Below are 230686 nucleotides of genomic sequence, written 5' to 3' on the forward strand. Positions count from 1 at the left end.
GAAAATCTTTATATTAGAAAAGACTTTAATGATACTATAATTAATACGATTGCTAAAAGTAAATTACGTGCTACTAAAGAATATAAATACAGTGATTTTTCATTCATACTGTTAAAAGAATATTTAGAATTAAAAACACAAAAGAAATTAGATGTTCTTGCTAATGAAAATTTCTATAGCTTAATGGGAATGAATCATACAACATACAAACCTTTAGAAAAATTTTCTTTGGGACAGATTATTCCGACAGAAGAAGATAATTATTATAGATATCAAACTGTTCAAGGAAATGTTCACGACATGGCTGCTGCTATGCAAGGAGGAGTTTCGGGTCACGCTGGATTATTTTCAAATGCTTTAGATGTAGCTAAAATGATGCAAATGTACTTGCAAAATGGAGTTTATGGCAACAACAGATTCTTTTCAGAAAAAACAATGAACGCTTTTAATACTTGCTATTATTGTGATGAAGATAATAGAAGAGGCGTTGGATTTGACAAACCTCAATTAGGTAACGCTGGTCCAACTTGTGGATGTGTTTCTATGACAAGTTTTGGTCACACTGGATTTACAGGCACAATGGCTTGGGCTGATCCTGAAAAAGAAATTGTATATGTATTTTTATCAAACAGAACTTATCCTGATTCAAATGCAGCTAATCGTTTGTCTAGAGCTAATATTCGCGAAAATATTCAGAAGATTATTTATGAAAGTATTAGAGATTAGTGGATTTTCGAATTTTTAGAAAACAGATGAAGTTGACAGATTTTAAACCAATTTCTTTTATACTTTTAACCTTTTAATCTACAAGAATGACATCAAAAGCCACAACACCAGAACAATATATTCAAGAATTACCAGAAAATAGAGTAGAAGCTATCACTAAATTACGTAGAGTAATTAATGATAATTTACCAAAAGGGTTCAAAGAAGAAATGAGTTATGGAATGATTGGTTATGTTGTACCTCACGAAATTTATCCAGCAGGTTATCATTGTACTCCAAAATTACCTTTACCCTTTATGAGTTTTGCTTCTCAAAAAAATAGTGTAAATTTCTATCACATGGGAATTTATGCAAAACCAGAATTGTTAAATTGGTTTACAACAGAATATCCAAAACATTGCACTGCCAAATTAGATATGGGTAAAAGTTGTATTCGTTTCAAAAAATTAGATCAAATACCTTTTGAATTAATTGCTGAATTGGTTAAAAAAGTTTCAGTTGCGGATTGGATAAAATGTTACGAATCTAACTTTAAGCGATAATTTAACAAAGTTTTACTTTTTGTTCTTTTTAATAATAGTATTTTTATGAAAAATATATATTTAGATGAAAATCGCAATAGTTTGTTATCCAACTTTTGGTGGTAGTGGTGTTGTAGCTACTGAATTAGGTTTAGAATTAGCCAAAAAAGGACACGAAATCCATTTTATAACTTACAGTCAACCAGTACGTTTGGCACTTTTAAACAGCAACTTGCATTACCACGAAGTTCATGTTCCAGAATATCCATTGTTTCATTATCAGCCTTATGAATTAGCTTTATCAAGCAAATTAGTTGATATGGTAAAGTTATATGATATTGATGTTTTACACGTTCATTATGCTATTCCTCATGCCTATGCAGGATATATGGCTAAGAAAATGTTAGAAGACGAAGGAATACGAATACCAATGATTACAACACTTCACGGAACGGATATTACTTTGGTAGGAAATCATCCTTTTTATAAACCAGCAGTGAGTTTTAGCATCAATAAATCTGATATTGTTACAAGTGTTTCAAGCAGTTTAAGAGACGATACTTACAGACTTTTTGATATTAAAAAAGAAATTGTAGTCATTCCAAACTTTATTGAGCCTAACAAATCATCTTCTGATGAAGTTAAAAAATGCGATAGAGGTATGATGGCTTCTGAAAATGAAAAAATCATTACGCATATTTCAAATTTTAGAAAAGTAAAACGAATTGATGATGTTGTAAAGATTTTTTATAACATTCAAAAACAAATTCCATCAAAAATGATGATGGTAGGAGAAGGTCCAGAAAAGCAAATGGCAGAAGATTTATGTTATTCTTTAGGTATTCAAGACAAAGTTATCTTTTTTGGAAATAGTTCTGAAATCGATAAAATTTTATGTTATTCAGATTTGTTTTTATTGCCTTCAGAAACCGAAAGTTTTGGATTAGCAGCTTTAGAAGCAATGGCTTGTGGAGTTCCTGTAATATCTAGTAATTCTGGAGGTTTACCCGAAGTTAATATTGAAGGTTATTCGGGATATTTAAGTGATGTTGGAGATATTGAAGCCATGAGTAAAAATGCCGTTTCTATCTTAAAAGATGATAATAAACTTAAAACATTTAAGAAAAACGCAAAAGAAGTTGCTTCACGATTTGATATTTTAAACATAGTTCCTATGTACGAAAAAGTATATGAGGAAGCCATTGAAAAATATAAAGAAAAAGTATAGTCACAAAAAAAGCCACTCGTCGAGTGGCTTTTTTTTATGATATTCATTAAAATTAATTAAATCTGTATCTGATTCCTAAAGCAATGTCTGGTCCAAAGTTATCTGATCTATAATTATCAGAATTAAAGTAAAGTTCTGGTCTAATGTCTAATGACAACTGGATAGGTGCTTCTCTAAAGTTATATTCAATACCTAAATCTCCAGCTACGAATAAAATAGTTCCGTTATCTTTATATCTATCGTTACCAATTTTTCTATCATAACTCCAACTTCCAATTCCACCACCAACACCAGCATACCAATTAAAACCCCCTTCAATATTCCAAACCCATTGGTATATTCCAGTTAATTTAAAAGCATCATAATCATTACTGTTTCTAAAACCTAAATCTAACTCTAAACGATTGTTGTCTGATAAACCTCTTTGATAAGATATTTCACCTCCAAAACCATCACTATCACCTAATCTAAGACCTAATGCATTTTTGGCAATGTCTTGAGCTTGAGAACTAAAAGCTATTCCAAATAGCATAATTGCAGATAAAAGTACTTTTTTCATATTATTTATAAAGTTTAAAATTTATAGTACAAATGTAAATTAAAAATTCAGATTAAAATTATATAATTTCATGTCAACTTTTCATAATTAACATATTTTTTATTTTAACTAATTTACCTGATATACATCCAAAAACTCTTCTTGTGTTTGGCTTCCAGTTTGAGGAATTGGGAGTTGATATCCTGCAGGCAAAGTGCTTAATGTATAATTAATATTAGTAAGGTTATAAACCATTCCAATATTTTTACTATAATATTGATTGGATACTAAAACATCTTGAGCAGGCATAACTGGAATTTCAATAGGATTAGGGAAACCAGGAATTGTTTGTAGTGTTGTAACTTTTAAATTTAAAATAACTTTCGTCTTAGTAATGTTTGAATAAGTATTTCCATTTGATGAAAATGAGTTTTGAGTACCATCAGAAACAGATCTTAATGTATAATTAAAAGTTAATGGATAACCATTAAAATCTTGAGTAAATGAACCATTTGTTGTACTTAATTCTTCACCTGCTGATGCATTTTCTTTTAAAACAATAAAATCTGAAACCGAAAAAGCCAATGTAGTTGGCAATCCAGCTGCAAAGTTTAGTGAACCTGAAATTCTCATTTTGTTTCCATCAATACGTAATCCATTATCTTTCAGTGTTCCAGAATAGAAACCATTTGCAATAGTTAATGTTTTTATTTTTTTAAATGTAACAGTATTTATAAGCGTGTCATTTCCTACATAAACTGAATCTCTTGCAAAAGATTCTGGTGTATTTACAGTTTCATGATTAAAGACATCATAAGTCCAATAATTTCCAGAAACTATAGGTAATGATGTAGCTGGTTCACCGTTATCATCACCAGATGAATCATCTGAACTGCATGATAATGTAAAAATTGACAAACCTAAAAGAAGAAATAATTTTGATTTCATGGTATTTATTTTTTGCTAATATAATTAAAATTTAGTTCCAATTGATTGTATGACTAATTACTGACATAATTTTTTTACTTTTGTTTTTAAATAAAATGCTATGTCAGGAAATACTTTTGGAAAACTATATAAGCTAACAACTTTTGGAGAATCTCATGGTGAAGCTCTTGGTGGAATAATTGATGGATGTCCTGCAGGAATAGAACTTGACTTTGAGGCTATAAGAAAAGATATGCAACGAAGAAAGCCTGGACAATCAGCTATTGTTACACAAAGAAAAGAAGAAGATGAAGTACAGTTTTTATCTGGAATCTTCGAAGGAAAAACTACAGGAACACCAATTGGATTTATAATTCCTAATACCAATCAAAAATCAAATGATTATTCAGAGATAAAAGATACTTATCGTCCGAGTCATGCTGATTATGTATATGAAAAGAAATATGGAATTAGAGATTATCGCGGTGGCGGTAGAAGTTCTGCTAGAGAAACAGCCAGTAGAGTAGTAGCAGGTGCAATAGCCAAACAAATAATTTCGAATATAAAAATTACAGCTTTTGTGTCTTCAGTAGGAGAAATTTTTATTGACAAACCATATCAAGATCTAGATTTTTCTAAAATAGAAAATAATGCTGTTCGTTGTCCAGATGAAGCTACGGCTTTAAAAATGGAAAACTTTATCAAGGAAATAAAAAAACAAGGTGATACAGTTGGTGGAACAATTATGTGTGTAATTCAAAATGTACCAATTGGTCTAGGTGAACCTGTTTTTGATAAATTGCATGCTGATTTAGGTAAAGCAATGTTATCTATAAATGCAGTAAAAGGCTTTGAATTTGGAAGCGGTTTTTGTGGAGCAAAAATGAAAGGTAGCGAACACAACGATTTATATAACGTAGACGGAACTACAAAAACCAATCTCTCAGGAGGAATTCAAGGAGGAATAAGTAATGGAATGGATATTTATTTTAGAATAGCCTTTAAACCCGTTGCAACATTAATCCAAAAACAAGAAGTATTGACTAATTCACATGAAATAATAGAACTTCAAGGAAAAGGTAGACATGACCCGTGTGTAGTACCAAGAGCAGTTCCTATTGTAGAAGCTATGGCAGCTTTAGTAATTGCCGATAACTTTCTATTAAATAAAGTTTATACCTAAATAATTTTAAAAGAGAACAACTATAATTAGTCGTTCTCTTTTTTCTTTTTATCTGTATTCATCAATAAGAAAACAACACCTACTAATCCTAAAATAACTAAGGAAAAAATTACTATCATAATAAATGCTCCATTTCCCCAATTAACAAGTGGCAAAGCTAAATTTCTCATTTTTTAAGTTTTAATTGATTATTTAGGACAAAAATAATTAATTAACATTTGTTGAAATATGATAAATATCATAACTGTTAAAAAAATGTCAATTGATAATTCTTACTTTAATTTTTAATACATTTACATTATATTAATCAAAATTAAACTACATTATGATGAAAAAATTACTTTATTTATTATTAATTGTGCCGTTTATTTCAAACGCACAATTTTGGACGGAGAAAGCTACAACTTTTGCTACAGCTAGTAGAGGAATTAGTGGTATTTCTATTGTTGATGCCAATACAGTTTGGGTAAAAGCTTATGATGGTTCGGCAGCTGCCGTTACAACAGTTAAAGAATATGCAAAAAGTACAGATGGTGGAAACACTTGGACTTCTGGGACAATGGGACTTGGATTTGGTAGTGGAGGTTTAGGAATTGGCAACATTACTGCGGTTTCTGGAACAACGGCTTGGATTTCAGCATTTCCTGACACAGCTGGTACTGGAGGAATTTGGAAAACAACAGATGGAGGCACAACTTGGACAAAACAAGCAACAGCTTTGTTTAATACTGGTTCAGATTCATTTACTAATTTAGTTCATTTTTATGATGCTAATAATGGTGTTTGTCAAGGTGACCCTGCAAGTGGTTATTTTGAAATATATATTACTTCTAATGGTGGAACAAACTGGACAAGAGTACCTTCAGCTAGTATTCCTGCTCCCTCAACTGGAGAATATGGATATACAAATAACTATGAAGTAGCAGGAGGAACAATTTGGTTTGGAACTAATACGGGTAGATTATTTAAATCTACAAATATGGGTACTACATGGACTGTAACTCAATCACCTTCTACAGATTTTGGTAGTGCTACTGCTGGAGCATCTTATACTTTTTCAGATGCTAATAAAGGATTGTTACTAACAAATTCGGGTGTTTTGTATAATACAACTAATGGAGGAACAACTTGGACTCAACAAGCATTTTCTGGACCAATATATTTAGGTGATATAACTTATGTACCAGGAACTTCAAGAGTAGTATGTACTGGAGCAGCAACAGGTGCGTCTGGTTCTTCTTATAGTTTAGACGATGGTTTAACTTGGATAGGTGTTGATGCTCTTCAACACACAGATGTTGCCTTTTTAAATGCTACTACAGGTTTTACAGGTGGATTTAACACATCTGCAACGGTAGGTGGAATATCTAAATATACTGGAACAGTTTTACCAAGAGAATCATTTGAAGCAAATGGTTTTTCAGTATATCCAAATCCAATAAGCGATAATTTTTCTATCCAAAATGGTAATAACATTGCAATTTCTGGTTTAACACTTTCTGATATTAATGGAAGAACTGTTAAAACTATTAATGTAAATGCTATAGAAAATCAAATCAATATTGCTGATTTAAATTCAGGTGTATATTTCTTAAATATCACTTCTGATAAAGGAACAGCAACAAAGAAAATTATTAAAAATTAAATTTTAATACTAATTAATCGGTTTTTAATGAAAAAGCTCCTTATTTAGTTAAGGAGCTTTTTTTATAAAAATTTATTTAAGGTTTCTTTTGTTGGAATCATACATTGTTCTTTTTTACCATACCATTTGTATCTGTTTTTTGCAATGTAATCATATACAAAATCAGTTAAAAAGGTTGGGAAAAAGCGAAACAAACTAATTATGCTATAGAAACCACCTAAATAAATAGCAATTCTAAAGACAGCTTTTGATTTGTAATAATAAGCATAACCAGGTTCATAAAAAATAATTGAATCTGTTTTACTTCTGTCTATGTTAATATGGCTAATAATATTTTCTCCAAGTTCAGATTGTAAAGGAACAAATCTAAAATTGTCCTTTTTATCGTTTTTAATAATAACCTGAACAGATTTATCACACAAATTACAAACTCCATCAAAAAGAATTATTTTTTTGTCTTTTGGTAAATCTTCTATCTTTTTTATTTGATTCATTTTTTATCTTCTTATTTTCCGTTGGTTAAAACCAAACGGTAATGAAATACCATTTTATCTGAAAATCAGAAAATCTACAATGGTTGCACATATTCCAATTCACTCAAACTTACTTTTGAAGTAAATACACCATAATTGACAGTTGCTTTTGTTTTTTCAATTTTATCAAGCGTTCCAATAGCTTTTCCATCTTTCATTCTTACCCGATCGCCAACTTTTAATGCTACTTGTGGCTTAATCTCAACTTCTTTTTTCTTTGCTTTATCTTCTTTCTTCTTTTCTCTTATTTTTTCAACCTTAACTTCAACTTCTTTGATGATCTCCTTTTTTACAATTTCAACAGCTTTTTTCTCTTTAACTGAAGTTTTCTTTCGTTTTGAATTTTCTATTTCAACTAGTTTTAAAAAATCACCTATTAAAGTCTTTTTATCTTTATTGTTGAAATATTTTTCGGAAATATCATCAATTTTTTGCCCCATATAAATCAAGCGTTGATTGGCATCATACAATTCTTGATACCGTTCTAATTTATCTTGAATTTTCAAATTAATCCCTTCCATTTTTTTGCTTTCTTCTCGGGCTTTGGTTTCTTCTTCCTTTAAATTAATCGAAGTTTTTTCCAATTTAGAGCGTTCTTTTTGTAAAGTAGCAATTGTTTTATCAAAACGGACTTTTCCCTTTTCAATTTTCTTTTTGGCACGATTGATTAATCCGAATGGAATTCCATTTTTTTGTGCGACTTCAAACGTAAATGAACTTCCGGCTTGACCTAAATGCAATTTATACATAGGTTCTAAAGACTTTTCATCAAAAAGCATATTCGCATTCGTGGCAAAAGGTAATTCGTTGGCTAAAATCTTTAAATTAGAATAATGCGTTGTAATAATTCCGAATGCTTCTCGATGATAAAATTCTTCTAAAAACGTTTCAGCTAAAGCACCACCTAGTTCTGGATCAGAACCTGTTCCGAATTCATCAATCAAAAATAATGTCTTATCATTACATTTCTTTAAAAACTGATTCATATTTTTTAGACGATAACTATAAGTACTTAATTGGTTTTCAATGGATTGATTATCTCCAATATCTGTTAAAACTCTATCAAATAAAAAGGTTTTACTTCTTTCATGAACAGGAATTAACATACCACTTTGTAGCATTAATTGTAATAAACCAATGGTTTTAAGGGAAATTGTTTTTCCACCAGCATTTGGTCCAGAAATAACAATAATTCGATTAGTATTCTCAAGTTCAATGGTTTGTGGATATGTTACTTGATTTTTGGCCTTATTATTTAAATATAAAATAGGATGATAAGCTTCACGGAAAAACAAATGCTTTTCTTCGGTAATTTCAGGTAAAATAGCATTTAATGTAAAAGCATATTTGGCTTTAGCTGCAATTACATCCATATCGCTAAGAAAATCTTGATATTGCATCAATAAATCAGTAAACGGACGAATTTCGTAGCTTAATTTCTTTAAAATTCGCTGTATTTCTTCTCGTTCTTCATAAGCTAAATTACTTAGCTCAATTGAATACCTTAAGGTAGCTTCAGGTTCAATATACGCAATACTTCCAGTTTTAGAATTTCCTAAAATAGAACCTTTTACTTTCTTGCGATACATGGCCAAAACCGCTAAAACTCTACGGTTTTCAACAACAGTTTCGCGAATATCATCTAAATAACCTAATGAATTATATTGACTTAAAGCCATTCCAAAACTCTGATTGACTTTACCACGAACTAAAGCAATGTTTCTACGAATATTGACTAAATCTGGGGAAGCATTATCTTTAATTTCACCATATTTATCGACTACTTCATCGATTTTTTGAATGATGTATTTTGTATATTCTACTCGTGATGCTTTTTGATTTAATTTAGGATAATATTCTTCAAATTTTTGAAAGAACTTCAATAGTAAGTTAGTCGTTTCAGATAAATGAGCTAGTTTTCTAAAAGTTCCAACTTCTAAAAAACTATCTTCAATTTGAAGAAACTTAATATCTTTCGTTAAATTCTCAAATCCGTGGTTTGGAATTGTGTTGTTATTGCTAAAAGAAGCTACATATTCAGAAGTTTGATGCAATGCATCCATTAAAGTTTCTTTGTCTTTAAAAGGTACAATTTGTAAAGCTTTCTGTTTTCCAATTTCTGTATTACATTTCTCGGAAATGGTTTCCAAAATGGTTGTAAATTCTAAGTCTTGAAGGGTTTTATTTGTAATTGAAATCATGAGTTTATTTGCAAAGCATCAAAGTTACAAAGATTCAAATGTAATTTATTCTAAAATTCATATTTTTGGTAAAATTTAAGGTATGTTAAACAATATTTCCAATTCTTGGCAAGAAAAACTAAAAGAAGAGTTTCAAAAAGACTATTTCAAAGAATTAATGTTTCAAGTTGAAAATGAATATGAAGAGAATATTTGTTTTCCACCAAAAGAACTAATTTTTAATGCATTCAATTCTTGTTCTTTTGAAGATGTAAAAGTCGTTATCATTGGTCAAGATCCTTATCACGGACAAGGAGAAGCTAATGGATTATGTTTTTCTGTGAATAATGAGGTTAAAATTCCTCCTTCCTTGAGAAATATTCATAGAGAGATAGCTTCAGATTTAGACTCAATTTTTATGCCAACTAATGGAAATCTTGACCACTGGGCTGACCAAGGAGTTTTGATGTTAAACGCATCATTAACGGTTAGAAAAGATACTCCAAATAGCCATAAACACTTAAAATGGAATACTTTTACAGATGAAGTTATTCGCATGATTTCTGATGAAAAAGAACATGTTGTTTTTTTACTTTGGGGAGCTTTTGCTCAAAAAAAAGGAGCTAAAATTGATAAGTCAAAGCACTTAGTTTTAGAATGTGGTCATCCCTCATTTGCTCATTCACATAAAAAATGGTTTGGAAACAAACACTTTAGTCAAACAAATGAATATTTAAAAAAAATAGGAAAGAAGCCAATTGAATGGTTTTAATCAAAAGTTAATGCTCCTAATATTTCTTCACTCATAAAAGGACCACCTGGATATCTTGCAGTATAATCTAGGTTTAACCAATATTGTCCACGTTCATCATAATGATAATGAATTTGTTTTCCTTCACTTTCTTTTACAAAAAGGTTGTCTTTAATCAATAAAATAGCCAATTCTAAATCAGCTTTAGAACCAATTAACATTTCTGGATAGATATGCCCACCAGTGTGAATTAATCTTGGTGTTCCTCCTATAGCTCTAATACAAGCTGCCATTAGAATCGCATGATCATCACAATCTCCAGAAAAATGCTGTAAAGATTCACTTGCTCGGGCAATATATTCTCGTCCGATTGGGTCATTTACGTAATTCCAACGGTTTTTAATTTCTTTAAAAACGGCAAAACATTGAACCATTTTTCTATTTTTCTCATTGGTTTTAAAATCTGAAAAATGTTTGGTTGTAGCGTATAGTGCAAAATTTCTGACTTTTGGATTTGTAAATTCTACTGCAGCAATTACTTTGGATTTATTTGGAAAAGGCAATAATTTGGAAATAATTATGTCTTGAGGATTAGGGTTGTTTTGCATGGCAAAAAGCATGGCTTTATAATCTTCAAAAACACGATTAAAACCATAATCTCCAAAAATACCACCATAAATTAAGAACAATAAATAAAGTAAAATACTAATTAAAGTAACTCTCCTTAACATTCTTAGAAACAATTGAATAATGGCTAATAAAATAATAAAAATTAGCATTCTATCAAGCTGAAATGGCCATTCTAAATCAATTAAATTTTGATGCAAAATGATAAATAAAGGAATGGCAATTAGAATATTTAAAACAAGTATAATAATAGAATCCCACGGTTTTTTGACGTGTAAATAGGGTTCTAAATTATTATAATATTGTTTTACTTTTTCTAACATAAATTTCTAAAAGTGCAAAAAGCTACAAGGCTTTTACAATTTCAGCAAAAGTACCTTTTTTATCTATAATTTTGAGGTCAAACAGTTGATTTTGAATTTTGTTTAACATTTTTTCGTCTAAATTCTTTTGAGACCACTGAGTTAATGCTAACCATTCTTGAATATCTTCAATTTTTTGATCGTACTTGGACGCTAAAGTTCTGTCAATACTTGGAATTATTTTAAATTCTTCTGTAGTCATGTTAATAATTTCCAGAATTTGAGCAATTGTATTGGGATGTTTTTGTAAAACTTCATTTCTTACAGCAATCACAAAACAGGGCCAAGGAGTTGGACAATCTGCAATTCTTCTGAAAGTCCCGTTGTCAACTAATGGTTTTGTCATGAATCGTTCCCACATAAAGTAATCTGCTTTTCCAGTAGATAAAGCTTCAACTGCACCATCAATTGTATTCACGATTTCGAATTGTAGGGTAGAAGTGGCCCAGTTTTGATTGTTAGCATTCACAATACTCATTAAATGAGAACCTGAACCCAAACGTGATATAGCTGGTTTTTTGTCTTTTAAATCAGCTAATTCTTTGTAGTTTGACTTTGAATCAACATGAATTCCCCAAATCAACGGACTTTGTACGTAAACTTGAACAATTTTAGAATCATTTCCAGCATTGATGTCTTTTACAATACCTTCTGTCAGAATTACAGCAATATCGGTTTCCCCATCACGAAGCATTTGGCACATTTTGCCAGTTCCTTCGGGAACATCTGTCCATTCTAGGTTGATTCCTACTTCTTCAAATTCTCCATCTTCAATGCACATGTGCCAAGGAAAATTGAAATGTTCGGGTACACCTGCTATTTTTATTGTTTTATTCATGCTTTTTTATTGTTATTTTTTGTATTCGTGAATCTTCGATTTCATTTTATGCTGAATTTATTTCAGTATCTTTCGATACTAGTTTTATTAGATTTTAATTTTTAGTTTTTAAAGACCAATTTTCCCATAATTCATAAGAAAGACGTTGATTGCCATTTTCATCAATCAAGCCTGTATCTTGCCAAATAGCTAGTAAATCAAAATATAATCCTTGTTGTTGTAAATATAGGTTTCCTTCATCATAATCTTTAGAACAAAACCATATTAAAAACTCTGCATTGTAGTTTTGACATAAATCTAAGACTTTTTGTAAATAAGATTTCTGCCATTCTTGATTTCCCTGTTTATTTAAACCATAAGCAGGAATGACCAAATCCTCAGCAATATATGCTGTTTCTGCAAAGCAAAAAGGTTTGTTAGCCATGTTTATATACTTTTCAAAATAATTAGCCATAATTGTGTTAGGATTAGTTTCTCCACTTAAACTTCCGTTTATTGATGTAAAAGGATAAGCGCTTAGGCCAATCATATCGGTGTAAGGCAATAATTGAGTCGCATTTTGAAAACCTTGAACAGAATCATCTGTAATAAAACTAATAAATAATGGAATTGTAGGATGTGAATTTTTTAAAGAAGCATAAACTTGACTCAAGAAGTCTTTATACTTTAAAAACTCAGCAGCATCAAAGGATTCAACATTACTTTCTACACCAAAATTTATATAATCTGGCTGAAAACCTGCAATTAAGTAGTTTAAATAATTGATATAAGCCGTAATAACTGTTGGGTCATTAAACTCTTTATTCATCCATTGTTGTTGAAGGTTTGCAGAGACAGTTGATGTGTTATAATAAGCTGCTCTTTGATTTCTATCTAAATTTAAAGCCGAAACACTCAGTAATACCTTCTTATCGTTGTTGGTTTTTATATTTCTAAATAATACTTGCTGTTGCAATTCCGTTGGCATCGCTTGATTATTGAAAGCTTCTTCATAAGGAATTCCTTCATCAAAATGATGGGAAACGATATCGCAATAGTTATTTATAAAATCATAAGCAATATCTAAATCGGCAAAATTAAAGTTACCAGGCCAAGGGGTTACACCCATGTAGAAATTTCTAGTTTCTACTGGAACAATTACATCTTCATCTTTTTCATTACTACAATTTATAAAGAAAAAGATGCAACTGAAATACAATATTATTTTTTTCATAATTGTTTTTTATTAATTTTAATAAACCGCTGGCTGAAGCCGAACAGCAATTCAGCAGTAAACTGTCAACTTAACACTGATTACTGAACACTATTTATCAACTGCCACCATTTCCAAATCGCACCATGTTCATCTGGATAATCTTCCATAAAATTAAACCCTACTTTTTGTAAGACATGATTGGATGCTCCATTGTCAAAATGGGTGTAGGCATTCATTTCTTTAATGTTCATTTGGTTAAAACCATAGTCTAACCAAGCTTTTGACGCTTCCGTTGTGTATCCTTTGTTCCAATGTTTTTCGTTTAAACGATAGCCATAATCATAGAAATTAGTTTTTCCGTTTTCTACGTGATCATCTACGTATTTGATGCCTGTCCAACCAATTAACTCGTTTGTTTCTTTAATTATTGTAGCGAAACGTCCAATGTTATTTCTTTCATATTGCTTTCTAACCATTTCAATATACGTATGAATATCATCAATATTTGTATATGGTTTTTGCCATAAATAAGTATGAACATTTGGATTGGAATCCATAGCAAATAAAGCTTCTGCATCTTCGTGACGCATTTCTCTTAGTAGTAATCTTTCTGTTTCTAGTATTAAATCCATTAGATTATATTTTTTTTTGGAACACAAATTAAAAAAATTAGAGAAATCTTTAAAATTATTCTAATTCTTAAATCTGTGTTCCTTCTATTTTTATATTTGAAATTACTATTCTAAAACCATCTGGATCGAAAATCATTTTACCATTTTCATTCCAATAAGGATTTTTTGAAGTAATTATTTCAATAGAATTTTTTAATATATTTTCAATCAATTGATTATACTCAATAATAGTATTAGGATAAAAGACTAAAATATCATCTTCATTATAATTAAAATCTACAGTTTCATCTGATTTTGTAAATTCTAAATGCCAATCTAAATTGGGTTTGCCTAAAAATAATCCATCATAAGAATCATGATCTTCAAAACTACCTAAGACTTCAAAACCCAAAACAGTTGTGTAAAATGTTTTAATTTTATCTAAATCATTGGTATGTCTGGCAAATCTGAATTTCATTATTTAGGAATGCTATTTTTTTGTAACTTTTTAAGTATTTCCATTTGTTCGGCTTGACTTTTTATTAGCATCTGAATTTGTTCTTCCAATAATAAATCTATTTTTTGATGCAAACTTCTTAATTCCAATTCGGCTTTCAAGTTAATTAAATAGTCGTTTTCACTACGTTTTCTATCTTTTTCTTCTTGACGATTTTGACTCATCATGATGATTGGCGCTTGTAAAGCCGCAATACAAGATAAAATCAAATTCATTAAAATATAGGGATAGGGATCAAATTTAAAAGTATTTGTTAAGGCTAAGGAATTGAACAAAATCCAAATAAATAAAATAATGGCAAACAGAATGATAAACTTCCAACTTCCTCCAAAACTAGCTACTTTATCAGAAATCTTTTGACCTCTTGACATAACTTCTTCTGGTTGATTTAATAAGTTTTCAACCATTAGTTTTTCTTCATCAATAGTTTGTTGCACTATTTTTTGAAGTTTTAATTGATGTTGTTTGTCTGAGTTTAAAAGGTTTTTAGATGATTTGTCCATTGTGTTCCTAGTTTTATTCAGCTAATTTGTCTAATGCATAAGCGATTAATTCATCCACAGCTTTGTATGGGTCTTCGCTAAAGTTACCTGTTGCTCTGTTGGCTATAATAGCATTTAAGGATAAACATTCGTGACCTAATAATTTTCCTAAACCATAAATAGCACCTGTTTCCATTTCTAGATTGGTCATTTTAATTCCTTTGTAGTTGAAGCTATCCATTTTTTTGTTCAAGTCATTGTCTTGAATTTCTAGACGTAAGACTCTTCCTTGTGGGCCATAAAATCCTCCAGCTGTTCCAGTGAAACCTTTGAATATTTTATTGCTTTCTAATTTCTTTTCTAGTTTTTCACTTCCTTTAATTACATACGGACGCCCTTTTCTTAAATCCCAATTCGTATGTTCTATGAAAGCATCTTCTATTTCAGTAACAGAAATAGCGTCAATTAAATACGAGCGAAGCATGTTGTCTAATCCTAATCCATATTGACTCAATACAAAGCTATCACAAGGTATATCTGCTTGCAAAGAACCTGAAGTTCCAATACGAACAATGTTTAAGGATACTAAGTTTTCTTTGGGTTTACGCGTTTTTAAATCAATGTTCACTAAAGCATCTATTTCGTTCATGACAATATCTATGTTGTCTGGACCAATTCCGGTTGACATGACTGACATTCTTTTGCCTTTGTAGATTCCGGTTTGGGTTTTGAATTCACGTTTTTGAGTAGAAAACTCAATTGAATCAAAGTGTTTGGTTATTTTCTCTACACGATTTTGATCTCCTACAAAGATAATATTGTGTGCAATGTTTTCTGGATGTAAATTCAAATGGTAAACGCTACCGTCTGGATTTAAAATTAATTCTGATGATTTTATCATTGTTTATGAGTTTATGTGGTTAAAAGGTTAAAATGGTTTGTGTTTACTTTATTGTTACTGAACACTTTCTCAACCTCCAACACGTTTGGTTTTAAATCCTTTTTCTTGAAGGTATTTCATTATTTTATCACGGTAGTCTCCTTGTATGATGATTTCTCCTTCTTTGAAGCTTCCACCAACAGCGAATTTGTTTTTTATTTCTTTGGCGAGTAGTTTAAAGTCTTCGTCTTCTCCTTCATAGCCTGAAATTATGGTGGTGGCTTTTCCTTTTCGTTTTTCGTATTTGCAAATCATTGGTTCTTTTTGAACGAATAATTCGTGTTCTTTTTCCTCAACGGTTTCTGGTTCGTTAGAAAATTCGTGGTCTGGGAATAGTTTTTTTAGTTGGTCTTCTAGGTTCATTTTTATTTTTTTTAGAACACAGATTGAAGAAATCTGAGAAATTAATAAAATCTATGTATGATAATTTTTGGAACACAGATTAAAGTAATTTGAGAAATCTATATAATTTTTATTTGTGTTTTTTTAAATCGTTTGTGAATATTTTTCTTATGAATTGTGGGTCTTTTCCAAAATTTAGGATTAAACCAACCTCACACTTTGTTGCTTTTAGGTAATTTAGTAATTGATTTTCATGAGTTTCAATTAGATATTCAACACATTTTAATTCAACTATAACTGATTCATTAATAATTATATCTGGTACATATTCTCCAACAATTTCATTCTTATAATAAACACTTAACTTTTTTTCAGATTCTATAATATACCCTCTTTTGTTTAACTCAATTAGCATAGATTTATGATAGACTTTTTCAAGAAAACCATAACCTAGTTCATTGTAAACATCATAATAAATACCAATGATGCTTTTTGTTAATTCTTGATGAGGGAATATTTTCATTTCTAATTTAATTAAAAAGGAACACAGATTTAAGAAATTCAAGAAATCTAAATAATTTAATTTATAGTGTCTTTTAGCATCGCAAAGAGATTTTTAAAATTTCTCTAATTTCTTCAATCTGTGTTCCAAAATCTTTATTAATGATAATTAAAACAAAAAAACCAAACCCCAAAACAATTGGAATTTGGAATTTTCTATAGTAATCTACTAATTTATTTCTTAATCAATCCTAATTCTACTAATCTTTCGTGTAGGAATTCACCAGCGGTGATGTCTTCGTACTTTTTTGGATTATTAGCATTTATACAATCTGCTAACACATCTAGTTTCATATCGCTTACTGGATGCATGAAGAATGGAATAGAATATCTTGAGTTACCCCAATTTTCTCTTGCTGGATTTACTACTTGATGGATCGTTGATTTTAATTTGTTGTTGGTATGTCTTGATAACATATCACCTACATTAATCATTAATTCATCTGGTTCGGCCATGGCATCAATCCAATCCCCGTTGTGGTTTTGAACTTGTAAGCCTTTTCCTTGAGCACCCATTAATAGAGTAATCAAGTTGATGTCACCATGTGCGGCTGCTCTTACTGCTCCGTCTTTTGGTTCATCTGTTATTGGTGGGTAATGAATTGGTCTTAATATAGAATTTCCATCTTTGATGTATTTATCAAAATAGAACTCGTCTAAACCAATGTATATAGCTAAGGCTCTTAGTACATAAATACCCGTTTTCTCTAACATTTGGTAAGCTTCTTTACCCGTAGTATTAAAATTAGGTAATTCAGTTACTTCTACATTGTCTGGATATTCACTAGCGTATTTGGAATCTTTTTCCACATACTGCCCAAAGTGCCAAAACTCTTTTAAATCACCAGCAGAACGTCCTTTAGCATGTTCTTTACCGAAAGAAACGTAACCACGTTGTCCTCCAATACCAGGAATTTCATATTTAGCTTTTGTTTCAAGAGGTAATTGGAAAAAGTTACGAACTTCACCATATAAACCTTGAACTAATTCGTCATCTAAAAAATGACCTTTTAATGCTACAAATCCAATTTCTTCGTAGGCTTTTCCGATTTCATTTACAAATTTTTGTTTACGTGCCGGGTCATCCGACAGGAAATCACGTAAGTCAACACTAGGAATTTTTTGCATTGTATTTCTTTATTGTTACTAACTTACAATAGACTTAAGTATCTATCTAAAACAAAAGTAAGAATAATTTTGAACTATTAACAATTGTTAGAATCTTTTCAAATAAAAATATAACAATTTGAATCAAATCTGTTATTTTTATTACTTTTGATGTTTTAAAAACAAATACATTTTACAATGAATTTCGATAGAAAAGAGTTATCCAATGCAACATTAGTTAGTTTATACAAAAAGCTACTAAAACCAAGACTTATAGAAGAGAAGATGTTGATTCTATTGCGTCAGGGAAAGGTGTCTAAATGGTTTTCTGGAATAGGACAAGAAGCTATTTCTGTGGGAATTACGGCAGCTTTAGACTCAGATGAATATATATTGCCAATGCACCGAAACTTAGGTGTTTTTACAGGAAGAGATATTCCATTACATAGATTATTCTCACAATGGCAAGGGAAGAAATCAGGGTTTACGAAAGGAAGAGACCGAAGTTTTCACTTTGGAACACAAGAATTCAAGATTATTGGGATGATATCGCACCTTGGTCCGCAAATGGGTGTTGCTGATGGAATTGCATTAGCCAATAAACTAAAGAAAAACGGAAAAGTAACCGCAGTATTTACTGGAGAAGGAGCTACTTCTGAAGGAGACTTTCATGAAGCCTTAAACATTGCTGCTGTATGGGAATTACCTGTACTTTTTGTCATAGAAAACAATGGATACGGTCTTTCGACACCAACAAATGAGCAATATCGTTGTGAGAACTTAGCTGATAAGGGTGTTGGTTATGGCATGGAAAGTCACATTATTGATGGAAATAATATATTGGAAGTTTATACTAAGATTGCTGAATTAAAAGCATCTATGGTGGATAATCCAAGACCTGTGTTGTTGGAGTTTAAGACTTTTAGAATGCGTGGTCATGAAGAGGCTAGTGGTACAAAATACGTTCCACAAGAGTTGATGGATATGTGGGCCGTTAAGGATCCTATTGCTAATTTTAAAGAATACTTGCTTGGTATTTCGGCTATCAATGAAGAAGATGATGCTAATTTTAAAGCGGATATTAAAGCTGAAATTGATGAACATTGGGCAAAAACTCAAGCTGAACCTGACTTTACAGCCGTGTTAAGTGAAGAGTTAAATGATGTATACAAACCGTATGACTTTGAGGAGTTTACGCCAAGTGAAGCAAAAGAGAATATTCGTTTTATTGATGCTATATCTTCTAGTTTGAAGCAATCTATGAAACGTCATCCTAACTTGGTGATAATGGGACAAGACATTGCTGAGTATGGTGGTGCTTTTAAGATAACAGACGGTTTTGTGGAAGCTTTTGGAAAAGAAAGAGTCCGAAATACTCCTATATGTGAAAGTGCTGTAGTTTCGGCTGCTAATGGACTTTCTATTAATGGGCACAAAGCGATTATGGAAATGCAGTTTGCTGATTTTGTATCTTCAGGCTTTAATCCTATTGTGAATTTATTGGCTAAACAACATTACCGTTGGAATGAAAAAGCCGATGTAGTAGTGCGTATGCCTTGTGGTGGTGGTACTCAAGCAGGACCTTTTCATTCGCAGACTAATGAAGCATGGTTTACCAAAACACCAGGTTTAAAGGTGGTTTATCCAGCTTTTCCTTATGATGCGAAAGGGTTATTGAACACAGCGATTAATGATCCTAATCCTGTATTGTATTTTGAACACAAACAATTATACAGAAGCATTACGCAAGATGTGCCTAAAGATTATTATACGATTCCTTTTGGAAAAGCAGCTATGCTTAAAGAAGGAACTGATGTAACCGTTATTTCTTTTGGTGCTGGAGTGCATTGGGCTTTAGCTACTTTAGACAAACACCCTGAAATTAAGGCTGATGTAATTGATTTAAGAAGTTTACAACCTTTAGATACCGAAACTATATTTAAGTCAGTTAGAAAGACAGGCAAGTGTATTATTCTGCAAGAAGATACTATGTTTGGTGGAATTGCTAGTGATATTTCTGCTTTACTTATGGAAAACTGTTTTGAATCTTTAGATGCTCCTGTGCAACGTGTAGCGAGTTTAGATAGTCCTATTCCGTTTGTAAAGGCTATTGAAGATCAGTATTTGCCTAAGGTTAGGTTTGAAAAGCAGCTGTTGGCTTTGATTTCTTATTAGTTATTAGTCTTCAGTGGATTATTATAACAAAACAAGAAGTAGAACTTTTCTATTTCTTGTTTTTTTTTGTAACACTTTTTAAAATTATTTCAAAAGAGTCACACTTTCTGTGACAAACTATTTTTTTTTAATAAAAGTGTCACAACATCTATAACTCTATTAAAAAACAATCCAAAAACAGGTATTTATACCCGTTTTTAGGATTGTTTTTTTTATTTACTTTACAGTCAAGTTTAAGTTTAGGTACTACAACCTAGGTTTTAAGTGGGCGTTACTACTATGTAAAGTAAAAGGGAAGCCCAAGGGATGGTATATGTTTATACTATTTTGGTTTGGTTTTGCGTTTGGTATGTTTAGGCTGGTTTTCATTTTTTAATGACTGGTTTTACTATTGTAATACAGAATAAAAGGCTAAAAAATTGTTAGATAATTAATGTTAATTTGAACTGTAAAATGGCAAGAATAATCTCTTATGAAGGCAAACGACTACCTAAAATAGAGGGCTTTGTGACTTACCCTTTAGATAATGCTTTAATTATTAGGGCAAAAAGTGGTTTTACGGCTGATGGTTTGCAAAACAACCCTAAGTATGACCTTTGCAAAAGGAATGCCTCTGAATTTGGAGCGGTTTCTCGTGTGTGCAAGCTAATACGCATGAGATTGCATGAGGTTTTGCCCAAACAAAACATGTTAGATATGGTAAATGCTTTTACTAAAAAAATGCACTCGTTGTTGGTTAATGATAAGCTGCATGAAAAAGGAAAACGAACGGTTGCCACAGCTTTAGCTACTAAAGAAGGCAAAAAGGCATTATTGGGTTATGATTTTAACCCAGACAGTTCTTTTACGTTTAATTATGCTATTGATGAGGAGCAATTGATTGTACAAGTAAAAAAAACTACTGCTTGTAACTTGCAATGGATTGGTTTGCGTATGCTGGTACTGGATATTAATTTAGACACTGGTGCTGGAGATTTACATACTAATGATTGGAATTTTGAGAAGCATAATACTTTAGCTTTGTGTTATGACATACCTGAAGTAAAGGAAACCACAGGAACTTTGTTCTATTTGTTAGAAGTGCAGGCTTTTACATTAGAAGAAGCGTCTTATGTACCTGCTAAGGATTCTAAAGGATTGTTGCTTTTTGATATAGTGGCTGCATAAGTACATTATGTAACCATCAATAAGATATAATATCTTAAGATTACAAAAACAATCATAAAAAAAGGGTGTTTTAATTGTTTTTTGTGGTTTTTTTTTGGTTAAGTTTGGTTTGTTGAAAATTATTTTTGCCGATTACGGGAAACCGTAAGGATGGTGTGGGAATGTTTTTTATGTTTAAACGGAATTAAATTTATAAATTTACTACCTAGAAATTTTGTAAATACTATTGTTAATACATATCTGAAAGTTTAACCGCAAAGAGGCAAAGTTTTTCGCAAAGTTCGCAAAGAAACTAGTTTGTGTGGTTGGAACGCGGATGACACGGATTGACTTCGTCAGACGCTGATTTGAAAGGATTTTTTTATGTTTACGGTTGGTTGAAAAGGTTGCTTCACTTTGTTCGCAAGGACTTGTTTTTATTGGAACACTGATCTGTAGAAATTAGAGAAATCTTTATAAATTTTTTATATTTACACAAAGGTTCACGAAGGCTCACAGCGTTTTTTACCACAATTTTGAGATTCTAACTAGAGGAAGGAATTCATACCATACTGATAAATCTTTATAATTTTAAAATTAATCTGTGAAAATTAATTAAATATGTGTCATTTGCGTTCCTATATTTATTTTGAATTTTATTGAATTTTTAGCTATTAAAAAGCCATAATCTATTTTACTTCTTCTTTGCAAATACCGTTTTTATTTGTATTTTTGGTTTATCCGAAAGCACTTATTTTCAAGTCATTATAATTGGAGGGATTTATTTAAAACTACTAATTGCCATAATATATATTTCAAGTATGCAACAACGACTATCACAAGTAAAAGAAGATGTTATTAATAAAATAACTGTGTTGTCTGCTGTTTTTTTTGTAATTCCTTATATGCTTTCCTTATCTAGATGGTTCGATATGGGATGGAAAAATATTTATATTTTTCATACGATAGTTTATATAGCAGTACTAGGATTAGCAGTTTATCGAAAGCAATTTAATTATTCTCAAAAAACTATTGCCGTTACCATATTGTATCTTTTAATCTCTTTTGTTGGGCTCTACAAATTTGGATTAAATGGAGGTCATTATTTGGCTATTGTAGCCATGGCTATTATTTCTACGCTTACCAAACGTAGTTTTGCTATTTATGCTAGTTTAGTAATACTTTCCGTTTTTAGTCTTATAGCAATAGGTTATTCTACTTATAGTATTGATCCTGCAGTTGATTTAAATATATTAGTACGTTCACCTTTTCACTGGCTTTTAACTATTGTTACTATTTTTTCAGTTATACTTATTTTCATATATGGTTTTGGTGATTTTTATAAAAAGCTTCTGGCTACAGTAGTTGAAAATGAAAAAGTAACTAATGAACTATTGCTTCAGAACGAATTGTTAGAAAAAAGCGATAAAAAATATCAAATGCTTTTTGACAATGCTAATGATGCGATATTTATATTAAATGGCGACTGTTTTATAGATTGTAATGAAAAAGCATCTGAATATTTTAAACTTAGCAAAGAGGAGTTAGTTGGAAAAAAAGTAGCGTTTTTTAGTCCCACCTTACAATATGACGGTCAAGAATCTGTAAAAAGAATCGAAGAAATTATAAGTAATGTTTTAAATAATAATCCGCAACGTTTTGAATGGTTGCATAAAAAGTTTACGGGAGAACTTTTTGATAGTATAGTCTCTTTAAATAAAATCACTATTCAAGGAACTGATTATATACAAGGTATTTTATTAGACATAACTGAAGATAAAAGAACGGAAGAAATACTAAAGAAAAGTGAAAACAAGTATAAAAGTTTGTTCGAAAATTCGGCTGATGGTATTTTGGTATTGAATGAAAAAAGCGAAATCTTAGAGCTTAACAATAAGATTTGTGAGATATTGGGCTACAGCCATGATGAATTGATACTGTTAAAAGGCTATGAATTTATTCATAGTGATGATTTGGCAGGTAAAGATCATGAAGGCGCCTTAGCACAACTTCTAAACGGAGATACTTTGATTACTCAGTATCGCCTCCAAAAGAAAGATGGGAGTTATATTCCAACAGAATTAAGTACTAAAATGATAGCTGAAGGACAATTCTTAAATATTGTTAGAGACATCACTGAGCGTAAATTAGCCGAAAGAATTATTCAAGATAGCGAAACAAAATACCGTTCTTTTTTTGAAAATAGTATGGATGCTATTCTATTAACCAGCTTAGATGGCAACATACATTCAGCTAATCCAGCGGCATGTGCTATGTTTGGCTATTCAGAAGAAGAAATTATTAAGTTAGGAAGAGAAGGATTAACAGACTTTACAGATCCTCGCGTGGCAATTTTAATGTCCGAAAGGGAAAATCATGGAAAAGTAAAAGGAGAGATCACTTTATTACGAAAAGGTCGCATTCCTTTTGAAGCAGAAATTTCATCAGCCGTTTTTGATAATGTTTCTAATAATACCGATGAAGTAAAGTTTTCTAACATGATTATTCGGGATATTACAGAACGTAAACAAGCTGAAAAATCTATACAAAAAAATGAAAAAATACTTTCTTTTATATTTAACAATCATTCTGATATGCAAATATTGGTTAGTACCGATGATGAAGACGAATTTCGAGTGATCGCCATTAATAAACCCTATTTAGCAACCACAGAACTTTTAGGTATTGATCTTGATGTGAATGATGTAATAGGGAAACCCGTTCGTGTATTAAATGAAGCAATTGGATTAAGTGATGAATATTATGAGGCTACCATTGCTAAATATAAAGAAGTAGTTAACACAGGTAAACCCATTAACTTTTTGGAGAGTTTAGATATTTCAGGGCAAATTTTTACGCTTGAAATAACCTTAAGTCCGGTAATGAATGAGAATGGTGAATGCCAATACTTGTTATATAATTCACATAATATTACGGAGCAGACTAATGCAAATATGGCCTTAAAAGAAAGTGAGGAAAAGTTTAAAAAAATATTTTTAACAAGTCCTGACTTTGTAACTATTTCCAATATTGAAGATAAAAAATATATAGATGTTAATGAAAATTTCTTAGAAAAATCTGGTTATACTCGAGAAGAAATTATTGGAAAAACTTCCATGGAAATAAATATATGGCATAATACTGAAGATAGAGAACGTATGCTTTCTATTCTAGATCAAAATGGATATGTTGAAAATATGGAAGCTAAGTTTAACCTAAAAAATGGAACTGTTATTAATGGACTCTTATCTGCAGCCCTTTTTAAAATCGATAATAAAGCCCATATTTTAACTATTACCCGAGATATCTCTGAGTTGAAACAAACCGAAAGGGCTTTTAAAGAAACAGCTTCTAATTTAAGATCGATAATAGATAATCGAGAGGATTTAATTTGGTCTATTGATTGTGATTTTAATTATATCATTTTTAATAATGCCTATAAAAAAATTGTAAATAACGAATACAATATTGTACTCAAAAAAGGCATGAGTTCAACTGAGAACCTCGCAGAAGAAGAAGCTGATTATTGGATACCATTATTTGAATCTGTTTTTGAAGGAGAAAGTGTTACATTTGAACATCAGTATACATTTAACAATGAAGTTTATCATTTTCAAACATCGCTGCACCCTATTATTGAAGACAATATAGTAACAGGTGCTTCAGGTTTGAGTATTGATATAACTCAGCGAAAACTTTTGGATGAAGCGCTTCAATTATCGGAAGAAAAGTTTAAGAAAACGTTTAGATTAAGTCCTTATATGGTTTCGTTAAGTACTATGGAAGGACAAATTGTAGAAGTAAATGATCGTGTTTTTTCAACACTTGGTTATACCAAAAAAGAACTTATAACAAATCCTACTGTTGAATTTCCAATTTGGGTTGATGGAAATGAACGTGAGAAATTTACAAATTTTCTAAAATCAGATGATTCTTTACGAGAAATGGAAGTTCAATTTCGAAAAAAAACTGGAGAAATATGTGATTATTTATTATCTGCTTGTATCATTGAAATAAATGGACGCGAATTATTTCTTAGTATAACACAGGATATTACTGATCGTAAAAAAGCAGAAATAGCTTTAGTGAATGAAAAAAACATATTAAGTGCCATTATCGAAAATATTCCTGTTATGCTAACTCGTTATGACCCAGGAACAAATATACTGTACTTGAATAAAGAGTTTGAAGAAAAAATAGGTTGGAAAACAGAAGACCTGCAAACTATTAATTTGATGGAGATGGTATATCCAGATTCAAATTACAGAGAAGAAGTATTGGCTTATATGCAGGCTTATACTGCCGATTGGAAAGAGTTTGTAGTTCATTCTAAAACGGGAGCATTAATTGATTCTGAATGGTGTAATCTTCGCTTAGCTGATGGAACCCAAATTGGTATTGGAATTGATATTACCGAAGAGAAAAAAAATAAAGCTGAAATTATAAACCTTAATTTAGTACTTGAAGATAAAGTGAAGCAGCGTACTGCTCAACTCGAGACTATTAATAAAGAATTAGAAACTTTTTCCTATTCCGTTTCACATGATTTAAAAGCTCCATTAAGAGGAATCGATGGATATAGTAAATTATTATTCGATTTTCATAAAACAGATTTAGCAGAAGAGGCACAGCTATTTATAGAAAAAATAAGAAGTTCTACTCATCAAATGAACCGAATAATTGATGATCTTTTAGATTATTCTAGATTAGAAAGAAGTCAGTTGCAGATTGGAAAAATTAAAATCAAGGATTTTATTGAATCAATACTTTCTATTTACTCTGAAGAGTTAAAAGCAGGTTACTTTAAATTAGATACCAAAATAGAGGATATTAAAATTATTGCAGATACAAAAGGTTTATCAATAGCTTTTCGAAATCTGATTGAAAATGCTATTAAATTTACTAAAGCCAAAACCAATCCAACTATTAAAATAGAAATTGAAGAAACAGACTCGTCTTGGATTATTAGCGTTAAAGACAACGGAATTGGTTTTGATATGCAATATCATCATAAAATTTTTAATATCTTTCAACGATTGCAAAGAGCAGAAGATTTTCCTGGAACCGGAATTGGATTAGCTTTAGTAAGCAAGGCGATGCAAAGAATGCACGGAAAAACATGGGCAGAAAGCATCCCAAATGTAGGTTCAACTTTTTATTTAGAAATTCCCAAAACTTAATAATTATGACTTTTAATACCATTGAAAAATCGATTTTACTAGTAGAAGATAATCCTATTGATTTAGATTTAACTTTAAGAGCCTTTACAGCTAAAAATATTTCAAATCCTATTCAAATTGCAAGAGATGGTGAAGAGGCGATGCAGTATTTGGAACGATGGGAAAATGGAGAACCCACACCAATTGTAATATTACTTGATCTAAATATGCCTAAAATTAACGGATTAGAAGTACTTGAAAAATTAAAGTCACATCCCGAATTTAAAGCCATTCCAGTTGTAATTTTGACTACTTCATCAGAATCTTCTGATTTACAAAAAGCTTATAAATTGGGAGTTAATTCGTATATTGTAAAACCCGTAAGTTTTGAAAATTTTCTTGATGTTGTTGGTCATATAGATTTATATTGGAGATTAATAAACAAATCTTCTTAAAGTCCTTGCAAGAAAAAAAAATATTTAAACCAAAAGTTTTATGAAAATATTACTCCTTGAAGATAATTCTTCTGATGCAGATTTAGCAAAAATAGGACTTTATGGATTTATTCCAGACCTTGTTATTGAACATGCTTCAACAGTAGAACAAGCGAGAGTCCTTTTACAATCAAATGCTCTGTTTGACATTGCTCTTTTAGATATGAATTTACCTGACGGAAATGGAATTGAATTTCTTATAGAAATTAGAAAACTTCAGATGGAATTCCCGATAATAATGGTCACGGGTTCTGGAGATGAAGAAGCTGCGGTTACGGCTTTAAAAATGGGAGCAGAAGACTATGTTGTAAAACGAACAAACTATATTAGTACACTGCCTAACCTTATAAAACAAGCCATTCAAAATTTTAAAGAAAATGCCTCAAATAAATCAGATGTAATTGAAATTTTATACATAGAGCATAACGTGGCAGATATAGATTTTACAATTCGTCATTTTTCGCAATATGCCCCTTTTATTCACATAGATTCTGTATCCACAGCCAATGAAGCTTTATCCAGATTAAAATCAACCGAAAAATATAAGGTTATTTTAATGGATTATAGGTTACCTGGTATGGATGCTTTAGAATTAATAAAGACCATTAGACAAACACTAAATCTAGATATTCCTTTAATCCTAGTCACCGGGCAAGGAAGTGAAGAACTAGCTGTACAAGCTCTTAAACTTGGAGCTAATGATTACCTTACAAAAAGTGAAAATTATTTAATTAGACTTCCAAGTCTTATCCTTAACTCTTTTCAACATTGGGAATTAAAAAGAAAACATGATGCTCATCTAGAAAGTGAAGCTAAATATCGCTTATTAGCAGATAATTCTGCGGATACTATTTTTGCTCTAGATATGGACCTTAACTATACTTATGTAAGTCCTGCAGTGAAAACTATGCGAGGGTTTGAGCCTGAAGAAGCTATGAAGCAACAAATAAGTGATGTATTAACACCTTCATCTTATCAGAGAGCAATAAAACTATTATCAGAATTACTTGCAGATACAACATACATTCAAAACAACGAAGTAGTTCAAAAATCCATTGAGTTAGAAATGTTTCGAAAGGACAAAACAACTATTTGGACTGAAGTTAAAGCTTCACTGATTTTAGACGATAAGAAAAACCCAGTTGGTGTTTTGGGTGTATCTAGGGATATTTCTGATCGTAAATTAATTTCGGATAAATTACTACAACTTTCTCTTGCTGTAGATCAAAGTCCAACGCTTATCGTTATAACTGATACTAAAGGAAATATAGAATATGTTAACCCAAAGTTTACGTCAATAACAGGCTATTCTTTAGAGGAGGTAATTGGAAAAAATCCCCGTATTTTAAAATCTGGACATACTTCTGCCTCAGAATATAAAAAACTATGGAAAACAATTGCTTCTGGCAAAGAATGGAGAGGTGAATTTCATAATAAACGAAAAGACGGAAGCTTATATTGGGAAGAAGCGTCTATTTCCTCCATAAAAAATTCAGAAGGTGAAATAACACATTATTTAGCTGTAAAAACGGATATCACTGAAAAGAAAAAAATAATTAATGAATTTATTCTTGCTAAAGAAAAAGCAGAAGAAAGCGACCGCCTAAAATCAGCTTTTTTAGCTAACATAAGCCACGAAATTCGAACTCCGATGAACGGTATTTTGGGCTTTTCAGAATTGCTTAAAGAACCTAATCTTAGTGGTGATGAGCAAAGAAAATATCTCGAAATTATTGATAAAAGTGGTAATCGAATGCTTAATATTATTAATAATATTGTAGATATTTCAAAAATAGAAGCAGGTTTAGTAGAATTGACAGTATCTGAAACAAATATAAATGCTCAAATAGAATATGCCTATACTTTCTTTAAGCTAGAAGCCGAAAAAAAAGGGATTCAACTTATTCAGAATTCTTCCTTAATAAAACAAGATGCCATATTAAATTTAGACCGCGAAAAATTATATTCTATTCTTTTAAATCTAATTAAAAACGCCATTAAATATACCGATGATGGAGTAATCGAAATAGGGTATAAACTAATAAACTCTGAAAAGAATTCCTTTATAGAATTTTATATTTCTGATACAGGTATTGGGATTACTACCGATCAACAGGAAGTCATTTTTAAACGATTCATTCAAGCTGATATTTTAGATAGAAATGTAAGACATGGAGCAGGTTTAGGTCTTTCTATTTCAAAAGCATTTGTAGAACTTATGGGAGGTACCATTCGTGTTGAAAGTAAAGTAGGTGTTGGGTCGACTTTTTATTTTACACTGCCTTATTCTCCTGCAAAAGGTATAGTAAAACAAGAAAAAGAGACTATTATATCTACTGATTATGGAATTCCGAATAATCTAAAAATTCTTATTGCAGAGGATGACGAAATCTCAAAAACACTCCTAACTTTTCTACTAAAACCGATAGCTAGTGAATTATTGATTGCTCGAAATGGTCAAGAGGCTGTCGAATTATATAAAATCAACCCTGATATTGACATTATTTTAATGGACATACAAATGCCAATAATGGATGGTTTTGAAGCAACACGACAAATTCGTCTTATAAACAGTAATGTAAAAATTATTGCACAAACTGCTTTTGCCTTATCTGGAGATGAGGGAAAAATTAAAAATTCAGGTTGCAACAGTTATATCAACAAACCTATTAAAAAAGAAGCTCTATATTTAGCTATTAAAGAAAATCTGCAATAAGCTCTATATTCCTTCTGAAGTTTCTCCAACATACGAATCACTTTACTAAATTATTTAAAACAATGCCTGAAACGAATTACAACATAAAAGGCTTAAGCAATGAACAAGTAATTTCTGCAAGAGAACTCCATGGTCAAAACAAATTAAATTATAAACAAGAGAATACGGTTTTAGATGCTATAAAAAATTTAGCTAAAGAACCCATGATTCTTTTATTATTGGTGGCATCAATCATCTATTTTGTAAGTGGTAATATTGGTGATGGGATTTTTCTTGCTTCAGCTATAATAATTGTTTCAGTAATTGCATTGTTTCAAGATTCGAGAAGTCGCAATGCCTTGCAAAAATTAAAAAATCTATCACAACCTCATTGCAAAGTCATTAGAAATGGAGAGACTATTGAAATTCCGAGTGAAGAATTAGTGGTTGGAGATAGTTTAATTGTAGAAGAAGGTACTTCAATTTCTGCTGATGGTAGAATAGTCCATTCCAATGATTTTTCGGTCAACGAATCCATATTAACTGGAGAATCAATGGTTATTTTTAAAGACAAGGATGAAGCAGAACCCTTTGTTTTCAATGGAACAACTGTTGCAAGTGGATTAGCCATTATAACCATTACACATATTGGAAACGAAACCCAATTAGGAAAGATTGGTAAGAGTTTAGAAAGCATAGAAGAAGAAAAAACACCTTTAGAATTACAAATTAACAATTTTGTAAAAAAATTAGTTTTTGTTGGTGCTATTGTTTTTGTAATAGTTTGGGCTATCAATTATTTTCATTCGTATGATATATTAGACAGTTTATTAAAGGCACTGACTTTGGCTATGAGTATTTTACCTGAAGAAATTCCGATGGCATTTACAACTTTTATGGCTATTGGTGCTTGGCGATTGATGCAAAAAGGTATAGTTGTCAAACAAATGAAAACAGTGGAAACATTAGGTTCAGCTACTGTTATTTGTACCGATAAAACTGGAACTATTACCGAAAACCGTATGAGTTTGGCTAAAGTATTTTCTCTGACTTCAAATAGAATAGTTGCTCCAAAAAAAGCAAATGTTTCAGAAAAAGACCTTATAACCCTTGCTATGTGGGCTAGTGAACCTATTCCGTTTGATCCGATGGAAGTTGCCTTGCACAAAGCTTATAGCGATTTTACATCAGAAGATGAGCGACCTCATTTTAAGCTAGTTCACGAATATCCATTAGGAGGGAAACCTCCAATGATGACACATGTTTTTCAGAATGAATCAGGAAAACGATTCATTGCAGCCAAAGGAGCACCTGAAGCCTTAATAGCTATTTCTACATTATCTAAAGATGAAAAGGAACGCATTAATAATGCCATAGAAACAATTACTCAAGAAGGTTATCGTGTTTTAGGCGTAGCAGAAAGTGCCTTTGAAGGGACTAATTTTCCAGCAACACAACAAGAGTTTCAGTTTCAATTTAAAGGTATTGTCGCTTTTTACGATCCACCTAAAAAGAACATTACTAAAGTATTAGAGGATTTTTATCAAGCCGGAATTGCTGTAAAAATAATAACAGGTGACAATGCTGCAACTACCATGGCCATTGCAAAACAGATCGGATTCAAAGGCTACGAACATAGCTTAAGGGGTGATGAATTAATGCAGTTATCAGATGCTGAATTGCAAGAAAAAGTAATGCAAACTACAATTTTTACCCGAATGTTTCCTGAAGCTAAATTAAGAATTATTACGGCTTTAAAAGCACAAAATCAGATTGTAGCTATGACAGGTGACGGGGTTAATGATGGTCCAGCATTAAAAGCGGCACATATTGGTATTGCAATGGGAAAAAAAGGAACAGAGATTGCCAAACAAGCTGCTTCCTTAATTTTATTGGAGGATGATTTATCTAAAATGGTAGATGCTGTAGCCATGGGTAGAAAAATATATGTAAATCTTAAAAAAGCGATTCAGTATATTATATCCATTCACATTCCAATAATTCTGACCGTTTTTATTCCTTTGGCATTAGGTTGGATTTATCCGAATATCTTTTCACCAGTACATATTATTTTTTTAGAATTAATTATGGGTCCTACATGTTCTATTGTTTTTGAAAATGAACCTATGGAGAAAAACACCATGTTTAATAAGCCTAGACCTTTTACGAGTACCTTTTTTAACTGGAAAGAGTTAACAACTAGTATTATTCAGGGATTGGTAATTACTGCAGGAACACTTTTTACCTATCAATATTCTATTTCCTTAGGATTTAATGAAGCACACACAAGAACAATGGTTTTTACTGTTTTAATAGCCGCAAATATCTTTTTAACTTTAATAAATCGTTCTTTTTATTATTCTATATTTACTACATTGAAGTACAAAAATAAAATGGTTTTATTAATCATTAGTATCACTACGATGATTACAGGACTTATGCTTTATGTTCGACCGTTAACTTCTTTCTTTGGATTCGAGAACTTAACTCTTACAGAATTGATTACTTGTATTGGAATCGGTTTTGTATCTGTCATTTGGTATGAATTAGTAAAAATAAGAACTAGGAGTCAAAACAAACCTAATTAAGTAAGTAGTTTATATTAGTAAATTAATAAGATTACTCTTTCTATATTTTTTTTTAAAATTATTTTATTGAGTATAAGTTATTTAACAATTGTTTAGGTTAAGAGTTATATTGTTGTAACTTTATAAATAAGAGGTTTTTTAACCTAATTAGTATTTTATTTTTGACCATTTTAAATTCATTCAACTCACTTTTATCTAAAATTCATTTATAATTTATTCCCTTTAAAAAGCGAAGAAATAAATTTAAATTTCTCTTAAAAAAAAGGCTTTTTTATCTAATAATTATACAATTTAAATTAAAAATTGTGTAACATCTTTTGTTAATGAATTTGTAACTTTAGAATAGTTAAATATTCTATGTTAAGAATAATTTCAGCGGATTAGCCAAAGTTTACGCTTATTAAATATGCATTAAAGTGTATCACAATTTTAGTAAAATATATTAATCAAATAAATAAACATAATGAAAACTAAAGCCGAATTAGAACAAAGTATCATTAAGATTACAACAACCATTCAACAAGATTATCCAGAATTAACAAAATTTATTAGTGAAATGCCAGATAATAATTCAGAAGATGAACAAGTAAACCTTAAAAGTCTAGAAAATTATAATAATTCTCTAAAAGATATTTTGGATAAATATGCAAATACTCACAATGAAGCAGAAAGTAAACAGACTCAAAAAACAAAAGAATATGCAGACTTTCAGATTTATCCTGCATCAGATGATATTTATGTAAAATCTAAGGAAGAAAAAGATATAAATCCTGAAGATATTTCCAAAAAGAAAATACCAAACGAAAAAGAGACTGGTTGGAATGAAAAAGACTTTAGAGATTTAAAAACGGGTGCTGATTTAGATGTGCCAGGTTCAGAATTAGATAATCAACAAGAAAATATTGGTAGTGAAGATGAAGAAAATAACTATTACAGCATAGGTGGAGACAATCACAACAATTTAGATGAAGACAAAGGATAATAAATTTTAATAACTATAAAGCAACATATATATATTATGAAAATTCTATTTAATACAGACAAAACAATATCAGGAGATGAAAATCAAGAAGACTATTTTACTTCTTTAATAGCTGAAAAATTAGAACGGTTTGAATCTCAATTAACGCGTATAGAAGTCCATTTAAAGGATGAAAATGGAAAAAAAGAAGGGCAAAATGATATTCATTGTGTTCTTGAAGCCAGAATTGAAGGAAGAGAGCCAATGGCTGTTAGCTGTGAAGCTGATACGGCTAAAAATGCCGTTTCGGGTGCTATAGAAAAACTAAAAACAGCTTTAGATACTGTTCTTGGGCGATTGAAAAATCATTAAAAAAAACCTTTATTTGGAACACACTTTACAAATTATAAAAAAGTTTGGTTTTCGATTCTCAGAGTAACAATTTAAAATAATAATATCATGATGCACTATAACAGTTATTATCACTATTGGGTAATGCACTTTGTGTGAGGGGCTTTATTAATTTACGTTACAAACAAATTCTTTCCAGCAATTTTTAAGGAAAGAACATTCATTAATTAAAATTAGATAAAAAAATAAGGTTTCCGCTGATCATATCATTAGATTGGTTATACTATTTTTTTGAACACTTTCTTTAATCACTAAAACAAATTAAAATTATGGATTCACACTATTACAATGTTGATATCAACTGGGAAAACACTCGAAAAGGTATTCTTTGTTCTCCTGAATTGAATAAGAAGAATGGTATTTGTATTGAAGTAGCCACACCACCTGAATTTTCTAAGGGAATTGAAGGTATTTGGACGCCAGAGCATTTATTTGTAGCTGCTGTAAGTAGTTGTCTAATGACAACTTTTTTAGCCATTGCTGAACATTCGACTCTAGAGTTTGTTAGTTTTAAATGTGAAGCTAAAGGAACGCTAGAAGAAGTAGATGGCAAGTTAGTCATGAGCGAAATACATCTAAAACCAACTGTAGTAATTCATGAAGAGCTACATAAAAATAAAGCTATTCGAATTATAAAAAAAGCAGAAGATGCATGTTTAATTTCTCGTTCCATTAAATCGAAAGTAACCACAGAAATAGAAGTTTTAGTAGAGCCTCTTTTATTAGATAGCAAATAAAAAACTAATAATTAAAACAATAAAAAATATAATTAAAAAAAACAATACAATGAAAGCACAAAAAAACTTAGGCATATGGATGGATCATGCCACTGCTCAACTGATAGATTTAAATGCTGATAAAGAAACTAAAGTTATAACTTCAGACTTTACTTTTGAAACTAAAGAAGAAGCTTTAAGTAAAAGTGAAAAAAGCATGCACAATAAGAGACAACAAATGCATGAAGCTTATTATAAAGAAATTGGGAATTCAATTTTAAATTATGATCATGTCCTATTATTTGGCCCTACAAATGCTAAAACAGAATTGCATAATTATTTGAATGGAGACTCACACTTTAAAAGCATAAAAATTGATGTTGAAGCAGCAGATAAAATGACCGATAATGAAAAAGATGCTTTTGTAAAAAATCATTTTGGGAATTAGTATACTACTTTTAGAGCTTACACTTTATTTAGATTAAAATAAGCAATCATAAAAGGAAGGTAAAAGTCTTTTTTTTATGGTTGTTTTTTTAGGTTAAATCTAGCATTATAAATCTATTTTTGATCTTTTATTGAAATTAATAAATAACTATATAAATTTGTTGAATATTATCAGAAAATAGTTATTCCTAATACTAAAAATTGAATATGATTTATCTTTAATTAAAAGAGGAACATCATTAAGTTTTTCAATTCATAAATGATAAAGGAGTATCTAATTTTGTATATTGTAATTCTTTAATCAATTTGACTTTAAAAATATTTAAAATGGACAAAAATAAAGTTTTAACGACAACAAGCCTTTTATTAATTATTTTGGGTATACTAATGATTTATATTGGTGGTTTTTATGGGCCAAAACTAATTTTGCCACCTATAATTACCGGAATAGGATTTTTTTTAATTGCCTGGGCTCTTCATGCCTTAAAAAATTAAAGTATAAAGATAAAATTTATTTTTCCCATTTCTACTTTTAATCAAAACACTATAAATGAGCACTTTTCCTGTTACGACTTCAACTTTAGCTGCAGATGCTTTAGGGATTTTTTTAAAAAAGAATTATTTATTAGGAGACCAGTTTGAATGTAAATTGTTTAGAACAGGTGTAAACCATACTTATTTTTTGGACGATACTTCTTCTAAATATGTTGTCAGAGTTTATTGCCACAAATGGAGAACCAAAGAAGAGATAGAAGCAGAGTTAAGTCTTTTGCTTTTGTTGAAACAAAATAATCTTTCGATTTCTTTTCCTATTGCCGATAAAAATGAGAAATTAATTCAAGAAATTAATGCTCCAGAAGGAATTCGTTATGTCGTTCTTTTTTCATTTGCTAAAGGTGAGAAAGTACGATTTATGACCGAAGAGACTTGTTCTACTATTGGTTCACTTATGGCTAAAATTCATCAAGTTACAGAAAGAAAAAAAATAGATCGAGTCACTTATAATCTTGATGTTTTACTAACTAAATCCTATCAAAATTTAAAACCTTTTTTTAGAGAAGATTTGAAATCCATGCAATTGATTCAACAAATGAGTTCTTCTATTTCTAAAACTTTTCAAACCACAACATTTTCAGCGGAACAAAAAGGAATCGTACATTTAGATATTTGGTATGATAATTTGAGTGTTACTAAGGCTAATGAAATTACTATTTTTGATTTTGATAATTGTGGTAATGGACCTTTAATTTTAGATGTAGGTTATTTTTGCAAACAATTGTTTTTTATAGAAACTGACAAAGAGCTATATGAATCAAAAGTAGCAAGTTTCTTAAAAGGTTACCAAAAAGAAAGACCTTTATCTGATGCTGAAATTCAATTAATTCCAGAAGCTGGAGCTTCTATTTTTATCTATTATCTTGGCGTCCAAGCCCAACGTTTTGATTGGTCCAATATATTCTTGACAGAAAATTATCTTACCATGTTTGTGGGAAGAATAAAAGCATGGCTTGATTATTACAAAAAATAGCACAAAAAAAATAGAAAAAATTATCACTATTTGGTGCTTATATGTTTTTTTAAAGCAAAACATTGAACTTTCTAAATTTTTACTATATATTTGTTTTAATACTAGTACTATTAAATAACAAATTAGAAACATACTACAGCCAAAAATCAAACCAATTACCATGAAAAAACTTTCTATACTTTTAACCCTAATCTGTTTAACAATCGGACAATTTTCATTTGCATGTGACTGCAACAGTCAAGATGAATTTAAAAATGCAGCTCCAGAAGCAGAATTTGTAGCCTTGGTAAAAGTGACCAAATATTTGACTTATAAAAACATTTATGGTGTTGAAACACCAATTTCAATGGAACTTGAGGTTATTGAAACTTACAAAGGAAAAGAAAAGAAAAGAAAAATTACAGTTTGGGGTGGAGATGTAAATATTTGTAGACCTTTTTTAAACAAATTCAAAAAAGACCAATACTATGTAATGGCTTTAGACAAAGTAGTTGAGAATTCTACTGAAATATCTCATCCAGGAGAAAAGAGTTCTGATTACTTTATTGCTCAATGCGGTGAACGTTATTTAAATGCAGATATCAAACAAGGAACCACTACAAATTGGATGACGGAAGAAGTTAAAACAGTTAGCCTTAAAGAAATAAAAGCCCTTTTTACAAAAGAATAATTTTAGTTTAAATGCTAAATAATTTTCTAATAAATTAAAAAAACTTCTCAAATTTTATAATAAATTTGAGAAGTTTTTTTTTGAAATCAATTCAATAATTTAGATCTGATGCAAAGCCAAAACCTTTCCCTTTCCAAAATAGCAATTAAAAGAATAGATAATTATCCAGGTAAACCAACTATAATATTTCTACATGATTCCTTAGGTAGTATTGCGTTGTGGAGAGATTTTCCGGCAAAATTGGGAGAAATGACGCAATGTAATGTACTAATCTACGACCGACAAGGGTATGGAAAGTCTTGCGGCTTTTCTTATGAGCATCGCGAGAATACTTATATGGAAGACGAAGCGGATATTTTAAATGATTTATTAGACTATTGGAAGTTAGACCAAGTTATCTTATTTGGACATAGCGACGGTGGTTCTATTGCTTTATTGATGGCTGCCAAATATCCCGAAAGAGTTATGGGAATCATTACAGAAGGAGCTCATGTTTTCGTGGAAGATGTTACGATAAAAGGAATTAAAGAAGCGATACAACTTTACGAAACATCTGATTTAAAAGTCAAATTAGAAAAATACCATGGTGCTAATACAGAGCCTATGTTTTGGGCTTGGGCAGCTACTTGGAACAAACCCGACTTTATTTCGTGGAACATAGAACCCTTTTTGCGCGCAATTAAATGTCCTTCTTTAATTATTCAAGGAGAGAACGATGAGTATGGTTCCCTAAAACAAGTAGAAAGTATTATAGAACAGGTGAGTGGTAGGACTCAAAAGTATATACTTCCAGCAATTGGACATACACCCCATAAAGAAGCTCCAGCAAAAGTTTTATTGGAAACCACTATTTTTATTAAAACATTGCTTTAATTTTGAATACACTAAGAACTGATTTAAAGAAAGTAACACTATGAAATACGATTACGGAATAGTATTATCTGGAGGAGGAGCAAGAGGCATCGCTCATTTGGGAATCCTAAAAGCCTTAGAAGAATTAGGTATACGACCTTCTATTATTTCGGGTACAAGTGCTGGAGCTATTGTTGGAGCTTTTTATGCCAAAGGTTTAGGTATAGATGAAATAATTTCCATCATAAAAAACGGTCATTTTTTTAATTTCTCAAACTTGAACATTGTAAAACAAGGTTTGTTTTCTATGAAAGGTTTTGAAGATATCTATAAAACCTATTTTAAAAACAATTCCTTTGAAGATCTTAAAATTCCTCTTTTTATTGCAGCAACAGATATCTTAAAAGGAGAAATTAATTATTTTTCAGAAGGTGAATTATCTACTTCTTTATTAGCTTCAAGTTGTATTCCAGTGTTGTTTCAACCCATACATTATAGAGGAACTCATTATGTTGATGGTAGCGTGTTAAATAATTTTCCTATTGAACCTTTGCTGGATAAATGCCATAAAATTATCGGAATTAATGTAAACTCTATAAGTAAAGCAAAACAAGAAATACCCACTAAAAACATATTGGATAGAAGCTTTCATTTAGCCTTAAACAGTGCTAATAGCCACAAATTTACGCTATGTGATTTATATATAGAACCACCCAAAATGAGTCAGTTTGGCTTGTTGGATTTGGATAAAATTGATTTGATTTATAATTATGGTTATCAACATGGATTATCTCTTGAAAAAGAAATAAAAGAGTTGATGAATACTATTAAATAATAGTATCTTTTTGATACAAATGCACACTTTGTTCTAAAATAGTTTTCATTCTATTTCTAAGCCTTTCAGGTTTTAAAACTTCTAAACCAGCACCAAAACCCAACAACAAGCGTTCAAACTCAAAATTTTCTTTTAGGTATAAACTTATGATGATGCTTCCGTCTTCGTTTTGTTGAAGAATGCGTTGTGTACTGTGTAAAGGTTTTGTAATAGCATAAGGAGCATTCGTTTTATCTAACCAAAGTTGAATAATTCTAGGTTGTAATCCTTTGTTTACCGTAACACCAACCACATATTTATAAAATTCATCTACATCAAAATCTTCTTCCAAATAGGTTTGATTGAATTCATAATCAATAGCTATAATTCGGTCTAAAGCTAAATTTACAATGGGATTAGTGCTGTTTCGTTTCCCAATTAAAAACCATCTGTTATTAAATTCTTTCAAAGCAAAGGGATGAAAGATAAACGTATTCGATTCTCGAGCTTTAAACGATTGATATTCTAACTTTAAAACAACTTTCTTTATAATTGCTTGATACAATTCGTCCAAAAAATGCAACCCTTTTAAACTCTCGTTTTTGTCCAAATGAATTACGGGTTTGTTATTCGATTTTTCTGCATAAATCTTGTCCTCTAAACGTTGTAAAATGTCGGCTACATCATTAAATAAAGAGAAATCTTTAAACTGTTTTAACATAGAAACCGTTTCTGTTAGGACATTCATATCGGTTTCTGTAAGCGGAATATCCGTTATCGAAAAACCTTCTTCCGCATATTGATAGTACTTTTTATCATAGACTTCAATAGGAGCATTATATCCCAATTTTTCACTGCGCATCAACTGAATATCTAACTGAATCGTACGTTTACTAACTTTATTTTCCTTGCCTTCATATTCGAATAAAGCATCCGAACAAGCTTCAATTAAATCCTCTAAAGTCCATTGACGGTAGTTGTTTTGCAAGCATTTGTCTATAGTTTTGTAGCGGATTAGTGCGTTTTTGTTTTGGGCCATTTTTTTTCAGTGTTCAGTAGTTAGTGTTCAGCGTTATAAAGTCTTAATTTCTTTTTGGATGTTGGTTCTGGCTTGGGTTTCGTGTTTTTCTCTAAAAGTTTTGGTTTGATAGATGAAATCATTTTCTAGGAAATGAAGTAATGCTTTTTTTCTTCCAGGTTTGTAGAGTAAATCAGGATAAATTTTATATTCTTTTCTTATTTGTTGGGTATAATTTTCATAGCTTGAATAATCAGATGATAATATTTTTAAATCAAAGTCAATTAGCCAGTTGATGTCGTTTATCTCACTCTTTTGATGAAGCTTTGTAGCGCAAATCATTTTATATACTAACGCACTACTTAGAGTAGTTTTTTTAGGAAGAATTTGTAAAGCAAAAGCAGCACTTTTTTCTTCATTGTCTTTTCGCGTGGCTTTGTAAATTATATCGTGATAAAATATGCTATATAGGACTTCGTTGGGAAATTCCAATTCATTTTTATACTGTTCAAAAGAGGAAATCATAGCTTCTATATGGGTCAGCTTATGATAGTATCTCGATTTTGAAGCATATGCTTTTTCTAAATCTTCCCAATTTTTAGGAATACTAGTGGGAGTAAAGTTTGTACGCTTAAGTAATTCTGTATAAGTTTGATATAATTGCATGCTTTTGTTATTTTTTAATCACGACTTCTAGATACTATTTTATTAATCAAAAACTATCGTTTTTGATTAATAAAATCACTCGAAGTGACGGTTTCAATGTAAACTTGTTATAAAAACGACTCATCATATTTTACGTCAGTTCGAGTGTTTTTGTAAAATGCGATTAGCAATTTTATAAAAATGTATCGAGAACACGTTATTATAAAAACTTCTTCTTAGCTAAATTTGGTAAATCATCATAATCTTCATTTATGAGGGCTTCTTTTTTAGCTCTTGACCATTTTTTAATCTGTTTTTCCTTTTCTATAGCTAAATTAATATCTGTAAACTCACAATAAAAAACCAATTCAACAGGTCTTCTCTTGTAAGTATAACAATCTGGATAGAATCCACTTTGGTGTTGAAAAAATCTTTGTGACAAATTACTCGTAACACCTGTATAATAGGATTGGTCACTGCATTTTAATATGTATACAAACGATTGTTGCATATTTTCTAATTATATTTTTTAATCACGACTTCTCGATACTATTTTAACAATCCAAAAATATCGTTCTAGATTAATAAAATCACTCGAAGTGACGGTTTTGTTTGTAAACTTTTTTTTTAAACGAAATATGTTTTTTATACGTCAGTTCGAGTGTTTTAATAAAATGCGATTAACAATTTTATTAAAATGTATCGAGAACTTTTGTTCAAAACTTAACGTAAAAATACAATTCTTTCTACACTACGCAAAATAATTGCGTACTTAAGTAAAACCTTTGCTTCATCAAATAGAAAGTAGGGATGATGTTTCCATAAAAACCATCAGACTTGAGAAATTAAAAAGTACTAAATTTACAATTATGAACACACCCATCAACGGAAACGATTTAAAAGACTTAGGATATGCAGAAGGAAGTTTAATTGGTATTGCCTTAAAATGCAACAGAAAACGCACTGGTTTGACCAAAGAACAAATGCTAGAAAAGTATAAAGATGCGTTAGCTAACCCAGAAAGTTATTTAGAAGAGGCTTTGTTTGGCACTTTAGCCCAAGCCGTTATTGACAAAGCCAATGAAAAACCAGAAGACTTTATAGCTTTAAACCAAAATCCACCTGCTTATGCTTTGTATGGGGAAAATCATATTGAAGAAGGAGCCAGAAAACAAATGGATATCGCGATGCAATTACCCGTTACGGTGGCAGGTGCTTTAATGCCTGACGCTCATCAAGGCTATGGATTGCCAATTGGTGGTGTTTTAGCCACTAAAAATGCCATAATTCCTTATGGTGTTGGTGTGGATATTGGTTGTCGAATGGCTTTGTCAGTGTATGATATTCCAGAATTGTTTTATTATGAAAACGAAGATAAGTTCAAACGCGAATTGTTAGCGCATTCTAAATTTGGTGCCGGACACGGTTTTCATGGTCAATATAAAACAGATCATGCGGTTTTGGAACGAAAAGAGTTTAACAACCATTCGTTCATTAAAAATTTGAAAGACAAAGCTTGGTCGCAATTGGGTTCTTCAGGTGGTGGAAATCACTTTGTGGAATTCGGAATCCTTGAATTTGCGCAAGATGATAAAGTATTAAACATTCCCAAAGGAAAATACGTTGCCTTGTTAACGCATTCGGGTTCTAGAGGTTTTGGAGCTACTGTAGCCGGACATTATACAAAAATGGCTAAAGAAGTATGTAATTTACCAGAAATTGCCAGAAACTTAGCTTATTTGGATTTAGAAAGCGAATTAGGACAAGAATATTGGATTGCCATGAACTTAGCCGGAGATTACGCGTCTGCTTGTCACGAAGTGATTCACGATAAAATGGAAAAAGCCTTAGGAGCAACCGTTTTAGCTAAAGTAGAAAACCACCATAACTTTGCTTGGAAAGAGCACTATAATGGGGAAGAAGTAATTGTGCACAGAAAAGGAGCTACACCAGCCGGAAAAGGAGTCATGGGAATCATACCAGGAAGTATGACCGCACCTGGATTTTTAGTCCGTGGAAAAGGAGAGGAGCAAGCCATAAACTCAGCTTCACACGGAGCAGGACGACAAATGAGTAGAACCAAAGCCATTAAAAACATTAGTAAAAACGAGATGAAAAGCATCTTAAAAGACCATAACGTGACCTTAATTGGTGCCGGTTTAGATGAAGCTCCTATGGCTTACAAAGATATTCACCAAGTAATGGCTGCTCAAACCGATTTGGTGGATGTTGTAGCCAAATTTACACCCAAAATGGTACGAATGGCTGATGATGGAAGTAGAGAGGATTAAGTTTTGTAAGAAAATGTTAATAACTAAACCATAAATTGAATCTAATGATCTCTTTTTGTGGTTTTTAATTTTTTAAATTTGGTTGGTTGAAAATTATTTTTGCCGATTACGGGAAACCGTAAGGATGATTGCAAAATCTAACGCATATTTGTTGAAATGGATATTTTCTTTAGAGGTGTATTATTGAAATAAATTATGCTAGTGTTTTTTAGAGAAAATATAAAATTATAATTTATAGATTATGGCTATTGATTTTAGTAGTTTAATTACAATTAATAAAAAATGGGTTGATAAAGAGTTTAATCATCACTATACTGAGAAAGTGAATGATAAACTTAAAGTTAGATTATTCTCAATTAAGCCATCAGGAACTACGATAAATTCTATTTCGTTGGCAAAATCTTTATTGGATATATTACCATATTATTTTAAGTCAAAATCTGAAATTGATAGACTAGTAAGAAGAGAGGTTTCTAGAACTATTAACGATTATACTTCTGCAACTGAAATTGACCAAAAAGAGGAAGTTGCTAAAATAGTCTATAATAGAACTTACAGAGATGCAAAAAGTTTTTTTAAAAAAAAGAGTTCTGATTCCAAAAGTGGGAAATACGGTGAGTTACTTCTATTCGGACTTGTAGAATCAGTTTTCGATTGTAAAATGATTGCTCATAAAATAACTAATCTTACTAATTATCACGATGAAATCAAAGGAGGTGATGGGATTTTTATGGGAAATTATAAATTGCCAAATGGAAATATTGAAATTGCTTATCTAATTGGAGAATCAAAAGTTTGGAAAGATTATTCCGGAGCTAAAAAAGATGCTTTGGAATCTATAAATAGATTTTACGATTCAAAAATTCAAGCTGATTTTAAAACATTAGAATTTTTTATTGCTCAGAAAGATATTGAAAAAGTGGTTGATAATGAAACCGATATTGATGAATTATACGATAGACTTGATCAAAAATCCGAATTATTCAAAAGCCAAATAGCGGTTCATCCAATATTGATTATGTACGAAACAAAGAATTACAATAGGTTGATGAAAAAGGCTCTAAATAATACTGAATTAACTAATTTAATTGATAAAAATATCAAATCAAAGTTGGATAAAACATTAGAAAGTATTGCTTTAAAAGTAAAAGAATTTCCTGAACTAGAAAAAGTGTTTTTAGATTTTATTTTAATTCCAACAAATAGTGTAGCTGATTTTAATGACACAATGGATAATTTGATATGATTGAAGATAATTACACACTTTCCTTTCAGGCTTTCGAGCATAAGATATTAAATAAAGTAATTTTTGATTATACTTTAAATTTAATGTCTAATGTTTTTGATGCTATTAATTCAATAAAAATTGAAGAAGATGAATTAAAAAAAGCTATTTGGTTAGTTTCTGTTTTATGTAATAGTAATGATCAAAGTCACAAAAGAAAGGCTCAATTATTTGCTTCTTTACTTTATTTGAATAATAAAGATAATATCGAAATTCTTAAAATATGTTATATATTATTTTCTAGATTAGGTAACCTTACAGCAACTAAATTTTTAGAGAAATTATATGTAACAAAAGAAGATAATCCTGTAAAATTAAAAACTAAATATGATTTTGGAGAGTTATTGAGTCATGAATTATTGTTTGAAAGAGAAAAAAAAATCATCTCATCATTTAATAATTCATTTTTAATTACTGACTTTCAAAAAGAGTTATGGCAAGGTTTGAATAATATTTCAGAAATCGCAATTTCAGCTCCAACTTCTTCTGGAAAATCATTTATAATAAAACAATATTTAATTAATGAATTTTCAATTAAGAAAAATTTTAAAGTTTTATATATAGTCCCATCTAGAGCTCTGATTAATCAAGTTAGTGAAGATTTTAAAACTGAATTAGATTTTAATGTACATATAAAAACCTCTTTCGTTAAAGAAAATGAAATTTTCGAAAAAGAAATATACATATTAACACCAGAAAGGTGTATTAAGCTACTGAACAGTAAGATAAAAATCGAATTTGTTTTTATTGACGAGATACAAGGAATAGAAGATGTTTATGGAAGGGGCCTAACCTTTGAATACGTATTTAATGAAATATCCTTAAAATTCCCATTATCTAAATTTGTGTCAGCTGGTCCTAATATAGATAATCCAGAAAAAACATTTAAAGATATTTTTGAAAGAGATTGTTCCACAATTCAAACAAAATTATCTCCTGTATTTCAATTAAAAGTAACTTTAAAAAATAATGAAAAAAGTAGATTTGATATAGAGTTCCAAACAGAAAAAGGTAAATATCAAAAATTTGTTCAAGATTTTAATTATAATTTCAGTAAAAATCAAAATAAAGGAGATACAATTGCTCAATTAGTAAATTATATTGCTCCTAATGATTTCAATATAGTTTTTGTTCATAATGGATATTATGCACAAAAATGGGCTATTAAATATGCTAATTTAAAAGAGGATGATATTGAAATTGATGATGAAATAAAGGAATTAATTGATTTTTTAAAAGAAGATATCCATAAAAAATATTATTTAATTGAATGTTTAAAAAAGAAAATTGCTTATCATCATGGAACACTACCTGATATAGTAAGAAAAGAAATAGAAGAATTGTATATTAATGAAAAGTTATCAACTGTTTATTGCACTTCAACATTATTAGAGGGTGTAAATTTACCTGCTAATAATCTTTTTACTTTTGAACCCAAAAAAAGAGATACACCATTAACAAAATTTGAATTTGGTAACTTGATAGGAAGAGCAGGTAGATTAAAATCTTCACTTTATGGAACAGTTTATTATATTGAGGACTATAAAGACAAGCAAAAAGCAAGTGATTATTATGATGCTGAATATGATAAAGAAATTGAGGTTTTCTCATCTAACGCTTTGAATTCTTTAAATATAAATGATTTAAATATATCTATTAAATCTATTGAAAAAGGAGATAAAACAGAAACCTTAAAAGCACAACAAATATCTGTTTTTTTAAGACATAAGTTTTTAAAAGGAGAAATATATGCTTTGAAATATTTGAAAAGCAAAAATTTTACTGATAATGAAATAAATCTTGCAATTGGTTATTTAAGGAATAACTTAAATGAAATTGTAATTCCAAAAAAAGTATTAATGAATAATCCATCTATTGATCCAATTTTACAAAATGAATTATATAAATCAATTAAAGGTAATGATATTAGAGATTGGGTAATAAATAAAAATAGTAATTTTAATAAATTTTTGAGTTTTGAAAAAATAGAATCTATTCCTGTTTATGATAGACCATTTTATTGGCAATTAGTAAATTTAGTAACAAGACTAAATGAAATATTTAATATTTTTGAAGAAGGTTTTAAAAAACATAATCAAAAATGGTTAACCTCAAATTCAATTAGTTTGCAGGCAAAAAAGTGGCTAGGTGGTGCACCTATAGGTCAAATTATAAGACAAAATATAAATTATTTATCTGGATTAGATGGTATTTATAAAATAGACTCGGAAAACCTAGAAGATATAAATATGGTTATTAATAATACAATAAGATATAATTCTTCTATAACAACTCACTTGTTACCTAAATACATAAAAGTTTTAACTGATATACTTGAAGAAATTTTATCAGATCAGCAAAAAGAAGACTACAAGCTTACAATTAGTTTACCAACAATGTTAGAGTTAGGAACTCAAGAACCAGTAATTATACAATTGATTTCTTCAGGGATAACTAGAAGTGTTGCGATTCAATTATTTGATATATATGTAAATAGCACATCCAAAGATTATAGAGAAAAAAATGATGTTTTAAAATGGCTATCAAATCAAAACGAATTAAAAGGATTAAAACCTATTTACAATAGATATTTAAGACGAATTAAAGTCTTGAAAAGTATTTAATAATATAAAATGACTATTCAACGCTTAAAATTCCAGAACCTTCTAATATTCGAAATCTTTTCGGTTTATAAATCTTTTTGCTATAAAATCGGAAAACTAATTCTATTCGTCATATTAATCACATCAATCTCTTGCAACCAAAAAATAAAAAAAGAGACAAATAGTAGCCCATCCAAAACTCCGGATGATAGCATTGTTGTTGTAAAAAATGAAGAGGATAAAATAGTATGTGTGTATAGGTTTTCAAAAGGAGATTCAAAAAAACTAAACGAAAAAATCACTTTTTTAGCTAGTGGAGAAATAGATTACACTAATAGTATTTTTCTTCAAATAATAGGGAATGATTTATATCTTCGATCACCTTATGATATTCATTATCCAATACTTAAAAAAAGGTTTGCCGAATTTATTGGTTTCAAAATTAGTAATGATTCCTTAAATAATGCGCAGATTATTAAATCAGACACAACATTCTTTGGAGAAGATTCAAAAATTAAAAATTACATTAAGAAACTACCTCTAAAAGGAAAAGTTATAGAGACAATATTTTTAGACACATTAATTAAAACTAAAGGTAAGGAAAATCAAACTATAATTAGAACTTTAGAATATGAAGTTGACTTAAGAGATCTTTTATTTGATAGGATTAATGAATTTAAATAAAAATTGTAGCTAAGCGAAAGACTTTAAATTTATCATTTTGAACCATTAAGGCTCATACTAAATTTTTCTAAATGTCTAAATGGTTTAATTTTTAAAAAAATCCGTGCAAATCCGTTTAATCTGTGTTCCATTTTTTTAGCAAAGTTTAAAAACAAATAGAATTGTGATTATAATTCCCAAAACCTTAAAACAATCACAATAATGTGATTAGAAAAACGTTTTCATAAATAAAATCACAACTTTGTGCTTAAAATAATTTTGTAGATAAAAAAATCACACTAGTCACTATTTAAAAATGGAACAAAGAATTAAATTTAGAGAAGCACTCGGACTAACGCAAGAAGAAGCGGCACAGTTTCTAAAAATTCCTAAAAGCTTGTTAGGTATGTTCGAAATCGGTCAACGCGATTTATCAACTCCTGTTAAACTTCAATTAGTTACGCTTTATAATTTAGTACAAAAACAAGAATCTAAAACTTCAAATTCAGACAAAAAAGAAAAAGATTTTCAAGAACTGACATTAGAACTCAAAAAAGAACTTTTGGAAATGCAATACAAACAACAAGTTTTAGCACGAAAACTAGCGCTTTTTCAATCCAAATACCAAAAAAGTGAAAAGCTACTTCAATTCGTTCACTTGTTAGAAACCGAAGTCAAAAAAGAAGAAAGACCTTCACAAGATTATATAGAGGTTCTAAAAATAAAAGCAGAAAAAGAGGTCGCTAAATACGGCACACTCGCACAAACCAAACTAGAATTAAAGTTAAGAAGCATTAAATCTTATCAAAAAGAGATAAAAGTAGAAGTGAAGCGATACCAGAAATAAAGAGTTTTTTATAAAATATAGTCAAAACGTCCTTTTATTAAGGGCGTTTTTTTTTGTTTAAAAGACTATGCTATAAGTGTTTTCCACACAAATAAAAAAATAAAAAAGTACTACGTAAAATAGTTGCGTAGTTGCTTTTGAATATTTGTAAAGCGAAAGCAACTAAGTTCTTTAAGTAATTAAAAACCTCATTTTGTTGTAAAGACAATTTTGAGTAAAAAATATCAAGCAAGTCTTGTTGGGTGTTTCTGTATAGCACTATTGTAGTATTCGTTTCGCATTGCGTATGATGTTTTTACTATGCAACTTGATTTGAAGGTTTCGGTAGTTTTCCATAAAACGGCCCTATCTATTTGTCGTGGGTTCGAGTCCCACTTCTGACTTTGTCAGAATAGCTCAGTCTGGTAGAGCAATAGAAAATCGTAGGTTCGAATCCTACACACGTTTCGTTAATGTGTTTGACAGTGGTTGTCTCCAACAGACTAAAAATCTGTTTTCAGAGTAGCGTTCGCTCTTTAAATTTAATGTACCATGGAAAAAGACTATTTGTCTTGATCGGCAATACAAATTTAATAGTGTTCTCGTATTGCACTCACGACAAGACCTAAAAATCGGCTCTGTTTTTTAAACCGTTGGTTGCCTTTAGGGTTTGCTTGTTTTTAAACTTAGGTTTTGTACAAAAAATAACTATAAACGCTTTCATCGCTTTGCTAAACTGGCTTTTTTCCGTCCTTGAAGGAGGATTGAGACGAATAGGCTTTTTTATTTAAAAAGAAATACTAACTAACGCTGCAAAGTTCAGCTATAATACCTAGAAATAATGATTAAAAGAATTACAATTAAGGCCTACCAAGTAGGTTTGGTGTTTGAAAACAGAAAATTGGTAACTGTTTTAGAAGAAGGAAAATTTTGGATTTTGGGAAACAAAGAAGTCATGATTTATGAAATGAAGTCCTCTTTTGTAGCTCCAATAGAATTAAACATTTTATTGCAAAATGAAAAGTTAGCTTCTTTGTTGGAAGTTGTTGAAATTGCCGATAATGAAATTGCATTATACTACGTAAATGGTATTTTTAAAGAGGTTTTAACCACAGGAAGATTTGCTTTTTGGAAAGGTTATGTGGAAAATACGTTCATTAAAGCAGATACAAGTAAGGTTGCTATTACGGAAGAAATTGCAGTAAATATGTTGGAAAACCAAAATGTTAGAGCTTATATTAGAAAATTTTCTGTAGCGAATTTTGAAAAAGGTTTGTTGTTTGTAAATGGTGCTTTTGTAAAAGAATTAGAAGCGGGTATTTACTACTTTTGGAACAACACTATTGCTGTGGAAGTTAAAAATGCTGATACAAGAAAACAACAAATGGAAATTTCTGGTCAAGAATTATTGACTAAAGACAAAGCTGCTTTGCGAATTAACTTCTTTGCCAGTTACAAAGTTATCGATGTAGCGAAAGCTTTGGTAAGCAATAAGGATTTTGAAAAACAATTGTATGTAACGATGCAGTTGGCCTTGAGAGCTTTTGTGAGTACTTTTACTTTAGACGAATTATTGTCTAAAAAAGATACTATTGCCGAAGTAATTTTGGAAGAAACTAAAAGCAAAATGGTTGATTTAGGTTTGGAAGTATTTGCGGTGGGAATTAGAGATATTATCTTGCCAGGAGATATGAAAGAAATCATGAATCAGGTTTTGGTAGCTGAGAAAAAAGCTCAAGCGAATAGTATCATGAGAAGAGAAGAAACGGCTGCGACCAGAAGTTTATTGAACACAGCCAAATTGATGGAAGAAAACGAAATGTTGTGGAAATTGAAAGAAATGGAATATGTGGAAAAAATTGCCGATAAAATTGGTGAAATCACCATTTCTGGAAGCGGTAACATCATCAGTCAATTGAAAGAAATTTTCGTTAAATAAGTAGAACCTCGGAATTTATTTTTCGGGGTTTTTTGTTATATTTGAAATGAATTACAGGCTTCCTTTTTTTAACGAATAAATTAAATTAATACCTTGAATATATTTTTGATTATTTTCTTTATTTCAATTTATTGTTTGATAATGTATTATCAAATTCAATTTATATACCAAAGATATTTTAAAAGTTATAAAAACGAAATTATAGCATTCCTTCAAAATAAAGATCTAGAATTATTAGAGATAGCTTATCCAACTGAAAATGATTGGAAGAATAGTCCATTTGAAAAAAATAAAGGACTATTTAAATTCTATCAAATAGAAATAGGAAATTTTCCATTTGTTGTTTCTAAAGACTTTCTAATTGTTATTGCTTTTAAGGGTACTAGTAAAAAAAAATTTTGGCTTGAAATACGAGCAAGTCCTTTTCAAAAACCTAAGTTTCTATTTAAGGAAAACGGTTTTGTTGATACTTTAAAAATTAGTTTTAAAAATAACTATATAGAAGTTTTAGACAAGTGCCCAGCTTGTGGGTTTAAATTAAAAACTTCAGATTTATTTTGTCCTGATTGTGAATTGAAATTTTAATTCTATGAAAATAATATATCTAATTTTATTTCACGATTTATGAAGTCTCCTGAACTCGCAATGTAGAGAAGCTATTTTACTAATCTTTTTTTAAAATAGGTTAAAATAATTTGGTCATAAACTAATTTCCATAGTTTAGCTGTCTAATTGTGTTTTGTGAATTATGCTACACTTATTAAAATCCGTGAAACATATAACTTATACCTATTATTTTATAATACTTGCTACAGTTTATTGTCTCAAATTTGTTCTATAAATACATTTTCACTTTTACCCCAATAATGGGAATTTTAAACAAAACAAAAATGAAACAATTACTACTAATTTTTGCTGTAGTTTTATTAACAGCATGTGGACAATCTACTGAGAAAGTAGATGATGAAAATTTAGAAGTGACTTCTGAAACAACTAAAACCATTGAAGAAGCGCAAGATTTAAATACTGAATTAGAAGAAATAGATGGAGAGCTAGACTCATTATTAAACAAAATTAAATAAACGATGTATAAAGTAACACTTACAATTTTATTGGCCGTTGGAATAATGGCTTTTAAACAACCAAACGCAACTAGTGAAAACCTTAGTACTTTCAAAACGAATTCTCTTTTAGAAGGTGCTACTATATTAGACATTAATGCAAATGAAAATGGCCTAACAAATAGTTTAGCTTTTGATCAAAAAAATCAAGGAGAAAAAGGGAACAAACGAAACCAGGGAAACAAAGGAGATAAAGGGAATAAATCTCAAAAACAGAATAATCATAATTCTGAAAAAAAAGAGAAAGGAAATCACAATGTTTTTAAACAAGTTAATAAAAAACATAACAATGGTAGCAAAAGCCACAAAGACAATAAGCACTATGAAAAAGGACATCCTAATTTTGACTACGTTTTTGTAAATAAACATGGTTATTTTTCAGATAAAAATTATGGACAATGGCGTTCAAGACAAGCCAAAATGAAACATAAAAAATACCACCCAGTTTACGAATACCAAGCTATTGAAGGATTTAGATTAATTCAGACCCGAAATGTTTTTTTGTATGATGAAACCGATTATAAAATCAATCTTTTAAACACGCGTCTTATTCAAAGAAGAAAAGCAAACGAAATTACAGTTGTTGAATATGATAACTACACAACTCGTATTGCACAACTTCAAGATAGAAGAGCTGCTTTGAATATAAATATAAGTTTATAATACAAACGTTATTCTTTTTTAAGAAATTAGAATTTAAATAAAACTAGTAGGTAAAATGTTACCTGCTAGTTTTTTGTTTTTAATGGCTAGGGCAGGTCTAAAAATACGCTTATTGCCATAAGTGTCTTTTTATTCAAGTGTTATTTAGCACCCTTTGGTTAAAATATTTTACTTGATTGGCTTTGGAAACAACTTACCAAAAATTAAAAAAATAATATTAAAAAATAAAAGTTACTTCATAGTTAGGATTTTCATAATAAACTTTCTCGATACAATTTTACTCCAATCGTTAAAAAAAGATAGCTATACAAAACCTCAAAAAATAACTTGTCTGAGTAATAATGGTTTGAAATCTTGTCTGTTTTCTTTTGCGGTTTTATAAAACATAAAAAAGAGGTGCTCTATTAGGAGCACCTCTTTTCAGTATAATTTTATATTAACTATTTTATTGTGGTTGTACAACAGTATTCCCATCAAGAATAACAGCCGTTTGGGCTAAGGCTCTACCATTAAAAGTAGCACCAGATTGAAAAGTAATACCTGTCATTGACATAATAACACCTTCAAAATGTGATGTAGTTCCAAAGGTAGCTTCACCTGCTACTTGCCAGAAAATATTAGATGCTTTTGCGCCACCTTGTAACGTTACATTAACTGCAGCACTCATGTTCAAATCACCTGCAATTTGAAAAATCCACACATCATCTGCTGTTCCAGAAAGGGTTATATTTGAAGGTATTGTTACAGTACTTGTCCATTTATAAAGACCTGCATCTAATGTAGTACCACCAATATTTCCTGCACCCAATTCAAGATAATCTGGAGTAGGACGTCCGGCTGCATTATTGTATGCTGTAATCATATTTTCAACCGCTGTAGTCAAATTTGTAGAGGTTGGGGAAACCATATCAGCAGCATATACCTTTCCGGTAATTTGTGCAGATGTTGCATATCCTGTAAAATCTGTTAAAGAAAACCCAGTTATATACGATGTCGCTGCAGGGCTTAATCCAAGATTTCCTGTAATAGTAGAAGTTGGAACGTTGTTGATTGCTGTTTTAGCTAAAATCACATAATTTCCTGCTGCTCCTAGACCAACTGCTGATAAACCAGCTGCGTTTGCACTAGTAGTAAAATTCCATTGCATATCAGCCGCAAGTGCTTGTCCCGCTGAATCTTTTACTCCCGTAGTTAATTTGACTGTGTACTGTGTTTGTGCAGCAAGAGCATTTAGTGGAATAAACGTTGCCGTAGTTCCTGAATAAGAAATAGCTCCTAGTATGGAAACACTTCCTTGTTTTACTGTAAACGTTGTAGCATTAATAGTTGATGCTTCCATTGATTTGCTAAAGTTTACTGTAATTGCTTTGTTTCTTGCAACATTACTTTCACTGGTTGAAGGACTCGTTAAAACCACAGTTGGGGCAGGACTTGTCTGCGTTTCGTCATCACTTGAACAGGCAGTGAACAAAACAACTAATGCAATAGCAAAAGTTGGAAATAAATTTTTAATTCTCATAATTGTAGGATTTTGTGAAATTTCGTAATCATCACATGACAAATGTAGGCTGGTATGCACCCTTTAATGTTATAGAACAATGGTATTAACTTATAGCATTCGTATACTTTATGCACTAGTAAATAAATTTTAAAGTGCGTTAAGTACTTTATATAACTTTAAATTATTGAATTACTTTGAATGTAATAAGTAGAAACTAGTTACAGTCTATGACAACATTGAGAACAAAATTGCATACTTTTATAAACTTATTAATAAAAAAACATAACATTTAGAAAATCATCATTTTGACTAGTAAACAACTTTGCGCTTTAGCTTGAGTTTAGTTTTTTGAAGTCACTCAATTTTCAAAACAATACCTTTATTACAAATTACTATAAGCTAGCACAAAAAATATATATGAAACTTTATTCAAATCTCTCTAAAATTAAACTTCTTAAAAAGTATTCCACTAAGTTTTTAGCCATTGCTTTTTTAGGAATTCATATTCCTTTAATAGGCTTAATTATATTTCTTACCTTTAATGAAGGTGTTTTATCTCCAACTTTAATATTGATCTTTACTTTAATTTTTACGTTAGGAGCAACTGCAATTACTTTGTTTATACTTAATAAATTACTAGAACCTATAAAACTGGCAAGAAACACACTCAAAGCATATTTAGAAAGTCAAGAACTACCCACTTTACCCATAAACTTTACTGATGAGATAGGAGAACTTTTAAAAGACTTACAATTTTCGATTGAAGTATTCGATAACCTTATTGACTCTAAACAACAAACCATTGCTATTTTATCTCATGACCTAAGAAATCCATGTTCGGGAATTATCATGTTAATAGACTTACTAAAACAAGAAGAAATTGCTAGCGAAAGAGAAATTTTAATGGCTAATATTAAATCTTTGGCTGAACAACAACTTGCATTAATGGAAAGCACACTGTCTAACTTAAGAAACGAATCAAAAACTCAAGGGAAATTAGAAAAAGTAGATTTAAATCTAAAGAAAATTATAATTGATATAATTGCAAATCAAAAAGTTGTTTTAGATAATAAGAATATTGATTTATTCTTTGATTGCTCTACAGACCTAGTTATAAGAGGAAATGAAACTGCATTCAGACAAATATTTATTAATTTAATAAACAATGCCATTAAGTTTTCAGAAACTAACGGAAAAATTTGGATCAATGCCACAAAATCTAAGACAGAAATAAACATAGATATTATTGATGAAGGTTTAGGGTTTAAGGAAGAAGAAAAAGAGGCTCTTTTTAAACCTTTTACAGAGTATTCTCGTTTAGGAACCAAAGGAGAGTCAAGCCAAGGAATGGGTTTATTTATAAGTAGAAGATTTGTAAATAAACATTCTGGAAGATTAATTGCTAAAAGTGGAGGACTAAACAAAGGAGCTACTTTTTCAATTCAGTTACCACTAATATAGGCCCCACAAAATAATATGATAGCTTTACTACCTATTGGTCAAATGTTTTAATGGCTAATGATGTTCCTTAAAGCATGAGTTGAGTATAAGAAATGGAGTACCGCTTCAAAATATCACTAAATGTAGCGAGTACTGAAGAAGCCAATAAGTTATTTAATGTATATCTTATGGTTTATGGTTGATCTGTTGAAGTACCTAATAAAGCCCTTGCGGTTCATATTTCGGCATGTTTAGAGCTTAATAGGGTATTGATTGGTGGCGAATTTTGATTCAAAGTAGCATGAAAAGGTTTAGATTTTAAACCATTAAGGAATTTAGATAAATTTAGTTTTGTACTAAATCTTCTGAATTTCTTAATGGTTTTTCCTTATTATAATTGTTTTTCAATTTTATATTCTATTGTTAAAGTATTATTAATCTTTCGAAATTAAATTGTACACAATTTAATTTAAATTTACATTTGTACTATCAAATTGATACTATGAAAGATTCCTTACATCTTAGCGAACAAGTTTGTTTTCCAGTTTACGTTTTAGCTAAGGAAATTATTAATCAATATCGTCCTTTATTGGAGGAACTTGAGCTTACCTATCCACAATATTTGGTGATGCTTGTTTTGTGGGAACACGAAGAACAAACAGTAAATCAACTAGGAGAAAAATTAAAACTTGATAGTGGAACATTAACTCCGTTATTAAAACGAATGGAAGTAAAAGAGTTTGTAACCCGAAATAGAAGTAAGATTGATGAACGATTAGTCCATATAGCTTTAACCCAAAAAGGAAAAGCTTTAAAAGAAAAAGCAACTTGTATTCCAACTCAATTAATGGAATCTATGAATCTTTCAAGCGATGATTTGTTAAATTTAAAAAATATAATTACTAAAATTTTAAAAAAATAACTATGAAAACATTGTATACAACAAAAGCTACTGCAACTGGTGGTAGAAACGGACATGTAAAAAGCGAAAACGGAATTGTTGATTTTGAAGTAAGACATCCAAAAGGTTTGGGTGGCGCTAATGACGATTATGCTAATCCAGAAATGCTTTTTGCTGCTGGTTATTCAGCTTGTTTTGATAGTGCCTTAAACTTAGTCATAAAAAAAGAAGGTATTACAACCGGTACAACAAAAGTTACTGCTAACGTTAGCATTGGTTCAAATGACGCTGGAGGTTTTGGTTTAGAAGCTGAATTGCATGCCAATATTCCAGGTGTAACTATAGAAGTAGCACAAGATTTGATAGAAAAAGCACACCAAGTTTGTCCTTATTCTAACGCAACAAGAGGAAATATGCCTGTGAAATTGACGGTTACAAACGAATAATTAAATAATTTACAATACATAAATAAACAAATAAAAATGGCTTTAATAGAAGATTTAAATTGGAGACATGCAGTAAAAGCGTATGATGCCACCAAAAAAGTAAGCAAAGAAGATATAGATAAAATTGTAGAAGCGGCACGTTTAGCGCCTAGTTCTTCTGGATTACAACCTTTTAATGTACTTGTTGTTGAAAATCAAGATTTAAAAGAAAAATTAGCAAATGGTTCATTGAATCCAGAATGCATGAGAGATTGTTCTCATGTGATAATTTTTGCAGGTTGGGATCGTTACACAGCAGAACGAATAGATAAAGTATACAATTATACTACTGATGAACGAGGTTTAGAAAGAGGGCGTTTTGGAAGTTATACTGATAAACTAAAAGAAATTTATTTAGCACAGCCTGCTGAAGAAAACTTCGCACATATTGCAAGACAGACTTATATTTCTTTAGGATTGGCTTTAGGTCAAGCTGCAGAATTAAAAGTAGATAGTACTCCCGTAGAGGGTTTTGACAATAGTGTAGTGGATGAAATCTTAGCATTAAACAAATTAGGATTAAAAAGTGTTTCTTTAATGTATGTAGGTTATGCAGATACACCAAAAGATTGGATTGCTCCAATGAAAAAAGTAAGAACTCCAAAAGAGGAATTTGTAATTGAATTCAAATAAAAAATAAAATAAAGCTTTTTGGTTAGTACAAAGCTGCATTTTATTTAGAAAATCCTGAATCGAAACTTTGTTTTGGTTCAGGATTTTTATTTTGAAATTAAAGAATCTTATTTTTTTGAAGCATAAAGTTTTCTATCGTCTAAACCCCATTGATCTAAGTTTCTTAGAATAGGTTCTAAAGATTTTCCTCTTTCACTTAGTTTATATTCTACTTTTGGAGGTACAACAGGAAATATTTTACGTTCCACCAAATCATCTTTTTCAAGTTCTCTTATGGTTTGCGTAAACATTTTATTAGAAATTCCAACGACACTCTTTTGCAGCTCACCAGAACGCAATGCACCTTCTAATAAATGAAATAATAAAAGAGGTTTCCATTTGTTTCCAATCAAAAGCATGGTGTGATTTAGAGGACAATCAATATTTTTAAGCATTATTCTTATGTTTAATTAGCTATAAATCAACAAATAACCCCTTTAGGTAACTATAATACTTTTCAGTAAGTTATTGTCAAAGTAGCAAATATAGTTTAATTTTGCCTTATTAAAATAAAAAATAAAAATTATGAAAGATCAATATCCAAAATCGTTTTCTCATGTTGGAATAACAGTTCCCAATATTAAAGAAGCTGTTAAATTTTATTCTGAAGTTATGGGTTGGTACGTTATTATGGAACCGTCAACCGTTAAAAAAGAAGCCGAAACTGCTATAGGTCAAATGTGTATAGATGTTTTTGGTGATGATTGGGAAACCTTTGAAATCGCTCATTTATCAACTTCAGATGGAATAGGGATAGAATTGTTTTCTTTTCCTCATGGTTTAAAAGAAGCACCTGCATTTAATCCGTTTAACACAGGGTTATTTCATTTTTGTATACAAGATCCTAACATAAAGGCTTTGGTTGATAAAATTGTTGCTTATGGAGGAAAACAACGTATGCCAATCCGTTCTTATTATCCAAATGATAAACCTTATCAAATGTGTTATGTAGAAGATCCTTTTGGAATTGTATTTGAAGTGTATTCGCACAGTTATGAACTTACGTATTCTTCGGGTGCCTATGCTAAATAAGCTAACTTTGTACTCCAATAAAATTAAATAAAAACCATGAAAAAAGCTGTTTATATAGTTCTGTTATTGCTATTAGTTATCTCTTGTAACGATAAAGTTATAGATAAGATAAAAACAGATAATAAGTTTGAAAAAGAAATAGTTACAAATAATTCCATTCAAGTTGCAACTTTTATAGGTCAGCAAGTTACTGGTGTATCAGTTGCTGATGATGGTCGCATATTTGTAAACTTCCCTAGATGGAGAGAAGGCGTTATTCGATCGGTTGCTGTATTAGATTCCTTAAATCAAGCGGTAAGTTATCCAAATGCATCATGGAATTCATGGGAAATTGGACAAAAGGTTGAGGCTAACAAATTTGTGGGCGTACAATCTGTGGTTGTTTTTGAACAAAATTTATACGTTTTAGACACCAGAAATCCTATTTTTAAAGGTGTAATTGATGCTCCTAGAGTTTTTGTGTTTGATTTAAAAACTAATGCATTGGTTCATACTTACGTATTTGATAAAGCAAGTTATCATAAAGATTCTTACATTAACGACTTACGTGTAGATAAGAAGAAAAATGTTGTTTATTTCACTGATTCTGGTAATTCAGGGTTAGTGATTTTGGATTTAAAAAGTGGTAAGACAAAGCGTGTTTTAGACGATCATAAATCTACAGAAGCCGAAGTTAATTTCTTGACTTTTGAAGGTAAAAAATGGGAACGCACAGTTCATTCTGACGGAATTGCTTTAGATACAGTTCATAACAAATTGTATTTTCATGCCCTTACAGGTTATCAATTGTATGCTATAGATACAGAAGTTTTGGTTACTGGTGATAAAAAGGCTATTGAAAATAATGTTAAAGCTATCGCTAAAACAAGTGCTCCTGATGGAATGCTTTTTGATAGCAAAGGGAATTTGTATTTTGCGGATTTAGAGCAGCATAAAATTATTTACAGAAAGGAAGATGGAAGTATTCACATCTTGTTAGAAGGAAAAGATGTTAAATGGGCCGATACTTTTAGTATTTATGATGGTTATTTGTATTATACCAATTCTAGAATTAATGAGGCTGAAGGTGATATATCTGATATGGTGTTTTCTTTAAATAAGGTTTTGTTGCCCGTGGATGAAGAGTGAGACTTAAAGAATTCAAAACACACAATTTTTTATATCAAAACAAAATTACTATTAGCTAGTGACCGTTGTGAATTAAAAATAAAATAAAAGAACCTTAAAGTTCGAAGGAAGTAACTCACTAGTTGCAGGCTCTAAACTGCTTAAATATTAAAACTTTGCTCAATGAAACAAGCAAAGTTTTATTATTTAACAAAACTCATTTAAAGGAAACTTAATCAATCTTAGTAAAGAATTCATCTTCAGGAGTTCTTACTTTTTTCATATCGACTAACCAATCATTTTCAGCATCTCTGTAACCTAGTGTTAAAACAACAGTACTTTTCAATCCTAGTTCTTTTAACCCTAATATTTCGTCTACTTTAGGCGGTTCAAAACCTTCCATTGGTGTTGCATCTACTTTTAGTTCTGCAGCTGCTGCTAATGCCATTCCTAATGAAATGTATGATTGTTTAGCTGCATGATTAAAATGCCATTCTTTACTTAGTGGCTCATACATGCTCCAAAGGTTCTTTTTATAATCATCCATAGTTTCCATTGGCAAGCCTCTTTCTTTCATTGTATGGTCGAAAACCTTTTCAATACGTTCTAAAGTATAACAATCCCATGCTGCAAAAATCAATACATGAGAAGCATCAGTAATTTGACTTTGGTTAGAAGCTACTGTTCTAATTTTTTCTTTTAATTCTTGGTTTGAAATTACGAAAATTTGGAAAGGTTGCAATCCAGATGAAGAAGGAGCTAAGTGAGCAGCCTCCAATATATAGTTTATTTTTTCTTGTGCTACTTCTTGTCCATTCATTTTTTTAGTAGCATAACGCCACTTTAAATCTTCTAATAAGCTCATTTTTTTTTGTTTTTTAATTTATACATACAATTTACAATTTATATGCTAATTTCTCTCTTTACAACTCTTAAAGTTATCTAAAATCGCTTATCAGTCCAGTTTTACCATTTTATAGTGTTTTCTGTTTCTACTTCAAATTTTTTCTAGTTTGATTTGCTATTGAATATTACTTTATTGTCTTAAGTTCTTTTATTTAAAGGTTTTATATATAGCATTTTATTAAAAATTGCTTTTGTGTTAGTTAGCTTACATATCATTTATTTTCAAAAAAGTAGTTTTGATTTTAAACTTAAATACTACTGCTATGGTTAAGAAAGGAATTTATTTATTAGTCGCACTCATGTTTTTTTCTTGTGAAAAAGAAGGGGAATTTACTAGACAAGAAGCCCAACAACAAAACATTATCATTAATTCCAATGAAGATTTAGTTGAATTATATGCTGGAACCTTTGTCCCAACTGCTGGAATTTCAGTCACAGGTAAAGCTAAGATATATCAACAAGGAACAACTCGATTTGTTTCTTTAGAAAACTTTACTATTTCAAATGCACCAGATTTAAAAGTATATCTTTCTACAACAGCTGCTCCTGATACGTTTGTCAATTTAGGAAACTTGACTGCAGCAACAACTTATACTATTCCAACCCAAGTGGATTTAACGGTTTTTACCTATGTTTTAATCCATTGTCAACAGTACAATCATTTGTATGCTATTGCTAATTTAAATTAATGTTTATATGAAACAGACTATATATATTTTAAGTATTTTGGGAAGTTTATCAATGTATTCCCAAGGTTGTAGTGATGCTGGTTTTTGCTCAGTAGGAAATACTTTTACGGATGAACTAAATACTTCTAAAAACCAACTTGATTTTGGAGGTATAATCGGTGGAGGAGAAGCAGATATTTTTTATATTTCACCCTATGTTACTTACACTCGTAATTTTTCTGAATCGTTTACCATGAGTGCAAAAGTTACTTATTCACAAGCTAGTGGCGATTTTGGCACAAGAGGTCAATTTGGAGATGCATTCTTAACGGGTAATTATACTTTTAAAGAAAAAAAAGATAAAACTTGGAGTACACTTTTGGGTTTTAAATTTCCGTTTACGTCTTCCAATGCTAAAATTAATGGTGTTTCATTACCTTTAGATTATCAAGCCAGTCTGGGAACTTTTGATTTGATAGCTGGTGTAGGTTTTAAGTATAAAAAGTGGTTTTTTAATACAGCTTTGCAATTGCCAGTATTCAATAATAATAAGAATTCATATTTTGATGAGTATTCTGCTTCCAATGATTTTTCCTCAACCAATCTATTTGAAAGAAAACCGGATGTTTTGTTTAGAACGACTTATACTATTCAAAACAATACTAAATTCACGTTTAAACCCAACTTACTATTTATTTATCGTTTGGGTGAAGATACGTACGAAAACCTTGCAGGTAATAGAACCTCAATTGATGGTTCAGACGGTTTGACTATAAACGCAAATTTAATTACTAGTTATGCGATAGCAAAAAACAAAATTTTGGAAGCATCATTGGCCTTTCCATTTGTAGTTAAAGAAGAAAGACCAGACGGCTTAACGCGTTCTTTTACAGCTGGGCTAATTTATAAGTATGCTTTCTAAAATTAATTTTATTCTTGATATATAAGATTCAACACAAAAAAAGGAGTTAGATATAACATCGAACTCCTTTTTTTTATATTAATTTGAAACTAATTTTATCTCTTTCCATTCTTTTTCTAGACTAACTATAGCTTCAAATAGTTGTTCATAGGAATCAATTTGAAAATACAAGTTTTGCACATGATCAGTTTCAAAAGACTGATTTAATATGATTTTTAAATCAAACGGAGCTACTTCAACTGTTTTTCCTAACGATAAATTTGTTTCGCCAAACGAAGAAGCTATTCCAGCTCCATAAATTTTTGTGGAAACTTCGTTAATTAATCCAAACTCAATGGTAAACCAGTACAATCTTTGTAATTGTATTACACGTTCTGCATCATCTTTCATAGCTACACCTAATTTACCAAAGGCTTCCATAAAATCTGAAAAAATTGGATTACAAAGTAAAGGGACATGTCCAAAAATATCATGAAACATATCAGGTTCTTCTAAATAATCTAAATTTTCCATGGAACGTAACCATGTAGAAGAACAAAATCTTTTTTTAGCTAATAATTCAAAAAAATCTTCTACAGGAATTAATCCTGGAACACATTCAATTTGCCAACCTGTTTCCTTTTGAAACCATTTATTGATTTTATCAAAGTTTGGAATTTCATAAGCGTTTAAAACAGGTTTCATTTGTTCTAAGGCATCTAAATAGGATTGAGAAGCTTTGTTTTGTAAATTTTCTTCTTGACGTCTAAATAACAGGTTCCATATTTTTAAATCCTCTTCGGTGTACTTTTCATAACGTTGTTGCATTTTCTTTCTTTTAAATTTTTGACATAAAAAAAGCTCAATTCGGTTGAACTGAGCTTTGTAAAATATTTTAAAAATATACAATAATACTACAGTCCCGTTTTCGGAATATAGTAATAATAGTATTTTTTGTTATTCATCATAAGGCTGTAAAAATAGAAAAAAACCTGAATATAACTAAATTTTCATCCTTTTTTATAAGATTTTTTATTCGTATAAATTAATACGCTCTTTTAAAGTCTTAATTTGATATTCAAGGTGGTTGTTTTTTTCTAGCAAGTCTAAGATGATTTCAATGCCTTCTTTGTTAATGTTTAAATCATTGTGCATACGAATGATTTTTTCGATAGAAGCCAAATGGTTTTTATCCAAATATTTTTGTTTCTCATGCTCAATGGTTTCAATTAATCCAAAGGCTTCTAAATCTTGGATAAAGTTAATTTCTACTTCGTATTCTTGACAAAATACTTCTACTATTATTAATTCTTGCGTTTCCATATTTTTAGTTTTTGGCAGATTTAGCTAAATCCTTGAATAATTCTGTTTCTTTTTCTGAAAGATTGGTTGGAATGACAATGTTATAAGTTACATATAAATCTCCAAATTGATTGTCTTTTTTATAAATTGGAAAACCTTTTCCTTTCAAACGCACTTTTGTTCCATTTTGAATTCCAGCAGCTACTTTTAGTTTCAATTTAGCTTGATTGAAGTCAGAAATCGTAATTTCTCCTCCTAAAACTGCTGTATATAAATCTAAATCTTGCGTGTAAAATAAATCATTACCTACACGTTTAAAAGCAGTTGTATTTAGAATAGAAAAAGTAATGTATAAGTCACCGTTTGGTCCTTTATTAGTTCCTGCTCCGCCATAACCACTAATTTTAATGGTTTGTTGGTCTTCAATTCCTGCAGGAACGGTAATTCTAATGCTTTTCCCGTTTACCGTAAATTCTTTTTTGTGTGTTGTGTAAGCTTCTTTTATATCAATTTGTAATGACGCTTGAATATCTTGTCCACGATATTTTGGTTGACTTCTGCGTCCACCACCACCTTGATTTCCAAACATTGAAGAAAAATAATCTGAAAAATCTTCGCCACTAAAATCTCCACCTGAATATGATTGTTGTTGACCAGCATTTGAATATTGTCGTTCTTGTTGCTGTTTGTATTTTTCGTATTCTTCTCCTTTCTCCCAATCTTTACCATACTTATCGTATTTCTTTCTTTTTTCGGGATTACTCAAGACTTCATTAGCTTCATTTAGTTGTTGAAACTTTGTTTGTGCCTCTTTATCATTGGGGTTAATGTCTGGGTGTAATTTCCTCGCCAATTTACGATAGGCTTTTTTAATTTCATCACTAGTGGCACTTTTAGTAATGCCAAGGACTTTGTAGTAATCAATAAATTCCATAAAATAGTAGATTAAACAATTTAATAAGCTTAAAATGCTTAGGTAAATTTACGAAATTCTATGAGATTTTGTATTGAAAATTCAAGATTTGTTTTAATATTAGATATTTGATTTATACTATTTAATTTACAAATACATAATTTTAAAAAAATTAAAAACAATAGTTTTATATTTGAAATAAAAACTAAAAATACTAGCTTACTAGTTTTATAACTATGGTGATTTTTCTTATTGAATAGATCAAAAAGTATGTTGATATAAAGACTAATAAATTAAAAAATAATAAATTAATTTAATTGTTTTTTTTGTAAGTTTGTTTTATGTTATTATATTAAATAAACTAATATTCTTAAAATAATATAGTTGATATAGATTTATTGAGCCATTTTTTTAAAAAATCATAACTTTTTTCTTAATTTTAGTATCTTGTATAACGCATAAAAAAAGTATGAAAGACAATAAGCTTCTTGACACTAAGGATTCTGAATCTTCCATTAATCAGATAAACCAAGCAACTATTTTAAAACATCAAGTTGAACTTGAAGCATTAAAACTTGAAATCAAATTAAAAAAAAAAGAGTTAAGTTTTGTAACTTCTAAAAGCAACTTTAAAGCAAATATTTATTCTAATTTTTATGATTTCGCTCCAATTGGTTATTTTAAACTTAATAATCATGGAGATATCAAAGATGTTAATAAATATGGAGCAAAAATACTTGGAAAGACAAGTAACGCTATTCTTGAAAAGAACTTTAATGAATATATAGCTTCTGAAAGTAAATCAAAATTTAAAACTTTCTTTACAAAACAAGTAAAAGAAAACAAAAATAAGTCTTGTGAAGTTCGGCTTTTAATAAATAAAAAATCATCAAAATTTGTTCATATTTCATCGGTATATAGGGAAAAAGAAGATGAGTTTTTTTTCTATATAATAGATATTACTAAACATAAACAAGTTGAAGAAAATTTACAAACTTTAGAAAATGAAAATAGTGTTATACTTAATGCCTTTCAACATATTGTTTTCAGAATAAATAAAGAAGGTGTAATTCTAAATTATCGAGCTGCTAAAAAAGAATTGCTATTTACTAGCCCCAAAAATTTTATTAATAAAAATTTATCTAATGTTTTACCCGAAGATATTTCGGATTTATTTAATCAATCTATAAAAAGTACAATTTCAGAACAAAAAATAGTTTTAGTTGAGTATGCTTTAATGTTAAATGCGGTTGAACATTATTTTGAAGCACATTTTATACCGGTTGAGTCTAATGAGGTTTTAGCTTTTGTAAATGAAATTTCAACCCGAAAAAATGTTGAATTAGAACTTACATTAGCTAAAAAAGAAGCACAAGAAAACGAAATACGTTTTAAAGCATTGCATAATGCATCTTTTGGTGGAATCACAATTCACGATAAGGGAATAATTTTAGAATGCAACCAAGGCTTGTCTGATATGACAGGATATTCGTATGAAGAATTAATAGGAATGGATGGTTTAAAATTAATTGCTGAAAAGTCAAGAAATAAAGTAATGCAAAAAATTCAGAGTGGTTATGAAAAACCTTATGAAGAATATGGTGTTAAAAAGAATGGTGAAGAATTTCCGGTTAGATTAGAGGCCAGAAATATTCCTTATAAAGGAAAAATGGTTAGATCTGTAGAATTTAGGGATATTACTTATCAAAAATTAACTGAAATAGAATTACTAGCAGCTAAAGAGAGAGCAGAAGAATCTGATCGTTTAAAGTCGTCTTTTCTAGCTAATATGAGTCACGAAATTAGAACTCCAATGAATGGTATATTAGGATTTGCTGAACTTTTAAGAGAACCAAATCTATCAGGTTCAAAACAGCAAGAATATATCAACCTAATAGAAGAAAGCGGTGAGCGATTGCTTAATATTATAAATGATATTATAAGCATTTCTAAAATTGAATCTGGAGTTATGGAAATGTACAAACAACTTTCTAATATTAATGAGCAAATTGAATATGTTTATAATTTCTTTCTTCCTGAAGTAGAAAGTAAAGGAATCAAATTATCCTTTGCTAATGCTTTTTCGAATGAAGATGCTATTATTACTACTGATCGTGAAAAAGTATTTTCCATACTAACTAATCTTGTTAAAAACGCCATAAAACATACCGAAGAAGGATTTATTAAATTTGGATACATTAAAAAAGATAATTTTCTTCAGTTTTTTGTAGAAGACACTGGTATTGGAATTCCTAAGAATCGTGTTGAAGCTATTTTTAAAAGATTTATTCAAGCAGATATTTCAAATAAAATGGCTCTACAAGGTGCAGGTTTAGGTCTGTCTATTTCAAAAGCCTATGTAGAGATGCTTGGTGGACAACTTTGGGTAGAATCTAAGGAAGGAGCAGGAAGTACTTTTTACTTTACACTTCCTTATTTTAAAGAACATTCGGATGCAAATCATAAAAAAAAGATCAAACAAAATTCAGAATTTGAACCTTTATCTAATAAGTTAAAAATTTTAATTGCTGAAGATGATAAGATCTCTGAATTGCTTATTTCTATAACCCTAAAAGATATAGCTCACCAAATTATTTATGCACAAAATGGAGAAGAAGCGGTACAAGCTTGTCTAAATAATCCTGATATCGATTTAGTGTTGATGGATATGCAAATGCCAATAATGAATGGGAATGATGCTACAAAAGAAATTAGAAAGATTAATAAAGACGTATTAATCATTGCTCAAACAGCAAATGTACTTTCAAATGAAAATGAAATAATGTTACAAGCTGGTTGTAATGAAATCATTACAAAACCAATTGAAGTAAATGAATTAAAACAACTAATTGGTAAGTATTTTACTTAACAAAATTATAGTTGACTTAAGAAAATAATTTTTAGTTTTAAAAAGTCAACTATAATTTAGCTTTAGACTTATGCCTAATTTTTATAACAAGTATGTAAAAAAAATTATAATAGGAATACAAATGACAAAGTAAATTCCAAAAAGGTGAAGTAAAATAACTCCAATAATAAAGAAAGAAACAAATGCTATTTTGTATTTAATTTTATTAATCAATATTTCCCATTCAACAATTCTCCGCCAATTCCAGATTTTGCTTCAATTCCGATTTTCTTCATCATTTCATAAGTCGTACAAATGGCTGCAGAAGTAACAGGTATTCCACATTCAGCCTGAATTAAATCAATAGCTTCTAAAGAAGGCATTTGAACACAAGCAGAAGCTACTAAAACGTCAACATCTGTCAAATCTAATTGTTTGTAGATTTCCAATAAATTCAAAGGATTTTGAGCAGCGACTTCCAAATTATCTGGAATTTCTAAAGCAATACTTTGTTTGACTTTTATGCCTTGATTTTCGATATAATCTACCACCATATCAGTCAAAGGTCTCATGTAAGGAGTAATTATCGAAATTTGTTTTGCACCTAAAATTTTCAAACCATTAATCAAAGCACCAGCAGAAGTTACAATAGGAGTAGGGAAGTCATTCGCAACCGTTTCTTGGTGTAAATTCACTTCAGAAACACAATGATATCCTCTTCCCATGCTCATAATGGCAACCAAACAAGCATAACCCATAACATCCACATGAGCGTCAGATAATTCTTGAGCACATTTTAAACTCATGGCATCCATTGCTTCGAGTTCTTCTTTGGTTACTTTTTTCATACGCATTCTACTACTATGAAACGTAAATCGTTCAGGAAGAATCGTTTCTCTTGAACGAAAGATTGCTGGTATTTCGGTTTCCATCGTTACGTTTGATGATGGTACTATTTGGCCTATTCTGTATTTCATATTTTTTAATTTTTGGAACACAGATTTAAGGAATTAGAGAAATTTTAAAAATTATTTTAATTTCTTAAATCTGTGTTCCTTATATTTTATATTTCTTTAACGGTATTCACAATTGATCCAATACCTTCAACGGTACATTTTACCACATCACCATCTTTTAACCATTCTTGTGGTGTTCTTCCTGCGCCAACTCCAGCTGGTGTTCCTGTTGCGATTATGTCTCCAGCTTCAATAGTGAAAACGGTACTTAAATCTTCAATCAAAGCATTGATATTAAACAACATGAATTTTGTATTTGAATTCTGTTTTTCAATTCCGTTAACGGTTAAAGATAAATTTAAGTTGTGTGGATTTTCTACTTCATCTTTGGTTACTAATATTGGTCCCATTGGAGCAAAAGTATCTTGCCCTTTTGAAACAATCCATTGGCCAGAACGACGACAATCTCTTGCAGATATATCATTGATAACAGTGTATCCAAAAACATAATCCATTGCTTCAGCTTTAGGGACGTATTTTCCTTTCTTTGAGATGATTATAGCTAATTCAACTTCCCAGTCTAATTGATTGGTTAGCTTTCTATTTAGTAGAATTTCAGTATTAGTTGCTGTAACACAAGTTGGTGGTTTAGAAAAGATAACGGGTTGTTGTGGTAAGTCATTTGAAGTGTCTAATGTTCTTGCACTTTCGGCAACATGTTCTGTATAATTTAAACCAATTCCGATAATATTTTTTCTAGGTTTTGTAATAGGAGCAAGGAACGTAACTTCGTCCATTTTATACGAGATTTCTTCAAAATCAACTTCACGTGTATCATCAATTAAATCTTGAATTTCTGAAATGATTTCATAGCCTAAGTCAATTAAATCCAACATATCATCAGGAAGTGGAAAGTTGCAAATATTTCCAAAGTCTTCCATATCGATTACTAGATTGTTATGAATAAATCCTAATCTTGGTTCTGTATCTGCTGTTTTGTAAGTAAGTAGTTTCATTTTATGCTGAATTTATTTCAGTATCTTTTTATTTTGCTTCAAAGGCACAAAGACACTATGTTTTTATTGATTTTTGAATTTTATTTTTGTTATTAAACTTGTTGGTGTCCGTTGTTTTCTGTGTATTCTTTCTCTTGATATAAGCCTAGTTTTTCCATTACAGGTAAATCGTTGAAAGAGAATAAGCAAGCGTCTTCTGTTTCGGATAAATTATGATGTTCGTGCCAAGCCCATGAAGGAACGCAGAAAATATCGCGTTCTTTCCAATTGTAGCGCTTTCCATCTATAATTGAATAGCCTTTTCCTTTTGCACATTGATACACGAATGAACCTGTATGTTTATGTGCTTTTCCTTTAAAATTAGCTGGCAATAGTTGAATACTTGCTCCCATAGTTTGCATCACATGTCCACCAGTCATTGGATTGGAATAGTGCATGAAAACTCCGTCAACAGGATTTATTTCATTGCTTTTTGAAGCTTCAACCAAAGCTGGATATACTTTTGACCAAGAAAACTTAAATAAAGGAGAATATGGTTTATCCCAAACTTTATCTGCAGGAATAATGCCAGCCGTTCCATAATTGATTGGTGAATTGTTTAAAGGAACTTCCAAAGGTTGTTTTCCATCATAAACTGCATAATCATTTGCTTCTAAAGCATTTATTAGCGGAATATCTAAACCATCTTGCCAAATGCAGGTTTTTCCGTTGGCATCAACTCCGTGTTCGTGCCAAGTTGAATTTGGTGTGATAACGAAATCATTGACTTCAAATGTGATTTTATTTCCATCTACAACTGTATAACCACCTTCTCCTTCCATAATGAATCGTAGGGCAGAAGCTTTGTGTTTGTGAGCCGAAGTACTTTCTCCTGGACGTGTGACTTGAATTCCAGTATATAACCAACCTACAGCTGCTGAAACGTCTTTTCGTTTATCATTAACTAAATACACAACTCGTCTTCCGGCTTGTTCAGGTGTGACTAGTTCTGATGATTTTAAAACTAATTCTCTTAAATCATCGTATTTCCATAGCATTGGAACTGAATTTGATTTAGGTTCCCAAGGTTCTATGTCATTGGCAACGGTCCATAAAGCACCAGCACCAAGGTTTTCTAAGTCTTTGTAGTAAGCTTTCAGTTCCGGTGAATCTTGAACTCGAGCTCTTCCGTATTGATCGTCTGAATGGTTTTCGTTCATAGTTTGTTTTTTAAATTAACTTTAACCCTTCTAGGGTTTAAAACCCTAGAAGGGTTAAAGTTATTCAATTATAAATGTATTAATTTCTTGTAAATTTTGTTCTGAATTATGATATTTAATAAAGGTTTCTTTATTCTGATAAAACTCAATAACATTATCTCTTTTTAATTTAGTTGGTTTATCAGAAATTATAGTTTCGTAAGATGACCATGGATAAAGATTGATATTTTTTGTGAAACCATGATGTACAGGGTTATTGTGTATATAGAAAATAACTTTCTGTAAATAAGCGTCAGAAGTTATTTTTTTTCTTTCAAAAGTTGATTCAAATAAACTACCTGTCCTATTGTGTCTTTTATTTATTCCTTGAGTGTATGCATTAAAAAAATGTGAGAATTGTCTTGAAGCTGAAATAATTTTTGGTTTTTCAACAGTAGAAAATTCTAATTTTTCTGGATTTATTTCATGGTTAAGTTTAATGTATACTAAAATATGAAAATGATTTTTTAATAAACACCAAGCAAGAGTGTCAGCTACAGGTGTTATATATTTATCATATAGTCTTAAAAAATAATGGTAACTATCCTCGTCAAAAAAAACATCACAACGATTGTTACCACGATTATATATGTGGTAATAACTTCCTTGTTCAATTGAGTCTTTTATTTCAGACATTTTCTTAATTATTATTTAAATTTTAACCCTTCTAGGGTTCCAAACCCTAGAAGGGTTAATTTTGTTACTTCTTATTAAACTCCTCATGACTATCGATAAATGTAATCTTTCTTGTTGGAGCAATATTTACTCGCAAATCAAAGATATCGAATCTATTGTAATGTCCCAAAATATCGTGCATTTGTTTGGGTTGGATGCATTTTTCTAAATCAATTTCAGCGTACACAATGCCTTCATCATCAATTAAAGGTTCTCCAATTGTGGCTCCATTTGGACCAATAAATCCAGAGAAAGCTGAATTTTTACGAGTCAATACTTCATCTACATTAGGAACATCTTTGCGCAAAGCATCTTTGATTTCTTGTGAAATTGTAGAACACGAAACAATTGTAAATAATTTTCCTTCAAAAGAATGAGCTGCAGCGCGAATTTTTATAGCTTCTGCCATATTATAATCAGCTGGTGCAACAGGTAATGAAATGTAATTGGCTATGTGCACTAATTCTCCTTGAGAAAGTAATGTAAAACGAGCTAATGTATTTGTGTTTTCACCACAAGCTAAGGTACCGATTGGTCCAACTTCTGTATCATAAACCTTTAAGGAAGAACCATCGCCACTAGACCAAGTTAATTTTTCAGCCCAAGTTGGTACTAGTTTTCTGTGTTTTCCAATTAGTTTTCCGTTGTTATCAATAATTAGATTGGTGTTGTAAATTTCACCATAGGAATCACCGCGTTCATTAATTCCAATCACAATATGCATATTGAAATCTTTTGCCGCTTGAAACAAGGGTTTCATGGATTCATCTTCTGTTTTTACGGAACATTTGTATAGTTTTTCATACCATTTACTGCCTTGAACAGGTGTCATAATCCAATTCCAGTAAGGATAACCAGCTACAAATACTTCCGGAAAAGCAATTAATGTTGCTCCGTTTTGACTGGCTTCTTTAATGAAAGTAATAGCTTTTTCAATAGTTTTTTCTACATCAAGAAAAACTGGTGAAGTTTGTACGGTTGCTGCTTTGAATTTTTTGAAGTCCATTTTTTTGGTTTGTTACACAAAGTATCACAAAGGAAACACAGAGTTTCTCAAAGTTTTAATTTGTTTATGTTTGTTAACTATTTTTTGGAACACAGATATAAAAATTATAGAAATTGATAAAATTTAATCAGTGTTGCTAACTATATATTTTGAAATTTTTTCTTTCATTTCTTCTGAAAAACCTTCAGCTTTAATATTGTTTCTGTTTTCTGTGAAAGCTACGTTTACTAAAGTCACTTCACCTTCTAAGCAGGTTTTTTTTTCTTCGTCTTCAAATTTAAATCCACATAAAATAGAAGCACCACCTAAGTTTTTAACCCAGAGTTTTTTAGTCAATATTTCTCCTAAACGAGCTGCTTTTTTGAATTGTACTTTTAAATCTACGGTCGGAATTCCGTTAGTTTCGTGCATTTTAGAGAAAGGTCGGTCTAAGGCTTCTTCAAACCAATCTTCTACTAAATCGTTTAGCATTTCTAAAAACCTTGGGTAGAAGACTATTCCAGCATAATCTACATGCTTGAATTTTATTTTTTCTTGTTTTATGAAGTAGTTACTCATCCTGTTTTTTTAAAATTGGTTTGCATTTGCTTTTTTCCAGAATATTGAAAATTCTTTAGGAATGGTGTTTTCGTTTAGAAGGCAACCTTTATCTAATTCGGGATATATTTCGTAAAATGTTTTAACATGTGAAGCATCGATACGAGTACTAACCACTGTTCTGTCAACTTTGTCAGGATGATCTAATCCTGCCGAAGCCATTAAATCTACAGCGCTTTTTACGGTTTCATGTTGAAAACGTGCTACACGTATGCTTTTTTCCTCTGGCACTAAGCCTTTGGTTAATTTTGGATTTTGTGTAGCTACTCCAGTTGGACAAGTGTTTGAGTGGCATTCTAAAGCTTGAATGCATCCTAAAGCGAACATCATTCCACGTGCTGAATTACATAAATCGGCTCCAATTGATAAATTTCTAATGATATCAAATCCTGAAATTACCTTACCAGAAGCGATAATTTTAATTTGATCTTTGATTCCGAAACCGTTTAAACAGTCATATACAAAGGCTAAAGCATCACGCAAAGGCATTCCTACATGATCAGAATATTCAGGAGGCGCAGCACCTGTTCCACCTTCACCACCATCAACAGTAATGAAATCTAAATAAGTTTTGGTTTCCACCATAGCTTTACAAATGCCTATAAATTCAGATTTATTTCCAATACAAATTTTAATTCCGATTGGTTTTCCACCTGATTTTCTTCTTAGTAACTTTATAAAATCCATTAATTCTAGTGGTGTAGTAAATGCAGAGTGGGTTGGTGGAGAAATGATATCATGTCCTTTATTCACTAAACGAATGGCAGCAATTTCGTCGGTTACTTTTTCTTTGGGTAAAATTCCACCATGTCCGGGTTTTGCTCCTTGTGAGAATTTAATTTCTATCATTTTTACATTCTCTAATATGGCTCTTTTTTCAAATTCATCAGGGTTGAATGTTCCATCAAAATTACGACAACTGAAATACCCAGTACCTATATTCCAAACAACATCACCACCTTGTAAATGATAAGGAGAAAGACCACCTTCACCCGTATTGTGAAAGAAGCCTCCTTTTTTAGCTCCTTCATTTAAAGCTATGATGGCATTTTTACTTAAAGAACCATAACTCATGGCACTAATATTAAACATGCTGGCTTCATAAGGTTTGGTACATTGTGAAGAACCAATTTTAACTAATGGTTTTGTATTTACGGTTTGAAATGAAATGGCTCTAACACTATGATTTATCCATTCGTAACCTGCTTTGTAAGTATTTAATTGTGTTCCAAAAGGCTCCATGTCAGTTTCCTTTTTACTACGTGCATAAACCATGCTTCGTTGTAGTCTGTTGAATGGTTTTCCTTCTGTATCAGTTTCAATAAAATATTGTCGCATTTCTGGTCCCATGCTCTCTAAAAGATACCTCATTCTACCCAGTAAAGGAAAATTCCTTTTAATAGTATGTTTGGATTGATACATATCATATAATCCCATTAAAATTAAAGGAATAAAGATTAGTAATAGAAAACTGAACTTCCAATTTATATAGATCAGTATTGCAGTTATTGATAATATTGTTATGCTGAATACTAGAAAAGCTTTTCTCATTGTTTGTTATTTTTTAATTTATTAAACATTAAAAATAATAAAGTTATTAATAATGTTAGTGTTATTGTAACTATAAAAAAGATACCTCGAATTGATGGATGTAAATATTTAGGTTCATAAAATAATTCATCTAAAGTATTAAACCTAGCTTCTAATGCAGGTCTATCTATATAATTATCTAAGCTTATGTAGCCAATGTTATAGCCACTTTTTTCTGCATTGATAATATTTTTTGCCAATTGTTTACTATTAATTTTAGCATCAATTTTGTATTTATTTAAAATAACTTGTAATTGGTCTAGTTTAGCATTTAATGAATCTATTTTATAAGTAAACAATAAGTTATAACGTTCTTTTGCAGCTTCAAATCTTTGTTCAAAAATGGGTTGATTTCTGATTCTATTAAAAAGTTTACTGTTCATCATAAAAGTAGACAAATCATAATTTGGATTAACTTCTCTTCCTTTGTATATGATTTCTATGGAATCATTGATTTTTTTTGTACTGATTACATTTTTTTTAAAATCAATTTCAGAAACTCCAAAATCATTTAAAATTGAATATGTTGTATCTGCTAGCTTACTTAAATTTTCATATGTTTTCTCTTCTAGAACTAAAGTATCAATGCTGAAATAATTTTCTTCTTCATAAAATGATCCATCCATACTTTCAATTGTATCTATAGATTTTATTACAGGATAAGGTTCTGGATATAAAGCATTTTCTACATCGAAAGAATTATATACTTTTTCTGTTATATTATTATACAAAAACACATTTAAAGTGTTAAGTAGTTTTTTGTCTTCATTAAATTTTTCTTCCGTTAATAAAGTATGAATTTTTGTTCTTTGCCCTAAACTAAAACTAATAAAAAAAGTACAACTTAATAGAGTAGAAAGAAATATTCCAAAAAATAGCAGACCTAATTGATTAAGAGAATAGGGGACTTTTCTATAATTTTTAATTAAAATTACAGTGCTAAAAAAAAGAAAAAAAGAAGTAATAAAAAAATGAGAAATAGAAACATCATCATAAAATTTAAACCTATAAAACGTGAAATAAATGTCAGCATCATTAAATGATTTAAAATGATTAAATCCATAAATAAAGTACCCAACATGTATAACTAAGAGAATTATAATAAGAATTATAAAGTATTTTTTTATCGACAGTTTCATTTTTTATTTTAACTTAAAGCGTTGTATTTTTCCTGTTTCTGTTTTGGGTAAATTATCTGTAAATTTGATAATTCTTGGGTATTTATATGGCGCAGCTACTTCTTTGAACCAGTGTTGAATATGTTTTTCTAACGCTACTGAAGCTTTATCTTTTTCTTTTAATACAATATGAGCGCAAACTAACATTCCACGTTCTTTATCTGGAATTCCAATCACTGCACATTCAAATATGTCTTCATGAGTTAAAAGTACGGATTCAACTTCAATAGCAGCGATATTATATCCTGAAGAAATAATCATATCATCACCTCTAGCTATGAACCAAAAGTACCCTTTTTCGTCTTTTTTAAAGATATCACCCGTTAAATTCCAACCATTTTGAACATAAGCTTCTTGTTTGTCTTCTCGGTTTAAATATTTGCAACCTGTAATTCCTCTAACGGCTAATTTTCCTATTTCATTTATCGGAAGTTCCTTTCCATTATCGTCAACAATTTTAGCTTCGTAGCCTAAAATAGGTAAGCCAGTTGTTCCAGGAATCATGTTTTCTTCGTTAGATGAAATGAAAATATGAAGCATTTCGGTTGCTCCAATTCCGTCAATGATTTTTAACCCAGTAGCATCGTACCAATCTTGCCAAACTTGTAAAGGCAAAGTTTCACCAGCAGAAACGCATTTTCTCAAACTAGAAACGTCGAATTCATTTAGTTTTGTTGTTAGCACTCTCCAAGCAGTTGGTGCTGTCAAACAAATAGTGATTTTATACTCTTGAATAGCTTTTAAAAGTAAATCTGGACTTGGTTTTTCTAGTAAAAAAGTAGAAGCTCCAAAATACATGGGAAACAATACCAAACCTCCTAAACCAAAAGTAAAAGCTAATGGTGGACTTCCTATGAAAATATCTTCTTTTGTGGGTTGCAAAGAATAGATTGGAAATGCTTCACAAATATTTAAAATATCTTTGTGATAATGAGCAGTCATTTTGGGTAAACCTGTTGTTCCAGAGGTGAAACCAATTAAACATACACTATCTGCTTTTGAATGATAATTGTAGAATGTTTTGGGTTTTGATTGCATTAATTGCTCCAAATGACCATTTCTGTAAAAGCTTTTTTGTTTTAAGAATTTAGATTCGACTTGATTCATGTCTTCAGCCAAATCACTATCTGAAATAGCTATTGAAATTTCTGCACAATCAATAATAGTAGTTAATTCTTTTGAACGAAGCAGAGGCATAGTAGCTACGACAATTCCACCAGCTTTTAAAATTGCAAACCAACAAGCTACCATCATTGGATTATTTGCAGAACGCAACAAAACACGATTTCCTGAAACTAAGCCTAAATCATCTACTAAAACATGTGCAATTTGATTGGCTTTTTCATATAAATCCTTGTAAGTCCAAGTTTCTTTGAATGTACGAATACAAACTGCTTCACCATTTCCATTTTTGATGTGATTATCAAGCAAACGTTCAACACAATTAAGCATTTCAGGATGTTGAAATTGAGGTAAATCACACAAATAATCAGGTTGCAAGTCTTGACTTGGTAGATTATCTTGGGCGAAATTGTCTGTATAATGTTTCATATTTGAAATTCCAATATTAAAAATTCCAAATCCCAATAAAAACGCAATATTTGGAATTTGGGATTTGAATTTTGTGATTTACATTTTGTTGCTCTTCGGTTTCAAAGCCTTTTTCATTCCTTCATTTTGTTTTTTTTCCGATGTTTTTAAAGGATATAAATGAGAAATTCCCATTTTGTATTGATTTGGAATGTCGTTTGGTTGATAACCTTCGTAGGCTTGAGCGTTTCTAACGAAATTTGGGTCTAATAATAAAGGTCTTCCTAAAGCCACTAAATCAGCTCTTCCGTTAAGGATTATAGTATTTATTTGGTCAATATCTTGAATGTATCCAGCTGTTATAGTTGGAACATTTACTGTGTTTCTAATAGCATCTGAAAAAGGAGTTTGCCACATTCTACCTGATAGCGGTTTTTGATTAGCAACGGTATTTCCTGTCGAAACGTTTATAATATCAGCTCCAGCTTCTTTAAAAGCAGTTACAATCGTAATTACATCTTCTTCTGAAATTCCGTTTTCTGCCCAATCTGTTGCTGAAATTCTGACTGACATTGGTTTCTCTTTCGGAAAGATATTTCTCATTTCATTAAATACTCTTAGAGGAAATTTTAATCGGTTTTCGATATTTCCTCCAAATTCATCTGCTCTAGTATTTGTTAAAGGTGAAAGAAAAGAAGCTAATAGAAATCCGTGATGTGCTTGTAATTCAATCATATCAAAATCAGCTTTAGTAGCATTTATTGTAGCTTGAACAAATTGTGAACAAACAAAATCCATATCTTCCAAAGTTATTTCTTTTGGAGTTGAAAAATTTTCATTAAATGGAATAGCAGAAGCGGAAAGCAATTCCCATTTATCATTTAAATCTTCTGTTTCCCAAGGTCTTTTTGTGGCTCCTTTTCGACCAGAATGACCTAACTGAATTCCGATTTTTGTCTGTGTGTTATTGTGAATGAAATCATTAATTCTTTTCCATTCAACTATTTGATTTTCATCATAAATACCTGTACAACCTAAAGTAATACGTCCAGTATCTGAAACTGCAGTCATTTCGGTAAAAATCAAACCTAAACCACCAATTGCACGAGATGTGTAATGTTGGAAATGCCAATCATTTACTAATCCATTATCTGCAGAATATTGTCCCATTGAACTCATTACGATTCGATTTTGAAGAACTAAATCTCTTACTTTGAAAGTCGAAAATGCAGCTGATTGATTTTTGTCACTAATATTTAGATTTTCATTGAACTCTTGTAAAACTTTATCTGTAAATGATTTATCTCTAATTTGTAGGTTTTCGTAGGTCACTTTTTTAGAACGCGTCATACATCCAAAAGCAAATTGGTAAAATGGATGTTGCATGTGTCTGTCCATGTTTTCAAACCAATCCAGAGAAACGTTTGCAGCGTACTGAATCATTTCTACGATATTTCTTCTTGATTTATCATAGTTTTGAAAAGCAGCTTGAATATTATTTGGATTTGCAATAATTGAATCGGATAAAGCAATAGCAGATTCCATCGCTAGTTTCGTTCCTGAACCAACAGAGTAGTGGGCTGTGGCTTTTGCGTCTCCCAATAAAACCATGTTATTATGATACCAATTTTCATTAGTAACATGTGGAAATTGCCTCCAATGTGATTTATTGGTGATTAAACCATGACCGTCTAATTCTGGTTTGAATAATTCTTGTAATTTTTGAACCGTATCATCTTCGTTGTAAGTATCGAATCCGAATTTCTCCCAAGTTTCTGGAGCACATTCAAAAATCCAAGTACTCATTCCTTGTTCATATTGATAAGTGTGAGCTGCAAATACACCGTGTTCAGTTTCTTTAAAGAAATAAGTAAATGCGTCTAATGGTTTTGTAGAACCCATCCAAACGAATTTGTTTTTCTTTAGTTCAACTTTAGTACCGAAATCAGCTTCAAATTTTGTTCTAGTTAAACTTGATAAGCCATCGCAAGCTACGATTACATCTGAATCAGAAAACCGGCTTAAATCTTCTACATTGGCTTCAAAATGAAGATTTACACCTTCTTCTTTGCAACGTTGGTACAGTAATTGTAATAATGTTTTTCTTGAACAACCACAAAAACCGTTTCCAGCTATACTGACTTCTTGTCCGTCACGAGCAATGATAATATCATCCCAGTAGGCAAATTTGCTTCGAATCAATTCATAGGATTTCATGTCTTTTTTTAAGAATTCACCTAGAGTTTCATCTGAAAAAACAACTCCAAAACCAAAACTATCATCTGGACGATTACGTTCGTAAACATCAATTTGACAATCTGGCATTGCTTTTTTTGTTAAAATCGAAAAATATAATCCACCTGGACCACCGCCAATTACTGATATTTTCATTTTTATTCTGAATTTATAAGTTTCAGAATTTCTTCTAGAATTCTGAATTTTTAATCTGAATTTTAAAGTAACCTTTTAAATAATTATTTTTCTAAAGAACATTGATTTTCTTCTTTCATAAAATCAAATGCTCCTTTTCTTAATTTTATTCTGTACTCTAAATATCCTTTTAAACAAGTTAAAAAGTTAGCCCAACCAAAAGAATTTCCTGAAAGCCATTTCAATCCTTTTAAGTCATTATCTCTACTTTTTTCAGTTATTGTAACTAAAGTAGAATTATTTTCTCTTTCTGTTAAAGTCATTTCAACTAAAAGTTCAATTTCATCTACTAACCAATAGAATGAGATGTATTTGTCTTTAATAATTTTTCCAACTCTAACAGGGCAATCCATCTCAAATTCTGGAAAATTCCATATCAATTCACTTCCTTCTTCCATCATTCCAGTACTTTTAGAAATAAAGTAATAGCTCATCGTGTCCGGATTAATAATAGCATCAAAAACCAGATGAACGGGTTTCTGAATTTGCATTGCTACTTCAATTTCTAATTTTTCTGTTGTCATTTTATGCTCTTTTTATTGAAAAAATTTCTCCTAATGTTCCGTAATTTGATCCTGCCAATCGTGCTACAGGCTTGTATTTGTCTAAATCAATGTAATTGTTATCCATTAATATAGAATCATCAATATGAATTATTTTTATTTTGCCTATTACAACACAAGCGCCACCATTGGTCTCGTTGTCAATAAAGTAATGGTGAATTTTTTCACACTCCAGATGTACTAGACTTTCTTTAACTCTTTTGGGTTTAACCATAACAGAATTAATGGGTGTTAGTTTTGCCAATTCAAATTCATCCGTTAAAGCATCCACTGAAGCAGAAGTTGCATTCATTTGCTCCACAATATCAAGTGTTACTAAATTTACAACAAACTCATTATTATTCAACACATTGTTTAAGGTATCTTTGTTTTTGTTATTATCTCTACGAGTTGAAAACATAACGCAGGGAGGATCACTTGAAACCATATTGAAATACGAAAAAGGAGCAAGGTTGTTAATTTCCTTATCGTCAATTGTTGAAATCCAACCTATTGGTCTTGGAATTATAGTTCCTGTAAGTAATTTATACAGTAGTTTCTCGTCTGTATCTTGCGTATTAAATTGCATTATAAATAAATTATTTCTACAAATTAAGTGAAAATATAGATTATTACTATAACGATTCAGTAATTATTATTGATAATATTGCATAATTTATTTTATAAAATTCAAAAAAGCAAAATTATAAATATTTTAATATTATTGTTGATTTGCTATTTTTTTGTTACTATTTTTTTGCAGATGATAAAAATAATTAGATTTTATATTGATATTGATAATATATTGTTGCAAAATTAATATATTTATGCAAAATTTTTATATATGGAAATAATTGCATGCCCAAAATGTCAAAATAATGATATTGTAAAAAGTGGAATCATTAAAGAAAGACAACGTTATCTATGCAAAAAATGTAATTATTATTTTACTGTGAATAAACTTGGTAAAAGAATAGATGATTATTACGTAACCAAAGCTTTGCAGTTGTATTTAGAAGGTTTAAGTTATAGAGAAATTGAACGAATAATAGGTGTATCTCATGTTTCTATTAGCAATTGGGTAAAAGAATATAAAATTAAGAAACCACCACACCCAAATTATCATCCTACCTATAAAATTTTTAAGCATAATGAGTTAGTTGAATATCTTCAAAACAAAGAATTGTTATCTGGTGCAGGAATGATAATAACTGAGTTAGGCGATAAGTTTATGCTTATTAAGTGGGAACGTTTTAAGGATTAACTATACTGCTTAACATATATATATATCATAATTTTTTTCATTAACAAAATTTTAGACTTTGGTCAAGCGAAAACAAAAAACTAACCAAACTAAAAATTATGAAAAAATTATCCATTTTAGCTTTATTTTTATTAACAACAATGGCTTTCTCCCAAGGCTCACCTGATTATGCTGGAGGGTTAAAAGTCAATATTAATGAAGATGGTTCTAAATATTTTAGAATTATTTCTTGGGCTCAAGTGCAAGCGCAATACAATGATGATGTCCCGGTTACAGATAGTAAATTAAACTTTAATTTACGAAGAGCACGTGTTTTAATGTATGCACAAATCAACAAGAACTTTTTAATCTTAACTCACTTTGGATTAAATAGCTTAAATGCGAATAATCTTTCTCCAACTGGTAAAGGTGAATCGTCACAATTATTTTTTCATGATGTATGGGCACAATATAGCGTAGGAAAGGATCACGCTGTTGGTGGTGGTTTGCATTATTGGAATGGAATTTCTCGTTTAAATAATCAAAGTACTTTAAATATTATGACTTTAGATAATCAACGTCAAGCATGGGCTACGTTAGGATTAACTGATCAGTTCGCAAGGCATATTGGTTTTTATGCAAAAGGAGCTATTGATAAATTGCAATATAGAGTTTCTATAAATGAAGCTATGACTAATAATTTACAAGCTACAACTGTACCCGTAAATGGTGGTGCTGCAACTTATACAGGTCGAAGATTATTAGGTTCAAGAGATGCTGGAAAAAACTTCGCTGGTTATTTTGAATATGCTTTTAAAGACAGCGAAAGTAACTTTTTACCTTATAAAGTCGGAACTTATTTGGGAACTAAAAAAGTATTTAATGTTGGTGCTGGTTTCTTTGTTCATCCAAGTGGTTCTGTTGTGGCAGATGCTTCTGGAAACTTAAGCGGTCAAGATGTAAAAATATTAGCTGCTGATGTTTTCTATGATGTTCCTATGGGTTCAAATGGTGGAGCATTAACAGCTTATGCTTTATTTCAAAATAATGATTATGGAAAAGACTTTACTTTAGGAACAACTTATGAAACAGGAACTTTATTACATGGACATTTAGGTTATGTAGTTCCTTCTAAAAGTACTACTAAAATACAACCTTATTTGTCTTATGACGCAAGAAAAATTGATGCCTTAAATGACAATGCCAATCAAATTGGTGTGGGATCGAACTTCTATTTTAGCGGCCATAATTCTAAATTAACCTTAGAGTATCAATCTCTTAAATATGCTTCAAACAAAGCAGTTAATACCATCACACTTCAAGCAATGATTTACCTATAAAATAACTATTAACAAACACTATTATGAGCGATAAACAAAAACACGCAACAGCGTATTGGAAGGAAAACTTAAGATACCTTCTAATCTTATTAAGCATTTGGTTCGCGGTTTCTTATGGAGCTGGAATCTTATTCAAAGACGTTTTAAATGAAATTAAATTAGGAGGTTTTCCTCTGGGATTTTGGTTTGCCCAACAAGGTTCAATCTATGTATTTGTCGTATTGATTTTTGTCTATGTACGATTAATGAACAAATTAGACAAGAAATACGGATTTGACGAATAATTAATTTTAACAAACTAAACAAAAAATATCATGGATGTACTTACTTGGACCTACATAATCGTAGGAATTACATTTTCTTTATATATCGGAATTTCAATTTGGGCTCGTGCTGGGTCAACTAAAGAGTTTTATGTTGCTGGTGGAGGAATTTCTCCTTTAGCTAACGGAATGGCAACAGCTGCCGATTGGATGTCTGCTGCTTCTTTTATCTCAATGGCCGGAATTATTTCCTTTGCGGGATATGATGGTGCGGTTTACCTTATGGGTTGGACTGGTGGATATGTGCTTTTAGCCTTATTATTAGCTCCTTACTTAAGAAAATTTGGAAAATTTACGGTACCTGATTTTATTGGAGAAAGATATTATTCCAATACAGCAAGAACTGTAGCTGTATTTTGTGCCTTAATTGTTTCGTTTACTTATGTAGCTGGACAAATGCGTGGAGTAGGACTAGTGTTCTCAAGATTTTTAGAAGTAGATATTAATACCGGTGTTATAATCGGAATGATTATCGTTCTTTTCTACGCTGTTCTTGGAGGAATGAAAGGAATTACCTATACGCAAGTAGCACAATATTGTGTTTTGATTTTTGCTTTTATGGTTCCTGCTATCTTTATATCTATTCAAATGACAGGAAATGTGATTCCACAATTAGGAATGGGTGGAACAGTTGTTGGTGAAGGAAATGTTTATTTATTAGATAAATTAAACGGCCTTTCGACAGAGTTAGGTTTTGCTGAATATACAAGTGGTTCAAAATCAATGATTGATGTATTTGCAATCACATTAGCTTTAATGGTTGGAACGGCAGGTTTACCTCACGTAATTGTTCGTTTCTTTACCGTGAAAAAAGTTAAAGATGCTCGTAAATCAGCAGGTTGGGCTTTATTATTAATTGCTATTTTATACACAACTGCTCCAGCTGTTTCTGTATTTGCTAAAACAAATTTAATTGAAACTGTTAGCAATAAAGAATACGCAACTATGCCAGTTTGGTTTACAAATTGGGAAAAAACAGGTTTATTAAAGTTTGAAGATAAAAACGGTGACGGAAAAATTCAATATTATAATGATAAATCTAAAAATGAAGAATTCTTAGCGGCTCAAGCTGCAAAAGGCTTTAAAGGATCTGAATTAACGATTGATAATGATATTATGGTATTGGCAAATCCTGAAATTGCTCAATTACCAAATTGGGTTATTGCATTAGTTGCTGCTGGAGCTTTAGCTGCTGCATTATCAACAGCTGCTGGATTGTTATTGGTAATTTCATCTTCAGTTTCTCATGATTTAATTAAGAAAATGATTAACCCAAATATTTCTGAAAAAGGAGAACTTTGGGCTGCTCGTGGATCTGCTGCTGTTGCTGTTGTAATTGCAGGATATTTTGGAATTAATCCTCCAGGATTTGTAGCTGCTGTTGTAGCACTTGCTTTCGGATTAGCAGCTGCTTCATTCTTCCCAGCAATTATTTTAGGAATTTTTCATAAAAAAATGAACAAAGAAGGAGCTGTTGCAGGAATGATTGTTGGACTTTTATTAATGCTTTTCTATATGCTAAAATTCAAATTTGGATTATTTGATGGAGGAAAAGAAGCTGTTGATGGACTAAAAGCTAGTTGGTGGTTTGGAATTTCTCCAGAAGGATTTGGTACTATTGCTATGATTGTAAACTTTATAGTTGCCTTTGTAGTAAATAGTTTTACACCAGCTCCACCACAACATGTGCAAGATATTGTAGAAAATATTAGAATCCCATCAGGTGCAGGTGAAGCAACTGGACATTAGAAATTAGTTTATTGGTTAAAACTAAATTAATCCCTACTCTTATATTTTTAGAGTGGGGATTTTTTTAATGATTTCATTCAAAAATTATAAAATTATCAATACATTTACTTGAACGTATATGTTTACTTCTATATGAAAAAAAGACACCAACAAAAATTAATTGTATTAAGTATTGGATTATTAATTGCTTTTAATATTCCCATTGTATTGTTGTTTGATAGTTCAACACCACTTTTTGGTTTTCCAGTAATTTATATTTACATTTTTTCATTATGGTTATTTTCAGTATTGGTTTCAATGTTAGTAGTAAATCGTTATTATGAGTAGTATTGTTCTAATAATCATTTTGTTAATCTATTTAGGTTTTTTGTTTTTTATTGCTCATTGGGCAGAAAAAAAAGGAAATATTAAATGGACTAATAATTCCTATATTTATTCCTTATCGTTGGCTGTTTATTGTACCGCTTGGACTTATTATGGAAGTATTGGTGTTGCCGCTAATTCTGGTTTAAGCTTTTTACCTATTTATGTTGGACCCATAATAATCATTCCAGCTTGGATTATTATTCTTAGAAAGATTATAAAAATCTCTAGAGTGAATAAAATTGCTAGTATTGCTGATTTTATTTCTCTTCGCTATGGCAATAGTCGTTTTTTAGGAGCTATTGTTACTTTAGTTAGTATTTTCGGAATTTTACCTTACATTGCTCTTCAGTTAAAAGCTATATCAGAAACATTTCATATTGTTACCAAAACAAATTCTAGTTCTTTAATTTTTAATGATACGACAACTTATGTTGCTATTGCATTAGCTTTATTTGCCTCTTATTATGGAACAAGATATGTTGATGCTTCAGAAAAACGTAAGGGAATAGTTACCGCTGTTGCCATGGAAAGTGTTTTAAAATTGGTCTTTTTTGTAATGATTGGCGTTTATGTTACTTTCTTTGTTTTTGATGGTTTTGATGACATTTATAAACAAGCTTCGCAGTTAACAAATTTTAAAGAAAAGAATACAATAGGTGACTTGACCCAAGGCATCAATTGGTTCTTTTTATGTATGGTTTCTTTATTTGCTATTTTCTTATTGCCTCGACAATTTCATATGTCAGTTGTTGAAAATAATAGAGAAAAACACATTAAAACAGCTATTTGGTTATTTCCATTGTATTTGTTGATTTTTAATTTATTTGTGTATCCAATTGCTTGGGGTGGAAATGTACTTTTTGAAGGAACAGCTGTAAATGCAGATACATACTCTTTATTGATTCCTCAGTTATTTAGCAATGAATGGATGACCGTTTTGGTTTTTTTAGGAGGATTTTCGGCAGCAATTTCAATGATTGTTGTTTCTAGTATTAGTTTAGCTACAATGTTGAGTAACAACTTATTAATTCCTTACACTTTTCTAGGTAAATTAAATACAGAAGAACAAGTTATTAATAACAAGAAAATTGTAAACATTAGAAAAATTGCGATTTTTTCACTGATTATTACGGCTTATTTTATTTATAGGTTCTTTGCTTTAGATTATAGTTTGGTTTCAATTGGACTAATTGCTTTTGTCGTTATTGCTCAATTGGCACCGGCTTTCTTTGGAGCTATATTTTGGAGAAGAGGTTCAAGATTAGGAGCTATTTGGTCTATCTTAATCGGTTTTTCTATTTGTTTATACACTTTACTAATTCCTTATGCTATTGGAATCACGAGTTCTTCAAGTACGTTTGTAAATGATGGGTTGTTTCAAATAGAATTGTTAAAACCTTTCCAATTGTTTGGATTAGATTATTTAGAACCTGTTCCTCATGCCTTATTTTGGAGTTTACTTTTTAATACGTTCCTGTATTTTGCAATTTCTGTAAGTTTTAAAGGAAATTATAGAGAAAGAAATTATGCAGAAATGTATGTAGATATTGATAAATACAGCACCAATCACGAAAACGCCTTTGTTTGGAAAGGAACAGCTTACACAAGTGATATAAAGAAAGTGCTAATTCGATTTTTAGGTGAAGATCGAACAAAACGAGCCATGCATATTTTCAATACTAAATATAATGTTGCTTCAGATCAAGAGTTAGCTGATGCTAGGTTGGTCAAATTTGCAGAAAATTTGTTGACAGGTCATATTGGAACAGCTTCTGCTCGAATATTAATTTCAAGTGTAGTAAAAGAAGAAAAGGTCACATTACCAGAAGTATTGAAAATTCTAGAAGAATCTAAAGAAAATATAATTATCAATAAAAAGTTGACTGAAACATCGAATGAATTGAAAAAAATTTCTTTCCAACTTAAAAATGCAAATGATAATTTAGTCATCAAAGACAAACAAAAAGATGAATTTTTGGATACTGTTACTCACGAATTAAGAACTCCAATTACAGCCATTCGTGCAGCCAGTGAAATTTTACATGATGATGATGAAATTCCTGAAGAACTTAAAAAGCAATTTTTGCAGAATATTATTTCAGAATCCGATAGATTAAACCGTTTAATTGATAAAATCTTGGATTTAGAGAAATTTGAAACAGGAAAACAAACCATTCATCCAACTAATAATAATTTAGTTCAAACCATAAAAAATTCGATTGAACCTTTACAACATTTGATTAAAAACAAAGCCATTCATGTAACTATTATTAGTAATGAAAAAGTTTATTGTTCTTATGATGACGATAGAATAGTACAAGTAATTACTAATTTATTATCAAATGCAATTAAATTTTGTCCTGAAACTAATGGGAAAATTACCATTAAATGTGAAATTGAAAATAATTTTGTAAAAACTTCCGTTATAGATAATGGAAAAGGAATTGATGTAAATGATTTTGAAACCATTTTTGATAAATTTTATCAATCCACCAATCAAAATATCAAAAAACCGTTGGGTAGTGGATTAGGATTAGCAATTTGTAAACAAATAATAGAACATCACAAAGGAAATATTTGGTCAGAAAAGGCTATGAATGGTGCAAATATTTCATTTACTTTGCCAATAGAATTACAAAGAGAATAACATTAACAATGAAAAAGATACTACTAGTTGACGATGAGCCAAACATCATAATGGCATTAGAATATACTTTCAAGAAAAATAATTTTGAAGTATTTATAGCTCGTGACGGACAAGAAGCATTGGATATTTTGAAATCAAATTATCCAGATGTTATTATTTTGGACGTTATGATGCCAATGGTAGACGGTTACGCTACTTTAGAACATATTAAAAATGATAAAAACCTTTCACATACTAAAGTTATTTTTCTATCAGCAAAAAATAAAACTTCTGATATTGAAAAAGGTATATCACTAGGTGCAGATGCTTATTTAACCAAACCTTTTTCTGTGAAAAATGTAGTAGATAAGGTTTTTGAACTGGTATCTTAACAAATTTAAGTAACAACTATACCTAGTTAGCAATATTTTTACCAATTACATCCTGATTTTCTTTATATTTACTATGTAAAATTAACACAACCACAAAGTAGTATATAATAATGAATTATAAAGAAATTTATTCTCAAAGTATTGATTCACCGGAACAATTTTGGGAAACACAAGCAAAACAATTAGATTGGTATAAGCAACCAAAAACTATTTTATCAAAAGACAAAAACGATTATCCTCTTTGGTTTGAAGATGGAAAATTAAATATGTGCCATTTAGCTATAGACAAACATGTTGAAGATGGTTTTGGAGAACAAATTGCCATGATATTTGATTCACCTGTCACACAAACTGTTAAAAAGTATACATACAACGAAGTTAAAACTGAAGTTGCCAAATTAGCTGGAGGTTTTTTATCCTTAGGATTAAAAGAAGGTCATACAACTATTATTTATATGCCAATGATTCCACAAGCAGCTTTTGCAATGTTAGCTTGTGCTCGAATTGGAGTAACACATTCAGTAGTTTTTGGAGGATTTGCACCTCATGAATTAGCCATTCGAATTGACGATTGTAAACCTAGAGTAATTATAACCGCTTCTTCTGGAATAGAAGTGGATAGAGTAATTGCCTATAAACCTATGGTTGATGAAGCTATAAATTTAGCTGAACATAAACCTAAAAAAGTTATCGTTTTTAATCGAAAACTTGGTGCAAAAGTACCTTTTAAAAAGTATGATGTAGATTATGATGCTTTAGTTTATGGTTCTGAGGAAACTGATTGTGTTTCTTTAAATGCAACACATCCTTTATATGTTTTATATACTTCTGGTACAACAGGAAAACCAAAAGGAATTGTTAGAGATACAGGTGGTTATGCCACTGCACTTAAATTTTCAATGCAACAAATTTATGGTGTAAAAGAAAACGATGTTTTTTGGGCAGCCTCTGATGTTGGTTGGGTTGTAGGGCATAGTTTTATTGTTTATGGACCATTATTAAATAGAAATACAACTATTATTTTTGAAGGAAAACCTATAAAAACTCCAGATGCTTCTACTTTTTGGAGAGTTGTAGCTGAACATAAAGTTAATGTCATGTTCACAGCTCCAACAGCTATTAGAGCGATAAAGAAAGAAGATCCAAATGGAGATTTTATAAAACAATACGATTTAAGTAGTTTAAGAACTCAATTTTTGGCTGGTGAACGTTGTGATGTTGCTACTTTAGAATGGTATCAAAAACATATTCCAATTCCGGCTATTGATCATTGGTGGCAAACAGAATCAGGTTGGCCTATGATTGCTAACATGATGGGTGTTGAATATTTGCCTATAAAACCAGGTTCGGCCGGAAAAGCTGTTTCTGGTTATGATATTAAAATTTTTAATGAGGTTGGTGAAGAATTAGGACCAAATGAAGAAGGATATGTAGTTATAAAATTACCTTTACCTCCAGGTACATTATTGGATTTATGGCAAGATAATGAACGATTTAAAGCTGGTTATTTGAATAAATTTCCAGGTTATTACTTTTCAGGTGATGGTGGGTTTATTGATGATGATAACTATATTTTCATAACAGGTAGAGTAGATGATGTTATAAATGTTGCTGGTCACCGACTTTCAACTGCTGAAATGGAAGAAATCGTATCTTCTCACGATACTGTTGCTGAATGTGCCGTAATCGGAATAAATGATGAACTAAAAGGTCAAATTCCTTTAGCATTAGTAGTAATAAAAACAGGTGAAGTAATGGAAAACTTCCAATTAGAGCATGAAATAGTGCAGCTAGTTAGAGCCCAAATAGGAGCTGTGGCTAGTTTAAGAAATGTAGTTGTGGTAGAACGATTACCTAAAACTAGGTCAGGCAAAATTTTGCGTAAATTATTAAGAAGTATTGTTGATGGAGATAACTATAAAATTCCTTCTACAATTGATGACGAAGCAATTATTGATGAAGTAAAAGAAGAATTTCAAAAATATAAAATAGGATCATTCAAATAGAAATGGTCTATATTAATTTAGCAATAAAAAATTTATCAAAACAAACAGATTTCATATATTTACATTTCAATTTTTGCTAAAAACTAATTACTGAATATTAACAACTGAACACTGAAAATCAACAATATGAGTTACTATAAAATAAAAGATTTAGAAAACTATTTTAAAATGTATAAAAAATCGGTTCGGGAGCCTAGAAAATTCTGGGACAAAATTGCCGATGAAGAGTTTACTTGGTATCAAAAATGGGATAAAACCTTTGAATTTGATATGCAAGAAGCTAATTTTAAATGGTTTGTAAATGGAAAATTAAATATAGTTAAGAACTGTATTGACAGACATTTAAATAAAAGAGGTGATAAAACCGCTATTATTTTTGAACCAAATGATCCAAAAGAAGAAGCACAACATATAACTTATAATGAATTGTATGTAAGAGTAGCAAAAATGGCCAATGTTTTACAAGAACAAGGAATTCAAAAAGGAGATAGAGTATGTATTTATTTACCTATGATTCCAGATTTAGCTATAGCGACTTTAGCTTGTGCCCGAATTGGTGCTATACATTCAGTTGTTTTTGCTGGTTTTTCTGCTTCAGCTGTTGCTGCTCGTATAAATGATAGTGATTGTAAAATGGTTATCACATCTGATGGTGGATTTAGAGGAAATAAAACCATAGACTTGAAAGGAATAGTTGATGAAGCCTTAAAAAATTGTCCCTCTATTGAAACTGTTTTAGTTGCAAAAAGAACTAAAGTTGAAATTGCAATGAAAGAAGGACGTGACAAATGGTTACAGCCTTTATTAGACAGTGCAATGTCTTCTCACGTAGCTGAAATTATGGATGCCGAAGATCCTTTATTTATACTTTACACTTCAGGTTCAACCGGAAAACCTAAAGGAATGGTTCACACAACTGGTGGTTATATGGTTAATACTGCTTATACTTTTAAAAATGTATTTAATTATGAAGAAAATGATGTGTATTGGTGTACAGCTGATATAGGCTGGATTACTGGACATTCTTATATTTTATACGGACCATTATTAAATGGTGCTACAACCGTAATTTTTGAAGGTGTTCCTTCATATCCAGATTATAGTCGTTTTTGGGAAGTTATTGAAAAACATAAAGTCAATCAATTCTATACAGCTCCAACAGCTATTCGTGCTTTAGCTAAAGAAAATCTTGATTATGTTCAACGTTTTCAATTAGAATCTTTAAAAGTTATTGGTTCCGTTGGTGAACCTATTAATGAAGAAGCTTGGCATTGGTATAATGATCACGTAGGAGGAAAGCGATGTCCTTTAGTAGATACATGGTGGCAAACTGAAACTGGTAGTATAATGATTTCGCCAATTCCGTTTGTAACACCAACAAAACCAACTTATGCTTCTTTACCATTACCTGGTGTTCAGCCCGTTTTAATGGATGAATTACGCAATGAAATTGAAGGGAATCAAGTAACCGGTAGTTTATGTATTAAATTTCCTTGGCCATCAATGGCTAGGACGATTTGGAATGATCATAAACGTTATAAAGAAACTTATTTTACAGCTTTTCCAGGTAAATATTTCACTGGAGACGGTGCTTTGCGTGATGAAGTAGGTTATTATAGAATTACAGGTAGAGTTGATGATGTAATAATCGTTTCTGGACATAATTTAGGAACTGCTCCAATTGAAGATGCCATAAACGAACATCCAGCTGTAGCTGAAAGTGCTATTGTAGGTTTTCCTCATGATATTAAAGGAAATGCTCTTTATGGTTATGTAATCTTAAAAGAATCAGGTGAAGGGAGAGATAGAGTCAATTTAACAAAAGAAATTAACGAAATGATTTCTAACCAAATTGGTCCAATTGCAAAACTAGATAAAATTCAATTCGTTTCTGGTTTACCCAAAACACGATCGGGAAAAATTATGCGTAGAATTTTACGTAAAATTGCAGAAGGAGATTATTCTAATTTTGGTGATATTTCAACATTATTGAATCCAGAAATCGTAGAAGAAATTAAAGAAGGGAAGCTATAAGCTTCCTTTTTTTTTTAAAGCATTCTTGACAATACAAAAGTGGCAACAATCCATAAAATTATGGATAAAACTCCACCAACAACAAAAAAATGTTTGAATTTATAAACATTCAATCCATAAATAATAGTATTTGTTTGATAACCCATTGGTGTAAAGAAACTAAAATTAGCTGCAAATAAAACGGACAGAATAAAAGGTTTTACAGGTAAATCCATTCCTTGTGCTAAAGCTATTGCAATAGGAGTAATAATAATTGCAGTAGCATTATTCGATATAAAACCACTAATTATCATAGTTGTCAAAAATAAAACTCCTATGATAAAATAAGGTTCTTTATTTAAGCATAATTCTAACAATTGGGCAGTTAAAAATTTGTCAGCACCACTATTTTCCATTGCAATCCCAATCGGAATCATTCCAGCTAATAAGAAAATTATTTCCCAATTTACTTTTTTGTAAACTTCACCTAATTTAATGCAGTTAAAAGCTAATAAAAGCGCACAACCAATTAAAGCACTTGTTAAAATTGGAACAATACTAGTTGAAGCTAATCCAATAACTACTAGCAAAATTAAAAAGGTTATATTACGTTTAGTTTTTGAAGTTGCAATCGTAAAATCAAAATCTTTATTAACTGTCATGTATTCAGAAGAGCTAAATTCAAAATACCTATTTTCTGGAATTTCAACTAAAAGTTGATCTCCTAAATTTATAGTTATATCATCTATGTTTTTTTGCATAATTCGTTCATAAAAATTAGGCAATTTTTTTCTATTTCTAAAGCCTAAAGGTTTTGCTCCGTTAACCATATAACTCTTTATTTCGGTAAACTTTTTGTTGATTAAAGGGGAGCCTGGTAAAACCACTAAATCAATAATCTTTGTATAGTTGATTTCATTTTCTACTTCTATTTCTTTATTATCGTCTAATGAGTAATTTACAAGGTAATTTGTGGAGTTTTTTAGATTAAAAATAGACTTAGCATCACCACTTATAACAAAAATGTCATTCGCTTTAATTTTTATATATTTTCCAGGTAACTTAGTGCTTTTATAAGCTCTAATGAGTTTCAGTATTTTAATTTTATCTTTTTTGAATAAATAAGTTTCTTCTATTGTTTTGTCAATTAATTCAGAACCTTCTTTAATTTGAACTGTTGTTAAATAACGATTGTTTTTATCCAAAACATCAAACTCTTCATTGTTTCCAGTTGGCAATAAGAATGATAGAAAGGTCACAACAATAATTCCAATAACTAAAAAAAGTAAACCATATAAACTGAATTCAAAGAAAGTAAATCCCTCGATTCCACTCTTTTTTACAACAGAATTTATAATAAGGTTAGTTGAAGTTCCCATTAATGTACAACTTCCTCCTAAAATCCCTGCAAATGAAACAGGTAATAGCAATTTTCCTTTCGGAATTTTATATTTTCTTGATAAATCTGTGATTATTTTGATAAAGACAATAACTACTGCTGTTGTACTGATAAAGCTTGAAACTACTCCTGTAATAAACATAAATAGGGGTATTATTAATAAAAGAGGTAGAATTTTAATTTTTTCAAGTCCTTTGGATAACCATGAAATAACACCATTATCCTCCAATCCGATAGCAATAATCATTAAACATAGTATAGATATAGTTGCTGGACTTGAAAATCCACTAATGGCTTCTTCTGGTTTTAACAAACCAAAAACCAATAAACTAACCAATATAAAGAAAGCTATTTTATCTACTGGAAACACTTCAAAAGCAAATAAAACTACTGATATCAGAAGTACACAAAATACAATGATTATCTCTGTTGTCATGATTAATTAATTTTTAATAAAAATATTTACAATTAGTTTTATTTGATTATTTAATAATGAGAAGTATTTATAAAATTCCCATATTGTTTATATTATTTCAAATCCTTATATTTGGTATCCTAAAAAATAATAATGCGAAAGATTACAATACTATTGGTTTTAAGTTTGTTTTTGCAAACAAATTATTCTTATTCACAATCTAAAAGAAAAAAGAGACAATTAGCAGAAAAAGCACAACAACTTAAAAATGAGCCTCAATCCGAAAAGAAAAAAGAAACTAAAATTAAGGAATACGACCAAGTAATAACTAAGAAAGCAATTTCAGATGATGGATTATTCAAAAGTCACAAAGTGGATGATAAATACTATTTTGAAATTCCAAATACCTTATTAAACAAAGAAATGCTATTAGTGAGTAGAATTGCTAAACTTCCATCCGGACTTGGTGGAGGTTATGTTAATGCTGGTTCTTCTGTTAATGAGCAATTAATTGTTTGGGAAAAATTTCAAGATAAAGTACTGATAAAAGTAAAATCTTTTGCGTCTATTGCAAATGATACTTTACCAATTAACATTTCTGTCAAAGCCAATAACTACGAGCCTACTTTGTTTGCTTTTGATATCGCTGCCTTTTCTAAAGATTCGTCTTCAATAGTTATAGATGTAACAAAATTCTATGCTTCTGATGTTAAAGCATTAAGTGGTTTGTCATCAAAAATGAGAGAAACTTATAAGGTTAAAAATTTAGATGATTCAAGAAGTTTTATTACTTCTGTTAAATCATTTCCAATGAATATAGAAGTTATTCAAGACTTTACTTATAACGCCTCTAATCCTTCTATGTTAGAAAATACGGAGACAATTAGTCTACAAATGAATCAATCGATGATTTTGCTGCCAGAAGAACCGATGCAACCAAGACTTTTTGATAAACGTGTTGGATGGTTTACCGTAAATCAATATGATTATTCTAGTGAAGCTTTAAAATCAGATAAAAAGACTTTTATTAAAAAATGGAGACTAGAACCAAAAGACTTAGAAGCTTATAACAGAGGTGAATTAGTAGAACCTATAAAACCAATTGTTTATTATTTAGATCCCGCAACTCCTGAAAAATTAAGAAAATATATTAAAGCTGGTGTAGAAGAATGGCAAAAACCTTTTGAAGGAGCGGGTTTTAAAAATGCCATAATTTGTAAAGATGCTCCAACTTTTGAAGATGACCCCGATTTTAGTCCAGAAGACATTCGTTATTCGGTGATTCGATACGTTGCAAGTACAACCCGAAATGCAGTTGGACCAAGTGTTTCCGACCCAAGAACAGGAGAAATCATAGAAAGTGATATTATTTGGTATCACAATCATTTACGCTCCTACAGAAATAGATATTTATTAGAAACTGGTGCAGCCAACGAAAAAGCAAGAACTCTAGATACTTCAAACGAAGATATGGGAGAAATGATGCAAATGGTAATTGCTCATGAAGTTGGTCACGCATTAGGTTTTCCGCATAATATGGGTGCAAGTTGTGCTTATGAAGTTGAGAGTTATAGACAACCTGCTTTTACCAAAAAAATGGGAATCTCAGCAAGTATAATGGATTATGCTCGCTATAATTACATTGCTCAACCTGGTGATAAAGATGTGCGTTTTATACGTCAAATGGGACCTTATGATTATTATGCTGTAAATTGGGGATACCGAAAAATTCCTAATATACAATCACCAGAAAACGAAGCAAACATTCTTGATAAATGGATTGAGGAAAAAGCCAATGATAGATTATATAAGTTTGGCAACCAAGGCAGTAGTTTTGATCCAAGCTCGCAAACAGAAGATATTGGAAATGATGCTATGAAAGCCAGTACTTATGCTTTAAAAAATTTAAAAGTCGTTTGTGAAAATCTAGAAAATTGGACTAGCGAAAAAACTAATAATTTTGAGGATGTTGATGAATTATATGACGAATTGTTAGGATGTTGGAATAGATATATTGGACATGTTGCTACAAATATTGGAGGTGTTTATGAAACATACAAAAAACCTACACAAGCAGGTGATATTTATAGTAATGTTCCCAAAATCATACAACAAGAAGCTTTAAAATGGTTGCAAGAAAACGCGTTTAATAGTCCAACTTGGTTGGTTAATACCTCAATTCTTAAAAATACTGACTACACTGGTTATTTGGAGAAATTTAGAAATCTTCAAGTACGTGCTTTAAATAGAATTTTGAGTTTAGAAACTTTAGGAAGACTCCAAAATGCTACAGTTATAGATAACAACAGTTATCTGCCTATTACATTTTTACAAGAACTTAGAACAGGAATTTGGAGCGAATTAAAATCTAATGAAAATACAACTATTTACAGAAGAAATTTACAAAGAGCTTATATTGAAAGAATGGAGTTTTTAATGAAAGAAGAATTTAAAAAAACCGATTCAAAAGAAAGTTATAATGTTTCTCAATCAGATGTAAGAGCTTTGGTAAGAGGAGAATTAACTTTACTTCAGAAAAATATTCAAAATAAAAAAGGGTTACAAACTTCAATAGAGAATAAATATCATTTAGAAGACTGCTTATTTAGAATTGACGCTATTTTAAATCCAAAATAGTATAGCCTATTTATTTTATGAACAATTGTTAATTAAGAATTATAGTTAAAAAATCATATAATAATTCATACATTAGTAAAATGATTTTAAGAAATGAAGTTTCTATAATTGGTGGTGGTTTAGCTGGATTAACAGCTGCTATAGATTTATTAAATAGAAATTATGACGTTGTTGTATTTGAAAAAAACGAATATCCAAAACATAAAGTTTGCGGGGAATTCATTTCCAACGAAGTTTTACCGTATTTAAAAAAAATAGGTTTAGATGTAGAATCTCTTCATCCTAAGAATATTAATAAAACACAATTATCAACTCATTCAGGCAAAATAATTAAAGGTAAATTGCCTTTAGGTGGATTTGGTATAAGTCGTTATATATTAGACAATTACTTATACAAAAAAGTACTAGAACTAGGCGGTAAAGTAGTTAAAGATTCCGTGACTTCAATTGATTTTTTAGATGATATTTTTAGTATTTCAACACAATCTAATGAAATATTTCAATCAAAAATTGTTTTAGGAGCTTTTGGAAAAAGATCAAATTTAGATATTGAATTAAATCGTAAATTTATTAAACAGAAATCACCTTGGTTAGGAGTCAAAGCGCACTATTCAGGAAATTTTCCTAATGATTTGGTAGGCTTGCATAATTTTGAAGGTGGTTATTGTGGAGTTTCAAAAGTTGAAAATGATGTAATAAACATTTGTTATCTTGTTCAATACGAATCCTTTAAAAAGTATAAAAACATAGTTGATTTTCAAGAAAATGTGATATTTAAAAATAAAAATCTTGAAGAAATATTTAAAGAAAGTAACCTTTTATTTGAAAATCCATTAACCATTAGCCAAATTTCATTTGAAGATAAACCTAAAATTGAAAATCATGTCTTAATGATTGGTGATTCAGCTGGATTAATTCACCCTTTATGTGGAAACGGAATGGCAATGGCGATTCATAGTGCCAAAATTGCAAGTGAGTTGGTTGATGACTTTCTTCAAAATAAGATTTCAAGAGCTTCAATGGAATCAAATTATATTTCAATTTGGAATAAAACGTTTAAAAAAAGATTACAATTCGGAAAATTTTTATCCAAACTCTTATTGAATTCGTATCTTTCTAAAATAACAATGAATTTGTTGATAGCCTTTCCTTTTTTATTACCTATAATTATTAAAAAAACACATGGAAAACCGCTTTAAAAAAACAATATCAAACCATAAAAATGCCAACAATTAATACCAAATATAGAACGGAAGAAGAAGAAATCATGGATGATTTTTCATTAGAAGGAGAAGAACTTCGTGAAGCTTTAGACAAGATTGCTTCCATTAACCAATTGCTAGGTGGAAATCAACTAACTTTACAAGGAGTCAAAAAATTAATAAATTCCAAGGATGAAATTACAATCGTTGATGTTGGTTGTGGAAATGGTGATATGTTGAGAGCTTTAGCCGATTTTGGAATTAAAAATAATCTCAACTTAAATTTAATTGGAATTGATGCTAATGCTTTTACGATTGATTATGCTATAAAATTATCAAAAGAATATCCAAATATAAGTTATAACTGTGAAGATATTTTTAGTGAAGTTTTTAGTCAATTAAATTATGATATTGTGTTATGCACCTTAACATTACATCATTTTAAAAACAAACAAATTGACTACTTAATTCAACTTTTTAATAAGCAAGCAAAAATCGGAATTATAATTAATGATTTGCATCGAAATATAATTGCTTACAGAGCTTTTCAACTAATTTGTTTTATTTTTAGATTGAATAGAATGTCAAAAGAAGATGGTTTAGTTTCCATTTTAAGAGGTTTCAAAAAACATGAATTAATCGATTTCTCAGAAAGAAATAAATTAAAAAATTATTCTATTCATTGGAAATGGGCTTTTCGTTACCAATGGATTGTTAGGAGTTAGAATTCAGAAATTAGAAATTAATTGCCATTCGGCTTTAGCCAATGGTTAAAATATAAAAAATAAATGTCTGTTAAAATAATAAATGTTGCCACTCAATTACCCGAATTCTCAAGAGAAACTAAAGATATTCTACCTTTTTTAGACATATGGTTAGCCAATCAAGATGATCGATTTAAACGTAAAGTCAAAAAGATTTTTGAAGGAGCAAATGTTGATAAACGTTACACGATAATGCATCCTGAAGAAGTGTTTTCACTGCATTCATTTGAAGAAAGAAATGCTATTTATGCTAGAGAAATGATTGTTTTAGGTGAAAAAGTATTGAAAAAAGCATTAGATAAAGCCAACTGGCAACCAGAAACGATAGATTTTATCATCACGGTAAGTTGTACTGGAATTATGATTCCCTCTTTAGACGCTTATTTAATAAATAAATTAAATCTACGTCAAGATGTAGTTCGTTTGCCAGTCACAGAAATGGGCTGTGTAGGTGGAGTTTCAGGAATCATTTATGCTAAAAATTTCTTGAAAGCAAATCCAAACAAAAGAGCCGTTGTTATTGCAGTCGAAAGTCCAACAGCTACTTTTCAATTGGATGATTTTTCCATGGCAAACATTGTGAGTGCCGCTATTTTTGGTGATGGAGCAGCTTGTGTTTTGATGTCTTCGTATGAAGATGAAGTTGGACCAACTATTGTCGATGAATCAATGTATCATTTTTATGATAAAGAAAATATGATGGGTTTTGAATTGACTAATAAAGGGTTGAAAATGATTTTAGACATAGAAGTTCCTGACACAATAGAAGAACATTTTCCCGCAATTTTACATCCTTTTTTAGAACGAAATCAATTGGAAATAAAAGATATTGAACATTTAATATTTCATCCTGGTGGAAAAAAAATTGTTAACTTAGTAGAAGGTCTATTTTCAGATTTAGGAAAGAATATTGATGATACTAAAGAAGTACTTCGTTTGTACGGAAACATGTCAAGTGCAACGGTTTTATACGTTTTAGAACGAATCATGAACAATCAACCAAAAGCAGGAGAAAAAGGTGTTATGTTGAGTTTTGGGCCAGGATTTACAGCACAAAGAGTGTTGTTAGAGTTTTAAGTAGTAAGAAAAAAATAATTTGCGAATTTGCGGTTATATGACAAAACAAGAAATAATATCAAAATTACCATATTCCAAACCTTTTTTGTTTGTGGATGAAATTTTATCTATTGATGAAAATAGAGTAGAAGGTACGTTTATTTTTGACGAAAACTTAGACTTTTACAAAGGACATTTCAAAGACAATCCAGTTACACCAGGAGTTATTTTAACCGAAACTATGGCACAAATTGGCTTAGTTTGTTTGGGAATTTATTTGAATGAAGGAAAAGAAATCAAAAATATAGGTTTTACATCATCTGAAGTAGAATTTATGAAACCCATTTACCCAAACGAAAAAGTTACTGTGATTTCAGAAAAAGTATATTATCGCTTTGGAAAACTAAAATGCAAAGTCAAAATGCTAAATGAAAAAAACGAGGAAGTTTGTTCTGGGGTTTTAGCAGGAATGATTTTATGATGGTTCGATTTTTTCAAATTATCGATCTTTCGAACAATCTAATAATCTAATTAAATTTTGAAAAAAAGAGTAGTCATAACAGGTTTAGGAATTGTTGCACCAAATGGAGTAGGACTTGAAACGTTCACTAATGCCATAAAAAATGGTGTTTCCGGAATTAAATTTGATGCAGAATTAGAACGTTTAAAATTTTCGTGTCAAATTTCAGGAACTCCAAAAATTTCAGAAGAACTTAAACGAGAATACTTTACAGAATTAGAATTGCGAAATTTTAATTCAACCGGAATTTTATATGGCGTAATTGCAGGAATTGATGCCTGGAAAGATGCAGGTTTAACTATAGAAAACAACGAAAATCCAGATTGGGAAAGCGGTACTATCTTCGGAACAGGAACATCTGGAATTGAAAAATTCAGAGAATCAATCTATAAAATTGACGATTTTCAAACCAGAAGATTAGGAAGTACAGCCGTTGCACAAACCATGAATAGTGGAATTTCGGCTTACTTAGGAGGGAAATTAGGTTTAGGCAATCAAGTTACAACGAATTCATCAGCATGTACGACAGGAACAGAAAGCATATTACTTGGTTTTGAAAGAATCCAACAAGGAAAAGCTAAAAGAATGTTGGTAGGAAGTACAAGTGATTCTGGCCCATACATTTGGGGTGGATTTGATGCGATAAAAGTTTGTACTTTTAAACATAATGAAAAACCAGAAAAAGGATCAAGACCAATGAGTGCAACAGCTTCTGGATTTGTGCCAGGAAGTGGAGCAGGAGCTTTAGTGATTGAAGATTTAGAAACTGCTTTAGCTCGTGGAGCTCGAATTTATGCCGAAATATTAGGTGGAAACATCAATTCCGGTGGACAAAGAGGTGAAGGAACTATGACAGCACCAAATTCGATTGCGGTTCAAAAATGCATTACTGATGCTTTGAAAGACGCTAATGTAAATCCAAACGAAATTGATGCTATAAACGGACATTTAACAGCAACTTCAAAAGATAGTTTGGAAATTCAGAATTGGAGTCAAGCTTTAGGTCGAAAAGGAACTGATTTTCCATTTATAAACTCACTAAAATCAATGGTTGGACATTGTTTGTCTGGAGCAGGAAGTGTTGAATCTGTTGCAACTGTGCTTCAAATTTATAAAAGTTTTATTTTCCCAAATATCAACTGTGAAGATTTAAATGATGAAATAAAAACATTAATTTCGGAAGATAAAATTCCGAAACAATTGTTGCATAAAGAATTAAATATAGTAGCTAAAGCTAGTTTTGGTTTTGGTGATGTAAATGGTTGTGTGATTTTTAAAAAATATAAAGACTAATTAAAAATGATAATGAACAAACAAGAAATAATAGAAAGATTAAAACCAATTGTGAAGCCATTCGTTAAGGATGAAGAAGCTTTCAACGGCATAAATGAAAAAACACATTTTATTACAGATTTAAACATTAATTCAGCTAATTTAGTTGATATTGTTTTGGATGTAGAAGAAGCATTTGATATTGAAATCGACAATGAATCTATGGAAAAAATGTTGGATTTAGAAAACACAATTGCTATAATTCAAACCAAATTAGCTGAAAAATGATTGGAAATGATGTTGTAGATTTAGTTTTAGCCCAAAAAGAAAGCAATTGGAAAAGAAAAGGTTTTCTAAACAAACTATTTACACCATTTGAACAAGATTTAATTCAAAAAGCTCCAAATCAAGAAGAAATGGTTTGGATGCTTTGGAGTATTAAAGAAAGTGTTTACAAGGCTTATCAGAGAATTAATTATAACGAAGGTTTTTATCCAATCAAAATTGAGATTCTTGAACTAAATTCCAAAAATGAATCAATTGTTCAGTTATTTGAGACTTTTTTTTTCGGAAAAACTACTATTGATAAGGATTTTATAAAAACAGTTGTAGTATTAAATAAATCAGATTTTAATAGAATTCAATTCTTGAAAACTTCAGATTATAGTAAAAACGAAAATGGTTTGCCAATTGAATTACATTCAAACAAACCCATTTCTGTAAGTCATCATGGAAGAATAAGAGAAATTGTTGGATTTAAATCCGCAAAATACAACTAAAAAAATCATATTGGTATTTACTTTAAAATATAACAAATTTCTATTTAAGTTTAATTATTTATGAACGATTTAAATATACAACCTACTGAATTCGATCTTTGGGAAAACGAAATTCCAAATTCAATTCAAAATGACAATTATGAGGAAATCAAATTCTATGAAGATTCGATTTTAGTTAAAGTTAGTCAAGTAAAAACTCCAACGCTTACTATTTTCAAACCAAAAAAACCAAATGGTACAACACTTATAATTTGTCCTGGTGGAAGTTATTCAACTTTATCTGTTGATAAAGAAGGTACTAAAATAGCAGAATGGTTGAATTCAATAGAAATTACCGCTGTTGTTTTAAAATATCGTTTACCTTCAGACAAAATTATGAAACACAAAGCAATTGGACCTTTACAGGATGCTCAAGAGGCAATTAGATATGTTAGACGAAATTCAAAGAACTGGAATTTAAACGAAAAAAAAATAGGTTTTATAGGATTTTCCGCTGGTGGTCATTTAGCTTCAAGTTTGGCTAATTATTATAATGATCAACTATACAGGCCTAAAGATTCTACAAGTGCTAAACCTAATTTTTTAATTTTGATTTATCCAGTTATATCTATGGATAAAAAAACCACGCATAAAAAATCTAAAAATTGCTTGTTGGGTATAAATCCATCTCATGAATTAATAAAGAAATATTCTAACGAAAAAAATGTAGATTCATTAAGTTTTCCTGTATTTATTGTTCATGCTAGTAATGACAAACCTGTTCCAGTTGAAAATAGTATACATTATTATTTAGCTTTAAAAAATAAAAACTTGAAAGCCGAAATGCATATTTACGAAAAAGGAGGTCATGGTTTTGGTTTAGGAAAATCTGGCACTAGTAAATTTTGGACAAAAGATTGTGAACTTTGGTTAAAAAGAAACAAATTTTAAACTAAATCTCCAACTTTTTTTTCAATTTCAAAAAGAGTAGTGCGGTTATAAATGCATCACCAGAAGCTGTATGTCTATCGCTTTTTCTAATTTTATAAATGTCACATAATTCATCTAAACTTCTGTGTTCTTCATAAGGTAAATACTTCAATTTTTGATACATAGCATCCGTATCCATATAATCATTTTTGATTTTACCTAAATCAAGTTTACTTAAGGCTTCATTAATTAATTCAATATCAAAATTCACGTGATGTCCAACCAAAGTAGCATCTTTAACGTATTCTAGAAATCGAATTATGGCTTCAACTTCTACAATTTTATCTTCGTTTCCATTTCGCATTATACCATGAATAGGAACAGATTCTGGTTTAAATAATTCTTGAATTACAAAAACTTCAAAGTAATCTTTTACTTCAATAACATTATCTACAATTGCAACAGCTCCAATGGATAAAATTCTATCTTTTTTATAGTCTAAACCCGTTGATTCACAATCAAAAACTACATAGCGATTTCTTCGTTCTTTATCCTCAAAATTAGATAAATACGTTTCCCAAAATTTGGGTTTGTCTTTTGCTATTTTCTTAAACCAATTCCAATTCATATTAAGTAAAATAAGTTAATTGAAATCGTGTTTTAATCAATTCTTGAATACCTTCAATTGGACTAAAGCAGTTTTTAAGCTTTACTTTATCTAATTTAGATAACTCTTTTAAATTCAAATACCTACCAGAATTTTCATTTAACAAACCTTCTTCAGTTCTAAAGGTTAATAAAGTTAAAAAAGCATCAGCGCAAGCTTCATGCAAGTCTTGATTTTGAGGTTCTAATTCAGCTAATTTTTTAAACCTTAAATAGGTGTTATTTACATTTCTAGTTTCTTTATTTAATGCTAATAATCTTGCAGCATCAATTAATGGCATTAAGGCTCTTGCTTTTATATCGAATGAATCTTTGTTTTCTCCATCGTTTTCTACAATAAATTGCTTGAAGAATCCTAATGGTGGTGGACTTTTTATAGCATCAGCTCCTAAATAAGCAAAGAACAATCCGTTTTTGTTTGTGTTGTCAAAAATGTTTTGTGTTATTTTATCTACAAATGCTTCATCGCCATAAACTAAATCATAGTCAAAAAAGATAGAACACATTAAAATACCATTATCACCAGGAGCATTAATCCATAAATTGAATTGTTTTTTCCAATCGGTTAATGATTTGCACCATTGAGGATTGCTTGCCATCATATTTGCTGGACAAAATTCATAACCTACCTTATTTAAAGTTTTGGTCACACGTTCTGCCAATTGAAGAAAATAGGACTTTATATTTTCATATTCTTTATCAGGAACATCTTCAAAAATTATAAAATTATCTTGATCGGTCATCAATAATTGTTCTTTTCTACCTTGACTTCCCATAGCCATCCAAGAAAAACGGGTTGGAGGAGGAGTTCCTATTTTTTCGATAGCCAATTCAATCGCTCTTTTTGAAATAGCTGTATTAATTTCACCAGCAATTGAGCATAAATGATTGATTGGTATGTTTTTATCTAATGATTGTTGAATTAATTCTGTCAGTTTTTCTCGAATAATTCTTAAATCTGTAGAATTTGAAGCTCTTTTACATTGTTTTATTAAAACTCCAGGATTATTCGCTTGAGCTACCACAATATCATGTTCAGAAATAATTCCTTTGATTTCAGAATGAATGGTTCCATCAATTGTAACACATAAATGACCCACATTATACTTTAGCATCATAATTTGAGCTTCAGCAATAGAAAGGTTTTCTGCAACTGTAATAACTGGAGTTGACATTATTTGTTTTGCATCAATATCAATAGGAAATAAGCCTGTAGCGATTTTTGAACGTAAATCCTTATCGGTTATAATTCCGATAGGTAAGTTGCTTTTTTCGACAATGATGCTACCAATTTTATGATCCACCATTTTTTTAGCAATATCTTTAATTAAATGATTTGCTTTAGAAGTAATTGGATTTTTGGTATATTTTATAGGTTGATAGTATTGAATTTCAGTTGTTTGTTCATTGTATATAACATTTTCAGAAATTAATTTACCTTTATTTTCTTTACTGTGTGGATTTCTTGTGTTTGAAGCAAAACTCTCTAATAAAAAATTTAAAATATCTTGATTTTGAGAAACATAAGGTTTAAATATTTCAATAGGAATTGCATAAAGAATAGTTTCTTCACGAGCTTTTGCCGTCATTAAATAATTATCTTTTGCAAAAAATGGTCTTAAACCAATTATATCACCGTCATCACATTTGTCAATTAAGACATCATCTGAATCTGATGTTATGTTTAAACCGATTTCACCCGAATTAACTACATAGAAATTATCGTGCGTTTTATCATTTATTTGAAATAAAATTTTATTTTTTTCGAAATACAAAACTTTTACTTGAGTAGCAATTGTATATACATCATCAGAACTTAAGTAGGTAAAAGGTTCATAATGTTTTAAAAAATCAGCTATACGTTGTGCGATAGAGTTGTTCATGAGTATAAGTATTACACACGAAATTACAATTCTTTTAAATAGAATCAAAGAAGTATTGAAATCTTCTATTTTACATAATGTATATTATAAGTCAAATATAATTATATTTATTTTATTTCCATTTGCCATATTTGAATAGTTTTTGTGTATTACTAAGTATTAAGAATTAAACGAATTGTTATTTACAAATTCGAGGAAATCTGTTTTATATTGTTCTGATACTGTAATACGTTGTTTATTAATAATAATTTGACTTCGTTCAATAACTTCAATATTTTTTAAAGAAACAATAAATGATCTATGTACACGCATAAATTTAGTATTTGGTAATTCTTCCTCCAAAGATTTTAAACTCATTAATGTCAAAATTGGTTTCGGATTATCTTTTAAATAAATTTTGATATAATCTTTTAGACTTTCAAAATACAAAACGTCGTCTAATTTTATACGTAATTGTTTGTATTCTGATTTCACAAAAAGAAAATCTTTTTCATCGGACACATTTGATTGTTGATTTCCTTTTGTTAAGGAAAACCATTTATTAGCTTTGTTAGCTGCTTCTAGAAATTCAGCATAATCAAACGGTTTTAATAAATAATCTAAAGCTTCTACTTTAAAACCTTCTATTGCATATTGATCAAAAGCAGTTGTAAAAATTATACGCGTTTCTTTAGGCACCATTTTAGAAAATGCAATTCCTGATAAATCAGGCATTTGAATATCTAGAAATAATAAATCTACAGGTTCATTTTTAATAAACTCCAATGCTTCAATAGCACTACTACATTTCTTTTTTAGTTCCAAAAAGGGTGTTTTTGCGACATAACTTTCCACTAAATTAAGAGCCATTGGCTCATCATCTACTATTACGCAAGTGATTTTAAAGGTACTCATACTCTAGTTGGTTTCAATTTCTAATTGTGCAATAAAACGATTGTCTTTTACAAATGTCTTAAATCTATTTTTGTTTGGATATAATAATTCTATTCGTTTTTCAATATTTTGAATTCCTATTCCAGAACCGCTTTTATCTTCTGACTTTTTTGGGAAATCATCATTTTCAATAGTAAACAAAACTGTTTTTTCATTGGTAACCATATTGATTTTAATTGTACTTTCTTTACTTGCTGAAACACCATGTTTAAAGGCATTTTCTATCAATGAAATAAATAATAATGGTGCAATTTTAATTCCAGTTTCTTCTGAAGGAAAACTATAAGTAACTACTGTTTTGTCAGAAACCCGTAACTTCATTAAATCAATATATTTTTTCATAAAATCAACTTCTTTTACTAAAGGTAATGTTTCAACATCTGTTTCATATAACATATAACGCATTAATTTACTTAAACTATGAATAGATGTTTTAGCTTGTTCTGGAGAAATATCCACTAAAGCATAAATATTATTCAACGAATTAAAAAAGAAATGCGGTTGTAATTGGTAATGCAAATGTTGTAATTCTGATTTTAATTTAAAATTATCGGCTTCTTTTCGTTCGGCTTCTGTTTTTATCCATCTTTTTGTAGTTTTTATGGCTATTGAAAATAGTAACGGTACCATATATGACAACGTTTGTATATAAAAAAACATTTTAATTGGCGGTCCACTTCTCTCCTTTTTATCTGTGTTTATTAGGCTTTCATTAAAAAATAAATCTTCAAATAATTCTTTTAGAGTAATGTTTAATACAATTATTAATAAATTTATACCAATAAACTGAACTATTTTATTTGAAAACAAATATTTATCAATTAATATAAAATAATTAACATAGAAAATAACCGCATAAAATACTATTGGAACCCAAAAATGTGCAATAATTCTATTCAAATCTTGTTCCTGACCATACGATAACAAATAAGGCATACTAAAAAGCACAAGCCAAACCAGTATATGAGAAAAGATAGTTATTTTTTTGTTTTTATACATAATTATTTTATTCGTAACGTAAAGCAGTTATTGGATCTAAAGCTGATGCTTTTCGTGCTGGATACCATCCAAAAAAGATACCTGTTACAGCACAAACTGCAAAAGATATTACAATTGAGAACAATGTAACACTTGTTGGCCAATTTAAGAAATTTTCAATAAAAACTGTTGCACTTAGTCCTAATAAAACGCCTAAAACACCACCTGTGATACTTATTAAAATAGCTTCGATTAAAAATTGCATTAAAATATCTGCTCCTTTAGCGCCTACAGCCATTCTTAATCCAATTTCTTTTGTTCGTTCTTTTACAGAAACATACATGATATTCATAATTCCAATACCTCCAATTAATAACGAAATACTAGCAACTGCCACTAATAATAAAGTTAACATCTCACTTGTAGAACTAAAAGTAGAAATAAGCTCTTCCATAGATTGTACACTAAAATCGTCATTATTTCCATTAGATATTTTATGTTGAATTCTCATAATTTCTGAGACTTCAGTAACAGCATTTGGCGCATCGTCTTCACTTACTGCCGAAGCCATAATTTGATTGATATAATCAATAGCCAAAATACGTTTTTGTACGGTTGTATATGGTGCAATAACCACATCATCTTGGTCTTGACCAAAGGTGTTTTCTCCTTTTACTTCTAATACACCAATCACTTTAAATGGAATATTATTAAAACGAATCATCTGTCCAATAGGATCTTGCCCATCAGGAAACACATTATCAACAACCGTCTGACCAATAAGCGCTACTTTAGCAGCTGTTTTTACTTCCGTATCTGTGAACATACTGCCGCTTTGCAAATCGACTACTTTAATTTTGAGATAATCTGGATTTACGCCATAAATAGTACTTGGCCAGTTATTGGAACCGTTTATAACTTGTCCGCCACCATTTACCAATGGTGTTGCATAACTTAAAAAGGTGGCTTGATCTTTAACGGCTTCATAATCTTTAAGGGTAAGTGTTTGCATCTCAGCTGCACTTGGCCGAACTCCACTACTTGTAGTAGTCGCTGGCCTTATAGTAATAATATTAGAACCCATAGCCGAAATATTTTCGCGAATACTTTCTTTAGAGCCTTCACCAATAGCGAGCATTGCAATTACCGATGCTACACCTATAATAATGCCCAACATTGTAAGTAGCGTCCTCATTTTATTAAGAACAATGGCTTTAAAAGCGATTTTAAATAAATTTAATAGTCTCATAATTAATCGTCTTGTTTAGGTAATTTAGCTAATTGCTCTGCTGCAGATTGTACATCTTGATTTAGGTCGTCTTTAATAACTTTTCCGTCTTTTAATACAATTGTTCTACTACTAAATGTGGCAATATCAGGCTCGTGCGTTACAAAAGCGATAGTAATACCTTGTTTGTTTAAATCTTGAAAAATGGACATAATTTCGTATGCCGTTCTTGTATCCAGGTTTCCAGTGGCTTCATCAGCCAAGATCATTACTGGGTTGTTAACCAATGATCTTGCAATAGCTACACGTTGTTGTTGTCCTCCTGAAAGTTGCGAAGGCGTATGATCCATTCTGTTTTCTAAGCCAACCATTTTCAGTGCTTTAATGGCTCTGTCTCTACGTTCTTCGGTAGATACTTTACTGTTATATATAAGTGGTAATTCTACATTTTCAATGGCAGATGTTCTAGCCAATAAATTATAGGATTGAAAAATGAATCCAATCTTTTCGTTTCTTATAGTAGCTAATTCATTTCTGCTTAAATCTTTCACTTTTAAACCATCAATTTCATATAATCCAGACGTTGGTTGATCTAAACATCCTAAAATATTTAATAAAGTACTTTTTCCCGAACCACTTGATCCCATTATGGTAACAAATTCACCTTCGTTTATGGTAAACGAGATTCCACGTAAAGCGCGTACCGTTTCGGCTCCCATCGTAAACTCACGTTTTAAGTCTTCTATTTTTATAATTTTTTTGCTCATCATATTATCTTTATCTTCCACCTCTTGTTGTTTGTGTTGGCATAAATGGACTTTCGCTATTTTCTGTTGTTTTTGTTTTAGAAGCACTTACGCCTTCTAAACTGTACACTAATTTGTCACCTTCAGAAATACCTTCTAAAATTTGAACGTTAACACCATCACTTGCTCCTAAAGTGACTTTTTGAGATTTTATTTCTCCAGTACTACTGTAAACCCAAACAACGCTAACATTCTCTTTATTTGTTGATGACCTATCTGTTGATCTTTCATTAGACGCTTCAACTTTTATATTTTGTTGTTCGTTATACGCTGCTAATTGTGCAGGTGTAGGTTTAAAATTAATGGCCTTTGCTTGGGCAGTTAACACATCATTTAACTCTAAAGTAAAAATTGAAATGGTTGCTGTCAATCCTGGCTTCAGTTTTAAGTCTGGATTATCCGCCTTAATAACAACAGTATACGTTACTACATTTGAAGTCACTGTTGGGTCTAAACGTACTTGCGTTACTTTTCCCTGAAAGGTTTCACCTATATAAGCATCTACGGTAAACTCTACACGTTGACCTTCTTTTACTTGACCAATATCAGCTTCATCTATATCGGCCTCTACTTGCATTTCTTTTAAATCTTGAGCAATTGTAAATAACGTTGGTGTACTTAAACTTGCTGCAACGGTTTGTCCTTCGTCGATAGCTCTAGATAATATCACACCGTCTATAGGTGAATAAATATTAGCATACTCTAAATTCGTTTTAGCCTGTTGCAAATCTGAATAACGTTGCGTAACCGTCCCTTTTGCTGTTTGATAATTGAATGCAGCATCATCAAAATCAGATTTACTTATTACCTGGTTATCATATAATGTTTTTTGTCTATCATAAATTGTTTGTGTGTAATTTCGTTGACTCACTGCATTATCATAAACGGCTTGTGCTTGTGTTTTAGCTGCATTTAAATTGGTTTTATCTAACTCAGCAATCAGTTGTCCTTTGGTAACTAAGCTGTTGTAATCCACATATATTTTCTCTACAACACCAGAAACTTGTGTACCAACATCTACTTGGTTTGTTGGTTCAATGGTTCCAGTTGCTGTTACCATTGTGGTCACATTTGCCTTTTTGGCTATAACGGTTTTAGCTTCAATGATAATGGCATCGTCGCCTTTCATAAAAATGAATGCTGCAATAGCAAGTGCAATTAACACGATGCTTCCTATAATAATTTTCTTTTTATTTTTCATTTTGATTAAAGTTTAATATCGTTTCCTTGATAAAATTGTAATAATTGGTGATGTAAAATGGTTAAGTATTTTGCTTGTAAATAATTCTGTTGTGAATTTGTGTATGTATTTTGACTTATTACTAAATCAGTTGTACTTAAAGCTCCTAATTCATATTTCTTTTGAGCTAACTGATAAGATTGTTCTGCAGCTTTTTTTGAAGCATCTGCAGCAATAACTTGTTCTTGTGAGGAAATGGCATTTTGATAAGCTAATTCCACTTTTTTATAGACTTCTTTTTCAGTAGTTTGTTTTTGTATTTCAGCTTTTTCTATGTTTAGAGTAGCTGACTTTACAGCAGCTTTCGTTTGGTTTCTATTAAATATTGGAATACTTAACGATAAACTAACTCTTTGGTTAAAATTAACATTAAACTGGTCTGAAAAACTTGTATTATTAATACTTGTATAACCAGAACCTAAACTACTAATTAGTGATAATGTTGGTAAATAACCACCTTTTGCAATATCTAATTGTTTATTGTTTACTGCAATATTTAAGTTACTTGCTTCAATTTCTGGTAAATTTTTTAAAGCATTATCATATATATCTACTTTGTTTGCTTCCAAGTTGATTAAGTTCGAATTTCCATCAATAGGTTCTATTTCTAAGTTTTCTATTAATGGTAATTCTAATAATTGTTTTAGCGTAACTAAATATTGTTGGTAGTTATTCTTGGCAGCAATTAAATTATATTTATTAGTTGCAGCTTGACTTTGAGCTTCAGTATATTCACTTATTGCAATTGTTCCTGCATCTAAACGAGATTTTGCTCTTATAACTTCATTTTCAGAAGAAACTAAGTTATTTTCAGCAATAGTAATACTTTCTTTACTGAATAATGCTTGCAAATAAGTTTCTAATAAATTTAAAACAATGTTATTTTTTTCAACTTCTTCTTGTAAAATACTTTGTTCAAAAAACAATTTATTTTGCTTTACTTGATTGTTGAGTTGATTTCCTTGAAATAAAGTCATGGTACTATTTAAGCCAACATTCGAACTATTAATTTGATCTGTAACAAAGTTGCTAGTAATTGGATCAATTGAATTTCCGTTAGTAAAACTTTGCGTAGCACTACCAAAAAGGTTAGGTAATCTTGATGATTTTGCTTTGTCGTAATCTACCTGAGCTAATTCTTTGTTTAATTGAGCAGATTTAATTGTAATATTATTTTCTAAAGCATAAGTAATAAGATCTTCTAATGACCAAACTTTACTAGTTTCAATTGCAGGTTCTTGAGCGAAACCAAATTGAAAAAAAACTAAAATTGCGATGATAAAATATGATTTCATTTTTTTGTGTTTTTAATTTACACTTCAAAGATGATATTATATACATTCATACTATAAAGGAATAGACGTTAGAGATAATTGTCTATACAAAAAGCTGTTTTTTATCGATGAGTTTTTTTTTATATCTATTAAATTTCATATTTTAAGTTATTTTATGTCTTAATTCGTAACTAGAATTATGGTATACTACTTTAAATAAAAAATACATAAAAAAACGTTTGTTTCTAATTTAGATATAGATTAGTTTTGTGCATTATAATTATACTATGCAAAACAAACAAGCCACGCAACTTATTGAGAAAGTTCAGAAAGAAGTTTCTACTAACAAATATGATTTTTCTTCAATTATAGAAGATTTAAAAAAAGTTAGAGAATTTACTATGGAATTAAAAAATCCAGTTTTAACTAAAGCATTACGTTTATCATATGAACATTTAGATAAAAATGATGCCTTTTTAGTTGAAATCCCAAGTGATGAACCAATTGAAGAAGAAAATGAAAACGAAGTTTCTATATATTCTACTGAGAATAATTTAGAAAGTTTTAAATATTTTCTTTCTCTTTTAACAGATTGCTCTAAGAAAAACAATTTATTAGACCTTAAAGAATATAACAAAGCGTTTATCGCAATGTAATTTCTAATTCTATTTTACATAATATAAATCGGTTTAACTACCGATTTTTTTATATGTATCTTAACGTATTTCTATATAAATTCTATATATTTTTGCATAATAAAGCATAAATAAATGTCAAGCACAAAAAAATCACGTTTTAAATTATTACATCAGTATTATAAATATACTGGTTTTTACTCGTTCATATGGCAAGGTCTTAAAAAAGCAATAATTCCTACATTATTAATTGTTGGTGTTTTGTTTTATGTAAACGAAAAAGTAATGAATCTTAATGATGCAATGGTTTATGCTACCAAAAACTTTAGCGATTTTTTCTTGTTTTCAATTTTCTTATTATCAGAAAGTATTTTAGGGTTAATTCCACCTGATATATTTATTGCTTGGACAAAAAATACAGATTCACCTCTACTCTATCTTTCCATATTAGCTTTCTTATCTTACTCTGGTGGGGTAATTGCTTATTTTATGGGTAAAGCATTAGCTTCAATTCCTTCTATAAATAGATATATGTATGGCAAAATGACCAAACATATTATTAACATGCAAAAATGGGGTGGCTTTTTAATTATTGTTGGTGCTTTATTGCCTTTGCCTTTTGCAATGGCTTGTTTGGCCGCTGGAATGATTAATTTTTCTAGAAAACATTTCTTCTTATTTTCATTGTTTCGTATATTCAGATTTGTGATATATGGATATGTTATTTATGCTGCTTTATCATGATAAAATCTTTTAAAACTATTGCTACGCTTGAAGGTTTATCGCTATTAGCTTTGTTATTATTTGCTATGCCGATGAAATATATTTTCAGTAATCCCATTTATGTCAAAAATATAGGCATGGCTCATGGAGTTTTATTCATAACTTATATACTATTTGCTATTCTAGTAAAATTTCATTTAAAATGGAATTTGAAAACATTTTTAATAGTTTGTTTGGCCTCAATTATTCCATTTGGAACATTTTATATCGAAAAAAAGTACTTAAGAGATGAAAATATATAATTGGGCTTATCAATTACTAGAACATTTTGAAGTTAATGATACTTTAGCATTATACATTAGTTTAATAATTAATATTGTTCTAGTTATTTCCCTTGCCTTATTATTAGATTTTATTTTCAAGAAAATATTAATTGTTGCCTTAGCTATAGTTGCTACTAGAACAAAATCAACCTTTGATGACTTTTTAGTAGCTAACAAAACGGCTAAATATATTGCACACCTTATACCTTTATATTATGTGTACAAAACTGTACCTATTATATTGAAAAAATTTGTGTATTGGGAAGAATTTTTTTCAAAAGGAGTCAAAATATACATAATAGTGTTGTCTCTTTGGATAATAAGAAGTGTTTTTAATTCTCTTAAAGATTACTTAAAACACAAACCGAGATTTAGTGACAAGCCTATTGATAGTTACATACAGGTAATTATGATCGTTCTTTGGACTTTTGGAATTACATCATTTGTCTTAATAATGTTTGATACTAAAATCAGTACATTATTAACGACTTTTGGAGCCATTTCAGCTTTAATTTTCTTAATATTTAAAGATACTCTTTTAGGTTTTGTAGCTAGTATTCAAGTCTCGGTAAATGATATGGTTCGAATTGGCGATTGGATTACCATGGAAAAATTCGGTGCTGATGGAGATGTAATTGAGATTAATTTAGCAACCGTAAAAGTTAGAAATTTTGATAATACTACAACAACAATTCCAACTTATAGTTTAATTTCTGATAGTTTTAGAAATTGGAGAGGGATGCAAAATTCTGATGGAAGACGTTTCAAACGTAGTTTTTTAATTAAACCAAGTTCTGTTAGATTTGTTACTGATGATGAATTATCAAAATATGAAAATTTAGACTTACTAAAATCTTATATATCTCATAGACAGACTGACATTAAAAGATATAATGAAACTAATTCAGTTGATAAATCGGTCATATTAAATGGAAGAAACTTAACTAATTTGGGTTTATTTAGAAAGTTTGTTCAGCAATATATAGAAGCCCATCCTGGAATTAATAAAGAAATGCTTCTTATGGTTCGTTACTTACAACCCTCTGAATTAGGAATTCCACTAGAAATTTATTGTTTCTCTAAAGATAAGGTTTGGGAAAATTATGAACATATTATGGCAGACATAATGGACCACGTAGTTTCTTCTGTAAATTATTTTGATTTAGAAATATTAGAGTTCAACTTCAACAAAACCAAATAAATTTAATATAAAATAGTTATATTATTAAGCTATTTCTTATTTAATTATAACACAAATATGCTTTTTTACAAAAAAAGCGTATTTGTTAATAATAATTTTAATACTTTTGTAAACTTACATAAACATTAAACAAATTCATGAAAAAATTATTACTATTATTGTCGTTATTCGTATTAACAAGTGCAATAGCCCAAGAAGAAGAAGTAAATGGAGGAATGCAAGAAAGTGTTTATAACAGATGGTCTGTTGATTTAAATGGTGGTCTATCTAGACCTACTACTCCATTTATGCCAGGTTATTATGTTGAAGATTTGTCTTTTTTCCACGTTGATTTAGGTGCAAGATATATGTTTAATCCTAAATTTGGTATGAAAGTAGATTTTGGGTATGACAGTTTCGAAAATCCTAAAGATGTTCTAGCTTTTAAATCTCAATACTATAGAGTGAACTTGCAAGGAGTTTTAAACGTTGGTAGAGCTTTAAATTTCGAAGAATTCACAGAAAGTTTTAACATTCAAGCTCACGGTGGTTTAGGATATTCATTTATGAATTCAAATAACTTCGACGGTAATGATAATATGGCCAATGTATTAATTGGTTTAACAGGTCAATATAAATTAACTGAAAAAGTAGCTTTAAATGCTGACTTTACTATGATTAATAATATTAGACAACATTATACTTTTGATGGAACTTCAGGTTTTGGAAATGTTCCAGATAATAGAGGTTTTAATGGAACATTATATAATGCAACAATTGGTTTATCAATTTATTTAGGTAGTAATGATATGCATGCTGATTGGGCTTATGAAATGCAGGATGAAAAACAAGCTGAAATGGAAGACAGATTGGCTGAAATTGAAACTATGATGAATGATACAGATAGAGATGGAGTGCCTGACTATCTAGATGTAGAAAACAATACAACAAATGGAGTTGCTGTTGATGCGAAAGGAAGAGCAATTGACTTAAACAACAACGGTATTCCAGATGAATTAGAAAGATATGTAGAAGCTAAAACTAAAGAAGCTGTAGCTGTTTCAAATGGTACTAATGGTACAACTGGCGGAAGAGGAAATAAATCACCTTTAGAATTAATCAACCAAGGTTATATTAATATTTTCTTTGATACGGATTCTTTTGATCCTAAATCATCTTCTACGAATGATTTATACTTTGTGATAAACTATTTAAGAGATAATCCAAGTGCAACTGCTGATATCATCGGAACAGCTGACACTAGAGGTTCAAACGCATACAATAACGAGTTATCTAGAAAAAGAGCTGAAAGAGTTAAATCTATTGTTGAAAAAGCTGGAATAGCAGGTTCAAGAATGACAATAATTCCTCAAGGAGAAGATACTTTAGGTGAAGGTTCTGCTAATCTTTCTTTAGTAAGAAAAGTTACTTTTAAAATCAAATAATTATAAACAAATAGTTTTTAATAACTTAAATAGTCTCTAAGAAATTAGAGACTATTTTTTTTTACCTTTAAAAGAAAATGGAAACACGAGATGAATTACTTTTGAAATTAAGACAAAGTACAATTGGAATCGTTTCTGAAAACTCCTCATCAGAAGAAAAATTTCAAAATCAAACACTTAGACCTATTCTAAAGTTAAATAATGATTTATTTATTGAGAGCTTTAGAAACTATATAACTAAACATAAAAATGATTTTTACTCCCTTTCGGTTGAAAAAAAACTAGCCTTTATAGAAAATGCTATTCAACGTGATATTAAGTATAGAAATGCCTTAAAAGGAATGGTGATTGCTTGGTTTACTATGGATGAATTTCAAAACTATACTACAAATTCATCAAACTTAAATAAAAGAATGATGACCTTAGTTATAGAACGTTTAAAAAGTCAAGTTCAATTATTTGAATTAATAGAGAGAAATACCATTTAAATCTGTAGACAAAACATCACTCATATAATTAAAAAAAGGTCGCATAGCTTTAAAAGTAGCTATTACTTCTTTTTCAAATTCTGGAGAAAGTACTTCTTTGTTTGTGAATTTTCTGGTGACTAAATATTGTTTTTTTTTAATCAAATCTATATTAGGATGATTTTTGTCAAAATCTCTTGGTGCAGTTTTTAACTCTTCTCCTTCAAGAGAACCAAAGTATTTTATAAACTCTTTTTGTTCTATAATTTCTCTTAATTCTGATGCATCAATAGCTAATTCCTTTCGAATGCGCAATAAGTCATCTTTATTAGGTTCCCAAAATCCACCACCAACAAAAGTTGCATTTTCTTCTATATGCAAATAATATCCTCCACGTAAATTCGGTTTTTGTCGAACAAAACCAGCACTAAAATGTGATTTATAAGGTGTTTTGTCTTTAGAAAATCTTACATCTCTATAGATTCTAAAAACTTGCATTTTTTCGATATGATCAATTTCCTCTAAACTTTGTTTAATTGATGTGAAAAAGGATTTTATATTTTTTTGTTCTTTGTCAAAAGTTAGTTTATTTTCTGCAAACCATTCTCTATTGTTATTCTCTTTTAATTGAGATAAATAACTTAAAGTACTTTCTAAAATTGAATTCATATTACAATGTTTTATTAAGTTTTACGGTTAAACCGTATTTTTTTAAAATAAGTAAGATTTTTGAGCCGTTGTATCGAAAAATAATTTAGATTTACACTTTATCGATTAAATAATACTTTTAATCGATAAAATAAAAAATATTTAATTCAACTAAACAACGAACTTATGAGAACTAAATTATTATTATTTGTAGCCATACTTATGGCAAATGTGTCTTATTGCCAAGTAACAGACGTTATCACCAATTTTAGTTCTGCCGGAATTACTAATCTTGCCCATAAAGGTAATTATATTTATTTTACTGCCTATAGTCATAAGAAAGTTTATAAATTTGATTATACAAGCTCTACTCCTACAGTTGAATTAGTTTATCAATTTAATGAAAATCCTAATTTCATTTATATTATGAATAATGTATTATATGTTGGCGTAGAAAGTCCTTATAAAACTTATAAAATAGATCTTTCACTCGAAAATGCACAACCTATAGAGCTTGCAGCAATTGCTGGTCCTATGGCGCAAATAAATAATGATTTATATATTGGTCAATATGTTGCTGAAAAAATTTCAAAAATTAACTTGTCAACAAATGTAATTACTGATATTTTGACCAATTATAAACCTAATTTTTTTGCTTTACTAAATAACGAATTATATTTCACTTCTAATACTGCTAACTCATTATATAAATACAATTGTACAACCAATGGTGTAACAACAATATTAACGGGTTTAAATTACGCTTCTGGAATAGTATTAAACAATGATAATCTTTTTATTTGTGAAAGTTCAGGGAATTCAATATCGTATTACTCTTTACCTAATTTTCAAATGACAAGTAATATTCAGTTGCCACCAAGTTCTTGGCCTAATGGAATAACTATTGTAAATGATGATTTATATTTCATTCAAACTGTATCAGGTAAAATTTCTAAAGTTGCCCTAAATACTTTAAATAATGTTGCTTTGAACACTAAATCAAATAGTAAATCATCTGAAGCTCTTGTCGCTTATCCAAATCCTTCAAATGGAATCATCAATCTTAAAAGTGATATAGATTTTCAAGAAGGACAAATTTATGATTTGAAAGGAAATTTAGTTTCAACTTTAAATATTCAAAATAATCAAATTGATATTTCTAATTTAAACTCGGCTACCTATTTATTATCTGTTAACGGTAAAATGACAAAAATTATTAAAAATTAAATAACTACCTGTCTTTTAATCTATCAACTACATATTCTACTTCTGTTTTTCCATGAGGTTTTGGTTTACCATCAGACCCTAAATTAACCATCGTTATATTATCAATTGTAATGATGGTTTCATGGGTCATTTTATTTCTTACTTCACATTTTAATACAATAGAAGATTTTCCGAATTTTACAACTTCCATTCCTATTTCAACAATATCACCCTGTTTGGCTGAACTCATAAAGTTGATTTCACTCATATATTTGGTTACAACTTTATTATTTTCAAACTGAATAATTGTATATAAAGCAGCTTCCTCATCAATCCATGACAAAAGTTTTCCTCCAAAAAGTGAACCATTGGCATTTAAATCTTCGGGTTTTACCCATTTACGTGTGTGAAATTTCATATTTGAAGTTTATTTTAATTAGGAATACAAATTTACAACTTATTTATTTTTCTCTCTGTTTTAAAACTGAAATTACATCATTCAGTTTAAATCCTTTGGCTTGTAATAATATTAAATAGTGAAATAATAAATCAGCACTTTCTGATAAAAATAACTCATCGTTTGAATCTTTAGCTTCAATCACAACTTCAACAGCTTCTTCTCCAACTTTTTGAGCTATTTTATTGATGCCTTTTTCAAATAAAGAAGCTACATAACTTTTCTCTGAATTCGCATTTTCTTTTCTGTCTTTTATGGTTTTTTCTAGTTTTGAAATAAATCCATACTCTTGATTATTAGCTTCTTGCCAACATGTATCAGAACCAGTATGACAGGTTGGTCCAACTGGATTTACTTGTATTAACAAGGTATCATTATCACAGTCATTTTTGATTGAAATTAGGTTTAAAAAGTTACCACTCTCCTCACCCTTTGTCCATAATCTGTATTTGGAACGGCTGAAAAATGTCACTTTATTGGTTTCCAAAGTTTTGTTGTATGCTTCTTGATTCATATAACCCAACATCAAAACATTTTTAGTTTCGTTGTCCTGAATAATGGCTGGAATTAATCCGTCTGTATTTTTTGTAAAATCTATTTTCATGTTTCTAAATTTAAAGATTGAATGATTTAAAATTGAAAGATTATGATATATATAAAATTCATAATTTTTTTAAAACTTACATTCGTATTTCTATGTTTTGTTCTTTTAAATGTTTTTTTAATTCAGGAATCTCAATTTCTTGGAAATGAAAAACACTTGCTGCTAGTGCTGCATCAGCTTTTCCTTCGAGAAATGTGTCTGCAAAATGTTGCATTGTTCCTGCTCCACCTGAAGCTATAATTGGAATATTGACTAAAGTTGAAAGTTTAGCTAAAGCTTCATTGGCAAATCCGTTTTTAGTTCCGTCGTTATTCATCGATGTGAATAAAATTTCACCTGCACCTCTTTTTTCTACTTCAATTGCCCAATCAAATAGGTTTAATTCAGTTGGAACCTTTCCTCCTACTAAATGTACCATCCAATTGCCATCAATTTGTTTAGCATCTATGGCAACTACTACGCACTGACTACCAAATTCTTGAGCTAGTTCGTTAATCAAATTTGGATTTTTTACTGCAGATGAATTGATTGAAACTTTATCAGCTCCATTTTTTAGTAAAATAGAAACATCTTCCACAGAACTAATTCCACCACCAACCGTAAATGGAATATTGATCGCTTTTGCTACATTTCGAACCAAATCAATTAATGTTTTTCTTCTTTCCTCAGTAGCTGAAATATCTAGAAAAACCAGTTCGTCAGCACCTTCTTTTGAATATTTTTTAGCTAATTCAACAGGATCACCTGCATCTTTCAAATCCATAAAATTGACACCTTTTACAGTTCTACCATTTTTGATGTCTAAACATGGAATTATTCTCTTTGTTAACATTCTTATTGGTTTAAAATGAAGTTTTCTAATTGTTTCAAGGAAATTCTTCCTTCGTAAATTGCTTTTCCTATGATTGTTCCTTCACATCCTAATTCGGCTAATTTTGGTAATTCATCAAAAGTTGAAATTCCTCCAGAAGCTATTAATTTTACTTTTTCACATGAAGCTAAAATCTCTTTATATAAGTCAAAACTTGGGCCTTCTAACATGCCATCTTTTGCAATATCTGTACAAATTACATACGAAATTCCATCTTTTTGATAGTTTTGAATAAAAGGAATGACTTCTTCATTACTTTCTTCTAACCATCCAGAAACCGCAATTTTTTTATTGTTTGCATCAGCTCCAAGTATGATTTTATCAGTTCCATAAATTGAAATCCATTCTTTAAACAAAGTCGGATTTTTTACAGCAATACTTCCTCCAGTAATCTGATTTGCTCCACTTTCAAAAGCAATTTTTAAATCATCATTGGTTTTTAATCCTCCACCAAAGTCAATTTTTAGCTTTGTTTTTGATGCAATTTCTTCTAATACTTTATGATTAATTATTTTACTCGATTTTGCACCATCTAAATCTACTAAATGTAAGTATTCAATTCCGGCATCTTCAAAAGATTTGGCAACTTCTAATGGATTTTCATTATATATTTTCTTCGTATTGTAATCTCCTTTGGATAAACGGACACATTTTCCGTCTATTATATCTATGGCTGGGATTATTCTCATTTTCATATTTTTTTTGGAACACAGATTGTTATAATTTGAGAAATTTATATAATCTTCATTACTTACTAAATTTTTTAATAATTTCTCTTATTTCTCAAATCTGTGTTCCTTCTCTTTTATTATTATAGGTTTAGAAAGTTTATCAAAATTTGTTCTCCGAAAACACCACTTTTCTCTGGGTGAAATTGAACTCCGTAGAAATTATTTTTTTGTAAAGCGGAACTATATTCTACTTCGTAATTGGTCGTTGCGATGGTTTCTTTACAATTTTTCGCATAAAAACTATGAACCAAATACATGAATTCATTTTCATTAATCCTTTTAAATAAAGGACTTTGTAAATTATAAATTGTATTCCAACCCATTTGAGGAACTTTGACTTTAGACGAGAATTTCACCACTTCAACATCAAAAATTCCAAGTCCTTTTGTATTTCCTTCTTCGGTTGAATTGCATAATAATTGCATTCCTAAACAAATGCCTAAAACAGGTTGTTTTAACGTTGGAATTAATTTATCCAAACCGCTTTCTTTCAACTTTTTCATAGCACTACTCGCTTCACCAACACCAGGAAAAATAACTTTATCTGCTTTTTGAATTTCATCCCAATTATTACTCAAAATACCCTCAAAACCTAATCTTTCTAAGGCAAATTGAATACTTTGAATATTTCCAGCACCATAATCAATTATTACAATATTCATTATAGCATTCCTTTTGTAGATGGTAAAATCATTTTTTCTACATCACGTTTAACAGCAACTTTTATAGCTTTAGCGAAAGCTTTGAAAATTGCTTCAATTTTGTGGTGTTCGTTTGTTCCTTCGGCTTTTATGTTTAAGTTTGCTTTTGCTCCATCGGTAAAGGATTTAAAGAAGTGAAAAAACATTTCGGTTGGCATTTGTCCAATCATTTCTCGTTTGAATTCAGTTTCCCAAACTAACCAATTTCTTCCTCCAAAATCTATGGCAACTTGTGCTAAGCAATCATCCATTGGTAAACAAAATCCGTATCTTTCTATGCCTAATTTGTTTCCTAAAGCTTTTGCGTAAACTTCTCCTAAAGCTATAGCTGTGTCTTCGATTGTGTGGTGTTCGTCTACTTCTAAATCACCTTTGACTTGAATATCCAAATCCATTTGTCCGTGACGAGCAATTTGATCTAACATGTGATCAAAAAAGGCAATTCCGGTATCAATGTTACTTTTTCCAGTTCCATCCAAATTTAATGTTATTGCAATATCTGTTTCATTTGTTTTTCTTTGAATTGAAGCTGTTCTACTTTCCAATTTAAGAAATTCATAAATCTTTTCCCAATCATTTGTTTCTAAACCGATTGTTGGTTGTAATTCTTCTTGTTTTACAGAGATTTCTGTAGTTCCTAAATTTGTATTATCATTGATAAATATTGCTTTTGAACCTAAATTTTTAGCTAACTCAACATCAGTTAATCGGTCACCAATCACAAATGAATTTTCTAGATCATAAGCTTTAGAAAAATAGTCAGTTAATAATCCAGTTCCAGGTTTTCTTGTATTGGCATTATCTTTTGGAAAGGTTCTGTCTAAAAAGACTTTATCAAAGACAACTCCTTCATTTTCATAGGTTTTCATTATGAAGTTGTGAACAGGCCAAAAAGTGTCTTCAGGAAAAATATTAGTTCCTAAACCATCTTGATTAGTTATCATTACTAATTCATAATCCAATTCTTTAGCAATTTTGCTCAAGAAAGGAATACACTTTGGATAAAAAATCATTTTATCAAACGCATCGATTTGTTCGTCTAGCGTTTCTTTTATTATCGTTCCATCTCTATCGATGAATAGTACTTTTTTAGGCATATTGCAGTGTTTTTAAAAGTTGTATCACTTTTTCATTTTCGTCTTTTGTACCAATTGTTATTCGTAAGCAATTATCACATAAAGGTTGATTGCTTCTGTTTCTAACAACAATTCCGTTATCTATAAATTGTTGGTAACGCAAATCAGCGTCATCTACTTTTACTAAAATAAAATTAGCATCTGAAGGTATAACTTTTTCGATAAAATCTACCGTTTTTAAAGCTTCAAATAATTTATCTCGCTCTACTAAAATTTTTTTAACTTGAAAATCTAATGTGCTTTGTTGTATTTTCTTAAGCGCTTTTTCTTGTGAAAGTATATTGATGTTATATGGAGGTTTTATTTTGTTTAGTACTGAAATTATTTCAGCAGAAGCATATAAAATTCCAATTCTCATTCCAGCCATTGCATAAGCTTTAGATAATGTTTGGCATATTACTAAATTGGGATATTCTTTTAACAATAATAACCAACTGTCTTTCTCAGAAAAATCAATATAGGCTTCATCAATCAAAATCAAACCACTAAAATTACTTAACAAGTCAAATACGATTTTGTCTGAAAAAGAGTTACCAGTTGGGTTATTTGGAGAACACAAAAACAAAATTTTAGTGTTTTCATCTGTTTTACTTAATATAGCTTCAGCATTGGGTTGAAAATCATCAGTTAAAAGAACTGCTCTATTTTCTACGGCGTTTATATTGGCTAATACTTCATACATGCCATATGTTGGAGGCAATGTGATTACATTATCTTTATAAGGTTCACAAAAAGCTCTGTATAATAAATCCAGTACTTCGTCACTACCATTTCCTAATAAGATATTTTCAACTTTAACATCTCTTTTTTCGGCAAGAAGTTCTTTTAGCTCTAATTGCTGTGGATCTGGATAGCGATTTACACTGTTATCAAATGGATTTTCGTTAGCGTCTAAATAAATCATTTCGTGTTTGAAATCTTTAAATTCATCTCGAGCTGATGAATAAGGTTTCATGTTCAAAACATTTGTTCTTGTCAGTTTGTTGATATCGAAATTAGTCATTTTTTAAAGTATTTAATCTTAGTGAAACGGCATTTTTGTGAGCTTGTAATCCTTCAGCTTCAGCCATAAGTTCAATAGCTTTACCAATATTTTGGATTCCTTTTTGTGATATTTTTTGAAAAGTCATGGCTTTTAGAAAGCTATCTAAATTTACACCACTGTAACTTTTTGAGTATCCATTAGTTGGTAATGTGTGATTTGTTCCTGATGCATAATCACCAGCACTTTCAGGTGTAAAGTTTCCGATAAAAACCGAACCTGCATTTTCTATATTTTCAAGGAAATAATCTTCATTTTTTGAACATACAATAAAGTGTTCTGGACCATATTCATTAATTAATTTCAAAGCTTCTTCCTCTGAATCCATAAAAATTAACTTTGAATTATTGATTGCCACTTGAGCAATTTCTTTTCTAGGTAAAACTTCTAATTGCTTATAAATTTCTTCTTCAACGTCATTTAACATGTTTTTTGAAGTCGTTACTAAAACAACTTGACTGTCTTTTCCGTGTTCCGCTTGACTCAATAAATCAGAGGCAACAAAAGAAGGAACAGCTGTTTCGTCAGCATAAACTAGTAATTCACTTGGTCCAGCAGGCATATCAATAGCTACTCCGTTTTGAGAAGCAAATTGCTTTGCAATCGTTACAAATTGGTTTCCAGGTCCGAAAATTTTGTAGACTTTATCAATTGTTTTCGTTCCAAATGTCATCGCTGCAATAGCTTGAATGCCACCAACTTTATATATTTTAGTCACACCGCAAAGTGAAGCTGCATATAAGATAGCTGGATTGATATTTCCGTTTTTATCTGGTGGTGTGCATAATATAATTTCCTTGCAACCAGCAATTTTAGCTGGAACAGCCAACATCAAAACTGTTGAAAACAAAGGAGCAGAACCACCTGGAATATACAAACCAACTTTTTGAATCGGTCTTTTTTCTTGCCAACATTGAACTCCTTCTGTGGTTTCAATACTTATTTTTTCGGTTTTTTGAGCTTTGTGAAAGTTCAAAATATTTGATTTTGCTAATTGAATAGCTTCTTTTAAATCTTGAGAAATTTCTGTTTCTGCTTTTTGAATTTCATCAGTAGTAACAAGAATTGATTCTAATTCTACACCATCAAAATAAGAAGTATATTTTGCTAAAGCTTTATCCCCTTTTCTCTGAACTTCTTTAAAGATTTGTTTTACCGTTTCTTCAACATCATCAAAAGTTTGAGTAGGTCTTTTTAAGATTTCTTCCCAGTTTTTTAATTGTGGATTATATATTTTATTCATTTTTAAATAATTAATGATTAGTAAAAAGTAATTTGTTAAAGAACCATTTTTTCGATTGGACAAACTAAAATTCCTTCTGCTCCAGCTTCTTTTAATTGGTCAATAACATCCCAAAAAGTGTCTTCTTCAATCACAGAATGAACACTACTCCATCCTTCTTCTGCTAAAGGCATAACAGTTGGACTTTTTAAAACAGGAAGAATAGAACTTATAATTTCTATTTTGTCATTAGGAACGTTCATTAGAATATATTTAGATTTTCTAGAACGTAAAACTGATTGCATTCTGAATTGAAGTTTGCTTAATAAAGCTTTTGATTCTTCAGAAATTTGAGGAGAAACAGCTAAAACAGCTTCACTTTTTAAAATGACTTCTACTTCTTTTAAACCGTTTTTGAATAAAGTACTTCCACTAGAAACGATATCTACAATTGCATCTGATAAACCAATATTTGGAGCGATTTCAACGGAACCTGAAATTTGGTGAATGTCAACCGAAATTCCTTTAGATGAAAAATAATCAATTACTGTTTTTGGATAAGAAGTCGCAACTCTTAATCCATTTAAATCATTTATAGAATTGTATTTAAATGCTTTAGGAACAGCTACAGAAACTTTACATTTTGAGAAACCTAATTTTTCAGCTATTTCAATATTTTTTCCTTTTTCTACTAAAAGATTATCTCCAACAATAGCGATATCTACTACTCCATCTATTAAATATTGTGGAATATCTGAATTTCTTAAGAAGTAAACTTCAAGAGGAAAATTGGAAGCTGTTACTTTTAGTTGGTCATTTCCATTGTAAACAGAAATACCTGAATCTTTTAAGAGTTGAATACTTTCGTCGTACAAGCGACCTGATTTTTGAATAGCAATTTTTAATATTTTCATTTTAATTTTGAGAAATGTCTGAATATATCACTTGCTATTTCTTGGAAAGAAAAAACCCGTTTGATATACTCAAACGGGTTTATAATTTATTTTAGTGTATTACATAAAAACATCATTACCTAGCTTGAGCGTGGTTTAAATGATGATGATGATGTAATTTATTTGTAAACATGATATTTTGTTATTTTTAACAGTGCAAATATAAAGGCATAATTTCTGAATAAACAAATTTTTATGAAAATTTATAGTTTGTTTAAGCTAGTTGGACTCCGAAAAAGTGACCAACTAGAGCTGTAAGTACCATGGCAATTGTACCCCAAAAAGTGACTCTTATCACTGCTTTTGACATACTTGAACCACCTGTTTTTGCTGCTAAAGCTCCTAAAAAAGCTAGAAATAAAATAGCAGAAATATATAGTGAATATTCCATCGTTTTTATAGGCAAAAATAAAGTTACCAAAAAAGGTAAAACGCCTCCAACGGTAAACGAAGCTCCTGAAGCTAAAGCAGCTTGTAAAGGTTTTGCTTGACTTATTTCATTTATTCCCAATTCATCTCTTATATGTGCTCCTAAAACATCATGTTCAGTTAATTCTAATGCAACTTGCATTGCAGTTTCTTTTTTTAAACCTCTTTCTACATAGATTTCTGCTAAACGTTGCAATTCTAATTCTGGCATTTCTTCTAATTCAATTTTTTCACGTTCTATATCGGATTTTTCAACATCCGTTTGAGAACTTACTGAAACGTATTCACCTGCAGCCATTGATAAAGCTCCAGCTACTAATCCAGCTAAAGTTGCTAATATCACTGGTTCACGAAATTCACTTGCTGCTGCAACACCAATAGCAATACTTGAGGTTGAAAGTATTCCGTCATTAGCACCTAAAACAGCAGCTCTTAACCAATTGCTTTTGTGAATGTAATGATTGTCTAAATAGTCATCTGCTTGATTTTCCATATATTAAATGCTATCAAATACACCTTTTGTGAGTATTTTTGATTTTTTGTTTACTTTATTACTTTCAATAATTTCTATAGAATCGGCTGACTTCTCTCCTACTTTGACTTCTGTTTTTTCAAAGATATAATCAACTTTTGAATTATTTTTAATTAAAAGTACATAATTTTTATCATTTTCAGTAATTAAAGCATCAATTGGAATAGCTAATCCTTTTTTAGAATCTGTTAAAATTGTTGCTTCTACAAACATTCCAGTTAATAATCGTTGTTTTATTGCATCATCTAAATGTCCGTGAATCATGATTGTTCTGTCATTTCCTTCAATAGATTTTCCTACCAAAACTACTTTAGCTTTAAATTCTTCATTTGAAGCTTGAGGAACCGTAAAAACAATATTTTGATTTTCTTTAATTTGAAGTATATCTTTTTCAAAAACAGCTAATTCAACATGTAAATGATCTGTATCTACAATTTCTAAAATAATATCTGAAGGAGCCATAAACATTCCCACATTTGCATTCATAACCGTTACATCACCAGCAATTGGTGCATAAATCGTAATAGTTGAAGTCAAATTTCCTTTCTGAACTTGTGCCGGAGAAATGTTTAAAACCTGTAATTTCTTTTTTAAACTTTGGTACATTCCATTAGCTCTTTTATAATCACTTTCTGCTTTTAGATAGTTTTTTTGGGAAGTGATTTTTTCATCATACAAGGTTTTTTGTCTTTCATATTCAGATTTTAAATAGCTGATTTGTTCAGCCACTTCTAAATAATCCTTCTGAATGTCAATGAATTCAGTATTTTCAAGAGTTACTAAAGCTTGTCCTTTTTTGATTTTATCACCAATTAATAAATGCGTTGATTTGATGTAACCTCCTAAAAATGAAGTGATTTTAACTCTATTTTCTGGTGGAACATCTATTTTTCCGGTTGCTTTTACTCCAACATTAAAATCTTGTTCAGTTGGAGAACCAATTTCCATTTTCATGGTTTGAAATTGTTCTTTTGAAATTGAAATTTCGTCTTCGTTTTTTGAAACAGTTTCTTCTGAAACTTCTTTTTTACAAGCTGTTAAGAGTAATCCTGATAGAAATATATATAGTAGCTTTTTCATTTTAATTTAAGGTTATGTATTGTAAATTTAATTGCGTTAAGTTGTATTGTAAAAGAGTTTCTAAATAATCCATTTGAATAGATGTTGCGTTTTCTAAACTCATTATGTATTGAAAAAAATCAATTTCACCATGTTTGTAGCTCATGTCTGCTACTTTTATAATTTCTTCGGATAATTTCTTTCCATATTGATTATAGTAATTAATTCCTTCTTGAAATTTTTCTAAAGTTTGTTTCTGTTGGCTTAAATGTGCTTCGATTTTAAACATTTCATTTTCTTTTTGAGCTTCCCAACTTTGTAATTCAATTTTAGCCACTTTGTTTTTGGCCACATTTCCATTATAGAATAAAGGAATAGAAACTCCTAGTTGAAATCCATATAAAGATGAAGATAAGCCTGTGTTTTTTCCTTGAAAATATTCTAAATGCAAATCGGGTAAAGCTTGTTGTTTTTGAAAAGATATTTGTTTTTTATAAACATCTGTAACATTCTCATAATATGAATTGTATAATTCCTTATTGTTAGCATTACTTAAATTATTTTCTGCTTTTAATTCTGTTGAAGAAATCACTAATTTTTCATCTGTTTGCACTAAAGATTTAAGCTTGTCATAAAACCCAATTTTATCCGTTTTAATTTGAATTAATTTGGTGTTAATTTGACGAAATTTAGCCTGAGCTGTAATTTTTTCTAAGTAATTACTTTCTCCTAATTCGAATCTTCTATCACTTGCTTTTGAAAAGTTTTGATACAAACTATCTAAGTAATTATATAATTTTTCTTGATGTTGTACAAATACGATTTGATTATAAACTGAAGAAATTTCACGAGTCAATTGACTTTTCTGTAAATTCAAATTTGAGTTTTCTTTCTCATATTCAGCTTGTAGCACTCTTTTATGAGCTCCATAAACTGTAGGAAAAGCAAAACTTTGCTGTACTCCAAAAACCTTTAACGGAATATTATTTGCAGGTAAGTTATTCTGGTCATAACTGTAATAAATATTGGTTTTATCAATAGAATACGCTGTTTTTATAGATGCTTTTGATTTATCTACTTGTAACTGTATTGATTTGATATTCTTATTATTAGCAATTCCTTTTGAAACTAAACTATCTAATTCAGGGTTGTTGTTTTGAGCAAATCCGAAACCTGTAAATAGGAAAAACAGAATGATATAAGTTCCTGATGTATGTTTTTTAAATTTTGGTTTTTTAAATTCTTTGGTATCCATAATTTTATATAAAACAGGTAAAACTAACATAGTTAATAAAGTAGCTGTGAATAAACCACCAATTACAACCGTTGCTAAAGGTCTTTGCACTTCTGCACCCGCTGATGATGAAATTGCCATAGGTAAAAATCCTAAAGCAGCAGCAGCAGCTGTTAATAAAACAGGTCTTAATCTATCAGTTGTGCCTTTTAGAATTAATTCATCTATATTTTTCATGCCTTCGTGTTTCAGTTCTTTGAAATGTTCGATTAAAACAATTCCGTTTAAAACTGCTATTCCGAAAAGAGCAATAAATCCAACTCCTGCTGAAATACTGAAAGGTAAATCGCGAATCCATAAAAATAAAACTCCTCCAACAGCAGATAAAGGAATCGCTGAATACACCATTAAAGCCTCTTTAACAGAACCAAAAGCAAAATATAATAAGATAAATATTAAAAATAAAGCTATTGGAACAGCAATTAGCAAACGAGCTTTGGCACTTTGCAGGTTTTCAAATTGTCCACCATAAGTGACTCTGTAACCTGTTGGTAATTTGATTTTAGTATCTACAATATTCTGAATATCATCAACAACACTCTGTAAATCTCGGTTTCTAACGTTAATTCCAACTACAATTCTTCTATTGGTATTATCTCTTGAAATTTTGGCTGGACCAGTTGTGTATTCAATATTTGCTAATTCTTGTAATGGAATTTGTTGTCCATTTGGAGCCGAAACATATAAATTTTTAACATCTTGAATTCCAGAACGATTTTCTTTATCTAAGCGAATTACCATGTCGAAACGTTTTTCACCTTCGAACACATTTCCAACCGTTTTTCCTGCGAAAGCTAAAGATAAAACATCATTTAAATCCGCTATATTCATCCCAAATTGAGCGATTTTCATTCTATTATACGTTACAGCCATTTGAGGTAAACCTTCTGTTTTTTCAATAATAATATCCGAAGCACCTTCTACGTTTTTAATCGCTTTGGCAATTTCGTCTGCTTTACGTGCTAATACTTCTAAATCATCACCAAAAACCTTCACAGCAACATCTGAACGTGTTCCAGAAATTAGTTCGTTAAAACGCATTTCTATAGGTTGCGTGAATTCGATTTCCATATTCGGAATCTTCTTTTCGATGGCTTCTTTTATTTTATCAGCTAATTCGTCTTTTGAATCAGCTGAAACCCATTCTGATTTTGGTTTTAATTTGACAATCACATCACTTTCTTCCATACTCATTGGATCTGTTGGAACTTCTGCGGCTCCAATCCTACTAACTACTTGATCAACTTCTGGAAAGTTTTTTAAGATGATTTGTTCGATTTTTGTTGTTGTTTCAATAGTTTTAGTTAAAGAAGTTCCAGTTTTTAAAACCGGTTGAATTACGAAATCACCTTCATCTAAAGTTGGAATAAATTCACCACCCATAGTTGTAAATAAAACTATTGCAAAAACCAATAAACCTAAAGCACCATATAACACCTTTTTTGTATTGGCTATTGCCCAAGTTATTGAAGGTAAATACCAAGAATTCAATTTATTAATTAATTTATTGGAAAGTGAATTTGGATTTTCAGCAGTTGGTTTTAAGAATAATGATGAAACCACTGGAACATAAGTAAAACAGAATAACATAGCTCCAACTAAAGCAAAACTGAAAGTCATTGCCATAGGTTTAAACATTTTTCCTTCCACACCAGAAAGCGATAATATAGGAATAAATACAATTAAGATGATTAATTGACCGAAAACAGCCGAATTCATCATTTTTGAAGCACTTTTATAGGTTATTTCATCGATTTGAACTTGTCTGTCTTCTTTAGATAATCCAACTAAATGCTTGGATTTATGAGCGATTTGAAAGGCAATAAACTCGACTATAATTACAGCTCCATCTATTATAATTCCAAAATCAATTGCTCCTAAACTCATTAAGTTAGCATCAATTCCGAAAATATTCATAAATGAAATTGCAAAAAGTAAGCATAATGGAATTACCGAAGCTACTACTAATCCTGAACGCCAATTTCCTAATAATAAAACCACTACGAAAATTACAATCAAACAACCTAAAATAAGGTTTTCAGCTACTGTGAAAGTTGTTTTTCCAACTAATTCACTTCTTTCTAAAAATCCGTTGATATAAACGCCTTTTGGTAATGTTTTTTCGATTTCTAAAACTCTTGCTTTTACATCATCAATAACTTGCTTAGAGTTTCCTCCTTTAAGCATCATGACTTGACCTAACACTTTTTCTCCTTCTCCATTTCCTGTGATGGCTCCAAAACGATTGGCTGAACCATAACGAACATTGGCTACATTTTTAACATAAATAGGATTTCCTTTTACATTTTTTACGACAATGTTATTGATATCTTCAATAGATTTAACTTTTCCTTCTCCACGAATAAAATAACTTTGATTGGTTTTTTCAATGTAAGCTCCACCTGCAATACTGTTATTCTTCTCTAAAGCCGAAAACACATCATTAATTGAAATATCCATCGCTTTAAGAGCTGAAGGTGTTATTGCAACTTCATATTGTTTTAGATATCCACCCCAAGTATTGATTTCCACAACTCCATTTATACCAGATAATTGACGCTTAACCACCCAATCTTGTAAGGTTCTTAAATCAGTTACCGAATATTCATCTTTATATTCTGGTTTTACTTCTAAAGTATATTGATAAATTTCTCCTAAACCCGTTGTAATTGGTCCCATTTCTGGAGTACCAAAACCCGCAGGAATTTTTTCTGAAGCTGATTTAATTTTTTCGGCAATTAATTGCCTTGGTAAATACGTTCCTATTTCATCAGTAAAAACGATAGTAACAACTGATAACCCAAATTTTGAAATAGAACGAATTTCTTCCACTCCAGGTAAATTAGCCATTTCTAATTCTACAGGATATGTAATATATTGTTCAATATCTTGCGTAGAAAGATTTTGAGAAGTTGTAATTACTTGTACTTGATTGTTGGTTACATCAGGAACTGCACCAATTGAAATTTGAGTGATTGAATACACTCCAAAACCCACAATTCCTAAAATAAATAATAGGACTATGAATTTGTTTTTTAAGCTAAAAGCTATAATTTTTTCTAACATTTTTAATTAAATTGAATAATTAATAAAGAATTATTTACCTCATTCACAGATAAATATAATTAATAAAATAGAAATTAGTCATAATTTCTATACAATAAAATGTTAGGCTATTTTAGGTGGCAACCAAATTGAAGTAAATAAATTTGACTTAAATGAATTTTTATAAAAAAACTTCTTTTTGACTGAAATTAGTGATTTTATAACTTCAAGTCGAAAGCTTACCGTTGAAAATGTAAATAAAACATGAGTAGAATTATCAAACGTTTTAAAAGGTAAATTTTGATGTTCTTTTTTATTATTGTCTGTGTTTTTAGAATAATGAACTTTTATAAATTGAGTGAAAGAATTTGAATCACTATTTACTTCTGTTTGGTATTCTTTGTAATGTTCAATTAGATTAGGGATTTTCAAGAATTGTCCTATTGATGTGTTGGCACACAAAAATATAGTTATGAGAAAAATGGCAATTACTTTATTCATCTTGTAAAATTAGTAAAAAAAATTACTTTACTATGTAACTTAAATCACACAAATATAAACTAGTTAACTTTAAGAAAGATTAAGAGTTACTTAATTTCTTCTTCAGGAAAACTTAAAACTATTGTAGTTCCTTTGTTTAATTGTGATTCTATGTTTATTGTTATGCTTAATAATTCGCAAAGTCTTTTTACGATTGATAATCCTAAACCAGTTCCTTTAATGTCTGGATGATTTAAGCTTTCTGATCTAAAAAAAGCATTGAAAATTTTATCTTTATCTTCTTCTGAAATTCCTATTCCTTCGTCAGTAATACTACATTTTACAATATTGTTTTCATTGTATAATTTTACTGTAACATTTGAGTTTTCTTTAGAATATTTTAAAGCATTTGAAAAGATATTACTAAGAATTATTGAAACTAAATTATAATCGGATTGAATATAAATTTCATCATCAAAAAGGTTAATTATTGTACATTGTTTGTCTTTAATTTTTTCAGAAAAACGAGCTGAAGTATCTAATAAAAGAGCATTTAATAAAACACTTTCTGATTTAATATTTTGTTTTTCATTTTCAAATCGTGCTAATAACAATAGCTCATCAACTAATTTATTAACTCTATCAACTTCGCGAATACAGAAATTAATTTTATCTTCATATTCTTGTTTTTCACGTGGTTTACGTATTAAAACTTCAAGTGTCCCTTTAATAATAGCTAAAGGAGTTCTTAATTCATGAGAAGCATCTGAAGTAAATTGTTTTTCTCGTTCGATTGCATTTTCAATTCGATTTAATAAATTATTTATAGTATCTGATAATTCATATAATTCATCTTTATTTTCAGGAAGTGAAATCCTTGTATTAAGGTTGTCTTTTGTTATTTTATTAGAAGTTTCTATAATAGTTTTGACAGGTTCAATACTTCTTCCTACAATAAATCTAGCTACTAAAAATAATATTCCAAGTACTAAAGGAAAAGCTAATAATAAAGTATACCGTAAATTACGAAGCACTAAATTAGCATCTTCTAAAGACATAGCTATTATTAAATAACCAACCATTTTCTCTTTATAAGTTACATCAATTTGAGATTGTCTTATTGAAATTTGATTTAATTTAGCATCAAAATATAAGGGTAAACCTTCTTCTGATTTATGGAATATAAGTTGTGATTTTTTTAGATTTGGTGATTTGTCAAACATTTTTCCTTCAGTATTTGTAAACTGAATAAATATTGGATTAACATCTAAAGTATTATGCTCTTTTTCTTTCCATTCATCTTGATCCATAAGAATGAAACCTTCATCTGATATACTTATCTCATCAAATAATTTTGTTTTTTCTAAAGCAATATTGTTTTCAATATCTCGATATACAGATTCTTTAACACTAATATAAATTACAGTAAATACAGCAGATATTAACAAAGCTGTTGTGATTATGTAATAAAAGGCAATTCTATTTCTGTATGAAAATGATGGCATATTTCTTTAGTTTAAATCATTTGCAATATAACCTACTCCACGAATTGTTTTAATTAAATCATTCTCTTTACTAAGGTTTATTTTCTTTCTGATAGCATTCATAAAAACATCAATCACGCTGGTATCATACTCAAAATGAATGTTCCAAACATCTTCAATAATTTGGTTTCGGGTACAAACTTTACCTTTGTTTTTAATTAAATAAGTTAATAATTCAAACTCTCTTTGGGTAAGAGAAATTTCTTTTTCATCCATTAAAACTTGATATTTTAATAAGTTTATTTGAATATTTCCTAAAGTTAAAATATTTACAACTGCGTTCTTTCTAAAATATATTTTGACGCGTTCTAACAATTCTTCAAAACTAAATGGCTTTTTAATATAATCATTAGCACCAGCTTGCAAACCTTCAATAGTTTCTTGAACTGTATCTTTTGCCGTTAAGAATAAAATGGGTACATCAAGATTTGTTTTTCTTATGGTTTTACAAACTTCAATTCCAGTAACTTTTGGTAACATCCAATCTAACAGAATTAAATCTACGTCAACAGACAAAGCTAAATCTATTCCAGATTGACCATTTGAAGCTGTTAAAACTTCATATCCTTCCTCTTCTAAACCTTGTTTAAGAAAGTTGGCAATACCTATTTCATCTTCAATTACTAAAATTTTCATTTTGAAATTTATTATTGCATAAATTTACTATAATTTAAATTGTTAATGTAAGCCTGAAAAAAACATTAACCATAAATTAAGTTTACATCACAAATTTAAATCCAATACTAGCAATATTTGCATTTAAACCATCACTTCTTGTGTAATGATTGAATCTAAAATCAATATTTTTCAAACCGAATTTCCAAATTTGAAAATTGGTAAAAATATCAACATAATTGACTCCAAAACCATATTGATTTGCATTGAAGCTAGATAAATCATAATCTGAAGTATAATATTGTTCTGTTGAAAGATGTTTTTCAAAACCAGCAAAATACTTAGATTGTTGTTGCGTATAATAACGATACATCGGAAAAACAGTGAATTTATCTGACACCTTAATTGGCACTTCGATACTTGCTGTGTGAGATGTTATGTCCCAATTGTCCCAATAGTACCTATAATAAGTTCTTATAGTGACTCTTTCATTTAAATAATAGTTCAATCGCGCACCAACTGGAATTTTTGTCCTTGAATCGGGTAAACGTTCAATATCATCTGCTAATTTATAAACACCTTGATTTTGTGTGGTTTCATAAACAGGAATATATTGTGCTTGACCTACATAATAATCAGCTTTATCAGCAAAATAAACTCTATGATAAGGTGTCGAAAGTAAACCTTGTTGTTGAATTACATCAAAAAATAAGGAGAATTGCATGTTTTTTGTAGCTACTTGAGAAAACCCAAAAGAAGCTGAATAAGAATTTCGATTGACTTTATCTAAAGTAGAAAATAAAGAAGGATTGTATGCAGAAGTTGTGTTACCATTTTCATCTAAAACATTATAATAGAATTTGTTATCAGCATAATCAATTAATTCTTTTGGATAGATTGGTCGCCATTGATCTAAATATACATTTGCTTTTAAAGAAAGTTCTGTGTTTTTATTGTTGAAAAGCTTGGCTACTCCACCTCCAAAACCAAACGATGTATAATCGTATTCATTTGAAAACGAAATATCAGCATTCCAAACAAAATTTCTATCATCACTAGAATGACTATAATTTACAACCAAAGAAGTTAGTTGATCACTTTGAGAAGCACCCGATGAAGCTTGCCAGGGATTCGTATTGATTTTGTCATAAGGGTTAATATTACTTGATGAAGCAGAAGTGTAAGCAGAAATTCCAGCGTCAACAGTTAATATATCATCATCATTTAAAGGCATCGAAACTACAATATTTGAAGCAACATCGGTTAAGTCTTCTGAACCCATTCCTCCAGAAACAGCAGAGTGAACTCCATCTTGTTTATAGTAACTTAATAAAAAGTCAACTTCTGTATTTTCTAAAACACGTTTTTTATAAACAATTGAATCCTTAACTTGAGCAAAAGATAATCCTGAAAATAAAATAAGACTATATATAATTAATTTTTTCATTTCTTTTTTTTAGTTACAACCACAACCACCACCCGTTTTTCCACCATTTGCTCCTGCAGCAGCTTCTCTATAGACTTGAAATGCAGTTTCGTATCGTTCTGTAGTTTGAGCAGACAATTTCATAGTCGTATCGTTTATTTTTTGCATATCATATTCTTTCACAGCTTTACAAGATTGTAAGCTTATCAAAACAACTGCAATTATCATTACTTTTTTCATCTTATTCGTGTTTTTTTAAATCTATATTTTTTGAAGTATGAATTACTCCTTTATCATCTACTATAATACATTCTAGCCCTTTTATTTGATTTACAAAGTCAAGACCAACTTCAACTCCCATTACAAAAATTCCGGTTGCCAAAGCATCTGCCATTTCTGTTTGTTTGGCAAAAACCGAAATACTTACAATGCCACTCGCTGGATAACCAGTTCTTGGATCTATTATATGCGAGTATCTTTTGCCATTAAATGTGACGTATTTTTCATAACTTCCTGAAGTTTCAACAGCTGTATCTTCTAAAGGAAATGTAGCAAATACTTTATTCTTATTCATTGGGTTTATAATTGCAATAGTCCAAGGATTTCCATCAATTTGCTTTCCCCAAGTACTGATATCACCAGAAACATTTACTAAACCCGATTCACAACCTTTTGATTTCAATAACTCTTTAATTTTATCTGCAATATAACCTTGACCAATTCCACCTAAACCTATTTTCATTCCTTTATTTTTAAGAAAAATAGTTGTGTCTTTTGGATTTAGAATTACATTTTGAAATCCTACTTTTTCAACTGATTTCTTAATTTCTTCTTTTGAGGGCATTTTTATCATACTGCCATCAAATTTCCAAATTCTATCCATTGAAGCATAAGAAATATCGAAAGCTCCGTTTGTTACTTTTGAAATTTTTAAAGCTCTTTCCACTAGATCATAAACTTCAGGATCAACTTTTATAGGTTGAATTCCAGCATTAGTATTCACACTAGAAATTTGTGTTGTTGGAATCCAATCAGATATTAAATTTTCAATACGTTTTACTTCTTCAATAGCTGCATTTGTATAGGCATTTGCCTGAATTGAATCTTTGGCAACAACAGTAATATCAAAAGGGCTTCCTAATAAAGAAGCCTTTTCCTTGAAAGTAACTTGACTAAAAGTTGCAAACGACATTAATAATGATATGAAAATCAATGATATTTTCACTACTTAGTATACGATTTTAGTTTTACGATATATTCTTCAGCTGTTATTTTTTCATAACCCATAATTCCAAGTACTTTTCCTTCATTATTTAGGATAACAACTTTAGGAAAACTTCCTTCAGGATTATATATTTCAGCTAATTCTTGATTTATTTTTGTTTGCTCTTCAGATAACGCATTCGCTTTTTTCTTAGGGAAATCAGCCTTTAATAAAATCCAATTTTCCGAAGAAGCATTTTTAAAAGCATCAGATTGCCAAATTGATCTATCAAGTTTAATACAAGGTGCACACCAATCAGAACCAGAAAATACTAAGATTATGTTCTTTGCATCTTTTGCTGCTTCAGTTTTAGCATCATCAAAACTTGTTTTCCAATCTTGTGCAGAAACAATAGAAGTTACTAAAAAACAAATGATTATTACTACTCTATTCATAATTTATAATTTTATACAAAATAACGAAATCTTAAGTTATATAGTATTAGAAATTATAATTATTTAAGTAAATATTAAGTTAAGAATTATCTAACATTAAGTTAATCTTAAGCAATTCTTAAGTTTAAAAATAAAGTTCTAAAATATCTTTGTTTTACAATTTTATCTTAATATTAGTTAATAAATATGAATTTTTCAAAACAGATTACACCTTTTAAAAATCTAGCTTTATTTTTTCTTTTAGTTGGTTTTATTTTACGTATAATTCTATTATTTCACCCAATAACGCAATCCCATTTTGGTTTTGTTGCTATTCTTAAGATTTTCTTTTTTGGATTTCTTTCAGATACTTTAATTTTTATCGTGGCAAGTGCTTTTTTATGGTTGTATCTTATATTTTTATCCGATTCAAAATTTAATAAACCCTGGGGTTATGTATTGTTTAGTGCTTATTTAGCTTTGCTAATTTATATTTTATCGGGAAAAACAATTTTACATGAATATGGTGGCGTTTTGCCTGCTTTAGGAATTGGATTTGTTGGTATAAAAACTTTATTAATTGGACTTCTATTGTTCTTTCCTAAACAAAGAAAAAACATTAGACTAGCTGTCTTTTCTATTACAATTTTCATTTTTGTCTTAATAATAATTCAAAATGCCGTTAGTGAATTCTTTTTTTGGAATGAATTTGGAGTTCGTTATAACTTTATTGCCGTAGATTATTTAGTGTATACCAATACAGTTATCGGAAATATTATGGAATCTTATCCAGTTGTTCCATTATTTACTGGTGTCGGATTAGTTGCTTTACTTTCGACTTATATTATAGTAAAAAAATCAAAGAGTTATTTAGATAATTTACCAACTTTTATGGATAAAATCAAGATTGTAGCTGTTTATGCTTTATTGTTTATAGTTTCCCTAAAAATGATTCCTGTTTTATCAAATCAAGAAGATTCTCCAAATGTTTTTACGAATGAATTACAAGCCAACGGAATATATAAATTCTATGGTGCTTTTATGCAAAGTGAATTGGATTTCTTTAAGTTTTATGAAACAATGCCAAACAACGAAGCTTATGCTTTATTGAAAAATCAGATTTCAAATATTGGAAATGATACAACATTAAGAACTATAACTTCAGATTCTACGGAAACTAGAATGAATGTAGTTTTGATTACGATTGAAAGTTTGAGTGCTGAATACATGAAAATGTATGGAAACGAACAAAACATTACACCATTCCTAGATTCATTGGCCTTGCAAAGTTTGAATTTTTCAAATTTATATGCTACAGGAAATAGAACTGTAAGAGGTTTAGAAGCTATGACACTTTGTATTCCTCCAACTCCTGGAGAAAGTGTTGTAAAACGTGAAGACAATAAAAACAAATTCAGTACAGCAAGTGTTTTTAAGAAAAAAGGCTATCAAACGAAATATCTTTACGGTGGAGATGCTTTTTTTGACAACATGCAAGATTTTTTTAGTGGAAATGGTTATGACATAGTAGATAAAAATTCGATTAAACCAGATGAAATTACTTTTGCAAATATTTGGGGCGTTTGTGATGGTGACATGGGAAACAAAGCTATTCAAACCATGAATGAAGAAGCTAAAACAGGGAAACCCTTCTTTAATCATTGGATGACGGTTAGTAATCACAGACCATTTACGTATCCTGATGGAAAAATTGATATTTCTCCAACTATAAAATCTCGTGATGGTGGTGTAAAATATACAGATTATGCTTTAAGACAGTTTTTTGCTAATGCTGCAAAACAACCATGGTTTAAAAATACGGTTTTTGTAATTGTAGCTGACCATTGTGCTTCTAGTTCAGGAAAAACGGAATTGCCAATGGATAAATACAGAATTCCAGCAATGATTTACGCACCAGGTTTTATTGCACCTACAAACAACAACAAATTGATGTCGCAAATAGATTTAATGCCAACACTTTTTGGATTGTTAAACTTTGATTATGACAGTAAATTTTACGGACAAGATGTTTTAAAAGACGATTATAAACCAAGAGCTTTTATTGCAACGTATCAAGATTTGGGATTTATAAAAGATAATATATTGACGATTATTTCACCAGTAAAACAATCAAAACAGTTTGCATTAAAACAAGTAGATAATCCAAAACTAAAGGAAGATTATAGAATTTTCTATGATGAAACTTTAATGACAACAAAACGACAAGAATTAATCAAAGAATCAACGGCTTATTACCAAACAGCTTCTGATATGTTGACTAAGAAAAAATATGAAAAATAATATTTTATAGTTCAAAATTCATTAAATTTGAGTGCAAACATTTAAAATTGTTTGCACTCATTTTTTTATTATGAAAATCGTAAACTTATATAGTACTCTTTTTTTTGCATTTTTTATTAGTTGTTCTTCAATAAATAAGAATCAAGTAGTCAAAGTTAATTCTAGTAATAAAACTAGTTCTAAATTTGAACCAAATGATGATGATTGTTTAGTCTTTATTGGTCAAGATTTAGAAGCAATTGGTGGTTTAGATAACTATTCAAAAGGCTACTGTGATACTTTTGAAATGCCGGCTGGAATTACACTTTACACTGGATTTACACCAAATAAAGAATCATATGGTTATTTTCAAAAAGGAAATGATGGATTGAAATCGATTGTAAATTGGGGTGCTGGTGATACTTGTTTACAATGTATTTTAGATGATGATGATTTTAAAAACACCATGATTTCTATAGGTTTATCTATGGTTGACAATGAAAAAAAAGTCGCTTTAGGAGAACATGATGATTTAATTAGAGAATTAGGAACTTGGATAAAAAACAGTAAAAGACCTGTTTTTCTGAGAATTGGTTACGAATTTGACGGATGGAGTTGGAATCACTATAAGAAAAAATACTATTTAGAGGCTTGGAAACGCATTCACACTAAGTTTAAAGAAATGAATGTAGCTAATGTAGCTTTTGTTTGGCAATCCAAAGGAAATGGTTCTAATCAGCAAGTTTTAGATGATTGGTATCCTGGTGATGAATTTGTAGATTGGTGTGCTTACTCCTATTTTGATAATCCGGATACGGAAATGTTAACTTTTGCCAGAAAACACCAAAAACCTGTTTTTATTGCTGAAGCTACTCCGACTTTAAGCATTGATGGTTTGTATTTTAATTCTCGTTTAGATAATCCAAAAGTGGCTTATGAAGCCTGGGAAAAATGGTTCACTCCTTTTTTTAAAACCATTAATGACAATAAAGATGTTATCAAGGCTTTTAGTTATATCAACGCTAATTGGTCAAAACAGCCTATGTGGATTACTAACAGCGTATTTCAACAAGTAGATTCTCGCATTCAAATAAGTGATTCAATTAGCAAAAAATGGAAAGAAGAATTGATGAACCCAAGATATTTAAAAGCTTCACCAAGTTTATTTGAGAAATTAGAGAACTAACTTTTATGTAATTTAGAACAAACAACTTTTCTAAATTAAATTAAACCATTCCGTAACTAAGCTAATTGCTAATAAAACCAATAACCCAGAAAATATAAATTTTTAATTACTAATAAAAACATTTATACCAAAAAAAAGCTGCATCGATACAATGCAGCTTTTTATAAATTGTAAATAAAAGTATATTTTACTTTGTTTTCATTGGTGGTAAATCAAAAGCTTTTGATTCATGTTCAAAATTGTTTCTATGCGAACCATCACAAAAAGGTTTATTAGCAGATAAGCCGCAACGACAAAGTCCTAAGGCTGTTCTTCCTTCTAGTCCGTATACATTACCTTCAGCATCTGTTATTTCGAAATCTCCTTCTATTTTAATAAAACCGTTGTTGCTGATTGTTAATTTTGTTTTACTCATAATAATCTTTATTTATTTGTAGCCAAAGATGGCAAAATATATGCTTATAATTTTACTTTTCGTTTTATTTTATATCTTCAAAACCCTAATTTATCTTAATTCTATTTTGTAATTCAGATGAGCTTTGATGAATTATCACAATATGAATTTAAAGTAAACCATTGTACTTCCTAACAAACCATTCCGTAGCTAAAGCGATTGCTAATAAAACCAATAACCAAACCCAGTCAATTAAAGGAGATTTCTTAACGATTTCTTTTTGAATGGCTTTATAGTTGTCATTAGCTAATAAAGTATCAACCAATGCATCAATATTTGTTGGATAAAAGGCTTTTCCGTTGGTGTTTTGAGCCAATTGTTCTAAACGATTTTTATCAGCGTTTACGAATTGTTTTTCGATTTCGAAATCTAAAATTTCAAACGAACTCGAATATTTGGTATTGCTATTCTTTTCAGTAACTGTGAAACTGTAATTTCCAGCTTCTAAATTGTCTAAACTTACCTTGTATTCGTTATTTCCTTTTAAGAAATCATAGGTTTTTGAAGTATTTTTGGTTTTGTTTTGTAAAGCAATTGAAAGCTTAGCATTTTCATCAAATTCATAGTTTTTATTGAAGAATTGTGCTGTAATTTCTATAGGTTCACCTGAATTGTAAAACGATTCGTGCGTAACAACTAAAGATTTTTTTGAACTGTTAGTGGTTAAAAATTGAATAATCTTATCCATAAACGTATCAAATTGCGTGAATTCTTTCGTTTTAACGTGACTTTCGATTCTCCATTTCCAGATGTTTTCTCCTAATAAGAATGCGTTTCTATTTTGACCATTTTCAGAAAAACATAACATTGGAATCTCTACTTCTATTCTATTGATTTTTGAACCTAATAAAACCGAAACATTACTATTTGTTTTCACAGAACCAAATCCGTTTTCTAAAGGTGGAAAATATTCGAAGTTAATATTGTCTTGTGCAAAAAGATTAAATTGCTCGTTATAACTTGCAACATAATTCTCTTTTTGGTTAGTCATTTTGAAGGTCAAATCGGTTTGCGATTGATTCATAACATTAAAATCGGTTGACTTTCCAGTAATGAAAAAAGCATTTAATCCTAACTTTTTAGCTTGACTTATAATGGTAGAAAATTCGTTATTTGGTTGATAAAAAACACAAGTATTGTATTTTGTTAAATCACTAATTTCCTTTGGCTTAAGAATTGTTACTTTACGTTGTTGATTAGCTTCAATACTTCGTTTAATTGCTCCTAAATCTGGATGATTTATGGATGAAATTAAGGCAATTTCTTTACGTTGGTCTAATACTTCAACAGCAAAATATTTGGTATTATTTGTTTTATTCTTTTCGGATAAATTACTTGAAATTGAAACTGTGTATTTCTTAACACCAATTGAATTTGCATTCAACAAAGCATTAACTGTTTTAACTTTTTGTTTTGCTGAAAAAGCTACATTTTCTTTAAAAACGGTCCTTCCATTTTCTGAAATTGTAACTGTTGCAGTAATCGATTTTTGACCATTATATTGAGCAAAGACTTCAATTGGAAACTTATTCTTTAAAAACGCGTACTTATTGACGTTAACCTGATTGATTTTTAAATCTTCCACTTCTGTAGTATCACCAACAATTACTGGAAAAACATTCACATTCGACTGAAAAGAATAAATATAATCACTTCCTTGTGTTTGATTTCCATCAGTAACCAAAATCACAGGAAAAATTGGTACTTTGTACAATTGCTTGATATCTTTAGCAACTTGATCAATTTTAGATTGTTTTCCTTTGAAATCGAATGCCTTATCTTGATAAATCTCGTCATCAAACAAATAAGTCTGAACTTCAAATTTATCTTTCAACTTGCTATTTTCGCTTAAAGCTTTAAAAACTTTATTAGTATTTTTAGAAGCCTCTAATTCACTGATGGATTGCGAATTATCAAAAAATATAGGTAAAGGAGTTTTTGAAGTTTCCAACGTTTTTCGAGTAATAATTGGATTAATCAATAACAAAAACACCGTAAAATAAGAAACAAAACGCAAAAAAGTCAAAAACAAATTCAATTTTGACTTGTTCTTGACTTTATATAAGTATTGATAAAACGACAATAATCCAGCGATTATCAGAGATAAGGTTATTAGGAGAATTGTTGTTTTAGTCATTATTTTTTTTAGTGTTCAGTATTCAGTTATTAGTGTTCAGTTTTGCTCACAGTAAATAACAGCTAACCGTTTAATATCGAAATTTTAAATTTTAAATTATTTATTTAGAAAATTATTGTTTTTATTGGTAGTAAGTTTTATAATTAACAGTATTATTCCAAGTACTTCTGCTAACATACCTATTGAAAGCAATAAATTACCTGTAATTATACCAAATTGAAAGTGCATAATCTTTATTAAAGCTCCAAAAATGGTAATTATAACTCCAAAAAGTATTATTGCAATTAAATATTTATTTTTCATTTTCATTTTTATTAAACTGCTAACTAAATACTGATCACTGCCAACTATTTAAGTAAGCATTCCTCCATCAACATTAATAACTTGCCCAGTTACATATGCACTCATATCACATGCTAAAAACACACAAACGTTTGCAATATCTTCTGGTGTTCCACCTCTTTTTAATGGAATAGCTTCTCTCCAACCTTTTACAACATCTTCGTTTAATTTTGCAGTCATTTCAGTTTCGATGAAACCTGGTGCGATTGCGTTGCAACGAATATTTCTTGAACCTAATTCAAGTGCAATTGATTTTGTGAAACCAATCATTCCAGCTTTTGAAGCTGCATAGTTAGCTTGTCCAGCGTTACCTTTCACACCAACAACACTACTCATATTTATGATTGAACCTTTACGGTTTTTCAACATGATTTTTTGAACTGCTTTTGTCATGTTAAATACAGACTTTAAGTTGATTTCGATAACTTTATCAAAATCTTCTTCAGACATTCTCATTAACAAATTGTCTTTTGTAATTCCAGCATTGTTAATCAATACATCAACATTTCCAAATTCAGCCATTACATCTTCCACTAACTTTTGAGCTTCGTTGAAGTCTGCTGCATTTGATTTATATCCTTTTGCTTTAATTCCTAAAGCGTTTAATTCGTTTTCTAATACCAAGGCAGATTCTGCAGAAGAACTATAAGTAAAAGCAACATTTGCACCTTGTTCAGCAAATACTTTTGCAATTCCACTTCCAATTCCACGACTTGCTCCTGTAATAATGGCAACTTTTCCGTCTAATAATTTCATATGTATATTTTTATTGTTTTTTAAAGGTCATATGCAATATTCAAATCAACTTTATACTAAAACATGCAGTTTTGAAAGTTTGAATATATCATCTTAATTCAGTTTAAAATATAAAGTCCAAATATACTATTATTTTAATGTTTTAAAAAAATAGATTTTTAAAGATTTTACGTGCAAGAATTATTTACTTTTATCGTCAAAGTATAAAGCGCTTGCAATTACATGTCTAAAAACCATTTTGATTTAAACAAATTATATCAAACCCATAAGGTATTGGTTTATAATGTAGCGCTTAATTATTTGCAAAATATTGAAGATGCAGAAGAAGTTACACAAGATGTTTTTGTTAAAGTATATCAATCCTTAGATAGTTTTAAAGAAGAATCTCATATAAAAACATGGATTTATAGAATTACTATTAATCAAAGTTTAGATTTAATAAAGAAGAAGAGTACAAAAAAAAGTTTTTTCTCTTTTGGTCGCAAGTCTGAAAATGAATACGAATATAACAATTCATCAGATTTTGAACACCCTGGAATTTTGTTGGAAAACAAAGAAGATGCCAAAGTTTTGTTCGAAACAATTAATACTTTGCCTGAAAATCAAAAAACTGCCTTTATATTGGCAAAGGTTGATGGATTAAGTAATCCTGAAGTAGCAGAAATTATGGAAATGAGTATTTCTGCTATTGAATCCTTAGTTTTTAGAGCCAAAAATACTTTAAAAGAAAAATTATCAAATAAATTTGAAGAATACCGCAAGAAAAAATAAATAGTTGCGTCTAAATTTTATAATAACTCAGAATTGCAAGATTCTGAAACAAGTTCAGAATAAAATGAAAAAAGAAGATTTTATAGAAAACATACTAAACAGTACTAATGGAATTACTAAAGTAAATCCAAATGAAGATTTGTTAAGTAAAATTCAAGCAAAGTTAGAAGATGAAAAACCTGCTGAAAGCTATACAAAATGGCTAGTTGCAGCTTCTATTTTGATATTAGTTTCTTTAAATATTGGAATATTAGCGAACACCAAACAAAAATCAAATCAAAATCATGAATTATCAGATTTAGTTAAAACAACTGATAATCAATTATATTAAAAATATGAATAAGTCAAAACTATTAACCTTTGCAGTGATTGTGTTGTTTTTAATAAACATTGTTACGTTGTCATTCTTTATATTTAATGGACAAAATAGCAATGTAATGAGAGGAAAAAGAACATTGCCTCGAGAAATTGTTATTAAAAAATTACATTTTGATGAAGAACAAGTGGCTCAATATGAAGAGCTAATTAAAACTCATCGTGATTCAATTTCTAAGATTGATGATAAAATTAAAATATATAAAAATAGTTTATATAAAGAATTAGCTAAGTCTCATAATCAAGATGTTGTTGACAACTTATTTATTCAAATAGCTGCTGCACAAACTTCTATTGAAAAGTTACATTATAATCATTTTTTAGATATTAAAAAAATGTGTAAACCTGATCAGTTAAACGATTATAATGATTTAACAACTGAATTAGCTATGATTTTTGATAATAAACTTCCACCTCCAATGGATAAAAGACGTGAACATTAAATTTAAATTATTTATTGGATTATTTTTACTTTGTATTAGCTTAAATGCTCAAAACAAAATAGATAGATTATATATTAATGTCAATTTAAAGTTTAATCAAGAAGATTTTAAATTAAAATTAAATTATGTTTCTATACAAAAAGATACTTTGTCTTTTGAAACCGTAAAGTTTTATTTAACGAGCTTTCAATTGGAATTTAAAGACAATTCAATTTATTCTGAAAACAATAGTTATTATTTATTTGATGTTGAAAATCCTGAAACCATTCAGTTTTCAATTGCAAATCATATTGATAAAGAAATAAAAGCTATTAAATTCAATATTGGTGTTAATAGTTTAACCAGTGTTTCTGGTGCTATGGAAGGAGATTTAGATGCTATCAAAGGGATGTATTGGGCTTGGCAAAGTGGTTTTATTAAAATGAAAATTGAAGGAAAAAGTTCGAGTTGTAAAACCAGAAAGAATAAATTTCAGTTTCATGTTGGTGGTTATTTGGAACCTTATTATGCGATGAGAAACGTCAATATCAATTGCAATAGCAATGACAAAAAATCATGTTAATCTTGTAATTGATTTAGGTAGGTTATTTTCAGAAATAGCATTGAAATAAACCAATACCATAATGATTCCAGGAAAAGAAGCCATGAAAATTGCTGATTTATCTACAAAAACATTTTCTATCGAATGAAGAAAATGACACTCATATTGGTTTTTGGAATCTCTAATTTTGGAATTTTAGCTTTTGCAAAAAACTACTTTACTCCTATTTATTTAGATATTAAAAAAAATTGGCCAAAACCTCATTACGATTTTTCTAAAAACCCTTTAACAGAAGAAGGTTTTCAATTAGGTCGAAATTTATTTTACGATCCATTATTATCTCGTGATAATACTATTTCATGCGCAAGTTGTCATTTGCAACAAACCGGTTTCACTCATGTTGATCATGATTTAAGTCACGGCATTGAAGGTTAAATTGGCACAAGAAACTCCATGACATTAATGAATTTAGCTTGGTCCAAAACATTTTTGTGGGATGTTGGTGTAAATCATTTAGAATTGCTACCTATTTATCCAATTAAAAGCGAAGTTGAAATGGATGAAACCATGGAAAATGTGGTCAAAAAACTTCAGGAAATTCCAAAATACCAAGAATTATATAAAAAAGCTTTTGGAACTGATAAAATTACTGGACAATTAACTTTAAAAGCCTTATCGCAATTTGTAGTTATGCTTACGACTTCAAATTCAAAATATGATAAAGTACTTCGTAAAGAAGAAAAATTTACGGAAATGGAACAAAAAGGCTATGATTTATTCAAAATTAACTGTGCTTCTTGTCACAAAGAACCTTTATTTACCAATGATAGTTTTGAAAATAACGGTTTAGCTGTCGATTCTACTTTAAATGATATTGGTCGAATGCGAATTACTCAAAGTGAAAAAGATAAATATAAGTTTAAAGTTCCAACGCTTCGAAACTCACAGTTTACGTTTCCTTATATGCATGATGGTAGATTTAATACGTTAAATGAAGTTGTTAAACATTATAATTCAGGTATTGTAAAGCATTCAACTTTAGCAAAACAACTGAAAAAACCTATGCATCTTTCAGATGATGATAGAACTGAATTAGTGGCGTTTTTAAAAACTTTGACTGATAAAGAATTCTTATTTAATCCAAGATTTTCGTTTCCTAGAGAAAATAATTGAATTTTAATGCAAGAATATAATTTTCATCGCGTCTAAATACTATAACAAATTTATACCTATGAAAAAATTAAGCTTATTTACGATTGTTGCGTTGGCAATGTTTTCTTGTAATTCAACAAAAGAAACTACACAAGAAACGAGTAGAACTGCAAATACTCAAGAAAAAGGGAGACCTAATCCTGAAACGATGTTTGCTGAAATGGATACAAATAAGGATGGAAAATTATCAAAAGATGAAGTAAAAGGTCCTTTAAGTGAAAAGTTTTCTGAAATTGACTCCAACAGTGATGGTTACATTTCAAAAGAAGAATTAAAAAACATGCCAAAACCTGAAAGAGGTGGTCAAGGTGGTGGACAAAGAAGATAATTAATAATAATAATAAACTAAAAACTATGAACTTAAGAAACAAAAAAACAATTGTAACATCATTAGCTGCTTTAGCAATAACGACTTTATTATTAATATCTTGTAACAGTAATGATGATAGTGATTCATCAGATGATGGTACAACAGGAGTTTTACACGCTGCTTATGCAGAATTTGATGCAAATAACGTATCAGCAATGATAAGTGGTTCAAACGTAGTTATTCAAACAAACGGAAGACCAAATCATACGTCTCCTTATTGGTCAAATACTACAACAAGAACTTTAGATGGCATTACTACTCAAGGTTCTGCAACTAATCACGCATTATTTATTGATCCTTCTTTGGAAACAGTTGCTACGACTTCATTTTCTCAAATGGCACCAGGAAATATTGACAATTTTAATGGTTCTTATAGTTTAACAGTTAAAGCTAGTCCAACAAAGGCTTCAAGTTCATCTGCAACAGGTTTAGGTGCAATTGGAATTTCAGTTAGTGGTGCAGTAATTTATAATGATGAAGAAGGTCCAAATGTTCCTTTAAACAGTGCTGTTGGTTCATTAGATTATAATGGAGCTCATACAGGTCCCCAAAGTTACCACTATCATTTAGAACCTAAAAGTTGGTCAAATGACGACAATAAATTAATAGGTGTTATTGCAGACGGTTTCTTTCTTTATGGAAGAAAATGTAATTCAACAGGAACTTATCCTACTGACTTAGATGCTTCTGGTGGACATACTTCTACTACACAACATTCAACTACTGCGGAATATCATTATCACATACAAAATGAATTATACCTTAATCAATATTATATTTTATTTCCAGGAAACTATCAAGGAACTGCAAGTAGTATTCAATAAGCTAATTGGTTTAGGATTATTTGTATTAGTATTTTCTTGTAATTCTAATCAAACAGATACTTCTATTGAAGTTAAAAAAGATGATTTAGTTGTTAATCCAGAAAAAGGGCTTGTTTATTATAAGAACGAGCCTTTTACTGGAAATTCTGTGCAATTTTATCTAAATTCTGTTAAAGCTGAATCCATTGCATATAGAAACGGAATTCAAAATGGATTATTTCAAAAATGGTTCGATACAGGAAAAATCAGCTTTGAGGCAAACTATAAAAATGGTTTATTAGACGGAAAATCATATACTTGGTGGAAAAATAACAATAAACGTTCTGAATCCAATTATGCAAATGGAATTTCTCAAGGAGTTCAAAAACAATGGTATCAATCTGGTGCTATTTTTAAAGAAATTACACTTGTAAACGGCAAAGAAGAAGGTTTGCAAAAAGCTTATCGCGAAAACGGTAAAATCTATAATAATTATGAAGCTAAAAATGGTAGAATTTTTGGTTTAAAAAGAGCAAGTTTGTGTTATGAATTGGAAGAAGAAGTTATACAGTATAAAGAATAGTTCAATTTTAATTGTTGTTTTTATTATTCTAATAGGATGTAAAAATGATAAAGAAGAAGTTGTACAAAGTCGTGTTGAAGTGTTGCCATTTTATAATGAAGCAAGCTTTACACCTAAATGGTTTTCAAAAGATAACGATTCTTTAAAAAACTTTCATGCCGTTATTGACTTTTCATTGATTAATCAAGATGGAAATACAATTACTAATGAAACTTTTAAAGATAAAATTTATGTAACCGATTTCTTTTTCACCACTTGTCCCGGAATTTGCCCAAAAATGACTGCAAATATGGATTTAATTCAAGATGCTTTTATAGATGATGATGAAGTAATGCTTCTTTCCCACTCTGTAACTCCAGAAACGGATTCAGCTTCTGTATTAAAAGCTTTTGCAACTGAAAAAGGAATAAATTCTTCTAAATGGCATTTAGTAACTGGCAAAAGAAGTGAAATCTATAACCTTGGTAGAAGTGTTTATTTTGTGGAGGAAAATTTAGGAGAACAAAAAACGGATGATGATTTTTTACATACAGAAAACTTTATATTAGTAGATAAAAACAAACACATAAGAGGAATTTATAATGGTTTAAACAAAACAGCTATAAATCAATTAATTGCTGACATCAAAACACTAAAAAAGGAATAAATGAAAATATATTATATAAAGTGCAAGAATTAAAATTTAACTGCGTCAAAGATATATTCTAACCTAAAATAACAAATGAAAAAAATTACATTACTCCTTGTATTGTTGAGTTCATACTTAACTATTGGACAAACTTTTTACGATTTAAATACGATACAAACTATCGAAATTACTTTTGCTCAAAGCAATTGGGATGCTTTATTAGATGCTGCCGAAGCTTCTGATGCTTATATTTCGGCTCAATCTGTCTCAATTAACGGAACAGTTTTTCCTAATGTTGGTGCAAAATATAAAGGAAATAGTTCTTATAACGCAAGTCAAGTTAAAAATCCTTGGCATTTAGAATTAGATACTTATGTAGATCAAAATTATCAAGGTTATACTGATATAAAATTAAGTAACGTAATTTTTGATCCATCTTTTGTTAGAGAAGCATTATCTTATAAAATTTTAGGAAATTATATGGATGTTCCTTTAGCAAATTATGCTAAAGTATATGTGAATGGTTCTTATATCGGATTATATACTAATGTTGAATCAATTTCGAAAAAGTTTGTGGATAGTCGTTTTGGTTCAAAAACAAATGCTTTTTTTGATTGTAGTCCTCCTGCAGGTGCTAGTCCACAATCAACAAATTTACCAACTTTACAGTATTTAGGAACTTCTAGTACAACTTATGAAACTGCTTATGATATGAAATCTGATTTAGGTTGGGATGATTTAATTGCATTAACAAGTACATTATCTACTACAACTACAGCAAACACAGCAAATATTGAAGCTATTTTAGATGTTGATAGAGCTTTATGGATGTTAGCCTTTGATAATGTTTTTGTGAACTTAGACAGTTATATCGGAAAATTTAAACAAAACTATTACTTATATAAATCTGATAATGGTCAATTTAATCCAATTGTTTGGGATTTGAATATGTGTTTTGGTGTTTTTGGAGATAATGGTTCTACAGGTGGAAGTAATTTATCAACTACATCTAAAAAAAATCTATCACATACTTTACACTCAACTGAATCGACTTGGCCTTTGGTACAAAAATTATTAGCAGTTCCTACTTATAAAAAAAGATATTTAGCCCATTACAAAACTATTTTAACTGAAGTAGTTTCAAGTGGTAGTTATTTGACTGATGCACAAGCATTACAAGCTTTAATTAGTGCTGATGTTACTGCTGATACAAATAAATTTAGTTATCAATCAAATATTGCAACAAATATGTCAACTGATGTTTCTGTTGGAAATAACACTGCTCCAGGTTTGAGTAATTTAATGTCGGGAAGAAATACTTATTTAACAGCTTTAACTGATTTTACAAATACACAACCAAGTATTACAAGTGTGACACCTTCTACAACAACTCCTGCTGTTGGTGGTACTGTTTCGATAACTGCTAATGTTACAAACACTACAACTACATCTGTATATTTAGGATATCGTTCCCTTAAAAATGACATTTTTGTAAAGACTCAAATGTTTGATGATGGTGCCCATAATGATGGTGCTGCCGGTGATAATGTTTATGGTGCTTCAATTCCTGTTAGTAGTGTTGCTATTCAATATTATGTTTATGCAGAAAATGCAAATATCGGAGCTTTTTCTCCAGCAAGAGCAGAGCATGAATTTTATACTATCAATGCAACTTATCCAACAATCACTGCTGGTCAATTAGTCGTGAATGAAATTATGGCTTCTAATACAACTATAGCTGACCAAAACGGACAATTTGATGACTGGTTTGAACTATATAACAATACAGCTAATACTTTAAGTTTAGATAATTTATACGCTTCAGATTCACAAACAAATAAATTAAAATGGCAATTTCCAACAGGAACAACAATAGCTCCTTATTCTTATTTAATTGTTTGGGCAGATCAAGATTTAACGCAAACTGGTCTACATGCTGATTTTAAATTTTCTGCGGGTGGTGAAAATTGTATTTTATCTTATGCAAATGGTACAGATGTAGATAACGTTGTTTTTGGTGCTCAAACTACAGATATGTGTTATGCAAGAAATCCTAACGGAACAGGAAGTTTTGTAATTCAAGCTCCTACTTTTAATGCAAATAACGAATCGTTGAGTGCTAATCAATTTGAAAATTTTAGTAAAAGTTTGAAATTATATCCAAATCCAACTTCAAATGTTTTGAATATTACTAATGATGATTTTTCAATTGAAAGTGTTCAAGTTATCAACTTACAAGGTAAAGTTTTATATCAAAACAAATATGAAAATCAAAATAATATAGTTTTAGATTTATCTTCTTATGCTAATGGAATTTATTTAGTAAACTTGAATAACCAAACTAATATAAAAGTTATCAAAAAGTAAAATTGTGTTAACTAAAAAAAAACTCTAACTTCTTACTTGAAATTGGAGTTTTTTATTTTATCCCATGATGTTATAACCACCGTCAACATGCCTTATCTCACCTGTAATTCGTCCGTTTGGTCTAAATAAGTGAATGACTTCATTAGCTAGATCATCTGGAGTTGCATTTCCTAAAGGACTTAATTTATCTGCAGTATCAAAATCTGATTGATTTAAGGTTGCTGTTCCTGCTTTACTTCCCATATAAGTAGAAAAACGAATAGCATTTACTCTTGTTCCATCTTTTCTTCCTAATTCATCTGCTAATTCAATTGTGATTCGTTCTAAAGCTGCTTTTGCAATACTCATATTTCTGTATGGATGAAAAGTAACTTTTGCAGCAGCAATATAACTTAATGAACATATGGATGATTTTGGTTGCATTAAATCGTACTTGTATAAGTATTGGGCTATTCTAATTAAAGAATAAGCAGAAACTTCCATAGTGTTGCAAAACTCTTCTTTTGTGACTTCTAACATTGGTTTTACTACTTTTTGTCTGATAGTTTTATCCATAGCGATTGCATGTAAAAAACCATCAATTTTTATATTGTTGTCTTTTAATTTTTTTGCAAAAGCATCAACACTATCTTCAAGTGTTACATCTAATATTTCAGTTTGAGTATCTTCTCCCAATTCATTTTTTACTGATTTTTGAAAATCAAGATAATTTTGATTTAAGAATTGTTTTGCCTTATCTGATAAATTTTGATGAAATTCACTTACCCCTAAACCAGTGCAAATAACTTTTCCACCATTTTTTATTATTTTTTTTGCTACAAACATAGCTAATGAATTTTCATCAGCAATACCTGTAATTAAAAATGTTTTATTTGTAAACATATATTTATTTTTTAAATTATTTTACCATTTATACAAGGCTGTTCCCCATGTCCATCCAGCTCCAACAGCTGCAAATAGAAGAATATCCCCTTTTTTGAATTCGTTATTTTTATGCGTTTCATCTAAAATAATAGGGACTGTTCCTCCAGAAGTATTGGCATATCTATCCATATTTGTTTTTACTTTTTCAAAAGGCAAGTTTACTTTTCGAGCAATTTCTTGTAAAATTCTAATACTAGGTTGATGTGGTAACATAAAATCAACATCATCAATAGTAAGGTTGTTTTTACTCAATATTTCATTAATATTTTCTGGAACAACTTTAGTAGCTGTATCAAAAACGGCTTTTCCATCCATTTTGAAGTAATGTTCTCTATTGTTTACGGTTTCAATTGAAGCCGGTTTAGCAGAACCACCAGCAAGAACTGTAAAATGTTCTTTACCTGTTCCGTCTGAATGTAATGCAAAATCTATAAAGCCTTTATCTTCATCTGTTGCTGATAAAACCATTGCTCCTGCTCCATCTCCAAAAAAGACTGCATCTCTTCTTTCCCAATCAATAATTGTAGAAAAAGTATCAGCACCAATTACTAATACATTTTTATACATTCCAGTTTTTACAAACTGAACAGCAGTTGCCATTGTAAAAAGTGCTCCAGAACAAACTGCAGAAATGTCGAAAGCAACTGCATTAACAGCTTTTAATTTATCTTGAACAAAACAAGCACAAGACGGTGAAGGTCTATCTGGAGTAGTTGTAGCAACAATAATCAAATCTATATCTTCTACCTTTAAATTTGCGTTTTCAATGGCTAGTAATCCTGCTTTGTAAGCTAAATCACTTGTGGCTTCTCCTGTTGAAATTCGTCGCTCTTTAATACCTAATTTTGAAAATATCCATTCATCAGATGAACCAATAGCTTCAAAATAGTCATTTTTTACAATATTCTCGGGCGCATAAGATCCTGTGCCCTTTATATAAACGTTATTCATTTTGTTAAATTTTAAACAAATTTCCTTTTTTAATTTTAAATAGTAATCATATAATTAATAAAATTATTAATTATTATCACATTATGAATTTAAAAGGCAAAAAAAATGAATTACATAATTTTAATAAAAAAACCGATACAAATTAATGCATCGGTTTTGAATAATATTAGATGATAAAATAAATTATCCCATTACTTCTTTAACTTTTAACCCAATTTCAGCAGGAGAATCAACAACATGTATTCCACATTCTCTCATAATTCTTTTCTTAGCTTCAGCAGTATCGTCAGAACCTCCAACGATTGCACCAGCATGACCCATTGTTCTTCCAGCAGGAGCAGTTTCACCAGCGATGAATCCAACGATTGGTTTTTTACTACCACTTTCTTTGTACCATTTAGCAGCATCAGCTTCTAATTGACCACCAATTTCTCCAATCATAACTACACATTCCGTTTCTGGATCATTGATTAATAATTCAACAGCTTCTTTTGTTGTAGTTCCAATAATTGGATCTCCACCAATTCCGATAGCAGTTGTGATTCCCATTCCTTGTTTTACAACTTGGTCAGCAGCTTCATATGTTAATGTTCCTGATTTAGAAACAATACCTACATTACCTTTTTTGAAAACGAAACCTGGCATAATACCAACTTTAGCTTCACCTGGAGTTATTACACCTGGACAGTTAGGTCCAACTAAACGACAATCTCTATCTTGAATATAAGCATAAGCTTTAATCATATCTGCAACAGGAATTCCTTCAGTAATACAAATGATTACTTTAATTCCGGCATCAGCAGCTTCCATAATTGCATCAGCAGCAAAAGCTGGAGGTACAAATAATATAGAAGTATCAGCTCCAGCTTCTACTACTGCATCTTGTACAGTATTAAAAACAGGTCTGTCTAAATGAGTTTGTCCACCTTTACCAGGAGTTACACCACCAACTACATTTGTACCATATTCAATCATTTGTTCGGCATGAAAAGTTCCTTCGCTACCTGTAAATCCTTGAACTATTATTTTTGAATCTTTGTTTACTAAAACACTCATGTTGTTATTTTTAATTTATTTTATAAAAAGTGAAGCAAAAGTATGATTTTTTGATTGACTTTTAAAGTTTTTATGTGAAAATAATAATATTTTACTTTTGTAATATTAACCTAGAACTGATATTTGATGCCCTTTAATAATTTTTCCATTTTTAAATTCCCATATTACCATAATCTTTGTAATTAAAACCATTTCTGAAGGATTTTCTATAGTAGATGCAAAATAATTATAGTGAACTGCTACAGAATTACTTTCACCAAAAAGATTTAATATTTCTATTTTAGAATCTGTATAATTTTCAAACAATTCTTTAGAAAGCTTCATAACATCAGCTTTATTGTAAGTAAATTGCCCAACAGAACTATTCCACTCCAAAGAAATAGAATCATCCATTAAGTTGTCTACATAGCTTAAATCTCTGTAATTATCAGAAGCATAGAAGTCTTTAATAATTTCAACATTAGTCATTTTGCATTTTTTTTAAAATTTCAGGAATACGTTTTATATTCGCTAGTTGCTTCAATTTTTCTCTAGATTCTTCAATTGGTGTTCCAAAGTAAACTTTTGATCCTTCAATAGACTTTGTAATACCTGTTTGCCCCATCACAATAGCTTTAGAACCAATTGTTATTCCACTAGTCGTACCAACTTGTCCCCAAAGTGTTACTTCATCTTCAATTATAACACATCCAGCAATTCCGGTTTGAGCAGCAATTAAGCATTTTTTACCAATGACTGTATCATGCCCAACATGAACTTGGTTATCAATTTTAGTTCCTTCACCAATAGTTGTATCACCAGTAACGCCTTTATCTATGGTACACAGTGCTCCTATTCCGACATTATCTTTTATGACAACTCGTCCTCCAGACAGCAATTGATCAAAACCTTCAGTTCTTTTTTTATAATAGAAGGCATCAGCACCTAAAATCGTTCCAGCATGAATAATAACATTATCGCCGATTACAGTGTTATCATAAATTGAAACATTTGAATGAATGATACAATTTTTTCCAATAGTAACGTTATTGCCAATAAAACAATTAGGTTGAATAAATGTGTTTTCTCCAATTATCGCATTTTCAGAAACAGCTAAACTTAATGCCTGAAAAGGTTTAAAATATTTTGTTAAAGTATTAAAGTCTCTAAAAGGATCATCAGAAATTAATAGCGCTTTACCTTCTGGACAATCTACTTTTTTATTGATTAAAACAATAGTTGCTGCTGATTGTAAGGCTTTGTCATAATATTTTGGATGGTCTACAAAAACAATATCTCCTGGCTCAACAACATGAATTTCATTCATTCCTTTAACCGGAAAATTTTCATCACCTACAAATTCAGTGTTGATTATAGAAGCAATCTCTTTTAGAGCGAAAGTTTTGGGAAATTTCATTTACTTAACTTATTACTCTTTAATACGTTCCATGTAATTTCCTGAAGCCGTATCAATTTTGATTTTATCTCCTTCATTTATAAATAGAGGTACATTTACAGTTGCTCCAGTTTCGACAGTAGCTGGCTTATTTGCATTTGTAGCTGTGTTTCCTTTCATTCCTGGCTCAGTATACGTTACTTCAAGAATAACTGACGAAGGCATATCTACAGATAATGGTAAATCTGTTTCTGTATTGATTTGCAACATTACGTTTGTTCCTTCTTTTAATAGATCTGGAGCATCTAATACGCTTCTCTCTAAAGTGATTTGTTCATAATTATCTACATTCATAAAGTTAAATGTATCTCCTTCTGCATATAAAAATTGGTAAGTTTGTGTTTCTACACGAACTACATCAATTTTATGTCCAGCAGAAAATGTATTATCCAATACTTTTCCATTACTAACTGACCTTAATTTTGTTCTTACAAATGCTGGACCTTTTCCTGGTTTTACGTGTAAAAATTCGATAATTTTATAAATATCGTGGTTGTATTTAATGCATAATCCGTTTCTAATATCTGATGTACTTGCCATTATTTAGTTTTTTATTTTTTTTATTTTTTGTTTGTCTCAGGTTTTAAACCCCTGTATAACCTTTCATGATTCCTCTAGATGAACTTTTAATAAATTGAATAATCTCATCACGTTCTGGAGTTGCTTCCATTTCTGCTTCAATTTTTGCTAAAGCTTGAGTTGTATTATAATTTTTTTGATATAAAATTCTATAAATATCCTGTATTTCTCTAATTTTTTCAGTTGAAAAACCTCTTCTTCTTAAGCCTACAGAATTAATTCCAACATAAGATATTGGTTCTTTAGCTGCTTTTGTGAAAGGAGGAACATCTTTTCTTAAAAGAGAACCACCTGAAACCATTGCATGTTCTCCGATACTAATAAATTGATGTACTGCAGACAAACCTCCAATAATAGCATGATTACCAACGGTAACATGACCTCCTAAAAGTACACCATTAACAATGATTACATTATCGCCAATATGACAATCATGTGCAATATGTGCAGTTGCCATAATAAGACAATTATCGCCGATTTTAGTTTGACCAGATGCAATTGTACCTCTATTTATTGTCACACATTCTCTTATCGTTGTGTTATCTCCGATTATTGCTAATGAATCTTCTCCTCCAAATTTTAAATCTTGTGGAACAGCTGAAATTACTGCACCGGGAAAAATATTACAATTCTTTCCAATACGAGCACCTTCCATAATGGTTACATTTGAACCAATCCAAGTTCCTTCTCCAATAATTACATTATTGTGAATAGTAGTAAATGGATCAATTACTACATTTCGAGCAATTTTTGCTCCTGGATGTACATATGCTAATGGTTGATTCATAATTTATTGTTTTTTTGCTATTTGTGCCATTAATTCTGCTTGGGCTACTAATCGACCATTAGCATAAGCATTAGCTTGCATATGACAAATTCCACGTCTAATAGGTGTTATTAAATCACATTTAAAGATTAATGTATCACCTGGTAATACTTTTTGTTTAAACTTTACATTATCAATTTTCATGAAAAATGTTAGATAATTTTCAGGATCTGGAACAGTACTTAATACTAAAATCCCTCCTGTTTGTGCCATTGCTTCCACAATTAAAACTCCTGGCATAACGGGTGCATCTGGAAAATGTCCTACAAAGAAAGGTTCATTCATTGTCACATTTTTCAATCCAACGACATGTGAATCAGACATTTCAATAATTCTATCTATCAATAAAAAAGGTGGTCTATGTGGAAGAATAGCCATAATCTGATGAATATCCATCAAAGGTTCTTTATGTAAATCGTACACAGGAACTTGATTTCTTTCTTCTATTTTTATTATTTTTTGAAGTTTTTTTGCAAATTGTGTATTTACAAAATGTCCAGGTTTATTAGCAATAACTTTTCCTTGAATACGAATTCCTACAAGCGCTAAATCACCAACAACGTCTAATAATTTATGACGTGCTGCTTCATTAGGATGATGTAATTCTAAATTATCTAGAATTCCATTTGGTTTAACTGTGATTTTATCTTTTCCAAATGCTTTTTTAAGATTATCCATTGTATCCTCAGAAATCTCTTTATCTACATAAACAATAGCATTGTTTAAATCTCCACCTTTAATTAATCCATTGTTTAACAAAGCCTCTAATTCATGTAAGAAACTAAATGTTCGACTATCTGAAATTTCATTTTTAAATTCACTAATACCTTTCATAGTAGCATTTTGAGTACCAAGAACTTTGGTTCCAAAATCTACCATCGCTGTAACACAGTAATGATCACTAGGAATAATAGTAATTTCACTACCTGAATTTTCGTCTGTATATGAAATTACATCTTTAACAACGTATACTCTACGCTCTTCATTCTGAATTTCAACTCCAACTTTTTCAATTGCTTCTACAAAATATTTTGAAGAACCATCCATAATTGGTGGCTCAGAAGCATTTAATTCAATAATAACATTATCAACATCACAGCCTACAAAAGCAGCTAAAACGTGTTCGGATGTTTGTATAAAAACACCTTTTTTCTCTAAATTAGTACCACGTTGAGTATTAATAACGTAACTCGCATCTGCTTCAATAACAGGATGCCCTTCTAAATCAACACGAACAAAAGAATATCCGTTATTAACCGGTGCAGGTTTGAATGTCATTGTAACTTCTTGACCTGTATGAAGACCAACTCCTTTAAGGGTAATTTCGCTAGCGATGGTTGTTTGCTTAACCATAAAATATATAATTTAAACTTGTTATTTTTTCTTTAATTCTTCTAATTCATTTACAATATTTGGTAAATTTCTAAAATGTACAAAAGACTTTGCAAAATCACCATAATTAAAAGCCGGTGTTCCTTGCACAACTTCATTATCTCCAATACTTTTACCTATACCCGATTGTGCTTGTATTTTTACACCATTTCCAATAACTAAATGTCCTGATATACCTACTTGGCCACCAATCATGCAGTTTTTACCAATTTTTGTTGAACCAGCAATTCCGGTTTGAGCTGCTATAACTGTGTTTTCGTCAATTTCAACATTATGAGCTACTTGAATATGATTGTCTAGTTTTACACCTTTTCTAATAAATGTTGAACCCAACGTTGCTCTGTCAATTGTAGTATTTGCTCCAACTTCAACATTATCTTCTATGATTACATTTCCGATTTGAGGAATTTTTGAATAAGTTCCATCTTCTAGGGGAGCGAATCCAAATCCATCAGAACCTATAATGCTTCCGGAGTGAAACGTGCAATTATTTCCTATTTCTGTTTCAGAATAAACTCTAACTCCAGCAAAGAAAATACAGTTATCTCCAATAATTACGTTATCTCCAATAAATGTATTTGGATAAATTTTTACGTTTTGGCCAATAGAAACATTTTTTCCAATGTAACAGAAACTTCCTAAATATAAACCTTCACCATAAGTAACATTTTCTGAAATCACAGAAGGTTGTTCAATACCTGATTTCATTAGCTTTACTTGATTGTAATATTCTAAAAGTGTTGAAAAGGCTTTATAAGCATCTTCTACTTTAATCAATGTGGTCGTAATTTCTTGCTCTACAACGAAATCATGATTTACGATTGTTATTGTTGCTAGAGTTGAATATATGTAATTTACATATTTTTTATTGGCTAAAAAAGTTAATGAACCTTCCGTTCCTTCTTCAATTTTTGCTAATTTATATACTTCAGCATTAGGATTTCCTACTACTTCACCGTTTAATATACCTGCAATTTGTTCTGCTGTAAACTTCATTTAAAATTTTTAAGTTACCATCAAACCTGATGGAATCTACTTTTTGAAACTATGTTTTTTACTATTTAAAAGTATGTTAAATTAATTTCAATCTCACAAAAATATAAAATTAAATCAAATAGCTATGCAACTATTAATTCTTTTGGGTAACAAATAAAATATTTTGTTACTGGTTTTGATAAAGCTTTAAGACTTAATTGGTCTGATGCTTGTGCTACATCTTCAATTGAACCGTCTTTTTTTAAGATACATATAGGTTCACTCTCTTTGTTGTAAGCTTGATTTTTTATTTTGCCCTTAAAAACAAAATATTTCGTTTCTAAAGGAGTAGTTTTATATTTTGAAATAAATTTTTCTTTAAAGTCTAATAAACTCTCTTTCTTTGGTTTATCACTCATCATTTGAATCTTTAATAAATCTCTATTGATAATCATTTTTGAAAGTGAACTCAATACAAAATCATCATGAAATTGCCAGTTTTTAATAGCACTCATTACATCAAAATCATCTAAATATGAAAATGTTTGTAATACTTTTGAATCAAAATTATCTAATGAAATTTTATTCTTTAAAAAGAATTGCAAAGGTTCGCTACAGTTTAAAATTATTTTATTTTTTGTTAATTCTTTTGCTCTTTTTAGAATATTCATCAAAATAATTTCAGAAACTACACTTGTTTTGTGTAAATAAGCTTGCCAATACATCAATCGTCTTGCCATTAAGAATTTTTCAACCGAATAAATTCCTTTTTCTTCGATTACTAACACATCATCTTGTACGTTCATCATTTGAATTAAACGCTCACTATTGATATTTCCTTCGGCTACACCGCTGTAAAAACTATCTCTTCGCAAATAATCTAACCTATCCATATCTAACTGACTAGAAACCAATTGCACCATAAATTTACGGTGATATTGTTCTTTAAATATTTTAATTGCTAATGACAGTTTTCCATCAAACTCTTCATTCAATTTTTCCATAAACAGTAACGAAAGTTGTTCATGATGTACTTCTTCGACAATACTTTGTTCCATGGCGTGACTAAATGGGCCATGACCTATATCATGCAATAAAATCGCAATTAAAAGGGCATTTTCTTCTTCTTCAGATATTTGTACTGTTTTAAAACGAAGTGTTTGAATGGCTTTTTGCATTAAATGCATACAACCTAAGGCATGATGAAAACGTGTATGATGTGCTCCTGGATAAACTAAATATGTCAAACCCATTTGAGAAATACGTCTTAAACGCTGAAAATAAGGGTGTTGTATTAAATCATAAATTAACGTATTAGGAATCGTAATGAAACCATAAATTGGATCGTTAAAAATTTTGCGTTTATTGATTTGACTCACAGAAAATATTTTTTTTTGTAAAAGTAGGGATTTTTGAGGTTACTCTAAAAGTTATTTTAAGATGTCCTTTTTACTTAAATTTTATAGTTATTATCTTATCATAGAAAAATGTCCTTTTACTATTCTGCCATTATCAAATTCAATAGCATACCAATAATCTGTAGCAGGCAAAGTTTGTCCATTGTAGTTTCCGTCCCAGCCTTTATTTTTTGGATTGAACTGACTTAATAATTTTCCGTATCTATCAAAAATACTTGCCTTTAAATTAATAGTAGGATTTAAGTTATTGATATTCCAAACTTCATTATAACCATCACCGTTTGGGGTGAAAAATTTAGGAATTCCCATTACATAAACCGTTTCATAAATAGTTGAACAACCTTTTAAATCTTGTACAGAAACTATATACACTCCAGGAACTACAGGAGAAAAAATAGAAGATTCTTGATAAGCACCATTATTCAAACTATAAACATAATCACCTAAACCACCTGCGACTATTTCTATGGAATTAGAATTTGATAAATCATTTACTATTATATTTTCAATAACAGCCGAATTTGAAGCTATAACAGTAATAGTTCTTGTGCTTGTACAACCGTTTTGACTTTCAACTTTAACGGTGTAAATCCCTGCTGTGTTTACTATTAATGAGTAATTTGTTTCATTTGGTAACACTACATTATTTAAAAACCAAGTGTAAGTATAATTATTTTGAGTTGATGGGTTTAATAAACCAGCATCAAGTATTTTAGTAAATGTTGGGTTATCACTACAAATAAGTTCATTGCCTGTAAGATTAATTATAGGGTTAGGATTTACAATCAAAGGAATATAAAGCGTAGCCTTACAAGTAGTATTTATTGGATTAATAACTTCTACACGTATGTTTTGCGTTCCACTTATAAATGGATTTGGCAATGGACTTGGCAAAGCAACATTATTAACATCAAAATAATTGACTATCATTCCTGTTTGATTTCCAACTATAGTATTTTGAAACGTACTGGTGTTAAAAGGATATAAACCATTTTGTTGTGCTGGATTTATTTCATCATCACAAACAGTAGTTAGGTTTGTTGGAATTGGAAATGCTTCAGGCAAATCATCAACTATAAATGAAATAGTAGTATTATATTCACATTGTTGACCATAATTATTTTTAACTGTAACATTTATGGTTTGTAAAGAAGTGGAAAATGGATTTGGCAATGGACTTGATAATAAAATACCGTTGCTGTCAGTGTAGATAACATTTACATTCGTTAATCCATTTAATAAATTACTTTCAACAGACGAAGTGTTAAAACTATAAATTCCATCTTGGTCATCATCACAATGTTTAATAGTTTGAGGTTGCACTATTGGAATAGGCTCAACCGTCAAAGTAATATGATGTCCCAAACCTAAACATTCATTGTTTATTTGACTATCAACACGAATATAAATATTTTGCGAATTTGGATAGCCAATATTACTATAATTGCTAATGTTAGCTATTGCATTTTGTTCAGCCAAAGCATCTGCAAGGTTTTTATAATAGACAATACTCAATAACTGCCCTGATGGAAATAAGGCTTGAACATCAGCTGTAACACTGCTAAAATCAAAAGATGAAATTCCGTCCGTAATGGAGCCAGAAGCTAGATTATCACAAGCTGAAAAAGTTTTTTGAAAACTTACTGGAATTGATGTTGTTGAAACAATTAAATTTAAGGACACAACTCTAAAACAATTATTGGTATTCTCTACTCTGACAAAAATCTGATCATTACTAACAATTTGATTTATGTAAGAAATAGTATTTGTTATTGGATTTGAATTATTTTGAGCTTCAGAAAATGTTTCAAAAAAACTAAAAGTTAAACCTGTTGTATTATTGACCAATAATTGATTTGCTTCTGTTAAATTAAAAGCACTAAAACCATCGTTATCATCATCACATTGTTTTAAACTTATCGTTGCATTAACAATTGGCAAACTATAAACTTGAATCTCAAATGAAGTAGTTGCAAAACAATTTGTATTTGCTATTGTACTAATCTTAACATAAATAGTTTCAATTGAATTTGTATTTACATAATTAGTTGGTGTAGCAATTAAGTTTATAAATCCACTATCTGTATAATACGAAACATCAAATTCAGCACTAGACTGACCATTTAAAATAGCAGATTGGTTTTGCGTTAAATCAAAAACTACTTTTCCATCAGCATTAGTTCCAAAACTTGTATTATCACATAAACGGATTGCTTGTAATGGAGAAGTTGGTGCAACAGCCGTTTTAAATACTTGAATGGTAAAATTGGTTATAGCTTTACAATTACTATTAGCAACATTATAAACTTCTGCCACAATAGTTTGTTGCCCAAAAGCAATTGAATTAGTATAAGTTGTTGGAGTAGTAATTACAGTATTAGAAGCATAATCTGTTGCATTTGCAAAATATCTAATTCCATATTGAGTAGCAGATTGCCCGTTTAAAATAGCTGATTGATTTTGGGTTAAATCAATTGATGCAAAACCATCGTTATTGGTATCACAAATTTTTATTTCACTAGGTTGAGTGGCTGTTGGAACTTCTGAAATAATAATATCTCGTGTATTTGTACCTACACCACTTGGACTTGTTGCTACTACACTAACGGTATATGTACCAGCAGTTGCATAACTATGTGATGGGTTTAAAAGAGTAGAAGAAGCTCCATCACCAAAATTCCAAGTTGTACTTGTTACAGCAGAATTATTTAATTGAAAAGAAGTAGATTCTCCAACACAAGCATTTTGTAATTGTATTGTTGGTACAAAGAAAAAAGATTGACTAAAACAAGGTAATCCTAATCGACAATTTTTTCCATTTAAACTAACGCTAAATAATTGTAAATCACATCCTAGTCCTAGTGTATCAGGATTGTTTATTACACTTAAACTCATATTATTTTCAATAGCGACATAAATCTTAAAATCTGGCCCCATTTGCAGTTGACCTACATTAAACCCACCATTAATTAAAGTTAGCTGGGAGTTTGGAATATTACTTGCTGTTAAGTCATATTGGTATAGTTTTCCAGTGTAAGCATTACTTGCATATAATACTTCTTCATTAGGTGAAAACTCTATACCATATAATTCACCACCTTCTTCACTTAATGTAATAGGGTTTGAAATAATGCCTGTAGCGTTTTCAAAATCAAATAATTGTAAAAAATCTGAAGTACTTGTCATGGCTAATTTAGTGCCACTTGGAGAAACTTTAGTTACACCTGCAGCTTGAAAACCAGCTCCTTGAACAGGCAAACCTACACTAGAATATACTGGTGTAGCACTTAAACCAGTAGATGATAATAAATAAACTCTAAAAGTATTGGAATTCCATTCATGCGAAATTATCCAATAATCTAATCCGTTTGCGTGTTTTGTTATAGATATATTTTCAATGGTTGGTGTAAAAACTACAACGTTTTTATTTGAGGTTACAGCTCCATTTCCACCATCCAAAGTCATATCCACAATAGAATATCTAAATCCATCAGGATTATGTTCATTTGTTGTCGTAAAAATATAAAATAGGTTTCCAGAACCAGGTTTTGGAACAATGGTAGCCGATTGAGCAGATGAAACATGTCCTAAAAGGCCAGCACCATTAACCATTATTTGATGGTTTTTGTTATACACAGTTACTCCATCAGTGTAAAATAATAACTGTCCTAAATTTGTACTCAAAACAGCACAGCCTTCTCTTGTACTTAGTTGCCCATTAGTTAACGCGACAGGACTACCACTACTAAAATTTATACCAGCATTATCCCCAAAATACCAAATGTTGGCTTCTCCTTGCGAAAAAGAAGCCAATGAGTATAGAAAAGCTATTAAATAAAATAGGTTTCTCATATAACAAAACTCTTTTTTTTTTAAAACTAACTAATAAACAACTAATTAAAAGAATACCCCAAACTTAATTGTAAATTTCTATTTTTTGTTTTTACGCCTTCCAAATCATCTATTTCAGACAAGCCTATATGGTAACGAATGTTTGCAGAAAGTTGTTGTGTAATGGCATAACCTGCACCCACATTAAAACCAAAAGCTGTTGATTTTAGATCATCTTTTATATCAACATCATTTCTTGTTGTTGTTTCATTAGACATTGGATCATAATACTTATTATCCCTTTTGCCAGATAGCAGAAAATCTAATTGTGGTCCTGCTTCTACATAAACTTTTGAAGCAACAGCATATTGAAAGTTTAAAGGAAGGTTTATATACGTTAGTTTTACTTTATCATCATAAATATATCCACCATCATCTAAGTACTCTTTATACCCTTGAGTAGAAAATAGAAGCTCTGGTTGTAATGTAAATTTTTCATCTAATTTAAAATTGGCAAAACCTCCTATGTGTACTCCTATTAATGTAGAAATATCAGTATCAAATGTTCTATCTACACTAGCACTTGAAATATTTAAACCTGCTTTTGCACCAAATTTTAGGGTTGAATTTCTATCTTGTGCAGTACTTACTGCAATTGTAGCTAAAAGAGCTATTGTTAAAATTGTTTTTTTCATGTTGTTTGTGTTCTAATTTTTATATTAATTATATTGTGTTTAATTTTTAATTACAAACGAGATATTATAACCATTGCAAACTACCACAGGAATTGATTTATACTAGGGAGAGACGAATATGTTAGTAATACAAGTTATAACAATTGTACAGTATTTTTTAGCATTTATATGTTTTTTAAAATTATTGTTTGATAAATATAAAACCTTTTACATCTCCAATTGGATTAATAAAATTATTACTAGGAATAACTTCATCATACTCTATTCTCATTCTTTGACTAGTAAACTCGGTTATTGTACCATCAAAAACATAGTTACAACCTGTTATTTGGTTTTCTAATAAAAAATAATTATCGCATCTATATGTTTCGTAATTCTCGCAATTGGTTTTGAATCTATACATGTATATATCTATAAAATCAAAAAAGATATAATCGTTTTGTGTGCTGCATTGATGAGGATAAGGTACAATAGTACCATCTGGACGAATTATTTCGGAAAATGTCCAATTTCCATAGACATTATTTTTAGTAATAGCTAAATTGCCATTATTGTCATCGTCTTTTTTGCTACATGCTGTTATAACTAGTAGCAGTAAACTTAGTGTTAAAATTATTTTTTTCATATTATTAGTTAAATTAATAACGTTTTAAAAATCTTCCATTGATAGTTATAAACAACCTTAACTGTAATTGCTTATGAAAACAAATATAATATTAAATTTCTTAATAAAACAACCAATACTTCTTCTAAATCTCTTATATTTTATTCATTTTTTTTCAACCTCTTTACTTAACTTTTAGCTTATTCAGAGAAATATATGATTTAAAGATGTATCAAATAAATAAAATCTCTCTTATTATAAAAATACACAAAAATTTTATACAATTTTTAATATATTCATCGTTGTATAAATACTAACTTGCCGTCAAATTTAAGAAATTACATAATAATTAAGCACCGAAAGATGTTGCTATAAAATCAGCATATATGAACAAAATAAAAATCCTTTGGGTTGATGATGAAATAGATTTATTAAAACCACACATATTATTCCTTGAAAAGAAAAACTACGATGTTACAACTTGTAATAACGGACAAGACGCTATAGATTTGTTTGAAGAATCTAACTTTGATATAGTCTTTTTAGATGAAAACATGCCAGGTTTAAGTGGATTGGAAACACTTTCAGAAATGAAAGAGAAAAAATCTTCTGTCCCAATGATTATGATTACCAAAAGTGAAGAAGAGTATATCATGGAAGAAGCAATTGGTTCTAAAATTGCAGATTATTTGATTAAACCAGTAAATCCAAATCAGATTTTATTGAGTTTGAAGAAGAATTTAGACCATTCACGATTAGTTTCAGATAAAACTACTTTAGATTATCAAAAGGAATTCAGAAAAATAGCAATGGATATGGCTTCGGTCAATTCTTTTGAAGATTGGGTGGAAATGTATAAACGTCTAGTTTTTTGGGAATTAGAGCTTGAAAATATTGAGTCACAAAGTATGATTGAAATATTAGAAAGTCAAAAAGCAGAAGCTAACATGCAATTTGGTAAATTCATTGAACGTAATTATGAAGATTGGTTTACAAATACCAAAGACAAACCTTTTTTATCCCATGAAATCTTTGGTGAATTAGTAGCTCCAGAAATCAGAAAGAAAGAGAAACCAATTCTTTTTATTGTAATTGATAATCTTCGTTATGATCAATGGAAAGCTTTTGAAAGTATAGTTAATAATCATTATAAATTAGAAAAAGAAGTAAGCTACTACTCTATTTTACCTACAGCTACTCAATACGCTCGTAATGCTATTTTTAGTGGTTTAACTCCTTTAGATATGGAGAAAAAATTCCCGCAATATTGGAAAAACGATGTTGATGAAGGAGGAAAAAACTTGCATGAGGCTGACTTTTTATCAGAACAATTAAAACGTCTAGGATTAAATATCAAGCAAGAATATTATAAAATTACAAATTTCAGAGATGGTAAAAAGTTGGCAGAGAATTTCAAAGGATTAAAAGATAATGATTTAACGACTATTGTTTACAATTTTGTCGATATGCTTTCACATTCTAAAACAGAAATGGATGTAGTAAAAGAATTGGCCTCAAATGATAAAGCTTATCGTTCATTAACTCTGAGCTGGTTTAAGAACTCTCCTCTATTAGAAATGATTCAGCAAGCACAACAAATGGGCTTTAAATTAATTTTGACAACAGATCACGGAACAATAAACTGTAAAAATCCATCAAAAGTTATTGGTGATAAAAACACTAGTTTAAACCTTCGTTATAAAACTGGCAGAAGTCTTACTTATGAAGATAAAGACGTTTATGCCGTAAAAGATCCTAAAAAAGTCGGTTTACCTACAATTAATATGAGTAGTTCTTATATTTTTGCTAAGAATGACTTATTTTTGGCTTATGTAAATAACTTCAATCATTATGTAAGTTATTACAGAAATACTTACCAGCATGGAGGAATCTCTTTAGAAGAAATGATTATTCCATTTTTGGTGTTTGAGCCAAGAAGTTAATTTTTAATTGATTATAAATAAATTTTAAATGGAAATCACTTTTTCATTAGATGAAATACAGCAAGTTGCCCAAAAAATACTTTCAACACCAGGTTTAAAGAAAGTTATAACTTTTGATGCTTTAATGGGAGTTGGTAAAACAACTTTAATAAAAGCTTTAGTTAAAGAATTGGATGTATCTGATAATAGCAGTAGCCCAACTTTTTCTATAGTTAACGAATATCGCACTACAACATTAGAACCTATTTATCATTTTGATTTATATCGATTAAACAATGAAATTGAAGGATATGATATGGGTTTAGATGAATATTTTTATTCAGGAAATTGGTGTTTTATTGAATGGCCAGAAAAAACACCAAACCTTATTCCAATTGATCACGCAAGAATTATTATGAAAGAAATTGAAAATGGTAAACGCCAATTAATTTTAATTAACTAAACCTCTTTATTTTATTCAAAAACAATTTTTTTAATTATTGAAAAAAATAAGTAACTTGGCACAACTTAACTAAAAACTATGGCATCATTTTCCCCCTTTTCTAAAATGCAACTAATGCCTCAAGAAGAAAAGCTTGAAGTTGCAAGACATAAAAGTGAATTATTTATTGGATTACCAAAAGAAATCTCTTACCAAGAACGTAGAATTTGTTTAACTCCTGATGCTGTAAGTTCATTAGTTGATCAAGGCCATAGAGTTATGATTGAATCTGGAGCTGGAGAAAGCTCAAGTTTTACTGATTTAGAATACAGTAAAGCTGGTGCAGAAGTTACAAAAGACACTAAAAAAGTATTTAGCTGTCCAATGATTCTTAAGGTTGAACCACCTACAATTGATGAAATTGACTTAATAAATCCACAAACAATTGTTCTTTCTGCTATCCAATTAAAAACCCAAAAGAAAGCCTATTTTGAAGCTTTGGCACATAAAAGAATTACTGCTTTAGCCTATGAATTCATAAAAGATGAAGATGGCTCATATCCAGCTGTAAAATCACTTTCTGAAATTGCTGGAACTGCTTCAATATTAATTGCAGCTGAATTAATGATTAATGAAAATATTGGCAAAGGACTTTTATTAGGAAATATAACTGGTGTTCCTCCAACTGAAGTAGTAATTCTTGGTGCTGGAACTGTAGCGGAATTTGCAGCCAGAACTGCAATCGGACTTGGTGCAAATGTAAAAGTGTTTGATAATTCTATTACTAAATTAAGAAGACTTCAAAGCTTATTAAATCAACGCATATTTACTTCAACTATACAAGATAAATCTCTAATTAAAGCTCTCCGAAGATGTGATGTTGCAATTGGTGCTATGAGAGGAAAAAACAGAACACCAATTGTTGTTACTGAGGCTATGGTAGAAAACATGAAAAGAGGTGCTGTAATCGTTGATGTGAGTATCGATTCAGGTGGGAGTTTTGAAACTTCAGAAGTAACAACACATGAAAAACCAACTTTCATCAAGAATAATGTTATTCATTATTGTGTCCCAAATATTCCTTCTAGATATTCAAAGACAGCTTCTTTATCAATAAGCAACATCATAACTCCATTCTTATTACAAATTGCAGAAGATGGTGGATTAGAAAGCGCTATTAGATGCAATAGAGGTTTGAAAAATGGTGTTTACTTCTATCACGGTTTATTAACCAACAAATCAATAGCTGATTGGTTTAATATTGAATATAGAGATATTAATTTGATTGTTTTTTAGAGTTAAAAATAAAATTTAAAATTATTTAGATATTTTTAGAATTATTAGAAAATTACTCGCAAAAAAAAATCTTAATTAATGAAATCTAAACTTGATATAACAGAATTTAGAGATAGACTAAAAAATAATACAAAAATTGGATTACCTCACTTGCAAATGACACTTGGCCTTTTTTCTATATTTTTTTATAGCTCAAAAATTTTTTATGGAAAATTTAATGATTCAACTTTTCAACTTACAATAAATTATAATTTTACTTTCCCTAATTATATAATTAAAGGAAAGTATCAAAACATTAATAATGAGCTAAAATTAAATTACAGTGTTCAACCTATAAATAAAATTGGAATTGTTTTGTTTAAAATTTTTCCTGTTGTGGCAATAATTATTGGTAATTGTTTTTTCTATTTTAATTATAAAAAAACATACCAAATTTTACATACATAATATTTAATTTATTAATAGTTTTTACTTTTTTTTACTCAAGATGGAGTTTAAAAAGAGAAAATAAAAAATTGATAAAAAGGTTTAATAAACTATTTGAAATAGTTTATTAAAAATTACTTGCAACAAAATTTTTACTAAAAAAAATATTCTTTCAAATAAAAGAAATAAAAAGAGAACCACAACATATAACAAAAAAGCCTTGCATTTGCAAGGCTTTTTTTTGTGATCGCGCCAGGATTCGAACCTGGGACCTACTCATTAGAAGTGAGTTGCTCTATCCAGCTGAGCTACGCAACCATTATTTTTTAATCTTATGAAGTGTTTAACTTCTTTTGTCGGGGTGGCAGGATTCGAACCTGCGACCTCCTGCTCCCAAAGCAGGCGCGATGACCGGGCTACGCTACACCCCGAGGTGTGAAAAAAATAAGCGGAGAGTAAGGGATTCGAACCCTTGGTACAGTTTCCCATACGCTTGTTTAGCAAACAAGTCCTTTCGGCCACTCAGGCAACTCTCCAATCTTCTATATTATATATAAGAACTTATCTTTTTAGCGGTTGCAAATCTAGGATTTACTTCTTATTATTGCAAGCGAATTAGATAATATTTTTCAAAAAAAAGTCAATTTAATTAAAATGAATTAATAATCAAGCATATAGAATATAAAAAAATAATTAGTTTATAGTATAATCAATACTTTATGACATATTTTTAATGAATTTAATTTCAAATTAAGAAAAAATAGCTAATAATTTATTAAATTCGCAAAAAATAAATAGTATGAGTACAAAAGTAGTTATAGTTTCAGCAGTAAGAACTCCAATTGGAAGTTTTATGGGTGCTTTATCAAGCGTTCCAGCAACACAATTAGGTGCAACCGCTATCAAAGGAGCTTTAAGTAAAATTAATTTAGATGTCAATCTTGTTGACGAAGTAATAATGGGTAATGTGGTTCAAGCCGGAAACGGTCAAGCACCAGCTAGACAAGCAGCATTAGCAGCAGGATTATCGAACAATGTACCTTGTACAACAATTAATAAAGTTTGTGCTAGTGGCATGAAAGCTGTTATGCAAGGAGCTCAAGCTATTATGGCTGGAGATGCTGAAGTAGTTGTTGCTGGTGGAATGGAAAACATGAGTTTAATCCCTCATTATGTTCACATGAGAAATGGTGTTAAATTTGGACCAACAACATTAGTTGACGGAATGCAACGAGATGGTTTAGTTGATGCATACGACAATCAAGCTATGGGAACTTGTGCAGATTTATGCGCATCAGAATATAAAATTTCAAGAGAAGAACAAGATAATTATGCTATTCAATCTTACGAACGTTCGGCTAAAGCTTGGGAAGCTGGAAACTTTGATTCAGAAATAGTTCCTGTTGAAGTACCTCAGAGACGTGGAGATGCTTTAATTGTATCTAAAGACGAAGAATACACAAATGTTAAGTTAGAAAAAATTCCTGCCTTAAATCCAGTTTTTAGTAAAGACGGAACTGTTACTGCAGCAAATGCATCAACAATAAACGACGGAGCTGCAGCTTTAGTCTTAATGAGTGAAGAAAAAGCAAAATCATTAGGATTAACTCCTTTAGCTTATATAAAATCATATGCTGATGCAGCTCAAGAGCCAAAATGGTTTACTACTTCTCCTTCTAAAGCCTTACCAAAGGCATTAGATAAAGCTGGAATTTCAATAGGTGATGTTCATTATTTTGAATTTAACGAAGCTTTTGCTGTTGTTGGATTAGCCAATGCAAAAATATTAGGCCTAAATGAGGATAAAATTAATGTAAATGGTGGTGCTGTATCATTAGGACATCCTCTTGGTTGTTCTGGAGCTAGGATTATTGTAACTTTAATTAATGTTTTATCTCAAAACAATGCGAAAATTGGTGCAGCTGCTATTTGTAATGGTGGTGGTGGTGCTTCTGCAATTGTTATTGAAAGAGTATAATTGAAGTTAAATTTTTTAGAATTATGATTTAGAGTATATTTGTGCTTTAAATCATAATTTTATTTTATATCCTATTAATGTTTGGAATTTGTAACTTAGCCATAGTTCCTTTGCGATTTGAACCTTCTGATAAAAGCGAACAAGTTTCGCAACTTTTATTTGGGGAACATTTTAAAATAATTGAGCAAAATCCTAAATGGATTTATGTTGAACTTGCTTATGATGGCTACAAAGGTTGGATAGACAGTAAACAATTTCAATTAATTACTGAAGAACAATTTAATATCTTAAACGACATTCCAAATGTTTTGAGTGCTGATTTAATTGAATACATCTCTACTCCTATTAATCAATTGATTCCAATTTCTTTAGGAAGTAATTTGTCTTTTTTAGATAATGATGATATTAATGACTCAAAATTTTCATTTGATGGCATAAAAGTTTGCGGAATAAAGGGTAAATCTGAATTAATAAAAACAGCCTTTATGTATTTGAACGCTCCTTATTTATGGGGTGGAAAATCTCCTTTTGGAATAGATTGTTCTGGATTTACACAAATGGTTTATAAATTAAATGGATATCAATTATTTAGAGATGCTTCTCAACAAGCTAGTCAAGGTGAACCATTAAGTTTTATTGAAGAAAGTGAACCCGGTGATTTAGCCTTTTTTGATAATGAAGAAGGAAAAATCATTCACGTTGGAATTATGATGGATGATAATTATATTATACATGCTTCCGGAAAAGTTAGAATTGATAGACTTGATCATCTAGGAATTTACAATGTTGATACTGGTAGACACACACACAAGCTTAGAGTTATAAAAAAAATCATATAAAAAAATCCCGTTTTTCAACGGGATTTTTTTTTCTAAAATTTAGCAGCTTTATCTTTCATGCCTAAAATTTCATAAGTACTTTTTAGTAGTATTTTTGTGTTTTCACTAGTAGGATCTAATTTATAAGATTCTTCAAAATGAGGTAATGCCGCTTCATAAAGGCTTTTTCTCTTAGCCATCAACTCTTCATATTTTTTTGGCTTATCTAAGTTATTATTAATTTCTTCAACTAAGCTTGTGTCTTCAGACAAACCTAAATATCCAATATTAAAATGTAAAGAAGCATTAGTTGGGTCTTTTTTTATAATTTCTTTAACTAGACTCTTATAAGTAGCAACGTCGTTTTGAGTATAATAAAAATTAGCTTGTTCAATTAATAGATTTAAATCATTTGGATTTTCATTAACCGCTTCTTTGTAAGCTTTCTTTGCTCCTTCAATATCACTAATTTTAACTTTTAAATTAGCTATCAATTTAAGAATATCTGATCTACCTGAAACTTTTTCATCTCTAGGTTTTTCATGTGTTTTTAAATCAAGCTTTGTTTTTCTTGCTCGAATTGAAGTGAAGGATTCTTCTTCATCGTTTAATTTATTAATTGCATAATAAATCATTCCATTTTTTAAATAATCACTATCTCTATATTCTTCATATAATTTTATTGCACTAGGATAATCTTCTGCTTGCACAGATAATATGGCCGCATTTAATAAATTTGAACCTGACTTTTTATCTAATTTATATAAATTATAAAAAGTAGCTGATGCCATTTTATATTGTTTTGCTTCATTCAATTGAAAAGCTGCTTGTTCAATTTGTGGAATTAAAAAAGAATACGCTTCATTTATATCATCAGTATATATTTTTTTTCCTTCTTTCTTTTCATAGTCCAAAGTTTCATTCATAGTATTAACAAAAGTTTCTATGTTTTCTGGACTCATTAATCTTTGGACATCTTTAGGTGTAATTTTAGAACCAATATTGTTCAATTCTGCCATTGGCAGCATTCCTTGATAGAATTTGGCATAAACCTTGTCTTCTTCGGAACTAGCCAAAGTCTCTAAAGATTTTAAAGCTGTTTTATAATCTTCAATATCAGATGTAGAAGGACTATCCTTGGCGTAAATCTTTTTTAAAGTTTTTAATTCATCTTTTTGGGCAAATGTTGCTAAACTTATTAATAAAGCAGCAAGTAATGTTACTTTTTTCATTGTATTTGTTAATTTAAAAAAGCCCAAAACTAATTGGGCTTGTTGGTTATTCTTGTGTTTCTGGTTCTTCTAAAGAGTCAGTATCTGTGTTATTTTCAACATCATCAATTGCTCTTTCAACTTTTTCTTCTCCTTCTGCTAATTCATCTCCTTCTAAAAGTTCTTCATCATCTTCACGAAGTACTTTAGTAACTGCAGCAATAGAATCTTTTCCTTTAATGTTGATTAATCGTACACCTTGAGTAGCTCTACCCATAGTTCTTAAATCAGAGACATTCATTCTTATGGTTAATCCAGACTTGTTGATAATCATTAAATCATCAGCATCAGAAACTATGTTAATTGATACTAAAGCACCTGTTTTTTCTGTTACATTTAATGCTTTAACACCTTTTCCACCTCTATTAGTGATTCTGTAGATCGCTTCTCCATCTTCTTCTAATTTGGTACGTTTTCCATATCCATTTTCAGTTACAACTAATAATTGTGTATCATTAACATCATTTACATCCACAGAAACCATTCCGATTAACTCATCTGTTTCATCTTTAAGAGTAATTCCTCTTACACCAGAAGCAGTTCTACCCATTGGTCTAGTTTTAGCTTCTTCAAAACGAACAATTTTACCTGAACGAACAGCTAATAATACTTGACTATTACCTGTAGTTAATTTTGCTTCTAATAATTCATCATCATCTTTAATGGTGATAGCTGCAACACCATTTACTCTTGGACGAGAATATTTCTCTAAAGATGTTTTCTTAACCTGTCCTTTTTTAGTAGCCATTATTACATAATGACTATTAATATATTCTTGATCTTTTAAATCTTGAGTGCAGATAAATGCTTTCACTTTATCATCGCTTTCTATATTTATAAGGTTTTGAAGTGCTCTTCCTTTACTTGCTTTTGTTCCTTCCGGAATTTCAAAAACTCTCATCCAGAAACATTTTCCTTTTTGAGTAAAGAACATTAAATATTGATGATTTGTTGCTACGAATAAATGCTCTAAGAAATCTTCATCTCTTGTGGCTGCACTTTTTTGTCCAACTCCACCTCTATTTTGTGTTTTGTATTCTGTTAAAGAGGTACGTTTGATATAACCAGCATGAGAAATTGTTACTACAACTTGTTCATCTGCAATTAAATCCTCAATACTTACATCACCTCCAGCATATTCAATTATAGAACGTCTTTCATCTCCGTATTTTTCTTTAACTTCAATTAATTCATCTCTAATTACTTGAGCTCTCATTTCTTTACTTGCTAATAACTCTTTTAAATGAGCAATTAACTTCATAAGCTCTTCATATTCAGCACGTAATTTATCTTGCTCAAGACCAGTTAATTGTCTTAAACGCATTTCTACGATTGCTTTCGCTTGAATTTCAGATAATTTGAAACGTTCAATTAAACTATTTCTTGCTTCTTCACCATCATTTGAAGCTCTAATAATTTTAATTACTTCATCAATATTGTCAGATGCAATAATTAAACCTTCTAAAATATGAGCTCTTTCTTCAGCTTTTCTTAATTCGTATTTTGTTCTTCTAACAACAACATCGTGTCTGTGTTCCACAAAATAATGAATCAAATCTTTTAGATTCAACATTTGTGGTCTACCTTTAACTAATGCAATATTATTTACACTAAATGAAGACTGAAGTTGCGTGTATTTATATAAAGTATTTAAAACTACGTTTGGAACAGCATCACGTTTAAGTTCATAAACGATACGCATTCCGTTTCTATCTGATTCATCACGAATGTTAGAAATACCTTCAATTTTTTTATCATTAACTAAATCAGCCGTTTTTTTAATCATATCGGCCTTATTTACTTGATAAGGAATTTCGGTCACAATGATAGCTTCTCTGTTATTAGATTCTTCAAAAGTAGCTTTAGCACGCATTACAATACGTCCTCTACCTGTTTTAAATGCTTCTCTAACACCTTCATACCCATAAATTGTTCCTCCTGTAGGAAAATCAGGTGCTTTTATATAATTGATTAATTCGTCTATTTCAATTTCTGGATTATCTATAAACGCAAGAGTTCCATCAATAACTTCAGTTAAGTTATGAGGAGCCATATTTGTAGCCATACCTACTGCAATCCCAGATGCACCATTAATTAATAAGGTAGGGATCTTTGTTGGCATTACAGTTGGTTCGTACAAAGTATCATCAAAATTCAACTGAAAGTCAACCGTTTCCTTATCTAAATCAGCTAACATATCTTCAGAAATTTTACGCATACGAGCTTCCGTATAACGCATTGCTGCTGGACTATCTCCATCAACAGAACCAAAGTTACCTTGACCATCAACTAACATATAACGTAAACTCCATTCTTGAGCCATACGCACCATAGCATCATATACAGATGTATCTCCGTGGGGATGATACTTTCCTAATACTTCTCCAACAATTCTTGCTGATTTTTTATGAGCACTATTTGCTCTAACTCCTAATTCGTGCATTCCATATAATACTCTTCGATGTACAGGTTTTAAACCATCTCTAACATCAGGAAGAGCTCTAGATACAATAACTGACATTGAATAATCAATGTAAGCTGATTTCATTTCATCTTCAATGTTAATAGGAATTAACTTTTCTCCTTCAGACATAGGTATTTTATATTAATTTGTATTTAAATCTTTAACGTGCCAATTTACATCTTTTAATAATTTTTACAGCTATTTTTTTTAATAAATATTAAAGATTTATTAACAAAAAGATGTTGTTTTTTGATGATAACTCCACTTAAATTAACTTTTGTATTTGAGTTTTTTTTTGTCAATTAGCCTTGTGATATAAAATACTTTTTTTAGTATTCTATATTATTTAGTATATTTACTTGATTAAAATAACAAAATGGACGATAATTTTTCACCAAGAGTAAAAGACGTAATTACCTATAGTAAAGAAGAAGCTTTACGTTTAGGGCACGATTTTATTGGTACAGAACATTTAATTTTAGGAATACTTAGAGATGGTAGCGGAAAAGCCATGACTATAATGAATAACTTAGCTGTTGATTTTAGTCATTTGCGTAAAAAAGTTGAAGTTTTAAGTCCTGCCAATTCGACAGGAATTCAAAATAATGATAAAAAAAATCTTCACTTAACAAGACAAGCAGAACGGGCAATCAAGACAACTTTCTTAGAAGCAAAACTATACAATAGTTCTGCAGTAAGTACGGCACATTTATTGTTGTGTATTTTAAGAAATGAAAATGATCCAACTACTAAGTTGATGAAAAAATTAAAAATTGATTATGAAACCGTTAAAGAAAATTATATAGCTATGATAAATAACGAAGAAGATTTTATAGAAAATTTACCCAAAGCCGAATCATATAACGAAGATTCTGGCCAAGATGACGGAATAAAAGACAGTTCTTTCAACAACCCAACTTCAGGAAATAAAACAACAAAAAAATCAAAAACTCCTGTATTAGATAATTTTGGTAGAGATTTAACCGAAATGGCCGAAGAAGGAAAACTAGATCCTGTTGTTGGTCGTGAAAAAGAAATCGAAAGGGTTTCTCAAATTTTAAGCCGTAGAAAGAAAAATAATCCTTTACTAATTGGTGAACCTGGAGTTGGAAAATCTGCCATTGCAGAAGGTTTAGCTCTTATGATTATCAAGAAAAAAGTATCACGTGTTTTATTTAACAAACGTGTTGTAACGCTTGACTTAGCCAGTTTAGTTGCTGGAACAAAATACCGTGGACAGTTTGAAGAACGCATGAAAGCTGTTATGAATGAACTTGAAAAAAATGATGATATCATACTTTTCATTGATGAAATTCACACAATTGTTGGTGCTGGTGGAGCTACTGGTTCACTAGATGCTTCAAACATGTTTAAACCGGCTCTAGCAAGAGGTGAACTGCAATGTATTGGTGCAACAACATTAGATGAATATAGACAATATATTGAAAAAGATGGTGCTTTAGAAAGACGTTTTCAAAAAGTGATTATTGAACCAACTTCTGTTGAGGAAACCATTACTATCTTACATAATATAAAAGGTAAATATGAAGATCACCATAGTGTGACTTATAGTGACGAAGCAATTGAAGCTTGTGTAAAGTTGACAAGTCGTTATATGACTGATAGATTCTTACCAGACAAAGCTATTGACGCTTTAGACGAAGCAGGTTCAAGAGTTCATATAACAAATATTGATGTTCCTAAGCAAATTTTAGATTTAGAACGTCAATTAGAAGAAGTTAGAGACTTGAAGAATTCTGTGGTCAAAAAACAGAAATATGAAGAAGCAGCAAAACTACGTGATGACGAGAAACGTATTGAAAAAGATTTAGCTATCGCCCAAGAAAAATGGGAAGAAGATGCTAAAAACAATAGAATTGAAGTTTCTGAAGACAATGTTGCTGATGTTGTTTCAATGATGACTGGAATTCCAGTGAATAGAATTGCACAAACCGAGAGCAATAAATTAGCTCATTTACCAGAACTTATTCAAGCAAAAGTAATTGGACAAGATGAAGCTGTAGATAAAATTGCGAAGTCAATTCAAAGAAATAGAGCTGGGTTAAAAGACCCTAATAAGCCTATTGGTTCGTTTATATTTTTAGGTCAAACGGGAGTTGGTAAAACACAGTTAGCCAAAGTATTAGCAAAAGAATTATTTGACTCAGAAGATGCTTTAATCCGTATTGACATGAGTGAATATATGGAGAAATTTGCTATCTCAAGATTAGTAGGCGCACCTCCAGGATATGTAGGATATGAAGAAGGTGGACAATTAACTGAAAAAGTTAGAAGAAAACCATACAGTGTAATTCTTTTAGATGAAATTGAAAAAGCGCATCCTGATGTATTTAACATGATGCTTCAAGTATTAGATGATGGTCATTTAACTGATAGTTTAGGTCGAAAAATTGACTTTAGAAATACTATTATCATTATGACTTCTAATGTTGGTGCCCGTCAATTAAAAGATTTTGGTCAAGGTGTTGGTTTTGGAACTGCTTCAAAAGTGGCTCAAGCTGATGACAATTCAAAAGGAATTATTGAAAATGCTCTTAAAAAAGCCTTTGCTCCTGAATTCCTTAACAGAATTGATGATGTTGTTGTTTTCAATGCTTTAGAAAAAGAAGATATCGATAAAATTATTGATATTGAAATGGATAAATTATACCTAAGAATTAAAGATTTAGGATATACTTTAAATTTATCTGAAAAAGCAAAAGATTATATTGCAGAAAAAGGATTTGACAAACAATTTGGTGCAAGGCCATTAAAAAGAGCAATCCAAAAATATGTAGAAGACTCTTTAGCTGAAGAAATTATAACATCAAAGATACATGAAGGTGACGAAATTTTCATGGAATTAGATGAAGATAAACAAGAGTTAACTATAACAATTAAAAAATATGAAAAACCTGCTGAAAAGTAGGTTTTTTTTTCTAGTCACATCAAAAAAAATAGTACTTTCGATTATTATTAAATTAAAACAATAAAATGCAACAAAAAGTCATTGTAGGATGCGAAGAATGGTGTTCATTACCAGCAATTGGAATTCCAACTATCAAAGCAAGAGTAGATTCAGGAGCTAAAACTTCTGCCCTTCATGCTATAAACATAAAAACATATTCAAAAGATAACCAAGAATGGGTAAAATTTGATATTAATCCTATTCAGAACAACGCTAAAGCGCTTATCCATTGTGAAGCTCAATTAGTGGATCAAAGAATTGTAAAAAGCTCTAGTGGTTTTCGTGAAAAACGTTACGTAATTAGCACAAATGTTTCTTTAGGTGGTAAAACTTGGGAAATTGAACTAACCTTAACCAATCGTGATTCAATGGGTTTTCGAATGTTGCTAGGTAGAGAAGCTATGTCTGGTAGAGTTATGGTTGATCCAGAACAGAAATTTGTATTAGGTCAACCTTCAAATGAAAATTTAAAAGAATTTTATTATACTGAATCTTCAGAAAAAAAAGGTTTACGAATTGGAGTTTTAGCCAGTAATCCGGAATTATATAGTAACAAGCGAATAATGGAAGCTGGAGAAATGCGTGGTCATGAAATGCACTTCTTGAATCTGAAGTATTGTTACATGAAGTTAGACGCAGATACACCTGAAATTCACTATCGTGGTGGAAAAATATTAAATAATTTTGATGCTGTAATTCCAAGAATTCGTCCGAGTATGACCTATTATGGTTGTGCATTGACACGTCAATTTGAAGCTTTAAAGGTTTTTGCTTTAAACAATGCTGCAGCGATAACTCAGTCTCGTGATAAATTATTTTCATTGCAATTACTTTTAAACAATGGAGTTGATATTCCAACAACTGGGTTTGCAAATTCTCCTTTAGATACTGATGATTTAATAAAAATGGTTGGTGGTTCTCCCCTAATCGTAAAATTATTAGAAGGTACTCAAGGAAAAGGTGTCGTTTTAGCAGAGACTAAAAAAGCTGCTGAATCTGTAATCAATGCTTTCAAAAGTTTGAATGCTAATATATTAGTTCAAGAATTTATTAAAGAAGCCAATGGAAAAGATTTACGTCTTTTTGTTGTGGATGGAAAAGTTGTCGCCTCAATGCAAAGAGAAGCTGCTCCTGGAGAATTTAGAGCTAACATTCACATGGGTGGAACTGCTTCAATTGTAAAAGTAACTCCAGAAGAAAAGAAAATTGCAATAAAAGCCGCAAAAGCAATGGATTTAAAAGTCGCTGGTGTTGATATTATTCGCTCAAGCAAAGGACCTTTATTGTTAGAAGTAAACTCTTCTCCAGGTCTAGAAGGAATTGAAGGAGCAACTAACAAAGATATTGCAGGAGAAATGATTAAAGCTATTGAGAAAAACTTTAAGTGGAAATAAAATGAAAAAAAATATTCTATTATTTGTTCTTTTTTTTAGTATTTCAGCTTTTAGTTATGCTCAAAATTGTAAGAATTACAAAGATGGTAAATTCAAACTTCAAGATGATGAACTAGGTGTGACCTATATCATTGAAAGAAAGGGAAATTTACAAACAGAAAGGAAATTAGGAGAAGATTTTGTGCTAGACTTTGAAGTTATTTGGATTGATGATTGTTCGTATATTCTTAAAAGTTCAAAAAAAACAGCAGCTTTTTTAAAATCTGATGCTGATTTAATAGTAAAAATTAAAAATATTAACGGAGATTTTTTAGAATTAGAAATGCATATAAAAGATTATCCTCAATCAAAATTAACAACAGTTGTTGAAGTAATAAACTAATTAACATGATCAAAGAGTACAAAATACCATTTGTGACGTTTTTATTAGGATTGGCAGTCACAATTTTAGGAGCTTTATTTAAAATAATGCATTGGCAATTTGCAACTGGATTATTAATTATAGGCATGGCTTTAGAAGTTGTAGGCATAATTCTATTAATCAGGTTAATTCTTAAAAAATAAAATAGTGAATCCGTATGTTGATATCATACTAAGAAGTGTTTCGATATATTTGTTTATGGTAATTACTTTACGCCTATTTGGCAAAAAAGAACTATCACAATTAAATACTTCTGATGTAATATTAATACTTCTTATTAGTAATTCGGTTCAAAATGCAATGGTAGGTGACAACACAACTCTTTTGGGTGGAATGGCTGCTGCGTTAGCACTATTTGTTATAAACTTTATTTTCAAACGTATAATGTTGAAATCAAATTTTATTAAAAGTTTGGTCCAAGAAAAACCAGAAATTTTAATTCATAATGGTAAAATTGAATTTAAAACTTTAGCAAAATTAGGTATTTCGTCAGAAGAAATTCAAGAAGCCATGAGAGAACATGGAATTGAATATTATAAAGATGTAAAACTAGCCATGTTTGAAATAGATGGAAACATTAGCATTATTTCTGGTGATAAAGATATAAAGCAAACATTTCATAAGAAGAAAGCTCATAAATCACTCGGAAACTTAAATAATTAAACTATGAATATACTATCTCAAATTATTATCGGATTTGTTGCTTTTTTACATCTATATTTTCTTTATTTAGAAATGTTTGCTTGGACCACAAAAGCACCGAAAGTATTCACCAATTTCCCGAAAGACTTATTTCCACAAACAAAAGCTATGGCTGCGAACCAAGGCTTATATAATGGTTTCTTAGCCGCTGGATTAATTTGGACTTTCTTTGTTTCAGATGAGATGTGGTCTATAAATATAGCACTATTTTTCCTAAACTGTGTACTGATTGCTGGAATTTACGGAGCATTTTCTGTATCAAAAAGAATATTTTATGTACAGGGAATTCCAGCTATTCTGGGAATTTTGAGTTTGTTTCTTTAAAGCCTAATCCTCCAACTCTATTTGAAAACTCTGTAAAAAAGCAATTGTTTTTTCTATATCATAATGTAATATTCTATCTTCTTTTACAAAAGAAACTTCATCTCTGTATGATTTGATAAAACTTTCAATAAATTCACTTGATTTTAAAGGTCTTCTGAATTCTAAAGCTTGAGAAGCATTCATTAATTCGATAGCTAAAATTCGTTCTAAATTATCAACAATTCTTAGTGTTTTTGTTGCACCATTTGCACCCATTGAAACGTGATCTTCTTGACCATTACTAGAAACAATACTATCAATACTCGCAGGTGTTGCTAATTGCTTATTTTGACTAACAATACTTGCAGCAGTATATTGTGGAATCATAAAACCTGAATTCAACCCTGGATTATCCACTAAAAATGCTGGTAAATTACGTAAACCAGAAATTAACTGGTAAGTTCTTCTTTCCGAAATACTTCCCAATTCAGCTAAAGCTATTCCTAAAAAGTCAAAAGCTAAAGCTAGAGGTTGACCGTGAAAATTTCCACCAGAAATAATTTCATCTTCACCTACAAATATATTTGGATTATCTGTGACAGAATTAATTTCGGTTCTAAAAACTTTCTTTACATATTCGATTGTGTCTTTACTAGCACCATGAACTTGTGGCATACATCTAAAAGAATATGGATCTTGAACATGTTTCTTTGGTTGTGCTATAATTTCACTATCTTCTAATAATTCTGTTAATCTTCTGGCTGTTTGAATTTGTCCTTTGTGAGGCCTAATTAAGTGAATTAAATCATTAAAAGGTTCAATTCGACCATCAAAACCTTCTAAAGAAACAGCTCCAATTAAATCCGCTAAATAAGATAATTTACAAGATTTTAATAAAATATAAGTTCCATATGCACTCATAAATTGGGTTCCATTTAATAAAGCTAATCCTTCTTTAGATTGCATTACAATAGGTTTCCAATTCATTTTTTCCAATACTTTACTTGAAGGTTGTCTAAATCCGTCCATATAAACTTCTCCTTCGCCAATTAAAGGCAATGCTAAATGAGCCAAAGGTGCTAAATCACCACTTGCTCCCAAAGAACCAAGCGTATAAATTACAGGTAAAATATCATTATTAAAAAAGGCTATTAAACGTTCAACTGTAGCTAATTGAACCCCTGAATGTCCATAACTTAAAGATTGAATTTTTAACAACAACATAATCTTTACAATCTCACCCGGAACTTCTTCACCAGTTCCGCAAGCATGCGATTTAATTAAGTTTTCTTGAAGTTTTGTTAAGTTTTCTTTAGAAATTTCTACATTACATAACGAACCAAATCCCGTATTAATTCCGTAAATTGGCTCCCCATGAGCTTTCATTTTATCATCTAAATACTTTCTACATTTTTCAATATTAACAATAGCTTCTTCTGATAAAGCTAATTTTTTATCTTCTCTAATAATTGTATGAATTGTGTCAATAGACAATAAATCTGAACTTATATAATGTATGGTTTCCATTTCTTAATTTAAATATTCCCCAAAATTCTACAAACGATTGTTAAAAAGCAACATTTTTAACTACTATTTATTATCATATTGTCATTTTGAGTTATCTATTATTAGTAATATTTTGATTTACAACGAAACTACTAGCTAAAAATGACATATTCATAAAAATGAAAATGCTTTTTTTATACTCAAAATAAATGTTCTACATTTGAAATATCTTGAAACACAATAAAATATACGCGACTTCTTACACAACCCAACTTGCGGTTGAAAGTTTTATTGGCTCAACTTCTACAACAACTACAACCCCTTATGGGGTGAATTTCTACATATAATCCATTCTATATGTTCTTTCGAAAGAAAGATAAAATTCTTTATTCTTAAAATTCAATAAAATGATAGTATTAAAATTTGGTGGAACATCTGTTGCCAATGCTCAAAATATAAAATTAGTTCTAGAAATTGTTTCCAAAAAATCTCAAAATAACAAATTAGCAGTTGTAGTTTCTGCCTTTAGTGGTGTGACAGATTTACTTTTAAAAGCTTCTAATGAAGCAGCTTCTAAAAATGAATCTTATAAAGTAACTTTAGAAGAAATTCAACAAAAACATTTCGAAACCATTAGTAATTTAGTTTCAGAAAGTCATCAAAAACAAGTAATTGAAACGATTACTACTGAATTTAATCAATTAAAAACACTTTTAGATGGTTGTTTTCTTTTGGGCGAATTATCTCCAAGAACTTCAGATGCCATTGCCAGTTTTGGCGAACTTTTATCTTCTCAAATTATTGCTGTTGCTTTAAAAAAAGTGGTTTCTGATTCTACTTTTAAAGATAGTCGTCAACTTGTTAAAACAAATTCAAATTTCGGAAAAGCTTCTGTAAATTTTAATGTAACTAATTCATTAATAGAAGATTATTTTAAATCAAATACTTCAAAAGTAGTTTTATTACCGGGATTTATTGCTTCCGATGAAAAAGGAAATACAACAACTTTAGGTCGTGGTGGCTCTGATTTTACAGCGGCAATTTTAGCTAATGGATCTCATGCGACGTCTTTAGAAATTTGGACAGACGTCAACGGAATGTTTACAGCAAATCCGAAATTGGTAAAACAAGCGCAGCCTATTGAAACGATTTCCTATGAAGAAGCAATGGAATTATCTCATTTTGGTGCCAAAGTGCTTTATCCACCAACTATTCAACCGGTTTTAAAAGCTAATATTCCTATCTGGATTAAAAATACATTTGAAGCTAATGTCAACGGAACTTTAATTTCAAATACTCCAGAAAGCAATGGAAATCCTGTAAAAGGAATTTCACATATCGAAGATATTGCTCTACTAACGCTTGAAGGTTCTGGAATGATTGGTGTAGCTGGTTCTTCAAAACGTTTATTTGAAGTTTTGTCTAAAGAAAATATCAATGTAGTTTTTATTACACAAGCTTCTTCTGAGCATTCTATTTGTATCGGAATTCTAAACAATGATGCAGATAAAGCTAAAAATGCAATTGATGAAACCTTTGAATTAGAAATATCCCAAAATAAAATCAATCCTTGTATTGTTGAAAAAGACCTATGTATTGTTGCACTTGTTGGTGAAAACATGAAAAATCATCAAGGATTAAGCGGGAAAATGTTCAGTACTTTAGGAAAAAACAACGTAAATATAAGAGCCATTGCTCAAGGTGCTTCTGAACGAAACATTTCTGTAGTTATCAATAAAAATGACGTTAAAAAGGCTTTAAATACGCTCCATGAACGTTTTTTTGAAGATAATACCAAACAAATAAACCTGTTTGTAATGGGTGTTGGTAATGTTGGAGAAAAATTCATAGATCAAATTCACCAACAAAAGAAATTTTTAAAAGAAAATCTAAAGATAAACGTTAGAGTTATTGCAATTTCTAATTCGAGAAAAATGCATTTTAATGAAGATGGTATTGCTTTAAAAGAATGGAAAGAACTTATTGAAAAAGGAGAAAAAGCTGATTTGAATGCATTTATTTCAAAATCAAAAAATTTAAATTTACGTAACAGTATTTTTGTTGATATCACTGCAAATGATGTAGTTGCTTCAATATATGATCAATTTTTAAAGGAAAATATTGCTGTTGTGACTTGTAATAAAATTGCATGTTCTTCAAAATTTGACAACTATAAAAATTTAAAGAATCTAAGTCGAAAATATAATGCCCCTTTCCTATTCGAAACAAACGTTGGTGCAGGATTACCTATAATTGATACCTTAAAACACTTGATTGCTTCTGGTGATAAAGTCAATAAAATTCAAGCCGTTTTATCTGGAAGTTTGAACTTTATTTTTAATAACTTTAGCAGTACTTATAGTTTTCATGATGTTGTAAAAGAAGCTGGTGTACAAGGATTTACTGAACCTGACCCAAAAATTGATTTAAGTGGAATTGATGTTGCTAGAAAAATTCTAATCCTAATAAGAGAAAGCGGATATCAAATGGAAATTGAAGAAATTAAAAACAATTCTTTTCTTCCTGAAGAATGTATGAATACAACGAATAACGAATCCTTTTTTGCTTCTTTAATCAAAAATGCAGCACATTTTGAAAATTTATTAAACGAAGCTAATTCAAAAAATAGCCGATTAAAATTTGTAGCAACTTTCGAAAACGGAAAAGCAAGTGTTGGATTAGAATTTATTCCACAGGAAAGTCCGTTTTACAATTTAGAAGGAAAAGATAATATTGTACAATTTTATACAGACAGATATGTGGATCAACCTTTATTGATAAAAGGTGCTGGTGCTGGTGCAGCTGTAACAGCTTCTGGAATTTTTGCAGATGTTGTTAGAATTGGAAACTTATAGGTAAAGACGTTGCATGCAACGTCTCCACAAGATTGCAATGCAACGTCTCCACAAGATTGCAATGCAACATCTCCACAAGATTACAATGCAACAAAGAAAATAAAAAATGAACGAAATAAAAATATTTTGCCCTGCAACAATTGCCAATCTAAACTGTGGATTTGATATACTAGGTCTATGTTTAGAAGGCATTGGCGATGAAATGATAATCAGAAAATCAACTGAAAAAGGAGTAAAAATCACGAAAATTGTTGGAGCAAATTTACCGTTTGAAACTGGCAAAAATGTAGCTGGTGTTGCAGCTTTAGCTTTACTTGAAAATTTTGAATTAGATTTCGGATTTGAAATTGAAATCTATAAAAATATCAAGACAGGAAGTGGCATCGGAAGTTCGTCAGCAAGTGCTGCTGGTGCTGTTTACGGAATAAATGAATTACTCGGAAAACCATTTTCAAAAGTTGAATTAGTAAACTTTGCTATGAAAGGAGAAGTTGTTGCCAGTGGTTCAGAACACGCAGATAACGTTGCTGCTTGCCTATTAGGTGGATTTACTTTAATTCGTGGTTACGAACCTTTAGATGTAATTCAAATTGCGAGTCCAAACGAACTTTACGCTGTTGTTTTACATCCACATATTGAAGTTAAAACTTCTGACGCAAGAGCTGTGATTCAGCCGACAGTTTCATTAAAAGCTGCAATTACACAAACCGGAAATTTAGGTGGATTTATTGCTGGTTTATATACAAACGATTATGATTTGATAGGTCGTTCTTTAAAAGATGTTTTAGTAGAACCTTTTAGAAAACATTTAATTCCGAATTTTGATGAAGTTAAAAATGCTGCAATTAATAATGGAGCTTTAGGTGCTGGAATTTCTGGTGCTGGTCCATCCATTTTTGCTTTATGTAAAGGAAAAGAATCTGCTGAAAAAGTTGCCAATGCAATGAAAGATAGTTATCAATCTACTGGAATTGAGTTTGATATTCATGTTTCAAAAGTGAATTCGAAAGGAACTGAAACAATATAATTTAGCAACACAGATTTAAGAAATTAGAGAAATTTACTCAGATGAAATTTTACTGATTTCTTGAATTTCTTAAATCTGTGTTCCAAAAAAAACAAAATGAAATACTACAGCCTAAACAATAAAAATCACCAAGTAACTTTCGAACAAGCCGTTATTAATGGACTTGCTCCAGATAAAGGATTATATTTTCCTGAAAGTTTGTCAAAATTATCAGAGGATTTCTTTGATAACATTGAAAACCTTTCTAATCAAGAAATTGCTTTTCAAGTGATTCAACAATTTATAGGTGATGAAATTCCTGAAGAAGAATTAAAACGAATTGTTGATGAAACTTTATCTTTTGATTTTCCTTTAGTAAAAATTGAAGAAAATATTTATTCTTTAGAATTATTTCACGGACCAACGATGGCTTTTAAAGATGTTGGTGCACGATTTATGTCAAGATGTTTGGCTTACTTTAATCGCAATAAAAATCAGCATAATACTGTTTTAGTGGCTACTTCTGGTGATACTGGTGGAGCAGTTGCTAGTGGTTTTTTAGGTGTGAAAGGTGTAAATGTGATAATTCTTTATCCTTCTGGAAAAGTTAGTGATATTCAGGAAAAACAGTTGACCACTTTATGTCAAAACATTACTGCACTTGAAGTTGATGGTGTTTTTGACGATTGTCAAGATATGGTTAAGAAAGCGTTTTTAGATGAAGATTTGAAAGCTTTTAATCTTACATCAGCAAATTCTATAAATATTGCTCGTTGGTTGCCTCAAATGTTTTACTTTTTCTTTGCATATAAGGAATTGAAAAAACACAACAAACCATTAATTGTGTCTTGTCCAAGTGGCAATTTTGGGAATATTTGTGCTGGAATTTTAGCTAAAAAATTAGGTTTACCACTCACCCATTTTGTGGCTTCTACCAATGCAAATGATACAGTTCCAAGGTTTTTGAAAGATGGAATTTATAATCCAAAATCTTCTGTAGCAACAATTTCGAATGCTATGGACGTTGGAAATCCAAGTAATTTTGTTCGTATTCAGGAAATGTATGATAATGATTTGAAGGAATTTGAGAAAGATTTTTCTTCTTATTCTTTTTCTGATGAAGAAACTAAAAAAACGATTTATTTAATATATAAAAACTTTGGATATGTAGCTGAACCACATGGTGCTGTTGGTTATTTGGGTTTAAAGAAAGAAATGATAAACAAACCAGAAACTATAGGTTTTTTATTGGAAACGGCTCATCCAATTAAGTTTTTGGATGAAGTTGAACCGCTTTTAAACATTAAACTTCCTATTCCAAGTCAGATTGAAAGTGTTTTGCATAAAGAAAAAGTGAGTATTAAAATTTCTACTTATGAAGACTTTAAAGATTTTTTAAAACATTAATTTTATTTTTATTGAACCATTAAGACATTTAGTTTCATTAAGTTTTGCTTAATTTCTTGAATGTCTTAATTGTTTATTTTTTTTCAAAAATTTATTTATAACGAGATGCCCTAGCCCTGACAGAAATGGCATCCTTTTCTTTTTTTTGCAAAAAAATAGAAAAGATATAATGTATGGCAGGAAATAGCTTCAAATTCATAAATTTTCAATAAATTCGCATCACATTATTAAACATACTCTAAAAATGAAAAATACAGCTTTATCGCACATTCACGAAAGTTTAGGAGCTAAAATGGTTCCGTTTGCAGGTTTTAATATGCCTGTGCAATATGAAGGAATTAATGTTGAACACGAAATCGTAAGAACTGGTGTTGGTGTTTTTGACGTTTCGCACATGGGTGAATTTTTATTATCTGGTGAAAATGCTTTGGCTTTGATTCAGAAAGTGTCTTCTAACGATGCTTCTACGCTTGAAGTTGGAAAGGCACAATATTCTTGCATGCCAAATAGTGATGGTGGAATTGTTGATGATTTAATCATTTATAAAATAAAAGAAGAGCAATATTTATTGGTTGTAAATGCTTCTAACATTGAAAAAGATTGGAATTGGATTTCGTCTCACAATGATTTAGGTGTTGATATGAAGGATTTATCGGAAGATTATTCTTTGTTGGCCATTCAAGGACCAAAAGCCGTTGAAGCTATGCAATCCTTGACTTCGGTTGATTTATCTCAAATAAAATATTATCATTTTGAAGTTTCAGATTTTGCTGGAATTGAAAATGTTATCATTTCTGCAACAGGTTATACTGGTTCTGGTGGATTTGAAATTTACTGTAAAAATTCGGAAGTAGAACAAATTTGGACTAAAGTTTTTGAAGCTGGTGCAGCATTCGGAATTAAGCCAATTGGTTTAGCGGCTCGTGATACGTTGCGTTTAGAAATGGGTTTCTGTTTGTATGGAAATGATATTAACGATACAACTTCTCCGTTAGAAGCTGGTTTAGGTTGGATTACGAAATTCACAAAAGATTTCGTGAATTCAGAAAACTTGAAAGCTCAGAAAGAAGCTGGTGTGACTCGTAAATTAGTCGGTTTTGAAATGGTTGACAGAGGAATTCCTCGTCATGATTATGAGATTGTTGATGCTGATGGAAATATTATTGGAATCGTAACTTCTGGAACACAAGCTCCTTCTTTAGGAATTGCTATTGGAATGGGTTATGTAACACTTCCTTTTGCTACAGCTGATTCGGAAATTTATATTAGAATTAGAAATAAAGATATTAAGGCTAAGGTTGTTAAAATGCCTTTTTATAAAAAATAGAAAATATTGAAATAAAAAAAGACGCTAATTAGCGTCTTTTTTTATGAATGTAATTGATGCTTTATCTTTTTTACTCAAATTAGCCATTAATTCAAAGGTTCTGTTTTTGTCAATTAAAACTAGTTTAGTTGTGTTTGGAGCAATAGTTCCTTCATTAATAGCCTCTATTGTAAAAACAGTATTATTGCTATCTAAATCTATTGTTATTGACTTTTTCTTATTTGTTACTTTATAGTTTCTTAAAATAATTTTTGAACCATTATATAAGTTAATTTCGTCACCATCTTCTTTACCTGAATCAAAAATTTCAATAGTTATAGTTTTATCTTCCCAAAAAACATTTAGATTTTGATCTTTTGATAATTTATTTATTTTTAAATCATCAATTAGTTTTATTGGATCTATTTTTGCCTTAGTTTCTGCATCAATACTTTTCTTTTTATCTATTTTTTTCGATAATTTATTCATTTTATCATAGATATTTTCACTTCCAATTAATGATAAAGTTCCGTCAATACAACTCGCTTTATTTTTAAACATTCCTTTGAAGTTCCCGTCTAACTTGCTGTTTTTATTGATAAGTTTAATTTTACCAGTGAAGTTTACAAAGCAGAAAACATTTTGAGAATAGGTTGATTTTGTATATAAAATATCATTTTCATAGAATGAAAAAATTTTGCTTTTAGAATCGTAAGTTCCTACAATTAAATTTTTTGTTTCATGTTCACCGTCTAAATCAGTAATAGAATAACCATTTATTTTTCCATTTTTTTCTTCAAATTTTATTCTATATGTTATCATTTTTTTTGAATCATCGTTTAATTTTAAAATACCGAAAAACTCATAATTATTTTGTGAGAAAATAGAATTAGATAAAAAAAGTGCTATTAAGAAAAAAATTACATTTTTATTTGTCGGCATATTATATTTTTTTATATGTTTGTGCAAATCTAAAACTTTTTATTATTAAAAAACAATTATTACTTATTGTAGCATTTTTTACAATGTTCTCAATGGCGCCTGCTTATGCATCGTTTCCAGCAGTGCAAAATCAAAATGAAATTTCTGTTTCAGAATCAAGCTCAAACAACGAATTGTCTTCTCCAGCTGCAGCAGCTTCAGGAAAAAGTCAATTAACTGCTGTTTTATTATGCTTCTTTCTTGGAGGTTTAGGAATTCATAGATTTTACTTAGGATACACTTGGCAAGGAGTTGTTCAACTTTTAACTTTGGGAGGTTTAGGAATTTGGGCTCTAATTGATTTTATTAGAATCCTTACTGGTGATTTACAACCAAAAAATGGTAGTTATTCTAAAACGTTATAATTAAATTTACAAGTTTATAAAAGAGACAATTAATTTTGTCTCTTTTATTTTGAAATATTTTTTTTCATTCTTAATTAAAAAAATACTCAAATTATAAAAACAAATAAATAAAACTTAAATCAAATTTAGATGATTCTTTTAATTATTTAGGTTCGTAATTAGGAAGCTATTTTAATTAAATCATTCATTGTTATCGGTTTAGATAAAAAACCTTTAATACAAGGATTTTTATCTGCTTTTAACTTGTCATCAATGGCAATTGATGAACTTGATATAAATATACTTGTTTTTTTTTCTTCAAAGTTTTGTTTGAAAACACTAATTTCAGCCATAAATGCCCATCCATCCATTAATGGCATTTCTATATCTAAAAGTATAATATCTGGTAATTGTTTATCTTTATTCAAAATATTCTTTATCGCTAAAAAAGCTTCTTCTCCATTAGAATATGTTTCAACATTTTCAAAAATATTGGCTTTTGAAATAAGTTTTTGAATAATAATTTTAAAAATTGAATCATCGTCTATTATCCATATTGATTTTTTTTTCATAAAATATAGATTTTAAAAGTAGTTCCTACATTGAGTTCACTTTGTACTATTATTTTTCCGCCCATTGCCTCTACTTGATTTTTAGTAATAAATAAACCAATTCCTCTGGAATCTTCACTATTACTAAAGGTTTTATACATACCAAAAATTTTATTTTTATTCTTTAGTAAGTCTATTCCAATTCCATTATCAGCTATCTCTAAAACTTTTGATTCATTTTCTTTATAATATCTTATAGTTATAATTGAATTTCGCTCTTTATGACTATATCTAATTGCATTTGAAATAACATTATACAAAATACTTTCTATATATGCTGAATTATATTTTATTTCAACTTCATTATTAACAAGGTTTAAAATTGTAACATTATTAGTTTTTATTTGTCCTGATAAAACGGCTAATGTTGTTTCTACATAATTAAGTAAATTTATTTTTTCAACAGTCAAAGTTATGTTTGTTTGAATACTCACAACTTCATTTAAATTCAATAATGTATCATTTAAAGAGTTTGACGCTAATTTTAGTAGTTCCGTCATTTCTTCTTTTTCCTCAATATCATCAGTTATTTCAATTAAGCTTATCAATGAACTAATATTGCTAGTATGAGATCTTAAATTATGAGATACAATATACGAAAAATTTAATAAACGTTCATTTTGTTCTTTTACAAGGCTAAAAGAAGTATTTAAATCTTTTTCGATTTCTTTGGTTTTAGTAATATCAATCATAATACCTCTCAAACTAACTGGCTCATTATTTTCGATTACAACATTTACAATATCTCTAAGCCAAATTATTGATCCATCTTTGGCAACCATTCGATATTCAAAATCATGATCTAGATTCTCATTAGTTTTTTCAGAACAAAAATTAATGACGCTTTCTTTATCTTCGTGATAAATATGATCTTTCCAAAAAGTTTTGCTCGACAACCACTCTTCTGACGTATATCCTAAAATATTTTCAACTTTTTTACTTATGAATGTAAATTCAAAAGTATTGGCATCACATTCCCAAACTATTCCATCTATTGTATTAATTAGTGACTCAATTCGATGTTGCGTGTTTAATATTATTTGCTCGTTTTTTTTACGTTCTGTAATGTCTTCTACTATTGAAATAAATGTATATTCTTTAAAATTATTATTAACAAATAAAGGTGTAGCCGTCAAATTTACCCAAATAATTTTTCCTTGTTTAGTAAAGTATCTTTTCTCCATAGAATAATGATCAATTATTCCATTTTCAATTTTTTTTACGTATTCTACATCTTTTTTTAAATCTTCAGGATGCGTAATTGATTGCCAGTTTTTTTCTTTCATTTCACTTTGGCTATACCCTAATAATTTACAAAACTTCTCATTGATTTCAATGAATTTACCAGTAACACTATCTATATTAGAAATCCCTATAGCTGCTTGCTCAAAAATTGTCTTAAATTTAGTTTCACTGCTAATTAATTTATTAGCCTGTTCTTCAATTAATACTTGTAATTCTTCTGGTTTTCTTAGTAATAATATTGTAAAAAAGCCTAAGGTATAAGCCACCATTAATGATACAAGAATTTTAAACATAAACTGATTTAGTAAAGTATCTGCATTTTTATCAATTATGTATAGTTTCCAATCGCCATCAGGTATATAACTCCTTACATTGTTATTTTTAGTTAATTTAATTAATTCTGGTAAAAAAAAGTCTTCTTTATTTGTATTAGGGTTTGTTTTTGATAACTGAAAATAAAAATTTTTAGTATTTAATGTGCTTATTCCGGAAGTCAATAATAATCTATCCAGTTTAATTATCACAGCAGAAAAACCCCAGAATTTATTTTTTAAATAAACAGGTAATCTTCCCACAATCCCTTGTCCTCCTTGAGTCAATTCAAACGGACCAGCAAAATACATTTTTTGAGTTTGGATAGATTTTAAAGCTTCATCTTTAAATAATTCGGATTTTAAAATATCTAAATCCATAGCAGCTTCATTTCCTTGCATTGGATAAATATATTTAATAATACCATTTGGAACCATTTGAACAGCATTAATACTGTTATTTGACTCTACTAATTTTTTTCCTATAGAATCAAAGTTTTGAGGAATTCCATCATCATCAATTGTTAAGGCTAAAGTAAGGGTTGTTGTGTAACAGTTTTTAAGTGATTGTTCTAAATTATGAGTAATTACATTTAGGGTATTACTCATTTCAACTCTTTTGTTTTCTTTATTTAGCAGATAGTTTTGAAAAGCTATGTAAATAAATAAAATACTTAAAGTAGAAAAAACTAAAAAACCGAGTATTTTTGGTTTACTGAAAAACCAATTAATTAACGAATATGCATTTTTACTTTTTTTCATTTTTTCTAAATAGAATTCTTAAATAATCAACGCTATTAATTTACTTAAAGTAAGACTTATATAATTTACAATAATACGGTTCTTTCTTATTATTGTAAAACAATTTTAAAAATATTACAAGTAACTTACAAACTTAAAGTTTATTGTTTAACTAATTTTGATATTGAATCTAAAAAAATTAATTTTGTGCTGTTTAAAACAATATAGCAATGGGTAGAGCATTCGAATTTAGAAAAGCACGAAAAATGAAACGTTGGTCAGCAATGGCAAAAACGTTTACAAGAATAGGAAAAGATATTGCAATGGCTGTAAGTGAAGGAGGTCCAAATCCTGATACAAACTCACGTTTGAGAGCAGTTATACAAAATGCCAAATCGGCAAACATGCCAAAAGACACAGTAGATCGTGCCATAAAAAAAGCATCTGATAAAGATACTGCTCATTATAAAGAAGTTTTATTTGAAGGTTATGCTCCACACGGAATTGCAATTTTAATTGAAACTGCAACTGACAACAATAACAGAACAGTGGCAAATATTAGAAGTTACTTTAATAAATGCAATGGAACTTTTGGAACTCAAGGTTCGGTTGAGTTTATGTTTGACCACACTTGTAATTTTAGAATTCCAGCTGAAGGTCAAGATGTAGAAGAACTAGAATTAGAAATGATTGATTTTGGTGTTGAAGAAATTTTTGAAGACGAGGATGGAATTTTAATGTATGCGCCTTTTGAAAGTTTCGGTGCCATTCAAAAAGAACTAGAATCTAGAGAATTAGAAATACTTTCTTCAGGATTTGAGAGAATTCCTCAAGTAACTAAAGAACTTACTCCAGAAGAAGCTGCAGACGTTGAAAAGTTACTAGAGAAAATTGAAGAAGATGATGATGTTATGAATGTTTATCATAGTATGCAAGAATAATTTTTTCTATTATAGAATTTACTTTTATAATTAATTTTTTAAAATAAATTGTTTGGAGATATTCTGCAAGAAAAGCAAAACTCTTAGGATATTTTTCAAGAAATCTTTAATAAAATATAGTAAACTACATTAAATTTTATGTACCATTGCTAAGATATTATTATAATTTCCTTACTATTTCATGAAAAATATCCTAAATAAATTTATATTATCTTTTATATTTATTCTGCTTATTGTTGGAATATTACTTTTCTTTAAAAAAGAAAAGTCCAACGAATTTATATCAGTTTCAAAAAAATATGAAGTTGATAATTCTTTACTATTAAAGCCAAAAAATGGTAAAGAAAATGTTATTTACGATCTTCAAAAGTTAGATTCTGTAATTTTAAATAAAGACTTATCAATACTGTCACAAGTAAAAGTTTTTGATTACAAAAGATATGTAAATCAAGCATTTATTAATGATTATGAAATGGCACATAAGTATGCCGATTCTGCTATTTCAGTCATATCAGGAAAAGATCCTGTAATTTATAAAGATGAATATGCCATTGCTTATCTTTGTAAAGGTGATGTGTTTTATAGTCAAGATCAATTTAATGAAGCTTTTGCCTATTATTATAAAGCAAAACAATTAGGATTAGGTTATTTTGATAATTGCTTAAATTCTGAGTACAGTTATCGAATCGCTATGATATACTATAAACAAGAATCATATGATGATGCAAAAAATAACTTTATTGATGCTTTTAAAGATTCAGAAAGTTGTCCAGACATATTAGATAATTACCACAGAAGACAACAAATCCTCTCTAACATAGGACTGAGTTATTATCAACTTAAAGATTATGATAATGCTGAATATTATTATGAATTAGCCCTGAAATTTATAAATACAAACTCAAAGAAATTCCCTAATGAGAGTAGAAAACACAATGAAGCTTTAGGTGTAGTTTATGGGAATCTTGGTAAAGTTTATTTACAGAAAAAAGAATATGCTAAATCCACATTTGTTTTAAAAAAGGATATAGAAATCAATCTTTCTCGTGGTAACGATATTAAACATGCACAATCAAGTTATTTGAGTCTAGCTGAAATACTTTTAAAAGAAGACAAACTTGACAGTGCATATTTATCTCTAAAGAATTTAAAGGTTACCTTAGATACTATAAGTACACTAAAAGACGAAGCAGAATGGAATAAATTAATGTGTTCCTATTATGAGAAAAAAAATAACATTCCTCAAGCACATTATTATTTACAACAATATCTAATTAAAAAAGAAGAAGCTTCTATAAACAGTTCACCTATCAGCACTATCGATTTAAAAAAGCAATATGATTTATTTGAACAACAACATAATCTTGAAATACTTGAGACAGAAAACAAGGTAAAAAATCTATATCTATTTATTACCATTATTATAGTGGTAACCGTTATTATTTTGTTGATTTTTATGTGGTATAACTGGAAAGAATCAAAAAGAAATATTTCTAAATTAAGTAAATTAAACAACACTATTTTATCCCAAAATAGAGAGCTTGAAAATGCTTTCGACATAATAACTGAAAGTAGTAAAGAAAAAGAAAAACTACTAAATTTAGTAGCACATGATTTAAGAACTCCTATTGCATCCTTATCTTTAATGGTTGATTTAGTTGTCGATGAAAATAATGAAAAAGAACGAAATGAATTAATGAGTTTAATGAAAGTAGCCTGTGGAAATGCACTAGATCTTATAAGTGAAACCTTAGAATCAAATAAAAATGTTATTAAATTGATTTTAAAAAACACAGTTGTTTTAAACGATTTTTTATTAGAATGTTTCGCTTTACTAAAGATATTAGCCGATGAAAAACAAATTTTTATTGATTTAGAACTTCCAAAAGAAAATATTGATGTAAAAATAAACGCTGAAAATTTTAAAAGAGTAATAAATAACCTTGTTAGTAATGCTATTAAATTCAGTGCAAAAGGATCAACTATAAAAATTAATGCTGTTAAAAAAAATGATAAACTCCTAATTTCTATTAAAGATCAAGGAATTGGCATTGAAGAAAATAAAATTGACCGAATATTTGAATTAGAATCCTTTGAATATAACCGTGACGGTACAGATGGAGAACAATCCTTTGGACTTGGTTTATCATTTTGCAAGCAAGTGATTGAAGAACATAATGGAATAATTTGGGCTGAAAGTATCGTGGGAAAAGGAAGTACATTTTTTATTGAAATTCCTTTAAAATAAAAAGATTAACCAACTCTCAATCCATTCTCAACAGGTTTATCTGAAGATAGAAGAACAACTTCTTTATCATTCCCAATTGAACCTAAAAGTAGACATTCACTCATGAAGTTGCCTATTTGCTTTTTGGGAAAGTTTATTACAGCTACAATTTGTTTACCTAGTAATTCTTCTTTGTTATATTTTTGTGTGATTTGAGCAGAAGTTTTCTTCACTCCTATTATATTACCAAAATCAATATGAATTTGATAAGCTGGATTTCTAGCTTTAGGAAAATCATTGATTTCAATTATAGTTCCAATTCGTATTTCGACTTTTTCGAAATCTGTCCAAGTTAAATCATTTTGCATTTTATTCTGAACTTGTTTCAGAATCTTATCAATAAAGACTCTGCATTATTAATTAATTCAAAAATAATAAATTATTGTAACCTTTTGATAAACCTTTCGTATAACTATTAAGAAATTCCAAAAAGAAAAATTCCAAATTCCAATTGTAAGTTTCTAAATTCTGATTTCTAAATTCTAAATTTTAAATTAAAAATGTCATTAACTCCTTCAAAAATGCTGCCTTTAGGAACAAAAGCTCCTGATTTTATTTTACCAGCTTCAAATTTTAATCTAAATTTTAATTTTGAAGATTGTAAAGGTGAAAAAGGAACATTAGTAATTTTTATGTGCAATCACTGTCCGTTTGTACTTCATGTAATAGATGAAGTTGTAATGATAGCAAATGATTATAGAGTTCAAGGAATTGGAGTTGTAGCGATTTCAAGTAATGATATAATAAATTACCCTCAAGATTCACCTGAAAAAATGGCTGACTTTGTGCTTAAACATAAAATTGATTTTCCGTATTTATATGATGAATCTCAAGAAGTTGCAAAAGCCTTTGATGCTGCTTGTACACCAGATTTTTACTTATTCGACAGTCAAGATAAATTAATTTATAGAGGACAACTAGATGATTCAAGACCTGGGAATGAATTTTCAATAAGTGGCAACGATTTAAGAAATGCAATTGATAGCGTAATATATAATCGCCATTTAAACGAAATCCAAAAACCTAGTATGGGTTGTAATATTAAATGGAAATAAATTAGTTGGCAGTGTTCAGTTTTAAGTTGGCAGAAAATTCAAAATATATTTCAAAACCATTTTTTAAATTGAAAATCATTTTTATTTTATAAACGAAAACTACTGTACACTAAATATTGAACACTGCCAACTAGTTCTCTTCCATCACAACATCAATAGGACTATTACTTCTTGGTCCAAATTTTCGAGCTTGTTTTTCGTTTTCACTTGAACATAGAATATACAAATTGAAACTATTTAATTCAATTGTTTGAGATTTAAATTTTCCCGATAAATCTTCTACTTTAATATTATAATTTTCAGCAGGAAATGTGTTGGTAATAGAAAGTAAATAATTGTCTTTGGCATAAGGAAAAAACCAACGTTCTTTTGCACCTTCTTTATTAATTAAATAGTTTTTAGTAAAAAGCATAGGTTTATTTCCGTCTTTCCAACTTAGAGAGTTGTTTGTGTTTATGACTTCTTTTCCTTCTTTATCTACTACAGTAATTTTTATGTTATCTAAATTCACAGTTTTACCATTTTCATGGACATCAACTACTAAATAAGACGTAAAATCAAATCCACAATGTTGAATCTGACTGAAAGAGATGAAAGAAAAAAGAAGAAAGACGAAAGAAAATAGATTTTTCATGGATTGTATGATAATAATTGTAAAAATACAAAATCAAGAATAATACCAGTTATTTTTAAAAATAAAAAAAATCCCGAAAAATTACTTCTTCGGGATTTTTATATAAATATTTCATTGTTTCAAAAGATTCCGAAACAACTTCGGAATAAGTGATTCACTCAATTTTTATGCTAAAAATTGGTTCTCTACTTATTTAACATTCATCAACTCAACATCAAAAATCAATGTTGCATCTGGTGGAATAACTCCTCCAGCACCTTGAGAACCATATCCTAAATAAGAAGGAATCACAAAACGAGCTTTGTCTCCAACTTTTAATAAAGCGATACCTTCATCCCATCCAGAAATAACTTGTCCAACTCCCAATTGAAAGTCAATCGGACTTTTTCTTTTGTAAGATGAGTCAAAAACTTGTCCATTCTCTAAAGAACCTTCATAATGAACTGAAACCATTTTACCTTTTTCGGCTTGTGTTCCATTTCCTTTTTGAATCATTTTATAACGTAAACCACTTTCTGTTTTATCAAAACCAGCAGCTAATTTTTCCATAGCTTCTTCAGCCATTCTTTTTTGTTCAGCAACTCTTTTTTCACGAGAACCTTCAAAAGTTCTAAACGCTTCAATCGCATTCCAATTTTTAGCATCATCACCTTCTCTAATGATTTCTACAGATTCAATGATATCACCTTGAGCAATTTCATTAACGATATCCATTCCTTCAATAACATGTCCAAAAACAGTATGCTTATTATCTAACCAATTTGTAGGCACATGTGTAATGAAAAATTGAGAACCATTAGTTCCAACTCCACTATTAGCCATTGATAAAACACCTGGTTTATCATGACGCAATTCTGGATGAAATTCATCATCAAATTTATAACCTGGATCACCCGTTCCAATTCCTTGTGGACAACCAGCTTGAACCATAAAATCAGGAATCACTCTGTGAAATTTGATGCCATCATAAAAAGGTTCACCCATTTTTCTAAAGTTGTTTTCTAACTGTCCTTCAGCTAAACCAACAAAGTTACCAACTGTTCCAGGAGTTTTATCATGAGTTAACTTTACAATAATACTTCCTTTAGTTGTATTAAATTTTGCGTAAATTCCGTCTTGCATTTTTTTGAATTTAAATTATTGCACAAAATTAGTCATTTTATTAGACATAAAAAACTTCTAAATCAGAACAAATTCTTAAAGTTGAATCCGTAATTTATAATTAATTTAAGGTTTTAATTCCTTTAAAGAACTATTTAATTTTTAATTTTACTGTAAATAAAAATTAGACTAAAATGGAAAATTTAAAAGGTAAAAAAGCAATTATCACAGGAGGTAGCAGAGGACTTGGAAAAGCTACTGCCCTAGCCTTTGCAAAAGAAGGAATAGATGTTGCCATTACTGGAAGAAACGAAAAAAGTTTGCAAGAAACGGTTTCAGAATTAAAGGCTTTAGGTGTAAATGCCACTTATGCTGCTTTTGACATAGGCATTTATGAAGAGGTTCAAAAAGGAATAAAACAAATAATTAGTGATTTTGGAAGTGTAGACATTTTAGTAAATAATGCTGGAGTTGCTGCTTTTGGGTCTTTAAATGATATGAAAGTGGATCAATGGTCAGAAATCATTCAAACCAATGTAATGGGAATGTATTTTGTTACAAAAGAAGTCCTTCCTTATTTAATTGATAAAAATGAAGGTGACATTTTTAATGTTTCTTCAACTGCTGGTTTGACTGGAAATGCTAATACTTCTGCCTATTCAGCCTCAAAATTTGCTGTAATTGGAATGTCAGAATCATTGATGAAAGAAGTGCGTAAAAACAACATTAGAGTTTGCACTTTAACTCCAAGTACAATCGCTTCTGATATGTCAATTGAATTAGGAATCGCCAATAAAAACTCAGAAGATTCAGTCTTACAACCAGATGATTTTGCTGAATTAATTGTTGCTGGATTAAAATTACCAAGAAGAGCTATGTTAAAAGGAGCTTCACTTTGGTCAACAAATCCATAAGCTTTAAAAAACATATTAATTTGGAAGCGTTATTTATTTGAAGTAAATTGTTACAAATTAAAACACAAGCTATATGAGTACCGATAATTATAAAGATGTTAACAAACAAACATGGAATAATAATGTCGATATTCATGTAGCTTCTGATTTTTATAACGTTTCCGATTTCTTAAAAGGTAAAAACTCAGTTCCTCAAATTGATTTAGACCTTTTAGGTGATATAAAAGACAAAACCATTTTACATTTGCAATGTCATTTTGGACAAGATACACTTTCCTTAGCTCGAATTGGTGCGAAATGCACAGGAGTCGATTTATCAGATAAAGCTATTGAAAAAGCGCAAGAATTAAATGAAGAACTAGATTTAGATGCCAAATTTATTTGCTCAGATGTGTACGATTCACCAAATCACTCAAATGAAAAATTTGATATTGTTTACACCAGTTATGGAACGATTGGTTGGTTGCCCGATTTGAATAAATGGGCAAAAGTCATTGCACATTTTTTAAAACCAAACGGGAAGTTAGTTTTTGTGGAATTTCACCCAGTAGTTTGGATGTTTGATGATGATTTTACCAAAATTAAATACCATTATCAAAACGAAAAACCAATTATAGAAGAATACTCAGGAACATATGCAGACCAAAATGCAGACATAAAAACGGATTATATTGGCTGGAATCATTCTCTTTCTGAAGTTTTTCAGGCTTTAATGAATAATGGTTTACAAATTGAACACTTTGAAGAATATGATTATTCTAATTATAATTGTTTCAATGAAACCATTGAATTCGAATCCAATAAATTTAGAATAAAGCATTTGGAAAATAAAATTCCAATGATGTTTAGTTTGATTGGAAGGAAAATTTAAAAGATTTTCGGATTTTCAGATTTTAGATATTCAGACAAACCTGAAACTAAAAAAACTTGCTAACTTTGCAAATTCAAAAACTTTCAAACAAAAAAAAATGAGAATTGACATCATAACCGTTTTACCTGATTTACTTAGAAGTCCGTTTGAAGGTTCTATTATGAAAAGAGCTATCGAAAAAGAACTGGTAGAAGTACATTTTCACAATTTAAGAGATTACACAACCAACAGACAAAAAAGTGTTGATGACTATCAATATGGTGGCGGTGCTGGAATGGTAATGAATATTCAACCTATTGATGATTGCATTTTAGATTTAAAATCACAAAGAGCATACGATGAGATCATATACATGACACCTGATGGTTCAACTTTGAATCAGAAAATGGCAAATTCTATGTCAATGTATGAAAACATAATAATTTTATGTGGTCATTATAAAGGAGTAGATCAACGTGTTCGTGATTTGCATATTACTAAAGAAATTTCAATTGGAGATTATGTTCTTTCTGGTGGTGAAATTGGAGCAATCGTTTTTTGTGATGCCATTATTCGCTTAATTCCAGGAGTTTTGTCGGATGAAACTTCAGCATTGACTGATAGTTTTCAAGATAATTTACTGTCACCTCCTATTTATACTAGACCTGCTGAATATAAAGGAATGAAAGTTCCAGATATTTTATTAAGCGGAAACTTTCCCAAAATAGAACAATGGAGAGAGGACAAAGCACTAGAACATACCAAAAATAGACGACCAGATTTGTTGGAAGAATAGATTACTCGATTGTTAGATTATTAGATTTTTCGAACCATCGAATAATCAAACTATCGAATAATTGTAAAAAACTCATAATTTATATTTCATAATTCATAATTATTTTCTACTTTTGCACCCATATTTGACCAACCTCTGACGATACTCGTGTATGTTGCTTAGATTCAACAAGTTATTTATATTATTATGTCAAATTTAGTTGATTTCGTTAATAGCGAATTTGTTACAAAAAAAGATTTCCCTGATTTTAGTGCTGGAGATACAATCACAGTTTACTATGAAATTAAAGAGGGTGAAAAAACTAGAACTCAGTTCTTCAAAGGAGTTGTAATCCAAAGAAGAGGTTCTGGAGCTACTGAAACTTTTACAATTCGTAAAATGTCAGGTTCTGTAGGTGTTGAGCGTATCTTCCCTATTAACTTGCCAGCTTTACAAAAAGTTGAAGTTAACCAAAGAGGTAAAGTTCGTAGAGCAAGAATTTTCTACTTTAGAGAACTTACTGGTAAAAAAGCAAAAATTAAAGAAAGAAGATACAAAAACTAGTATCCAAAATTCTCATAATAAAGTCTCAATTTCGATTGGGACTTTTTTTTTGTCAAAATTTTATTTGCTTAATTATTAAATTCATAATTTAAATTGTTTTAATTTCGAATTTAGCAATTCAAACGATTTCGCTATAATCCTTCCTATAATAGCTTCAAATTTCTTATATTTGCGTGGCTCAAAAATAATTGATTCTTTCAAATTATATTGAGTATCATATTATTTCATAACTAAAATAACATTTTTCATGTCTAACAAATCAAAAATATTTTATACTATTACAGATGAGGCTCCAATGTTGGCAACACATTCATTTTTGCCAATAGTACAAGCTTTTTCTAAACCTGCAAACATTGATTTAGAAACTAGAGATATATCTTTAGCAGGAAGAATTTTATCCAATTTTCCAAACTATTTAAAAGAAGATCAAAAAGTGGCTGATGCTTTATCAGAACTAGGTCAGTTAGCTACTCAACCAGAAGCTAATATCATAAAATTACCCAATATTTCGGCCTCTGTTCCTCAACTAAAAGAAGCAATAGCTGAATTACAATCTCAAGGTTACGCAATTCCTAATTTTCCAGAAGAAACTAATTCAGACGAACAAAAAGCTATTAAAGCTAAATACGCTAAAGTATTAGGTTCTGCTGTAAATCCGGTTTTACGTGAAGGAAATTCAGATAGACGTGCTCCAAAAGCCGTTAAAAATTATGCAAAAGCTCATCCACATTCAATGGGTGCGTGGTCATCAGACTCGAAAACACACGTTTCTCATATGGAAAGTGGCGACTTTTATGGTACTGAAAAAGCAGTTACTATAAAAGATGCTGGAAGTTTTTCAATTGAATTTGAAGGTGCTAACGGTATAACTAAAATATTAAAAGGAAATTCTCCATTATTGGCAGGTGAAGTTATTGATTCATCTGTAATTAATATGAATGCATTAAAGAAATTCATCGCAGAACAAGTTGCTGATGCAAAAGCAAAAGGTGTATTATTTTCAGTACACTTAAAAGCAACGATGATGAAAGTTTCTGACCCCTTAATTTTTGGAGCTTTCGTAGAAGTATTCTTTGCTGATGTTTTTGCTAAATACGCTGATTTATTTAATGAATTAGGTGTTGATACTAAAAACGGTTTAGGTGATGTTTATGCAAAAATTGAAGGAAATCCAAAACAAGCTGAAGTAGAAGCTGCTCTAACTGCTGCTATGGAAAATGGTCCTGCTTTAGCTATGGTGAATTCAGATAAAGGAATTACTAACTTACATGTTCCTTCTGATGTGATTATTGATGCTTCAATGCCCGCAATGATTCGTAACTCAGGAAAAATGTGGAATAAAGAAGGGAAATCTCAAGATACTAAAGCAATTATTCCAGACAGATGTTACGCAGGAATATATCAAGCTACTATTGATTTTTGTAAAGAAAATGGTGCATTAGACCCAAAAACTATGGGAAGTGTTCCTAATGTTGGTTTAATGGCTCAAAAAGCTGAAGAATATGGTTCACATGACAAAACGTTTCAAATCGCTGCAAATGGTACTGTAAAGGTAAAAGATGCCAACGGAAAGGTAATTATGGAACAAGCAGTTGAAACTGGAGACATTTTTAGAATGTGTCAAGTTAAAGACGCTCCAATTCAAGACTGGGTAAAATTAGCAGTAAATAGAGCAAGAGCAACTGGTGTTCCGACTGTATTTTGGTTAGACAATAAAAGAGCTCACGACAGACAAATTATAGAAAAAGTAAATTTATACTTAAAAGACCATAATACTAACGGATTAGACATTCGTATCATGAATCCAGATGAAGCTACTAAGTTTTCTTTGGAACGAATTGTAAAAGGTTTAGATACTATATCAGTTACAGGAAATGTTTTACGTGATTATTTAACTGACTTGTTTCCAATTTTAGAAGTTGGAACATCTGCTAAAATGTTATCAATCGTTCCTTTAATGAATGGTGGTGGATTATTTGAAACTGGCGCAGGTGGATCTGCTCCAAAACATATCGAACAATTTATCGAAGAAGGTTATTTACGTTGGGATTCATTAGGTGAATTTTTAGCTTTAGGTGTTTCTTATGAGCATTTAGGTTTGACTTTCAACAATCCAAAAGCTTTAGTTTTATCGGAAACTTTAGACGAAGCTACGGAATTGTTTTTGCAAAATGATAAATCTCCAGCACGAAAACTTGGAAGTATTGACAATAGAGGTTCACATTTCTATTTAGCTTTGTATTGGGCACAAGCTTTAGCTAAACAAGATAAAGATGCTGAATTAAAAGCTATCTTCACTCCTATTGCTACTGATCTAAGTGCAAATGAAGCAAAAATTAATGAAGAATTAATTGCTGCTCAAGGAAAACGTCAAGAAATTGGTGGTTATTATCATCCAAATTTTGAATTAACAGATAAAGCTATGAGACCAAGTGCAACATTTAATGGTATTTTAGCAAAGTTGAAATAATTCATATTCCATATAAAAACAAAAAAACGTCCTAAGAAATTAGGACGTTTTTCGTTTTATGTTTTGTTTGTTCTTTATTCTTCCTTTTTATCTTCTTTCAAAGCATCATCTTCTTTTGCTTTGTCATCTGTTTTATTCATAATAATTAAACTGGCTTTAACTCCTGTGTTTAAATTCCATTCGCTAGCCGTTATTTGTTTTCCAAATTCATCAAACACTACAAATGCAGCTGTATTTGGTCCAGAAGTTCCTTGATTTAAAGCTACAAAGTCAATATGATTACTACCTTTTTCTAAACTAATAAAAAAGGTTTTATAGCCAGCTTCTAATAAAACACTCTGAACAGCAACTTTATCATTCACTAAAATTGAAACTACGTCTCCATCAGGTTCTTGATGATCGCGACACATTATTTTTAATAAATTTGTCTCTACAGTAAATTCACCTAAATATTGTGTTTTTTGATTTCCAGTAGAGGCTTCTTTTAATCTGTCATTTAAAGCGCTTTTTCTATCTTCATCAAAATCATAACCTTCATCTTTTTGAACCATAATAGGTTGCACTTTCTCCTCTTTTTTGAAAGTAAATTTCTTTAAATAAACATCATCTTTTTTGGTTAAAATACTTTTATAACCAATTGTTGCTTTAGGTTCTTCAACTTTAGGTTTATCGATACTAGTTGGAATCTTATAGTTTTCTAACTTTAATTCACCCGATTTTTTAGGAACTTCTCTTTGTCCTATCATGGTGAATGAAATAAAAAATAGAAAAACTATTGAAAGTAAAGTCCGCATTATTGCTTTTTGTTTATGTAAATTTAAAAAATATTTCTGCAATTAACCACAAATTAACATTTGATAAAGAAAAGTTTAGAATAATATTATCAAATTTGTAACTCAAAATTTATGCCATGTTAGTTAGACGATTTATTTCTCTATTTCTTTTATTATTTACTGTGTTTTCTTCAGCTCAGGAAAAATTCACCTTAAGTGGTGTAATTTCAGATGAAAAGACTAATGAAACATTAATTGGTGTTTCTGTAATTATTGATGAATTAAGAACAGGAACTTCTACTAATGAATATGGTTTTTATTCAATTACTCTTCCAAAAGGTATTTATTCGGTTAGAATTAGCTATCTAGGCTATAAAGAAATAAAAACTACAATTGATTTAAACCAAAATGTGAAAAATAATTTTTCAATTATTGAAAGTGAAGAAGTTTTAAATGAAATTGTTTTGGTTGATAATCCGGACAAAATAAATATAAAAAGTCCAGAAATGAGTGTAAATAAACTTTCTATTAACACCATAAAACAAATGCCTGTAATATTAGGTGAAGTAGATATTTTAAAATCTATTCTGACCCTACCTGGTGTAACAAATGCTGGTGAGGGACAATCAGGCTTTAATGTCCGAGGTGGTGCAGTAGATCAGAATTTGATACTTTTAGATGAAGCTACAATTTATAACTCCTCGCATTTATTTGGCTTCTTTTCGGTTTTTAATGCTGATGCTATTAAAGATTTAAAATTATATAAAGGTGGAATTCCAGCGCGTTTTGGAGGAAGAGTAGCTTCTGTATTAGATATTTATCAAAAAGAAGGTAACAGCAAAGAGTTTCATGTAAATGGTGGAATTGGTCTAATATCAAGTCGAATTTTAGCAGAAGGACCTATCGTTAAAGACAAAGGTTCTTTTTTAATTAGTGGAAGAAGTTCTTATGCTCATTTATTTTTAAAACTTACTGACAATCAAAATTCAGCTTATTTTTATGATTTGAATACAAAATTAAGCTATAGAGTAAATGATAACAACAACTTATACCTTTCGGGTTATTTTGGAAGAGATGTTTTTAGCTTGAATCAAAGTTTTGTAAATACTTATGGAAATAGTGTTTTAAACTTCCGTTGGAATCATCTTTTTTCTGATAAATTATTTTCTAACGCTTCCTTGATATATAGCGATTATTATTACGGCTTAACGCTTGATTTTATTGGATTTAATTGGGATAGTGGTATCAAAAATTACAATTTTAAATATGATTTTAAACATTATTTGACAGACAAAACAAAATTAACGTACGGAATCAACACCGTTTATTACGATTTCAATCCAGGAAAAATTGAACCAACAGACTCAAATTCTGGAATAAACCCTGATCAATTAGATAAAAAATATGCTTTTGAGCCAGCAATTTATGTTGATGCTGAACAAACTATTTCAGAAAAACTATCCGTAAATTATGGTTTACGATACAGTATGTTTTATAGATTGGGAAGTCAAGAAATAAATGTGTATGAAAACAATCAAGCTGTAAATTATGATTCAGATTTAAAAATTTATGAAAAAGCAACTCCGATTGGAACCAAAAAATATGGGTCAAATGAAACTATTGCAAGATTTGGAAACCTTGAGCCTAGATTAGCATTATCGTATTCTATCGATTATAAACAATCTATTAAAATGAGTTATAATAGAATGACTCAATACTTGCATTTAATATCAAATACACAATCTCCTACTCCATTAGACGTTTGGGCGCCAAGTGATGATTTTCTTAAACCTCAAATATTAGATCAATATGCAATTGGCTATTTTAGAAATTTTGAAAATGGAAAATATACTTTGGAAGTTGAGTCCTTTTATAAAGACATAAAAAACAGATTAGATTATATTGATGGAGCTGATTTAATTGCAAACAACGCTATCGAACAAGTAGTTTTAGCAGGAAAATCAAGAGCTTATGGTTTAGAAATTTTAGTTAAAAAGAATGAAGGAAAATTAAGTGGGTGGATTTCTTATACTTTATCCCGTTCAGAACAACAAACAGCTGGAAGAACTGCCGATGAAATTGGCATAAATAATGGTGATTGGTACAAAACAGGTTGGGATAAAACACATAATTTATCTGTAACCGGAATGTATCAACTAAATGATAAGTGGAGCTTTGGTAGTATTTTTAGTTTACAAACTGGACAACCTGTAACTTATCCAAATGGACAATATCAATATTTAGGTATAACGGTTCCTAGTTTTAGCGAAAGAAATAGCAATAATTTACCAACTTATCATCGTTTAGATATTTCTGCCACAATGACTCCTAAAAATAATGCAGGAAAGAAAATAAAAGGAGAATGGGTTTTCGGAATCTATAATCTTTATAGTAGAAAAAATGCAGCTTCTATAAGTTTTAGACAAAATCAAGATTCAGGAAATAACGAAGCTGTTCGTTTGTCTATTTTTGGAATAGTTCCAAGTGTAACGTATAATTTTAAATTTTAAATCATGGTAAAATTCATATATAAAGTAGCTACATTATTTATTCTATTAATTGTCATGCTAGTAAGTTTAATTAGTTGTGAAGATGTCGTTGATGTTGATTTAGATAATGCTAATCCGAGATTAGTAATAGAATCTTCCATTTTATGGAAAAAGGGAACAAATGGAAATGAACAAAAAATAAAATTAACAACAAGTACAGATTATTTTTCCAGTACAATTCCTGTAGTTTCTGGAGCAACTATTTTTATTACAGATGCAATAAATACATATAATTTTACAGAAAATCCAGGAACTGGAGAATATGTTTGTGGAAATTTTAATTGTGTCATTGGTGAAACTTATATACTCACAGTTATTTCAAAAGGGGAAACATACACAGCAACAGAAACTTTTCAAGCAGTACCAACAATTGATTCAGTAGAACAAAACAATGAAGGAGGTTTTTTAGGTGATGAAATTGAAGTTAAATACTTTTTTCAAGATAATGGAAATACAGATAACTTTTATTTAATTCAATTTAATTCAAATTTTAGTTTCTTACCTGAATACGATGTTGTTAATGATCAGTTTTTTCAAGGAAATCAAATGTTTGGTCTATACTCAAATGAAAACATGAAACCCGGAGCCGAACTTACTTTTACATTGCATGGAATTTCTGAACGTTACTATAATTATTTAAATGTATTATTGGGAATTGCCGGAGGAAATGGAGGAAGTCCTTTCTCAACGCCTCCTGCAACTATAAGGGGTAATTTTGTTAATGAAACAAATTCTGATAACTTTGCCTTTGGTTATTTTAGTTTATCTGAAATAGATACTAAAACATACACAATACAATAATTCACAAATTAAATGTCTTCACATCATATAGTTCGCGATGATCAAGAACCAGCTTTAATTATAGCCAATGGCGCAGCTTGTAATGATGAATTGTTAGGGCAATTATTAGAATGGTCTCCTTTAGTAATTGTATTAGACTCTGCTATTGAACGTGTTTTAGAATTAGGCATAAAAATCGATGTTTTATTAGGTGATTTTGATAGAGGTTTTGACGCAAATTTCTATAAAGAAAGTCAATATCCAATAGAAATAGTACACACACCAAACCAAGACAAAACAGATTTAGAAAAAGCCTTTGATTATTTAATTGAACGAAAAATTCCAGCTGTAAATGTCATTTGGGCAACTGGAAAAAGAGCAGATCATACAATAACAAATATTACAAACATAGTTCGGTATAGAAATTTACTGAAAATTGTAATTTTAGATGATCATTCCAAAATATTTTTACTGTCTTCGAGCTTTGAAAAATGGTATACAAAAGACAGTGTTATATCTTTAATTCCAATTGGTGAAGTAATTGATATTCATTCAACTAACTTGTTTTATCCTTTAGATAATTTATCGTTAACTATTGGTTACAAAACAGGAAGCAGTAATCATGTTGCTGAAGATGGCATTGTAAAAATCACACATAAATCAGGTGATTTATTACTAATGGAATGTTGGGATTAATCAATTATAATTTTAGTTCTTGTACTGCTTTTTTCAGAAAATAAATTAGCCAAATAAATTCCTTTTGACAATTTACTAACATTAACTGTTTCCACTTGTTTTGGATTACTTATTTGTTCTGTTTGAACAATTTTTCCATTTATATCAATTAATTGTAAGGTATAATTATCTTCTGGAGTGATACAAAAATTTATAAATAGATACTCTTTAGTTGGATTTGGATAAAAACTAATTTTATAATCTTCTTGAATTGAATTCAATCCCAAAGTTGTTTGAGCAACTGCAAAATGCAACATCGCTCCAGTAGCAGCTTTAGCAACATTATAATTAAAAACTGGATCCATATTAATTAATAAATCAGTTGATGAATGTGGATGAGTTGATTCATTTTTTTCATAAAAACCTGTGATTACTTCATTATTGTTTTCAAAAGGAATATAATCAGAACTATAAGCGTTTGACAAATAAGTATTTAAAGGCGAATATAAGCCTACACATGTAATTAATTCATTGGTAATTGTATTTGAAGCTGCATTATTTGTTGTTGGAGAACTTAAATCTCTTTCACAAGTAATTGTATTGTTAACAGCACCAGCTACACCACCAACCTGATCTAAATTAAAAACTAATTTAATATTCATTTTCGGTGTTGTACCATTAACCACTGTTGTTACATAATGTTGACTTCCAATTAATCCATCTTCTTCTCCACTAAAATGTATGAATTTAATTGAATAATCTGTTGGCAAATTCTGAAGCAAACGAGCAACTTCTAAAATAGCAGAAGTTCCACTTCCATTATCATTTGTTCCTGTACCAACTATTGAATCATAATGACCACAAATAATCACATAAGTATTCGGGTAAAGTGTTCCAATTTTAGTGACTATTAAGTTTTTACAAGTAAAAGAAGAATTTGCAAAAGTATCTTCTTGCAATTGAGAAGTAGCATATCCAAAACCTAAATATTTATTTCTTAACCAATTATATGCGTTTTCAAGTGGTTGTGTTCCTCTTCTTTTTACGCCAAGGTTTTGAAATTCAGTTAAATTAGCTGTAATATTAGATTGCGAAACTTGGTTTGCTATATTTGAGTAATTTTGAACAAATATTTGTCCAAAAAATAAATTACTAAACAGTAAAAAAAACAGGGTATATCTTATAGTCTTTTTCATAAAATTTGATTCTTAATTTATAATAACTAGAAAAATCAGAACAAATATATAATTTATTATACAATTGTATAATCTTAATATTACTTTGTAACTTTACAGACATAAATTGCAATACTATTAAATGAAATTTAAAGTCGTTTCAGATTACAAACCAACTGGTGATCAACCGCAAGCCATTGAAAAACTTTCAAAAGGAATTGATAATGGTGAAAAATACCAAACATTATTAGGTGTAACAGGTTCTGGAAAAACTTTTACAGTTGCTAATGTAGTTCAAGAAGTACAAAAACCAACATTAGTTTTAGCTCATAATAAAACACTTGCTGCTCAATTATATTCTGAATTCAAACAGTTTTTTCCTGAAAATTCAGTCCAATATTTCGTTTCTTATTATGATTATTATCAACCCGAAGCCTTTATTCCAGTAACTGGAACTTATATTGAAAAAGATTTATCTATCAATGAAGAGTTAGAAAAACTGCGTTTAAGTACTACTTCTGCCCTACTTTCTGGTCGTAGAGATATTATTGTGATTTCATCTGTTTCTTGTTTATACGGAATCGGAAATCCGGTTGAGTTTCAAAAAAATATCGTTACGGTTGAAAAAGACCAAGTTATTTCTAGAACTAAATTATTACATCAATTAGTACAAAGTTTATATTCTAGAACGGAAATGGAATTCACACCAGGAACATTCAGAATTAAAGGTGATACGGTTGAAGTTTTTCCAAGTTATGCTGATGATCCTTTCAGAATTCACTTTTTTGGAGATGAAATTGAAGAAATTGAAGCTTTTGATGCAAGAGATGCAAAAGTGATTGAAAAATATGATAAATTAAACATTTATCCTGCTAATATGTTTGTGACTTCACCTGATGTATTGAATGGCGCCATTTGGGAAATCCAACAAGATATGGTGAAACAAGTGGAATATTTCAAAGAAATTGGAAAACATTTGGAAGCCAAAAGATTAGAAGAACGTACCAATTTTGACTTAGAAATGATACGCGAATTAGGATATTGTTCTGGAATTGAAAATTATTCTCGTTATTTAGACGGAAGATTACCTGGAACAAGACCTTTCTGTTTGTTAGATTATTTTCCAGATGATTTTTTAATGGTTGTGGATGAAAGTCACGTTACATTATCGCAAGTTCACGCTATGTATGGTGGCGATAGAAGTCGTAAAGAAAATTTAGTTGAATACGGCTTCAGATTACCAGCAGCAATGGATAATCGTCCGTTAAAGTTTGAAGAGTTTGAAGGATTACAAAATCAAGTTATTTATGTTTCGGCAACTCCAGCTGATTATGAATTAGAAAAATGTGAAGGTGTTTATGTAGAACAAGTTATTCGTCCAACAGGGTTATTAGATCCAATTATTGAAGTTCGTCCGAGTTTGAATCAAATAGATGATTTAATTGAGGAAATTCAGTTGCGTTGTGAAAAAGACGAACGTGTTTTAGTCACAACTTTAACCAAAAGAATGGCTGAAGAATTAACGAAATATTTGACAAAAGTTGCCATTCGTTGTCGCTATATTCATTCTGATGTCGATACTTTAGAACGTGTTGAAATCATGCAAGATTTACGAAAAGGTATTTTTGATGTTTTAATTGGTGTGAATTTACTTCGTGAAGGTTTAGATTTACCCGAAGTTTCGTTAGTTGCTATTTTAGATGCTGACAAAGAAGGATTTTTGAGAAGTCATAGATCATTAACTCAAACTGTTGGTCGTGCTGCTCGTAACGTAAACGGAAAAGCCATTATGTATGCGGATAAAATCACAAAAAGCATGCAAAAAACGATGGACGAAACAACTTATCGTAGAGAAAAACAAACGGCTTATAATACAAAACACGGCTTAGAACCAAAAGCTTTAAATAAAAGTTTAGGAAGTGCTTTAAATAAGAATTCGGTTTCTACACAATACTATGAAAACCTTGAATACAAAGCCGCTGAGCCAGAAAGTCAATATTTATCAAAACCAGAAATAGAAAAGAAAATTCGCGATAAACGAAAAGAAATGGAAAAAGCTGCTAAAGAATTAGACTTTATGCAAGCTGCAAGATTAAGAGATGAAATTAAAATGTTACAAGAAAAAATATAAAAAATGAACATAAACGAAATACTACAATTAACAGACGAAATAGAAATCATTGAAGCGGTTGGAGCCAATATTTATAAAAAGAAAGAAGAATCAGATGATTTTACTTTACTAAACGATTACGAACGTAATTTTGTTTATATAGATGTGTTCGAAGCAGCTATGAATGAAGGTGGTTTCAATAACTTTTTCAGTACAGAAGCCGGAAACTTTGCATTGGAAATCAAAAATGCTTACAAAGCTATAAATGCACCAAAAACAGCTTTATTAATTGAAAAAGCATTGGGTTTATTTCCTAATGATGAATTTAATGATAAATTAGACGAAAGAAACAAACAGTTAGCCAAAATGGATGAAATGGCTTTTTCGGGTTGGGAAGATTTAGATGAATTATTTTTCGATGAAGAACAAGAAGAAGATATTGTAGCTTTAATTGTGGAATACATTAGAAAACATAAAGAGAAGTTTAATTAGTTTTTAATTCACAACTTCTCGATACAATTTTTAAAAACAAAAACTGACGTTTTCATTTCTAAAAATCACTCGAAGTGACGGAAAGTCAAGACTATTAATTGTTTTAAAAAGATTCATATACCAAACCGTCAGTTCGAGTGATTTTGTGTAATGAAATGTAACAAAATTGTATCGAGAACCGTTGTTATACAAATAAAAAATCCTAATTCAACTGCTCATGAAAAGCAGCCATTAAAACATTTCCATCAATCATTCTTGTTGGAGATTTTTTCATTAAATGAAGCACACGTTTCATAGCATAAGGATTCAACCCCATATTAATGCCAATTTCATTGATTTTCTTGTTTTCCTTTTCGTGCAAAACCCCATCAACATGCATCAATAAAGCTAGTCTATAAAACTGGCAAATTCTACTTATCTCATCTTTTATGACAACTTTTTCTGCTTTTTTGTCGTAAAGCTTAAGCATGGTTTTCTTATCAACTTCTAGTTCTTGAGCAATCATTTCAATAAAATCATATTCTCTGTCATGTAATTGCCCGTCTATCAATGCGAAGGCAATCATTTCTTGCAATAAACTAATTTTCTCTTGGTAAGTTTCCATCAAAATGCTACTTTTATTAAAGATATTAAAATCAAATATAAGTAAAAATGAAAAACTGGGTTCTATTTTTTTTAACATTTTTTTTTGGTTTAACCCAAACTAACGCTCAAAATCGTTATTCAACATTTGAAATTAAAGCACCACAATTAGATACGATTAAGAAAATTTATGTGTATTTGCCTCTAAATTATGAAACCTCAAACAAAAAATATCCTGTAATTTATATGCATGATGCTCAAAATTTATTTGATGCCAAAACTTCTTATGTTGGTGAATGGAAAGTAGATGAAACATTAGATAGTTTAAAAGCCAACGTAATTGTAATAGGAATTGAACACGGAAACAGCAAACGAATTGACGAATTAACTCCTTACAAAAACGAAAAATATGGCGGTGGAAAAGCTGATTTGTATTTAGATTTTATTGTGTCTGATTTAAAACCTTATGTAGATAAAACCTATCGTACAAAATCAAATAAAAGTAACACTGCTATAATGGGAAGTTCACTTGGAGGTTTAGTTTCATTTTATGCAGGATTGAAATATCCGAAAGTATTTGGAAAAGTAGGTTGCTTCTCTCCTTCTTTTTGGTTTTCTGATGAAATATATAAACTAATGGAAAACACAAAAAAAATAAATACAAAAATCTATTTTATGTGTGGTGATAACGAAAGCGAAACAATGGTTGAAGAAATGATAAAAATGGAAGACATCATAAGAAATAAACGATGTGATTGTTTACATCTAACTCAAATGGCTATTGTAAAAGATGGAAAACATAATGAAAAATTATGGGCAAAGGAATTTGCAAAAGCGTATCTTTGGCTTTTTTAAGAGAAATTAGAATCAAATTATTACAAAAAGATGACAAATAACGATATATTTAAGAAACTGCGTGTAGCTTTACAATTAAGAGACGAGCAAATAGTTGAGATTTTAGAATTAGTGGATTTTAGAATTTCTAAAGGTGAATTAGGAAACGTTTTTAGAAAAGAGGATCATCCTAGTTATATGGAATGTGGTGACCAATTGCTACGTAACTTTTTAAACGGTTTAGTAATTAAACTGCGTGGTACAAAAGAAGATCCTAAAGAGGCAAGTGAAGAATTATCTAAAATTGCAAATTCTAAAATAGATTTAGAAACAGGTGAAAAATTAGGTACAACAAAGAAACCAGTAGCTAAAAAACCTTATACAAAGGACTTTCCTAAAAAGAAGTATGACGATAAGCCAAAATACGATGATAAACCAAAGTATGATTCTAAAAAGAAACCTTCTTATAAAGACAAACCAAAAAAAGTAGAAATTGTTGAAAAAGTAAAGTTTAACAACGGAAAACCAAAGAAGTAAATAATTACTAAATTGAATTTATGAAAACGGTTTTAATCATAGTTGCAATAGTTTTTGTAGCCTTTGTTATTATTCAGGTTTTTGCTATGAATAGCCAAAGAAATATTGAAACATATTCATATGAGGTCAAGAAAAAATATGACACATTTGAAATACGGAATTACGAAGCAACTTTATTTACTTCAGTCAAACTTTCGACCAAAGAATATAAAAAAGCTTCTAGCAAAGGATTTTCTATTTTAGCAGGATACATTTTTGGAAAGAATGAAAAGAATGAAAAAATAGCAATGACTTCACCAGTATCAATGTCTTTAGATGATTCTATGACTATGATGTTTATGGTACCTAAGAAAAAAAATAAGGAAACGCTTCCTCAACCAAGCAATTCAGAAATTAAATTTCATGAAGAACCTGCAAAAACTGTTGCAGCAATTACTTTCGGTGGTTGGGTTAATGATGAGAAAATTGAAACGTATAAAAAAAAATTAATTGCTTCTTTAGACGCAAAAGGAATTCCTTACACAAATCGTTTTTATCTTTTAGGTTATAATCCACCTTATGAAGTTTTTAATAGAAAAAATGAAGTTATTGTAGAGTTAGAAAGTGAAGCTCTTAATATAGAGTAAAATAAATTTGTGCATAATATAAAAAAGCAAAATGAATAAAAACGGAGCTATAATTATTGTTGAAGATGACATGGATGACCAAGAAATGTTTGGTGATGTTTTTAAAGAACTTGATTATAAAAATGAAATTATTTTTTTTAATGACGGTCAAGAAGCACTTGCTTATTTAACCTCAAATACCAGAGAGCCTTTTATTGTTTTTTCGGATATTAATATGCCAAAGTTAAATGGTATAGAGCTAAGGCAACAAATTCATGAAAATGAAAATATACGATTAAAAACTATACCTTACTTATTCTTTACAACAAGTGCTGCTCAAGATGATGTAATAGATGCTTACTCAAAATCTATTCAAGGTTTTTTTGTTAAACCATCAAGTTTTGAAGAATTAAAAAGCACCGTAAAGATAATAGTTGAATATTGGCAAAAATGTGAATCTCCAAACTACACTAAATAACCTAAATAAAATAGGATTTATTTATCAAGAAAATAAAGCTACTGTGAATCCGTTTTAACAACTGAAAACTTTCTTTATCTTATCAATCCAACAAATTCTCCTAAAGAACAACTTTTATAAATTTTGTAACTGCTACCAATTATGATTTATTTATAATGAATTTAATTTTTTAAGGATTTATATAATTGATGCTTTTTGAATATTTTAAAACTAAGCTTTTTTAGTGCTTCACTTCTATTTTTAATTATTAAAACCATAACATTTGTTCAAATATAAAATTCTTAAATTGTCAAAAAATTAAGAATGTATTCTACTCTCAAAGAATTTATAAAAAGGAAAGGTGAAATTGATAACAAATCGCTAGATGAAATCTGTTCGCACTTTCAACTTTTGAAAACCAAAAGAAATGAAATTCTATTGAGTTATAATCAAATAGCTACTAATTATTATTTTATAAATAAAGGCTCTGTTCGTTTATTTACAAATACTAAAGAAGGACAAGAAATATCAAGATATTTTGCTTTTGAAGGCAATTTTGTAACAGCTTTGCCTAGTTTTATAGATCAAAAACCAGCGGAAGAATTCATCCAAACTATAGAAAGATCTGAATTACTTTATATTTCAAGAATTGATTTCTATTACCTAGTTGATACAATGCCTTTATTTGCTAAAATATATACTGAAATAATTGAATTGGGATTTATAGTTTCTCAAAAAAGAATATATGGCTTTCAAGGTTTTGATGCCTTAGAAAAAGTAAAATGGGTTATTCAGAACCAACCTAAATTATTACTAAAAGTATCAAATAAAATGGCTGCTTCCTATTTAGGAATTTCTCCTTCTACTTTAAGTAGAATAAAATCAAAATTATAAAAACGTTGACATAGGACAAGATTTATGTTTTTTAATGTATCTAAATTTGCATAAAAATTAAACATGAAAAATGCTATCTTATTATTTTTATTATCTACATCACTTTCTTTTGCTCAAAAAGACAAAGAAGAAAAAGATAATATTGACTCTTATGTTACTTCTATCGATAACCTAACACAAAAGGCTGCTTTTGAATTAGTAAATCGAGTAAATCACTTTGCTTCTACGCTAAATAAAGAGGTCTCTGTTGCAATATTAGATGCATCTGGATCTATTATAGTATTGACAAGTGGTGACAGTGTTGGACCTCACAATACTGAAGCTTCCAGAAGAAAAGCGTACACTTCTTTATCTACAAAAACAGCAACATTACAATTATTAAGAAATGCGGAACAAAATAGCGATACTAAAAATTTAAATTCTTTACCCGAATTATTGCTTTTAAGCGGTGGTTCTCCAATTTATTACAAAGGAAATATAATTGGAAGTATCGGAGTTTCAGGTGGTGGTGGTCCAGAAAATGATGATTTAATTGCAAAATCAGCTGCTATTACAGAAATCGGAATAACTACAACAAAATAATAAAAATTTTAAACAAAAAGAAAATGAAAAAATTAATCTTTACTACAGTTTTTGTCTTATTTACAATTATTGCCTTTGCTCAAAAAAAGAATTATCAACTTTCAAGTCATATCTTAGATGTTTCTAAAGGTATACCTGTAAGTGGTGTTACGATTAAATTAGAAATTTACAACGAAAAAACTAAAATTTGGAAATTGGTTGACGAAAGAGTTACCGATGAAAATGGTAGAATCGTTGATTTTTTAAGTTCAGAAAAAAATAATAAAGGAATTTATAAACTAACTTATTATACTAGTGAATATTTTAAAAGTAATAATACTGACAGTTTTTATCCTTTTATTGAAGTTGTATTTGAGATAAAAGATGAAAACCATTACCACGTTCCAATCACGCTTTCTGCTTATGGCTATTCAACTTACAGGGGAAATTAATTTTATATATAATTATTTATCAATCCATACTCAAAGCATTCAACAACATTTGAGCAGAAGCTTCATTGGTTGCTAAAGGAACATTATGAACATCACAAATACGTATCAACATTGAAATATCTGGTTCGTGTGGATGACTTGAGTTAGGGTCTTTAAAAAACAACACCATTTTCGTTTTACCTTCTGCTACTCTAGCGGCAATTTGTGCATCTCCACCTAAAGGTCCAGAAAGCATTCTCTTTACTTTTATGCCAACAGATTCAACTTTTCCACCTGTTGTTCCAGTTGCAATTAGTTTAATGTTTTCTTCAATTAAAAGGTGTTTGTTCTTATTTAAAAATTGCACCATATCCGCTTTTTTTCCGTCATGAGCAATTATGGCTATTTCATATTTGTTTTTCATAGTGTAAAAGTATAAAAAAACCTGATTCAGATGAATCAGGTTTTTTTTTAATTATTGAGAGAATGATAGGCAATTAAACCATCAATTGGTCTTCTTAAAGCATTACCCATTTTATAATCATATTTTGTAAGAACAGCTTCTATTTCATCTTTTAAATAAAAAGCTATAGAACCCACAAAATGAACAGGCACATTTTTATGATTTTCATATTGCATAACATAATTTTTCACAAAAGACTTTAATTCCTTTTTAATTATTTTTTTGCAAAATTCTTCATCTTTATGCTTGATTAAAAACTTTGCAAAAGTAGCTAAGTAAGCATTTGGGTTAGGTTCTTTGTATAATTTATTTTTTATAAAATCAGCCTCAACATTAAACTCTTTCTCAAATTCTTTTGCTATATTTGGAGGCATTTTATTAAAATAATAACCTCTTAATAAGTGTCTACCAAAACGATTTCCAGAACCATCATCCATTGCAATATAACCTAAGGACTGTACCTTTTGATGTAATATTTTACCATCGAAGAAACTACAATTTGAACCTGTTCCTAAGATACAAACAATAGCTTTCTCATCTTTTGGAGTTGTAGCATAAACTGCCGCATAAGTATCTTCGTGAACCTTTACTTCAGCATTTTTAAAATACTCTTGGAAAACTTTAGTTAAAAAGTCTTTCATTCTATCAGTACCACAACCAGCTCCATAAAAATATAATTTAGAGGCTTTGTCTCTGTTGTGAGAAATATCAAATTTTTCTTCTAAACGACTTATTACTTGCTCTTTACTCAACACTTCTGGGTTTAAACCTAAAGTTTGTGTTGTAAAAAGCACCTTTCCTGAATCATCAATTGCAATCCAATCAGCTTTTGTAGAACCACTATCAACGAGTAATTTCATATTTTTTTGATTTTAAGATTATTAAAGTAAACTATACTCTAACAAACCAATTTCTAAATTCAAATTATAAATTAGCTACGTGCACTGATAAATCAATTAATTTACTTGAATATCCATATTCATTATCGTACCATGACATAATTTTGAAGAATGTTGAGTTTAATCCAATTCCAGCCTTAGCATCAACTATTGAAGTTCTTGGATCAGAGTTAAAATCAGTAGAAACTACATCATCTTCTGTATATCCTAAAATTCCTTTCATTTCGTTTTCTGAAGCTTTTTTCAAAACAGCCATAATTTCTTCATAAGAAGTTTCTTTGGCTAATTTAACCGTTAAATCTACTGCAGAAACGTCAGCAGTTGGAACACGCATTGACATACCAGTTAATTTTCCGTTTAATTCTGGAATTACTTTTCCAACCGCTTTTGCAGCACCTGTTGAAGAAGGAATCATATTTAATAAAGCAGAACGTCCACCACGGAAATCTTTCTTAGAAGGACCATCAACTGTTAATTGAGTAGCTGTTGTAGCATGAATAGTTGTCATTAAACCTTCAACAATTCCGAAGTTATCATTGATTACTTTTGCTAATGGAGCTAAACAGTTTGTTGTACAAGATGCGTTAGAAACAATAGTATCTGAGGCTTTAGCAGACATGTGATTTACTCCCATAACAAACATTGGAGCATCAGCAGAAGGAGCTGAAATTACTACTTTTTTTGCACCACCATCAATATGATATTGAGCCGTTTCTAAAGTTGTAAAAATTCCTGTACATTCAGCAACTACATCAACATCTACATCTTTGTCATCCCATTGGATTAATTTTGGATCTCTTTGTGCTGTAACCCTAATGTATTTGTCGTTTACATATAATTTTCCGTCTTTAACTTCTACTTTTCCAGCAAAACGACCGTGAACTGAATCATATTTTAATAAGTAAGCTAAATGATCTACCTCTAATAAATCATTAATCGCTACTACTTCTACATTATCTCTGTTAAATGTTTCTCTAAAAACAATTCTTCCAATTCTACCGAAACCGTTTATTCCTAATTTTACTTTTGACATTTTATTTTTTATTATTATTAATTATAATTTGTATATACTTTTGAAATTAAATTGACATGATATCAGAAACTCGTACTAATTCTAAATCAATTGGATATTCTCCTTTTATAGCTTGTTCTAATGGTGTTAATTCTATAACGTCTTTTAAAATTCCAACCATAAAATTTGATTTCCCTTCTAAAAGTGATTCAACTGCTTTTACTCCTAATCTTGAAGCTAAAACTCTATCAAAACACGATGGAGCACCACCACGTTGCATGTGACCTAAAACAGAAACCCTTACCTCATATTCGGGTAAATTTTCTTCCACGTAATCTTTTAATTCGAAAACGCTTTTTCCTATTTTATCTCCTTCAGAAACAACAACAATACTAGACGATTTACCTGATGCTTTACTTTTTCTTAAAGATTCTAACAAACGCTCTAAACCTAAATCTTCTTCAGGAATAAGGATTTCCTCTGCTCCTGCTCCAATTCCAGCATTTAAAGCAATATGTCCAGCATCACGTCCCATCACTTCGACAAAGAAAAGTCTGTTGTGTGAACTGGCTGTATCTCTAATTTTATCTATAACATCAACAACTGTGTTTAATGCTGTGTCGTATCCTAAAGTATGACTTGTTCCAAAAATATCGTTATCAATAGTTCCTGGAATTCCCATTACTGGAAAGTTATATTCATTATTGAAAATTTCTGCTCCAGTAAAAGAACCATCACCACCAATTACTATAAAAGCATCAATTCCAGCTTCTGTTAGTTTTTCGTAGGCTTTTTTTCTACCTTCAGGTGTTCTAAACTCAACAGAACGAGCCGATTTTAATACTGTACCACCTTTATTTACTATATTATTTACAGAACGTGGTCCCATTTCTTTGAAGTCACCTTCAATCATTCCTTGGTAACCTCTATAAATACCTATGCATTCAATATTATGAAAAGCACAAGTACGAACTACAGAACGAATAGCAGCATTCATTCCTGGTGAATCTCCACCAGAAGTTAGAACTCCGATTTTTGTAATGCTTTTTGACATTTTTTTTTATTATTTATTGTAAAATTAGCTGATTTATAATTTTTATTCAATCATTTCTGAAAAAATATAACAATTACTCATATTTTCAAACGTTTTCGTTGATAAGTTTCTTGAGAAATCAATTTAAAACACTTGAATTAAATATGATTTTTAGAAAATAAAAGTAGAATAATGAGAATTATTCAATCTCAGGAGCTGTTTCTTCTTTTTCTTGCTCTTTCTTTTTATTCTTATCTTGTACAGTAGTAATGTTAATGTATTCTGGATCTAAATCAGAATCAGGAGGAATTTCATCATAAGGATTTTTTTCTCCTTTTGCTTTTAAAGTATTTGGGGCAAAAACTTTTCTCCATAACTCAGAAATATTATCAAAATCAACATTATATGATAATCCGATACCTTGAGTATACCCAATTCCTTGACCAATGTAACTAATATCGTTTTCTTTATTAAATGCTCTTGCACGCAAAGTATTATCTTCATTTAATTGATATTGCAACTCAACATTTCCAACTACACCAGACTGACTAATTCCACCAACTGGAACTCCGACTTTACCATTAATAGAAAGTTTATCATTGATTTGAGAACTTAAATTTACTCCAACTTGATCAGAAGTGTTATTTATTCGTGAACCTGTTGTGTAACCTAAACCTACTTTTATTTTATCATCTTCATTTGAAATAATATCTTGTAACAAACTACTAGCGGTTTCACTCAATGCATTAGAGTAATAATCGCTTGCAACTGCACCTTGTGCAAAATAAGTTCCACCCGCTAAAACAGAAAGTGCTTGCTGTTGACGCGTATCTTTATCCGCTAGTTTATATAAAATTTCTGATTTATAAACAGAACTTACATTTGGATATTCTAAACTAAAATCTGTTTCTGGATTTTCTAGATTACCTGTTATTTTGATTACAACATCAGTGTCAACTTTTCTATTAGATATAGACGAAGACTCTAACAGTACTGAAGGATTTGTTTGGGTGTGATAAACAGCTTCGAGATTTAAAGTTGCATTCATAGGATCACCTTGCCAAACGATATTACCGTATTTTTTAACGGCTAATTTTTTAGAAATAATTCCTCCATATTTAAAATTATATTCTCCTTCATAAACCATAAAGTCACCTACCATCTCAAAAACTCCATTAGTGTTGATGTGCATATTCATACCTCCTGCACCTCTCCCCTTCATAGCATGGCCAGTTTCTTGGTTTAAAATTACTGCTATTTCTGCATCTGGAGTAATATCAAAATCTAGCACCAAATCTAAACCTCCAAGATTTTTAATATTTTCTTTAATTATTTTTTCTTCACCAACTTTAATGATATTGATATAAGAAACCTCTCCATAATTTTCGGTATCTTTTACTGGGATTTTAATAGATGTTCCTTTTTCTGATTTTCCTGAAACTTTTATTTTTAAAGCTTCAACTGGTCCATTTATAGAAGCTGTTCCGTTTAAGAAAGCAGTTCCATAATAATACTCATCTTCTTTTTCTTTTGTATCTAATGCTAAAATATTTCTTGAAGATAAATTTAAATCTAAGACCCAATTATTTAAATTTTTGTGTTTTACATTTCCTGAAATAATTCCTCTAGTATTGTATTTGGTATCTGTGATTTCAAAACTTCTAAATAAAAACTGATTTTCTGTCACATCTATTCTAGATCTATCTTCTAAATTAAAATCAACATTTAAATAAGGTATATTCATACCTGCTTTATCTAAATAAATAATACCATCAATTTCTGGATCATTAGCTTTTCCTGTAATACTTGCCCTTCCTGTTGCTAAACCTCTCATGTCTGAAAAAACACTACTCAACAATGGTCCAAGTGGCTTAATGTCAAAATCTTCAAACTTTGTATCTAATGATAATAAAGCCTCTTTATTGACAATTTCTATTGTTCCTTTAGTATAAAAACTTTCAAAATCATCTCTAATAATCGTTGAGTTTACATTAAATTTTCTAAAATATTCATCACTTGTTATTTGAAGCTTTAAATCTCCAACATCATAATCATTAATTTGTAAACTATCTATCCTAACATCAGAAATAGGTTTGTAAATATCTTTATCTTGTTTGAAGTCAATCATTCCATTCATTCTACCAGCAAACGTAAGGTTGTTTAATGCTGGTGTAACTTTATCTAGGTCAACATTATTAAACTTAAGATTTAAATCTTTATAATCCTTCCCTTTTATAACACCTTCAAAAGAAAAAGATTCATCCTTATTTGAAAATAATAGTTTTTGAAAATCGAAATTTTCTAACTTTTTATCAAATACAATTTTGTTTTTTGAATCTTCACCTTCATTTATATACCAAAGACTGTTTTTAAAGTTTATTTCTGAATTTTTAAAACCAATTACTGAATTTTTATCTTGGTCAATCGTGTGATATAAATTTAAATCATATTTGTCCTCTTTATCTTTTCCACCTTTAAATTCTGTTCTAAAGAATAAAGTATCGTTTTGAGTAATGTTAATTAAATTGAATTCAGAAATATCATAGAAATCAGTATGCAAACTATCTAATGAAATATAGGCATTGTATAAGGGATTTTTATTATCGATATCAATCGTAATTCCACTAAACTTATTCTTATCAATTGATACGGAAGGCGATTTAAAATCAAGTGTAAATAATTCTTCATCTGAAATAATTTTACCCTTAACTCTTGTGTTTTCTCCAACTTCAACATTTGGCAAAATGGCTCCAATAATCTTATTGTAAATCGTAAAATCAAAAGTCATATACTGATTTGGCAATAGCTTATTTGGCGAATAATTGGCATATAAACTTCCAACAGCATTTTCTAATAATTTTTGTAATTGATTGAATTTGAACTTACCAACTACTCTTCCACTAACAATATCAGGTGACTCTACAGTTATAGTTCTTTCATTATTTGAATCAAAAGTTGATTCTAAAATAAAATCATCAAAAAAGTAGAAATCCTTATTATTTTGATAATATAAATTTTTTAAATCAATAGTTCCATAAATTTCATCAATAGAATTTCCAGTAGCATTTATATCCACTAACCCTTTTATAATCGAAATAGTATCTTTGGTATAGATATTTAAAGCTCTAAGGTTTGCGTAATCAATATTAGCTTTAAAATTATAGTTTTTAGATTTTGAACTCAAATCAACAATCCCATTAAAATCCATTTTAAGATTTTTATCATTGCTATTAAAGTATCCTTGAAACAAAGGCATTTTTAATTTACCGTCAATTTCAATTTTTTGATAGGTATAACCATCGTAAGTTAGCGACTCAACATAACCATTAATTTTAGTATCTAAATATTCTTTTGTGAATCCTTTACCGTCAACATCTAGATTTAGTGTTGTTTTACCTATGGCTTTTTCACTAATTAAGGTTCCAATATCAAATCTATTTAAAACAACATTACCATTATATTCAGCTTTGTCAATATTACTTAAATTATTGATGTATAATTTTGATTTTAAATAACCTAGTTCCGATAACATAACAATATCAGCATCTATATCATTATAAGTTAAATCCATTGTGCCGTTGATATCAAAACTACCTAAAAGCGCTAAAGATGATGGCAGTCTTTCTCCTAAAAGTTTTGGCATTAAACTTTTAATATCATCATATCTAGAGTAAATTTTATTGAAATTCCCAGAAATTTCAAACTCCTTCTCTTTTTTAGTCAATAAATTTTTAAAAGTTACATTACCTCTAATTTCTGAGCCGTATTTATCTACTAGACTTAGGTTATTAGTTGTGAAGTTATTTAGCGTTCCTTTTAAATGTGTATCAACATAAAAAGTGTTATTTGGACCAAATTCATTATAAAAATAATTTAAATCATCAGTTGAAATTGTTGCTTTATCAATTTGAACATCAAAAACTACTTTGTTGTTAAAATCTTTAAAATCTTCTCTTTTATATAACAACTTTACGTTACCCTCAAAATTTGAATTTACGGTTTTTAAAGCTAATGTATCTAAAATTATATTTGTCTTAGTATAAGTAAACTTTGAAGCTAAGTTAGTAATTTCGACACCTCTATGTTCTTTAAATGCTAATGATTTAATTGAAGTTGTAACATCACTTCCTTTAATTGCAAATTGATCAAGTTCTCCATTTAAGTTTGTAAAATAGAGTAGTTTTGGCGTTTCTAAATTATAATCTGTATAGGAAAACGAACTATTGCTAATTTTCATATTATTAACGAACATTCTAAATTTTCCTGAACTTGGACTTCCATCATCAAACGAAGCAATAAAATCATCTAGATTGGTTTCTTTATCTCCTTCGTATTGTATGATGTTAAAATGTAAACCATCAGCTATCAAATTTTTTAAATAAGGATGACCATTATTTATTAATTTACTAACCTGAAGAATTGACGTTTGAAGCTTGTCAATTTGAAAAAGGTCACCGTTTTTTTTATCTTTTGCTACAATGTTTTTCAACTTTACATTTCCAAAAGGACTTATAGCAACTTTCTCAATAGATAAATTAGTACCAAAATCTTCGTTTAAGGAATTCGTAACATATTGACCTAGTTTTGTTTGCACAAAAGGCAATGACAAAAGTATACCCGAAACGAGTAACAAAATCAATAAACCCAAAAGGGTACGAAGTACTATTTTTTTAAATGTTTTGATACGAAAAAAATGTTTTAAATTTGTGCTTTAAAATTAACACTAAACTTTCGGAAACAAAAATAACTATTTTTGAAAGATATTCTTACTAATTAACAAATTTCGTGCCTCTTTTATGATAAATAAATCAATATACACATTAGCCATTGAAAGTTCTTGTGATGATACATCAGCTGCTGTATTAATTAACGATAAAGTTATATCAAATGTTGTAGCTGGGCAACCGATTCATGAAGAATTTGGTGGCGTTGTACCAGAATTAGCCTCAAGAGCTCATCAACAAAACATTGTACCTGTTGTAGATATAGCCCTAAAAAAAGCTGGAATTACTAAAGAAAACTTAAGTTGTATAGCATTTACTCAAGGTCCAGGATTAATGGGTTCCTTATTAGTTGGTGGTTCATTTGCTAAATCAATGAGTCTAGCTTTAGAGATTCCGTTAATCGCTGTTAACCACATGAAAGCTCATATTTTAGCTCATTTTATTGATGAAGACGGATTTGATAAACCTACTTTCCCCTTTTTAGCATTAACAATTAGTGGTGGTCATACACAAATTGTGAAAGTCAATAGTTTCTTTAATTTAGAAATTATTGGCGAAACAACGGATGATGCAGTTGGAGAAGCTTTTGATAAAAGTGCCAAAGTATTAGGTTTTCCTTATCCTGGTGGGCCATTAATTGATAAATTTGCTAAAGAAGGAAATCCGAAAGCCTATAAATTTACCAAACCTAAAGTAGATGGTTTAAATTTTAGTTTTAGTGGTTTAAAGACACAAATTCTATATTTCATTCAAAAAAGTGTAGCAGATAATCCTAACTTTATTGAAGAAAACAAAGCCGACATTTGTGCTTCTATTCAACACACAATTATAAATATCTTAATGGATAAGCTAAAAATGGCTGTTGCTGAAACAGGAATTAATCAAATTGCCATTGGTGGTGGTGTTTCTGCAAATTCAGGTATTAGACAAACTCTTAAAGAAGGAGAAGCAAAATACGGTTGGAAAACCTACATTCCAAAATTTGAATACACAACTGACAACGCTGCAATGATAGGTATAGTTGGCTATTATAACTTTTTAGAAAATAACTATAGTGATGCTTCAACAGTTTCTAAAGCTCGAATTAAATTTTAAATTAAATACATGCAATTATTCTATAATTCTGAAATAAAATCAACAGACACTTTCTTTCAATTTGATAAAGAAGAAAGTAAACACATTATAAAAGTTCTTAGAAAAAGAGGTGGTGATATTATTTATATTACTAATGGAAAAGGAAATTTATTTCATTCTGAAATCACCTTAGAATCAGAAAAAAAATGTGAAGTTAAAATCATTAAAATTGATACTTTTGAGGCAAGAAAATATAATTTACATATTGCTATTGCTCCAACAAAAATGAATGATCGATTAGAATGGTTTTTGGAAAAAGCAACTGAAATTGGAATCGATGAAATCTCACTAATTCTTTGTGATCATTCAGAAAGAAAGACTTTTAAAATCGATAGAGCTG

The 230686-nt window shown here is 29.9% G+C and carries 214 protein-coding genes, 3 tRNA genes and 1 pseudogene (2 of these 218 running past the window's edge); 116 read left to right on the top strand and 102 right to left on the bottom strand.

The window, feature by feature from the left end; translation table 11 throughout:
* The 3 genes from G507_RS0100755 to bshA form a co-directional block, all read left to right on the top strand.
* Window positions 1–726, top strand: the final stretch of a protein-coding gene (locus G507_RS0100755) for a serine hydrolase domain-containing protein (protein WP_026715686.1). The gene continues 2202 nt to the left of window position 1, outside the view; 726 of the gene's 2928 nt are visible here — the last part of the coding sequence; its start codon lies off the left edge, out of view; it ends in the stop codon at window positions 724–726.
* 86 nt (window positions 727–812) lie between these two features.
* Window positions 813–1268: a DUF1801 domain-containing protein gene (locus tag G507_RS0100760; protein ID WP_026715687.1), complete on the top strand. Its 456-nt coding sequence runs from the start codon at window positions 813–815 to the stop codon at window positions 1266–1268.
* 64 nt (window positions 1269–1332) lie between these two features.
* The gene (gene bshA, locus G507_RS0100765) at window positions 1333–2475 is read left to right on the top strand and encodes an N-acetyl-alpha-D-glucosaminyl L-malate synthase BshA (RefSeq protein WP_026715688.1); all 1143 of its coding nucleotides are present in this window, start codon (window positions 1333–1335) and stop codon (window positions 2473–2475) included.
* 52 nt (window positions 2476–2527) lie between these two features.
* On the opposite strand, the gene G507_RS0100770 is transcribed toward bshA, so the two are convergent.
* Both G507_RS0100770 and G507_RS0100775 read right to left on the bottom strand, forming a co-directional pair.
* Window positions 2528–3034, bottom strand: a complete 507-nt coding sequence (locus G507_RS0100770; RefSeq protein WP_026715689.1) for a hypothetical protein — start codon at window positions 3032–3034, stop codon at window positions 2528–2530.
* A gap of 108 nt (window positions 3035–3142) precedes the next feature.
* Window positions 3143–3961 (bottom strand): hypothetical protein, encoded by an 819-nt coding sequence (locus G507_RS0100775; RefSeq protein ID WP_026715690.1) that lies wholly within the window; start codon window positions 3959–3961, stop codon window positions 3143–3145.
* Window positions 3962–4061: 100 nt separating this feature from the next.
* On the opposite strand from G507_RS0100775, the gene aroC reads away from it, so the two are divergent.
* Window positions 4062–5123: a chorismate synthase gene (gene aroC / locus G507_RS0100780; protein WP_026715691.1), complete on the top strand. Its 1062-nt coding sequence runs from the start codon at window positions 4062–4064 to the stop codon at window positions 5121–5123.
* 26 nt (window positions 5124–5149) lie between these two features.
* Here aroC and G507_RS17705 read toward each other — a convergent pair whose 3' ends face one another.
* Window positions 5150–5293, bottom strand: coding sequence for a hypothetical protein (locus G507_RS17705; protein ID WP_169627271.1), 144 nt, complete (start codon window positions 5291–5293; stop codon window positions 5150–5152).
* A gap of 158 nt (window positions 5294–5451) precedes the next feature.
* Here G507_RS17705 and G507_RS0100790 point away from each other — a divergent pair, with 158 nt between their 5' ends.
* Window positions 5452–6768 carry a T9SS type A sorting domain-containing protein gene (locus G507_RS0100790; RefSeq protein ID WP_169627272.1) on the top strand — a complete coding sequence of 439 codons (1317 nt, stop codon included), beginning with the start codon at window positions 5452–5454 and terminating at the stop codon, window positions 6766–6768.
* Between the two features lie 62 nt (window positions 6769–6830).
* Here the strand turns inward: G507_RS0100790 and G507_RS0100795 are convergent, their stop codons facing one another.
* The gene (locus G507_RS0100795) at window positions 6831–7244 is read right to left on the bottom strand and encodes a thiol-disulfide oxidoreductase DCC family protein (protein WP_026715693.1); all 414 of its coding nucleotides are present in this window, start codon (window positions 7242–7244) and stop codon (window positions 6831–6833) included.
* Window positions 7245–7336: 92 nt separating this feature from the next.
* Entirely contained in the window at window positions 7337–9502 is a 2166-nt protein-coding gene (locus G507_RS0100800) for an endonuclease MutS2 (RefSeq protein ID WP_026715694.1), read from the bottom strand.
* Between the two features lie 82 nt (window positions 9503–9584).
* Between G507_RS0100800 and ung the strand changes: the two genes are divergently transcribed.
* Complete coding sequence (gene ung / locus G507_RS0100810; protein ID WP_026715695.1) at window positions 9585–10253, top strand: uracil-DNA glycosylase; 669 nt, start codon at window positions 9585–9587, stop codon at window positions 10251–10253.
* Here ung and G507_RS0100815 read toward each other — a convergent pair.
* The 10 genes from G507_RS0100815 to G507_RS0100860 all read right to left on the bottom strand — a co-directional run bounded on the left by G507_RS0100815 (window position 10250) and on the right by G507_RS0100860 (window position 17835).
* A complete protein-coding gene (locus tag G507_RS0100815) occupies window positions 10250–11182 on the bottom strand; it encodes a transglutaminase-like domain-containing protein (protein ID WP_026715696.1) in 933 nt (310 codons plus the stop codon). The genes ung and G507_RS0100815 overlap by 4 nt on opposite strands.
* Window positions 11183–11204: 22 nt before the next feature.
* The gene (locus G507_RS0100820) at window positions 11205–12059 is read right to left on the bottom strand and encodes a substrate-binding domain-containing protein (protein WP_026715697.1); all 855 of its coding nucleotides are present in this window, start codon (window positions 12057–12059) and stop codon (window positions 11205–11207) included.
* Between the two features lie 94 nt (window positions 12060–12153).
* Window positions 12154–13272, bottom strand: coding sequence for a hypothetical protein (locus tag G507_RS0100825; protein WP_026715698.1), 1119 nt, complete (start codon window positions 13270–13272; stop codon window positions 12154–12156).
* Between the two features lie 80 nt (window positions 13273–13352).
* Window positions 13353–13886 carry a GNAT family N-acetyltransferase gene (locus G507_RS0100830; protein ID WP_026715699.1) on the bottom strand — a complete coding sequence of 178 codons (534 nt, stop codon included), beginning with the start codon at window positions 13884–13886 and terminating at the stop codon, window positions 13353–13355.
* A gap of 67 nt (window positions 13887–13953) precedes the next feature.
* On the bottom strand, window positions 13954–14343 hold the full coding sequence (locus tag G507_RS0100835) for a VOC family protein (RefSeq protein WP_026715700.1): 390 nt from the start codon (window positions 14341–14343) through the stop codon (window positions 13954–13956).
* Complete coding sequence (locus tag G507_RS0100840; protein WP_026715701.1) at window positions 14343–14885, bottom strand: DUF1003 domain-containing protein; 543 nt, start codon at window positions 14883–14885, stop codon at window positions 14343–14345. Before G507_RS0100840 ends, G507_RS0100835 begins: the two co-directional genes overlap by 1 nt.
* Window positions 14886–14898: 13 nt before the next feature.
* Window positions 14899–15765 (bottom strand): nucleoside phosphorylase, encoded by an 867-nt coding sequence (locus G507_RS0100845; protein WP_026715702.1) that lies wholly within the window; start codon window positions 15763–15765, stop codon window positions 14899–14901.
* A gap of 69 nt (window positions 15766–15834) precedes the next feature.
* A complete protein-coding gene (locus tag G507_RS0100850) occupies window positions 15835–16167 on the bottom strand; it encodes a translation initiation factor (protein WP_026715703.1) in 333 nt (110 codons plus the stop codon).
* 109 nt (window positions 16168–16276) lie between these two features.
* Entirely contained in the window at window positions 16277–16669 is a 393-nt protein-coding gene (locus tag G507_RS0100855) for a GxxExxY protein (RefSeq protein ID WP_026715704.1), read from the bottom strand.
* A gap of 212 nt (window positions 16670–16881) precedes the next feature.
* Window positions 16882–17835 (bottom strand): isopenicillin N synthase family dioxygenase, encoded by a 954-nt coding sequence (locus G507_RS0100860; RefSeq protein WP_026715705.1) that lies wholly within the window; start codon window positions 17833–17835, stop codon window positions 16882–16884.
* Window positions 17836–18012: 177 nt separating this feature from the next.
* Here G507_RS0100860 and G507_RS0100865 point away from each other — a divergent pair, with 177 nt between their 5' ends.
* The 15 genes from G507_RS0100865 (at window position 18013) to G507_RS0100935 (ending at window position 38491) form a co-directional block, all read left to right on the top strand.
* Entirely contained in the window at window positions 18013–19989 is a 1977-nt protein-coding gene (locus G507_RS0100865; RefSeq protein WP_026715706.1) for an alpha-ketoacid dehydrogenase subunit alpha/beta, read from the top strand.
* 507 nt (window positions 19990–20496) lie between these two features.
* Entirely contained in the window at window positions 20497–21156 is a 660-nt protein-coding gene (locus G507_RS0100870; RefSeq protein ID WP_157496450.1) for a hypothetical protein, read from the top strand.
* An 800-nt stretch (window positions 21157–21956) separates the two neighbouring features.
* On the top strand, window positions 21957–26315 hold the full coding sequence (locus G507_RS17170) for a PAS domain-containing sensor histidine kinase (RefSeq protein WP_051191439.1): 4359 nt from the start codon (window positions 21957–21959) through the stop codon (window positions 26313–26315).
* Between the two features lie 5 nt (window positions 26316–26320).
* Complete coding sequence (locus G507_RS0100880; RefSeq protein ID WP_026715708.1) at window positions 26321–26749, top strand: response regulator; 429 nt, start codon at window positions 26321–26323, stop codon at window positions 26747–26749.
* 40 nt (window positions 26750–26789) lie between these two features.
* On the top strand, window positions 26790–29504 hold the full coding sequence (locus G507_RS17175; protein ID WP_051191440.1) for a response regulator: 2715 nt from the start codon (window positions 26790–26792) through the stop codon (window positions 29502–29504).
* Between the two features lie 62 nt (window positions 29505–29566).
* Window positions 29567–32071 carry a cation-translocating P-type ATPase gene (locus tag G507_RS0100890; RefSeq protein WP_026715709.1) on the top strand — a complete coding sequence of 835 codons (2505 nt, stop codon included), beginning with the start codon at window positions 29567–29569 and terminating at the stop codon, window positions 32069–32071.
* A 463-nt stretch (window positions 32072–32534) separates the two neighbouring features.
* Window positions 32535–33053: a hypothetical protein gene (locus G507_RS17810; protein ID WP_211218964.1), complete on the top strand. Its 519-nt coding sequence runs from the start codon at window positions 32535–32537 to the stop codon at window positions 33051–33053.
* Window positions 33054–33089: 36 nt separating this feature from the next.
* Window positions 33090–33404: an HPF/RaiA family ribosome-associated protein gene (locus G507_RS0100900; RefSeq protein ID WP_026715711.1), complete on the top strand. Its 315-nt coding sequence runs from the start codon at window positions 33090–33092 to the stop codon at window positions 33402–33404.
* A gap of 308 nt (window positions 33405–33712) precedes the next feature.
* A complete protein-coding gene (locus G507_RS0100905; protein WP_035665340.1) occupies window positions 33713–34180 on the top strand; it encodes an OsmC family protein in 468 nt (155 codons plus the stop codon).
* A gap of 49 nt (window positions 34181–34229) precedes the next feature.
* On the top strand, window positions 34230–34607 hold the full coding sequence (locus G507_RS0100910; protein ID WP_026715713.1) for a hypothetical protein: 378 nt from the start codon (window positions 34230–34232) through the stop codon (window positions 34605–34607).
* A gap of 326 nt (window positions 34608–34933) precedes the next feature.
* On the top strand, window positions 34934–35101 hold the full coding sequence (locus tag G507_RS17710) for a hypothetical protein (protein WP_169627273.1): 168 nt from the start codon (window positions 34934–34936) through the stop codon (window positions 35099–35101).
* A 55-nt stretch (window positions 35102–35156) separates the two neighbouring features.
* Window positions 35157–36134 (top strand): phosphotransferase, encoded by a 978-nt coding sequence (locus tag G507_RS0100920; protein ID WP_026715714.1) that lies wholly within the window; start codon window positions 35157–35159, stop codon window positions 36132–36134.
* Window positions 36135–36294: 160 nt separating this feature from the next.
* The gene (locus G507_RS0100925) at window positions 36295–36804 is read left to right on the top strand and encodes a hypothetical protein (protein ID WP_026715715.1); all 510 of its coding nucleotides are present in this window, start codon (window positions 36295–36297) and stop codon (window positions 36802–36804) included.
* A gap of 108 nt (window positions 36805–36912) precedes the next feature.
* Complete coding sequence (locus G507_RS0100930; protein WP_026715716.1) at window positions 36913–37677, top strand: alpha/beta fold hydrolase; 765 nt, start codon at window positions 36913–36915, stop codon at window positions 37675–37677.
* A gap of 40 nt (window positions 37678–37717) precedes the next feature.
* A complete protein-coding gene (locus G507_RS0100935; protein WP_026715717.1) occupies window positions 37718–38491 on the top strand; it encodes a patatin-like phospholipase family protein in 774 nt (257 codons plus the stop codon).
* Here G507_RS0100935 and G507_RS0100940 read toward each other — a convergent pair.
* The 3 genes from G507_RS0100940 to G507_RS0100950 all read right to left on the bottom strand — a co-directional run bounded on the left by G507_RS0100940 (window position 38484) and on the right by G507_RS0100950 (window position 40644).
* Window positions 38484–39509 (bottom strand): helix-turn-helix transcriptional regulator, encoded by a 1026-nt coding sequence (locus tag G507_RS0100940; protein WP_026715718.1) that lies wholly within the window; start codon window positions 39507–39509, stop codon window positions 38484–38486. The two genes, G507_RS0100935 and G507_RS0100940, sit on opposite strands and share 8 nt — an antisense overlap.
* A 33-nt stretch (window positions 39510–39542) precedes the next feature.
* Window positions 39543–40154, bottom strand: a complete 612-nt coding sequence (locus tag G507_RS0100945; protein ID WP_026715719.1) for an HD domain-containing protein — start codon at window positions 40152–40154, stop codon at window positions 39543–39545.
* Window positions 40155–40353: 199 nt separating this feature from the next.
* Complete coding sequence (locus tag G507_RS0100950) at window positions 40354–40644, bottom strand: GIY-YIG nuclease family protein (protein WP_026715720.1); 291 nt, start codon at window positions 40642–40644, stop codon at window positions 40354–40356.
* 358 nt (window positions 40645–41002) lie between these two features.
* Here G507_RS0100950 and G507_RS0100955 point away from each other — a divergent pair, with 358 nt between their 5' ends.
* The 9 genes from G507_RS0100955 to G507_RS0100995 all read left to right on the top strand — a co-directional run bounded on the left by G507_RS0100955 (window position 41003) and on the right by G507_RS0100995 (window position 51524).
* A complete protein-coding gene (locus G507_RS0100955; protein WP_026715721.1) occupies window positions 41003–42424 on the top strand; it encodes an RtcB family protein in 1422 nt (473 codons plus the stop codon).
* Between the two features lie 241 nt (window positions 42425–42665).
* Window positions 42666–43670, top strand: a complete 1005-nt coding sequence (locus tag G507_RS0100960) for a Hachiman antiphage defense system protein HamA (protein WP_026715722.1) — start codon at window positions 42666–42668, stop codon at window positions 43668–43670.
* A complete protein-coding gene (locus tag G507_RS0100965; protein ID WP_026715723.1) occupies window positions 43667–46333 on the top strand; it encodes a DEAD/DEAH box helicase in 2667 nt (888 codons plus the stop codon). The genes G507_RS0100960 and G507_RS0100965 overlap by 4 nt, the downstream gene beginning before the upstream one ends.
* Window positions 46334–46342: 9 nt before the next feature.
* Window positions 46343–46996 (top strand): hypothetical protein, encoded by a 654-nt coding sequence (locus tag G507_RS0100970; RefSeq protein WP_026715724.1) that lies wholly within the window; start codon window positions 46343–46345, stop codon window positions 46994–46996.
* A 295-nt stretch (window positions 46997–47291) separates the two neighbouring features.
* Complete coding sequence (locus tag G507_RS0100975; protein WP_026715725.1) at window positions 47292–47822, top strand: helix-turn-helix domain-containing protein; 531 nt, start codon at window positions 47292–47294, stop codon at window positions 47820–47822.
* An 820-nt stretch (window positions 47823–48642) separates the two neighbouring features.
* Entirely contained in the window at window positions 48643–49740 is a 1098-nt protein-coding gene (locus tag G507_RS0100980) for a slipin family protein (protein ID WP_026715726.1), read from the top strand.
* Between the two features lie 141 nt (window positions 49741–49881).
* A complete protein-coding gene (locus G507_RS0100985) occupies window positions 49882–50325 on the top strand; it encodes a zinc ribbon domain-containing protein (protein ID WP_026715727.1) in 444 nt (147 codons plus the stop codon).
* 305 nt (window positions 50326–50630) lie between these two features.
* Window positions 50631–50822: a hypothetical protein gene (locus tag G507_RS0100990; protein WP_157496451.1), complete on the top strand. Its 192-nt coding sequence runs from the start codon at window positions 50631–50633 to the stop codon at window positions 50820–50822.
* Between the two features lie 3 nt (window positions 50823–50825).
* Window positions 50826–51524 (top strand): hypothetical protein, encoded by a 699-nt coding sequence (locus tag G507_RS0100995; RefSeq protein ID WP_026715729.1) that lies wholly within the window; start codon window positions 50826–50828, stop codon window positions 51522–51524.
* A gap of 445 nt (window positions 51525–51969) precedes the next feature.
* Here the strand turns inward: G507_RS0100995 and G507_RS0101000 are convergent, their stop codons facing one another.
* On the bottom strand, window positions 51970–53043 hold the full coding sequence (locus G507_RS0101000; RefSeq protein WP_051191461.1) for an ice-binding family protein: 1074 nt from the start codon (window positions 53041–53043) through the stop codon (window positions 51970–51972).
* 399 nt (window positions 53044–53442) lie between these two features.
* On the opposite strand from G507_RS0101000, the gene G507_RS0101005 reads away from it, so the two are divergent.
* The 4 genes from G507_RS0101005 (at window position 53443) to G507_RS0101020 (ending at window position 56484) form a co-directional block, all read left to right on the top strand.
* Entirely contained in the window at window positions 53443–54486 is a 1044-nt protein-coding gene (locus G507_RS0101005) for a sensor histidine kinase (protein WP_026715731.1), read from the top strand.
* Between the two features lie 481 nt (window positions 54487–54967).
* On the top strand, window positions 54968–55387 hold the full coding sequence (locus G507_RS0101010) for a MarR family winged helix-turn-helix transcriptional regulator (RefSeq protein ID WP_026715732.1): 420 nt from the start codon (window positions 54968–54970) through the stop codon (window positions 55385–55387).
* Window positions 55388–55389: 2 nt separating this feature from the next.
* Window positions 55390–55812, top strand: coding sequence for an organic hydroperoxide resistance protein (locus G507_RS0101015; RefSeq protein WP_026715733.1), 423 nt, complete (start codon window positions 55390–55392; stop codon window positions 55810–55812).
* Window positions 55813–55848: 36 nt separating this feature from the next.
* Complete coding sequence (locus G507_RS0101020) at window positions 55849–56484, top strand: NAD(P)H-dependent oxidoreductase (RefSeq protein ID WP_026715734.1); 636 nt, start codon at window positions 55849–55851, stop codon at window positions 56482–56484.
* 107 nt (window positions 56485–56591) lie between these two features.
* Here G507_RS0101020 and G507_RS0101025 read toward each other — a convergent pair whose 3' ends face one another.
* On the bottom strand, window positions 56592–56918 hold the full coding sequence (locus G507_RS0101025) for a winged helix-turn-helix transcriptional regulator (RefSeq protein ID WP_026715735.1): 327 nt from the start codon (window positions 56916–56918) through the stop codon (window positions 56592–56594).
* Window positions 56919–57048: 130 nt separating this feature from the next.
* On the opposite strand from G507_RS0101025, the gene G507_RS0101030 reads away from it, so the two are divergent.
* The gene (locus G507_RS0101030) at window positions 57049–57555 is read left to right on the top strand and encodes a VOC family protein (protein ID WP_026715736.1); all 507 of its coding nucleotides are present in this window, start codon (window positions 57049–57051) and stop codon (window positions 57553–57555) included.
* A 36-nt stretch (window positions 57556–57591) separates the two neighbouring features.
* Window positions 57592–58683 carry an L-dopachrome tautomerase-related protein gene (locus G507_RS0101035; protein ID WP_035665347.1) on the top strand — a complete coding sequence of 364 codons (1092 nt, stop codon included), beginning with the start codon at window positions 57592–57594 and terminating at the stop codon, window positions 58681–58683.
* A gap of 211 nt (window positions 58684–58894) precedes the next feature.
* On the opposite strand, the gene G507_RS0101040 is transcribed toward G507_RS0101035, so the two are convergent.
* The gene (locus G507_RS0101040) at window positions 58895–59527 is read right to left on the bottom strand and encodes an NAD(P)H-dependent oxidoreductase (RefSeq protein WP_026715738.1); all 633 of its coding nucleotides are present in this window, start codon (window positions 59525–59527) and stop codon (window positions 58895–58897) included.
* Window positions 59528–59804: 277 nt separating this feature from the next.
* On the opposite strand from G507_RS0101040, the gene G507_RS17180 reads away from it, so the two are divergent.
* Window positions 59805–60257 carry a DM13 domain-containing protein gene (locus G507_RS17180; protein WP_157496452.1) on the top strand — a complete coding sequence of 151 codons (453 nt, stop codon included), beginning with the start codon at window positions 59805–59807 and terminating at the stop codon, window positions 60255–60257.
* Window positions 60258–60264: 7 nt separating this feature from the next.
* Window positions 60265–61158, top strand: a complete 894-nt coding sequence (locus G507_RS0101050) for a hypothetical protein (RefSeq protein ID WP_051191442.1) — start codon at window positions 60265–60267, stop codon at window positions 61156–61158.
* 78 nt (window positions 61159–61236) lie between these two features.
* On the opposite strand, the gene G507_RS0101055 is transcribed toward G507_RS0101050, so the two are convergent.
* The 3 genes from G507_RS0101055 to G507_RS0101065 all read right to left on the bottom strand — a co-directional run bounded on the left by G507_RS0101055 (window position 61237) and on the right by G507_RS0101065 (window position 63373).
* The gene (locus G507_RS0101055; RefSeq protein WP_035665351.1) at window positions 61237–61965 is read right to left on the bottom strand and encodes a phenylalanine 4-monooxygenase; all 729 of its coding nucleotides are present in this window, start codon (window positions 61963–61965) and stop codon (window positions 61237–61239) included.
* 204 nt (window positions 61966–62169) lie between these two features.
* Window positions 62170–62460, bottom strand: coding sequence for a chaperone modulator CbpM (locus tag G507_RS0101060; RefSeq protein WP_026715741.1), 291 nt, complete (start codon window positions 62458–62460; stop codon window positions 62170–62172).
* Window positions 62461–62464: 4 nt separating this feature from the next.
* Window positions 62465–63373 carry a DnaJ C-terminal domain-containing protein gene (locus G507_RS0101065; RefSeq protein WP_026715742.1) on the bottom strand — a complete coding sequence of 303 codons (909 nt, stop codon included), beginning with the start codon at window positions 63371–63373 and terminating at the stop codon, window positions 62465–62467.
* 448 nt (window positions 63374–63821) lie between these two features.
* On the opposite strand from G507_RS0101065, the gene G507_RS17185 reads away from it, so the two are divergent.
* On the top strand, window positions 63822–66221 hold the full coding sequence (locus tag G507_RS17185; RefSeq protein WP_051191443.1) for a PAS domain S-box protein: 2400 nt from the start codon (window positions 63822–63824) through the stop codon (window positions 66219–66221).
* A 209-nt stretch (window positions 66222–66430) separates the two neighbouring features.
* Here the strand turns inward: G507_RS17185 and G507_RS0101075 are convergent, their stop codons facing one another.
* The 12 genes from G507_RS0101075 to G507_RS0101135 form a co-directional block, all read right to left on the bottom strand.
* On the bottom strand, window positions 66431–67177 hold the full coding sequence (locus tag G507_RS0101075) for a maleate cis-trans isomerase family protein (RefSeq protein WP_035665354.1): 747 nt from the start codon (window positions 67175–67177) through the stop codon (window positions 66431–66433).
* Between the two features lie 86 nt (window positions 67178–67263).
* On the bottom strand, window positions 67264–68172 hold the full coding sequence (locus G507_RS0101080; protein WP_026715744.1) for a fumarylacetoacetate hydrolase family protein: 909 nt from the start codon (window positions 68170–68172) through the stop codon (window positions 67264–67266).
* A gap of 92 nt (window positions 68173–68264) precedes the next feature.
* Complete coding sequence (locus G507_RS0101085; protein ID WP_026715745.1) at window positions 68265–69371, bottom strand: cupin domain-containing protein; 1107 nt, start codon at window positions 69369–69371, stop codon at window positions 68265–68267.
* A 60-nt stretch (window positions 69372–69431) separates the two neighbouring features.
* A complete protein-coding gene (locus G507_RS0101090; RefSeq protein WP_026715746.1) occupies window positions 69432–70046 on the bottom strand; it encodes a hypothetical protein in 615 nt (204 codons plus the stop codon).
* Window positions 70047–70110: 64 nt separating this feature from the next.
* On the bottom strand, window positions 70111–71091 hold the full coding sequence (locus tag G507_RS0101095; protein ID WP_026715747.1) for a carbon-nitrogen hydrolase family protein: 981 nt from the start codon (window positions 71089–71091) through the stop codon (window positions 70111–70113).
* A 123-nt stretch (window positions 71092–71214) separates the two neighbouring features.
* Window positions 71215–71649 (bottom strand): acyl-CoA thioesterase, encoded by a 435-nt coding sequence (locus G507_RS0101105; RefSeq protein ID WP_026715748.1) that lies wholly within the window; start codon window positions 71647–71649, stop codon window positions 71215–71217.
* 9 nt (window positions 71650–71658) lie between these two features.
* Window positions 71659–73239 carry an FMN-binding glutamate synthase family protein gene (locus G507_RS0101110; protein ID WP_026715749.1) on the bottom strand — a complete coding sequence of 527 codons (1581 nt, stop codon included), beginning with the start codon at window positions 73237–73239 and terminating at the stop codon, window positions 71659–71661.
* On the bottom strand, window positions 73236–74417 hold the full coding sequence (locus G507_RS0101115) for a hypothetical protein (RefSeq protein WP_026715750.1): 1182 nt from the start codon (window positions 74415–74417) through the stop codon (window positions 73236–73238). Before G507_RS0101115 ends, G507_RS0101110 begins: the two co-directional genes overlap by 4 nt.
* Before the next feature lie 3 nt (window positions 74418–74420).
* Window positions 74421–76007 carry an AMP-binding protein gene (locus G507_RS0101120; protein ID WP_035665467.1) on the bottom strand — a complete coding sequence of 529 codons (1587 nt, stop codon included), beginning with the start codon at window positions 76005–76007 and terminating at the stop codon, window positions 74421–74423.
* 78 nt (window positions 76008–76085) lie between these two features.
* On the bottom strand, window positions 76086–78377 hold the full coding sequence (locus G507_RS0101125; RefSeq protein WP_026715752.1) for an oxidoreductase: 2292 nt from the start codon (window positions 78375–78377) through the stop codon (window positions 76086–76088).
* Window positions 78378–78460: 83 nt separating this feature from the next.
* Complete coding sequence (locus G507_RS0101130) at window positions 78461–78940, bottom strand: SRPBCC domain-containing protein (protein WP_026715753.1); 480 nt, start codon at window positions 78938–78940, stop codon at window positions 78461–78463.
* Window position 78941: 1 nt separating this feature from the next.
* Entirely contained in the window at window positions 78942–79547 is a 606-nt protein-coding gene (locus G507_RS0101135; protein WP_026715754.1) for a flavin reductase family protein, read from the bottom strand.
* A 255-nt stretch (window positions 79548–79802) separates the two neighbouring features.
* Between G507_RS0101135 and G507_RS0101140 the strand changes: the two genes are divergently transcribed.
* The 9 genes from G507_RS0101140 (at window position 79803) to acs (ending at window position 91037) form a co-directional block, all read left to right on the top strand.
* The gene (locus tag G507_RS0101140; protein WP_026715755.1) at window positions 79803–80222 is read left to right on the top strand and encodes an IS1/IS1595 family N-terminal zinc-binding domain-containing protein; all 420 of its coding nucleotides are present in this window, start codon (window positions 79803–79805) and stop codon (window positions 80220–80222) included.
* A gap of 98 nt (window positions 80223–80320) precedes the next feature.
* Complete coding sequence (locus G507_RS0101145) at window positions 80321–81541, top strand: hypothetical protein (RefSeq protein WP_026715756.1); 1221 nt, start codon at window positions 80321–80323, stop codon at window positions 81539–81541.
* 23 nt (window positions 81542–81564) lie between these two features.
* Complete coding sequence (locus G507_RS0101150) at window positions 81565–81825, top strand: DUF4212 domain-containing protein (protein ID WP_026715757.1); 261 nt, start codon at window positions 81565–81567, stop codon at window positions 81823–81825.
* A 30-nt stretch (window positions 81826–81855) separates the two neighbouring features.
* Window positions 81856–83613: a sodium:solute symporter family protein gene (locus G507_RS0101155; RefSeq protein ID WP_026715758.1), complete on the top strand. Its 1758-nt coding sequence runs from the start codon at window positions 81856–81858 to the stop codon at window positions 83611–83613.
* 132 nt (window positions 83614–83745) lie between these two features.
* Complete coding sequence (locus tag G507_RS0101160) at window positions 83746–83940, top strand: hypothetical protein (protein ID WP_026715759.1); 195 nt, start codon at window positions 83746–83748, stop codon at window positions 83938–83940.
* The gene (locus G507_RS0101165; protein ID WP_026715760.1) at window positions 83933–86626 is read left to right on the top strand and encodes an ATP-binding protein; all 2694 of its coding nucleotides are present in this window, start codon (window positions 83933–83935) and stop codon (window positions 86624–86626) included. Before G507_RS0101160 ends, G507_RS0101165 begins: the two co-directional genes overlap by 8 nt.
* Before the next feature lie 8 nt (window positions 86627–86634).
* A complete protein-coding gene (locus G507_RS0101170) occupies window positions 86635–86997 on the top strand; it encodes a response regulator transcription factor (protein ID WP_026715761.1) in 363 nt (120 codons plus the stop codon).
* Between the two features lie 110 nt (window positions 86998–87107).
* Window positions 87108–89003 (top strand): acetate--CoA ligase, encoded by a 1896-nt coding sequence (locus G507_RS0101175; RefSeq protein ID WP_026715762.1) that lies wholly within the window; start codon window positions 87108–87110, stop codon window positions 89001–89003.
* A 126-nt stretch (window positions 89004–89129) separates the two neighbouring features.
* Window positions 89130–91037, top strand: coding sequence for an acetate--CoA ligase (gene acs / locus G507_RS0101180; RefSeq protein WP_026715763.1), 1908 nt, complete (start codon window positions 89130–89132; stop codon window positions 91035–91037).
* 14 nt (window positions 91038–91051) lie between these two features.
* On the opposite strand, the gene G507_RS0101185 is transcribed toward acs, so the two are convergent.
* Window positions 91052–92851, bottom strand: a complete 1800-nt coding sequence (locus tag G507_RS0101185; RefSeq protein ID WP_026715764.1) for an SLC13 family permease — start codon at window positions 92849–92851, stop codon at window positions 91052–91054.
* A gap of 132 nt (window positions 92852–92983) precedes the next feature.
* Between G507_RS0101185 and G507_RS0101190 the strand changes: the two genes are divergently transcribed.
* The 9 genes from G507_RS0101190 to G507_RS16215 all read left to right on the top strand — a co-directional run bounded on the left by G507_RS0101190 (window position 92984) and on the right by G507_RS16215 (window position 101990).
* The gene (locus G507_RS0101190; RefSeq protein ID WP_026715765.1) at window positions 92984–95467 is read left to right on the top strand and encodes a zinc-dependent metalloprotease; all 2484 of its coding nucleotides are present in this window, start codon (window positions 92984–92986) and stop codon (window positions 95465–95467) included.
* A gap of 80 nt (window positions 95468–95547) precedes the next feature.
* Entirely contained in the window at window positions 95548–96666 is a 1119-nt protein-coding gene (locus G507_RS0101195) for an NAD(P)/FAD-dependent oxidoreductase (RefSeq protein ID WP_026715766.1), read from the top strand.
* 23 nt (window positions 96667–96689) lie between these two features.
* Complete coding sequence (locus tag G507_RS0101200; RefSeq protein WP_026715767.1) at window positions 96690–97394, top strand: methyltransferase domain-containing protein; 705 nt, start codon at window positions 96690–96692, stop codon at window positions 97392–97394.
* Window positions 97395–97457: 63 nt separating this feature from the next.
* A complete protein-coding gene (locus G507_RS0101205) occupies window positions 97458–98510 on the top strand; it encodes a type III polyketide synthase (RefSeq protein WP_026715768.1) in 1053 nt (350 codons plus the stop codon).
* Window positions 98511–98547: 37 nt separating this feature from the next.
* The gene (locus tag G507_RS0101210) at window positions 98548–98970 is read left to right on the top strand and encodes a 3-hydroxyacyl-ACP dehydratase FabZ family protein (protein ID WP_026715769.1); all 423 of its coding nucleotides are present in this window, start codon (window positions 98548–98550) and stop codon (window positions 98968–98970) included.
* A 57-nt stretch (window positions 98971–99027) separates the two neighbouring features.
* The gene (locus G507_RS0101215) at window positions 99028–100302 is read left to right on the top strand and encodes a beta-ketoacyl-[acyl-carrier-protein] synthase family protein (protein ID WP_026715770.1); all 1275 of its coding nucleotides are present in this window, start codon (window positions 99028–99030) and stop codon (window positions 100300–100302) included.
* Between the two features lie 12 nt (window positions 100303–100314).
* A complete protein-coding gene (locus G507_RS0101220; RefSeq protein ID WP_026715771.1) occupies window positions 100315–100569 on the top strand; it encodes an acyl carrier protein in 255 nt (84 codons plus the stop codon).
* The gene (locus G507_RS0101225; RefSeq protein WP_026715772.1) at window positions 100566–101060 is read left to right on the top strand and encodes a 4'-phosphopantetheinyl transferase family protein; all 495 of its coding nucleotides are present in this window, start codon (window positions 100566–100568) and stop codon (window positions 101058–101060) included. Before G507_RS0101220 ends, G507_RS0101225 begins: the two co-directional genes overlap by 4 nt.
* A gap of 60 nt (window positions 101061–101120) precedes the next feature.
* On the top strand, window positions 101121–101990 hold the full coding sequence (locus G507_RS16215) for an alpha/beta hydrolase (protein ID WP_084518910.1): 870 nt from the start codon (window positions 101121–101123) through the stop codon (window positions 101988–101990).
* A gap of 1 nt (window position 101991) precedes the next feature.
* Here the strand turns inward: G507_RS16215 and G507_RS0101235 are convergent, their stop codons facing one another.
* From G507_RS0101235 to G507_RS0101270, 8 genes are all read right to left on the bottom strand, one after another.
* Window positions 101992–102597 carry a 3'-5' exonuclease gene (locus G507_RS0101235; protein ID WP_026715773.1) on the bottom strand — a complete coding sequence of 202 codons (606 nt, stop codon included), beginning with the start codon at window positions 102595–102597 and terminating at the stop codon, window positions 101992–101994.
* A 1-nt stretch (window position 102598) separates the two neighbouring features.
* A complete protein-coding gene (locus G507_RS0101240) occupies window positions 102599–104518 on the bottom strand; it encodes a DUF294 nucleotidyltransferase-like domain-containing protein (protein WP_026715774.1) in 1920 nt (639 codons plus the stop codon).
* A gap of 159 nt (window positions 104519–104677) precedes the next feature.
* Window positions 104678–105412: a LytR/AlgR family response regulator transcription factor gene (locus tag G507_RS0101245; protein WP_026715775.1), complete on the bottom strand. Its 735-nt coding sequence runs from the start codon at window positions 105410–105412 to the stop codon at window positions 104678–104680.
* Between the two features lie 3 nt (window positions 105413–105415).
* On the bottom strand, window positions 105416–106450 hold the full coding sequence (locus G507_RS0101250; RefSeq protein ID WP_026715776.1) for a sensor histidine kinase: 1035 nt from the start codon (window positions 106448–106450) through the stop codon (window positions 105416–105418).
* A 7-nt stretch (window positions 106451–106457) separates the two neighbouring features.
* Window positions 106458–107678 (bottom strand): ABC transporter permease, encoded by a 1221-nt coding sequence (locus G507_RS0101255; protein ID WP_026715777.1) that lies wholly within the window; start codon window positions 107676–107678, stop codon window positions 106458–106460.
* A 2-nt stretch (window positions 107679–107680) separates the two neighbouring features.
* Entirely contained in the window at window positions 107681–108424 is a 744-nt protein-coding gene (locus G507_RS0101260) for an ABC transporter ATP-binding protein (protein ID WP_026715778.1), read from the bottom strand.
* Between the two features lie 10 nt (window positions 108425–108434).
* Entirely contained in the window at window positions 108435–109664 is a 1230-nt protein-coding gene (locus G507_RS0101265) for an efflux RND transporter periplasmic adaptor subunit (protein ID WP_026715779.1), read from the bottom strand.
* Window positions 109665–109669: 5 nt separating this feature from the next.
* Window positions 109670–110998, bottom strand: coding sequence for a TolC family protein (locus tag G507_RS0101270; protein ID WP_026715780.1), 1329 nt, complete (start codon window positions 110996–110998; stop codon window positions 109670–109672).
* Window positions 110999–111264: 266 nt separating this feature from the next.
* Between G507_RS0101270 and G507_RS0101275 the strand changes: the two genes are divergently transcribed.
* The 6 genes from G507_RS0101275 (at window position 111265) to G507_RS0101300 (ending at window position 115771) form a co-directional block, all read left to right on the top strand.
* The gene (locus G507_RS0101275; protein WP_026715781.1) at window positions 111265–111633 is read left to right on the top strand and encodes a hypothetical protein; all 369 of its coding nucleotides are present in this window, start codon (window positions 111265–111267) and stop codon (window positions 111631–111633) included.
* A 114-nt stretch (window positions 111634–111747) separates the two neighbouring features.
* Complete coding sequence (locus tag G507_RS0101280; RefSeq protein WP_026715782.1) at window positions 111748–112356, top strand: YqaA family protein; 609 nt, start codon at window positions 111748–111750, stop codon at window positions 112354–112356.
* Entirely contained in the window at window positions 112353–112637 is a 285-nt protein-coding gene (locus G507_RS0101285; RefSeq protein ID WP_026715783.1) for a DUF3817 domain-containing protein, read from the top strand. Before G507_RS0101280 ends, G507_RS0101285 begins: the two co-directional genes overlap by 4 nt.
* Window positions 112624–113859, top strand: a complete 1236-nt coding sequence (locus G507_RS0101290) for a mechanosensitive ion channel family protein (RefSeq protein ID WP_026715784.1) — start codon at window positions 112624–112626, stop codon at window positions 113857–113859. Before G507_RS0101285 ends, G507_RS0101290 begins: the two co-directional genes overlap by 14 nt.
* A gap of 137 nt (window positions 113860–113996) precedes the next feature.
* Window positions 113997–115283 carry an OmpA family protein gene (locus tag G507_RS0101295; RefSeq protein ID WP_026715785.1) on the top strand — a complete coding sequence of 429 codons (1287 nt, stop codon included), beginning with the start codon at window positions 113997–113999 and terminating at the stop codon, window positions 115281–115283.
* Window positions 115284–115360: 77 nt separating this feature from the next.
* Window positions 115361–115771, top strand: coding sequence for a hypothetical protein (locus tag G507_RS0101300; RefSeq protein ID WP_026715786.1), 411 nt, complete (start codon window positions 115361–115363; stop codon window positions 115769–115771).
* On the opposite strand, the gene G507_RS0101305 is transcribed toward G507_RS0101300, so the two are convergent.
* Window positions 115748–116419: a DUF2461 domain-containing protein gene (locus tag G507_RS0101305; protein ID WP_026715787.1), complete on the bottom strand. Its 672-nt coding sequence runs from the start codon at window positions 116417–116419 to the stop codon at window positions 115748–115750. The genes G507_RS0101300 and G507_RS0101305 overlap by 24 nt on opposite strands.
* A 165-nt stretch (window positions 116420–116584) precedes the next feature.
* Between G507_RS0101305 and G507_RS0101310 the strand changes: the two genes are divergently transcribed.
* Window positions 116585–117625 carry a T9SS type A sorting domain-containing protein gene (locus G507_RS0101310; protein WP_157496453.1) on the top strand — a complete coding sequence of 347 codons (1041 nt, stop codon included), beginning with the start codon at window positions 116585–116587 and terminating at the stop codon, window positions 117623–117625.
* Between the two features lie 4 nt (window positions 117626–117629).
* Here G507_RS0101310 and G507_RS0101315 read toward each other — a convergent pair whose 3' ends face one another.
* The 19 genes from G507_RS0101315 to G507_RS0101405 form a co-directional block, all read right to left on the bottom strand.
* The gene (locus tag G507_RS0101315) at window positions 117630–118022 is read right to left on the bottom strand and encodes an acyl-CoA thioesterase (protein ID WP_026715789.1); all 393 of its coding nucleotides are present in this window, start codon (window positions 118020–118022) and stop codon (window positions 117630–117632) included.
* Window positions 118023–118065: 43 nt separating this feature from the next.
* Window positions 118066–118665 (bottom strand): bifunctional phosphoribosyl-AMP cyclohydrolase/phosphoribosyl-ATP diphosphatase HisIE, encoded by a 600-nt coding sequence (gene hisIE, locus G507_RS0101320; RefSeq protein WP_026715790.1) that lies wholly within the window; start codon window positions 118663–118665, stop codon window positions 118066–118068.
* Between the two features lie 76 nt (window positions 118666–118741).
* Entirely contained in the window at window positions 118742–119497 is a 756-nt protein-coding gene (hisF, locus tag G507_RS0101325) for an imidazole glycerol phosphate synthase subunit HisF (RefSeq protein ID WP_026715791.1), read from the bottom strand.
* Between the two features lie 2 nt (window positions 119498–119499).
* On the bottom strand, window positions 119500–120225 hold the full coding sequence (gene hisA, locus G507_RS0101330) for a 1-(5-phosphoribosyl)-5-[(5-phosphoribosylamino)methylideneamino]imidazole-4-carboxamide isomerase (protein WP_026715792.1): 726 nt from the start codon (window positions 120223–120225) through the stop codon (window positions 119500–119502).
* Window positions 120226–120347: 122 nt separating this feature from the next.
* On the bottom strand, window positions 120348–120929 hold the full coding sequence (hisH, locus tag G507_RS0101335; protein WP_026715793.1) for an imidazole glycerol phosphate synthase subunit HisH: 582 nt from the start codon (window positions 120927–120929) through the stop codon (window positions 120348–120350).
* The gene (gene hisB / locus G507_RS0101340) at window positions 120929–122065 is read right to left on the bottom strand and encodes a bifunctional histidinol-phosphatase/imidazoleglycerol-phosphate dehydratase HisB (protein WP_026715794.1); all 1137 of its coding nucleotides are present in this window, start codon (window positions 122063–122065) and stop codon (window positions 120929–120931) included. Before hisB ends, hisH begins: the two co-directional genes overlap by 1 nt.
* The gene (hisC, locus tag G507_RS0101345) at window positions 122058–123107 is read right to left on the bottom strand and encodes a histidinol-phosphate transaminase (protein WP_026715795.1); all 1050 of its coding nucleotides are present in this window, start codon (window positions 123105–123107) and stop codon (window positions 122058–122060) included. Before hisC ends, hisB begins: the two co-directional genes overlap by 8 nt.
* Window positions 123100–124389 (bottom strand): histidinol dehydrogenase, encoded by a 1290-nt coding sequence (hisD, locus tag G507_RS0101350; RefSeq protein ID WP_026715796.1) that lies wholly within the window; start codon window positions 124387–124389, stop codon window positions 123100–123102. The genes hisC and hisD overlap by 8 nt, the downstream gene beginning before the upstream one ends.
* Before the next feature lie 35 nt (window positions 124390–124424).
* Entirely contained in the window at window positions 124425–125282 is an 858-nt protein-coding gene (gene hisG / locus G507_RS0101355; RefSeq protein ID WP_026715797.1) for an ATP phosphoribosyltransferase, read from the bottom strand.
* Between the two features lie 253 nt (window positions 125283–125535).
* Complete coding sequence (locus G507_RS0101360; protein WP_026715798.1) at window positions 125536–126243, bottom strand: VIT1/CCC1 transporter family protein; 708 nt, start codon at window positions 126241–126243, stop codon at window positions 125536–125538.
* Window positions 126244–126246: 3 nt separating this feature from the next.
* Entirely contained in the window at window positions 126247–127362 is a 1116-nt protein-coding gene (locus G507_RS0101365; RefSeq protein ID WP_035665365.1) for an efflux RND transporter periplasmic adaptor subunit, read from the bottom strand.
* 1 nt (window position 127363) lies between these two features.
* Window positions 127364–131701 (bottom strand): CusA/CzcA family heavy metal efflux RND transporter, encoded by a 4338-nt coding sequence (locus tag G507_RS0101370; RefSeq protein ID WP_026715800.1) that lies wholly within the window; start codon window positions 131699–131701, stop codon window positions 127364–127366.
* Window positions 131702–131803: 102 nt separating this feature from the next.
* Window positions 131804–132181: a hypothetical protein gene (locus G507_RS0101375; protein ID WP_026715801.1), complete on the bottom strand. Its 378-nt coding sequence runs from the start codon at window positions 132179–132181 to the stop codon at window positions 131804–131806.
* Between the two features lie 86 nt (window positions 132182–132267).
* Window positions 132268–133665: a sensor histidine kinase gene (locus G507_RS0101380; RefSeq protein WP_026715802.1), complete on the bottom strand. Its 1398-nt coding sequence runs from the start codon at window positions 133663–133665 to the stop codon at window positions 132268–132270.
* Window positions 133666–133671: 6 nt separating this feature from the next.
* Window positions 133672–134340 carry a response regulator transcription factor gene (locus G507_RS0101385; protein WP_026715803.1) on the bottom strand — a complete coding sequence of 223 codons (669 nt, stop codon included), beginning with the start codon at window positions 134338–134340 and terminating at the stop codon, window positions 133672–133674.
* Window positions 134341–134422: 82 nt separating this feature from the next.
* A complete protein-coding gene (locus G507_RS0101390; protein ID WP_026715804.1) occupies window positions 134423–135766 on the bottom strand; it encodes a DUF3570 domain-containing protein in 1344 nt (447 codons plus the stop codon).
* A 9-nt stretch (window positions 135767–135775) separates the two neighbouring features.
* Window positions 135776–135985, bottom strand: a complete 210-nt coding sequence (locus G507_RS0101395; RefSeq protein WP_026715805.1) for a DUF4266 domain-containing protein — start codon at window positions 135983–135985, stop codon at window positions 135776–135778.
* 1 nt (window position 135986) lies between these two features.
* Window positions 135987–136937, bottom strand: coding sequence for an FAD:protein FMN transferase (locus G507_RS0101400; RefSeq protein ID WP_084518911.1), 951 nt, complete (start codon window positions 136935–136937; stop codon window positions 135987–135989).
* 32 nt (window positions 136938–136969) lie between these two features.
* Window positions 136970–137404, bottom strand: a complete 435-nt coding sequence (locus G507_RS0101405) for a thioredoxin family protein (RefSeq protein WP_035665370.1) — start codon at window positions 137402–137404, stop codon at window positions 136970–136972.
* Between the two features lie 186 nt (window positions 137405–137590).
* On the opposite strand from G507_RS0101405, the gene G507_RS0101410 reads away from it, so the two are divergent.
* On the top strand, window positions 137591–139684 hold the full coding sequence (locus G507_RS0101410) for an alkaline phosphatase family protein (RefSeq protein WP_026715808.1): 2094 nt from the start codon (window positions 137591–137593) through the stop codon (window positions 139682–139684).
* A 70-nt stretch (window positions 139685–139754) separates the two neighbouring features.
* A complete protein-coding gene (locus G507_RS0101415; RefSeq protein ID WP_026715809.1) occupies window positions 139755–140849 on the top strand; it encodes a glycosyl hydrolase in 1095 nt (364 codons plus the stop codon).
* A 187-nt stretch (window positions 140850–141036) separates the two neighbouring features.
* Here G507_RS0101415 and G507_RS0101420 read toward each other — a convergent pair whose 3' ends face one another.
* From G507_RS0101420 to fabG, 4 genes are all read right to left on the bottom strand, one after another.
* Window positions 141037–141264 carry a CDGSH iron-sulfur domain-containing protein gene (locus G507_RS0101420; protein WP_026715810.1) on the bottom strand — a complete coding sequence of 76 codons (228 nt, stop codon included), beginning with the start codon at window positions 141262–141264 and terminating at the stop codon, window positions 141037–141039.
* 148 nt (window positions 141265–141412) lie between these two features.
* Complete coding sequence (locus G507_RS0101425) at window positions 141413–143440, bottom strand: hypothetical protein (protein WP_026715811.1); 2028 nt, start codon at window positions 143438–143440, stop codon at window positions 141413–141415.
* 96 nt (window positions 143441–143536) lie between these two features.
* Complete coding sequence (locus tag G507_RS0101430) at window positions 143537–143743, bottom strand: GldL-related protein (RefSeq protein ID WP_157496454.1); 207 nt, start codon at window positions 143741–143743, stop codon at window positions 143537–143539.
* A gap of 48 nt (window positions 143744–143791) precedes the next feature.
* Window positions 143792–144538 (bottom strand): 3-oxoacyl-[acyl-carrier-protein] reductase, encoded by a 747-nt coding sequence (gene fabG, locus G507_RS0101435; protein ID WP_026715813.1) that lies wholly within the window; start codon window positions 144536–144538, stop codon window positions 143792–143794.
* A gap of 222 nt (window positions 144539–144760) precedes the next feature.
* Here fabG and G507_RS0101440 point away from each other — a divergent pair, with 222 nt between their 5' ends.
* The 11 genes and pseudogenes from G507_RS0101440 (at window position 144761) to G507_RS0101490 (ending at window position 152631) form a co-directional block, all read left to right on the top strand.
* Window positions 144761–145309 carry an RNA polymerase sigma factor gene (locus G507_RS0101440; protein ID WP_026715814.1) on the top strand — a complete coding sequence of 183 codons (549 nt, stop codon included), beginning with the start codon at window positions 144761–144763 and terminating at the stop codon, window positions 145307–145309.
* Between the two features lie 64 nt (window positions 145310–145373).
* Window positions 145374–145640, top strand: a complete 267-nt coding sequence (locus G507_RS0101445; RefSeq protein WP_026715815.1) for a hypothetical protein — start codon at window positions 145374–145376, stop codon at window positions 145638–145640.
* Window positions 145641–145644: 4 nt separating this feature from the next.
* Complete coding sequence (locus G507_RS0101450) at window positions 145645–146127, top strand: hypothetical protein (RefSeq protein WP_157496455.1); 483 nt, start codon at window positions 145645–145647, stop codon at window positions 146125–146127.
* Window positions 146117–146689 carry an MbnP family protein gene (locus tag G507_RS0101455; RefSeq protein WP_026715817.1) on the top strand — a complete coding sequence of 191 codons (573 nt, stop codon included), beginning with the start codon at window positions 146117–146119 and terminating at the stop codon, window positions 146687–146689. Before G507_RS0101450 ends, G507_RS0101455 begins: the two co-directional genes overlap by 11 nt.
* A gap of 132 nt (window positions 146690–146821) precedes the next feature.
* Window positions 146822–147397: pseudogene (locus tag G507_RS17830) on the top strand (cytochrome-c peroxidase); the annotation flags it as partial.
* 24 nt (window positions 147398–147421) lie between these two features.
* On the top strand, window positions 147422–147841 hold the full coding sequence (locus G507_RS17835; RefSeq protein ID WP_245575591.1) for a cytochrome-c peroxidase: 420 nt from the start codon (window positions 147422–147424) through the stop codon (window positions 147839–147841).
* Window positions 147842–147899: 58 nt separating this feature from the next.
* Entirely contained in the window at window positions 147900–148208 is a 309-nt protein-coding gene (locus tag G507_RS0101470) for an EF-hand domain-containing protein (RefSeq protein ID WP_026715818.1), read from the top strand.
* A 26-nt stretch (window positions 148209–148234) separates the two neighbouring features.
* Window positions 148235–149074, top strand: coding sequence for a YHYH protein (locus tag G507_RS0101475; RefSeq protein WP_026715819.1), 840 nt, complete (start codon window positions 148235–148237; stop codon window positions 149072–149074).
* On the top strand, window positions 149001–149636 hold the full coding sequence (locus G507_RS0101480) for a toxin-antitoxin system YwqK family antitoxin (protein WP_157496456.1): 636 nt from the start codon (window positions 149001–149003) through the stop codon (window positions 149634–149636). The genes G507_RS0101475 and G507_RS0101480 overlap by 74 nt, the downstream gene beginning before the upstream one ends.
* Complete coding sequence (locus G507_RS0101485; protein WP_035665374.1) at window positions 149599–150282, top strand: SCO family protein; 684 nt, start codon at window positions 149599–149601, stop codon at window positions 150280–150282. The genes G507_RS0101480 and G507_RS0101485 overlap by 38 nt, the downstream gene beginning before the upstream one ends.
* Window positions 150283–150357: 75 nt before the next feature.
* On the top strand, window positions 150358–152631 hold the full coding sequence (locus tag G507_RS0101490; RefSeq protein WP_026715822.1) for a CotH kinase family protein: 2274 nt from the start codon (window positions 150358–150360) through the stop codon (window positions 152629–152631).
* Between the two features lie 57 nt (window positions 152632–152688).
* On the opposite strand, the gene G507_RS0101495 is transcribed toward G507_RS0101490, so the two are convergent.
* The 13 genes from G507_RS0101495 to G507_RS0101555 form a co-directional block, all read right to left on the bottom strand.
* On the bottom strand, window positions 152689–153513 hold the full coding sequence (locus G507_RS0101495) for an SDR family oxidoreductase (RefSeq protein ID WP_026715823.1): 825 nt from the start codon (window positions 153511–153513) through the stop codon (window positions 152689–152691).
* 21 nt (window positions 153514–153534) lie between these two features.
* A complete protein-coding gene (locus tag G507_RS0101500) occupies window positions 153535–154506 on the bottom strand; it encodes a beta-ketoacyl-ACP synthase III (RefSeq protein ID WP_026715824.1) in 972 nt (323 codons plus the stop codon).
* A gap of 183 nt (window positions 154507–154689) precedes the next feature.
* Window positions 154690–155562 (bottom strand): succinate--CoA ligase subunit alpha, encoded by an 873-nt coding sequence (sucD, locus tag G507_RS0101505; protein WP_026715825.1) that lies wholly within the window; start codon window positions 155560–155562, stop codon window positions 154690–154692.
* 105 nt (window positions 155563–155667) lie between these two features.
* Entirely contained in the window at window positions 155668–156030 is a 363-nt protein-coding gene (locus G507_RS0101510) for a nuclear transport factor 2 family protein (RefSeq protein ID WP_026715826.1), read from the bottom strand.
* A complete protein-coding gene (locus G507_RS0101515) occupies window positions 156023–156958 on the bottom strand; it encodes a UDP-3-O-(3-hydroxymyristoyl)glucosamine N-acyltransferase (protein ID WP_026715827.1) in 936 nt (311 codons plus the stop codon). The genes G507_RS0101510 and G507_RS0101515 overlap by 8 nt, the downstream gene beginning before the upstream one ends.
* 12 nt (window positions 156959–156970) lie before the next feature.
* On the bottom strand, window positions 156971–157537 hold the full coding sequence (efp, locus tag G507_RS0101520; RefSeq protein WP_026715828.1) for an elongation factor P: 567 nt from the start codon (window positions 157535–157537) through the stop codon (window positions 156971–156973).
* 43 nt (window positions 157538–157580) lie between these two features.
* Complete coding sequence (gene lpxA, locus G507_RS0101525; protein WP_026715829.1) at window positions 157581–158363, bottom strand: acyl-ACP--UDP-N-acetylglucosamine O-acyltransferase; 783 nt, start codon at window positions 158361–158363, stop codon at window positions 157581–157583.
* A 3-nt stretch (window positions 158364–158366) separates the two neighbouring features.
* Window positions 158367–159755, bottom strand: a complete 1389-nt coding sequence (locus G507_RS0101530; protein ID WP_026715830.1) for a bifunctional UDP-3-O-[3-hydroxymyristoyl] N-acetylglucosamine deacetylase/3-hydroxyacyl-ACP dehydratase — start codon at window positions 159753–159755, stop codon at window positions 158367–158369.
* A 21-nt stretch (window positions 159756–159776) separates the two neighbouring features.
* Window positions 159777–160790 (bottom strand): UDP-3-O-(3-hydroxymyristoyl)glucosamine N-acyltransferase, encoded by a 1014-nt coding sequence (gene lpxD / locus G507_RS0101535; RefSeq protein ID WP_026715831.1) that lies wholly within the window; start codon window positions 160788–160790, stop codon window positions 159777–159779.
* Between the two features lie 122 nt (window positions 160791–160912).
* The gene (locus G507_RS0101540) at window positions 160913–162148 is read right to left on the bottom strand and encodes an HD domain-containing protein (RefSeq protein WP_026715832.1); all 1236 of its coding nucleotides are present in this window, start codon (window positions 162146–162148) and stop codon (window positions 160913–160915) included.
* Window positions 162149–162238: 90 nt separating this feature from the next.
* Complete coding sequence (locus G507_RS0101545) at window positions 162239–166039, bottom strand: T9SS type B sorting domain-containing protein (RefSeq protein WP_026715833.1); 3801 nt, start codon at window positions 166037–166039, stop codon at window positions 162239–162241.
* A gap of 41 nt (window positions 166040–166080) precedes the next feature.
* Window positions 166081–166713 (bottom strand): porin family protein, encoded by a 633-nt coding sequence (locus G507_RS0101550; RefSeq protein WP_026715834.1) that lies wholly within the window; start codon window positions 166711–166713, stop codon window positions 166081–166083.
* A 181-nt stretch (window positions 166714–166894) separates the two neighbouring features.
* Entirely contained in the window at window positions 166895–167338 is a 444-nt protein-coding gene (locus tag G507_RS0101555) for a hypothetical protein (protein ID WP_026715835.1), read from the bottom strand.
* A 365-nt stretch (window positions 167339–167703) separates the two neighbouring features.
* Here G507_RS0101555 and porX point away from each other — a divergent pair, with 365 nt between their 5' ends.
* From porX to G507_RS0101575, 4 genes are all read left to right on the top strand, one after another.
* Entirely contained in the window at window positions 167704–169260 is a 1557-nt protein-coding gene (gene porX / locus G507_RS0101560) for a T9SS response regulator signal transducer PorX (RefSeq protein WP_026715836.1), read from the top strand.
* Between the two features lie 28 nt (window positions 169261–169288).
* Window positions 169289–169702, top strand: coding sequence for a tRNA (adenosine(37)-N6)-threonylcarbamoyltransferase complex ATPase subunit type 1 TsaE (gene tsaE / locus G507_RS0101565; RefSeq protein ID WP_026715837.1), 414 nt, complete (start codon window positions 169289–169291; stop codon window positions 169700–169702).
* A 78-nt stretch (window positions 169703–169780) separates the two neighbouring features.
* Complete coding sequence (locus G507_RS0101570) at window positions 169781–170977, top strand: alanine dehydrogenase (protein ID WP_026715838.1); 1197 nt, start codon at window positions 169781–169783, stop codon at window positions 170975–170977.
* A gap of 78 nt (window positions 170978–171055) precedes the next feature.
* Window positions 171056–171424 carry a hypothetical protein gene (locus G507_RS0101575; protein WP_026715839.1) on the top strand — a complete coding sequence of 123 codons (369 nt, stop codon included), beginning with the start codon at window positions 171056–171058 and terminating at the stop codon, window positions 171422–171424.
* Between the two features lie 223 nt (window positions 171425–171647).
* Here the strand turns inward: G507_RS0101575 and G507_RS0101580 are convergent.
* From G507_RS0101580 to G507_RS0101590, 3 genes are all read right to left on the bottom strand, one after another.
* Window positions 171648–171721: transfer RNA gene (locus G507_RS0101580), tRNA-Arg, on the bottom strand.
* A 38-nt stretch (window positions 171722–171759) separates the two neighbouring features.
* Window positions 171760–171834: transfer RNA gene (locus G507_RS0101585), tRNA-Pro, on the bottom strand.
* A gap of 18 nt (window positions 171835–171852) precedes the next feature.
* Window positions 171853–171939: transfer RNA gene (locus G507_RS0101590), tRNA-Ser, on the bottom strand.
* Window positions 171940–172202: 263 nt separating this feature from the next.
* Between G507_RS0101590 and G507_RS0101595 the strand changes: the two genes are divergently transcribed.
* Window positions 172203–173381 carry an acetyl-CoA C-acyltransferase gene (locus G507_RS0101595; RefSeq protein ID WP_026715840.1) on the top strand — a complete coding sequence of 393 codons (1179 nt, stop codon included), beginning with the start codon at window positions 172203–172205 and terminating at the stop codon, window positions 173379–173381.
* A gap of 77 nt (window positions 173382–173458) precedes the next feature.
* Window positions 173459–174220: a C40 family peptidase gene (locus G507_RS0101600; protein WP_026715841.1), complete on the top strand. Its 762-nt coding sequence runs from the start codon at window positions 173459–173461 to the stop codon at window positions 174218–174220.
* A gap of 32 nt (window positions 174221–174252) precedes the next feature.
* Here G507_RS0101600 and G507_RS0101605 read toward each other — a convergent pair whose 3' ends face one another.
* Window positions 174253–175431 carry a tetratricopeptide repeat protein gene (locus G507_RS0101605; RefSeq protein WP_026715842.1) on the bottom strand — a complete coding sequence of 393 codons (1179 nt, stop codon included), beginning with the start codon at window positions 175429–175431 and terminating at the stop codon, window positions 174253–174255.
* A 46-nt stretch (window positions 175432–175477) separates the two neighbouring features.
* On the bottom strand, window positions 175478–178063 hold the full coding sequence (gene gyrA / locus G507_RS0101610; protein ID WP_026715843.1) for a DNA gyrase subunit A: 2586 nt from the start codon (window positions 178061–178063) through the stop codon (window positions 175478–175480).
* Between the two features lie 247 nt (window positions 178064–178310).
* On the opposite strand from gyrA, the gene G507_RS0101615 reads away from it, so the two are divergent.
* The 6 genes from G507_RS0101615 (at window position 178311) to G507_RS0101640 (ending at window position 183743) form a co-directional block, all read left to right on the top strand.
* Entirely contained in the window at window positions 178311–180863 is a 2553-nt protein-coding gene (locus G507_RS0101615; protein WP_026715844.1) for an ATP-dependent Clp protease ATP-binding subunit, read from the top strand.
* A 65-nt stretch (window positions 180864–180928) separates the two neighbouring features.
* Window positions 180929–182296, top strand: coding sequence for a 30S ribosomal protein S6--L-glutamate ligase (gene rimK, locus G507_RS0101620; protein ID WP_026715845.1), 1368 nt, complete (start codon window positions 180929–180931; stop codon window positions 182294–182296).
* A gap of 1 nt (window position 182297) precedes the next feature.
* Window positions 182298–182678 (top strand): hypothetical protein, encoded by a 381-nt coding sequence (locus tag G507_RS0101625; protein WP_157496457.1) that lies wholly within the window; start codon window positions 182298–182300, stop codon window positions 182676–182678.
* Window positions 182679–182710: 32 nt separating this feature from the next.
* Complete coding sequence (locus G507_RS17715; RefSeq protein WP_169627269.1) at window positions 182711–182860, top strand: GldL-related protein; 150 nt, start codon at window positions 182711–182713, stop codon at window positions 182858–182860.
* A 4-nt stretch (window positions 182861–182864) separates the two neighbouring features.
* Window positions 182865–183380 (top strand): DUF421 domain-containing protein, encoded by a 516-nt coding sequence (locus tag G507_RS0101635; RefSeq protein ID WP_026715847.1) that lies wholly within the window; start codon window positions 182865–182867, stop codon window positions 183378–183380.
* 3 nt (window positions 183381–183383) lie between these two features.
* A complete protein-coding gene (locus G507_RS0101640) occupies window positions 183384–183743 on the top strand; it encodes a DUF1304 domain-containing protein (protein WP_026715848.1) in 360 nt (119 codons plus the stop codon).
* A 3-nt stretch (window positions 183744–183746) separates the two neighbouring features.
* Here G507_RS0101640 and hutH read toward each other — a convergent pair whose 3' ends face one another.
* The gene (gene hutH, locus G507_RS0101645; RefSeq protein WP_026715849.1) at window positions 183747–185249 is read right to left on the bottom strand and encodes a histidine ammonia-lyase; all 1503 of its coding nucleotides are present in this window, start codon (window positions 185247–185249) and stop codon (window positions 183747–183749) included.
* A 386-nt stretch (window positions 185250–185635) separates the two neighbouring features.
* Between hutH and thrA the strand changes: the two genes are divergently transcribed.
* The 4 genes from thrA to gcvT all read left to right on the top strand — a co-directional run bounded on the left by thrA (window position 185636) and on the right by gcvT (window position 191823).
* Window positions 185636–188083: a bifunctional aspartate kinase/homoserine dehydrogenase I gene (thrA, locus tag G507_RS0101650; protein WP_026715850.1), complete on the top strand. Its 2448-nt coding sequence runs from the start codon at window positions 185636–185638 to the stop codon at window positions 188081–188083.
* 106 nt (window positions 188084–188189) lie between these two features.
* Window positions 188190–189110 (top strand): homoserine kinase, encoded by a 921-nt coding sequence (locus G507_RS0101655; protein ID WP_026715851.1) that lies wholly within the window; start codon window positions 188190–188192, stop codon window positions 189108–189110.
* A gap of 96 nt (window positions 189111–189206) precedes the next feature.
* The gene (gene thrC, locus G507_RS0101660; RefSeq protein ID WP_026715852.1) at window positions 189207–190496 is read left to right on the top strand and encodes a threonine synthase; all 1290 of its coding nucleotides are present in this window, start codon (window positions 189207–189209) and stop codon (window positions 190494–190496) included.
* Window positions 190497–190740: 244 nt separating this feature from the next.
* Complete coding sequence (gene gcvT, locus G507_RS0101665) at window positions 190741–191823, top strand: glycine cleavage system aminomethyltransferase GcvT (protein ID WP_026715853.1); 1083 nt, start codon at window positions 190741–190743, stop codon at window positions 191821–191823.
* Between the two features lie 24 nt (window positions 191824–191847).
* Here gcvT and G507_RS16225 read toward each other — a convergent pair whose 3' ends face one another.
* Window positions 191848–192624: a hypothetical protein gene (locus G507_RS16225; protein WP_157496458.1), complete on the bottom strand. Its 777-nt coding sequence runs from the start codon at window positions 192622–192624 to the stop codon at window positions 191848–191850.
* 212 nt (window positions 192625–192836) lie between these two features.
* Between G507_RS16225 and G507_RS16230 the strand changes: the two genes are divergently transcribed.
* Window positions 192837–193148, top strand: coding sequence for a TM2 domain-containing protein (locus G507_RS16230; RefSeq protein WP_245575583.1), 312 nt, complete (start codon window positions 192837–192839; stop codon window positions 193146–193148).
* Window positions 193149–193306: 158 nt separating this feature from the next.
* Here G507_RS16230 and G507_RS0101680 read toward each other — a convergent pair whose 3' ends face one another.
* Together G507_RS0101680 and G507_RS17190 are read right to left on the bottom strand one after the other, a co-directional pair.
* The gene (locus tag G507_RS0101680) at window positions 193307–193699 is read right to left on the bottom strand and encodes a response regulator (RefSeq protein WP_026715855.1); all 393 of its coding nucleotides are present in this window, start codon (window positions 193697–193699) and stop codon (window positions 193307–193309) included.
* Entirely contained in the window at window positions 193696–195903 is a 2208-nt protein-coding gene (locus tag G507_RS17190; protein ID WP_211218965.1) for a sensor histidine kinase, read from the bottom strand. The genes G507_RS0101680 and G507_RS17190 overlap by 4 nt, the downstream gene beginning before the upstream one ends.
* Window positions 195904–196265: 362 nt before the next feature.
* Between G507_RS17190 and G507_RS0101690 the strand changes: the two genes are divergently transcribed.
* Window positions 196266–196976: a YebC/PmpR family DNA-binding transcriptional regulator gene (locus tag G507_RS0101690; RefSeq protein WP_026715857.1), complete on the top strand. Its 711-nt coding sequence runs from the start codon at window positions 196266–196268 to the stop codon at window positions 196974–196976.
* Window positions 196977–197157: 181 nt separating this feature from the next.
* Window positions 197158–199224: a tetratricopeptide repeat-containing sensor histidine kinase gene (locus tag G507_RS0101695; RefSeq protein WP_026715858.1), complete on the top strand. Its 2067-nt coding sequence runs from the start codon at window positions 197158–197160 to the stop codon at window positions 199222–199224.
* A 5-nt stretch (window positions 199225–199229) separates the two neighbouring features.
* Here the strand turns inward: G507_RS0101695 and G507_RS0101700 are convergent, their stop codons facing one another.
* Window positions 199230–199571 carry a tRNA-binding protein gene (locus G507_RS0101700; protein ID WP_026715859.1) on the bottom strand — a complete coding sequence of 114 codons (342 nt, stop codon included), beginning with the start codon at window positions 199569–199571 and terminating at the stop codon, window positions 199230–199232.
* Between the two features lie 192 nt (window positions 199572–199763).
* Between G507_RS0101700 and G507_RS0101705 the strand changes: the two genes are divergently transcribed.
* Window positions 199764–200318, top strand: a complete 555-nt coding sequence (locus G507_RS0101705; RefSeq protein WP_026715860.1) for a thioredoxin family protein — start codon at window positions 199764–199766, stop codon at window positions 200316–200318.
* Between the two features lie 130 nt (window positions 200319–200448).
* Here G507_RS0101705 and G507_RS0101710 read toward each other — a convergent pair whose 3' ends face one another.
* Together G507_RS0101710 and G507_RS0101715 are read right to left on the bottom strand one after the other, a co-directional pair.
* Complete coding sequence (locus G507_RS0101710) at window positions 200449–200952, bottom strand: hypothetical protein (RefSeq protein ID WP_026715861.1); 504 nt, start codon at window positions 200950–200952, stop codon at window positions 200449–200451.
* A 189-nt stretch (window positions 200953–201141) separates the two neighbouring features.
* Complete coding sequence (locus G507_RS0101715) at window positions 201142–202074, bottom strand: peptidylprolyl isomerase (protein WP_026715862.1); 933 nt, start codon at window positions 202072–202074, stop codon at window positions 201142–201144.
* Between the two features lie 173 nt (window positions 202075–202247).
* Here G507_RS0101715 and G507_RS0101720 point away from each other — a divergent pair, with 173 nt between their 5' ends.
* The 5 genes from G507_RS0101720 to G507_RS0101740 all read left to right on the top strand — a co-directional run bounded on the left by G507_RS0101720 (window position 202248) and on the right by G507_RS0101740 (window position 207626).
* Window positions 202248–202967, top strand: a complete 720-nt coding sequence (locus tag G507_RS0101720; protein WP_026715863.1) for a 3-ketoacyl-ACP reductase — start codon at window positions 202248–202250, stop codon at window positions 202965–202967.
* 73 nt (window positions 202968–203040) lie between these two features.
* Window positions 203041–203838, top strand: a complete 798-nt coding sequence (locus G507_RS0101725; protein ID WP_026715864.1) for a class I SAM-dependent methyltransferase — start codon at window positions 203041–203043, stop codon at window positions 203836–203838.
* Window positions 203839–203935: 97 nt separating this feature from the next.
* A complete protein-coding gene (trmD, locus tag G507_RS0101730) occupies window positions 203936–204613 on the top strand; it encodes a tRNA (guanosine(37)-N1)-methyltransferase TrmD (RefSeq protein ID WP_026715865.1) in 678 nt (225 codons plus the stop codon).
* Window positions 204614–204799: 186 nt separating this feature from the next.
* A complete protein-coding gene (rplS, locus tag G507_RS0101735; RefSeq protein WP_026715866.1) occupies window positions 204800–205156 on the top strand; it encodes a 50S ribosomal protein L19 in 357 nt (118 codons plus the stop codon).
* Between the two features lie 247 nt (window positions 205157–205403).
* Window positions 205404–207626, top strand: coding sequence for an NADP-dependent isocitrate dehydrogenase (locus G507_RS0101740; RefSeq protein WP_026715867.1), 2223 nt, complete (start codon window positions 205404–205406; stop codon window positions 207624–207626).
* A gap of 74 nt (window positions 207627–207700) precedes the next feature.
* On the opposite strand, the gene G507_RS17195 is transcribed toward G507_RS0101740, so the two are convergent.
* Window positions 207701–208420: a hypothetical protein gene (locus G507_RS17195; RefSeq protein WP_211218966.1), complete on the bottom strand. Its 720-nt coding sequence runs from the start codon at window positions 208418–208420 to the stop codon at window positions 207701–207703.
* 116 nt (window positions 208421–208536) lie between these two features.
* Between G507_RS17195 and G507_RS0101750 the strand changes: the two genes are divergently transcribed.
* Genes G507_RS0101750 through G507_RS0101760 form a run of 3 tightly spaced genes read left to right on the top strand, consistent with a single transcriptional unit; the run spans window position 208537 to window position 212424 of the window.
* Window positions 208537–210909 (top strand): TonB-dependent receptor, encoded by a 2373-nt coding sequence (locus G507_RS0101750; RefSeq protein WP_026715868.1) that lies wholly within the window; start codon window positions 208537–208539, stop codon window positions 210907–210909.
* Window positions 210910–210912: 3 nt separating this feature from the next.
* Window positions 210913–211749, top strand: coding sequence for a DUF4249 domain-containing protein (locus G507_RS0101755; protein WP_035665383.1), 837 nt, complete (start codon window positions 210913–210915; stop codon window positions 211747–211749).
* 12 nt (window positions 211750–211761) lie between these two features.
* The gene (locus G507_RS0101760; RefSeq protein ID WP_026715870.1) at window positions 211762–212424 is read left to right on the top strand and encodes a thiamine diphosphokinase; all 663 of its coding nucleotides are present in this window, start codon (window positions 211762–211764) and stop codon (window positions 212422–212424) included.
* Here the strand turns inward: G507_RS0101760 and G507_RS0101765 are convergent.
* A complete protein-coding gene (locus G507_RS0101765) occupies window positions 212421–213599 on the bottom strand; it encodes a M28 family peptidase (protein ID WP_026715871.1) in 1179 nt (392 codons plus the stop codon). The genes G507_RS0101760 and G507_RS0101765 overlap by 4 nt on opposite strands.
* Window positions 213600–213720: 121 nt before the next feature.
* On the opposite strand from G507_RS0101765, the gene uvrB reads away from it, so the two are divergent.
* Together uvrB and G507_RS0101775 are read left to right on the top strand one after the other, a co-directional pair.
* Window positions 213721–215709, top strand: coding sequence for an excinuclease ABC subunit UvrB (uvrB, locus tag G507_RS0101770; protein ID WP_026715872.1), 1989 nt, complete (start codon window positions 213721–213723; stop codon window positions 215707–215709).
* A 3-nt stretch (window positions 215710–215712) separates the two neighbouring features.
* Window positions 215713–216180 (top strand): DMP19 family protein, encoded by a 468-nt coding sequence (locus G507_RS0101775; protein ID WP_026715873.1) that lies wholly within the window; start codon window positions 215713–215715, stop codon window positions 216178–216180.
* A gap of 202 nt (window positions 216181–216382) precedes the next feature.
* On the opposite strand, the gene G507_RS0101780 is transcribed toward G507_RS0101775, so the two are convergent.
* Complete coding sequence (locus tag G507_RS0101780) at window positions 216383–216784, bottom strand: tellurite resistance TerB family protein (protein WP_026715874.1); 402 nt, start codon at window positions 216782–216784, stop codon at window positions 216383–216385.
* 47 nt (window positions 216785–216831) lie between these two features.
* Between G507_RS0101780 and G507_RS0101785 the strand changes: the two genes are divergently transcribed.
* The 7 genes from G507_RS0101785 to uraH all read left to right on the top strand — a co-directional run bounded on the left by G507_RS0101785 (window position 216832) and on the right by uraH (window position 221102).
* A complete protein-coding gene (locus G507_RS0101785; protein ID WP_026715875.1) occupies window positions 216832–217617 on the top strand; it encodes an alpha/beta hydrolase in 786 nt (261 codons plus the stop codon).
* Window positions 217618–217647: 30 nt separating this feature from the next.
* The gene (locus G507_RS0101790) at window positions 217648–218133 is read left to right on the top strand and encodes a DUF1456 family protein (protein WP_026715876.1); all 486 of its coding nucleotides are present in this window, start codon (window positions 217648–217650) and stop codon (window positions 218131–218133) included.
* A 20-nt stretch (window positions 218134–218153) separates the two neighbouring features.
* Window positions 218154–218759: an SOUL family heme-binding protein gene (locus tag G507_RS0101795; protein ID WP_026715877.1), complete on the top strand. Its 606-nt coding sequence runs from the start codon at window positions 218154–218156 to the stop codon at window positions 218757–218759.
* Window positions 218760–218790: 31 nt separating this feature from the next.
* On the top strand, window positions 218791–219216 hold the full coding sequence (locus tag G507_RS0101800; protein WP_026715878.1) for a response regulator: 426 nt from the start codon (window positions 218791–218793) through the stop codon (window positions 219214–219216).
* Window positions 219217–219519: 303 nt separating this feature from the next.
* Window positions 219520–220089 carry a Crp/Fnr family transcriptional regulator gene (locus G507_RS0101805; protein WP_026715879.1) on the top strand — a complete coding sequence of 190 codons (570 nt, stop codon included), beginning with the start codon at window positions 219520–219522 and terminating at the stop codon, window positions 220087–220089.
* A 63-nt stretch (window positions 220090–220152) separates the two neighbouring features.
* Window positions 220153–220671 (top strand): heme-binding protein, encoded by a 519-nt coding sequence (locus tag G507_RS0101810; RefSeq protein ID WP_026715880.1) that lies wholly within the window; start codon window positions 220153–220155, stop codon window positions 220669–220671.
* Between the two features lie 23 nt (window positions 220672–220694).
* Complete coding sequence (gene uraH / locus G507_RS0101815) at window positions 220695–221102, top strand: hydroxyisourate hydrolase (protein WP_026715881.1); 408 nt, start codon at window positions 220695–220697, stop codon at window positions 221100–221102.
* 19 nt (window positions 221103–221121) lie between these two features.
* Here the strand turns inward: uraH and G507_RS0101820 are convergent, their stop codons facing one another.
* The 5 genes from G507_RS0101820 to G507_RS0101840 all read right to left on the bottom strand — a co-directional run bounded on the left by G507_RS0101820 (window position 221122) and on the right by G507_RS0101840 (window position 229172).
* A complete protein-coding gene (locus G507_RS0101820) occupies window positions 221122–221505 on the bottom strand; it encodes a methylglyoxal synthase (RefSeq protein ID WP_026715882.1) in 384 nt (127 codons plus the stop codon).
* A gap of 47 nt (window positions 221506–221552) precedes the next feature.
* Complete coding sequence (locus G507_RS0101825) at window positions 221553–222404, bottom strand: BadF/BadG/BcrA/BcrD ATPase family protein (RefSeq protein WP_026715883.1); 852 nt, start codon at window positions 222402–222404, stop codon at window positions 221553–221555.
* A gap of 64 nt (window positions 222405–222468) precedes the next feature.
* Window positions 222469–223476: a type I glyceraldehyde-3-phosphate dehydrogenase gene (gap, locus tag G507_RS0101830; protein WP_026715884.1), complete on the bottom strand. Its 1008-nt coding sequence runs from the start codon at window positions 223474–223476 to the stop codon at window positions 222469–222471.
* Window positions 223477–223522: 46 nt separating this feature from the next.
* Window positions 223523–224509, bottom strand: coding sequence for a 6-phosphofructokinase (pfkA, locus tag G507_RS0101835; RefSeq protein ID WP_026715885.1), 987 nt, complete (start codon window positions 224507–224509; stop codon window positions 223523–223525).
* 178 nt (window positions 224510–224687) lie between these two features.
* Entirely contained in the window at window positions 224688–229172 is a 4485-nt protein-coding gene (locus G507_RS0101840) for a translocation/assembly module TamB domain-containing protein (protein ID WP_462937123.1), read from the bottom strand.
* 112 nt (window positions 229173–229284) lie between these two features.
* Here G507_RS0101840 and tsaD point away from each other — a divergent pair, with 112 nt between their 5' ends.
* A complete protein-coding gene (gene tsaD, locus G507_RS0101845) occupies window positions 229285–230307 on the top strand; it encodes a tRNA (adenosine(37)-N6)-threonylcarbamoyltransferase complex transferase subunit TsaD (RefSeq protein WP_026715887.1) in 1023 nt (340 codons plus the stop codon).
* Between the two features lie 9 nt (window positions 230308–230316).
* Window positions 230317–230686: the 5' portion of a 16S rRNA (uracil(1498)-N(3))-methyltransferase gene (locus G507_RS0101850; RefSeq protein WP_026715888.1), read on the top strand. Its footprint extends 335 nt past the window's final position; 370 of the gene's 705 nt are visible here — the first part of the coding sequence; its start codon is at window positions 230317–230319; its stop codon lies off the right edge, out of view.

Origin of the sequence: Flavobacterium gelidilacus DSM 15343 (assembly GCF_000422685.1) — a bacterium.
In the GTDB taxonomy this organism is placed as follows: Bacteria; Bacteroidota; Bacteroidia; order Flavobacteriales; family Flavobacteriaceae; genus Flavobacterium; species Flavobacterium gelidilacus.

Excerpts from the sequence above, each read along its gene's own strand:
- G507_RS0100760 (WP_026715687.1), top strand. The coding sequence starts at position 813 with ATGACATCAAAAGCCACAACACCAGAACAATATATTCAAGAATTACCA.
- bshA (WP_026715688.1), top strand. The coding sequence starts at position 1,333 with ATGAAAATCGCAATAGTTTGTTATCCAACTTTTGGTGGTAGTGGTGTT.
- G507_RS0100770 (WP_026715689.1), bottom strand. The coding sequence starts at position 3,034 with ATGAAAAAAGTACTTTTATCTGCAATTATGCTATTTGGAATAGCTTTT.
- G507_RS0100775 (WP_026715690.1), bottom strand. The coding sequence starts at position 3,961 with ATGAAATCAAAATTATTTCTTCTTTTAGGTTTGTCAATTTTTACATTA.
- aroC (WP_026715691.1), top strand. The coding sequence starts at position 4,062 with ATGTCAGGAAATACTTTTGGAAAACTATATAAGCTAACAACTTTTGGA.
- G507_RS17705 (WP_169627271.1), bottom strand. The coding sequence starts at position 5,293 with ATGAGAAATTTAGCTTTGCCACTTGTTAATTGGGGAAATGGAGCATTT.
- G507_RS0100790 (WP_169627272.1), top strand. The coding sequence starts at position 5,452 with ATGAAAAAATTACTTTATTTATTATTAATTGTGCCGTTTATTTCAAAC.
- G507_RS0100800 (WP_026715694.1), bottom strand. The coding sequence starts at position 9,502 with ATGATTTCAATTACAAATAAAACCCTTCAAGACTTAGAATTTACAACC.
- ung (WP_026715695.1), top strand. The coding sequence starts at position 9,585 with ATGTTAAACAATATTTCCAATTCTTGGCAAGAAAAACTAAAAGAAGAG.
- G507_RS0100815 (WP_026715696.1), bottom strand. The coding sequence starts at position 11,182 with ATGTTAGAAAAAGTAAAACAATATTATAATAATTTAGAACCCTATTTA.
- G507_RS0100820 (WP_026715697.1), bottom strand. The coding sequence starts at position 12,059 with ATGAATAAAACAATAAAAATAGCAGGTGTACCCGAACATTTCAATTTT.
- G507_RS0100825 (WP_026715698.1), bottom strand. The coding sequence starts at position 13,272 with ATGAAAAAAATAATATTGTATTTCAGTTGCATCTTTTTCTTTATAAAT.
- G507_RS0100830 (WP_026715699.1), bottom strand. The coding sequence starts at position 13,886 with ATGGATTTAATACTAGAAACAGAAAGATTACTACTAAGAGAAATGCGT.
- G507_RS0100835 (WP_026715700.1), bottom strand. The coding sequence starts at position 14,343 with ATGAAATTCAGATTTGCCAGACATACCAATGATTTAGATAAAATTAAA.
- G507_RS0100840 (WP_026715701.1), bottom strand. The coding sequence starts at position 14,885 with ATGGACAAATCATCTAAAAACCTTTTAAACTCAGACAAACAACATCAA.
- G507_RS0100845 (WP_026715702.1), bottom strand. The coding sequence starts at position 15,765 with ATGATAAAATCATCAGAATTAATTTTAAATCCAGACGGTAGCGTTTAC.
- G507_RS0100850 (WP_026715703.1), bottom strand. The coding sequence starts at position 16,167 with ATGAACCTAGAAGACCAACTAAAAAAACTATTCCCAGACCACGAATTT.
- G507_RS0100855 (WP_026715704.1), bottom strand. The coding sequence starts at position 16,669 with ATGAAAATATTCCCTCATCAAGAATTAACAAAAAGCATCATTGGTATT.
- G507_RS0100860 (WP_026715705.1), bottom strand. The coding sequence starts at position 17,835 with ATGCAAAAAATTCCTAGTGTTGACTTACGTGATTTCCTGTCGGATGAC.
- G507_RS0100865 (WP_026715706.1), top strand. The coding sequence starts at position 18,013 with ATGAATTTCGATAGAAAAGAGTTATCCAATGCAACATTAGTTAGTTTA.
- G507_RS17170 (WP_051191439.1), top strand. The coding sequence starts at position 21,957 with ATGCAACAACGACTATCACAAGTAAAAGAAGATGTTATTAATAAAATA.
- G507_RS0100880 (WP_026715708.1), top strand. The coding sequence starts at position 26,321 with ATGACTTTTAATACCATTGAAAAATCGATTTTACTAGTAGAAGATAAT.
- G507_RS17175 (WP_051191440.1), top strand. The coding sequence starts at position 26,790 with ATGAAAATATTACTCCTTGAAGATAATTCTTCTGATGCAGATTTAGCA.
- G507_RS0100890 (WP_026715709.1), top strand. The coding sequence starts at position 29,567 with ATGCCTGAAACGAATTACAACATAAAAGGCTTAAGCAATGAACAAGTA.
- G507_RS17810 (WP_211218964.1), top strand. The coding sequence starts at position 32,535 with ATGAAAACTAAAGCCGAATTAGAACAAAGTATCATTAAGATTACAACA.
- G507_RS0100900 (WP_026715711.1), top strand. The coding sequence starts at position 33,090 with ATGAAAATTCTATTTAATACAGACAAAACAATATCAGGAGATGAAAAT.
- G507_RS0100905 (WP_035665340.1), top strand. The coding sequence starts at position 33,713 with ATGGATTCACACTATTACAATGTTGATATCAACTGGGAAAACACTCGA.
- G507_RS0100910 (WP_026715713.1), top strand. The coding sequence starts at position 34,230 with ATGAAAGCACAAAAAAACTTAGGCATATGGATGGATCATGCCACTGCT.
- G507_RS17710 (WP_169627273.1), top strand. The coding sequence starts at position 34,934 with ATGGACAAAAATAAAGTTTTAACGACAACAAGCCTTTTATTAATTATT.
- G507_RS0100920 (WP_026715714.1), top strand. The coding sequence starts at position 35,157 with ATGAGCACTTTTCCTGTTACGACTTCAACTTTAGCTGCAGATGCTTTA.
- G507_RS0100925 (WP_026715715.1), top strand. The coding sequence starts at position 36,295 with ATGAAAAAACTTTCTATACTTTTAACCCTAATCTGTTTAACAATCGGA.
- G507_RS0100930 (WP_026715716.1), top strand. The coding sequence starts at position 36,913 with ATGCAAAGCCAAAACCTTTCCCTTTCCAAAATAGCAATTAAAAGAATA.
- G507_RS0100935 (WP_026715717.1), top strand. The coding sequence starts at position 37,718 with ATGAAATACGATTACGGAATAGTATTATCTGGAGGAGGAGCAAGAGGC.
- G507_RS0100940 (WP_026715718.1), bottom strand. The coding sequence starts at position 39,509 with ATGGCCCAAAACAAAAACGCACTAATCCGCTACAAAACTATAGACAAA.
- G507_RS0100945 (WP_026715719.1), bottom strand. The coding sequence starts at position 40,154 with ATGCAATTATATCAAACTTATACAGAATTACTTAAGCGTACAAACTTT.
- G507_RS0100950 (WP_026715720.1), bottom strand. The coding sequence starts at position 40,644 with ATGCAACAATCGTTTGTATACATATTAAAATGCAGTGACCAATCCTAT.
- G507_RS0100955 (WP_026715721.1), top strand. The coding sequence starts at position 41,003 with ATGAACACACCCATCAACGGAAACGATTTAAAAGACTTAGGATATGCA.
- G507_RS0100960 (WP_026715722.1), top strand. The coding sequence starts at position 42,666 with ATGGCTATTGATTTTAGTAGTTTAATTACAATTAATAAAAAATGGGTT.
- G507_RS0100965 (WP_026715723.1), top strand. The coding sequence starts at position 43,667 with ATGATTGAAGATAATTACACACTTTCCTTTCAGGCTTTCGAGCATAAG.
- G507_RS0100970 (WP_026715724.1), top strand. The coding sequence starts at position 46,343 with ATGACTATTCAACGCTTAAAATTCCAGAACCTTCTAATATTCGAAATC.
- G507_RS0100975 (WP_026715725.1), top strand. The coding sequence starts at position 47,292 with ATGGAACAAAGAATTAAATTTAGAGAAGCACTCGGACTAACGCAAGAA.
- G507_RS0100980 (WP_026715726.1), top strand. The coding sequence starts at position 48,643 with ATGATTAAAAGAATTACAATTAAGGCCTACCAAGTAGGTTTGGTGTTT.
- G507_RS0100985 (WP_026715727.1), top strand. The coding sequence starts at position 49,882 with ATGTATTATCAAATTCAATTTATATACCAAAGATATTTTAAAAGTTAT.
- G507_RS0100990 (WP_157496451.1), top strand. The coding sequence starts at position 50,631 with ATGAAACAATTACTACTAATTTTTGCTGTAGTTTTATTAACAGCATGT.
- G507_RS0100995 (WP_026715729.1), top strand. The coding sequence starts at position 50,826 with ATGTATAAAGTAACACTTACAATTTTATTGGCCGTTGGAATAATGGCT.
- G507_RS0101000 (WP_051191461.1), bottom strand. The coding sequence starts at position 53,043 with ATGAGAATTAAAAATTTATTTCCAACTTTTGCTATTGCATTAGTTGTT.
- G507_RS0101005 (WP_026715731.1), top strand. The coding sequence starts at position 53,443 with ATGAAACTTTATTCAAATCTCTCTAAAATTAAACTTCTTAAAAAGTAT.
- G507_RS0101010 (WP_026715732.1), top strand. The coding sequence starts at position 54,968 with ATGAAAGATTCCTTACATCTTAGCGAACAAGTTTGTTTTCCAGTTTAC.
- G507_RS0101015 (WP_026715733.1), top strand. The coding sequence starts at position 55,390 with ATGAAAACATTGTATACAACAAAAGCTACTGCAACTGGTGGTAGAAAC.
- G507_RS0101020 (WP_026715734.1), top strand. The coding sequence starts at position 55,849 with ATGGCTTTAATAGAAGATTTAAATTGGAGACATGCAGTAAAAGCGTAT.
- G507_RS0101025 (WP_026715735.1), bottom strand. The coding sequence starts at position 56,918 with ATGCTTAAAAATATTGATTGTCCTCTAAATCACACCATGCTTTTGATT.
- G507_RS0101030 (WP_026715736.1), top strand. The coding sequence starts at position 57,049 with ATGAAAGATCAATATCCAAAATCGTTTTCTCATGTTGGAATAACAGTT.
- G507_RS0101035 (WP_035665347.1), top strand. The coding sequence starts at position 57,592 with ATGAAAAAAGCTGTTTATATAGTTCTGTTATTGCTATTAGTTATCTCT.
- G507_RS0101040 (WP_026715738.1), bottom strand. The coding sequence starts at position 59,527 with ATGAGCTTATTAGAAGATTTAAAGTGGCGTTATGCTACTAAAAAAATG.
- G507_RS0101050 (WP_051191442.1), top strand. The coding sequence starts at position 60,265 with ATGAAACAGACTATATATATTTTAAGTATTTTGGGAAGTTTATCAATG.
- G507_RS0101055 (WP_035665351.1), bottom strand. The coding sequence starts at position 61,965 with ATGCAACAACGTTATGAAAAGTACACCGAAGAGGATTTAAAAATATGG.
- G507_RS0101060 (WP_026715741.1), bottom strand. The coding sequence starts at position 62,460 with ATGGAAACGCAAGAATTAATAATAGTAGAAGTATTTTGTCAAGAATAC.
- G507_RS0101065 (WP_026715742.1), bottom strand. The coding sequence starts at position 63,373 with ATGGAATTTATTGATTACTACAAAGTCCTTGGCATTACTAAAAGTGCC.
- G507_RS17185 (WP_051191443.1), top strand. The coding sequence starts at position 63,822 with ATGAAAGACAATAAGCTTCTTGACACTAAGGATTCTGAATCTTCCATT.
- G507_RS0101075 (WP_035665354.1), bottom strand. The coding sequence starts at position 67,177 with ATGAAATACAGAATAGGCCAAATAGTACCATCATCAAACGTAACGATG.
- G507_RS0101080 (WP_026715744.1), bottom strand. The coding sequence starts at position 68,172 with ATGAAACTACTTACTTACAAAACAGCAGATACAGAACCAAGATTAGGA.
- G507_RS0101085 (WP_026715745.1), bottom strand. The coding sequence starts at position 69,371 with ATGAACGAAAACCATTCAGACGATCAATACGGAAGAGCTCGAGTTCAA.
- G507_RS0101090 (WP_026715746.1), bottom strand. The coding sequence starts at position 70,046 with ATGTCTGAAATAAAAGACTCAATTGAACAAGGAAGTTATTACCACATA.
- G507_RS0101095 (WP_026715747.1), bottom strand. The coding sequence starts at position 71,091 with ATGGACTTCAAAAAATTCAAAGCAGCAACCGTACAAACTTCACCAGTT.
- G507_RS0101105 (WP_026715748.1), bottom strand. The coding sequence starts at position 71,649 with ATGAGTAACTACTTCATAAAACAAGAAAAAATAAAATTCAAGCATGTA.
- G507_RS0101110 (WP_026715749.1), bottom strand. The coding sequence starts at position 73,239 with ATGAGAAAAGCTTTTCTAGTATTCAGCATAACAATATTATCAATAACT.
- G507_RS0101115 (WP_026715750.1), bottom strand. The coding sequence starts at position 74,417 with ATGAAACTGTCGATAAAAAAATACTTTATAATTCTTATTATAATTCTC.
- G507_RS0101120 (WP_035665467.1), bottom strand. The coding sequence starts at position 76,007 with ATGAAACATTATACAGACAATTTCGCCCAAGATAATCTACCAAGTCAA.
- G507_RS0101125 (WP_026715752.1), bottom strand. The coding sequence starts at position 78,377 with ATGAAAATATCAGTAATTGGCGGTGGTCCAGGTGGATTATATTTTTCG.
- G507_RS0101130 (WP_026715753.1), bottom strand. The coding sequence starts at position 78,940 with ATGACAACAGAAAAATTAGAAATTGAAGTAGCAATGCAAATTCAGAAA.
- G507_RS0101135 (WP_026715754.1), bottom strand. The coding sequence starts at position 79,547 with ATGCAATTTAATACGCAAGATACAGACGAGAAACTACTGTATAAATTA.
- G507_RS0101140 (WP_026715755.1), top strand. The coding sequence starts at position 79,803 with ATGGAAATAATTGCATGCCCAAAATGTCAAAATAATGATATTGTAAAA.
- G507_RS0101145 (WP_026715756.1), top strand. The coding sequence starts at position 80,321 with ATGAAAAAATTATCCATTTTAGCTTTATTTTTATTAACAACAATGGCT.
- G507_RS0101150 (WP_026715757.1), top strand. The coding sequence starts at position 81,565 with ATGAGCGATAAACAAAAACACGCAACAGCGTATTGGAAGGAAAACTTA.
- G507_RS0101155 (WP_026715758.1), top strand. The coding sequence starts at position 81,856 with ATGGATGTACTTACTTGGACCTACATAATCGTAGGAATTACATTTTCT.
- G507_RS0101160 (WP_026715759.1), top strand. The coding sequence starts at position 83,746 with ATGAAAAAAAGACACCAACAAAAATTAATTGTATTAAGTATTGGATTA.
- G507_RS0101165 (WP_026715760.1), top strand. The coding sequence starts at position 83,933 with ATGAGTAGTATTGTTCTAATAATCATTTTGTTAATCTATTTAGGTTTT.
- G507_RS0101170 (WP_026715761.1), top strand. The coding sequence starts at position 86,635 with ATGAAAAAGATACTACTAGTTGACGATGAGCCAAACATCATAATGGCA.
- G507_RS0101175 (WP_026715762.1), top strand. The coding sequence starts at position 87,108 with ATGAATTATAAAGAAATTTATTCTCAAAGTATTGATTCACCGGAACAA.
- acs (WP_026715763.1), top strand. The coding sequence starts at position 89,130 with ATGAGTTACTATAAAATAAAAGATTTAGAAAACTATTTTAAAATGTAT.
- G507_RS0101185 (WP_026715764.1), bottom strand. The coding sequence starts at position 92,851 with ATGACAACAGAGATAATCATTGTATTTTGTGTACTTCTGATATCAGTA.
- G507_RS0101190 (WP_026715765.1), top strand. The coding sequence starts at position 92,984 with ATGCGAAAGATTACAATACTATTGGTTTTAAGTTTGTTTTTGCAAACA.
- G507_RS0101195 (WP_026715766.1), top strand. The coding sequence starts at position 95,548 with ATGATTTTAAGAAATGAAGTTTCTATAATTGGTGGTGGTTTAGCTGGA.
- G507_RS0101200 (WP_026715767.1), top strand. The coding sequence starts at position 96,690 with ATGCCAACAATTAATACCAAATATAGAACGGAAGAAGAAGAAATCATG.
- G507_RS0101205 (WP_026715768.1), top strand. The coding sequence starts at position 97,458 with ATGTCTGTTAAAATAATAAATGTTGCCACTCAATTACCCGAATTCTCA.
- G507_RS0101210 (WP_026715769.1), top strand. The coding sequence starts at position 98,548 with ATGACAAAACAAGAAATAATATCAAAATTACCATATTCCAAACCTTTT.
- G507_RS0101220 (WP_026715771.1), top strand. The coding sequence starts at position 100,315 with ATGAACAAACAAGAAATAATAGAAAGATTAAAACCAATTGTGAAGCCA.
- G507_RS0101225 (WP_026715772.1), top strand. The coding sequence starts at position 100,566 with ATGATTGGAAATGATGTTGTAGATTTAGTTTTAGCCCAAAAAGAAAGC.
- G507_RS16215 (WP_084518910.1), top strand. The coding sequence starts at position 101,121 with ATGAACGATTTAAATATACAACCTACTGAATTCGATCTTTGGGAAAAC.
- G507_RS0101235 (WP_026715773.1), bottom strand. The coding sequence starts at position 102,597 with ATGAATTGGAATTGGTTTAAGAAAATAGCAAAAGACAAACCCAAATTT.
- G507_RS0101240 (WP_026715774.1), bottom strand. The coding sequence starts at position 104,518 with ATGAACAACTCTATCGCACAACGTATAGCTGATTTTTTAAAACATTAT.
- G507_RS0101245 (WP_026715775.1), bottom strand. The coding sequence starts at position 105,412 with ATGAGTACCTTTAAAATCACTTGCGTAATAGTAGATGATGAGCCAATG.
- G507_RS0101250 (WP_026715776.1), bottom strand. The coding sequence starts at position 106,450 with ATGTATAAAAACAAAAAAATAACTATCTTTTCTCATATACTGGTTTGG.
- G507_RS0101255 (WP_026715777.1), bottom strand. The coding sequence starts at position 107,678 with ATGAGACTATTAAATTTATTTAAAATCGCTTTTAAAGCCATTGTTCTT.
- G507_RS0101260 (WP_026715778.1), bottom strand. The coding sequence starts at position 108,424 with ATGAGCAAAAAAATTATAAAAATAGAAGACTTAAAACGTGAGTTTACG.
- G507_RS0101265 (WP_026715779.1), bottom strand. The coding sequence starts at position 109,664 with ATGAAAAATAAAAAGAAAATTATTATAGGAAGCATCGTGTTAATTGCA.
- G507_RS0101270 (WP_026715780.1), bottom strand. The coding sequence starts at position 110,998 with ATGAAATCATATTTTATCATCGCAATTTTAGTTTTTTTTCAATTTGGT.
- G507_RS0101275 (WP_026715781.1), top strand. The coding sequence starts at position 111,265 with ATGCAAAACAAACAAGCCACGCAACTTATTGAGAAAGTTCAGAAAGAA.
- G507_RS0101280 (WP_026715782.1), top strand. The coding sequence starts at position 111,748 with ATGTCAAGCACAAAAAAATCACGTTTTAAATTATTACATCAGTATTAT.
- G507_RS0101285 (WP_026715783.1), top strand. The coding sequence starts at position 112,353 with ATGATAAAATCTTTTAAAACTATTGCTACGCTTGAAGGTTTATCGCTA.
- G507_RS0101290 (WP_026715784.1), top strand. The coding sequence starts at position 112,624 with ATGAAAATATATAATTGGGCTTATCAATTACTAGAACATTTTGAAGTT.
- G507_RS0101295 (WP_026715785.1), top strand. The coding sequence starts at position 113,997 with ATGAAAAAATTATTACTATTATTGTCGTTATTCGTATTAACAAGTGCA.
- G507_RS0101300 (WP_026715786.1), top strand. The coding sequence starts at position 115,361 with ATGGAAACACGAGATGAATTACTTTTGAAATTAAGACAAAGTACAATT.
- G507_RS0101305 (WP_026715787.1), bottom strand. The coding sequence starts at position 116,419 with ATGAATTCAATTTTAGAAAGTACTTTAAGTTATTTATCTCAATTAAAA.
- G507_RS0101310 (WP_157496453.1), top strand. The coding sequence starts at position 116,585 with ATGAGAACTAAATTATTATTATTTGTAGCCATACTTATGGCAAATGTG.
- G507_RS0101315 (WP_026715789.1), bottom strand. The coding sequence starts at position 118,022 with ATGAAATTTCACACACGTAAATGGGTAAAACCCGAAGATTTAAATGCC.
- hisIE (WP_026715790.1), bottom strand. The coding sequence starts at position 118,665 with ATGAAAATAGATTTTACAAAAAATACAGACGGATTAATTCCAGCCATT.
- hisF (WP_026715791.1), bottom strand. The coding sequence starts at position 119,497 with ATGTTAACAAAGAGAATAATTCCATGTTTAGACATCAAAAATGGTAGA.
- hisA (WP_026715792.1), bottom strand. The coding sequence starts at position 120,225 with ATGAGAATAATCCCAGCCATAGATATAATAGACGGAAAATGTGTCCGT.
- hisH (WP_026715793.1), bottom strand. The coding sequence starts at position 120,929 with ATGAATATTGTAATAATTGATTATGGTGCTGGAAATATTCAAAGTATT.
- hisB (WP_026715794.1), bottom strand. The coding sequence starts at position 122,065 with ATGCCTAAAAAAGTACTATTCATCGATAGAGATGGAACGATAATAAAA.
- hisC (WP_026715795.1), bottom strand. The coding sequence starts at position 123,107 with ATGACTAATTTCGATATCAACAAACTGACAAGAACAAATGTTTTGAAC.
- hisD (WP_026715796.1), bottom strand. The coding sequence starts at position 124,389 with ATGAATAAAATATATAATCCACAATTAAAAAACTGGGAAGAAATCTTA.
- hisG (WP_026715797.1), bottom strand. The coding sequence starts at position 125,282 with ATGAAAATATTAAAAATTGCTATTCAAAAATCAGGTCGCTTGTACGAC.
- G507_RS0101360 (WP_026715798.1), bottom strand. The coding sequence starts at position 126,243 with ATGGAAAATCAAGCAGATGACTATTTAGACAATCATTACATTCACAAA.
- G507_RS0101365 (WP_035665365.1), bottom strand. The coding sequence starts at position 127,362 with ATGAAAAAGCTACTATATATATTTCTATCAGGATTACTCTTAACAGCT.
- G507_RS0101370 (WP_026715800.1), bottom strand. The coding sequence starts at position 131,701 with ATGTTAGAAAAAATTATAGCTTTTAGCTTAAAAAACAAATTCATAGTC.
- G507_RS0101375 (WP_026715801.1), bottom strand. The coding sequence starts at position 132,181 with ATGAATAAAGTAATTGCCATTTTTCTCATAACTATATTTTTGTGTGCC.
- G507_RS0101380 (WP_026715802.1), bottom strand. The coding sequence starts at position 133,665 with ATGCCATCATTTTCATACAGAAATAGAATTGCCTTTTATTACATAATC.
- G507_RS0101385 (WP_026715803.1), bottom strand. The coding sequence starts at position 134,340 with ATGAAAATTTTAGTAATTGAAGATGAAATAGGTATTGCCAACTTTCTT.
- G507_RS0101390 (WP_026715804.1), bottom strand. The coding sequence starts at position 135,766 with ATGAAAAAATTAATTATATATAGTCTTATTTTATTTTCAGGATTATCT.
- G507_RS0101395 (WP_026715805.1), bottom strand. The coding sequence starts at position 135,985 with ATGAAAAAAGTAATGATAATTGCAGTTGTTTTGATAAGCTTACAATCT.
- G507_RS0101400 (WP_084518911.1), bottom strand. The coding sequence starts at position 136,937 with ATGTCGTTTGCAACTTTTAGTCAAGTTACTTTCAAGGAAAAGGCTTCT.
- G507_RS0101405 (WP_035665370.1), bottom strand. The coding sequence starts at position 137,404 with ATGAATAGAGTAGTAATAATCATTTGTTTTTTAGTAACTTCTATTGTT.
- G507_RS0101410 (WP_026715808.1), top strand. The coding sequence starts at position 137,591 with ATGAATTTTTCAAAACAGATTACACCTTTTAAAAATCTAGCTTTATTT.
- G507_RS0101415 (WP_026715809.1), top strand. The coding sequence starts at position 139,755 with ATGAAAATCGTAAACTTATATAGTACTCTTTTTTTTGCATTTTTTATT.
- G507_RS0101420 (WP_026715810.1), bottom strand. The coding sequence starts at position 141,264 with ATGAGTAAAACAAAATTAACAATCAGCAACAACGGTTTTATTAAAATA.
- G507_RS0101425 (WP_026715811.1), bottom strand. The coding sequence starts at position 143,440 with ATGACTAAAACAACAATTCTCCTAATAACCTTATCTCTGATAATCGCT.
- G507_RS0101430 (WP_157496454.1), bottom strand. The coding sequence starts at position 143,743 with ATGAAAAATAAATATTTAATTGCAATAATACTTTTTGGAGTTATAATT.
- fabG (WP_026715813.1), bottom strand. The coding sequence starts at position 144,538 with ATGAAATTATTAGACGGAAAAGTTGCCATTATTACAGGAGCAAGTCGT.
- G507_RS0101440 (WP_026715814.1), top strand. The coding sequence starts at position 144,761 with ATGTCTAAAAACCATTTTGATTTAAACAAATTATATCAAACCCATAAG.
- G507_RS0101445 (WP_026715815.1), top strand. The coding sequence starts at position 145,374 with ATGAAAAAAGAAGATTTTATAGAAAACATACTAAACAGTACTAATGGA.
- G507_RS0101450 (WP_157496455.1), top strand. The coding sequence starts at position 145,645 with ATGAATAAGTCAAAACTATTAACCTTTGCAGTGATTGTGTTGTTTTTA.
- G507_RS17835 (WP_245575591.1), top strand. The coding sequence starts at position 147,422 with ATGGAACAAAAAGGCTATGATTTATTCAAAATTAACTGTGCTTCTTGT.
- G507_RS0101470 (WP_026715818.1), top strand. The coding sequence starts at position 147,900 with ATGAAAAAATTAAGCTTATTTACGATTGTTGCGTTGGCAATGTTTTCT.
- G507_RS0101475 (WP_026715819.1), top strand. The coding sequence starts at position 148,235 with ATGAACTTAAGAAACAAAAAAACAATTGTAACATCATTAGCTGCTTTA.
- G507_RS0101480 (WP_157496456.1), top strand. The coding sequence starts at position 149,001 with ATGAATTATACCTTAATCAATATTATATTTTATTTCCAGGAAACTATC.
- G507_RS0101485 (WP_035665374.1), top strand. The coding sequence starts at position 149,599 with ATGAATTGGAAGAAGAAGTTATACAGTATAAAGAATAGTTCAATTTTA.
- G507_RS0101490 (WP_026715822.1), top strand. The coding sequence starts at position 150,358 with ATGAAAAAAATTACATTACTCCTTGTATTGTTGAGTTCATACTTAACT.
- G507_RS0101495 (WP_026715823.1), bottom strand. The coding sequence starts at position 153,513 with ATGTTTACAAATAAAACATTTTTAATTACAGGTATTGCTGATGAAAAT.
- G507_RS0101500 (WP_026715824.1), bottom strand. The coding sequence starts at position 154,506 with ATGAATAACGTTTATATAAAGGGCACAGGATCTTATGCGCCCGAGAAT.
- sucD (WP_026715825.1), bottom strand. The coding sequence starts at position 155,562 with ATGAGTGTTTTAGTAAACAAAGATTCAAAAATAATAGTTCAAGGATTT.
- G507_RS0101510 (WP_026715826.1), bottom strand. The coding sequence starts at position 156,030 with ATGACTAATGTTGAAATTATTAAAGACTTCTATGCTTCTGATAATTAC.
- G507_RS0101515 (WP_026715827.1), bottom strand. The coding sequence starts at position 156,958 with ATGAAATTTCCCAAAACTTTCGCTCTAAAAGAGATTGCTTCTATAATC.
- efp (WP_026715828.1), bottom strand. The coding sequence starts at position 157,537 with ATGGCAAGTACATCAGATATTAGAAACGGATTATGCATTAAATACAAC.
- lpxA (WP_026715829.1), bottom strand. The coding sequence starts at position 158,363 with ATGAATCAACCATTAGCATATGTACATCCAGGAGCAAAAATTGCTCGA.
- G507_RS0101530 (WP_026715830.1), bottom strand. The coding sequence starts at position 159,755 with ATGGTTAAGCAAACAACCATCGCTAGCGAAATTACCCTTAAAGGAGTT.
- lpxD (WP_026715831.1), bottom strand. The coding sequence starts at position 160,790 with ATGAAGTTTACAGCAGAACAAATTGCAGGTATATTAAACGGTGAAGTA.
- G507_RS0101545 (WP_026715833.1), bottom strand. The coding sequence starts at position 166,039 with ATGAGAAACCTATTTTATTTAATAGCTTTTCTATACTCATTGGCTTCT.
- G507_RS0101550 (WP_026715834.1), bottom strand. The coding sequence starts at position 166,713 with ATGAAAAAAACAATTTTAACAATAGCTCTTTTAGCTACAATTGCAGTA.
- G507_RS0101555 (WP_026715835.1), bottom strand. The coding sequence starts at position 167,338 with ATGAAAAAAATAATTTTAACACTAAGTTTACTGCTACTAGTTATAACA.
- porX (WP_026715836.1), top strand. The coding sequence starts at position 167,704 with ATGAACAAAATAAAAATCCTTTGGGTTGATGATGAAATAGATTTATTA.
- tsaE (WP_026715837.1), top strand. The coding sequence starts at position 169,289 with ATGGAAATCACTTTTTCATTAGATGAAATACAGCAAGTTGCCCAAAAA.
- G507_RS0101570 (WP_026715838.1), top strand. The coding sequence starts at position 169,781 with ATGGCATCATTTTCCCCCTTTTCTAAAATGCAACTAATGCCTCAAGAA.
- G507_RS0101575 (WP_026715839.1), top strand. The coding sequence starts at position 171,056 with ATGAAATCTAAACTTGATATAACAGAATTTAGAGATAGACTAAAAAAT.
- G507_RS0101595 (WP_026715840.1), top strand. The coding sequence starts at position 172,203 with ATGAGTACAAAAGTAGTTATAGTTTCAGCAGTAAGAACTCCAATTGGA.
- G507_RS0101600 (WP_026715841.1), top strand. The coding sequence starts at position 173,459 with ATGTTTGGAATTTGTAACTTAGCCATAGTTCCTTTGCGATTTGAACCT.
- G507_RS0101605 (WP_026715842.1), bottom strand. The coding sequence starts at position 175,431 with ATGAAAAAAGTAACATTACTTGCTGCTTTATTAATAAGTTTAGCAACA.
- gyrA (WP_026715843.1), bottom strand. The coding sequence starts at position 178,063 with ATGTCTGAAGGAGAAAAGTTAATTCCTATTAACATTGAAGATGAAATG.
- G507_RS0101615 (WP_026715844.1), top strand. The coding sequence starts at position 178,311 with ATGGACGATAATTTTTCACCAAGAGTAAAAGACGTAATTACCTATAGT.
- rimK (WP_026715845.1), top strand. The coding sequence starts at position 180,929 with ATGCAACAAAAAGTCATTGTAGGATGCGAAGAATGGTGTTCATTACCA.
- G507_RS0101625 (WP_157496457.1), top strand. The coding sequence starts at position 182,298 with ATGAAAAAAAATATTCTATTATTTGTTCTTTTTTTTAGTATTTCAGCT.
- G507_RS0101640 (WP_026715848.1), top strand. The coding sequence starts at position 183,384 with ATGAATATACTATCTCAAATTATTATCGGATTTGTTGCTTTTTTACAT.
- hutH (WP_026715849.1), bottom strand. The coding sequence starts at position 185,249 with ATGGAAACCATACATTATATAAGTTCAGATTTATTGTCTATTGACACA.
- thrA (WP_026715850.1), top strand. The coding sequence starts at position 185,636 with ATGATAGTATTAAAATTTGGTGGAACATCTGTTGCCAATGCTCAAAAT.
- G507_RS0101655 (WP_026715851.1), top strand. The coding sequence starts at position 188,190 with ATGAACGAAATAAAAATATTTTGCCCTGCAACAATTGCCAATCTAAAC.
- thrC (WP_026715852.1), top strand. The coding sequence starts at position 189,207 with ATGAAATACTACAGCCTAAACAATAAAAATCACCAAGTAACTTTCGAA.
- gcvT (WP_026715853.1), top strand. The coding sequence starts at position 190,741 with ATGAAAAATACAGCTTTATCGCACATTCACGAAAGTTTAGGAGCTAAA.
- G507_RS16225 (WP_157496458.1), bottom strand. The coding sequence starts at position 192,624 with ATGATAACATATAGAATAAAATTTGAAGAAAAAAATGGAAAAATAAAT.
- G507_RS16230 (WP_245575583.1), top strand. The coding sequence starts at position 192,837 with ATGGCGCCTGCTTATGCATCGTTTCCAGCAGTGCAAAATCAAAATGAA.
- G507_RS0101680 (WP_026715855.1), bottom strand. The coding sequence starts at position 193,699 with ATGAAAAAAAAATCAATATGGATAATAGACGATGATTCAATTTTTAAA.
- G507_RS17190 (WP_211218965.1), bottom strand. The coding sequence starts at position 195,903 with ATGAGTAATACCCTAAATGTAATTACTCATAATTTAGAACAATCACTT.
- G507_RS0101690 (WP_026715857.1), top strand. The coding sequence starts at position 196,266 with ATGGGTAGAGCATTCGAATTTAGAAAAGCACGAAAAATGAAACGTTGG.
- G507_RS0101695 (WP_026715858.1), top strand. The coding sequence starts at position 197,158 with ATGAAAAATATCCTAAATAAATTTATATTATCTTTTATATTTATTCTG.
- G507_RS0101700 (WP_026715859.1), bottom strand. The coding sequence starts at position 199,571 with ATGCAAAATGATTTAACTTGGACAGATTTCGAAAAAGTCGAAATACGA.
- G507_RS0101705 (WP_026715860.1), top strand. The coding sequence starts at position 199,764 with ATGTCATTAACTCCTTCAAAAATGCTGCCTTTAGGAACAAAAGCTCCT.
- G507_RS0101710 (WP_026715861.1), bottom strand. The coding sequence starts at position 200,952 with ATGAAAAATCTATTTTCTTTCGTCTTTCTTCTTTTTTCTTTCATCTCT.
- G507_RS0101715 (WP_026715862.1), bottom strand. The coding sequence starts at position 202,074 with ATGCAAGACGGAATTTACGCAAAATTTAATACAACTAAAGGAAGTATT.
- G507_RS0101720 (WP_026715863.1), top strand. The coding sequence starts at position 202,248 with ATGGAAAATTTAAAAGGTAAAAAAGCAATTATCACAGGAGGTAGCAGA.
- G507_RS0101725 (WP_026715864.1), top strand. The coding sequence starts at position 203,041 with ATGAGTACCGATAATTATAAAGATGTTAACAAACAAACATGGAATAAT.
- trmD (WP_026715865.1), top strand. The coding sequence starts at position 203,936 with ATGAGAATTGACATCATAACCGTTTTACCTGATTTACTTAGAAGTCCG.
- rplS (WP_026715866.1), top strand. The coding sequence starts at position 204,800 with ATGTCAAATTTAGTTGATTTCGTTAATAGCGAATTTGTTACAAAAAAA.
- G507_RS0101740 (WP_026715867.1), top strand. The coding sequence starts at position 205,404 with ATGTCTAACAAATCAAAAATATTTTATACTATTACAGATGAGGCTCCA.
- G507_RS17195 (WP_211218966.1), bottom strand. The coding sequence starts at position 208,420 with ATGCGGACTTTACTTTCAATAGTTTTTCTATTTTTTATTTCATTCACC.
- G507_RS0101750 (WP_026715868.1), top strand. The coding sequence starts at position 208,537 with ATGTTAGTTAGACGATTTATTTCTCTATTTCTTTTATTATTTACTGTG.
- G507_RS0101755 (WP_035665383.1), top strand. The coding sequence starts at position 210,913 with ATGGTAAAATTCATATATAAAGTAGCTACATTATTTATTCTATTAATT.
- G507_RS0101760 (WP_026715870.1), top strand. The coding sequence starts at position 211,762 with ATGTCTTCACATCATATAGTTCGCGATGATCAAGAACCAGCTTTAATT.
- G507_RS0101765 (WP_026715871.1), bottom strand. The coding sequence starts at position 213,599 with ATGAAAAAGACTATAAGATATACCCTGTTTTTTTTACTGTTTAGTAAT.
- uvrB (WP_026715872.1), top strand. The coding sequence starts at position 213,721 with ATGAAATTTAAAGTCGTTTCAGATTACAAACCAACTGGTGATCAACCG.
- G507_RS0101775 (WP_026715873.1), top strand. The coding sequence starts at position 215,713 with ATGAACATAAACGAAATACTACAATTAACAGACGAAATAGAAATCATT.
- G507_RS0101780 (WP_026715874.1), bottom strand. The coding sequence starts at position 216,784 with ATGGAAACTTACCAAGAGAAAATTAGTTTATTGCAAGAAATGATTGCC.
- G507_RS0101785 (WP_026715875.1), top strand. The coding sequence starts at position 216,832 with ATGAAAAACTGGGTTCTATTTTTTTTAACATTTTTTTTTGGTTTAACC.
- G507_RS0101790 (WP_026715876.1), top strand. The coding sequence starts at position 217,648 with ATGACAAATAACGATATATTTAAGAAACTGCGTGTAGCTTTACAATTA.
- G507_RS0101795 (WP_026715877.1), top strand. The coding sequence starts at position 218,154 with ATGAAAACGGTTTTAATCATAGTTGCAATAGTTTTTGTAGCCTTTGTT.
- G507_RS0101800 (WP_026715878.1), top strand. The coding sequence starts at position 218,791 with ATGAATAAAAACGGAGCTATAATTATTGTTGAAGATGACATGGATGAC.
- G507_RS0101805 (WP_026715879.1), top strand. The coding sequence starts at position 219,520 with ATGTATTCTACTCTCAAAGAATTTATAAAAAGGAAAGGTGAAATTGAT.
- G507_RS0101810 (WP_026715880.1), top strand. The coding sequence starts at position 220,153 with ATGAAAAATGCTATCTTATTATTTTTATTATCTACATCACTTTCTTTT.
- uraH (WP_026715881.1), top strand. The coding sequence starts at position 220,695 with ATGAAAAAATTAATCTTTACTACAGTTTTTGTCTTATTTACAATTATT.
- G507_RS0101820 (WP_026715882.1), bottom strand. The coding sequence starts at position 221,505 with ATGAAAAACAAATATGAAATAGCCATAATTGCTCATGACGGAAAAAAA.
- G507_RS0101825 (WP_026715883.1), bottom strand. The coding sequence starts at position 222,404 with ATGAAATTACTCGTTGATAGTGGTTCTACAAAAGCTGATTGGATTGCA.
- gap (WP_026715884.1), bottom strand. The coding sequence starts at position 223,476 with ATGTCAAAAGTAAAATTAGGAATAAACGGTTTCGGTAGAATTGGAAGA.
- pfkA (WP_026715885.1), bottom strand. The coding sequence starts at position 224,509 with ATGTCAAAAAGCATTACAAAAATCGGAGTTCTAACTTCTGGTGGAGAT.
- tsaD (WP_026715887.1), top strand. The coding sequence starts at position 229,285 with ATGATAAATAAATCAATATACACATTAGCCATTGAAAGTTCTTGTGAT.